Annotated in this window: 192 protein-coding genes, 1 tRNA gene, 1 other RNA gene, 4 pseudogenes and 1 riboswitch (1 of these 199 running past the window's edge); of the genes and pseudogenes, 138 read left to right on the forward strand and 60 right to left on the reverse strand. The window is 39.4% G+C overall.

The window, feature by feature from the left end:
* The 16 genes from E2K98_RS08515 to E2K98_RS08590 form a co-directional block, all read left to right on the forward strand.
* Window positions 1–710: the 3' portion of a glycosyltransferase family 2 protein gene (locus tag E2K98_RS08515; RefSeq protein ID WP_235824762.1), read on the forward strand. It extends 130 nt beyond the left edge of the window; 710 of the gene's 840 nt are visible here — the last part of the coding sequence; its start codon lies beyond the left edge, outside the window; its stop codon occupies window positions 708–710.
* A 378-nt stretch (window positions 711–1088) separates the two neighbouring features.
* On the forward strand, window positions 1089–1280 hold the full coding sequence (locus tag E2K98_RS08520) for a hypothetical protein (protein WP_165976216.1): 192 nt from the start codon (window positions 1089–1091) through the stop codon (window positions 1278–1280).
* Between the two features lie 169 nt (window positions 1281–1449).
* Window positions 1450–3495, forward strand: a complete 2046-nt coding sequence (locus E2K98_RS08525) for a GW dipeptide domain-containing protein (protein ID WP_133333834.1) — start codon at window positions 1450–1452, stop codon at window positions 3493–3495.
* 377 nt (window positions 3496–3872) lie between these two features.
* Window positions 3873–5441: a glutathione ABC transporter substrate-binding protein gene (locus tag E2K98_RS08530; RefSeq protein ID WP_133333835.1), complete on the forward strand. Its 1569-nt coding sequence runs from the start codon at window positions 3873–3875 to the stop codon at window positions 5439–5441.
* Between the two features lie 132 nt (window positions 5442–5573).
* On the forward strand, window positions 5574–6497 hold the full coding sequence (gene nikB / locus E2K98_RS08535; protein WP_133333836.1) for a nickel ABC transporter permease: 924 nt from the start codon (window positions 5574–5576) through the stop codon (window positions 6495–6497).
* A 12-nt stretch (window positions 6498–6509) separates the two neighbouring features.
* Window positions 6510–7406 (forward strand): ABC transporter permease, encoded by an 897-nt coding sequence (locus E2K98_RS08540; RefSeq protein ID WP_133333837.1) that lies wholly within the window; start codon window positions 6510–6512, stop codon window positions 7404–7406.
* 15 nt (window positions 7407–7421) lie between these two features.
* Entirely contained in the window at window positions 7422–8411 is a 990-nt protein-coding gene (locus E2K98_RS08545; protein ID WP_133333838.1) for an ABC transporter ATP-binding protein, read from the forward strand.
* Window positions 8404–9372, forward strand: coding sequence for an ABC transporter ATP-binding protein (locus tag E2K98_RS08550; protein ID WP_235824763.1), 969 nt, complete (start codon window positions 8404–8406; stop codon window positions 9370–9372). The genes E2K98_RS08545 and E2K98_RS08550 overlap by 8 nt, the downstream gene beginning before the upstream one ends.
* Window positions 9373–9401: 29 nt before the next feature.
* A complete protein-coding gene (locus E2K98_RS08555; protein WP_133333840.1) occupies window positions 9402–10277 on the forward strand; it encodes a sugar phosphate isomerase/epimerase family protein in 876 nt (291 codons plus the stop codon).
* A gap of 23 nt (window positions 10278–10300) precedes the next feature.
* A complete protein-coding gene (locus E2K98_RS08560) occupies window positions 10301–11359 on the forward strand; it encodes a Gfo/Idh/MocA family protein (RefSeq protein WP_133333841.1) in 1059 nt (352 codons plus the stop codon).
* A gap of 3 nt (window positions 11360–11362) precedes the next feature.
* A complete protein-coding gene (locus tag E2K98_RS08565) occupies window positions 11363–12256 on the forward strand; it encodes a sugar phosphate isomerase/epimerase family protein (RefSeq protein WP_133333842.1) in 894 nt (297 codons plus the stop codon).
* Between the two features lie 160 nt (window positions 12257–12416).
* Window positions 12417–13571: an ROK family transcriptional regulator gene (locus E2K98_RS08570; protein ID WP_133333843.1), complete on the forward strand. Its 1155-nt coding sequence runs from the start codon at window positions 12417–12419 to the stop codon at window positions 13569–13571.
* Between the two features lie 38 nt (window positions 13572–13609).
* The gene (locus E2K98_RS08575) at window positions 13610–14644 is read left to right on the forward strand and encodes an asparaginase (protein ID WP_133333844.1); all 1035 of its coding nucleotides are present in this window, start codon (window positions 13610–13612) and stop codon (window positions 14642–14644) included.
* Window positions 14645–14718: 74 nt separating this feature from the next.
* The gene (locus E2K98_RS08580; RefSeq protein ID WP_133333845.1) at window positions 14719–15351 is read left to right on the forward strand and encodes a copper homeostasis protein CutC; all 633 of its coding nucleotides are present in this window, start codon (window positions 14719–14721) and stop codon (window positions 15349–15351) included.
* Window positions 15352–15540: 189 nt separating this feature from the next.
* Window positions 15541–17418, forward strand: coding sequence for a bifunctional 2',3'-cyclic-nucleotide 2'-phosphodiesterase/3'-nucleotidase (locus E2K98_RS08585; protein ID WP_133334199.1), 1878 nt, complete (start codon window positions 15541–15543; stop codon window positions 17416–17418).
* Between the two features lie 201 nt (window positions 17419–17619).
* Complete coding sequence (locus E2K98_RS08590) at window positions 17620–18141, forward strand: NADPH-dependent FMN reductase (RefSeq protein WP_133333846.1); 522 nt, start codon at window positions 17620–17622, stop codon at window positions 18139–18141.
* A 36-nt stretch (window positions 18142–18177) separates the two neighbouring features.
* On the opposite strand, the gene E2K98_RS08595 is transcribed toward E2K98_RS08590, so the two are convergent.
* Together E2K98_RS08595 and E2K98_RS08600 are read right to left on the reverse strand one after the other, a co-directional pair.
* Window positions 18178–18357, reverse strand: coding sequence for a small acid-soluble spore protein H (locus E2K98_RS08595; protein ID WP_133333847.1), 180 nt, complete (start codon window positions 18355–18357; stop codon window positions 18178–18180).
* A gap of 131 nt (window positions 18358–18488) precedes the next feature.
* On the reverse strand, window positions 18489–18788 hold the full coding sequence (locus E2K98_RS08600) for a hypothetical protein (protein ID WP_133333848.1): 300 nt from the start codon (window positions 18786–18788) through the stop codon (window positions 18489–18491).
* A 220-nt stretch (window positions 18789–19008) separates the two neighbouring features.
* Between E2K98_RS08600 and E2K98_RS08605 the strand changes: the two genes are divergently transcribed.
* Window positions 19009–19485 carry an acyl-CoA thioesterase gene (locus E2K98_RS08605; RefSeq protein WP_208025341.1) on the forward strand — a complete coding sequence of 159 codons (477 nt, stop codon included), beginning with the start codon at window positions 19009–19011 and terminating at the stop codon, window positions 19483–19485.
* Window positions 19486–19566: 81 nt separating this feature from the next.
* Here E2K98_RS08605 and gpmA read toward each other — a convergent pair whose 3' ends face one another.
* From gpmA to E2K98_RS08620, 3 genes are all read right to left on the reverse strand, one after another.
* On the reverse strand, window positions 19567–20334 hold the full coding sequence (gene gpmA / locus E2K98_RS08610; RefSeq protein WP_133333849.1) for a 2,3-diphosphoglycerate-dependent phosphoglycerate mutase: 768 nt from the start codon (window positions 20332–20334) through the stop codon (window positions 19567–19569).
* Between the two features lie 167 nt (window positions 20335–20501).
* On the reverse strand, window positions 20502–21515 hold the full coding sequence (locus E2K98_RS08615; RefSeq protein ID WP_133333850.1) for an SIS domain-containing protein: 1014 nt from the start codon (window positions 21513–21515) through the stop codon (window positions 20502–20504).
* A gap of 158 nt (window positions 21516–21673) precedes the next feature.
* A complete protein-coding gene (locus E2K98_RS08620; protein ID WP_133333851.1) occupies window positions 21674–22396 on the reverse strand; it encodes a GntR family transcriptional regulator in 723 nt (240 codons plus the stop codon).
* A 392-nt stretch (window positions 22397–22788) separates the two neighbouring features.
* Here E2K98_RS08620 and E2K98_RS30850 point away from each other — a divergent pair, with 392 nt between their 5' ends.
* The 3 genes from E2K98_RS30850 to E2K98_RS08630 all read left to right on the forward strand — a co-directional run bounded on the left by E2K98_RS30850 (window position 22789) and on the right by E2K98_RS08630 (window position 24446).
* On the forward strand, window positions 22789–22938 hold the full coding sequence (locus E2K98_RS30850) for a hypothetical protein (protein ID WP_165976217.1): 150 nt from the start codon (window positions 22789–22791) through the stop codon (window positions 22936–22938).
* A 75-nt stretch (window positions 22939–23013) separates the two neighbouring features.
* Window positions 23014–23364: a sensor histidine kinase gene (locus tag E2K98_RS08625; protein ID WP_133333852.1), complete on the forward strand. Its 351-nt coding sequence runs from the start codon at window positions 23014–23016 to the stop codon at window positions 23362–23364.
* A 161-nt stretch (window positions 23365–23525) separates the two neighbouring features.
* On the forward strand, window positions 23526–24446 hold the full coding sequence (locus E2K98_RS08630; protein ID WP_133333853.1) for a phosphatidylinositol-specific phospholipase C/glycerophosphodiester phosphodiesterase family protein: 921 nt from the start codon (window positions 23526–23528) through the stop codon (window positions 24444–24446).
* A 96-nt stretch (window positions 24447–24542) separates the two neighbouring features.
* Here the strand turns inward: E2K98_RS08630 and E2K98_RS08635 are convergent, their stop codons facing one another.
* From E2K98_RS08635 to E2K98_RS08645, 3 genes are all read right to left on the reverse strand, one after another.
* Window positions 24543–25793, reverse strand: coding sequence for a sensor domain-containing diguanylate cyclase (locus tag E2K98_RS08635; protein ID WP_165976218.1), 1251 nt, complete (start codon window positions 25791–25793; stop codon window positions 24543–24545).
* 344 nt (window positions 25794–26137) lie between these two features.
* Window positions 26138–27331, reverse strand: coding sequence for an aminotransferase (locus E2K98_RS08640; RefSeq protein ID WP_133333855.1), 1194 nt, complete (start codon window positions 27329–27331; stop codon window positions 26138–26140).
* A complete protein-coding gene (locus E2K98_RS08645) occupies window positions 27328–27831 on the reverse strand; it encodes an Lrp/AsnC family transcriptional regulator (RefSeq protein WP_133333856.1) in 504 nt (167 codons plus the stop codon). Before E2K98_RS08645 ends, E2K98_RS08640 begins: the two co-directional genes overlap by 4 nt.
* 235 nt (window positions 27832–28066) lie before the next feature.
* Between E2K98_RS08645 and E2K98_RS08650 the strand changes: the two genes are divergently transcribed.
* Window positions 28067–28930, forward strand: coding sequence for an NAD(P)-dependent oxidoreductase (locus E2K98_RS08650; protein ID WP_133333857.1), 864 nt, complete (start codon window positions 28067–28069; stop codon window positions 28928–28930).
* Between the two features lie 46 nt (window positions 28931–28976).
* Here E2K98_RS08650 and E2K98_RS08655 read toward each other — a convergent pair whose 3' ends face one another.
* Window positions 28977–29627, reverse strand: a complete 651-nt coding sequence (locus E2K98_RS08655; RefSeq protein WP_133333858.1) for a FusB/FusC family EF-G-binding protein — start codon at window positions 29625–29627, stop codon at window positions 28977–28979.
* Window positions 29628–29761: 134 nt separating this feature from the next.
* Window positions 29762–30031: a CD3324 family protein gene (locus E2K98_RS08660; protein ID WP_133333859.1), complete on the reverse strand. Its 270-nt coding sequence runs from the start codon at window positions 30029–30031 to the stop codon at window positions 29762–29764.
* A gap of 339 nt (window positions 30032–30370) precedes the next feature.
* Between E2K98_RS08660 and E2K98_RS08665 the strand changes: the two genes are divergently transcribed.
* Window positions 30371–31273, forward strand: a complete 903-nt coding sequence (locus E2K98_RS08665; protein WP_165976219.1) for a glycoside hydrolase domain-containing protein — start codon at window positions 30371–30373, stop codon at window positions 31271–31273.
* 240 nt (window positions 31274–31513) lie between these two features.
* Here the strand turns inward: E2K98_RS08665 and E2K98_RS08670 are convergent, their stop codons facing one another.
* Window positions 31514–32248 (reverse strand): IclR family transcriptional regulator, encoded by a 735-nt coding sequence (locus E2K98_RS08670; RefSeq protein ID WP_133333861.1) that lies wholly within the window; start codon window positions 32246–32248, stop codon window positions 31514–31516.
* 184 nt (window positions 32249–32432) lie between these two features.
* Between E2K98_RS08670 and E2K98_RS08675 the strand changes: the two genes are divergently transcribed.
* Together E2K98_RS08675 and E2K98_RS08680 are read left to right on the forward strand one after the other, a co-directional pair.
* Complete coding sequence (locus E2K98_RS08675) at window positions 32433–33194, forward strand: dimethylarginine dimethylaminohydrolase family protein (RefSeq protein WP_133333862.1); 762 nt, start codon at window positions 32433–32435, stop codon at window positions 33192–33194.
* A 150-nt stretch (window positions 33195–33344) separates the two neighbouring features.
* Window positions 33345–34964, forward strand: a complete 1620-nt coding sequence (locus E2K98_RS08680; RefSeq protein WP_133333863.1) for a M20/M25/M40 family metallo-hydrolase — start codon at window positions 33345–33347, stop codon at window positions 34962–34964.
* 197 nt (window positions 34965–35161) lie between these two features.
* Here E2K98_RS08680 and E2K98_RS30855 read toward each other — a convergent pair whose 3' ends face one another.
* The gene (locus E2K98_RS30855; protein ID WP_165976220.1) at window positions 35162–35314 is read right to left on the reverse strand and encodes a hypothetical protein; all 153 of its coding nucleotides are present in this window, start codon (window positions 35312–35314) and stop codon (window positions 35162–35164) included.
* 206 nt (window positions 35315–35520) lie between these two features.
* Between E2K98_RS30855 and E2K98_RS08685 the strand changes: the two genes are divergently transcribed.
* A complete protein-coding gene (locus tag E2K98_RS08685; RefSeq protein ID WP_133333864.1) occupies window positions 35521–36216 on the forward strand; it encodes a DUF421 domain-containing protein in 696 nt (231 codons plus the stop codon).
* An 87-nt stretch (window positions 36217–36303) separates the two neighbouring features.
* On the opposite strand, the gene E2K98_RS08690 is transcribed toward E2K98_RS08685, so the two are convergent.
* Genes E2K98_RS08690 through E2K98_RS08700 form a run of 3 tightly spaced genes read right to left on the reverse strand, consistent with a single transcriptional unit; the run spans window position 36304 to window position 39292 of the window.
* Window positions 36304–37188 (reverse strand): glycine betaine ABC transporter substrate-binding protein, encoded by an 885-nt coding sequence (locus tag E2K98_RS08690; protein WP_133333865.1) that lies wholly within the window; start codon window positions 37186–37188, stop codon window positions 36304–36306.
* A gap of 1 nt (window position 37189) precedes the next feature.
* A complete protein-coding gene (locus E2K98_RS08695) occupies window positions 37190–38041 on the reverse strand; it encodes an ABC transporter permease (RefSeq protein ID WP_133333866.1) in 852 nt (283 codons plus the stop codon).
* A 3-nt stretch (window positions 38042–38044) separates the two neighbouring features.
* Complete coding sequence (locus tag E2K98_RS08700; protein WP_133333867.1) at window positions 38045–39292, reverse strand: quaternary amine ABC transporter ATP-binding protein; 1248 nt, start codon at window positions 39290–39292, stop codon at window positions 38045–38047.
* Between the two features lie 248 nt (window positions 39293–39540).
* Here E2K98_RS08700 and cudC point away from each other — a divergent pair, with 248 nt between their 5' ends.
* Window positions 39541–40074 (forward strand): choline uptake/conversion transcriptional regulator CudC, encoded by a 534-nt coding sequence (cudC, locus tag E2K98_RS08705; protein WP_133333868.1) that lies wholly within the window; start codon window positions 39541–39543, stop codon window positions 40072–40074.
* 26 nt (window positions 40075–40100) lie between these two features.
* On the opposite strand, the gene E2K98_RS08710 is transcribed toward cudC, so the two are convergent.
* The 5 genes from E2K98_RS08710 to E2K98_RS08730 all read right to left on the reverse strand — a co-directional run bounded on the left by E2K98_RS08710 (window position 40101) and on the right by E2K98_RS08730 (window position 47876).
* Complete coding sequence (locus E2K98_RS08710) at window positions 40101–40853, reverse strand: SH3 domain-containing protein (RefSeq protein ID WP_165976221.1); 753 nt, start codon at window positions 40851–40853, stop codon at window positions 40101–40103.
* Window positions 40854–41050: 197 nt separating this feature from the next.
* Complete coding sequence (locus E2K98_RS08715; protein ID WP_133333870.1) at window positions 41051–43078, reverse strand: molybdopterin oxidoreductase family protein; 2028 nt, start codon at window positions 43076–43078, stop codon at window positions 41051–41053.
* A gap of 255 nt (window positions 43079–43333) precedes the next feature.
* A complete protein-coding gene (locus E2K98_RS08720; RefSeq protein WP_133333871.1) occupies window positions 43334–43924 on the reverse strand; it encodes a 3D domain-containing protein in 591 nt (196 codons plus the stop codon).
* Between the two features lie 228 nt (window positions 43925–44152).
* Window positions 44153–47206, reverse strand: coding sequence for a S8 family serine peptidase (locus E2K98_RS08725; protein WP_133333872.1), 3054 nt, complete (start codon window positions 47204–47206; stop codon window positions 44153–44155).
* Between the two features lie 187 nt (window positions 47207–47393).
* On the reverse strand, window positions 47394–47876 hold the full coding sequence (locus E2K98_RS08730) for a sigma-70 family RNA polymerase sigma factor (protein ID WP_133333873.1): 483 nt from the start codon (window positions 47874–47876) through the stop codon (window positions 47394–47396).
* Window positions 47877–48203: 327 nt separating this feature from the next.
* Between E2K98_RS08730 and E2K98_RS30860 the strand changes: the two genes are divergently transcribed.
* Window positions 48204–48374 carry a hypothetical protein gene (locus E2K98_RS30860; protein ID WP_165976222.1) on the forward strand — a complete coding sequence of 57 codons (171 nt, stop codon included), beginning with the start codon at window positions 48204–48206 and terminating at the stop codon, window positions 48372–48374.
* 60 nt (window positions 48375–48434) lie between these two features.
* Here the strand turns inward: E2K98_RS30860 and E2K98_RS08735 are convergent, their stop codons facing one another.
* The 6 genes from E2K98_RS08735 to E2K98_RS08760 form a co-directional block, all read right to left on the reverse strand.
* Entirely contained in the window at window positions 48435–49514 is a 1080-nt protein-coding gene (locus E2K98_RS08735; protein WP_133333874.1) for a YkvI family membrane protein, read from the reverse strand.
* A 77-nt stretch (window positions 49515–49591) separates the two neighbouring features.
* Window positions 49592–50695, reverse strand: a complete 1104-nt coding sequence (gene menC, locus E2K98_RS08740) for an o-succinylbenzoate synthase (RefSeq protein ID WP_133333875.1) — start codon at window positions 50693–50695, stop codon at window positions 49592–49594.
* Entirely contained in the window at window positions 50692–51525 is an 834-nt protein-coding gene (locus tag E2K98_RS08745) for a GNAT family N-acetyltransferase (RefSeq protein ID WP_133333876.1), read from the reverse strand. Before E2K98_RS08745 ends, menC begins: the two co-directional genes overlap by 4 nt.
* Window positions 51509–52663, reverse strand: coding sequence for a M20 peptidase aminoacylase family protein (locus tag E2K98_RS08750; RefSeq protein WP_133333877.1), 1155 nt, complete (start codon window positions 52661–52663; stop codon window positions 51509–51511). The genes E2K98_RS08745 and E2K98_RS08750 overlap by 17 nt, the downstream gene beginning before the upstream one ends.
* An 88-nt stretch (window positions 52664–52751) precedes the next feature.
* Complete coding sequence (locus tag E2K98_RS08755; RefSeq protein ID WP_328591971.1) at window positions 52752–53606, reverse strand: MurR/RpiR family transcriptional regulator; 855 nt, start codon at window positions 53604–53606, stop codon at window positions 52752–52754.
* A gap of 383 nt (window positions 53607–53989) precedes the next feature.
* The gene (locus E2K98_RS08760) at window positions 53990–54259 is read right to left on the reverse strand and encodes a hypothetical protein (RefSeq protein WP_133333878.1); all 270 of its coding nucleotides are present in this window, start codon (window positions 54257–54259) and stop codon (window positions 53990–53992) included.
* A gap of 235 nt (window positions 54260–54494) precedes the next feature.
* Between E2K98_RS08760 and E2K98_RS08765 the strand changes: the two genes are divergently transcribed.
* Window positions 54495–55373: an ADP-ribosylglycohydrolase family protein gene (locus E2K98_RS08765; protein ID WP_133333879.1), complete on the forward strand. Its 879-nt coding sequence runs from the start codon at window positions 54495–54497 to the stop codon at window positions 55371–55373.
* A gap of 46 nt (window positions 55374–55419) precedes the next feature.
* Here the strand turns inward: E2K98_RS08765 and E2K98_RS08770 are convergent, their stop codons facing one another.
* A complete protein-coding gene (locus E2K98_RS08770; protein ID WP_133333880.1) occupies window positions 55420–55695 on the reverse strand; it encodes an excalibur calcium-binding domain-containing protein in 276 nt (91 codons plus the stop codon).
* A 254-nt stretch (window positions 55696–55949) separates the two neighbouring features.
* On the opposite strand from E2K98_RS08770, the gene E2K98_RS08775 reads away from it, so the two are divergent.
* Window positions 55950–56525: a transposase gene (locus tag E2K98_RS08775; RefSeq protein ID WP_133333881.1), complete on the forward strand. Its 576-nt coding sequence runs from the start codon at window positions 55950–55952 to the stop codon at window positions 56523–56525.
* A 15-nt stretch (window positions 56526–56540) separates the two neighbouring features.
* Window positions 56541–57152: a magnesium chelatase subunit ChlI family protein gene (locus E2K98_RS08780; RefSeq protein WP_133333882.1), complete on the forward strand. Its 612-nt coding sequence runs from the start codon at window positions 56541–56543 to the stop codon at window positions 57150–57152.
* Between the two features lie 55 nt (window positions 57153–57207).
* Here E2K98_RS08780 and E2K98_RS08785 read toward each other — a convergent pair whose 3' ends face one another.
* From E2K98_RS08785 to E2K98_RS08805, 5 genes are all read right to left on the reverse strand, one after another.
* The gene (locus E2K98_RS08785; protein WP_235824765.1) at window positions 57208–58593 is read right to left on the reverse strand and encodes a S1C family serine protease; all 1386 of its coding nucleotides are present in this window, start codon (window positions 58591–58593) and stop codon (window positions 57208–57210) included.
* Window positions 58594–58784: 191 nt separating this feature from the next.
* Window positions 58785–59669, reverse strand: a complete 885-nt coding sequence (locus E2K98_RS32300; RefSeq protein WP_133333883.1) for an N-acetylmuramoyl-L-alanine amidase family protein — start codon at window positions 59667–59669, stop codon at window positions 58785–58787.
* A gap of 255 nt (window positions 59670–59924) precedes the next feature.
* A complete protein-coding gene (locus tag E2K98_RS08795; protein ID WP_133333884.1) occupies window positions 59925–60716 on the reverse strand; it encodes a putative hydro-lyase in 792 nt (263 codons plus the stop codon).
* Window positions 60717–60738: 22 nt separating this feature from the next.
* Window positions 60739–61983, reverse strand: coding sequence for an NRAMP family divalent metal transporter (locus tag E2K98_RS08800; protein ID WP_133333885.1), 1245 nt, complete (start codon window positions 61981–61983; stop codon window positions 60739–60741).
* A 16-nt stretch (window positions 61984–61999) separates the two neighbouring features.
* Window positions 62000–62764: a LamB/YcsF family protein gene (locus E2K98_RS08805; protein WP_133333886.1), complete on the reverse strand. Its 765-nt coding sequence runs from the start codon at window positions 62762–62764 to the stop codon at window positions 62000–62002.
* Between the two features lie 297 nt (window positions 62765–63061).
* Here E2K98_RS08805 and pxpB point away from each other — a divergent pair, with 297 nt between their 5' ends.
* Genes pxpB through accC form a run of 4 tightly spaced genes read left to right on the forward strand, consistent with a single transcriptional unit; the run spans window position 63062 to window position 66609 of the window.
* Complete coding sequence (gene pxpB, locus E2K98_RS08810) at window positions 63062–63796, forward strand: 5-oxoprolinase subunit PxpB (protein ID WP_133333887.1); 735 nt, start codon at window positions 63062–63064, stop codon at window positions 63794–63796.
* Complete coding sequence (locus tag E2K98_RS08815) at window positions 63793–64785, forward strand: 5-oxoprolinase subunit C family protein (RefSeq protein ID WP_133333888.1); 993 nt, start codon at window positions 63793–63795, stop codon at window positions 64783–64785. The genes pxpB and E2K98_RS08815 overlap by 4 nt, the downstream gene beginning before the upstream one ends.
* 14 nt (window positions 64786–64799) lie before the next feature.
* Window positions 64800–65249 carry an acetyl-CoA carboxylase biotin carboxyl carrier protein gene (gene accB / locus E2K98_RS08820; RefSeq protein ID WP_165976223.1) on the forward strand — a complete coding sequence of 150 codons (450 nt, stop codon included), beginning with the start codon at window positions 64800–64802 and terminating at the stop codon, window positions 65247–65249.
* Window position 65250: 1 nt separating this feature from the next.
* Complete coding sequence (gene accC, locus E2K98_RS08825; protein ID WP_133333890.1) at window positions 65251–66609, forward strand: acetyl-CoA carboxylase biotin carboxylase subunit; 1359 nt, start codon at window positions 65251–65253, stop codon at window positions 66607–66609.
* A 48-nt stretch (window positions 66610–66657) separates the two neighbouring features.
* On the opposite strand, the gene E2K98_RS08830 is transcribed toward accC, so the two are convergent.
* Window positions 66658–67416 carry an IclR family transcriptional regulator gene (locus E2K98_RS08830; RefSeq protein ID WP_133333891.1) on the reverse strand — a complete coding sequence of 253 codons (759 nt, stop codon included), beginning with the start codon at window positions 67414–67416 and terminating at the stop codon, window positions 66658–66660.
* Between the two features lie 419 nt (window positions 67417–67835).
* Here E2K98_RS08830 and E2K98_RS08835 point away from each other — a divergent pair, with 419 nt between their 5' ends.
* A complete protein-coding gene (locus tag E2K98_RS08835) occupies window positions 67836–68492 on the forward strand; it encodes a 5-bromo-4-chloroindolyl phosphate hydrolysis family protein (RefSeq protein ID WP_133333892.1) in 657 nt (218 codons plus the stop codon).
* Entirely contained in the window at window positions 68489–69667 is a 1179-nt protein-coding gene (locus tag E2K98_RS08840; protein ID WP_133333893.1) for a toxic anion resistance protein, read from the forward strand. The genes E2K98_RS08835 and E2K98_RS08840 overlap by 4 nt, the downstream gene beginning before the upstream one ends.
* A gap of 59 nt (window positions 69668–69726) precedes the next feature.
* Here the strand turns inward: E2K98_RS08840 and E2K98_RS08845 are convergent, their stop codons facing one another.
* A complete protein-coding gene (locus E2K98_RS08845; protein ID WP_133333894.1) occupies window positions 69727–70557 on the reverse strand; it encodes a M15 family metallopeptidase in 831 nt (276 codons plus the stop codon).
* Window positions 70558–70865: 308 nt separating this feature from the next.
* Between E2K98_RS08845 and wecB the strand changes: the two genes are divergently transcribed.
* The 3 genes from wecB to E2K98_RS30870 all read left to right on the forward strand — a co-directional run bounded on the left by wecB (window position 70866) and on the right by E2K98_RS30870 (window position 73078).
* Window positions 70866–72011, forward strand: a complete 1146-nt coding sequence (gene wecB / locus E2K98_RS08850) for a non-hydrolyzing UDP-N-acetylglucosamine 2-epimerase (protein ID WP_133333895.1) — start codon at window positions 70866–70868, stop codon at window positions 72009–72011.
* Window positions 72012–72271: 260 nt separating this feature from the next.
* Entirely contained in the window at window positions 72272–72661 is a 390-nt protein-coding gene (gene gloA2 / locus E2K98_RS08855) for an SMU1112c/YaeR family gloxylase I-like metalloprotein (protein ID WP_133333896.1), read from the forward strand.
* A 57-nt stretch (window positions 72662–72718) separates the two neighbouring features.
* A riboswitch (cyclic di-GMP riboswitch) is annotated at window positions 72719–72807 on the forward strand.
* A 97-nt stretch (window positions 72808–72904) separates the two neighbouring features.
* Window positions 72905–73078, forward strand: a complete 174-nt coding sequence (locus tag E2K98_RS30870) for a hypothetical protein (protein ID WP_155925749.1) — start codon at window positions 72905–72907, stop codon at window positions 73076–73078.
* An 89-nt stretch (window positions 73079–73167) separates the two neighbouring features.
* Here the strand turns inward: E2K98_RS30870 and E2K98_RS08860 are convergent, their stop codons facing one another.
* Complete coding sequence (locus tag E2K98_RS08860; RefSeq protein ID WP_026575864.1) at window positions 73168–73338, reverse strand: hypothetical protein; 171 nt, start codon at window positions 73336–73338, stop codon at window positions 73168–73170.
* Between the two features lie 195 nt (window positions 73339–73533).
* The gene (locus E2K98_RS08865) at window positions 73534–74610 is read right to left on the reverse strand and encodes a multicopper oxidase domain-containing protein (RefSeq protein ID WP_235824766.1); all 1077 of its coding nucleotides are present in this window, start codon (window positions 74608–74610) and stop codon (window positions 73534–73536) included.
* A gap of 435 nt (window positions 74611–75045) precedes the next feature.
* Here E2K98_RS08865 and E2K98_RS32005 point away from each other — a divergent pair, with 435 nt between their 5' ends.
* Window positions 75046–75180, forward strand: a complete 135-nt coding sequence (locus E2K98_RS32005) for a hypothetical protein (protein ID WP_268884054.1) — start codon at window positions 75046–75048, stop codon at window positions 75178–75180.
* Window positions 75181–76031: 851 nt separating this feature from the next.
* Here E2K98_RS32005 and E2K98_RS08875 read toward each other — a convergent pair.
* Together E2K98_RS08875 and E2K98_RS08880 are read right to left on the reverse strand one after the other, a co-directional pair.
* Entirely contained in the window at window positions 76032–77873 is a 1842-nt protein-coding gene (locus E2K98_RS08875; RefSeq protein WP_133333898.1) for a bifunctional diguanylate cyclase/phosphohydrolase, read from the reverse strand.
* 171 nt (window positions 77874–78044) lie between these two features.
* Complete coding sequence (locus E2K98_RS08880) at window positions 78045–78638, reverse strand: DUF5317 domain-containing protein (protein ID WP_133333899.1); 594 nt, start codon at window positions 78636–78638, stop codon at window positions 78045–78047.
* Window positions 78639–79186: 548 nt separating this feature from the next.
* Here E2K98_RS08880 and E2K98_RS08885 point away from each other — a divergent pair.
* Window positions 79187–80035: a CPBP family glutamic-type intramembrane protease gene (locus tag E2K98_RS08885; RefSeq protein WP_133333900.1), complete on the forward strand. Its 849-nt coding sequence runs from the start codon at window positions 79187–79189 to the stop codon at window positions 80033–80035.
* 32 nt (window positions 80036–80067) lie between these two features.
* On the opposite strand, the gene E2K98_RS08890 is transcribed toward E2K98_RS08885, so the two are convergent.
* Window positions 80068–80697: a hypothetical protein gene (locus E2K98_RS08890; protein ID WP_133333901.1), complete on the reverse strand. Its 630-nt coding sequence runs from the start codon at window positions 80695–80697 to the stop codon at window positions 80068–80070.
* A 724-nt stretch (window positions 80698–81421) separates the two neighbouring features.
* Here E2K98_RS08890 and E2K98_RS08895 point away from each other — a divergent pair.
* From E2K98_RS08895 to E2K98_RS08915, 5 genes are all read left to right on the forward strand, one after another.
* Window positions 81422–82564: a glycosyl hydrolase family 28-related protein gene (locus E2K98_RS08895; RefSeq protein WP_165976224.1), complete on the forward strand. Its 1143-nt coding sequence runs from the start codon at window positions 81422–81424 to the stop codon at window positions 82562–82564.
* Window positions 82565–82900: 336 nt separating this feature from the next.
* Complete coding sequence (locus E2K98_RS08900) at window positions 82901–84070, forward strand: glycosyltransferase family 2 protein (RefSeq protein ID WP_133333903.1); 1170 nt, start codon at window positions 82901–82903, stop codon at window positions 84068–84070.
* 72 nt (window positions 84071–84142) lie between these two features.
* The gene (locus E2K98_RS08905) at window positions 84143–85774 is read left to right on the forward strand and encodes a CDP-glycerol glycerophosphotransferase family protein (protein ID WP_133333904.1); all 1632 of its coding nucleotides are present in this window, start codon (window positions 84143–84145) and stop codon (window positions 85772–85774) included.
* A gap of 41 nt (window positions 85775–85815) precedes the next feature.
* Window positions 85816–87951, forward strand: coding sequence for a CDP-glycerol glycerophosphotransferase family protein (locus tag E2K98_RS08910; protein ID WP_133333905.1), 2136 nt, complete (start codon window positions 85816–85818; stop codon window positions 87949–87951).
* Window positions 87952–88577: 626 nt separating this feature from the next.
* A complete protein-coding gene (locus E2K98_RS08915; RefSeq protein ID WP_133333906.1) occupies window positions 88578–90077 on the forward strand; it encodes a DUF6270 domain-containing protein in 1500 nt (499 codons plus the stop codon).
* A 345-nt stretch (window positions 90078–90422) separates the two neighbouring features.
* Here the strand turns inward: E2K98_RS08915 and E2K98_RS31625 are convergent.
* Both E2K98_RS31625 and galU (E2K98_RS08925) read right to left on the reverse strand, forming a co-directional pair.
* Window positions 90423–90756, reverse strand: a pseudogene (locus E2K98_RS31625) (ATP-binding protein); the annotation flags it as partial.
* Between the two features lie 391 nt (window positions 90757–91147).
* Complete coding sequence (gene galU, locus E2K98_RS08925; protein WP_133333907.1) at window positions 91148–92032, reverse strand: UTP--glucose-1-phosphate uridylyltransferase GalU; 885 nt, start codon at window positions 92030–92032, stop codon at window positions 91148–91150.
* 469 nt (window positions 92033–92501) lie between these two features.
* Between galU (E2K98_RS08925) and tagH (E2K98_RS08930) the strand changes: the two genes are divergently transcribed.
* The gene (gene tagH / locus E2K98_RS08930) at window positions 92502–94121 is read left to right on the forward strand and encodes a teichoic acids export ABC transporter ATP-binding subunit TagH (protein WP_133333908.1); all 1620 of its coding nucleotides are present in this window, start codon (window positions 92502–92504) and stop codon (window positions 94119–94121) included.
* Window positions 94122–94267: 146 nt separating this feature from the next.
* Window positions 94268–96679, forward strand: a complete 2412-nt coding sequence (locus E2K98_RS08935) for a S8 family serine peptidase (RefSeq protein ID WP_133333909.1) — start codon at window positions 94268–94270, stop codon at window positions 96677–96679.
* 42 nt (window positions 96680–96721) lie between these two features.
* Here the strand turns inward: E2K98_RS08935 and tagU are convergent, their stop codons facing one another.
* Window positions 96722–97651 carry a polyisoprenyl-teichoic acid--peptidoglycan teichoic acid transferase TagU gene (tagU, locus tag E2K98_RS08940; RefSeq protein ID WP_133333910.1) on the reverse strand — a complete coding sequence of 310 codons (930 nt, stop codon included), beginning with the start codon at window positions 97649–97651 and terminating at the stop codon, window positions 96722–96724.
* Between the two features lie 292 nt (window positions 97652–97943).
* Here tagU and E2K98_RS08945 point away from each other — a divergent pair, with 292 nt between their 5' ends.
* Entirely contained in the window at window positions 97944–102071 is a 4128-nt protein-coding gene (locus E2K98_RS08945; protein ID WP_133333911.1) for a bifunctional 2',3'-cyclic-nucleotide 2'-phosphodiesterase/3'-nucleotidase, read from the forward strand.
* Between the two features lie 121 nt (window positions 102072–102192).
* Here E2K98_RS08945 and E2K98_RS08950 read toward each other — a convergent pair whose 3' ends face one another.
* On the reverse strand, window positions 102193–103401 hold the full coding sequence (locus E2K98_RS08950) for a HupE/UreJ family protein (protein WP_235824767.1): 1209 nt from the start codon (window positions 103399–103401) through the stop codon (window positions 102193–102195).
* Between the two features lie 225 nt (window positions 103402–103626).
* Here E2K98_RS08950 and E2K98_RS08955 point away from each other — a divergent pair, with 225 nt between their 5' ends.
* From E2K98_RS08955 to E2K98_RS09030, 17 genes and pseudogenes are all read left to right on the forward strand, one after another.
* Complete coding sequence (locus E2K98_RS08955; protein ID WP_235824768.1) at window positions 103627–110196, forward strand: lamin tail domain-containing protein; 6570 nt, start codon at window positions 103627–103629, stop codon at window positions 110194–110196.
* A 525-nt stretch (window positions 110197–110721) separates the two neighbouring features.
* A complete protein-coding gene (galE, locus tag E2K98_RS08960) occupies window positions 110722–111732 on the forward strand; it encodes a UDP-glucose 4-epimerase GalE (protein ID WP_133333912.1) in 1011 nt (336 codons plus the stop codon).
* 221 nt (window positions 111733–111953) lie between these two features.
* Window positions 111954–112088: a hypothetical protein gene (locus E2K98_RS32010; RefSeq protein WP_268884055.1), complete on the forward strand. Its 135-nt coding sequence runs from the start codon at window positions 111954–111956 to the stop codon at window positions 112086–112088.
* A 108-nt stretch (window positions 112089–112196) separates the two neighbouring features.
* Window positions 112197–112913, forward strand: a complete 717-nt coding sequence (locus tag E2K98_RS08965; RefSeq protein WP_133333913.1) for a polysaccharide deacetylase family protein — start codon at window positions 112197–112199, stop codon at window positions 112911–112913.
* A 497-nt stretch (window positions 112914–113410) separates the two neighbouring features.
* Window positions 113411–116506, forward strand: a complete 3096-nt coding sequence (locus tag E2K98_RS08970) for a CDP-glycerol glycerophosphotransferase family protein (protein ID WP_165976225.1) — start codon at window positions 113411–113413, stop codon at window positions 116504–116506.
* A 106-nt stretch (window positions 116507–116612) separates the two neighbouring features.
* Entirely contained in the window at window positions 116613–119492 is a 2880-nt protein-coding gene (locus E2K98_RS08975; protein ID WP_133333915.1) for a CDP-glycerol glycerophosphotransferase family protein, read from the forward strand.
* A 16-nt stretch (window positions 119493–119508) separates the two neighbouring features.
* Window positions 119509–120675, forward strand: a complete 1167-nt coding sequence (locus tag E2K98_RS08980; RefSeq protein WP_133333916.1) for a glycosyltransferase family 4 protein — start codon at window positions 119509–119511, stop codon at window positions 120673–120675.
* Window positions 120676–121204: 529 nt separating this feature from the next.
* The gene (locus E2K98_RS08985; protein ID WP_133333917.1) at window positions 121205–124582 is read left to right on the forward strand and encodes a CDP-glycerol glycerophosphotransferase family protein; all 3378 of its coding nucleotides are present in this window, start codon (window positions 121205–121207) and stop codon (window positions 124580–124582) included.
* 81 nt (window positions 124583–124663) lie between these two features.
* Complete coding sequence (galU, locus tag E2K98_RS08990) at window positions 124664–125548, forward strand: UTP--glucose-1-phosphate uridylyltransferase GalU (protein WP_133333918.1); 885 nt, start codon at window positions 124664–124666, stop codon at window positions 125546–125548.
* A gap of 66 nt (window positions 125549–125614) precedes the next feature.
* Window positions 125615–126814, forward strand: a pseudogene (locus E2K98_RS08995) (CDP-glycerol glycerophosphotransferase family protein); the annotation flags it as partial.
* A 228-nt stretch (window positions 126815–127042) separates the two neighbouring features.
* Window positions 127043–129541 carry an SH3 domain-containing protein gene (locus tag E2K98_RS09000; RefSeq protein WP_133333920.1) on the forward strand — a complete coding sequence of 833 codons (2499 nt, stop codon included), beginning with the start codon at window positions 127043–127045 and terminating at the stop codon, window positions 129539–129541.
* A gap of 63 nt (window positions 129542–129604) precedes the next feature.
* Window positions 129605–129919: an SH3 domain-containing protein gene (locus tag E2K98_RS09005; RefSeq protein ID WP_165976226.1), complete on the forward strand. Its 315-nt coding sequence runs from the start codon at window positions 129605–129607 to the stop codon at window positions 129917–129919.
* 233 nt (window positions 129920–130152) lie between these two features.
* On the forward strand, window positions 130153–130551 hold the full coding sequence (gene tagD / locus E2K98_RS09010; RefSeq protein ID WP_133333922.1) for a glycerol-3-phosphate cytidylyltransferase: 399 nt from the start codon (window positions 130153–130155) through the stop codon (window positions 130549–130551).
* Entirely contained in the window at window positions 130544–131743 is a 1200-nt protein-coding gene (locus E2K98_RS09015) for a CDP-glycerol glycerophosphotransferase family protein (RefSeq protein ID WP_133333923.1), read from the forward strand. The genes tagD and E2K98_RS09015 overlap by 8 nt, the downstream gene beginning before the upstream one ends.
* 119 nt (window positions 131744–131862) lie before the next feature.
* Complete coding sequence (locus tag E2K98_RS09020; RefSeq protein WP_133333924.1) at window positions 131863–132693, forward strand: ABC transporter permease; 831 nt, start codon at window positions 131863–131865, stop codon at window positions 132691–132693.
* A gap of 17 nt (window positions 132694–132710) precedes the next feature.
* Window positions 132711–133496: pseudogene (tagH, locus tag E2K98_RS09025) on the forward strand (teichoic acids export ABC transporter ATP-binding subunit TagH); the annotation flags it as partial.
* A gap of 122 nt (window positions 133497–133618) precedes the next feature.
* Entirely contained in the window at window positions 133619–134932 is a 1314-nt protein-coding gene (locus tag E2K98_RS09030; protein ID WP_165976227.1) for an O-antigen ligase family protein, read from the forward strand.
* 27 nt (window positions 134933–134959) lie between these two features.
* Here the strand turns inward: E2K98_RS09030 and murJ are convergent, their stop codons facing one another.
* Window positions 134960–136483: a murein biosynthesis integral membrane protein MurJ gene (murJ, locus tag E2K98_RS09035; RefSeq protein ID WP_165976228.1), complete on the reverse strand. Its 1524-nt coding sequence runs from the start codon at window positions 136481–136483 to the stop codon at window positions 134960–134962.
* Window positions 136484–136581: 98 nt separating this feature from the next.
* Here murJ and E2K98_RS09040 point away from each other — a divergent pair, with 98 nt between their 5' ends.
* The 3 genes from E2K98_RS09040 to E2K98_RS09050 all read left to right on the forward strand — a co-directional run bounded on the left by E2K98_RS09040 (window position 136582) and on the right by E2K98_RS09050 (window position 140103).
* Entirely contained in the window at window positions 136582–137304 is a 723-nt protein-coding gene (locus tag E2K98_RS09040; protein WP_133333928.1) for a WecB/TagA/CpsF family glycosyltransferase, read from the forward strand.
* Window positions 137305–137749: 445 nt separating this feature from the next.
* The gene (locus tag E2K98_RS09045; protein WP_133333929.1) at window positions 137750–138856 is read left to right on the forward strand and encodes a glycosyltransferase; all 1107 of its coding nucleotides are present in this window, start codon (window positions 137750–137752) and stop codon (window positions 138854–138856) included.
* 194 nt (window positions 138857–139050) lie between these two features.
* Entirely contained in the window at window positions 139051–140103 is a 1053-nt protein-coding gene (locus tag E2K98_RS09050; protein ID WP_133333930.1) for a glycosyltransferase family 4 protein, read from the forward strand.
* Window positions 140104–140424: 321 nt separating this feature from the next.
* Here E2K98_RS09050 and E2K98_RS09055 read toward each other — a convergent pair whose 3' ends face one another.
* Entirely contained in the window at window positions 140425–141435 is a 1011-nt protein-coding gene (locus E2K98_RS09055; protein WP_133333931.1) for an LCP family protein, read from the reverse strand.
* 188 nt (window positions 141436–141623) lie between these two features.
* A complete protein-coding gene (locus E2K98_RS09060; RefSeq protein ID WP_133333932.1) occupies window positions 141624–142256 on the reverse strand; it encodes a YigZ family protein in 633 nt (210 codons plus the stop codon).
* Between the two features lie 300 nt (window positions 142257–142556).
* Between E2K98_RS09060 and E2K98_RS09065 the strand changes: the two genes are divergently transcribed.
* From E2K98_RS09065 to E2K98_RS31630, 6 genes are all read left to right on the forward strand, one after another.
* Complete coding sequence (locus E2K98_RS09065) at window positions 142557–143690, forward strand: sensor histidine kinase (protein WP_133333933.1); 1134 nt, start codon at window positions 142557–142559, stop codon at window positions 143688–143690.
* A gap of 72 nt (window positions 143691–143762) precedes the next feature.
* Window positions 143763–144446 (forward strand): response regulator transcription factor, encoded by a 684-nt coding sequence (locus tag E2K98_RS09070; protein WP_133333934.1) that lies wholly within the window; start codon window positions 143763–143765, stop codon window positions 144444–144446.
* Window positions 144447–144585: 139 nt separating this feature from the next.
* On the forward strand, window positions 144586–145425 hold the full coding sequence (locus E2K98_RS09075; RefSeq protein WP_133333935.1) for a DegV family protein: 840 nt from the start codon (window positions 144586–144588) through the stop codon (window positions 145423–145425).
* Window positions 145426–145597: 172 nt separating this feature from the next.
* Window positions 145598–147070 carry a DEAD/DEAH box helicase gene (locus E2K98_RS09080; RefSeq protein WP_133333936.1) on the forward strand — a complete coding sequence of 491 codons (1473 nt, stop codon included), beginning with the start codon at window positions 145598–145600 and terminating at the stop codon, window positions 147068–147070.
* A 16-nt stretch (window positions 147071–147086) separates the two neighbouring features.
* On the forward strand, window positions 147087–147701 hold the full coding sequence (locus tag E2K98_RS09085; RefSeq protein WP_235824769.1) for a ComF family protein: 615 nt from the start codon (window positions 147087–147089) through the stop codon (window positions 147699–147701).
* A complete protein-coding gene (locus tag E2K98_RS31630; protein WP_235824780.1) occupies window positions 147701–147802 on the forward strand; it encodes a hypothetical protein in 102 nt (33 codons plus the stop codon). Before E2K98_RS09085 ends, E2K98_RS31630 begins: the two co-directional genes overlap by 1 nt.
* 47 nt (window positions 147803–147849) lie before the next feature.
* On the opposite strand, the gene E2K98_RS09090 is transcribed toward E2K98_RS31630, so the two are convergent.
* Window positions 147850–148344, reverse strand: coding sequence for a spore coat protein (locus E2K98_RS09090; RefSeq protein WP_133333937.1), 495 nt, complete (start codon window positions 148342–148344; stop codon window positions 147850–147852).
* A gap of 272 nt (window positions 148345–148616) precedes the next feature.
* Here E2K98_RS09090 and hpf point away from each other — a divergent pair, with 272 nt between their 5' ends.
* Window positions 148617–149165, forward strand: coding sequence for a ribosome hibernation-promoting factor, HPF/YfiA family (hpf, locus tag E2K98_RS09095; RefSeq protein ID WP_133333938.1), 549 nt, complete (start codon window positions 148617–148619; stop codon window positions 149163–149165).
* Window positions 149166–149281: 116 nt separating this feature from the next.
* Window positions 149282–150892, forward strand: coding sequence for a gamma-glutamyltransferase family protein (locus E2K98_RS09100; RefSeq protein ID WP_133333939.1), 1611 nt, complete (start codon window positions 149282–149284; stop codon window positions 150890–150892).
* A 149-nt stretch (window positions 150893–151041) separates the two neighbouring features.
* Here E2K98_RS09100 and E2K98_RS09105 read toward each other — a convergent pair whose 3' ends face one another.
* The 6 genes from E2K98_RS09105 to E2K98_RS09130 form a co-directional block, all read right to left on the reverse strand.
* Window positions 151042–152916, reverse strand: a complete 1875-nt coding sequence (locus E2K98_RS09105; protein ID WP_133333940.1) for a cytochrome c3 family protein — start codon at window positions 152914–152916, stop codon at window positions 151042–151044.
* A 307-nt stretch (window positions 152917–153223) separates the two neighbouring features.
* Window positions 153224–154909, reverse strand: a complete 1686-nt coding sequence (locus E2K98_RS09110; RefSeq protein ID WP_133333941.1) for a cytochrome c3 family protein — start codon at window positions 154907–154909, stop codon at window positions 153224–153226.
* A gap of 110 nt (window positions 154910–155019) precedes the next feature.
* A complete protein-coding gene (locus tag E2K98_RS09115; RefSeq protein WP_133333942.1) occupies window positions 155020–155985 on the reverse strand; it encodes a 6-bladed beta-propeller in 966 nt (321 codons plus the stop codon).
* Window positions 155986–156003: 18 nt separating this feature from the next.
* Window positions 156004–156711, reverse strand: coding sequence for a tetratricopeptide repeat protein (locus tag E2K98_RS09120; RefSeq protein WP_133333943.1), 708 nt, complete (start codon window positions 156709–156711; stop codon window positions 156004–156006).
* A 34-nt stretch (window positions 156712–156745) separates the two neighbouring features.
* Window positions 156746–157906, reverse strand: coding sequence for a cytochrome c3 family protein (locus E2K98_RS09125; RefSeq protein WP_133333944.1), 1161 nt, complete (start codon window positions 157904–157906; stop codon window positions 156746–156748).
* A gap of 26 nt (window positions 157907–157932) precedes the next feature.
* Window positions 157933–159213: a cytochrome c3 family protein gene (locus E2K98_RS09130; RefSeq protein ID WP_235824770.1), complete on the reverse strand. Its 1281-nt coding sequence runs from the start codon at window positions 159211–159213 to the stop codon at window positions 157933–157935.
* A 542-nt stretch (window positions 159214–159755) separates the two neighbouring features.
* Between E2K98_RS09130 and secA the strand changes: the two genes are divergently transcribed.
* The 11 genes and pseudogenes from secA (at window position 159756) to E2K98_RS09185 (ending at window position 173121) form a co-directional block, all read left to right on the forward strand.
* On the forward strand, window positions 159756–162269 hold the full coding sequence (gene secA / locus E2K98_RS09135; RefSeq protein WP_133333945.1) for a preprotein translocase subunit SecA: 2514 nt from the start codon (window positions 159756–159758) through the stop codon (window positions 162267–162269).
* 378 nt (window positions 162270–162647) lie between these two features.
* Window positions 162648–163749, forward strand: a protein-coding gene (gene prfB, locus E2K98_RS09140; RefSeq protein WP_133333946.1) for a peptide chain release factor 2 whose coding sequence is annotated in 2 segments (ribosomal slippage) — window positions 162648–162719 and window positions 162721–163749 — 1101 coding nt in all. Because the reading frame shifts where the segments join, the coding sequence is not laid out codon by codon here.
* A 338-nt stretch (window positions 163750–164087) separates the two neighbouring features.
* Window positions 164088–164954 (forward strand): YitT family protein, encoded by an 867-nt coding sequence (locus tag E2K98_RS09145; protein ID WP_133333947.1) that lies wholly within the window; start codon window positions 164088–164090, stop codon window positions 164952–164954.
* A gap of 52 nt (window positions 164955–165006) precedes the next feature.
* Complete coding sequence (gene cccB, locus E2K98_RS09150; RefSeq protein WP_133333948.1) at window positions 165007–165369, forward strand: cytochrome c551; 363 nt, start codon at window positions 165007–165009, stop codon at window positions 165367–165369.
* 293 nt (window positions 165370–165662) lie between these two features.
* Window positions 165663–166349 (forward strand): cell division ATP-binding protein FtsE, encoded by a 687-nt coding sequence (ftsE, locus tag E2K98_RS09155; protein ID WP_133333949.1) that lies wholly within the window; start codon window positions 165663–165665, stop codon window positions 166347–166349.
* Window positions 166339–167232, forward strand: coding sequence for a permease-like cell division protein FtsX (gene ftsX / locus E2K98_RS09160; protein WP_133333950.1), 894 nt, complete (start codon window positions 166339–166341; stop codon window positions 167230–167232). The genes ftsE and ftsX overlap by 11 nt, the downstream gene beginning before the upstream one ends.
* Before the next feature lie 91 nt (window positions 167233–167323).
* Window positions 167324–168607, forward strand: coding sequence for a murein hydrolase activator EnvC family protein (locus E2K98_RS09165; RefSeq protein ID WP_133333951.1), 1284 nt, complete (start codon window positions 167324–167326; stop codon window positions 168605–168607).
* Between the two features lie 155 nt (window positions 168608–168762).
* Entirely contained in the window at window positions 168763–170202 is a 1440-nt protein-coding gene (locus E2K98_RS09170) for a S41 family peptidase (RefSeq protein WP_133333952.1), read from the forward strand.
* A 260-nt stretch (window positions 170203–170462) separates the two neighbouring features.
* On the forward strand, window positions 170463–171659 hold the full coding sequence (locus tag E2K98_RS09175; protein ID WP_133333953.1) for a PDZ domain-containing protein: 1197 nt from the start codon (window positions 170463–170465) through the stop codon (window positions 171657–171659).
* Window positions 171660–171809: 150 nt separating this feature from the next.
* Window positions 171810–172030 (forward strand): annotated as a pseudogene (locus E2K98_RS31635) (transcriptional regulator); the annotation flags it as partial.
* A gap of 167 nt (window positions 172031–172197) precedes the next feature.
* A complete protein-coding gene (locus E2K98_RS09185) occupies window positions 172198–173121 on the forward strand; it encodes a cation diffusion facilitator family transporter (RefSeq protein WP_133333954.1) in 924 nt (307 codons plus the stop codon).
* A 46-nt stretch (window positions 173122–173167) separates the two neighbouring features.
* Here the strand turns inward: E2K98_RS09185 and E2K98_RS09190 are convergent, their stop codons facing one another.
* Together E2K98_RS09190 and E2K98_RS09195 are read right to left on the reverse strand one after the other, a co-directional pair.
* Window positions 173168–174532 (reverse strand): sensor histidine kinase, encoded by a 1365-nt coding sequence (locus E2K98_RS09190; protein WP_133333955.1) that lies wholly within the window; start codon window positions 174530–174532, stop codon window positions 173168–173170.
* Window positions 174533–174541: 9 nt separating this feature from the next.
* The gene (locus E2K98_RS09195) at window positions 174542–175246 is read right to left on the reverse strand and encodes a response regulator transcription factor (protein ID WP_133333956.1); all 705 of its coding nucleotides are present in this window, start codon (window positions 175244–175246) and stop codon (window positions 174542–174544) included.
* Window positions 175247–175473: 227 nt separating this feature from the next.
* Between E2K98_RS09195 and E2K98_RS09200 the strand changes: the two genes are divergently transcribed.
* Together E2K98_RS09200 and E2K98_RS09205 are read left to right on the forward strand one after the other, a co-directional pair.
* Entirely contained in the window at window positions 175474–175926 is a 453-nt protein-coding gene (locus E2K98_RS09200; RefSeq protein WP_165976229.1) for a hypothetical protein, read from the forward strand.
* Window positions 175910–177295 (forward strand): 4Fe-4S binding protein, encoded by a 1386-nt coding sequence (locus E2K98_RS09205; RefSeq protein ID WP_235824771.1) that lies wholly within the window; start codon window positions 175910–175912, stop codon window positions 177293–177295. The genes E2K98_RS09200 and E2K98_RS09205 overlap by 17 nt, the downstream gene beginning before the upstream one ends.
* Before the next feature lie 65 nt (window positions 177296–177360).
* Here the strand turns inward: E2K98_RS09205 and E2K98_RS09210 are convergent, their stop codons facing one another.
* Window positions 177361–178425: a YncE family protein gene (locus E2K98_RS09210; RefSeq protein WP_133333958.1), complete on the reverse strand. Its 1065-nt coding sequence runs from the start codon at window positions 178423–178425 to the stop codon at window positions 177361–177363.
* A gap of 293 nt (window positions 178426–178718) precedes the next feature.
* Between E2K98_RS09210 and copZ the strand changes: the two genes are divergently transcribed.
* From copZ to E2K98_RS09340, 26 genes are all read left to right on the forward strand, one after another.
* Entirely contained in the window at window positions 178719–178925 is a 207-nt protein-coding gene (gene copZ, locus E2K98_RS09215; RefSeq protein ID WP_133333959.1) for a copper chaperone CopZ, read from the forward strand.
* 85 nt (window positions 178926–179010) lie between these two features.
* Window positions 179011–181422: a heavy metal translocating P-type ATPase gene (locus E2K98_RS09220; RefSeq protein WP_133333960.1), complete on the forward strand. Its 2412-nt coding sequence runs from the start codon at window positions 179011–179013 to the stop codon at window positions 181420–181422.
* Between the two features lie 145 nt (window positions 181423–181567).
* Entirely contained in the window at window positions 181568–181801 is a 234-nt protein-coding gene (locus E2K98_RS09225) for a CsbA family protein (protein ID WP_133333961.1), read from the forward strand.
* A 358-nt stretch (window positions 181802–182159) separates the two neighbouring features.
* Complete coding sequence (gene uvrB / locus E2K98_RS09230; protein ID WP_133333962.1) at window positions 182160–184139, forward strand: excinuclease ABC subunit UvrB; 1980 nt, start codon at window positions 182160–182162, stop codon at window positions 184137–184139.
* A gap of 7 nt (window positions 184140–184146) precedes the next feature.
* The gene (uvrA, locus tag E2K98_RS09235) at window positions 184147–187023 is read left to right on the forward strand and encodes an excinuclease ABC subunit UvrA (RefSeq protein WP_133333963.1); all 2877 of its coding nucleotides are present in this window, start codon (window positions 184147–184149) and stop codon (window positions 187021–187023) included.
* A 141-nt stretch (window positions 187024–187164) separates the two neighbouring features.
* Complete coding sequence (locus E2K98_RS09240) at window positions 187165–188295, forward strand: DUF4097 family beta strand repeat-containing protein (protein ID WP_133333964.1); 1131 nt, start codon at window positions 187165–187167, stop codon at window positions 188293–188295.
* 53 nt (window positions 188296–188348) lie between these two features.
* The gene (locus E2K98_RS09245) at window positions 188349–188708 is read left to right on the forward strand and encodes a phage holin family protein (protein ID WP_133333965.1); all 360 of its coding nucleotides are present in this window, start codon (window positions 188349–188351) and stop codon (window positions 188706–188708) included.
* Window positions 188709–189022: 314 nt separating this feature from the next.
* Complete coding sequence (gene hprK / locus E2K98_RS09250) at window positions 189023–189958, forward strand: HPr(Ser) kinase/phosphatase (protein ID WP_133333966.1); 936 nt, start codon at window positions 189023–189025, stop codon at window positions 189956–189958.
* Window positions 189959–189979: 21 nt separating this feature from the next.
* Window positions 189980–190801 (forward strand): prolipoprotein diacylglyceryl transferase, encoded by an 822-nt coding sequence (gene lgt, locus E2K98_RS09255; protein WP_133333967.1) that lies wholly within the window; start codon window positions 189980–189982, stop codon window positions 190799–190801.
* 19 nt (window positions 190802–190820) lie between these two features.
* A complete protein-coding gene (gene ppaX / locus E2K98_RS09260; RefSeq protein ID WP_133333968.1) occupies window positions 190821–191465 on the forward strand; it encodes a pyrophosphatase PpaX in 645 nt (214 codons plus the stop codon).
* A gap of 5 nt (window positions 191466–191470) precedes the next feature.
* Window positions 191471–192004: an acyltransferase gene (locus tag E2K98_RS09265; protein WP_133333969.1), complete on the forward strand. Its 534-nt coding sequence runs from the start codon at window positions 191471–191473 to the stop codon at window positions 192002–192004.
* Between the two features lie 166 nt (window positions 192005–192170).
* Window positions 192171–193355: an ATP phosphoribosyltransferase regulatory subunit gene (locus tag E2K98_RS09270; RefSeq protein ID WP_133333970.1), complete on the forward strand. Its 1185-nt coding sequence runs from the start codon at window positions 192171–192173 to the stop codon at window positions 193353–193355.
* Window positions 193348–193989 carry an ATP phosphoribosyltransferase gene (hisG, locus tag E2K98_RS09275; protein ID WP_026575949.1) on the forward strand — a complete coding sequence of 214 codons (642 nt, stop codon included), beginning with the start codon at window positions 193348–193350 and terminating at the stop codon, window positions 193987–193989. Before E2K98_RS09270 ends, hisG begins: the two co-directional genes overlap by 8 nt.
* A complete protein-coding gene (gene hisD, locus E2K98_RS09280; protein ID WP_133333971.1) occupies window positions 193989–195257 on the forward strand; it encodes a histidinol dehydrogenase in 1269 nt (422 codons plus the stop codon). Before hisG ends, hisD begins: the two co-directional genes overlap by 1 nt.
* Before the next feature lie 17 nt (window positions 195258–195274).
* Window positions 195275–195862, forward strand: a complete 588-nt coding sequence (gene hisB, locus E2K98_RS09285; protein ID WP_133333972.1) for an imidazoleglycerol-phosphate dehydratase HisB — start codon at window positions 195275–195277, stop codon at window positions 195860–195862.
* A 35-nt stretch (window positions 195863–195897) separates the two neighbouring features.
* The gene (gene hisH / locus E2K98_RS09290) at window positions 195898–196524 is read left to right on the forward strand and encodes an imidazole glycerol phosphate synthase subunit HisH (RefSeq protein WP_133333973.1); all 627 of its coding nucleotides are present in this window, start codon (window positions 195898–195900) and stop codon (window positions 196522–196524) included.
* Window positions 196521–197258 (forward strand): 1-(5-phosphoribosyl)-5-[(5-phosphoribosylamino)methylideneamino]imidazole-4-carboxamide isomerase, encoded by a 738-nt coding sequence (gene hisA, locus E2K98_RS09295; RefSeq protein WP_133333974.1) that lies wholly within the window; start codon window positions 196521–196523, stop codon window positions 197256–197258. Before hisH ends, hisA begins: the two co-directional genes overlap by 4 nt.
* Window positions 197249–198010, forward strand: a complete 762-nt coding sequence (hisF, locus tag E2K98_RS09300) for an imidazole glycerol phosphate synthase subunit HisF (RefSeq protein ID WP_133333975.1) — start codon at window positions 197249–197251, stop codon at window positions 198008–198010. The genes hisA and hisF overlap by 10 nt, the downstream gene beginning before the upstream one ends.
* A complete protein-coding gene (hisIE, locus tag E2K98_RS09305; protein WP_133333976.1) occupies window positions 198007–198624 on the forward strand; it encodes a bifunctional phosphoribosyl-AMP cyclohydrolase/phosphoribosyl-ATP diphosphatase HisIE in 618 nt (205 codons plus the stop codon). The genes hisF and hisIE overlap by 4 nt, the downstream gene beginning before the upstream one ends.
* 162 nt (window positions 198625–198786) lie before the next feature.
* Window positions 198787–200280, forward strand: a complete 1494-nt coding sequence (locus tag E2K98_RS09310; RefSeq protein ID WP_133333977.1) for a tetratricopeptide repeat protein — start codon at window positions 198787–198789, stop codon at window positions 200278–200280.
* A 118-nt stretch (window positions 200281–200398) separates the two neighbouring features.
* A complete protein-coding gene (gene trxB, locus E2K98_RS09315) occupies window positions 200399–201349 on the forward strand; it encodes a thioredoxin-disulfide reductase (RefSeq protein ID WP_133333978.1) in 951 nt (316 codons plus the stop codon).
* Between the two features lie 335 nt (window positions 201350–201684).
* Window positions 201685–202143: an NUDIX hydrolase gene (locus tag E2K98_RS09320; protein WP_133333979.1), complete on the forward strand. Its 459-nt coding sequence runs from the start codon at window positions 201685–201687 to the stop codon at window positions 202141–202143.
* 19 nt (window positions 202144–202162) lie between these two features.
* A complete protein-coding gene (gene rapZ, locus E2K98_RS09325; RefSeq protein ID WP_026575959.1) occupies window positions 202163–203056 on the forward strand; it encodes an RNase adapter RapZ in 894 nt (297 codons plus the stop codon).
* Window positions 203053–204039, forward strand: coding sequence for a gluconeogenesis factor YvcK family protein (locus tag E2K98_RS09330; RefSeq protein ID WP_133333980.1), 987 nt, complete (start codon window positions 203053–203055; stop codon window positions 204037–204039). The genes rapZ and E2K98_RS09330 overlap by 4 nt, the downstream gene beginning before the upstream one ends.
* A 32-nt stretch (window positions 204040–204071) precedes the next feature.
* The gene (gene whiA, locus E2K98_RS09335; RefSeq protein WP_133333981.1) at window positions 204072–205025 is read left to right on the forward strand and encodes a DNA-binding protein WhiA; all 954 of its coding nucleotides are present in this window, start codon (window positions 204072–204074) and stop codon (window positions 205023–205025) included.
* Between the two features lie 23 nt (window positions 205026–205048).
* A complete protein-coding gene (locus tag E2K98_RS09340) occupies window positions 205049–205312 on the forward strand; it encodes an HPr family phosphocarrier protein (RefSeq protein ID WP_026575962.1) in 264 nt (87 codons plus the stop codon).
* Window positions 205313–205389: 77 nt separating this feature from the next.
* Here E2K98_RS09340 and clpP read toward each other — a convergent pair whose 3' ends face one another.
* A complete protein-coding gene (clpP, locus tag E2K98_RS09345) occupies window positions 205390–205995 on the reverse strand; it encodes an ATP-dependent Clp endopeptidase proteolytic subunit ClpP (RefSeq protein ID WP_026575963.1) in 606 nt (201 codons plus the stop codon).
* Window positions 205996–206197: 202 nt separating this feature from the next.
* Here clpP and E2K98_RS09350 point away from each other — a divergent pair.
* The 22 genes from E2K98_RS09350 (at window position 206198) to E2K98_RS09445 (ending at window position 229200) form a co-directional block, all read left to right on the forward strand.
* Window positions 206198–206269, forward strand: a tRNA-Arg gene (locus E2K98_RS09350).
* Between the two features lie 235 nt (window positions 206270–206504).
* On the forward strand, window positions 206505–207839 hold the full coding sequence (gene rpoN, locus E2K98_RS09355; protein WP_133333982.1) for an RNA polymerase factor sigma-54: 1335 nt from the start codon (window positions 206505–206507) through the stop codon (window positions 207837–207839).
* A 12-nt stretch (window positions 207840–207851) separates the two neighbouring features.
* Window positions 207852–208106 carry a glutaredoxin family protein gene (locus E2K98_RS09360; RefSeq protein WP_208025342.1) on the forward strand — a complete coding sequence of 85 codons (255 nt, stop codon included), beginning with the start codon at window positions 207852–207854 and terminating at the stop codon, window positions 208104–208106.
* A 124-nt stretch (window positions 208107–208230) separates the two neighbouring features.
* Window positions 208231–209253, forward strand: coding sequence for a sugar-binding transcriptional regulator (locus E2K98_RS09365; RefSeq protein WP_133333983.1), 1023 nt, complete (start codon window positions 208231–208233; stop codon window positions 209251–209253).
* A gap of 45 nt (window positions 209254–209298) precedes the next feature.
* Complete coding sequence (gene gap / locus E2K98_RS09370; protein ID WP_133333984.1) at window positions 209299–210306, forward strand: type I glyceraldehyde-3-phosphate dehydrogenase; 1008 nt, start codon at window positions 209299–209301, stop codon at window positions 210304–210306.
* Window positions 210307–210471: 165 nt separating this feature from the next.
* Window positions 210472–211656 carry a phosphoglycerate kinase gene (locus E2K98_RS09375; RefSeq protein ID WP_133333985.1) on the forward strand — a complete coding sequence of 395 codons (1185 nt, stop codon included), beginning with the start codon at window positions 210472–210474 and terminating at the stop codon, window positions 211654–211656.
* A gap of 205 nt (window positions 211657–211861) precedes the next feature.
* Window positions 211862–212623, forward strand: a complete 762-nt coding sequence (gene tpiA, locus E2K98_RS09380) for a triose-phosphate isomerase (protein WP_133333986.1) — start codon at window positions 211862–211864, stop codon at window positions 212621–212623.
* Complete coding sequence (gene gpmI / locus E2K98_RS09385) at window positions 212616–214148, forward strand: 2,3-bisphosphoglycerate-independent phosphoglycerate mutase (RefSeq protein WP_133333987.1); 1533 nt, start codon at window positions 212616–212618, stop codon at window positions 214146–214148. Before tpiA ends, gpmI begins: the two co-directional genes overlap by 8 nt.
* Before the next feature lie 27 nt (window positions 214149–214175).
* The gene (gene eno / locus E2K98_RS09390; RefSeq protein WP_133333988.1) at window positions 214176–215474 is read left to right on the forward strand and encodes a phosphopyruvate hydratase; all 1299 of its coding nucleotides are present in this window, start codon (window positions 214176–214178) and stop codon (window positions 215472–215474) included.
* Window positions 215475–215806: 332 nt separating this feature from the next.
* The gene (locus E2K98_RS09395) at window positions 215807–217198 is read left to right on the forward strand and encodes a M28 family peptidase (protein ID WP_133333989.1); all 1392 of its coding nucleotides are present in this window, start codon (window positions 215807–215809) and stop codon (window positions 217196–217198) included.
* Between the two features lie 208 nt (window positions 217199–217406).
* Window positions 217407–217640: a preprotein translocase subunit SecG gene (secG, locus tag E2K98_RS09400; protein ID WP_133333990.1), complete on the forward strand. Its 234-nt coding sequence runs from the start codon at window positions 217407–217409 to the stop codon at window positions 217638–217640.
* 255 nt (window positions 217641–217895) lie between these two features.
* Window positions 217896–218642 carry an alpha/beta hydrolase gene (locus tag E2K98_RS09405; protein ID WP_133333991.1) on the forward strand — a complete coding sequence of 249 codons (747 nt, stop codon included), beginning with the start codon at window positions 217896–217898 and terminating at the stop codon, window positions 218640–218642.
* A gap of 69 nt (window positions 218643–218711) precedes the next feature.
* Complete coding sequence (rnr, locus tag E2K98_RS09410; RefSeq protein ID WP_372512776.1) at window positions 218712–221018, forward strand: ribonuclease R; 2307 nt, start codon at window positions 218712–218714, stop codon at window positions 221016–221018.
* A gap of 212 nt (window positions 221019–221230) precedes the next feature.
* Window positions 221231–221353: a hypothetical protein gene (locus tag E2K98_RS32015; protein WP_268884063.1), complete on the forward strand. Its 123-nt coding sequence runs from the start codon at window positions 221231–221233 to the stop codon at window positions 221351–221353.
* A gap of 238 nt (window positions 221354–221591) precedes the next feature.
* Window positions 221592–221765, forward strand: coding sequence for a hypothetical protein (locus E2K98_RS30875; RefSeq protein ID WP_165976230.1), 174 nt, complete (start codon window positions 221592–221594; stop codon window positions 221763–221765).
* Window positions 221766–222095: 330 nt separating this feature from the next.
* Complete coding sequence (smpB, locus tag E2K98_RS09415) at window positions 222096–222563, forward strand: SsrA-binding protein SmpB (RefSeq protein ID WP_133333993.1); 468 nt, start codon at window positions 222096–222098, stop codon at window positions 222561–222563.
* Window positions 222564–222713: 150 nt separating this feature from the next.
* Window positions 222714–223071, forward strand: a transfer-messenger RNA (tmRNA) gene (gene ssrA, locus E2K98_RS09420).
* Between the two features lie 257 nt (window positions 223072–223328).
* Window positions 223329–224702 carry a sigma-54 interaction domain-containing protein gene (locus E2K98_RS09425; protein WP_133333994.1) on the forward strand — a complete coding sequence of 458 codons (1374 nt, stop codon included), beginning with the start codon at window positions 223329–223331 and terminating at the stop codon, window positions 224700–224702.
* 121 nt (window positions 224703–224823) lie between these two features.
* On the forward strand, window positions 224824–225816 hold the full coding sequence (speB, locus tag E2K98_RS09430) for an agmatinase (protein WP_133333995.1): 993 nt from the start codon (window positions 224824–224826) through the stop codon (window positions 225814–225816).
* A gap of 35 nt (window positions 225817–225851) precedes the next feature.
* Window positions 225852–227246, forward strand: a complete 1395-nt coding sequence (locus E2K98_RS09435) for a purine-cytosine permease family protein (RefSeq protein WP_133333996.1) — start codon at window positions 225852–225854, stop codon at window positions 227244–227246.
* Window positions 227247–227463: 217 nt separating this feature from the next.
* Window positions 227464–228513 (forward strand): acyltransferase family protein, encoded by a 1050-nt coding sequence (locus tag E2K98_RS09440; protein WP_133333997.1) that lies wholly within the window; start codon window positions 227464–227466, stop codon window positions 228511–228513.
* An 84-nt stretch (window positions 228514–228597) separates the two neighbouring features.
* Entirely contained in the window at window positions 228598–229200 is a 603-nt protein-coding gene (locus E2K98_RS09445; protein ID WP_133333998.1) for an undecaprenyl-diphosphatase, read from the forward strand.
* Window positions 229201–229237: 37 nt separating this feature from the next.
* Here the strand turns inward: E2K98_RS09445 and E2K98_RS09450 are convergent, their stop codons facing one another.
* The 3 genes from E2K98_RS09450 to E2K98_RS09460 all read right to left on the reverse strand — a co-directional run bounded on the left by E2K98_RS09450 (window position 229238) and on the right by E2K98_RS09460 (window position 230620).
* Window positions 229238–229876 carry a DUF2085 domain-containing protein gene (locus tag E2K98_RS09450; RefSeq protein WP_133333999.1) on the reverse strand — a complete coding sequence of 213 codons (639 nt, stop codon included), beginning with the start codon at window positions 229874–229876 and terminating at the stop codon, window positions 229238–229240.
* A gap of 59 nt (window positions 229877–229935) precedes the next feature.
* Window positions 229936–230157 carry a hypothetical protein gene (locus tag E2K98_RS09455; RefSeq protein ID WP_133334000.1) on the reverse strand — a complete coding sequence of 74 codons (222 nt, stop codon included), beginning with the start codon at window positions 230155–230157 and terminating at the stop codon, window positions 229936–229938.
* A gap of 136 nt (window positions 230158–230293) precedes the next feature.
* Window positions 230294–230620 carry a DUF192 domain-containing protein gene (locus tag E2K98_RS09460; RefSeq protein WP_133334001.1) on the reverse strand — a complete coding sequence of 109 codons (327 nt, stop codon included), beginning with the start codon at window positions 230618–230620 and terminating at the stop codon, window positions 230294–230296.
* Between the last annotated feature and the right edge of the window lie 66 nt (window positions 230621–230686).

Here is a 230686-nt window from a genome sequence, read left to right on the forward strand (position 1 = left end):
TTGAGGTAATCATTGTTAACGATTGTGGGGAAAAGGTCGATGTCCTTCAGGAAGTGTATCCTGATTTGAATCTAGTGATAGTGGAGCTGGGGGAGAATTCGAAGCATGTTTTGGCGCGCAATCAAGGGGTATTACGGGCTAAAGGCGAGTTCATCATGCTGATTGATGATGATGATTTAATTATCCCGACCCATCTTGAAACGATGGTCGGAGCGATTGAGGACTATGATTTGGTTTATTCCGATGTGGAGATTGTGAATTTTGCGGTGGAACACCAGGTGAGGGTTGCAGCCAGCCGGTTTTTGTTTGCCTATGAGATGGACTTAAAGGCAATGAGAAGCTTCTCCACCTATGTTCCCTCCGGAAGTCTTTATCGACGGGAGTTGCATCAAACATTGGGGTTATTTGACCCAGACGTACATAACTATTGGGATTGGGACTTCTTCTTGCGGGTAGCGGAAAACCACCGGGTTCATCGGGTGGCGAAAGCCGGCGTTCTATACGACTTTTCCGATGCGAACAATAACCAATCGAAAGATCCGGCATCAAGAAGGGCCTATCTAGACAAACTATCCGAAAAACACCAGCTTGGAAGCCTCCCAACCAAAAATTTCTTCCAGCTCCTAGAACAACCCGAAGTCAAACAAAGACAAGCCGAAAGCCACATCCTCTGGGACGGCCAACCGTTTCGGTCTCGATTAATTGGGTAAGGGGTTCTTTTGATTCGATAAAAGTCGGGCGGTGCCTGTCACCATTCGATTTTTGTCGAATTTTTTAATGATTTCTAAATACTTTTATTTTTTATAAGGATATTATTACAAAATAACGTGTTTTTTTGCCATTGGTACTCTAAAGATGGTATTAAAGGAGTTTGGGCAAAATTTTCCCTTATGACTTGGTATATCAATATTATTTACTATTTTTTTTAATATTTTTACTTTTATTATCTTAGTTCACATGAAAAATGGACTATGATACGATCAATTTGGTTTTGGAATTGTTGTGCCCATCAATCGAACAATGAAACAACAAATTGAATCAGTCATCATACCTTCCAAAATCATCAAAATTCTTTAATAGAGGTGTGGATGATGAAGCTTAACCAAGCTTTTCAAAACGAGAACCTGAAACTTTTAACGGAAATCCGTGATCTTAAACTCAAAATGCAAAAACTCTACCAAGAAAAAGGTCCAAGCGCCCCCGACTACATCACACTTTCACTAAAACTCAATTTCCTCATGAACGAATACTTTGATGAAAAATTAGTCCATCTGCAATAGACTTATTATCCTATTCGACAAAATTCGGGTGGTGCCTGTCACCACCCGAATTTTGTCGATTCTCCCCTTTTTTTACAAAAAAATCTCAAAATATCTTAAATTTTGTAATAGAGTAATAGTATAATTGTCTTATGGAAATATTTCGATAATAAAAATATGGGGAGGAAGTATGAAAAAAGCAGTTATTTTAATAGTAGTTATGTTGATGTGTTCGACAATGTTCCCGCAATGGCTGACAGGGGGACAGGCCTTTGCAAAGGCCAACTATCCGGATGTGAATGATTATATTAAAACAAAAAAGCTCACACCGGTGAAATTCGAATATCAGCATATCAGTAAGTTTCCAGACTTCAATTATCGCAATGGCTATGCGATGGTTGAAGGGGTCGTCGCCCATGAAACGGCAAACAGCCACTCGACCATCTACGACGAAATCGCCTATATGTCGAAACATTATAACAATGCATTTGTGCATGCATTTGTTGATGGCTCCCATGTCATCGAAATCCAGTCTCCCGATTATGGGGCATGGGGCGCAGGACCGTATGCTAACAAACGCTTTGTCCATGTCGAACTGGTCCGAGTACATAGCTTTGATCAATTTGCTCGCTCCATCAATAACTACGCGAACTACCTTGCCTTTCTACTATTTGAATACAATCTAGGAGTCACAAGCGCTGAAAAAACAGGTAAAGGCACATTGTGGTCCCATAATGCCGTTTCCAAATTCCTTGGTGGTACAGACCATGGTGACCCGCATGGTTATTTTTCCCAATGGGGCTATAACTGGAATGACTTTGTTAATCAAGTCACGCAAAAATACAATACCTTAAATACAACAATCGATACAAAAAGATTAGGCTATATCAAAAACGAAGGCGCAAAAATTTATCAAGAAATTGGTGAAGACACCACTGCCATTACAGCAGATTTAACCTATACCAATCGCGTTTATTACATAAAAGAACAAGCGATCGAAGACGGTCAAATCTTTTTTCTATTAAGTAATGAAAAAGGAATCATCGGCTGGGCAAAGTCAGCGGATTTATCCGTAATGCCATACGCCCTCATCAGTAACAAATCAAAGAATTTTATTTTAAAAGGAACCGGAAAAGCCTATAGCAAGGAATGGGGCCAGAAAAATGACGCCGTCATCGCGACGCTTTCTTCCTATGCCGACCAAGAATTCGCGGTCAACGCAACGGAGCAAATCGGAAACTCGATTTGGTATCGCGGAACGATTGCAGGCCAAACGGTTTGGGTGTATTCAAGCAACCTAACGACCATCACTGAAAGCAGCACAAACCGATTAGGTGTGGTCAAAAATCCTGACGTTAAGATTTATAAGAACATTGGTGAGGAAGCGACTGCGAATCTAGCGGGTGCAACGTATACCAGCACTGTTTTTTACATTAAAAAGAAAGCTGCGGCAAACGGTAAAACCTATTACCTGCTTAGCACGCAGCCAAGCAGCACAAATGGAGTAATCGGCTGGGCAAAATCGACGGATTTAACAACGGAATCCTATGCAGAAGTTGATAAAAATCCGAAGATGTTTTTAATCAATGGAACCGGCAGCGCCTATAGCAAGGCATGGGGCGGTGTAAAGGATTCCACTATTAAAAATCTATCCGTCTATAAGGAACAGGAATTTAAGGCGCAGCTAACCGCTAAAATCGGCAGTACCATTTGGTATCGCGGACAGTTGGACGGTAAGACGGTTTGGTTTCCTTCTTATTCTGTCAAATCAATCAAAGAGAGTAGCACAAGCCGTTTAGGCCGGGTAAGAAGCAGCAGTGTAAAGATTTATAAACTGATAGGAGATAGCTCGTCTAGCTTCAAGGCAGGTTCAACCTATACGAATCATGTCTATTATATGAAGAAACAAGCAAGCTTTATGGGACAAACCTATTACTTGCTGAGCAATCAGGCTAGTGCAAGCAAAGGAGTCATTGGTTGGGTGAAACAAACTGACCTTTCCTCACAGAGCTATGCGCAGGTCAAACAAATAAGCAAAAAACTTGTTGTCAAAGGAACTGGCAGCGCCTACAGCAAACTATGGGGCAGCAAAAAAGACACCATCTACAAAAGCCTATCCAAATACAAAGGAAGTACCTTCAAAATCACTTCCACATGGAAAGTCGGAAAAACAACCTGGTACTACGGCAACTTCGGCGGCAAAAAAGTATGGATCGACAAAAAATATTTGAAATAATGATTCGACAAAAATCGGGTGGTGTCTGTCACCACCCGATTTTTGTCGAATTCTTCCCATTGAAAACGTTTTCGGTGAAAGCTATAATAATTTTAACTCTTCAAGTTTGGTAGGTTTATATTTTTTTATTCAATTAATTTCACCACTGGAGAAATTAAACTAAGAAATTGTGAATACACCTAGAAAAGTAGCATGGGATTATAGTCTTTATTAACACCATGGATAAAATTGCGGTATTGGATTTAAGATTACTTCTATCCCCAATCCTGTTATAGGAGACGAAATGGAAGTAATCCAATCATATTCTTTCAAGGGTATAACTCATATCAAACACAACAAGCAAAGTACCTGAAAAAATTATCAAAGGGGGAAGACAATTGAAGAAGACTCATTTTTGGAAAACGCTGCTGTTAATCGTTCTTTCGGCAATAGTAGTCGTTGGATGTTCCAGCAAGGAAAGCAGCAGTGAAAAGAAGCCTGGTACCAAATCAGGTGACAAAGAAATGGTGATTGCAGTAAATGAAAACTTTATTTCGATGGACCCGCACAATACGGGTGATACCAATTCTAACTCCGTGCAGTCTGCCATGCTTGAAGGGCTATTGGGCTTTGATGCAGAAGGAAAAATTATACCTAAACTAGCAGAAGAGTACAGCGTTAGTGATAATGCATTGGAATATACCTTTAAACTGCGTAAAGGGGTAAAGTTCCATGATGGGGAAGACTTTAATGCAGAAGCCGTAAAAGCCAACTTTGAAAGAATCATGAAAGATGACAGCCTTCGTTTAAACAGCCGCGGATTTAATCTCATCACGAAAATCGATGTAATCAATGATTATGAAATGAAAATCACCATCAAAGAACCATATGCTGGGATGTTAACCAGATTTGTATCCGCAAAAATTCTTAGTCCGAAGCTCTTAGCTGAAGGAAATGACAAAATTGCCAAAAACCCAGTCGGAACAGGTCCATTTAAATTTGTTGAATGGGTTCAAGGCGATCATTTAACCGTTGAACGTTTTGATGGGTACTGGAACAAGGCTGACCGTGTGAAAAAGATTACCTATAAACCAGTTCCGGAAAATGGCTCTCGCGTTGCTATGTTGAAAACAGGTGAAGCACAGGTCATCTATCCACTGCCAAGTCAAAATATTAAAGAATTAGAGAGTAATTCTGACGTTAAAGTAGAAAAAATTCCTTCTACGATCGCACGTTATGTATCGATTAACACGATGAAAAAGCCTTTTAACGATCCGCGTGTTCGTCAGGCATTAAACTATGCCGTTGATAAGGATGCTTTTATCAGTGTTGTCAATGCGGGCTTCGGGCTTCCTTTAGACTCGATTATCCCGAGCAAAACGCTTCACTATGTAAAACAGGAAGAATATCAGCAAAATATCGAAAAAGCAAAGCAATTATTAAAAGAAGCTGGATATGCAAATGGCTTCAAAACGGAAATTTGGGGGAATACAAACTCCGACACGATGAAGGGAATGCAGTTCATCCAGCAGCAATTAAAAGCCATTGGCGTCGATGTAAATATTAAATCAATGGAAGAAGGCACTCTTTCGGATGAAATTTATGGAGCACAAAAACCGGAAGATACAAAATTACAAATGTGGTATGTAAGCTGGTCTGCCTATCCTTCTGATACAACCAATGCGACAAAACCATTATTCTATGGCGGTTCGTTCCCTCCAGAGGGTGCGAATACGGCTTATTACAAAAATGACAAGGTAGACAAATGGATGGATGAAGTGAATAAAACAGCAGATGAAGCAAAACAGGATGAAATCTATAGCAATATCCAGTCCACCATTTATAAAGATGCTCCATGGATTTTCCTAGGCGTCGATGAAATTTTAACTGGCAAGAGAACAAATGTGGAAGGTGTCAACATTACGCCAGATGGCGGAATTGACGTAACAAACGCAAACTTGAAGTAATTTTAATGGTTATAAAAAAGGCGGAGGGGGACTCTCTCCCCCGAGGCTTCTTTCCTTCTTAGAAGATAAGAATAATTAAATTCTGACTTCGAGAACGGTCTAGCGCGCTTTTCTTAGAAAGGGGTTTTCACCATGCTCCAATATATTTTAAAAAGAATACTAGAAATGATTCCTATTCTATTTATTGTTTCTATTTTAATCTTCCTCTTTACCCACTTAATTCCTGGAGACCCAGCACGACTGGTGGCAGGAAAAGACGCCACGTTAGATGAGGTCGAAGCGATTCGGGCGCAGCTTGGGCTCAATCAGCCGATTTGGGAGCAATATTTTACCTACATGGCCCACCTATTTCAAGGGAATTTAGGTACCTCCCTGAAGACAAAATTACCAGTAACGGATATGTTTGTTGACCGCTTTATGCCATCGATTTATTTAACATTAGCCAGTATGGTTTGGGCTTTAATCATTGGATTAATTATTGGAACATTCTCCGCTGTTTTTAAAAATAAATGGCCCGATTATCTTGGGATGGTAACAGCGGTTTCGGGAATTTCGTTACCAGGTTTTTGGTTAGGGTTAATCCTCATTCAGATTTTCTCCGTACAGCTGGGATGGTTTCCAACAGGCGGTGCAGAGGGCTGGCAAAGCTATGTGTTACCATCGTTAACGCTGGGTGCCGGCATCATGTCGATGCTTGCCCGGTTTACCAGATCTTCATTACTCGAAACGCTTAAGGCTGATTTTATCCGTACGGGACGTGCAAAGGGATTGAAGGAATCGGTTGTCATTCCTAAGCATGCCCTGAGAAATTCACTTATTCCGGTTGTAACCATTGCTGGTTTGCAGTTTGGCTTTTTACTGGGAGGCTCCGTTGTAGTAGAAACTGTTTTTAGTTTCCCGGGAATGGGTCGGTTATTAATTGACTCGATTGCCTTTCGTGACTACCCTGTCATCCAGGCTGAATTATTACTGTTCTCCGTTGAATTTATTATTGTCAATTTAATTGTCGACCTTTTATATAGTTATCTTAATCCTAAAATCCGCTACGTTTCATAGAGGAGGGCCGTAATGGAATTATCGAAACAAGTTACTCAAAATCAGACGATCATCACAGAAAAAAGGTATTCTCCGTTTAAGGACTTTTGGAAAAATTGGAAAAAGCAAAAAACAGCGTTCTGGGCAAGTTTTTTTATCCTATTACTGATTATCATCGCAATTATTGGTCCTTATATCGCACCGTATGATCCCTATAAACCAGATTATAATGCACTGTTACAAGGTCCAGGCAAAGACCACCTAGCAGGCACGGATGAATATGGGAGAGATATCTTTAGTAGATTACTAGCCGGTGCTAGAATCTCATTGAGTGTAAGCTTTCTTTCTGTTTTTCTGGGAGCTTTGGTTGGTACCATGTTAGGGCTTGTCAGCGGCTATTTTGGCGGCTGGTTAGACCGGTTTATCATGAGAGGAAGCGACGTCATGTTTGCTTTTCCAGATATCCTTCTTGCGATTGCAATTGTCGCAATCTTGGGACCGGGATTGACGAATGTCGTGATTGCCGTGTCCATTTTTGGTGTCCCATCCTTCGCGAGATTGGTGAGGGGAGCTACGCTTGAGGCAAAAGAAACTGTATTTGTGGAGGCGGCCAAATCGATGGGGGCATCCCATTTTCGAATTATGTTTCAACATATTCTGCCGGAAACACTTGGTAGTTTAATTGTTTTTATCTCAATGCGGATTGGAACAGCCATCTTGGCAGCCTCGAGTTTAAGCTTCCTTGGTTTAGGGGCAAGTCCAGAAACACCGGATTGGGGAGCGATGTTAAGCCTCGGACGTGATTATTTAGGTACATCGTCGCATGTCGTAATGATGCCGGGGATTGCCATCTTTTTAACCGTTTTGGCCTTCAATGTTGTCGGCGATGGGCTGCGAGATGTACTGGACCCGAAAACGAAGAATGAATAAGGGAGTTTGAAAAGGATGGAGAAGCTGCTGCAGGTAGAAAAGCTTGAAACAGAATTCACGAAGGATAAACATAAAACGAAAATTTTACACGGTGTTAACTTTCACATCCATAAAGGTGAGGTTGTCGGTCTTGTTGGTGAATCAGGAAGTGGAAAAAGTATCACTTCCCTCTCCATCATGAAATTATTTAAAGGGACGAGCGGAGAAATTTCAGGCGGCAGGATTCAATTTAATCAAGAGGATTTAACGAGCAAATCTGAAGGGGAAATGAGGAAAATTCGTGGAAAACAAATTGCGATGATTTTTCAAGAACCGATGACTTCTTTAAATCCCGTGATGAAAATTGGCGAGCAGCTGCTCGAGCCGATCCGCCTTCATTTAGGATTTGATGAGAAGAAGGCACGGGAACATGCCGTTTCAATTTTAAAAAAGGTCGGTATTCCAAGGGCGGAGGAAATCATGAAGGAGTTTCCCCATCAGTTATCCGGCGGTATGCGGCAAAGAATCATGATTGCGATGGCGATAACCTGTCATCCACAGCTACTCATCGCGGATGAACCGACGACGGCACTGGATGTCACCATCCAGGCGCAAATATTAGATCTAATCAAACAACTTCAACAAAAGGAACAAATGTCGGTGTTATTGATCACACATGATTTAGGGGTTGTTGCGGAAATGTGTGATCGGGTAGTCGTATTGTATGCAGGCAGAGTGGTTGAAGAGGCGAATGTATTCGATTTATTTGAAAGCCCAAAACATCCTTATACGAAAGGGCTGATTGGCTCTGTGCCAAAGCTTGGTCAGAAAAGGGATAAATTGGACTCGATTAGAGGCAATGTCCCGGACCCGAATCATTTACCTCAAGGATGCAAGTTTGCACCAAGGTGTAATGATGCGATGCCGATTTGTTATCAGGAAGAACCGCCAGAATTGAAATTTGATCATGGCAGGACTTGCAGCTGCTGGTTATACAAAGAGGAAAGGGGGGGCATACGTGTCTAATACTCTTTTAAAGGTATCAGGGTTAAAGAAATCTTTTTCGATTCCGGATGGCATGTTTGGAAAAAAGAAAACGCTCAAAGCGGTCCATGATGTATCCTTCATGATTCCGGAGGGGAAGACGTTTAGTCTTGTAGGGGAAAGCGGCTGCGGAAAATCGACAACAGGGAGACTGATTAATCGGCTGATTGCACCGAACCAGGGCGAAATCTGGCTTGACGGGGATGAAATCTCGGGAAAAAAAGAATCTCAATTAAAAACAATGCGAAAAAAGGTGCAAATGATTTTTCAGGACCCGTATGCCTCTCTTAATCCAAGAATGAAAGTTCGTGATATTGTTGCCGAACCACTTGCGATTCATACGAAGCTATCAAGGGCAGAGCGATATAAACAGGTAGCGGAAATTTTAGAGGTCGTTGGTTTAAGTGAGTATCATGCAAATCGTTACGCCCATGAGTTCAGCGGCGGCCAGCGTCAGCGCATTGGCATTGCACGGGCACTGATTCTGAAACCAAGATTGATTATTGCGGATGAACCCGTATCGGCCTTAGATGTTTCCATCCAGGCTCAAATCCTTAATCTTTTGAAGGATTTACAAGCTGAATTTAACTTAACCTATCTATTTATCTCGCATGATTTAAGTGTTGTTGAGCATATCAGTGACCATATTGGTGTGATGTATTTAGGGACGATCGTGGAGTCTGGGCCGAAAGAGGTTATTTTTTCTAACCCGCAGCATCCGTATACAAAAGCGCTTTTGTCGTCGATTCCAATTCCAGACCCGCGCCTGCGAAGGGAAAGGATTATTTTACAAGGGGATTTACCAAGTCCTGTAAATCCGCCGGCAGGCTGCCGATTTCATACACGCTGCCCTGTAGCGACTGAGGCTTGTAAAGGGACGGAACCTGCTTTGAAAAAAGCGGGAACAGACGATCATTTTGTTGCTTGTCATTTGGTAGAATAGCAGTTTTAAAAAAATAGGAGGGGTTTTCGATGAAGGTTGGATTAAGTACATACAGTTTAGTGAAGGAATTACGCGAAGGGACCATGGACGTATTGGATGTCATTCAATGGATTGCGGATAATGGCGGCGAACATATGGAAATGGTTCCTTACGGTTATTCGATGGTCGATAATCCCGAATTAGCGGATCAAGTTAAGGAAAAAGCAGCAACACTCGGGATTGAGCTGTCAGCCTATTCCTTGCCGGCAAACTTTGTTCAAGAGACTGAAGAGGCTTTTCAAGAAGAAGTGGAACGTCTCAAAACACATGTAGATATCGTCAATCGTTTAGGGATCAAGATTATGCGCCATGATGTAACGGCCTTCACGCTAAAGCCTGAAGAAATGACCATCCATTATTTTGAAGAACATTTTTCAAAATTTGTTAGGGGCAGCCAGTTGATTGCTGATTATGCGGCACAATTTGGTATTACGACTACGATTGAAAATCATGGCTTTAATGTTCAGTCAAGTGACCGGGTTCAGCGGGTGATTCATTCTGTGAACCGTGAGAATTTTAAAACGACCCTTGATGTGGGAAATTTCCTATGCATTGATGAAGATCCGCTTGTAGGGGTAAAGAAGAATATTCCATATGCCGCGACTGTTCATTTTAAAGATTTCTATATTCGTCCTTACTATGAAAATCCAGGGGATGGTGTCTGGTTCCGGACGGTGAATGAAAACTATTTGCGTGGTGCGATTGTCGGCCATGGTGATTTAAATATTCGTGAGATTATCAAACTCGTTAAAAATTCAGGATATGACGGCTATTTAACGGTTGAGTTCGAGGGAATGGAAGATTGCAAGATTGGATCGAAAATTGGAATGGAAAATGTAAGAAGACTATGGAATGAAGTGCAGTAATTTTTACAGAAGGGGTGAAACACATGGAACAGCTTCGGGTTTGTGTGATTGGAACAGGTTCAATTTCCGATATGCACCTGGCATCCTATGCGAACAATCTCCATGCCGTATTATATGGTGTGTACGATTTTTCAAAGGAAAGAGCGGAGGAGAAAGCAAGGAAGTACGGAATTGAAAAGGTGTATGACTCTCTAGAAGCGGTTTTTGACGACCCTCATGTTGATGCTGTCAGTATTTGCACCTGGAATAACACGCATGCTGAAATTTCAATCGGTGCTCTTAAAAGCGGCAAGCATGTTTTAGTAGAAAAACCTCTTTCCATGACAGTCGAAGAAGCGGTAATGGTGGAGGAAGCAGCGCGAAAATCCACTAAAACCTTTCAGGTTGGTTTTGTCAGAAGATTTGCCACCAATACGAGGGTATTGAAATCGTTTATTGATCAGGGGAAATTAGGGGAAATCTACTATGCCAAGGCATCCTGCCTGCGGAGATTAGGGAATCCGGGCGGCTGGTTTGCCGACCAGGCGCGCTCTGGCGGGGGACCATTAATCGATCTTGGTGTTCATATTATTGATATTTGCTGGTATTTAATGGGGCGCCCAAAGGTGAAATCGATCTCCGGGAATACGTATCGGCAGCTTGGAAATCGTGGAAACGTTGGGAATCTAAGTTTTTATAAAGCTGCGGACTATGATCAAGGGAAAAATACGGTAGAAGATTTAGCTAATGCCCTCATTACCTTTGAGAATGGCGCTTCTTTACTTGTAGATGTTTCCTTTACCTTACATGCAAAGAAAGATGAAATTCAAGTAAAATTATTCGGGACAAAGGGCGGAGCTGAATTAGAACCAGAATTGGTTTTGATTAGTGAAGAAAATAATACGATTTTAAATATTCATCCGCAAATGGATCATCTTAGCTTCGATTTTTCCAATGCGTTTCAAAATGAAATTGATTCCTTTGTGGAGAGCTGTTTATCAGGGATTGAACCAGTGGCACCAGTTGCAGACGGCGTTGAAATCATGAAAATTTTAGCGGGGATTTATGAAGCTGCGGAAAAGAAGTGCGAGGTGAGATTTTAATCTATGACTTCCTTAAAACTGAATAATAAAATTGGGGTTATCGTGGATAGTCTTCGATTGCCGCTCCGTGAAGGTCTTAAAGCAGTAAAGGAAATGGGAGCGGATGGTGTTCAAATCTATGCGGTTAACGGTGAAATGGCCCCGGAAAATTTAAGTGGCCAATCTCGGAAGGAACTTAAATCTTATCTTGAGTCATTAGGATTAGAAATCTCCGCCCTTTGTGGTGATTTAGGCGGTCATGGGTTTCAGGACCAGCAACAAAATAAGCAGAAGGTTGAAAAATCGAAGCGGATTTTAGACTTAGCCGTGGAGCTTGGAACCAATATTGTCACTACCCATATTGGGATTATTCCAGAGGAGAAGGATAGTCCTATCTTCGAAGCTATGCAATCAGCATGTGAAGAGCTTGGAGTCTATGCAAAAAGGATGAATGCCTATTTTGCTATCGAAACGGGTCCGGAGCATGCGGTCAGATTGAAGGACTTTTTGGATAGCCTAAGTACCAATGGAGTCTCCGTCAATTTTGATCCGGCGAATATGGTAATGGTAACGGGGGATGATCCTGTAGAAGGTGTAAAGCTTCTTAAGGATTATATTGTTCACACCCATGTAAAGGATGGGATCCGCCTTAAACCTGTTGACCCTCGCGATGTGTATGGTGCGCTTGGCTATGGAGGCGGTACTGACCATGAAAAAATCGCTCAAATGGTCGCCTCCGGGGAATACTTTCGAGAACTGCAACTCGGAAAAGGTGCAGTTGACTTTCCAAAATACTTCGCAGCCTTACAAGAAATCCAATACAACGGCTACCTAACCATTGAACGCGAAGTTCAAACTAACCCAACTCAAGATATAAGTGAAGCAATTGAATTTATTAAAGCATTTAAGGTAGATTGAGAAGGAGTTGTGTTCGATAAAATTCGGGGCGAGACAGGCGCCGCTCGAATTTTGTCGAATGAATTTAAAAAATGATGTTAGTGCTTTCTTATGAATGGGAGATTTAACATGATTTTTTAAAGAGAGATAGAAAAATCATTTAAAAAGGGATGTAAATGGAATGGAAAAACAGGATCAGCTTTTAATGAAGAAGCAGAATAAGAATTTAGTTTTAGAGATTATAAAGAATCAATCGCCGATTTCGAGGATGGAAATTGCTAAGATCACAGGGATGAGTCCGACATCGATTACGAGGATCGTAAATGAGCTTCATTTACAAGGATTTGTTAAAGAGACGGAATTAGTAACTTCCGGTGTTGGTAGAAAGGCTGTTTTACTTGATGTATGTGATGATGTGTTTTTTACGATCGGAGTTGAAATAGACAAATTTATTATAAAAATCGGTATTGTCAATTATGTTGGGGAGATTGTTGAATTAAGGAGGATTCCAAGATTGGAGTCCGAAAGTTACTTTGAAACACTTGAAAAGGTAAATATGAATCTAAAGGAATTAATTGAAAAAAATCGGATTCCTCATCAAAGGATAATTGGGATTGGGGTAGGATTACCGGGTTTTATTGATAATCAAAACGGAGTTGTAAAGGTATCGGATCAGCTTAAATGGAAAAATGTCAATCTAGCGGAAGATCTTAAACAGCTTACGGCATTCGAAGTCATGATTGATAATGAATTAAAAATGAAGATTGTCGCGGAGGATTTTAAGGGGAGCGCAAAAAATTCGCATCATGCCGTCCTTGTTGGTATTGGATCAGGTATCGGTTCTGCGATGATTCTTAACGGGGAAATTTACCGTGGCGATTCCAATAATGCGGGGGAAATCGGCCATACGGTGATTAATCCGACTGGGAATGTTTGTAATTGCGGGAAAATTGGCTGCCTTGCCACCTATATATCCGAAGGGGCGATTGTTGGGGATGCAAGAAAGGTAAAAGAAATTGATTCCATTCTTGATGTATTTGAGGCATACCGAAATGGGGAATCATGGGCCCATAATCTTATGGATCGAACAACGACTTATATTGCTCTAGCTGTCAGCAATATCCTTTGTCTCTATAATCCGGAAATGATTATTCTGAGCGGGGATACAATTGAAAGGCTCCCCGAAATAAAGCAACCGATTGAGCAGAAATGTGACCTATATATATGGGAACCATTGAAAGAAAGAGTAAAGATCGTTTATTCCCAGTTAGGTGAACATGGGGTTGTTCTTGGCGCAGCGATTCAAGTACAAAATTTGCTTCTGGATTTAGAGTAAACAAGGGATTTCATTTTTTAAGGGGAGAGGTTAGAAAGATGAATGCGGTAAAATTAGTGGAAGAAACTAGAGCGGGTTTAGTTGAAAATGTTCATACAGGAATGATTTGCGGGGTAAATGAAAGGTTAGAAACGATCTTTTATTCAGGAGATCCTGACCACTACACCTATTATCGATCAGCGGCCAAACCTATTCAAGCACTGCCTGCCTTCTTATCGAATATTATAACGAAATATGGATTGACAAGTGAGGAGGCTGCTTTGTTTACTGCTTCCCACCGCGGAGAATCCTATCATATTGCAGCTTTAGAGTCGATGCTAAAGAAATTACCTGTTCGGGAGGAAGAATTATTTTGTCCTTGCTCCTATCCTTTAAATGCAGCGCCAAGGGAAGAAATGCTTCGGGAAAATAAAGAAAAAAGAAGACTTTATCATAATTGTGCAGGTAAACATATGGGATTTGTTACGGTTTGTCGTGAACTTGGCTACCCGGTTGAAGGATATTGGGAAGTGGACCACCCGCTTCAACAACAAATCTTACAGATTCTTTCGGGGCTCTCGGAATTCCCTATTACGGAGATCAAAGTTGGAAAGGATGGCTGCGGGGTCCCCGTTTTTGCCATTCCTTTAAAAAATATGTCGAAAACCTATCTAAAATTAGCTTGTCCTGATTTGATTAAGGACCCAATTTTACAAAAAGCCGTTATACAAATGACGGGTATTATGAATGAGTATCCCCATATGATTGCTTCAGAGCGATTTATTTGTTCCGTCTTGCTTCAAGATCAAAATATTGTCGCAAAAGGCGGAGCACAGGGAGTATATTGCTTTGGGCTGAAAAATGAAAGAATTGGTTTTGCTTTAAAAGTGTTAAATGGATCAGAGGATGTTTGGCCAGTCATTGTCGCCTCGATTTTGGAACAAATCGGGTATAAGAATAAACAAACGATTACGAATTTAAGAGCTTTAAAACCATCTGTTCTAAAAAATGATGCCGGTGATGAAGTTGGGGCCGTTCATGAACGGTTTGCACTGATTGCATATCCCGAAAATGCGGACAAACAAGAAATTTGAAAATAAGTTGCTATGTTAAAGGCTAGCGATGGTTTCTGTATGGAAACTGAAATCAATTTGTAGGGTGGTTGTTCATGCTTAAAGAAGTCTGTGTAGAAAATTTTACGAGGGTCCCCGAGGTAATTGCCAAAGGAGCTGGCCGAATTGAGCTTTGTGACAACCTTTCTGTAGGAGGCACAACCGTCAGCCACGGTGTTGCGGTTAAAACCATTGAATATTGCCATAGGAGCAATATTCAAGTGATGGCCATGGTCCGGCCTAGAGGCGGAAATTTTATTTATAGTAAAGAAGAAATAGAGTTGATGCGAGAGGATCTTGTCCATCTTAAACAATTAGGCACAGATGGAGTGGTGCTTGGCTGTTTAGATGAATCTGGCTGGATTGATGAGGAGGCGATGCTGCGCCTTCTGGAATCAGCAAAAAGCCTAGACGTAACGTTTCATATGGCCTTTGACCACATTCAGCCTGAATGGCAATTGGCTGCAATTGATTGGCTAGCAAATCATGGAGTAAAACGAATCCTAACCCATGGCGGCCCGATGAATTCCCTAATTGAACAGAACCACCATAGGTTGAAGGAATATATCGACCACGCTGCCGATAGAATCATCATCCTACCCGGTGGCGGAATCACAACTAAAAACCTAAACGAAATCACCACCTCCTTAAATATAAAAGAAGCACACGGAACCAAGATTGTTGGTTGAGCTGTAGAAAGAATGATGCGACAAAATTCGGGTGGTGCCTGTCACCGCCCAAGTTTTGTCGAATAATCCCTTTTCTGGATACAAATACTATCCTCGTTTGTATGATTTTCATATAAGGGAGGATTTTTTTCATTGGTAAAGAAATTTATTTTGTTTGTAATTTCGGTGCTGGTTCTGGCGGTGCAGGCGATGCCGTCTAAAGGATTTGCGCAAAAGCCGGATAGCAGGATGCAGCTGCGCTTGCTTGAAACGACCGATATCCATGTGTTTTTGGCAAACTATGATTATTATCAAACCAAGCAGGATGACAAGGTCGGCTTGGTGAAGACCGCCAGCCTCATTAAACAGGCGCGCAGTGAAGTGAAAAACTCCATGCTGTTTGATAATGGCGATGAAATTCAGGGCAATCCATTAGGCGATTACATGGCAAGAGTAAAGGGGTTAAAGCCAGGTGAAGTTCACCCTGTTTACCGGTCGTATAATCTTTTGGGGTATGATGCGACCACGCTTGGAAACCATGAATTTAACTATGGATTGGATTATTTAAAGGAAATACTGAATGATGCAAAAATGCCGGTGGTCAATGCCAATATCGTAAAGGCTGGAACTGAAGAACCGTATTTTACACCGTTTGTTATTTTGAAAAAGAAGGTTGTCGATGAGCGCGGCAAAAAACATAACCTTAAAGTCGGAGTAATCGGTTTTGTTCCACCGCAAATAATGGAATGGGATAAGTCTAATTTAGAAGGAAAAGTGGAAACAAGATCAATTGTGGAGACGGCGAAAAAATATGTTCCACAGATGAAAAAGCAGGGAGCCAATGTGATTGTCGCTCTTGCTCACACGGGAATTAGCGGGGAGTCTTATCAGCCCGGAATGGAGAATGCAGGCTACTACATAACGCAGGTCAAGGGCATTGATGCGGTATTTACAGGACATCAGCATAACACCTTCCCGGGTCCAATCTACAAGGACCTGCCGAATACTAATCTGGAAAAGGGGACAATTAACGGGAAACCGGTGGTAATGGCCGGAGCCTTTGGCAGCCATCTTGGTGTGATTGACCTGCAGCTGCAGAAAAAGCGTGGCAAATGGAAGGTGGTCGATAGTAAAGCCGCCCTTAGGCCGATTGTTGATCCTACGGGGAAATCCCTCGTTCCAACTGATGAGACATTAATGAAGGCGATTAGGCAAGAACATGAGGCTACCATCAACTACGTTAATCAGCCTGTCGGTGAAACGACCGCCCCAATCTATAGCTATTTTGCCCTCGTCAAGGACGATCCTTCTGTACAAATTGTCAATAATGCACAAGCAGAATATGTGACGGGCGCATTAAAGGACCCAAAATATGCGGGCATTCCCATTCTTTCGGCGGCAGCGCCATTTAAAGCAGGTGGTCGTGGCGGTCCGACGTATTATACTGATATTCCAGCTGGAAAGCTGGCCATTAAAAATGTTGCGGATTTGTATTTGTATCCGAATACACTGCAAGCAAAAATGGTAACAGGTGCCCAATTGAAAGAATGGCTGGAAATGAGTGCAGGGCAATTTAATCAAATCAATCCTGCCGGCGGCGAGCAGGCGTTAATTAATCCGGATTTTCCATCGTTTAACTTTGATGTAATTGACGGTGTGCAGTATCAAATTGATGTAACCAAACCAGCGAAGTATGATGTAAATGGGAATATGGTGAATGCGGGCTCAAGTCGGATCGTTAATTTGACCTATCAAGGGAAGCTGGTTACGGCCGACCAGAAGTTCATTGTTGCCACGAACAATTATCGTGCTTCGAGTGCGACTTTTCCGGGAGTTAGTCAAGGTGAGATTGTGTTAAAGGCACCAGATGAAAACCGGCAGATTGTGACCAATTATATTCAGGCGCACAAGCCGCTGAATCCGACTGCCGACCAAAACTGGTCGTTTGCGAAATTTGCCGGTTCGGCCGTTCTGGTATTTGATTCCTCGCCAAATGCGCAAAAATACCTTGGACAATTCCCAAATATTAAATATATGGGACCGTCTGATGGAGGATTTGCAAAGTATTCGGTGGATTTGACGGAATAAAGGAGATTTACAATAAAAAGTGCGAACTCCAATGGGTTTGCGCTTTTTTATTGAAAAAAGAAATGGGGCTTCTAGAGTGAAAGTCCGAGGTATATAGTCCTGGTTTTAGACAAATGTAGGAGAAAATATCCTCCATCCTTATGATTTAATTAAACCCAACTTTTTCTATAATAAAAGTAGAAATGGTGAGGAGAGAGAAAAATGAAAGTAGTTATTATAAATGGTTCGCCTAGAAAAAAGGGAAGAACCAGAATCGCAGCCCGTTTTATTGCAAAAAAATATGATGCAGAACTATTGGATTTAAGTGAAGTTAGCATTCCGTTGTATAACGGAGAAGCGGAGCAGGCAGAGCTGCCAGAGGTGCAGCAATTAAAAAGGATGGTAAAAGAGGCGGATGCTGTTATCCTTGCATCTCCAGAATACCATAGTGCCATGAGCGGGGCGCTGAAAAATACGCTGGATTTTTTAAGTAGTGAACAATTTGCGCAAAAACCAGTTGCTCTTTTAGCCGTAGCAGGCGGCGGTAAAGGCGGAATCAATGCTTTAAATAATATGCGTATGGTCGCAAGAGGCCTCTACGCCAATGCCATCCCAAAGCAGCTTGTTTTGGACCCTCACTGCTTTGACTACGAACAAAACACACTAAATCAGGAAAGCGCTGAGTTAGTTGATGGATTACTAAAAGAACTTATCCTCTATACGAAGTTTTATCAAACTTTATAATGAAAAAGGGTTGCATAGGTTGCAACCCATTTTTTTTTAAGATTCCATTAGGTTTGATACAGCAACGCTTTGCTTTTGATTAGGCTGATCTAAAGGATGAATGGTAGCAGTGCCATTTTGTTGGTCAACATGCTCGATATAAATCCGAGTTCCATTATACATAACATTTGCCATCGTAGTTGAATTGGCAATCTCTTGAGCTCTTTGTGCGTCCATCATTCGAACCTCCTTTTCCTTTAACAGTATCCGCACAATGACAAGGTATATACGCATTTTTATGTAGGTGTGTGGTGTTTCGACAAAATACGGGTGGTGCCTATCACCGCCCGTATTTTGTCGAAAGCTATTTACTCCCTGACCCCGTCTTTGAAGTTTTTGTTCCAGTGTTTGTCACCGGAATGCTCGAAGTCTTGGATGGTGCGTTCGAGGACGTCGAGGATCCATTTTTTGGTTTCGTTTACGGTGTCGTAGAAGGCTTTTTCTGCGATTCCGGAGGTTTTGATTCCGGCTAAGGCGTTTGAGGAACTTAGACGGCGATGTTCATCTGCCTTTTTGTCGAACTCGTCAAGGACATGCTGTACGAATTTACCAAGGTCTTTGTGTTCCTTTGTAATCCGCTGCTGGATTTCCCGCAATCTCTTGTCCATAATTATTTTCCTCCTTGATTCGAGAGTGATTTATTATATTAAGAGACTTGAAAAATCATGGATTAGAATTCCATTAAAATTGTAATTTTTGGGGGACAAACTAAGCATTTGGTTTGTGAATGGATGTTTGTGTTAGAATGGTTTAAGTGATTCGACAAAAATTGGGTGGTGCCTGTCATCATTCGAATTTTTTCGAAAAGTTAATTTGGAGGTGTGGGCTTTGTCCCAGGAAAAATTATCGATTCAGCATTCAAAGACTATTCAAACGCGATTGGTTTTTCCACCAGATACGAATCATTTGGGTACAATTTTTGGAGGGAAAGTACTGGCATATATTGATGAAATTGCAGCATTGGCTGCGATGAAGCATTCAAGTAGTGAGGTCGTTACTGCATCTATTGACTCGGTTGATTTTCTGTCTTCGGCAAAGGTTGGAGATATCTTGACGTTAGAGGCTTTTGTCACCTATACAGGGAGAACCTCAATGGAGGTCTATGTGAAGGTAACTGCACATAACCCTATCCAAAACAAGAAAACTTTAACAACTGAATCCTTCCTAACCATGGTAGCTGTCGATCAAGAAGGAAAGCCCAAACTTATTCCGGGCATATATCCTGAAAGTGAAGAAGAAAAACAACTATTTGAAACTGCCCTACCCCGCAAGGAAAACCGAAAATTAAGGTCGGCACTTCGATAGTGGGACACTGTCTTGAGAATATCCTGCAATTCGACAAAAAACGGGTGGTGCCTGTCACCGCCCGTTTTTTGTCGAATCCGTTCATCCAATCCACTCGCGGTTTTCGGGGTCGTTCGGGTCGATATGCCGAGGGATGCGGTCCTCTGCTGCTTCGCCTTCGTCACATAGGTAGTAGTGTCGGATAGGGTTAAGATTGTCGTCGAGTTCATAGACGAGGGGAATACTGTTGGGAATGTTAAGGCTCGTGACTTCTTCATCGGGAATTTGATCGAGATTTTTCACCAGAGCCCTTAATGTATTTCCGTGTGCAGAGATGATCACGCGTTTGTTCTGCTGTAAATCAGGAACAATCGCTTCCTTCCAATAGGCTACAGCACGCTTTTCTGTATCGAGAAGGCTTTCGGTAAAGGGTATTTCTTCTGCTCCGAGCCCTGCATATTTCGGTTCGGTCAGGATACCCTCATGAGCCTCCTTAGAAAGCTCTGGCGGACGGACTTTGGCTGAGCGCCGCCACTCATTTACTTGCTCTTCACCGAAGCGGGCGATGACCTCGTCCTTGTTCAACCCCTGCAGCCCACCATAATGCCGCTCATTCAGCTTCCACGATTTTTGTACTGGAATCCACACTAAATCCATTTCATGAAGGAGAATCCAACAGGTCCGAATCGCCCGCTTGAGAACAGAGGTATAGGCAACATCGAAGGTAAATCCATGCTTTTTCAAAATCGCACCGGCTTCTCGGGCCCCATTGTACCCCTCATCGGTAAGGTCGATGTCCAGCCAGCCGGTAAAACGATTTTCCAGATTATATAGACTTTGACCATGCCGGATAAAAACAATTTTTTTCACTGTTTTAACCACCTGAAAATAGTTTTTACTTAGTATGCGTTTTGCGGGAGTGAATTATAGATACAACGGGAATTACCGAATTCAGAGCACAATACTTTTACTGCCACAAAACATGTTCCTTTAAAAAAAGAAGCAGCCCACCCGAAAGTGCCTGCTCTTAAATGATATTAAAATGGAACTTTCTTATAATATCTTCTTGTAGTCAGCGGGTGTTCGCGGTATTTTTCCAGGTAGCAGCTGACACGCTCGAGCAAGGTGGCAAAGACGATTGGAGATAGGTAGCTTCGAAATTCCGCTGAAATGCCTGTTAACTCATAGTCTTTCGTATCAAAAACAGTTACTTCCTTCGAATAGTGCTCGGCGAAACGTTCGACTCTTTCTACGAGTGAACGTGTTTTGTCTTCCCCTTTGAAAAGAAGGATGCTGGTGTCTTCTTCGACTAGTTCTAATGTGCCATGGAAGAAATGTGAGGCATGGACTGCTCGCGTTTTGATCCATTGCATTTCTTCTAAAATGCACATTCCATAATAATGCGTTTGGGCCCAATCGATGCCGGCACCGGAAAGGATGTGGTAAGGGGTGTTTTGGTGTTTGCGGGCGAAGGCTTTCGCGCGTTCTTCGGTTGCTTCCTTTACCATTAGTAATACCTCTGGTAAGCTCTTCATTTCCTCGGTGAATTGGTGGTATTGCGGCAACTCGTTTAGTTTATACAGGATGCGGAATGCTAGCAGGTAGGATTGAATGTAAAAGGATTCGCAGGATGTATCATCCTCTGCATAGTTTACAAAGGTGTAGTCTGTCAGTTGTGCCAATGGTGTATCTGCATGACCGACCAGGCTGATGGTGGTGGCGCCTTTTTCTTTAGCGTATTTCGCGGCCTCCACGGTTTCCTTCGTGGTTCCGGAAAGGGAAGGGAGGATGACTAGTGATTTTGGGCCAAAGTGTTTATGGTCAATGAGCATTATTTCTGATGAGATTTCTGTAAAGACAGGCAAGGTAGAGTGTGTTTTTAGGATGAATTCTGCCGGCTCCATTAGGATGGCTGCACCGCCTGTTCCTGCGAAAAATAGGTTTTCAACGCCTTTTTCTAACGCTGTATCAATCGCTTGGTCGAATTCATTTTTTAAATTTAATGCCCCATTTTGGATTTTCAAAAATCGTTCTACATCGAAATTATACATCTTCTACCCCTCCACCTTGTGTTTTATATAACCTTTAGTATGTTACCTCTGGTTATAATTTAACATGAGGATCAGTTGGAAATCAATCATATTTTTTGAAAAATCAAAAATTCAATTTAGCACGAAAAAGACAGCCGTCACGGCACCGGCTGCCTTGGTTACATCTCGTGTGGACGGTATACTTCGCTTTCAAAACGGGCCTTATAGGCGGGATACCTTGATTGGACGAATTCAAAAGGTGAACCGTTTTCGGTGAATCCAAGGCTTTGAAAAAGTACCATAGGACTGTCCAGGTCAATCTTCAGATAAGTAGATTCCCTTGTTGGTGCCTTTTTTACTTCAATCGACCTTTTGGCCTTATGAATGGAAATGTTGTGCAGGTTGAGAAATTTGTATAGTGAACGTTCGGAAAAATCGGTGCGGATGAGGTCAGGACATATTCGCAATGGGATATAGCTGCTGACAAGGCATATGGGTTCATTGTCGACGAACCTTAGGCGCTCTAGTAAAAATACTTCTGAGTCTTCCGGGATTTCAAGGATTTTTGCAACGTCCACAGGTGCTGTTGTCACGATTTGTTGAAGCACCATTGATGTGGGTGTTTTGTTCTGCTGGCTGGCATCTTCGTGGAAGCCAATAAATGACTGCAGTTCATGGTCAGTGTATTTTTTATCCGCAATAAATGTTCCTTTACCGGCTAGGCGATATACCTCACCATCCTGCTCAAGTTCTTCTAGTGCTCTCCTTACCGTTGGTCTGCTTACACCAAAAAGGTCACATAGCTCCCTCTCCGAAGGAATCGGCGTGAGTGGTGACAGGTCCTTAAATTGCTTAAGGATTTTTTCCTTTAATTGTTGATATAGAGGAATACTTTTATCCATTTAAAATCAGATCCTTATCTTTGGATGTTAATAACCTTTGGTCATATTATTGAGTTTATCTTACCTGATTTGCTGAAAGGAGACAATCAAATTTTTCGACAGGTGCCTGTCACCACCCGAATTTTGCCGAATAAATTCATCCTCTGTGTAGACCTTTTTGATAGATTACAATTATTTTAGCAAAATAGACGTCGAAGTTCGTAAAATTCCCTGGGAAATCCTGTCGAAGAACAGGAAATTTCCGCAAATCAGTTATATGATTTTTCAAAAAGGTACCATGCGAAAAATGAACAAACACATTTTCACATACTTTTCACACATTTATACCAAGGTTTTACCCGCCTATTTGTCTATACTTAAAAATGTAATCTGGACAAATAAAGGAGGGATTCATGGTGAAGAAGGTTATGGTTGCCGGAATTGGGGCTGTGATGTTGTTGGGGGGCGTTTATGGAGTGAAAGCGTGTCGGCTGCGGCCAATCCTGAGAAAGTGGAAGGAAAAGCAGTTTCGCAGACAAATTCCCATATTGGAAAACGGCTAGCGTTTCGAGCTAAGTATATATCGATGTGGTGGTTGAAAGTAAATTCGGTGATTCGGTTATAATGGATGGGGAAAAATGAAGCGGGCTTTGATCAACCTGCTGGGAAATGCTATTCGGTATGCGGAAACGAGGATTGTGGTAAGAAGCTTTTTGGCCGAACAGCAGGTTATCGTTGAGGTAAAGGATGATGGTGTTGGATTAGCACCGGGAGGAGAGGAGAAAATCTTTCAACGGTTTTACAGCGGCGATGCCGGCGGGTCAGGGATTGGTCTGGCGATTTCAAAGCGATTATTGAAGGGCATAAGGGGTCCATCCATGCGTTTAACGGAAAGCCAAAAGGAGCGGTGTTCCAGGTTGAAATTCCGCTTCTACTACTTTCCAAAAAAGGGTCTGAACCAAAGGTTTAGATCCTTATCCTTTTTATAAACTTGCCCTTGTTTGCCTAGTGTCCACCCCACAAGGACAAAATCGATAAAAAGTCCACGACCGGTGCCTGTCACCTTTTTGAATAATGGGTTGGAATTCGAGGGAAAATACGGATTGGGACGGAATATTACCTTTAATTACTGCTAGGAAGTTGTTGACCAATGAATCGCTTATTTATTAGATGCACTACTACTATTTTATTTTCTGGACTAATTATGTTTTCAGGAAGTTCCGGGGGCTCTGCTGCATTCGCCATGATCGACCAAGGAGAAAGTAAAAGGCTGCTTCAGATGGATTTACCTAAAAGTATAAAAGAGGGGTTTCCCTTTATTCCTTTGAAAGTCACTCCCTATGCATGGGTACAGAAAACCAAAATTATCGCTCACGGGATGGGCGGAGTTGAAAGGAAAAGAGTGACAAATAGTTTAAAAGCCTTTCAATCCAATTATAAAAATGGTATCCGAGTTTTTGAGGTGGACCTTGTTTTTACGACTGACGGTCATATAGTCGCAAGGCATGACTGGCACGCGTATATGTATCCGTTTTTAGGCCAGAAGAACAAAGGCGATCAACTTTCACTTCAGGAGTTTAAAAGCTTAAAAATCCATGACGGGTGGGAGCCGCTGTCCGTATACGACCTCATCACTTTAATGAAAAGGTACCCTGATGTTTATTTTATCACGGATACAAAATTAGATAATACACGTGTTATTAGCGAGGTTGTGGCTCAATTTTCAAAGGAGAATCAGGCACTGCTGCAGAGAATAATTCCCCAAGTGTACGGGCCAAAAGATTATCAGAGAATAAAGGAGATTTATCCTTTTGAAAATATGATTTTAACAACGTATAGATTAGGTATGATGAGCCGGGAAAATATCCTTGGATTTCTGCAAAATAGCGATATTAAGGTAGTAGCATTGTCACAGAACCAAGCTAGTTTGCCATTTATTGAGAGGCTAAAGAGGCAGGGGATTTCGGTGTATGTCCATACGGTCAATAATAAAGTGGAGGCAAAAACACTATTAAACCAGGGTGTTACGGGAATCTATACAGACTATTTAAGGATAGATGATTTGAAATAATTCATGTCAGGCACCATGTGAAGAATTCACATGGTGCCTGACACCGTTCGTGGACATTTCACTATTTTTGTACACTGTGGGTGGACGGTTGAGGTGTCATTTTCCGAAGGAGGCTTCTCGCTCCTTATAAAGGGATTTTTCCTTATACATTTCTTGGTCTGCGGTTTCAAGAATTTCTTCGACGGTAATCGGAGCCCCAGGTACATAGTGGTAGAGCCCATGACTGACAGAGATGTGAAATTGCTTTTGTTTTTCTTCATTCAGGAACTCGAAATCACGCTGAATATCTCCCCAAATGTGCTCAACGTCTTCCCTTTTCTTTTTAAAAAAGAGGATGATAAATTCATCTCCGCCAAGACGAAAGAGGACATCGTGATGATCGATATGCCGTTTCAAGGTTTCGCAGCAAGTTTTAATTAGATCGTCCCCAGATGCATGGCCGAGACGATCATTGACCTTTTTCAAATCATTAATATCAATAAAGCTAAGAAAAAATTCTTCGGACTCTGGCCCTCCGGAAACTTGTTTACGGAGCTGCTCAATCCCAATCCTACCATTTTTGACACCGGTAAGCATATCATAAGAGGCATGCCTTTCTAGTTCTTCTTCCGTTTTCTTGATATCGGTAATATCCGTTGTTCCAATTAACATACAGGTGTGATCTAAGTAATCAACCAGCTCGAAATGAAGCATGGACCATTTGCGGATATATGGAGTGATTTGTTGCTCCGTTACAATGTTTTTAATCGTTCCCTGTTCCTTTAATCTTGTAAAAATATCATCCTTTTCTTTAGGGGTGCGAAACAAGAAGCTTCCGTCGGTTTCAATGTCCCGGAGTTGATAGTATTCAACTGCCTGGTGGTTCATGAGAAGAATTTCATTGCTATCAGGATTTATGAGAAACAAGGGATTGGGATTTAAATTAAATAAGCGGCGAAAAACTTCCTCTTTCCTGCCAAGCTTCCTTTTGTTTAAAAAATCATTTTTACGAAATGTGTAAAATGCTAGGGCAATCGTAAAAGAAATTACTGCAGCACCCGTGGAATTAATGAGCTTGATTAAAAATGAGACTCGGTCTTGTTCAAGGAGGAAAAGGCCTATAACAAAGAGTAAATGAACCCCCGTAAAATTTTTTAGTAGATATTCCGGATGGACAGGGAAAATGACAGCAACCCCAATTAAGATAATGATATAGGCGTAAAGATTTCCGTTCAGCAATTGACTATTGAGAGAGGAAACGGCTCCTATCAATAAATAAAAAAAGACATAAAGGTGAATGATAGACCCTTTTGCCTTAATGTCGTTCCGTAAATAGCGATAAATCACAATAAAAATAAGCGAAATCATAAGCCCAGAGACATGTACACCTGCTAGCATCTTTTTGTAAGTCGGATAAGCAAGCCCATTTAATAGGAAGAAATCGACAATGAAAAATGCGGGTTAAGTGAAAATCAACATATACGAAACAAGCTTTAAACGCTCAAATAAAACATCATCATTGAAATAAAGAAACTCCCGATCCGCACTGGAGCACACCTTCGATCGATTTAGAAGTTTTTTAGTGAAGGGCCTTAACATCGTATCATCCTTTTAGCTTTGAAATCCGCAGTAGTTTAACATATTCATAAGGATGCTGTCGACAAAATTCGGGTGGTGACAGGCACCACCCGAATTTTGTCGAACACACTTATTTAAGATTTTCCCTGCAGTACCATTTTCCGCGATTCCACGAATCGCTGCATGCGTTTTAGTGCTTCTTGGAGCTGCTGCATGGAGGTGGCGTAGGAGCAGCGAACGTAGCCTTCGCCGCTTTCGCCAAAGACGTTGCCTGGGACGACGGCGACTTTTTCCGCCAGTAGTAGTTCTTCGGCAAATTGTTCCGAGCTTAGACCTGTTGAACGAATCGACGGAAATACGTAGAAGGCACCACCCGGTACATGGCAGTCCAGGCCGATTTCGTTTAAGGCCTGCACCATAAAGTTCCGTCTTCTGCGGTAGCTTTTTCGCATCTCTTCCACTTCATGGTAGGTGTTGCGAAGGGCTTCAATCGCTCCGATCTGCAGCATATGCGGCGCACACATCGTCGTATATTGGTAAATCTTCAGCATAACCTCAACAAATTCCACTGGAGCCGCTAGGAACCCTAAGCGCCAGCCGGTCATCGCGAAGCCTTTTGAAAAACCGTTAATCAAAATGGTCCGCTCATACATCCCATCGATGGCTGCGAAGCTTGTAAAGGTTTCGTCGTAACTCAGTTCCGCATAAATTTCATCAGAAATAACGATTAAGTCATGTTTTTCAACAATCTTGGCAAGTTCCGTTAAATCTTCTCTTGTCAGCATGCTTCCTGTCGGGTTGTTCGGTGAACAAAGCAAAATCGCCTTTGTTTTTTCCGTGATAGCAGATTCGATTTGCTCCGGTGTTACCTTAAACCCGTTGTCCGGTGAAGTTGAAACCGGAATTGGTTTACCGCCAGCCAATGCAACCAATGGAGCATATGCAACGAATGCTGGTTCAACAATCAAAACTTCTTCCCCTTGGTTTAAAATCGCCCGGAAGGCGAGGTCAATTGCCTGACTTGCCCCGACGGTAACAATCACTTGATCTTTAGGATTATATTCGACTGAAAACCGATTATTTAAGTATTTACAGATTTCCTGACGTAATTCCAGCAACCCCGGATTGGCAGTATAAGAGGTAATCCCCTGCTCGAGTGAAAGAATCGTTGCCTCGCGAATATTCCATGGCGTGACGAAATCGGGTTCTCCCACCCCTAACGAAATAACCCCCTCCATACTGGCAGCCAAATCGAAAAATTTACGAATTCCCGAAGGCTGAATGTCTTTTGCCAATTGTGAAATATAGGAAGAATACCCGTTTTTCATGGTGTAACCACCATCCTGCGATCCTTATCTTCGCCGCCTTCAAAATTAACTCCATCATGTTTATATTTTTTTAACATGAAATGGGTGGTAGTGGAAATGACGTGCTCAATCGTTGATAATTTTTCTGATACAAAATTAGCGATTTGATTCATCGTTTTTCCTTCTATTGTAATGGATAGATCATAGGCACCTGACATCAGATACAAAGAGGATACCTCCGGAAAACGAGCGATTCTTTCCGCCACTTCATCAAAACCAACGCCGCGTTTCGGAGTAACCTTTACTTCAATCATGGCAATAATGTTTGCTTCGCCTTCAACCTTACTCCAGTTGATTAATGTCGGGTAACTCATAATAACCTTTTGATCTTCTAATTTTTTAATCGAGTTTTTGACGGTTTCTTCGTCGCTCATGACCATGGAGGCGATGGTGGCCGCCGATAATTGATGGTCCTCTTCAAGTATTTTTAAAATTTCAATTTCCTCACTGCTCAGTTTCATAACGAGCCTCCTCAAAGTATACAACCTCCAGTTTATAGGAGATTGGCGATAATTATCGAAATTAGTCGGTAATATTACTATAATAGGTTATTTTGAAATATCACTCAATTTAAATTCATTATTTTTTTATTAAAATTAGTGGAAAGTTACAGGAGGTTGGCAACCCTTTCCACTTTATTAAAAAATCCCCTCAAAAGCCATACTAAAATTATCAAAATAAGGGAGATGTTAGGGTTTGATTGGATTTATCGGACTTGGAATTATGGGCAGCCGTATGGCTGAAAACCTATTGAAAAGCAGCCATGAAATAGTCGTTTATAATCGAACAAAAGAAAAAGCGGAGGACCTTTTAAAGAAGGGGGCGAATTGGGCTGCATCTCCGAAGGAAGTCGCTGCCCGGTCCACTGTTATTTTTACCATGCTCGCGGTGCCAAAGGCTGTGGAAGAGGTTGCCTTGGGTGAGGAAGGATTTTTGGGGAGTTTACGTGAAGGCAGCCTCTGGGTTGAATGCAGTACCGTCGATCCCGCATTTACACGAAGAATGGCAGCGGAGGCAGAAAAACGTCAAATTCGGTTTTTAGAGGCACCCGTATCGGGCTCAAGAATTCCTGCAGAAAAGGCAGAGCTTGTTTTCCTCGTGGGCGGCAAGGAAGAGGATATGGAGGAGGTAAGGCCGCTGCTTCAGACAATGGGGAAGGATGTTCTCTATCAAGGAGAAACCGGGAAAGGGACGTCCATGAAAATTGTCATTAATTTAATGCTCGCCCAATCGATGGCTGCGTTTGCGGAGGCCCTGAATCTTGGTGAAGCTCTCGGTCTTCAAAAGGAAACTGTTATGGAAACACTGTTAAATGGGCCGACCGCGGCTCCGATGTTGAAAGGAAAAAAGACCAAAATTCTCTCCGGCGAGTATTCGGCCGATTTTCCGTTAAGGCTGATGCAAAAGGATCTTCAGCTAGTTTCCCAGGCGGCATACGAACACTCTTTATCGATGCCAAGCGCCAACCTCACCAAGGAACTCTATGCGTTAGCAAAACAACAGGGCCTCGGTGAACTTGATTTCTCGGCCATCTATCAATTCCTAAAACCAACTAAATAGAAGGATGTGAAAACTTCACAATGGCGAAAGAAACCATGTGAAGTTTTCACATTCCCAGCGAGTCTTTAAGATACAATGTCAAATAGTCGACATTGGTAATTTTTTTATTACAATCGGAACTATCGGTACAAATATAATTGCCGATGGCCTTGTAGTAATCCGGGTTTTTGGACTTTTTCGTTTTTGTTATGGTGGAAATGTAAGCAACCTGGCCAAAGCGGCTACAGAAGGCACAGATATTTTCTTTACTGATGGGAGTAACTTTGCATTCGATGCCGGCAATTTTTCCATCCAGCTCATAAACAATAAATTTTTTATTGGAACTGAGGTCGTTCCAACTCAAATAAGTCAGTTGGCCGTGATCAATTTGTGATAAATCAGGCAGCTTTAATTTTTTATTTTTAGGAAACATCTTTTTCAACTGCTGCTCGGTGATTTTGGGAAAAGGGATCACGTAGGCGGAAAGATGCTGGATATATTGATCATATTCGGCATCTGTCTTCAGCCTTGAAAGGTCGAGCATTTTATGATGTTCCAATGTTGCATTTGGAAAAAGGTCGTTGATTTTAGCATTGGCTAAGTCTTGCACTGCAGCTAAAACGGTAGGGGCCACATTCTTTTTGGCGCTATCCTTAATAAAGGCAATCTGATTTTTTATAAAATTAAGCTGTTCATTTTTAATAAATTTTTCGGTCATTTTGGGTAGCTCCTATCATTCTCTATACTGTTTATTTTAAAAAATACAGCTGATTTCTAAAATGGAGAAAATGGGTTAGAACTGTTTTTTACATAAAAAAGCACTGATGAAGTTTTTTCACCAGTGCTGTTCGATTATGTCTTTTTCGAATAGACAATTTTTTTGATGGTTTCTGTAGAGAGATAGTGTTCCTCGGCTAATTGCTGGATGCTGCAGCCGCTGTTGAACTTTGCTTTAATAGCGGCATTGCGGTGATCGAGCAGCCGTCTCCCGCCACTTGAGGTTCCCCATTTCCGGTACTCCGTTTCCGGTTTGGGAATGTATAGGGTTTCTCCCTGGACATATTTTTGGATTTCTACGATCAGCTTTTCGGGTAAAACCTTGTTTGCATTAATATATTTCATTTTTGCCAGCCCCTTATTTCGATTTTGAAAAAATAAGGTGCAAAGCCAAAATAGTAGAAAAGCTAGGTCGGCGATAAAATTAAATGATTCGCCCCATGCAAAGTATCGCCTTTCCAATACTAGGCTTTGCATGAGTGGCAGAAGTACCAGACAATCTTAAGTGATTCTCCAACTGTACGCACCTCCCTTAATCTGTTGTTATTATAACAAAATCTCCCACAAGCGTGAGGGATTTATTTTTTTACAGGTGCTTCTGCTCCACTTGGAGTGTCCATGCCCACACGTTCAAACTTCCATTGGCATACTGTGTTTTTACAGAATGTCGAATGGAGGGAAAGTATGAAAACACGAAAATGGTTTTGGACAATCGTTTTAAGTGCCATATTGGTTCTCCCGTTGGTTCTCGTAATGTTCCATGATAATGGAGCCAAAAAGCAGTCTGATCCGCCTAAAGCGCAGACAGTCATGAGGGATCATTCCACAAAGAATCCTGGAAAGCCTCACCCCAAGTCCCACTCCCAACCTCATTCCCAGCCTAAACCAAATCCCAAGTCAGACCATCAGCCAAAACCGGAAAAGAAGCCTGCTCCCAAACATAAAACCCTCTGGGGTGTCGATTCCGCTACAAAGGTGGATAAGGCATTTTTAAAATGTGTAAAAAAGCATTATGGCAAGCCAGCTGTGTTTGGCCGTTATTTGGAGACGAAAGAGGGAATCTCGACAGGACTTACGAAAAAAGAGGCTGACTTTCTTCACAAAGAGGGAGTCAAAGTTATTCCGATATTTAATCATTTCATCGATGCCACCGGCTATAAAAAAGGGGTATCTGAAGCAAAAGAAGCAATCCGTTATGCCAAAAAGATAGGAATTCCAAAGGGGACCGGGATTTTCGCTGATATCGAACCGAAATATCCTGTCGATGAAGGTTTTATTCGCGGCTGGGTCGACACCTTGCACAAATCGGATTATAAACCTGGAATCTACGGAGTGTTCACAAAGGAATCTAAGGTTACCTCTGCATATAAAAAGGCGATGGAGAAGGATAAGGAGATTCAAGATCAGACCATCATCTGGAGCAGCAACCCTGAACCTGGAATCACCAACAAGGACAGCGCACCCAAATTTAAACCAAAGGCCCCCGACAAAATAGAAGTATCCATCTGGCAATACGGAATCGACGGCCCAACCTGCAACATCGACACCAACCTCATTCAGTCAGACGTAATAGAGGACCTATGGTGAATACGGTGCCTGACACCGCCCGTGGACTTTTCGCTCTTTTTGTCCGTGTGGGGTGGACGCTTATGGTCTATCAGCGTTTTTGTTAGCTTTATCAGCGGAAACTGGGTTCCAATTGGCGAAACGAGGAGTCCGATCAGCGATAACAGCTCTCCAATCAGCGAAACACAAAACTAAACACAAAGTGCCTGTCACTAATGTGAAAATTTCACAAAGCTGACAGGCACTACCCAGGAATATCTATTACCTATACCCCAATTTCACCGAGATCCGCCTTCCATATTCCACTACGCTGTCAATCAACAGCTTTTCCCGCTCCTCCGAAACTTGGAAATTGACATACCCGATGCTAATGGCGCCAATCAGTTCATTCATCTGGTTAAAAATGGGGGCGGCCACCGCCGATGTCCCCTTCGTTTTCTCACCATGACTGATGCCATACCCCTGCAATTTTACAGCCTGTAATTTTTCGAAAAATGCGTCCTGCTCCTCTACAGCGACCAATTCTCCAACAATTTTCTGCGACTCCGCATGCGGCAGGAACGCGAGTATCGCCTTGTTTGCAGCACCAATATGCATCGGAATCCGATTGCCGAGCTGGTCATAAATCCGAATCGGGTTGGTCGGACAATCAATTCTTTCAACCACAAGCGACTCCAGCCCAAACGGCTTATTGTAATAAACACTTTCTCCAACCTCGTTCATTAATCGCTCCATTTCAGGGCGAATCTGGCCGACAAAATCGAAGCTGTCATATAACTGCAAACCATATTCCAGCCATTTATTTCCCAGTGTGTAAAGTTTCGAGTCCGGATCCTGCTGAATCAGTCCATGCTCTTTCATTGAATTCAACAAGCGATGGATGGTACTAACAGGCAGGTCGCACTCCTTCGATATATCCGTAATCGACAACCACTTTGCCGCTTCACTACCGGAAATAATCTCGATGATCTCCATTGCACGATCAATCGTTTGCATTTCCTCAACTCCCTTTTTCTAAATAATGATTGAAAATTCCGTAATGTGGAACATTATCCTTACTATACATTAATTTTTAAAAATTAAAAATATTGACATGATTATCGAACTGCTATACTATCAAATTATAAATTTCATTTGATGAAATAAAATTCCACTATATGAAAAAACGGAGGTCGATTACATGTTTAAAAATGTTATTGTTAAAACACCTGGGAAAACATATGTAAACGGATTAACCACTTCAGATCTTGGAACACCAATTTTAGAGAAGGCGCTGGAGCAACATACTTTTTACATAGCAGCCCTTAAACAATGCGGCGTGGAGGTAACCGAGCTTCAAGCAAACGAAAACTACCCTGATTCCACCTTCGTTGAGGATACTGCTGTTCTTACACCAGGCTTTGCCGTAGTATCCAATCCCGGCGCAACCACTCGCAATGGCGAAATTATTGAAATGGAGCCGGTATTAAAGAAGTTTTATGATAAAATCTATCGTATTGAAGCACCAGGAACTCTTGACGGCGGGGATATTTTACAAATTGAAGATCATTTCTATATCGGAATTTCAGCGAGAACGAACCATGAAGGTGCCAAACAATTAAAGCAAATCCTTGAATCGGAAAACTACAAAGCTACCATTGTTGAATTAGAGAAATTCTTCCACTTAAAAACCGGGGTTAACTACATTGGGGAAGGAATCATCTTGGCCGCTGGTGAATTCGTCGACCATGCTGATTTCAATTCTTACAAAAAAATCATTGTGCCGACTGAAGAAGAGTATGCAGCCAACTGTATTCGCGTCAACGATTATGTTATCGTTCCAGCTGGATTCCCGAAAACTAAGAAAAATATAGAGGATGCAGGCTTCAAAACCATTGAAGTAGATACAACTGAATTCCGTAAATTAGACGGTGGACTAAGCTGCTTGTCCTTGCGTTTCTAAATCTTCATAGAAAAAGCTGCTCCATTCTGCTGCTCCTGACATGAAATGCCAGCCTATTAATGATAGTAAATAGATCGTTATAGCAGTATATTTAAAATGAGTTCCGCTTTTTTAGACAAAGTGTAATACCTTAAAAGGGGATAGAAGATCATGACAGAATATCAGTGGGCAACAAAAGAAGGGCTTCGCCGTTTGTTATGCGAGGTGGTGAGCTGGGAAAGCCGGACATTGACGCCGGGAGAACGGGAATTCCCTAAAAAGCTGGAAGCAAAACTACAGAGTTTGCCCTATTTTCAAGAGAATCCTGGTCACTTAAGTCTTCATGATGCGGATTTAGGTAGAAGATTCGTCACCGCTCTATACAAACATCCAGAAGCCCAGGATACCATTGTTCTCATTAGTCATTTTGATACGGTTTTTACAGCGGAATACGGGGATATCGAAGAATTCGCCTTCAAGCCTGAGGAATTAACGCAATTACTTTATAGCCGAATTGACAGCCTGCCGGAGGATGCAAGAGAAGATCTTCTTTCTGGTGAATATCTGTTTGGGCGCGGCACGATGGATATGAAAATGGGTCTCGTCATGCATATGGGATTAATTGAAAAGGCTTCCGCAGAAAAATGGCCAATTAATTTTATTTTACTTACGGTTCCGGATGAAGAAGTCAATTCGGCGGGTATGCGGGCCGCTGTAGTGAAATTAGTTGAAATGCGTGAAGAACACGGTCTCACCTACAAATTATTTCTAAATGGAGAGCCGGTATTTACGCAGCAGCCGGGTGACCGCAATTATTATATTTACTCCGGCTCGATCGGTAAAATTATGCCTTCCGTGCTTTTTTACGGGCGCGAAACCCATGTCGGCGAACCGCTGAGCGGGATTACTGCAAGCTATATGGCTTCGTTTATGACGCAGCAAATGGAGTGGAACGTTAAACTTGAGGAAACGGTGATGGGAGAAAAGACGCCGCTTCCGGTGACACTCCAGCAAAAGGATTTAAAAATGGAGTACTCGGCACAGACACCATTTCGTGCAGCTGCCTTGTATAATGTATTTTTAATGAAGCGAAATGCAGCGGAAATCATGGATATTTTTGAGGAGATTGCCGGGGACGCAGCAATGGCCTGCAATACGGCCTATCAAAAAATTTGTACGGCTCAGGGCGTAAAACCGGTAGGGGAAGTCCATGTTCTCCGTTATGAACAATTGCTCGAGCATGCTGTTGCAAAACTTGGCCAGGATTTTGTTAATTCGGTGAAAGCCGAGGTTCTCGCCAACAGCGAGTGGGATGACCGCGATAAGTCCTTCCAAATCGCTGATACATTAATGATTGAGTGCCAAGAGCTGGCACCGGCAATGATTTTGCTCTATGCACCGCCATATTATCCGGCTGTCAATTCGTCTGATAGTGAATTTATTCGTGAGTGTGTGAGCCATATTAAAGCGCAGGGGATGGAAAATTTTGGGCTGCCGGTAGGACAAATCCACTATTTCAATGGCATTTGCGACTTAAGCTATGTGAATTACAACGATACGAATGAAGGATGGAATTCTTTTGTCGCCAACACACCGGTTTGGGGAGACAGCTACAGCATCCCATTCGAGGAAATGAAACAACTCCAAGCACCCGTGCTGAACGTGGGGCCATTTGGGAAAGATGCCCACAAACGCACCGAACGCCTCCATATCAAGAGCGCATTTGAAGAAGTTCCGGCGCTTGTGGAAAGCCTAATCAAAAACATGATCAAAAAAAAAGTTGAAGTTTAGGCAAGGAGAATCTAGCAACAGCTAGCATTTTCTCATCTTTCACGATTTTGGAAATAGTTGCAGTTACAACAATTAATTACATTCGAATTTTTTTAAAAAACATAAAAAGGCTGAATCGCTATGATTCAGTCTATTTTGTGAAAATTCAGGTTTTGTAACTTTTAATTGGGGAATTATTACTTTTCATTCTTTCTTATTTACCATCCGTATCCATGATGGTGCCACGGATGATGAAATCCATAGCCAAAACCGCCAAAGTATGGGTAGTGATGGTGATGGAACCCATATCCACCAAACATATACGGATTATAACCTACACCGATAATTGGATAACCAAAAACTCGAGGCATACAAACACCTGCTTTCATTTATTATATCCACACCATAGAAATATGAAAATGGAATTGGAAATGAGCATTTCTCACTAAAAATGGGCATAAGGCAAAAATGCTTACACAAAGGTGCCAGGCAACATGTGAAAATTTCACATGTTTTTTTCGCATGTTTACAGTTGCAATGGCAAATAATGACTTCATGAGTACTTTTGTTGTGAAGGATGAATGAGTTGGAGCATGTTGTGATTTTAGCAATTTTACGTACAGTTGTTTCTTTTATTATTCTAATGGTGGTCACTTACTGTATTGGCAAACAGGTAAATGCTCATAAAAACCATTATAATTTTGCATTGTCTATAACGTTAGGTTCATTTATTGCAAACATGGGCTTTGATACTAATCTCAAATTTTACCCGATGCTGGCAGCCTTTCTTACACTTATATTTCTCTACTTAATCATGTCTGCTTATTCTGCCAATAGCAGACGTCTTCGCATCTGGGTATCAGGACAACCAACCATCATTATCGAAAATGGCAAGCTTTTGGATTCAAATATGAAGAAAGTAAAATACACTCTCGATCATTTGAATCTGCAACTAAGGGAGCAGGGAATCTTTGATATTGTTGAGGTGGAATTTGCCTTACTTGAGGTGAGTGGAAACTTATCGGTGTTAAAAAAATCACCTTTTCAGCCTGTCACCAAAAAGGATCTAAATCTTGATCAGCCTCATCAAGAAAACAGCCTTCCAGTAGAACTGATCATGGACGGAGTGGTTATTGATAAAAACCTCAATGATCCGTATTCCAAACCATGGCTTGAACAACAGTTAAAAACGAGGAGATTAGAAATAAAAGACATCCACTATGCGGTCGTCGGAACCAATGGTTCTTTTTTTATTGACCTTTATCAGGATTAGTTGAAGTCACCAGTGGGCAAAGAATAGGGGTGAGTGTGTTCGACAAAAATCGGGTGGTGACAGGCACCACCCGATTTTTGTCGAATTTTATTTCAAATCTTCAATTGAATTAACATCCATATAGGCTGGAACAACTAGGCCGAGTTTTGTGCCGGCTAGGTTTTCGCCTAGGTCTTGGAATTTGCCTTTGTATTTTTTGTAGTAGTCGGCGTGGGTAGATGGGAGCCAGGCTGCGACGGAGGCGTCGAGGCTGCCATCGGCTATGCCGGTCCACATTGGTCCTGCTTCTACTTGTCTTAACGTAACTTTATAGCCCATGTCGGTTAAGACTTTTCCAAGGACATTGGTGCTGGCAATTTCGCTATCCCATGCAACATAGCCAAGGGTAACTTTTTCGCCAGAACCTTTCTTCGCACCCTTCGTCCATTCGGCTACCTTATCCGCATTATCCTTTACCCATTTAGCGGCAGCATCTTCTGGTTGGTCTCCATCTTCAATACCGTTCATCACGACATTCATATCATCGGGAGTCCAGTGGAATTGGTCGATCACTTTAAAGGCTTCTGGTAAATCTTTTTTAAGTCCATTACGGGCAATCGTATGGATCGTTTCATCCTTGCCAAATGAACCTTTTGGATCCTCTAAGTATTTCAAATCAAATTTGGCAAACATCCAATGCGGTGTCCAGCCGGTAACAATAATTGGCTCTTTTTTGTCATAGGCTTTTTTCAAAGCGGCAGTCATTGCAGCACTTGAACCTTCAACCAGCGTCCAATCATCTAACCCATAATCCTTGATTGCTTTGGCAGATGCCTTCATCAAACCGGCACCAGGGTCAATCCCGATGATTTTATAATCAACACTATCCCCGACTGTTTTTCCCTTAGCATCCGAACTTGTTTTATCTGATCCACATGCGGCAAGTCCCATGGTCAATAAAGCTGCGAGTAACATCAATATCCATTTTTTCATTTTAGGCGGTTCCCCCTTGTTTTTTGCTTTTTCCGATATTTTGCGTAATCCGGTCTAGAATGATCGCAATGACAACAATCGATAGACCGGCTTCAAACCCTTTTCCAATTTGAATCTGTGTAACAGCCCGGTACACATCGGCACCTAGACCAGGAGCCCCAACCATGGAAGCAATGACAACCATGGATAGCGCCAGCATGATACTTTGGTTAATCCCTGCCATGATCGTAGGCATGGCTAGCGGCAGTTGTACTTTTAGCAAACGCTGTCCGGTTGTCGATCCAAACGCCTCGGTGGCTTCAATAATATCAGCCGGAACCTGCTGGATGCCGAGAATCGTTAAGCGAATGGTCGGCGGCATCGCAAATATAACCGATGCGACAACCCCTGGAACAACACCTATATTAAAGAAGAAAATGGCTGGAATCAGGTAGACGAAGGCAGGCATTGTTTGCATAAAGTCCAAAACAGGTGTCACCGTTTGTTTGACTGCTTGGTTTTGTGAAGCCCAAATACCCATCGGTATGCCTAAAACAATCGAAATGATGACGGCTGTGAGTACAAGCGCCAAGGTTTGGAGCATTGGATCCCAATAGCCGAGATTTGCGATTAAAAATAAACCAACTAATGTAAAAAGTGCAATTCCCTTATTAGCGATTTTCCAAGCAAGCAGTGTTAATAGAATCATAAAAATATAGGAAGGGATATAGCCGAATCCTGCGACTAAGCCATCGACAAATGATTCAAGGACTTCGGAAACTCCGTCAAAAGCCACTTCAAAAGCTGTCGTCAGCCAATTGACAAAAGCATCCACCCAATCGGCAATCGGGATTTTTGGCAACCATTTTTCCATCGTTTATTCACCCCTGCTTTCTTGAACGGCTGCGACTTCGGATTTTGCGGTTTCTAATTGATTAATTGTGTCATTGTTGCCTGCCAGCGCAGCAATGACGGCCCCTCTGACAAGAATCCCGCTTAAGCGCTTGTTTTCGTCGACAACCGCTACCGGAATTGACGCGGTCGAGACTTTTTCAAATAAATCGGTTAATAAAGTATCGGGCGCAACAGTGGAAATATCCGTTTGTAAAATTTCCCGGACTAAGAGGCCATGTTCAAGCGCGTTTTTTGCATCAGAGGCAGTGATCGCTCCGAGTAGAGTTTTCTTTTTATCCACGACATAAATACTCGAAATTCCTAGTTCCCTCATCATCTGTAGGGCAACTCTCGGACCTTTTTCAATCGAAACAGACTCGGCACGTTTCATGACATGACCGGCTGTCAATACTTTGGATAGGTCCACATCCTCTACGAATCTCTCAACATAGTCGTTTGATGGGTTAATAAGGATCTCCTCCGGTGTTCCAATCTGAACGATGGAACCATCCTTCATCAAGGCAATACGGTCACCGATTCGGAGCGCTTCGTCAAGATCGTGAGTTATAAACACAATTGTTTTTTTCATCGTTGACTGTAGCTCGAGCAGCTCATCTTGCATATCTTTGCGAATTAAGGGATCGAGTGCACTAAAGGCTTCGTCCATTAGCAGGATATCGGCATCATTAGCAAGGGCCCGGGCCAATCCAACCCGTTGCTGCATTCCGCCGCTTAGCTGTTTCGGGTACTGGTTTTCATATCCTTCGAGCCCGACAAGCCTTAAAGCCTCCAGCGCCTTTTCTTTGCGGATTTCTTTTGCAACCCCCTGGACCTCCAGCCCATATTCGGTATTTTCTATAACCGTGCGGTGAGGGAGGAGTGCAAATTTCTGGAAGACCATACTGATTTTTTTACGGCGCATGTCCCGTAGCTGTTCTTTGTTCATTTTTACAATATCTTTCCCATCAATCAGGACTTCCCCGGATGTAGGCTCAATCAGGCGATTGATCAATCGCACCAATGTCGATTTACCGCTTCCGGATAAACCCATGATGACAAAAATTTCACCGGCTTCGACTTCGAAGTTGGCCTGGCTAACACCTACAGTTGCACCAGTTTTCTTTAAAATGCTTTGTTTGGTCTCTCCCACTCTCAATAGCTGAAGAGCTGTTTTTGATTTTCCAAAAACTTTTGTAACATTACGAACTTGAATTTTATAGTTGTTACTCATAGATTCACCTCAATTTTTTCGAACTGACTATCTTATTGTAGATTATTTTAGATTTACTGGGCAATGTTGGTATTACGCCAAATCTGTTCATAAAGTACGTACAGAAAAAACTTTACAAAGTGTATTCGTATTATTCTTACAATTCCTCCGAAATGCTCCCTAATGCTCCCTAACTAGCTCCTTTACTTTTCAATTTTTCATGATAATCTAATAAAGGACACGATTGTAAAGTGAGTGTGAATTGGATCATGGATGGAGAACAAAAGCTTGAGCATGCCCGTGAGCGGGTTATAGAGGCGATTTCTCAAAATATGAATTTATATGGTGTAACGGAATCTGTTGGACGTTTATATGGTGCTTTGTATTTTCAAGAGGGACCATTGACATTAGATGATATGAAGGAAGAGCTCGGGATGAGCAAAACGAGTATGAGCACATCTGTGCGAAGTCTTTTAGAGTTAAAAATGGTCGGGAAAGTTTGGAGAAAAGGGGTCAGGAAGGACCTTTATCAGGCAGAGCCGGATTGGTATCAAACCTTTATTGATTTTTTTACGGTTAAGTGGAGAGCCGGGATTTCAATCAATGTTTCGGCGATGGAAAAATCACTCCGGGAGCTTCGGTCGCTTTTAGAGGATGAAAGTGTCGAGGAGCTTACAAAAGAGAAGGCCAGGCTGGATATTGAAAAACTCACTTCTGCGCTTGAATACTATGACTGGCTGAACCGGTTAGTGGATAGTTTTGAGTCCGAGGAGATCTTTGAGTTTATACCGAAGAAGAGATAGTGCTTTTACGTGAAAAAATCACCTGCCTAGTTGGCCGGTGATTTTTTCTTTAAACTTTTTAAAATCGTAACTGTTTTCCCGTTATTGGTCGCTTTCACGAGCCCGATGTTTTTGGCGAAGTAGGTAGTATAACCGGAATCCTCTTTTACGATGATGCAATTTTTAAAGTTACCGGCCGGCGTTTTGACAGTTTTCGTGATGGAGATAATCCGTGCCTTGCCCTCACCTTCGTAACCGACGTCCCATGACTGGCCCACCTTTGCCGGGTATTTGATATCAATATAGTACTCGGAGTCAATATATCCTGTGTACAGGCCTATACTGTTTTCGCTTACAATGAATAATTGTTTCTCAGTTGATTTGGAGGAGTAGTACCATTTGTCCCAGGTTTGGTTATACTTTTTCCCAGTGGGGATCAATTGGTAGGTTCCATCTTTGCTTGTATAGGTATAAACCTTGGTTTTGTCTAGTAGATAGCTTGCGCGTTTTGAAGTTTTGAATTTTAGATACTTCGTGTAAACGTAGGCTTTTTTTGACTTGTAGCGAATTTCAGACCATTTTTGGGATTTCGTTTTAGAATAGACGGTGACCTCGGTGCCTTTTTTCAAGCTTCCTATTTTTTTAGCGCTGAGGCTAGGTTTTTCTCTTACATTTAATATACTTGCCGTTACGGTCGCGGTCGACTTGGACTTGGTAACCGCCTGTGCAGGGATATTAAATGGAAGGAAGATCCCAACTAGTAGAGAAAGTAGAATCGTTAATTTCAGCAGAGATTTCAAAGCCACCCCTCCATTTCCTTTATTACTATAATTGTAACGAACCTGGAAACAGAGAGTAACCCAATATAATAACAAATATTCAGACAATTTATTCGTAGAATATCCAGGAAAAATGTAGAAGATTGAAGAGTATTGAATGGGGGAGGTATGGTTCGACAAAATTCGGGTGGTGACAGGCACCACCCGAATTTTGTCGATTAGACTTTTTCTACATTTACTCTGCCGGAAAAGAAGGTGGCGCCGCCGCCCATGTCGGCGATTCGGTCGGGTGTTAGGGTGTTTACGAGTTGCCTGGTGCCTTGTTGGTCTGCCCAGAGACCTTGGGTGACGAGGACCCCTGGGAGGACGTTTTCGCCGATGCTTACTTTTAGGATGCATTCGCCTCGGTGGTTCCAGATGCGGACCTTGGCACCGTCCTCAATTCCTTCCTTAACTGCATCGCGAACATTCATATGCAGGCGCGGTTCTTTTTCAAGTGTGGTGTGCTTTTGATTGTTTGAAAAAGTAGAGTTTAAGAAATTATGGTTTGGTGCCGGAACAAAGGAATAGTCGAAAGCTCCGTCCTCTTGTAAAGGTATATAGGTTGGCAATGGGGGATGCCCATCCTCCTTCATTTTTTCTGAGTAAAGCTCAATTTTTCCACTTTGGGTTGGAAGCTTTCCAGGGAAAAGCGGTTTCACCTTGGCTTTCAGATAATGATGTTCCGCCAGCCCCGCAAAATCAATGCCTTCCAAATAAGGATTTTTCAAATGATCCAATGCTTCGGCTATCATTTCTGCTTCAGATTGTTTAAAAACAGGTTCATCAAAACCCATCACTTCAGCCAGTAGCTGGAAAACTTCAACATTCGATTTTGCCTCGTAATATGACTCGATGACGGGCTGCTGAAGCTGAATATAGTGATGCCAGTAGGAGGTGTAAAAATCCGTATTTTCAAAGGATGAAGTCGCTGGCAAAATGATATCAGCATACTTGGCCGTATCGGTTAAAAATAAATCATGGACGACCGTAAATAAGTCTTCCCGGGCAAGGCCTTCGCGGACTTTATTGCCATTGGGCGCAACTACTGCCGGATTTGAACCGTACACAAAAAGGGATTTCACAGGTGGGTCCAATGTCAGCAATGCTTCACCAAGAAGATTCATATTTATAACGCGGGTGTTTTTATTTTTTAATAAATCTGGGCGCTGTAATCGAAGCTCATTATGTGACAGGTAGCCGCCATTTCCCTTAATAGCTCCGCCGCCTTTTACAAGCCATTGGCCGGTGAGTGCGGGAAGACATGCAACCGTTCGGACGAACATCCCGCCATTGTCATGGTGCTGCGGACCGTTTCCGATGCGAATAAAAGAAGGTGAGGTTTTTCCGTACATTCGCGCCAGTTTATAGATATCCTCGGGAGAGACACCTGTGATTCTTGAAACAGTGTCCGGGTCATATTGGCGGACATGTTCGCGAAGTTCTTCGTATCCCACGGTGTATTTTTGTAAAAAGTCTTCGTTGACCAGGTTTTCGGAAAATAGAATATGCATGATTCCAAGGGCGAGGGCGCTGTCGGTTCCTGGTAAAATCGGAATAAACCAATCTGCTAATCTGCCGGTCTGGTTTTTGTGAACGTCAATGACGACAATTTTCGCCCCGTTTTGTTTGCGGGCCTTTTGGGCAATCGCCACCTGATGCATATTGGTGCTGACGGCATTGATGCCCCAAAAAATGAACAGTTTCGAATGGATGGTATCTTCAGGATCAATGCCGAAGCTGCCGCCCATCGTATATTTATAGCCGGCTGAACCCGCAGAGGAGCAGATTGATCGATCGAGCTGGGAAGCGCCTATGCGGTGGAAGAAGCGGCGGTCCATGGCTTCCGCGCTGAGATTTCCCATATTCCCATAAAAACTGTAGGGGAGGATGCTTTCCGGTCCATCGGTTTGGATCAGGCTTTTCCAACGGGCGGTTATCGTTTGGATTGCTTCATCCCAAGTAATCTGTTCAAACTGGCCTTCTCCTTTTCGCCCCGTTCGTCTTAGCGGGTATTTCAAACGTTTCTCATCATTGATCCGGTCAGTCATATTCCTGACCTTATTACAAATATGGCCTTGAGTTACCGGATGATTAGGATCTCCCTCCACCTTAATAATTTTCCCGTTTTCCTTTTGTAAAAGAAGACCACATTGATCCGGACAATCAAGCGGGCAAACGGCCTTAAAAATACCGTTTTGGCTCATGACTGTACCTCCTTTTCATAGTTTTCACAAGGTGACAGGCACCGTTCGTGGACTTTTTATCTATTTTGTCCGTGTGGGGTGGACATGTTGTGGTGAATACATTTTTTGGATGTTGTTTTTATCATAAAGCAGTTTGGGATGTCCCGCAAGGTAGGAATAGTGGAAAACGAGAGGGGCCCAGCCGACCAAAAAACCGCAACAAAAAAGTCCCAAGTGCACGATCTAACCTCGGCATTTGGGACTTTCATTTATATTCTATTTTAAGATTTTCACTTTAACCGTTTTTCTGCCCCATTGAATGGCTTTTTTATAAGTAGGCATGAAAACATCGATTTCTTTTCCTTTGATGGCGCTGCCTTTGTCGGCGGCAATCGCATAGCCGTAACCTTCAACATATACCTTTGAGCCTAGTGGAATCACTCTAGGGTCAACCGAAATCACTTTTAGATTCGGATTTTTCTTTAGGTTAAGACCTGTGTAGGTTTTACCTGAGCAGCCTGCGCAATTAACCGTATAAGCAGAAGCACTCACTGTAATGGTCTTTACTACTTTTTGTGACTTGCTTGCTGTTACTTTGCTAGTAGTCTTTTTTACAGTTTTACTAGTTTTTGTAACATTACTAGTAGCAGGCTTCGTAATCTTTAATTTCTGGTTTGGATGAATGACATCTGATTTAAGATGGTTCCAATTTTTTAGATTGGTAATCGAAACATGTGTTGTTCTGGAAATCTTATAAAGGGAATCGCCTTTTTTAACGGTATATGTATTAGATGCTGCGGATGCTCCACTATTATGTGCTAGTAATAGAAATGCTGCAAGACTTATTGTTGTGAGGAATTTTTTCATAATTCAAACTCCTTTTCTTTGATACTAAAAATATACCATGGTAGTGTTACAGTTATATTTCAATCGTTTACTAGTTTTATGACATTTTTCTTAAAAAACGGCTTTTTATGACGAAAATGTGAAATTTCTACCTTATTCTGGGATTAAGTGGAGAATATTGGGGGTATAGGGGTGGAATGTGAAAAAATCACATAGGTGTCAGGCACCTATGTGATTTTTTCGCAAATTTTATTTTACCTTTATTTTCGTAGTTTTGCTTACATTTTTGGCCTTATCTGTTGCTGTAACAGTAAGAACTGTTTTCTTTTTTTGTGCTTTGATTTTTACTTTAAATTTGCCATGTGAGTCTGTCTTGGTTGTTCCGACCGTTTTATGGCCCACTTTGACGACAATCATGGAACCCGATTCTGCTGTACCGCTAAGATTTTTCGTTGTGCTTTTTACAACGGTTTTCAATTTCGGTGCTGCAGGAGGGCGTTTGTCTGTCACGGTCACCGGCACCGAACGTGCATTACTAGCAGCATCCTTAGCTGTCACGGTCAGTTTTGCACCCGCTTTTTGTACAGAAATTCCAACTTTGAAGTTTCCGTAAGAATCCGCCTTGCCATAATATTTTTTCGAACCTGCCACAACCGTAATGGATGCGCTTTTTTCCGTTAGGCCGCTAACCGTCTTCGATAGGTTAGACACGGATTTAACCTTTATAGAGGCAGGCGGGATTTTATCGACAACCGTTATGGTTTTTACCGAACTTACGTGTCCAGCAGCATCCTTAGCGGTTACAGTTAGCTTCGTTCCAGCTTTTTGTACCGGAATGAACACTTTAAAGCTTCTGGCAGAATTGGCAACAGCTTTATAGCTTGCGGAACCAATTACAACCGTAATCGTCGCTCCGGCCTCAGTTTTTCCGATTACTTCCTTTGAAAGGTTTGACACTGTGTTCGTAATCGTAACCGCAGGGACGGTGACGTCAACGACCTTCACGCTTACAACATCACCGGTATATCCAGCCGAAACAGATAAAATCGTACCCGCCTTTTGCACAGGAATCGCTACAGTAAAATGCCCGTCCCTATCAGCGACTGCCGTATATTGCCGGCCACCAATTTTAATTGTAACCGTTGCCCCCGGTTCAGCCGTTCCCGTGACCGAGTTGGATCTTTCAGTTACCTGACCAACTGTTGGTCTGAAGTAGGTTAAAGCCTTATATGCATTTAGCTTTTTACCGCCTGAAATTTTTGTATTTAATGAACTCAAGTTGTCGCCGGATGCGAGTAGGATCTTTTTCAATTGCTCGGCATCAAAGCTTGGATATTTTCCTGCCAATAGTGCTGCAACACCGGTCACATGAGGGGTGGCCATCGATGTTCCGTCAAAATACTCATATGCATCATTGTAATTCGTCTCAGCAGGGAAAATCAGGTTGATTTTCGCCAAGTTCGTATTATTGCTTGTAAAATAATCAGTATAAGGGGCATAACCAAGCGGGTACTTTGCACCATCATAAATCGTCCCGGGTACCCCTACAGCGGTTCTTGCCGCACCTTCCCCTGTAATATGGAGGGAGAGAGTATTCGTTACAAAACTGGAATCCTCATTTTGATACAATAAATCTTCACCGCTTAAAATAAGAGATTTCTGACCTTTCTTCAAAAATTGATCGAGGGAAGTGAGATCATTATTGGTTAAAGTAGGATATTGATTTCCCATTGCGTACCCTGAAAACCAAATGACCGTATCATAGCTGCTGAGTATTCCCAAGTCTGGGCCGGAATTATCTGTTGATACTGTTACTTCTTTATAAGTACTCACCCCGGCTTGTTTTAAAAGTTCCTCGTACTTTTTCAGGAAGTTTGGGTAACCATCATCAGATTCATCATCCTGAACTAATAATATCTTTGAAGCGGCTGTAACCCCTAAATAATCGAGCGCTTTTTTAAAAGCCTCTGGACCGTCTGTACTAGTCATGTTTTCAAAACCAAAGCCATTCACAATCGCTTTATATTGATTGGCAGAATTATTAATCTGAGCAGAAACGCCAGCCTCTAATTTTTTCGGAACCGTACTTAGAATACTCACACCGGGCGCAGCAATATCCACACCTCGAGTCCCGTAGTTCGAAAAATTTGCTAGTTTACCAGTGTTATCGATCGCAGCAACAGAAATAATATTTGGGCTGGTAAAGCTTGCCGGGTAATCAGGATAATAGTCAATATTTTTCCCGTCATTACCCGCCGCCGTGACAAATAACATGTTCGAGCGTTCAATCGCATCCTTCAGGGCTTGGTCATAATCAGAACCGCCCCAGCTGTTATTGGAAATTTTAACGCCCATCTTCGCCGCATAATCAATCGCTGAAATCGCATCTGCAGTGGAACCGCCATCAGGGCCAATGAACTTTAATGGCATAATTTTTACATTCGGGGCAATCCCGGTTACCCCAAGACCGTTATTACTTGACGCCGCAATCGTTCCCGCCACATGGGTCCCATGCTCGTCGCCATCAGCCGCATCAAAAACGGAATTATCATGGTGAAGGAAATCCCAGCCATGCACATCATCTACATAGCCATTTCCATCATCATCTTTCCCGTTATTGGCAATTTCCCCCGGATTCGTCCAAATATCACCCTGCAAATCAGGATGATTGATATCCACCCCCGTATCAATCACTGCAACAACGGTCTGACTAGGGTTTGCAAGTTTATGAAACTCCTGCATGGCTTCCGGGTAATCAATATCCATATCGGTGGCCCCAATGCTGTCGGCAATCTTTTGTCCTGTATTGTGGAGGCCCCATAATTGATTAAACGACGGATCATTTGGGAGAGCAGAAGGTTTATATAAATAGTTGGGCTGAACATATTCAACCGAAGGATCTGCCTCCAATTTTTCCATTTGGCTATCCATTGACGTGCCAGTTTGTACCTTCACAACCTCAGCATCAATTGCTTTCAGCTTTTTCAGCGATTTGAGCGAATGCTTCGTTCGAACCTTCGTGGACACTGTATTATTTTTATACTTAACAATCAGTTCACCAGGCACATACTTTTCTTGATTCTTTTTTGAAAAAGCTGCCCGTGCTGCTTGCATTGCTAGTTTCTTTTTGCCAACAAGGTCTGACTGTGAAACGGATTTTTCTAGCATGTTGTTGTCGTGCTTTTGTATTAATGCATAGTTCTCATCTTTCTGCTCATTCCTTGCAGCAAATACTAGAGCCGAAGCCGAAGAAGAAAAAACTAGTAAACCAGAAAGAAGAGAGACTGCAACCTTTTTGTACACTCGACCAATACCCCTTTCGGTGCCAGGCACCTCCGAAATAACTAGGATTCTATTGAAAAACAGTACTTTTTGTCCAACTACTATATATTACAATATTCATAGGGGAAATTATATAAGTCTCGCTATCTGCCAAATTTTTTTTATAGGAAAGGGAACGGCCCCGTCTTGGCCGTTCCTTTCGTATTGTTTATTCAGCTATCCTCTCCCTCAACTTTTCGCGTGCTCCCGCACGCCAGCTTTTGACAGCAGACATGGAGACGTTTTCTTTAATGGCAATCTCTTTAATTGAAAGATCATGTAGTGCAGTGTATAGCACCCATTTCCTTTGGTTGGGTGTTAAGGTGGTGCAAACGGATAGGATGGTTTCTGTCTCTAAAGGATAATCAATGAAAATCCCTTCGGCGGTTTCCCAGAATTCTTCTTTAGGACAGACACAATTTTCTTCATATTTGTGTGCTTTAGTTAATTCTAATAGAAGGAACCCTCTAATATAGTTGTAGGCATAGCTGGTGAAGTTTCCTTTTTCGGGTTCAAAGCGATTGCTTGCCTCCCAAAGGGCAATCAGACCATGTTGATAGAATTCATCCCAATTTTTATAGATGTGCAATGTGTGAATGATTTTATGGATCATCGGACTATACTGGACAACCAACTCTTCAAAGCTTTCCAAGGGAAATCCTTTCAGAAAGCGCGCTTCACCTTTTATTCCCGGGTACCTCTACCATAATGGGAAAAAACATTTCCATCGAACCGACCAAAACCAAATTTGAATGTAAGTAACAGCTAAAAACTTGATTTTAGAGATCAAAATTCACTTTTGGGGGGGATTTTGGTTATTTCAGCTGTTTTTTATAGATTTTTCGACAGGTGCCTGTCACCACTCGAATTTTGTCGAATAACAATGGCCGCATATGCGCTATTGACAATTGCTTTATTGGCTCATACGATATTAATGTTGTTTGATATTATGCTAGAATAGCAAAGTGAGGGAAACGAAATGGGTTGGATGATTATATGGGCGCCATTGTTAGAACTGATTGTTGGCAGTTTACTTTATATAAAGTTTGCGGAGAAAATAAAGGATATCGCTTTTTTGATTGTTGTACAAATTATTCTTTACGTCGTTCTCATGAATGGTTTGCTTTTATATGGGTATTTGAGTAAATAGGGATTGACCGAAAATGGACAATCCCCTATTTGTTTCACAAGGTGTAAAGGAGTAATCCTATTACCCTGCAATTCTCGTATTGTTATCAATCCCTCTATTTTTCCGTGAACGGAACCAGGCGAGGATAATGGCTGCAATTAATGTAAAGCCTAGATAGCCCATTAGCGGGTATACCGTACTGACTAATTTGATGAATCCGACAAAACTGGCTGCAAAGGAAAGAACGCCGAAGCCAATGACTGCTGGTTTGAATTTTTTAGAAGAAGGTTTGATCAAGCGTACGGAAAACGCGTACAGCATTCCAACAGCTGTGTTATAAATCATCCCAAGTAACGCGATCGACATCAATGCACCTAGAACCGGATGCATATGGTTGGCAAGCATCAATGTAGGCATGTCCACACTTTTCAACTGGTCCATTTTCACAAACATTCCGATATTGATCAATAAAATCAATAATCCCAGGCCAAGTCCTCCTAGAATACCACCGCGTCCAGCCACCTTCGAATCCTTTTCCGTTCCTCCCATGACCGCAAGCATCGCTGCTCCTGCAGCAATATTATAGGAAACATAAAGAAGTCCACCCATTAACCAGTTTGATGCAGCTTGCGGCTGCGCTTTTGCAATCGCATTAAGGTCTGCAAAACTTTGGTCCATTGTAAAAAGTGAATACCCTGTGATGATTAAGACCAATACCATTAAAAACGGTGTAATCATACTAATGATGTTTAACAATTTTTGTACATTCAAGCAAACCGTTAAAATCGTCAGAGCTGCCATAACAATATTCCCGACCATTGCCGGCAGTCCGAATTGCTGTTCAAAAATCGAACCGCTTCCGGCCATCATTACAACGGCAACACCAAATAAGAAGAAGGTAATAATAATATCGACAATAACCCCTAAATAACGCCCACAAATATGATAGATTACGTCTTTATGGGAATCTGTTTTAAGACGCGAGCCCAACTGGGTCAGCTGCATGCCCAAAAAGGCAAAGAAAAAGGTTGCAATGATGCCTCCCGCGATTCCCATCCAGCCAAAGCTAGTGAAAAATTGTAGAATTTCCTGCCCTGAAGCAAATCCGGCGCCAACGATGATTCCGACATAAGCGCCGGCAATCTGAAAACTTTTTTTCATATCCATTCTCCTTTGTAGTTTTAGAAAAATTCGGAAAATTTAACCCGTAAAGAGAGAGGAGGCCAACTCCCCTCAATTTAATAATTTTGCTTTCTTACTGTAAATGACTCAATTGCGTCAATGTTCGGATCATATCCAATTCCTGCCTTACTTGGCACAGTAATTAGCCCGTTATGGACTGTAACTTCCGGATCAATAATATCCCGCTCCCAATAACGAGAAGATGCTGCTGTATCTCCAGGCATCGTAAAATTTGTGAGCGTAGTCAAGGCGATATTATGCGCTCTGCCAACCCCGGCCTCGAGCATCCCGCCGCACCAAACCGGCAGACCTTGTTCCATACATAGGTCATGAATCCTTTTCGACTCTGTTAGGCCTCCAACTCGTCCAATTTTAATATTAATAATTTTACAGCTTCCGAGACTGATGGCTTTGCGTGCATCCTCATAGGAATGGATGCTTTCATCCAGACAAATCGGTGTAGTCAGATGTTTTTGCACAAGCGCATGGTCGACAATGTCATCAGAAGCGAGTGGCTGTTCAATCATGGTTAAGCCGAACTCGTCCAGTTGTTTCAACAACTCCAAATCTTGAAGACGATAGGCAGAATTTGCATCAGCCATCAACTGGATGGTTGGAAAATGGCGGCGGATTTCACGGATAACATCGATATCCCAGCCCGGTTTGATTTTTACTTTGATACGGCGGTAGCCTTCTGAAACGGAACCGTCAATAATTCCCAGCAAATCGTCTACTGATTTTTGAATGCCGATACTGATCCCGACTTCAATTTCTTTTTTCTCACCACCGAGTGCGGTTGCAAGAGGGAGATTTTCCCGTTTTGCATACAGGTCCCAAATTGCGCCCTCAATCGCTGACTTTGCCATATTATTTTTTCGAATGGGTTCGAAGAGGGCGGACACTTCGTCAGGGTGGCTGATTTCCTTATCCTTAATCATCGGAATCAAGAAGTCCTCGAGTATATGCCAGTTGGTTTTTAGTGTTTCTTCATTATAAAGAGGGGATGTGAAAGCTACGGATTCGCCCCAGCCTGATGCGCCATTCTCATCCTGTACCTCTACTAAAATAAATTCTTTATCTGTAAATGTTCCAAAGCTAGTCGTGAATGGAAAGTTCATCTTCATTTTTAAGTGACGGAGAATTACCTGTTTAATCATCATTTAAATGGCCTTCTTTCTACTGGAAGTAAATCTCGTTTTTTTAGTAAATAGTAATGGACAGGTTCGTCGGCTGTTTTCACAACCCTTACGGCAGTAAATCCATTGGCAAATAGGGATTCAAACAATTCCCGCGTCTTCAGGCGCCAGTCAAGCGCCAGCTCGGGGTAATCCTTTTTCATTTGCTGGAACTGGTTTGAAACAGGGATAAGCAAGGCTTCGCTGTTAAAAAAACTACTAGGATCAACCTCTGCAAGCTGTGGAAGTCCATCTGCTGTTTGCACATATGGTACCCGTTCAATCGCCGCCAGGTCATCCTGATGTTTTTCCTCAATATAGGGATTGGTGATCCACCACTCTACCTGAAAACGGTCGGAAGGCAAGCCTTGATTAAGTCCATCCTTCATTTCCCCGTAGCAATTTTTCACATATGTACTGCAAATTGCTTTCAGCTTTGTCAAATTCAAAAAGGCATTTACGCTTTCAAGCGGGTCATATGTCCAAGTCAGTAAATCATAGCCCATTTCAATCGCCGCGTTCTTTTGCTCTTTCTTTAAAAATTCACCAATGCCTTGTCCTCGATAGTTTTCGTCAATTCCAAGCATATGTGAGCAAAGGTAGGGTTTGCCATTAACGAAGCCCGGGAAGCCGTAACTAAATCCTACTAATTGATTCTTTTCGTATGCTCCGACGACAATCCCGCCGTTTTTAACAGCGGTTAGGGTTTGGTGAATCGGAATCGCCGGGTCTCCCCAAACTGCTTTTTCTAGTTGTTGAACTTGTTTGAGTTCTTCAATAGTCTTTATCTGTCTTACTTCAACAGTGCTGTTCATAGTGCTGTGGCGCCTCCTTTTTCAAATGTTCAAAGGTATTCATGATGGTTTTTGTTAAAATTTCAATACCTGAAAAGATTGCTTCATGATTAAAGGTCATTTTTGGATGATGCAGACCAGGGGATAGGTCACAACCAAGGCCGAGCATCGTCGCTTTAATGTGTGGTCGTTTTACTGTGTAAAAATGAAAGTCCTCACCACCGCTTGAAGGGTAGGGGGCTGTTACATTTCCGAGTGTATCAACTATGGCTTTTTCCATAAGCTTTTGGGCTTGCGGATCTACCTTTGCTGCTGCGACAAAAGCTTTGGTTTCAAGCGGAATCTCTACTTCGTACAGGGCGGCAATGGCTTGCGTGATTTTTTCTACCTTAGCGGTTAATGTTTCCATGACCTCGTTTGTTTGCGCTCTAAGATCCAGATGGAAACTTGCGTGACCCGGAATCAGATTGCTGCTTTCGCCGCCGGCATGGAACTTGGTCATCTTCACAGAAGATGGAACCATCGGATCGACATGAATTTTTCCCATTTCGTTGATAAGGGCCGCGCCAATTTCAATGGCATTTTTTCCAAGATGCGGTCTTGCTCCATGCGCATCTTCACCGATAATTTCACCGGCGATAAACTTAGCAGAGCCGTGAAAAATGGCAGGTGTTGCTGTGCCATCCGAGATTTCTTGGATTGGGCGAAGGTGAACGCCGTATAAAAAGTCGAGGTCATCGACAATTCCTTTTTCAACCATTTTTAGGGCGCCAGTACCTTTTTCTTCTGCGGGTTGAAATAGGACCTTGAGTTTCCCGCTAGGTTGATAGTTTAGTTTTTTGAGAAGCAGCAGGACGCCGATTATCATCGTCATATGGGCATCGTGCCCACAGGAGTGATTGGCTTTGAAAGTACCGTCTACCTCCTGCCATAGGGCATCAATATCGGTCCGCAGTCCGACCTTGTGTGGTCCGTCGCCGATTTCAACCACAAGCCCCGTGCAATCATCAAATGTATGCGGCTGAAGCCCGTTCTGCTGTAAAAGATTTTTTATGTAGGCCGTTGTCGCTATCTCCTCCCAACTCGCCTCAGGATGCTGATGCAAATGATTAAATATCTCAAGTAGCATTGGCCGTAACTCATCAAGCTCAGTTCTCATACGAACCGCCTCCTAATAAAATTCGGTGACAGGCACCGTTCGTGGACTTTTCGTCTATTTTGTCTACGTGGGGTGGACATTAAAGCTGTTAGTCACAAAATAGATGGTCGACATCAAGTGTTTCGTATTGATGTTTGCGTTTTTCAAATTGTTCCTTATTCTGTACGGATACGTTTGCTACTAGAGCATTTAATAATGAAAAAAGTGATGGCATGGCATCAAGTGTTGATTTTTCTGGCTGGGATATGGTAAGAACCACATCAGCATATTGGCTGATTGGAGCGACGGGGGAATCCGTTATTCCAATAACTGTTGCTCCTTGGTTCTTTGCCAGCTCTGCCATTTTTACTGTTTCTTTTAAATAGCGGTGAAAAGAGATGGCCAAAAAGACGGATTGATCATTCATCCGGTCCAAGGTCAGTATTAGATCATCGGTATCCGGCTTATATAAGAAAACATTTTTTCTCATTAATCCCAGCGTGAAGGATAGCCAATGTGCTGCTGCATAAGACGAGCGCAATCCAGTAATAAAAATTTGTTTGGCTTGAATGAGGTGATGGACTGCCTTTTGAAATTGTCCCTCATCGATTTGTTCTGCAGTCCGTTTTATGTTGTGGCAATCTTGATCCATTACATTTGTAAAGAAATGTGGCTGATTAACCAGTTCCAGCTTATTGGAATAGTACTGATCCAAGCTGCTTTTTGGTAATAGCAGGTTTTCTCTGACGGTTTTCTGCATTTCGGAAAAACCATTAAATTGTAAGGAATAGCAAAATCGAATAACGGTGGTTTCACTAACTCCTACTGCTTTCCCGATTTCCCCGGCTGATTTTATCGCAAACTGCTGTGGCTGATCCAATAAATATTTGGCGATTTTTTGCTGGCTCTTGGATAGGGTCGAGAACTGGGTTTTCAGACTTTCTAGAAATACTATATTAATCACCCTTTCATAACGGTGAAGTATAAAATTCAAATTAAACTATTATGAAGCCTAAACTTCATTTGATAAAACAAAAAATATCATAATTCAGAAAATTCCGCAACACCCAATTTCAAAATTTCACAAAGTGACAGATAGGGTGACAGGCACCGTTCGTGGACATTTTGCCTCTTTTGTCCGTATGGGGTGGACTTTTTCATCCTGACTTAAAAGGGAATGACTTCCCTGAATCATTTTGTATGGAATGTTTTATTGAGGAGATGATTTTTATTTAATCTTTTTGATGATTCAAAAGTGGAACTTATGATGAAGGGCAATGGGGAGGAGAGCGTGAACATTACATTATTCATACCTGAAATAAGTCTCATCTCTTTTTTGCACGAATACTAATCCCCAGCGTCCCTATCAGAGCCTTGGTCCCCATCTGAATAATGGCCTTCAGAAGAGTATTCCCTTTCATAAGAGATGCTGTTGTCATTAGGGTCATTGTTTTTAGTATTCTGGTTTCCACTTCCGCCGCCGGGGAAAAATAAAAAGGCAACAATAACCGCAACAATTCCTGGAAACCTCTGACCTGTAACGAATAGATATATGCCATCCAAGAAAAAGAGGCCGCTAATCACCTTTAAAATAACCCTTAAGGTTTTCAGAGTCATTCCCCCTAGAAAAAGGATAAATATCACTTATATAAAATGAATATTATCTTTATGGGACTTTTATACATTTCCATTTCATTACAATTACGGTGACAGGCACCGTTCGTGGACATTTTGGTCATTTTGTCTGTGTGGGATGGACAAAACAGTGCATACTTAAACTAGTCTGTTTTTCGCATCCCTATGGTATGTTACTCTTTAAGTATTATATATACATAAGTAAAGGTGATCTAAATTGTTAAACAAAATAAAAGGGGCACTTTTTGGTTTTGCGATTGGCGACGCTTTAGGAGGAACGACAGAGTTTTTGACAAAGGAAGCAGTCAAGGAACGGTACGGGCAAGTGCGGGAAATCATTGGCGGTGGTGTTTGGCGGCTGGAAAAAGGGGAGACAACCGACGATACAGCGATGACCTTGGCGGTTGGCAGGGGAATTTTAAAACACCCACAAAATCTCGTCAGTGCGATTGGTGAGGAATTTTTAAAATGGAATGCCTCAAAGCCGAAGGATATTGGGAATATCATTCAAACCGTTTTTGAAATTTATGAGGGGGACTGGTTTGAAGCTTCGAAAAAAGCCCATTTTCACTATCTTAATAAAAAGTCAGCGGGTAATGGATCATTGATGCGATGTCTCCCGGTTGCGCTTGCTTATTCAGATCTTGGAAAAATTGAAGAAATAACCAAATTACAATCAAAAATGACCCATTATGATGCTCTTACGGAAGAAGCGTGCGTTATTTATAACCGAATTGCGTTTCAGATTCTTCAAGGGAAGTCTCTAGGGGAGGCAATTACCAGCGAGGTCAAAGGCACCATTTATGAAGAGGCACTGAAGGGCAAAATGCCATCCTGCCCTCCTGATGGTTTTGTTGTTAACACAATGAAATGGGTGTTGTATTGGCTACTAAACGAGGACACTTTCTTGGGGGTAGTAATTGGGGCAGCAAATGAGGGATATGATAGCGATACTGTTGCTGCCATTGCCGGCGGTCTGGCCGGGTTACACTTTGGTTTTGAGGAATTGCCGAAAGACTATTGCCAGGTGCTCCTGCAAAAGCATGAATTAGAGCAGCTAGCCCTTGGTCTATATTATTTTTCCAAGGGGGAGTAATCAAAAAAAGGCTGGAAGAAGTTCCAGCCTTTTTGCATAAGTATTTTTATCGCTCACAAGCAATCAAATCTTTATCCCGATCACGTGATTTATTCGCGTCATAAAGTGCCTTTGAAACAAATGGTTTGTAGTGGGTCTTTCCTCCTTTGTTTTTCACTTTGGAAGAACGGGCTACGCCCCCTTTATACACTTTATTCATAGCCTTACAGTTTTTAAACGTAACAATCTTTGATTTTGCTTCTGCTACATTTTGTGAGCTTGAACCGTATGAAAAACCTAAAACAAGTCCAAAGGCGAGTAAAAATGCAAAAAAACGTTTCATTTTCTAATTACCTCTTTTCCCTATATTTACCTTAAAAATAATAATAATTTACTATTACATATTTTTCAATAGAATAAGAAACTTTTAGAATTAATCTAGAAATCGACAATTTTTTTATAAATTAAGCAGGACTTTAAAACTAGAAATCGAATTATTATAAGGAGAGGAAACATGTCCTCCTTAAACCCAACAACCACCCAGTTCCTCGTAACTTTTCCTTACCAAACCAACTTACAATAAGGAGTGACTCCCGTATGGCTCGTAAGCCTCGTGCCTGGCTTCCCGGCTTTAAATACCACATCATCAGCCGCGGAATTCGAAAACTACCACTATTTTTAGATGACAGAGATCGTTATAAATATCTAAATCTACTAGTAGAAATAAAACAAGAATACCCCTTCATCATCCACACCTACTGTCTGATGACCAATCACATACATCTGCAGCTTGAAACCATCGACACATCTCCGAGCATCATCATGAGCCAGCTCAATACCAAATACGCCCGGTACTTCAACAAAAAATACCAGTTTAGCGGACATCTTTTTGAAAAACGATATAATGGCGAACTGATTGATTCTGCCGCCTACGAGCTCGACCTCAGCAAATATATTCACCTAAACCCTGTCAAGGCTGGCATCGTAGCGCGCCCCGAAGATTATCCTTGGAGCAGCAGCCGCGCTTATCTTCTCGGTGAAACCAACCCGCTTATCGAAACCAATCAGATTTTTTCCTACTTCCCAAACCCACCAATCGAACATTACCGTGAATTTATCCAAAAGCCATTTATTGATGAAGCAGCAAAACAATTTTTTGAAGAAATCTATTGAAAGGAAGACAAAACTATGTCTGCTAAAGTAACCAGCATCGGCCTAAAAGGGCTCGAGGGCTATCGTGTAAATGTTGAGGTCGGGACATTTGTCGGCATTTCTTACCCGGCTTCCTTTATTTTGCTGGCAGCGATGAACCCGTGTCCGTGTGGCTATGCCGGGTCAAATAGCCATTATTGTATTTGCACACCAAGGCAAATTCGGGCATACCAAAATAAGCTTTCCGGCCCATTACGTGATCGATTTGATATTCAGCTTTTTATGAAATCAGAGGATTTTCGTTCTTTAAAGGGAAAAACGGAGGAGTCTTCGCAAACAGTAAGAAAGAGGGTAGAGTCGGCAAGAGAGAGGCAGTATGATCGATATGGGGAGGAAGTTTGTAATAGCAGGGTGCCTTATGAGGCCTTAGTCAAAATGAGTCCATTAACCAATGAACAGCAACGGTCCCTACAACAGGTTTCCCTCAAAAAAAATTGGAGCAATCGTACCTATATTAAAATCATCCGGCTGGCACGGACGATTACTGATCTGCATGGGGTCAGGGAGATTACCGATCAAAGTATTTGGGAAGCCATTAAATTGAACACAGGTGTAAGCGGGAGACGCAAAAGCAGTCTTGTTTTATAAAGGAAAAGGGGTGTAGAGGCTTAATCTACATCCCTTTTTCCATAAGATGAACCGGCTATTCATCCTCATCTTTCTTATCTTTTTGCTGTTCCTGTAAGGCTTTGAGCAGCTCTTGCACATCAATTTTTCCATCTTTATTTAGGTCAGCCAGAATGCTATCCGGCGTGCTTTGTGGCGTTGGGGCAGGAGGAACAGGTGCCGGCGCCGGATTTGCTGCTACCGTAAGAGTCTGCTGTTTCGGTCTAAAGGCAAACGTGAAAACCAATAGTAAAATGACTAAGAGCCCTGAAACACCATCGACAATATAGAAGAGGGTGCGGTAATCGGACCAAAGAATTTTACTGTCGTCGACCTTTTTCTCCGCATTGGTGATGTATTGCTTGATTTCTGAATGATTCGGGTAAATCCGCTGGACGGCCTCAAATTTTTCTAAGGCATTTTTGTAATAACCGCCCCAATACAATTGAAGGCCTTCTTTGTAGAGGGTGTCGGTGTCACTCTTCGTATTTTTCGCACCTGCATCATTTACGAATTCTTTAACTGTATTAACCGGAACGGCAAAGTTAAAGCCTTGAACCTCCTGGCCATTGACTGTGTCGCCTCTAAATGTTAATAAACCAACGATTTCTCCCTTTTCGTTCACCACTGGTCCGCCGCTATTTCCGTGGGTGGCGGCAGCATTTAGTTGAATCACTGGACTGCCTTGCTTCGTATTTTTTGAAGCGGTGGTAATCTGGCCGCTATTGGTTGTCGAAATTAACGAGGAATCTGGCGATAATAGGTCCGAATCAGCCGCCGCCGGATACCCGCTGACCCAGATATTTTCTTGGTTTTGGATATTATCGGAGTTACCAAGCGTTAAAGTAGGGAAGTTTTTCCCTTCAATTTTGAGAACAGCTACGTCTTTGCCTTGATTGACAGGAGCACCGTAGGCTTTAATTTCCCCATCGAGAATGTCTCCGCCAGGTAAGATTACTTTTGTGACCATCTGAACGTCAGTGTAGAGATTATACTTAGCGAGATAATTTACGACAGCATTATAGTCGTAATTATAGGTTTTGGCGATTTGCTCGGCCAGCTGATGCATGGCTTCTGTGGCAACATCACCTTTTTCCATCTTGGAGATTTCTACTACATGGGCATTGGTTACGATATAGCCATTTGAACTAATAATTGCACCGGACCCAGATCCGCCAATTACGGATTGATAGTTTAATTGTTTTAAAAAATCGTTGATATCTGCGTTATAGCCGTTATATTGCCAGCTGACAACGGCATAGTTCACAATCCGTACAACGGCCGGACGGATGTACTCCGCAAGCTTTTGCCCGGTTTTTAAACTTCCAGTGGACGGCTTAATGCTCATAAGGAAGAAAGAAGTAACCATAACCGCAATAAGCAGCACACTGATTGGAATAGTAAAAATGGCTCGTTTTTTCAAAAAGGAAACACCCCTTAATCAAATTTTCCACCTCAGCAATATATTCAGGGAACAGACAAATGTAGTTTTGTACACAAAAAAATAAGCGGTGCCTGTCACCGCTCGTGGACTTTTTGGGTGTTTTGTGCGTTTGGAGTGGACATGACTGATTAAATCCCAATCCAATCGTATCCAACCCGTTGCATTATGCGTTATTTGATTTCGGCACCTGTTTCTGGTCCTGCATATATTTGTACTTTTCCAAGTTGTTTTGTTTGGATGATATAGACATTTGGCCAAGTCTCACCTAGAATTTCGTATTGGAGTCCGCCATATTTACTTGGACGCAATTGATCAGGCAGGGCATTTTTCTTGATTGGATCTTTATTAAGCGGGTAAATTCTCCAGGAATCGGCTGAAGCCGGCAGGTAAAGTGTCTTCTTTTTACTGTCAGTGCTCTCTTTTGTATAGGATGATGAAGAAGAGGCCGGCCGCTGTAAAGCCTTTTTAGAATCTGAAGCTGTTTTCGTTGTCGTTTTTGTTGTTTTTGTCAACTTATGGAGGTTGAGTGCTTTAGCGAGTCCATTTACATGTCCGCGTGCTACGTTGTTTATCCAATCTGGATCCTTCATTTTTGCTAAGTCATTGGTATTGTCAATAAAACCATTTTCCGACAGCATCGCATCCATGTTAGATTCCCGAAGAACGTGGTAGTTTGCTTTCTTTATACCACGATCGATAAGATCGTTTAATTTAATGACTTCCTTATGAATGGTCCGCTGAATTTCTGCTGTCCGTGAATTGTTGGAAAGAAGGTCATGAATATAATCCTCGTAGCCGGTTCCACCGCCTGAATTAATGTGAACAGCCAAGTAAAAATCAGCACCCCAAGCATTCGCCATATCAGTCCGTTCCTCGAGGGAAACCGTTTGGTCGCCGGTTCTGCTCATTTTGACTGTGGCATTCTCATATTCATCTTCTAACATATCGCGAATTCTTGTGGCAATTTTATGAGTGACATCTTTCTCGGCTAGACCAGTTCCGGTTGCTCCCGGGTCACTTCCACCATGACCGGGGTCAACAAATATCTTTACCATATTTATCACCTCTTAATTTTATATGTAAGCGGCCAAACTCCCGTTATAGGTCTATCGAACTGAAAAAAGATGGTGAAAAATAAGTGACAATATAAGGTGACAGGCACCACCAGTGGACAAATCATCAAATTTGTCCGTTCAGAGTGGACAGTAGTTTTTTAGATTGCCAAGTTTCTTAAAAACGATATCTATCTTAAAAAAAGAGGCTGTTCCAAAGTCTGCCAAGCAACGGCAAATGGAACAGCCTCAAATTTATTATAAAACACTAAACCTCTCATCTCGAACATCGCTGATAAACATATGTCCAGGTGCGTGGGTAATCATGATGGACGGTTTACTTTTCATTGCTACCGCTTGTGGTGTAACACCACAAGCCCAAAATACCGGAATTTCTCCGTCCTTAATGGTTACAGCATCCCCAAAGTCAGGCTTAGAAACATCAGCAATCCCAATCTGACTTGGATCGCCAATATGAATCGGAGATCCATGCACAGCTGGAAACCGTGAAGTAATTTGAACCGCACGAATCGCGTCCTCCGGTTTCATCGGCCGCATGCTGACCACCGTTGGTCCTTCAAACACACCGGCCCGTTCACATGGAATATTCGTCTTGTACATCGGAACATTACAATTCTCCTCAATATGACGAACCGGAATCCCACTTTCCATAAGCGGTGTCTCGAAGGTAAAACTGCATCCTAGCAAGAAACCAACCATATCATCTTCCCAATACTCCGATATATCCGTTACCTCTTCAGTAAAAACACCATCTCGGTAAATCCAATACCGAGGGATATCCATCCGAATATCAGCATTCTGAGCAATTTTCTCAGGAACAAAGGACCCTGGTTCCGTCACATCCAGGAGCGGACATGGCTTAGGATTTCGCTGGCAAAATAATAGAAAATCAAATGCATATTCCTTCTTTAAAATCACTAGATTCGCTTGTGTGAACCCTTTTGACATCCCCGCAGTAGGACCTGTAATCGTTTGACGACGAATCAATTCCCTTATTTCTTCAGGAGACATATTTCCAAAGTCACTCATTTTAACCCTTCCTTTATGAAATCTATTTAAAAAGCAAAGGAATTTGTTCAATTAAAGTATCGATTCCTAAATACCCCATGACCACAACTACGATTCCACCAGTAATCGTCAGCCACAGTGGATGTTTATATTCTCCAACCACATTTTTCTTATAAACCCCAATTAACAAGGTTCCTAATGCAATTGGTAAAATTAGTGCATTGAGGGCACCTACCAAAAGTAAAATTTTAACCGGTTTGCCAACCAACGTAAATGTCAAAGTGGAAACCAAGATAAATATGATAATAATCCAATTGTGATATTTCTCAATCACGGGACTAAAAGAACGAATAAATGAGACCGAAGTATATGCTGCTCCTACAACAGAAGTAATCGCAGCTGCCCACATGATGATTCCAAACATACGGTAACCGATCTGCCCTGCAGCTAATTGAAAAACGGAAGCCGGAGGATTTGCTGCATCAATTTGTAGACCCTTTGAAACCACGCCAAGTACTGCTAAGAATAAGGCAACACGCATCAAACCTGTTACAACAATGCCAGTTACGGAACTTTTTGTCACCTCTGGTATGGATTCAACCCCTTTAATTCCGGCATCTAACAAACGATGTCCGCCGGCAAAGGTAATGTATCCGCCAACTGTCCCGCCAACTAGCGTTACGATGGCAAAAATGCTAATTTTTTCTGGTGCAACCGTATTGACTATTGCTTCCCCAACAGGAGGAGAGGTGATGAAAGCAACATAAATCATTAAGAGGATCATGATGGCACCGGCAACTTGGGCAACCTTGTCCATCGCTTTGCCTGCTTCTTTTACAAGGAAAATAAAAATTGCAAACGCAGCACTAATGATAGCGCCGGTTTTTGGATCCAACCCGAGCATCGCATTTAGTCCAAGACCTGCTCCGGCGACATTTCCAATATTAAAGGCAAGACCGCCAAGAACAATCAGTACGGCTAAAAAGACTCCTAGTCCGGGTAAAACCTTATTGGCGATCTCTTGGCCGCGCAATCCGGAAACCACGATAATCCGCCAAATATTGATCTGTGCAAAAGCATCAAGAAGTAATGATAGTAAGATGACAAACGCAAAACTTGCAGCCAATTGCTGCGTAAAAACAGTTGTTTGTGTTAAAAAACCGGGGCCAATAGCGGATGTAGCCATTAAAAAAGCGGCTCCCATCAAAACACTTGTGCTGGTTTTCTTTTTCTTTTTTGCTTTTTCTGCTGCTACATTTTCTTCGACTTCTACTTTTTTCGCGATCATTTAGTTTCCTCCCAATCTATGTGCTGATGGATGATACAGCGATATCATTTCGCTCTAATGTCTCTTTAATATATTTTGCAAAAGCAAGTGCATGTTCGCCATCACCATGGATGCAAACCGTATCTGCTTTTAATGAAACTTCTGTATTTTGCTGTGACGTTACTTTTCCTTCTGTCACCATTTTTATTACTTGTGTGACCGATTTTTCTTGATCAGTAATTAAGGCATCCGACTGCGACCTGGAGGTCAACGTACCGTCTGTCTGATAGGTGCGGTCAGCGAAAACTTCATGCGCAGTTACAAGACCCAGCTTTTCTCCGGCCTTCACCAATTCACTTCCGGAAAGTCCGAATAAGACCAATTCAGGGGAAACATCATAGACCGCTTGGGCAATGGCTTCTGCGAGCAATGCATCCTTTGCTGCCATATTGTATAAGGCACCGTGAGGTTTTACGTGCTGCATACTCTCGTTATATACAGATAAAAAACCTTGAAGAGCCCCGATTTGATAGACCGCCATGTCATAGGCTTCCTGTGGGGTAATCTTCATTTCCCTGCGGCCAAAGCCATTTAAATCTGGCAGTCCGGGATGTGCGCCGATTTTCACCTGATTTTCAATCGCAAGTTTGACCGTTTCTCTCATTACACTCGGGTCCCCAGCATGAAAACCACAAGCGATATTTGCAGATGTCACATACTTTAAAATTTCTTTCTGTTCGGCTAAGCGATATCTGCCAAAACTCTCTCCAATATCGCAATTTAAGTCCACTTTAAATCCCATGTTATCCTCCTTATATTTTTTATTGGAACCTACCAAACTCCACTTTTTATAAAGCGTTTTCATTTGAAAAATGGAGTTTAGTTCCGAAATTAGGAATTGCAGTTTTAAAATTTAAATTTATTCTATCATAAAATAAAAAATCTGAGTAGACAGAAATCAGGAATTTTCTAAAAATATAAAAAGGGATAATTTTTATACAATAAACAGCTTGTTTTTTAAATTCCGAATATTATAATGATTGTATATCCATTTTTTAAAACATAAGTTCCGAATATAGAAACTATCGGAGGTTTTACAATGTGTTCTCGTATAAATGAAACCGTCATCAAACCTTTAGGTGATGCAGCCCTGATTGTCCAATTCGGGGATGAAATCAGTCCGGCCATTCAACAAAAGGTTCAGGCCTTCTCAGCCATGGTAAACCATCACCCATTTGAGGGCTTTGTAGAGTCCGTACCCGCTTTTACGAATGTTACCATCTATTACAATCCGGTGGTCGTGCACCATTCCATCGTGAATCCTCAACCAATGACTCCATTTCAAAAAGTGAGTGCAAACCTCAATGATTTACTGGAGCGAATGGATGATCAGCAGGTTTTTGAGGGGAGATTGGTGGAAATTCCCGTTCTCTATGGGGGAGAATATGGGCCGGATTTAGAATATGTAGCTTCTTTTCACAAAATATCAGCCGAAGAAGTAATCCAAATTCATACTGAAAGTGAATGTTTGGTGTATATGATTGGATTCGCTCCAGGGTTTCCATTTATGGGAGGAATGGACGAAAGAATTGCAACTCCCCGAAGAGAAAGCCCAAGAACCGCGATTGTCCCAGGTTCAGTCGGAATTGCCGGTAAGCAGACGGGCATTTATCCATTGGAAACGCCCGGTGGATGGCAAATTATCGGCCGTACACCGCTTGATTTATTTCGGCCGGATCTAACACCTCCGACCTTACTAAAAGCTGGAGATAAAATTAAATTTTTCTCGATTTCTCCTGAGGAATTTAACGCCTATAAGGAGGGGAGCAAATGACAGTAAAAGTACTTCACCCGGGACTCCTAACAACCATACAAGACTTGGGGAGATATGGTTCACAAAAATATGGTGTCATTGTCAGCGGAACGATGGATTCTTATTCACTCCGGGCAGCGAATCTGCTTGTTGGAAATAAAGAAAATGAAGGGGCCATGGAAATCACCTTATTCGGCACTTCACTTTTATTTGAAGAGGAACGGATCATCGCGATTACCGGTGGCGATTTACAGGCCGTGATAGACGGTAAAAAAGCAGCAACTTGGCGGCCGATTTTGGTCAGAAAAGGGTCTGTCTTACAATTCAAATCCGCAATCTATGGGTGCCGCGCCTATGTTGCCTTTGCCGGCGGGATTGCTGTTCCTGAAGTGATGGGAAGCAAAAGCACCTATCTTCGCGCAGGAATTGGCGGTTTTAAAGGCAGGGCTTTACAAAAAGAGGATATCCTAGATTTCGGTGAGATGAATGATCGGAGTCATTCTATCAACGCAAAATTAAAAAAATTGGAATGCAACCCGTCCTGGTCCGTCAACTATACAAAGCTAGTTAACTTACAGCAGACGCAGACGATTCGTGTGATCAGGGGCACCGAGTTTGAACGGTTTGATGAAAAAAGTAAAACCAGCCTGTTTCAGGAACCGTTTAAGCTCACAACCCAAGCCGATCGGATGGGCTATCGCATTGAAGGCCCGCAGCTTTCATTAAAAAAGAAATTTGAATTATTGTCTGAAGGGGTCACATTTGGAACGATTCAAGTCCCGCCTAACGGGAACCCAATTGTCCTAATGGCGGACCGGCAGACAACTGGCGGCTATCCCAAAATAGGGCAGATTATTTCAGCTGATTTACCAAGCATGGGGCAACTGCAGCCGAATGCCGTCATTCATTTTAAAGAAATTTCCCATGAAGAAGCGGAAAAAGAGCTAATAGCAAAGGAAAAAATCATCGATGAAATAAAAGTAGGAATCCGCTTTAAAATACTCGGATGAGAGGAAACAAAATCATGAAATGGAATGAACTAAAGGAACTAATCGAAATACTCGATCACTCTTCTTTAGATGTATTAAAGATAGAGAATCAGGAGATCAAATTATACTTTCAAAAACATGATGCCGCAACTATTGATTTTACAGAACAGCAAACGAAAACAACTGAATCCGTGACAGCGGTTGTGGAATCAGAAAAACCTGCTCCCAAAAGAGAAGAAGGTTTACACCAAATCAAGTCCCCAATGATTGGCGCATTTTATTCCCGTTCCAATCCCGATACAGACCCTTTTGTACAGGTAGGAACCGTTATTGAAAAAAATCAGACACTTTGTGTATTAGAAGCTATGAAACTATTTAATGAAGTCGTCTCAGATGTAGAGGGAGAAATCATTGAAATTTTAGTGAAAGATGGGCAGATCATCGAATTTGGTCAGCCTCTGTTTTTAGTGAAGGTTGGTGGCTGATTTGCTAAAAAAAATCCTTATTGCCAATCGCGGGGAAATCGCAGTCCGGATTATTCGTGCATGTAAAGAAATGGAGATTAAAACGGTTGCTGTTTTTTCGGAAGCGGATCGGGAGGCGCTCCATGTGAAACTTGCAGATGAATCGTACTGTATCGGCAGAGCGCCTTCAAAAGAAAGCTACCTAAATGTGGAGGCTATTCTCGGTATAGCCACCTTAACAAAAGTAGATGGAATCCATCCTGGGTATGGATTTCTTGCCGAAAATGCGGATTTCGCTGAATATTGCCGTAAGTGCGACATTGAATTTATCGGTCCATCCCCAGAATCGATTCGAAAAATGGGTATCAAGGATGTTGCGAGAGACACGATGAAAAAAGCTGGTGTCCCGATTGTACCCGGTTCAAATGGAACGATAAAGGATTGTGCAGATGGTTTAGAGATTGCTAGAAAAATAGGCTTTCCGGTCATCATTAAAGCCACTGCAGGCGGGGGTGGAAAAGGAATCCGTGTTGCGCGCAATGAAGGGGAATTAACAAAAGGAATTGAAATGACCCAGCAGGAAGCGAAAACCGCATTCGGAAATCAGGAAGTGTATTTAGAAAAATTCATCGAAGATTTTCGTCATATTGAAATTCAGATTCTTGCAGATACATACGGAAATGTCATCCACTTAGGGGAACGCGATTGTACGATTCAGCGGAGAATGCAAAAACTTGTGGAAGAAACCCCGTCGCCAGCACTTTCAGCGAAAACCCGGGAAAAGATGGGGGAAGCGGCTGTTCAAGCAGCAAAAGCGGTTGAGTACGTTGGTGCGGGAACAGTTGAATTTATCTATGATTATAAAGAAGATCGTTTCTATTTTATGGAGATGAATACGCGGATTCAGGTAGAGCATCCGGTTACAGAGATGGTCACAGGGGTTGATTTGATTCAAGAACAAATTCGTATTGCTTCTGGCGAGTCGATTAAGTTGAAGCAAGAGGATGTCGACATGGACGGCTGGGCGATTGAATGCAGAATTAATGCTGAAAATCCTGCCAAAAACTTCATGCCTTCACCAGGTAAAATTGAAGAATATCGCTTACCGGGGGGGTTTGGGGTACGGGTCGATTCAGCCATCTATGCCGGCTACCAAATCCCACCGTTTTATGATTCGATGGTCGCCAAATTAATTGTTCATGGGCGGACAAGAAACGAAGCGATTAAGAAAATGCTTCGTGCTTTAGAGGAGTTTACGGTAAAAGGGGTAGCGACAACGATTCCATTCCATCAAGTACTTCTGAAAAATGATGTTTTTACCAGTGGAGAATTTAATACAAATTTTCTTGAGACTTACTCATTAGAGATAAAAGACTATTAAAAAAACATCCTCTATTTCCTGTTAAACCAGGTACATAGAGGATGTTTTTTATGTCTGGCTATAACCCAGCCGTTTAGAAATTTCTTCTGTTGCTGCTTTTATTTTTTCGGAGAAAATCCGGATGTTTTCATTTTGATAATTGGCTTCAATTCCTGCAATACTCATGCCGGCAATAACGTCACCTTTATGGTCGAAAATCGGTGCCGCAATCGCAGCTGTGTGATCCTCTAACTCCGAATAACTAATCGTATACCCATTTTCCTGTGCTTGGCGAATCGTTCTCAACAGCTCGCTCTTATCGGTAATCGTTCCCTTTGCAAAAGATTTAAACTCCGCTGAATCCAAATAGCTTTGAATTTCTTGCTCGGGTAAAAAAGATAAAATCGTACGAGCACAAGCACCCGCATACAACGGGCTCCTTCTACCGATGGCGGTATATAAACGAACCTTTTGGTTTGTATCAATTTTTTCTATATAGATTGCCTCTTCGCCTTGCTTAACGATAAGGTTGATCGCTTCCCCTACATCGTCATGCAGCTCTTGCATAATTGGATAGGCAATTTTTCGGATATCCAGTCTGGATGAAACAAGGTGACCAAACTTAAGAAATAGCAGCCCTAAGCGATATTTGTTATCCGTCCCCTTTTCTAAAAACTCCATTTCTTCTAAGGACATTAACATTCGATATACGGAAGTTTTCGGAATCCCTGATAAATCAATCATTTCTTGAAAGGTTAAGGCCGCATGATTTTTAAATAAATTTAAAATATCCATTGAACGGACAACCGTTTTATTTTTATGATTCATAGTGTTACTCCTTTTAAAAATAAGGCTTTGTTAAAGAACAATGTTGATTTCTAAACAAAGTTGTTTGGAGCGGAAGGTGCGAGTCTCCCGCGGAAAGCGTGCATCCTGGAACGGAAATCAACAACCAAGTTTAACACAGCCAAAAATAAAGGTATAAGCTGCTTTTCTATTATAATAACAAATTTGTGGCAGGGATTGTAAGTGGAATCAACAATATTCTCCTCGTTGCCTCATAAGCTAATATATACGTCTTAGGTCTTAGTCTTTTTTACATTTCCAGGTCAATGGAAAGCAGGATTTTTTTCGTGTATTGTTGAAATATGGAAGAGCAGTACATGATTTTTACAATAGAATGAAACATTCATTCCATGTTGCTCGTATGAATAAAGAGGACTATTAAGGTCAGGAGTCGATTTAACATGAACCCAATCATTTCGTTGATTATTCGATCGTTTGTCGCCGTACCGATGACGGTCATTGTTTGGCTAATTAGCAATTTTGCGTTTAACCAACCCTTCCTGCTTTCCAGTGCATTTGCGATTGCTGCTGGGGTGATCACACATTTATTCCTTGGCTTGTATATGCAAACACGTTTTTTAAAAAAGCATCGGTTAACTCGAAAAGAATATTTATATATTATGAAAAATTTATCAGAGGCCAAGCGGAAAATCCGCCGCTTGAATAAGGCGCTTTTTGGAGTCCGCGATATTACTTCGGTTAAACAAAGAATTGAAATCCATCGCATCGCCAAAAAAATATATAAGATCACAATGAAAGAACCGAAACGCTTTTATAAAGCAGAGTCCTTTTATTTTTCTCATCTAGACTCCGTGGTAGAGCTCTCTGAAACCTACGGATTTCTCTCAACACAGCCGAAAAAGAATGCGGAGCTCGAGCGGTCGTTAGCTGAGACGAGGAGAACGGTAAATGAATTGAACAAAACCTTGGAAGAGGACTTGTATAAGCTGATTTCCGATGATATCGATCATTTAAATTTTGAAATTGATGTGGCGAAACACACGATTAAGAAGGAAAAAGAAGCAAAATTCGATGATGAAAACAGGTGGTTGAAATGAACGAAAACAATGTAAATAAAACGGGAAATTTATTAGACGACATTCTCGCCGATCCATTTGGCGACCTAGAAACCTCCCCGGTGCAAAAAGCTGTCCTTCAGAAGACCCAGTCAGACGACAGGCCGGTAAAACTCATTAATGTCATCCCCGAGGAAAACCGGGCAAGGGCTTATCAGATTGCCGAGCAAATTGACCCGGCCAACCACCAGGCGATGATTTTATATGGCACGCAGGCACAAGGGAAGCTGCTATCCTTTTCCCATGCGATGCTTGAACATGTTCAAAAAAAGGATGTCGGGGAAATCGGCGAAATTATCAATGATTTAATGAAGCACCTAAACCAGGTTAATCCGGATGAACTAAAGGAGGGCAAGCCGTCCTTTTTTGCCCGTATGTTTGGAAAAATTTCAAGCTCGATGCAAGAGGTGCTTTCCAAATATCAAAAAACGGGGGCACAAATTGATCGTATCACCGTAAAATTAGAGCGCAGCAAAAATGTGCTGATGTCGGATATCAAATTGCTTGAGCAGCTTTATGAAACCAATAAAGAATACTTTCATGCGTTAAATGTGTATATTGCCGCAGGGGAAATTAAGTTAGAGGAAATGCATGAAAAAACTATTCCACAGCTGCGTAAAGCAGCCGAGGCAACCAATGATCAGATGAAATTCCAGGAGGTCAATGATATGCTCCAATTCGCTGACCGATTGGATAAACGCTTATACGATTTGAAGCTGAGCCGTGAAATCACAATCCAGAGTGCACCGCAAATTCGCTTGATTCAAAATACAAACCAAGCCCTAGTGGAAAAAATCCAGTCTTCGATTGTAACGGCGATTCCGCTTTGGAAGAATCAAGTGGCGATTGCTTTAACGCTAATCCGACAGCGCCATGCAGTTGAGGCCCAAAAACAGGTTTCCAAGACGACCAATGAGCTATTGCTAAAAAATGCCGAAATGCTGAAAACCAATACGATTGAAACCGCCAAAGAAAACGAACGCGGCCTCGTCGACATCGAAACCTTAAAGAAAACCCAAGAAAGCCTGATCACAACGTTGGAAGAAACCATGCGCATCCAAGAAGAAGGCCGCAACAAACGCCGCATCGCAGAACAAGAACTCGCTGCTATGGAAAATGACCTAAGGATAAAACTCCTTGAAATCAAGGGGAAATAACATTTGACAAAAATCGGGTGGTGCCTGGCACCACCCGATTTTTGTCGAATTTCCCTCCGCTATTTGTTTACCGGTGTCGCATTATAATATTCTTCTAACGTAATTCCCTTGTCCATAATCTTGGTGGCAATTTCTTTGCCCACGTAACGGATATGCCAAGGTTCGTATTGGTAGCCGGTTATTGCTTCTTTGCCCTTAGGATAACGGATGATAAAGCCGTACTCTGCTACATGCTTCTCCAGCCAAACGGCTTCTTTGGTTCCGCCGAAGCAATCGGAAGCAGCGCATCTTCCATCTCCTCCGGTCACATCGATGGAAAGCCCTGTTTCATGCTCGCTCGTGCCCGGCAGCGCACTGTAAGTCCGTGCCTTTTCATATCCATCCCGTTTCACATAGGTATTAAATAAAGCAACTTGGGTAATGTGTGAACGATAGGCCGACACACCTAACAGAACCACTCCATCCTTCTTCGCCCCTGCAAACAGTTTTTGCAGTGCATCGGCTGCTTCCTTGCGCATTTTTCTCTTATCCGATCCCACTGGCGCCCCGACAAAATCAACTTTTGTAGCAACCAAGTCCTTCGGATTATAGTTATCTGGGAGCTTATTTTGCTTGTTTACTAGGACCGGAATACTCTCCGGATTGGAAACCGTCTGGATACTGTCGCCCTTCGGTTTTTTTACCGTAGGTTTTTTGGGGCTTTCTGTTTTATGTTGATTTTGCTGATCCGATTCGGTATTTGTATCGGTTTTTGGAGGAGTCGTTTGCTCCGTCTTCGGTTGATTCGTTTCCTTTGGCTTTTGATCTGCATTTTGGCCAGTAAAGCTGCAGGCTGCTAAAGAAACCGATAGGACAAAACAACATGCTCCTGTTGATAATAATTTAAACATTTCAAAACTTCCTTTTTTATAAAATGATACAAGAGAGCCTAAAAAAAATGCTCCTATGTTTTTTGACGATCATAAAAATACGAAGTTACAACCTTGTGAAAAAGTTATCTGTAACCGTGACGCCATTCTCTAGAATAACAAAAATATTCGCCAGTTTAAATGGAAATTTCTAAGGAATTAGACTCAAATATAGAGTGGAATTCTCCACAAAAACCCCTACCCTTTACCTGATTTCCTTTGTCCTTTTTATAAAATTTGGTATCATGAAGTTGGACGATTTTGTCAGTAGATACACTTTGGAGGCTCATATGGAGAAAATTAAGGTAATGACCGTTTTTGGAACAAGACCGGAAGCCATAAAAATGGCTCCACTTGTAAAGGAACTTGAGAAAAATCATGAACAAATCCAATCAATTGTGACGGTAACAGCACAACACCGGGAAATGCTGGACCAGGTTTTACATATTTTTCAGATCACGCCCGATTATGATTTAAACATAATGAAAGCGAGACAGTCACTGATTGATGTGACAACCCGCAGCTTAGAAGGCTTAAATGAAGTATTTCAGGAAGTGAAACCGGATATTGTCCTCGTTCATGGCGATACAACGACCACTTTTGTTGCAAGCCTTGCTGCCTTCTATCATTCGATTCCAATTGGCCATGTCGAGGCAGGGCTTCGGACAAGGAATAAATATTCACCCTATCCGGAGGAAATGAACCGCCAACTGACGGGAGTCTTGGCCGACCTGCATTTTGCTCCGACAGCTCAGTCCAAACAAAACCTATTAATCGAGAATAAAAAAGAAGAAGCTATTTTTGTAACCGGAAATACTGCCATTGATGCGTTAAGCACGACGGTGAAAAAAGATTACTCCCATCCAGTTCTAGAACAACTAGGAAGCAGCCGTTTGGTGTTAATGACGGCCCATCGTCGTGAAAATACCGGTAAGCCGATGGAAAATATGTTTACTGCCATCAGAAGATTGGTTGAAAAACACGAAGATATCCAGGTAGTCTATCCGGTTCATATGAATCCGGTAGTCCGTGAAATTGCCGGCCGAATTCTAGGTGAGAACAATCGAATTCACTTAATTGAACCACTTGATGTGATTGATTTCCATAATTTCGCTTCAAGAGCGTACTTAATTTTAACCGACTCAGGCGGTGTGCAGGAGGAGGCACCGTCATTAGGGGTACCCGTTCTCGTTTTACGCGATACAACCGAGCGCCCGGAAGGAGTCGAAGCGGGAACCTTAAAGTTAGCCGGAACTGAGGAGGAAACGATTTTTCAGCTTGCCGATGAACTTTTAACTGACCAGCACGCCCATGATAAAATGGCGAAGGCGTCAAACCCATACGGAGACGGCCATGCCTCCGAACGAATTGTCGAAGCCATTCTTTATCATTTTGGCGTTAAAAAGGAAAGACCTGCTAACCTGGGGGCAAAATAATCAGAAGCTGTTTCCAAAAGTCGCTAAAGTGGCTTTTAGGAACAGCCTATTTTTTTAGAAAATCATTTGCGCAAATAAAATTGCTTTTATCGCAGATAAATAAGGCAGGAACGCAGATAAAATGCACTTTATCGCAGATAATCTGTCTACCTGCGCAGATAAAATGAAATTTCACTTCAATTTGTGACCAATTTCTGTGATTACACCATTTAGGATGATTAACCCAACACTAAAATGCTAAATAGAGAGAGGGCTTTCTTATGAATCTATTAAAAATCCACCATGTTGCCATCATTTGTTCAGATTATCAAAAATCAAAAGATTTTTATGTTCGAATCTTAGGGCTGACTCCTAAAAATGAGGTGTATCGCGTGGAACGGGACTCCTATAAGTTAGACCTTGAGGTGAACGGCGACTACCAAATTGAGCTGTTTTCCTTTCCAGACCCGCCGGGCCGTCCGAGCTATCCGGAGGCAGCAGGGCTAAGACATCTTGCCTTTGAAGTAGGGGAAATTGAGCAGGCTGTCCACTATTTAATCGAACAAAAAGTGAAAGTGGAGGCAATTCGGGTCGATCCGCTGACAAATAAGAAGTTTACCTTTTTTGCAGATCCCGATGGACTTCCAATTGAGCTCTATGAAAGAGGATAGGCCTTTTTCCCCTTTAAAACGCTTACATGGTGGAATATATTAGTAATAACACATCATCGTACGAAACGGCAAACCCATTGAAAAATGGTGACGCAAAACTAGAGGGGCTAATGTTTTTTATAAAAGAAAAGCTAAACCGCGCTGAAAGGATATTACTTTTCTCTTTCTAAAAATAATGCCAGCCAGTTACCGAACACGAACACTCCTGCGATTTTGTGTAAAGCGAAAAGGGAGGCCATATGTGTGAAAAATTTTATCACCAAAGGAAAGTATTATTGGCATTTATTTCAGTACCGCCACAATGAACTGCTTCAGCAAGACTGTCTCTGCGAGGAGCTAAAATCAAAATTAAAGGTCAAAGCCATCTACCACAACAGTAAAGCCGTTGAACTCGCACACCAATGTGATGAAGCTTAATCTTTACAAAAAAGCCTAGGAAAATATCCTAGGCTTTCAGTATGTTTATTAAAAACGACTGTTTAACATTGAGATTTGTCGGTCAATCCTTAAAAATCAAACTTCTGAACAAAATTACAATTAGAGCAAGCCCGGCCAATCAGCCGATGGGTTTTGGCGTTTTCGTAATAAATTTCCTCTAATCCACATACAGGGCATTCGATAATGTGGAAAATTTGTCTTTCTCCTAAGATTGCATCCAACAAAAATTCAAAGTGCACGCTAATCGCCCCCAAATCTAGCTTTTCTCTACCATAACAAATACTAAATGAGAGATTAGAAGAAAATTGTCAGATGAGAGTCAAATTTTTTCGACAACATCTGAAACAGAAAGAAAGCTGGCCCACTGGACCAGCCTGCTTTCGTTTGGGGGAGGGGTTAATTAAAACAAATTTTCAAGCTTTTACGACTGCCTATTAATGTTTAGCTGCATCAGGTTGTGCAGGCAGCTTACCATCTTTAGTGACAATTAACTTAGCAATTGAACCTTTCATAGCCTGATCAAATTGGTGAGACAATACTGAATATGTTCCTTCTTCTACTACAGTAAATTCAACAACTGCTCCACCACTAGCAGGGATCATAACTGATTGCATACCTTTAAGGTGGTTATAAGGGTTACCATCAAGATATACATCATCAAAAACTGTACCTACAACGTGGAAGCTAACAGGTTGTGACATACCCACATTTTCAAAGTATAAACGAACCTTATCGCCAACTTTCGCAACGAATGGAGTATCACCAACTTTACCATTTGCGAGTTCCCGAACATTCATCGTATAGTGAGAAGGATTTCCATTCTTCATGTCTTCGGCATTGCCGCTATCAAACCATTCGTTATTAACCACTACATACTCTTTATCCACTTTATTAGGATATGGATTTGCATTATCTTTAACAATGATTGTCCCAACCATACCATTCGCAATATGCATCATAACGGGAGCAGTACCACAGTGATACATAAATACTCCGACATTGCTTGCTTTATAAGTAAAAGTACCTTTATCATTCGGTTTGACATCAGCAAAATTCTTAGTCGGTGAAGTATGCACAGCATGGAAGTCCATTGAGTGATTTACAGTTGGGTCATGATTCTCTAATGTAAAGTTGATTGTATCACCTTTATTCACAATAACAACTGGACCTGGAGCCTCGCCATTGAATGTCCAAGCTTTATATAATACATCTGGTGCAACTTGCACATCTGTTACGGTTGATGTCATGGTTACATTAACCTCATGCTTACCAATACGTTTAATTTTAACTGGTGTAGCTTTTTCGTTCATATTTTTCTGAGTAGGTAGGATCGTATTTTCATTCACATATTTACCATGGCTCATATTTTCCATAGTATCATGGTTGGCAGAAGCACTTACTTGTGGAGTCTTCTTGGCGTTTTTTTCAAGTTTCAAGTTCGTCGTATTACAAGCACTTAATACCAACATAGAAGTCATCATCACCGTTGCAACTTTTCCCACTTTTTTCATTTTAATCTCCTCCATTTAACCTCATTTTTTTATAAAAAAGAATAGTTTTGTATGTCATTGTTAGTTGCCTCTAGTGCCTAATATCCTTGGCTTTTTTAAGCCGTTTAATTGTCTAGCTTCAGCGCCTAGCCCCTTGAGGTCGCTGCAGTCCTGGCGATGAAGTCAGAGAACGACTTCACCGCCAGGACTGCAAGCAGCTGTTGGGTCTGACTATGGCGCTTACGCTTTTCTTGTAATTTGATTACACTTTCATTTTATTCTCGGGGGGATATGGAACGAGTGATATTATTCACTTAAAGAGGGGTACCCAGTGAACAAATTGTGAAATGGTGAGCAAGGTAAACATAGTGAAAAACATAGGTATATAGTTTGTGTGAATAAGCGGTATTTAGGACATTCTAATAGTGTAAATTATAAAAATTTGGAGGGATCAGTTTGAAAAAGGAACAGGACGAAACAAGTGAAGGTTTAAATCAAATATTTGAGGTAATCAATGCAAAAGGGGACACAGGTGAACTAAAGGAAATTGTTGAGAATAAAGAAGAGGTGGATGAAGGCCAAAACCAGTAGAGAGGATCAAAGAAATGGTCCTCATTAGGTGGATGAAGGCCAAAACCAGTAGAGAGGCCCAAAGAAATGGTCCTCATTAGGTGGATGAAGGCCAAAACTCGTAGAGAAACCTAAAGAAATGGTCTTCATCAGGTGGATGAAGACTAAAACTCGTAGAGAGACCCAAAGAAATGGTCTTCATCAGGTGGATGAAGGCCAAAACCCGTAGAGAAACCCAAAGAAATGGTCTTCATCAGGTGGATGAAGGCCAAAACTCGTAGAGAAACCCAAAGAAATGGTCCTCATTAGGTGGATGAAGGCCAAAACTCGTAGAGAAACCTAAAGAAATGGTCTTCATCAGGTGGATGAAGGCCAAAACTCGTAGAGAAACCTAAAGAAATGGTCCTCATCAGGTGGATGAAGGCCAAAACTCGTAGAGAAACCTAAAAAATGGTCTTCATCAGGTGGATGAAAGCCAAAACTCGTAGAGAGACCCAAAGAAATGGTGTTCATCAGGTGGATGAAGGCCAAAACTCGTAGAGAAACCCAAAGAAATGGTGTTCATCAGGTGGATGAAGACCCAAAATCGTAGATAGACCTAAAGAAATAGTCTTCATCAGGTGGATGAAGACCAAAACTCGTAGAGAAACCCAAAGAAATGGTCTTCATTAGGTGGATGAAGGCCAAAACTCGTAGAGAAACCTAAAGAAATGGTCTTCATCAGGTGGATGAAGACCAAAAATCGTTGAAAAAACCAAAGAAATATCCTTCATGTGGCGAGGAAGGACAAAATCAATCCAAAAAGCAAGCAAGCTGTCTATCAAAAATCCATCGAGCATCCAGTCCACAATGACATCAAGCAAAAAACCAAGCTATCCATTCACCGCAACCAATTCGGACTTCTCTTCTTCCTTCACATCATAAAGCTGCTTGATCATGTTAATAAACGGTTCAACGAATCGTGGGTCAAATTGTTTTCCGGAACAATCCCGTAACTCGACCATCGCTTCATAGTAGGTTTTCGTTTTTTGGTACGGTCTTTCCGTCGTCATGGCATCAAACGAATCAATTACACAGAGAATCCTGGCCAGCTTCGGTATCGACTTTCCAGCGAGACCATATGGATACCCAAAACCGTCATAGCGTTCATGATGAAGCTCTACAAGAGGAATCAAGTCGTCGAGCTTTTTATTCGTTGAAATGATCTCCTTGCCCCACGTCACATGCTTTTTCATCATTTCCCACTCATGTGAGTCCAGCTTTCCTTTTTTATTTAATATATCGCGGGGAATTTCAATTTTTCCAATATCGTGAATTAACGCTCCAAGAATAAGCGTTTTCCGCTCATGGTCACTCAAGCCTAACGTCCTCGAAAAATCAACGGCATATTGGTACACCCGCTTACTATGCCGATAGGTGTAAACATCCTTTGACAGGAAAATCTTTAACTGCTGTTCAGCCCCTTCTAGATCTTTTTCAAGAGAAAGGGAGCGACCGATGGAATAATCTGAATGCTCATTAAATACTTGAACAAGGTTTTTGCCTTGGTCTTTCGCGGCGTACATCGCCTTATCGGCCTTATTGAGCAGCTCGGAAATATTGTAGGTCTCTTTTTCACATTGTGCAATCCCAGCTGAAAAAGATAGGCAGCCGTATGGTAGCCCTTCTACGCCTTTAAAATAGGTATCATTCGCCTTTTTTCGCAGCTCATTCATAAATGTAAAGGCCTGCTTGCGGTTGGTATTTGGCATGAAGATGGAAAACTCTTCGCCGCCGTAACGGGCAACAGTATAATTTTTCGCTTCCGTTTCCTCTTTTAAGATGCCGCCAAATTTCTCAAGTAAATAGTCGCCTTGAATATGCCCGTAAAGATCGTTGTATTTTTTAAAATCATCAATGTCCAGTAAAGCAAGGCTTAGTGGCTGTTCACTTTCCTTTGCGACAGCTAACTCTTTTTCTAAAAGCTCTTTAAAATACCCGTGATTATTGAGACCCGTCAGAAAATCCTTGTTTGCTTTTTCTGAAATGTCCTTAAATAATTGAAAATGCTGTTTAAATGCTAAGGATAATAGGAACGAAATATATGTAAACAGGAAGATACCTAGTAATTCCTCGGTCTGCATTAAAATGACTAATACAAGCGATAACATAAGAGTACTCAAGTAGGTGGCAATCGTTTCTTTAATGACTCCGTTAAAAACTTCTACCAAACTTTCAGAGGCATCTAATATGAAGTAAATCCCAATTAACAGTACATTAATCACAAAGTATACACTTAAAGAAATCACATAAGAGAGGATATTTTCAATATGTATATTACCAATATGTCCGCCAGTGAGTATAAATGAGTAATAGGCACCACTAATCATCAAAGAATAAATAGAGAAATTAAACAGATGCTTCCACCACACGATTTTTCGTTGGGTAACTGCAAAAATAATCGAATGAATCATTAAAATATTTAAAGTGAAATGAACACCGAATAAAAAAAGACTTGCTAAATAAATGGAAGAATCCATGGACAAGGAATTCCCCTTCGGAGGGAGTAAGATTGTGTAATGATTTAGAAGAAGAATTGATCCGGTAATTGCCGAAATCATAATCCATTCCATCGTAGAGTGCTGTTTGAAGTCGTTTAGGAATAGAAAGGAAATTATTCCTAATGCTGAAACAAGTGAAAGATATCGGTTAATGGGCGTCTTTACTATACTCATTTTCATCACTCACATGAATAAATTTAGGAGAAGTTTTTAAAAACTTCTCCTAATTATTATACTATTAAACTAACTTAAATCCAGATGTTAACGCAATAATTACAGAGCCAATGATGATGGCATTGTACAATACACTTGTTAATTTGATGCCGTGTTTTTGTTCGTTTTTCATTATTTTTCACCTCCTTTCAAGGAGAGTGAAACTGACTTTGTTCCTTTTGAAAGTGGGGGATGAATCATAAGATGTTGAATAAAGAAGAAAATTCCGATATTCATAATGATGTCGCCGATGCTAATGATTTGTGTGCGAGGATAAGGCTTCGTGATGGGAATGATATCTCCTAAAATACCAAGATGAGTTGATGATGTTAACATCGTGTGCTTTGCATATAGTCCTTCTTTAAGAGCGGTTACATAACTGGGGTCTAAAACGGTAGCTGCTTCTGGCGAGACCGGCATTCGTCCACCATTCATAACCATGACAAGAAAGTTAAGAAAGACTCCTGCTAAAATCAATAGAAATCCAGGGTTCTTGCGGTTCATCCATAAAAAGAGTAAACCAATCACATAAACTGCAATGTATATGGAACCGCTTACCTTTCCGAGAAATTTAAAGTGGTTTTGTAAAAAGAACACAATCAATTCAATTGCCAATAACAGTGGAAACATCCAACCCCACTTAAGTTTCAGGTGTGCTAGCGCTCTTACATCGCCTTTTCGTAAAAATCCGACAATAAAAGAAAGAATAATTCCGTCAAATACCATAAAAAGTACCTGCCTATGATCATATTTTTATGGAACAATAGTAATATTTTAAATTCCCGGTTGAGTTAAAATATTCCCAAAATAATGATAAATGGTGGAAAATGTTGAAGGCAAGAATATTTTTTGGGAAAAGATGAAAAATGTGTCTTTGGCCTTATAAAATTGACGAATTTTGTAAAAAATAACCTGTAAATAGGTCTATTGATGTCTTTTGTGAAAAATACGAAACACGAAAAATTCTATGGCAGAAAAATAAATATCTTGGCCAAATTATTATTTGGAAGTCTATTCCCAATTGAACCAGTATATTTCTAGTCATTAGGAATCAAAATTGATTAAAATGAAGATAACGATAGAGATATTTGCCTATCCATATGGTAAGTTATTAATATTACAATCTAAAAAAGGGGAAAAATTCATGACACGAAAATGGAAATGGCTGATCGCCTGTTCCTTTTTTCTTCTTTTCTTAAATGGAGTTGGATTTTTCGCAGTGCATTTCTTGAGCAGGTAAGAGATGTACAGTCAATGGGGAAGGGGGAAGAAAGATGTTGACAACCAATCTAACGAAGCCGCTTTCAAAAAAAACGCTGGCGGCCATCCTTGTCATAACGCTTGGTGCTGAAATAGTTCTTTATTTTATGAGATACACCTATTTGGCGGGTACTTTATATGATGCGATTATGGTCGCGTCTTTCTTTATTGGCTGGAAATTGCATCACAGAATTGTTGACGCGACAAGTGGTCGGCCGACAAAGCGTCAACGCGCCCTTCAATTTACCGGTGCCTTCCTAGTTTTTTTTATTGGGAGCACGATTATCAATATATATTCGAATCTAGCCTTCCCAGCCTTTAACAAGAATTACGATCAATATGTTCAAGTCTATACTGACCCGCAAACGACAATTGACGGAGCCACTTCTACGTTTTTTTCGACGATTGATAGCGTCGGTTCTGATTTATATAATGATACTCTTGCCGGGCTCGAAGAAGTTTGGCGCTTAGGCTATATCATTCTTGTTTTAATTGTCTGTAAAAAGATTTTCCCTCGCCGCTGGGAAAATGGCTCAAGGGACATATTTATCTTATTTGCCCTCTTTTTCACATCGATTCTCTTTGGTATCGACCATACATTGGATACTGTCCAAACCTGGCCTGTCCGGATTGGAGCAATTGTAACCTTTGCCAATATGGGACTGATTTTAGGACTAATTCTATTGTGGACACGAAGCCTCTGGGTGACGGTCATCGTCCACTCGGTTTACGATATTACAACCACCTTGTCATGGAATTATTTTCATTATGCGGTTGAAACCTTTGCCCTTGCCGCCTTTATTCTTCATATTATTCTTTTAAAATTTGAGAAAACACAGCAATCCATAGAACTCACAGATTAAAGGGGATGCCACCTAAGGCATTCCCTGTTTTATTATACACCATATACATAGGAATGTTTTTTATACCAATATTGAATGGTCCCATTCTCATACTTTTTATATTTAATTGAAGCTTTCTGAAATGCACGTATTAAACGATCCTTTTCCAGTTCCTGCTTTACATATAATTGGTTCAAAGAGGGTGTCATACCTGTTAGGTTATTTTTTAGCATGTCAGTTAAAATCTTCAACCGTTCTTCGTTTACTGTAAGAAAGTCACTCTTCAGTTCTGAGAAATTAGCAGGGGCTTTCAAATCCTTTGCCTTTTCATTTAGTTTCCTTTGCATTGATAATGCTTGAATGATTTTGTCTCTCGAAGGGCTCGGTTCGGACCTAATATTGTCCAATATTCGGTCACCTTTTCTATTCAGTTTCTGTGCCTTAGCTAGATAGCTGATTAAGGATTCTTTCATTTCAATGGTAATCTTGTTGTAAATCGCTAAAGAAAAAATGAGAAGGACGAAAATGAATAAAACCGTTCCTGTAATCCTAAAGCCACTCTTGTCACGATTGGACTGATGCACAATTTGAGGATGAATGTTTTTTTGTTCTGTTTGAAGAAGCCCTTTTATTTGCAGTTCTTCAAGCTCTTGACGGATCTTTTGTTGCGCCGGGGTCAGCATCATGAACCTCCAAAATAATAAATTAAACTAGTCATACCAAAAATACAATAAAATAGGATGAAAAAACTAGATAATATCCAAATTTTAGAAATATTACCTTGAAGTGGTTTAGACTATTAAGATTTTATTTTTTCACAGATGAGCAGAGGTTTGTACATGGAAATCCCATTTTCTCCTCTATTGCTAATCATTTCGCCTGATACAGTACTATGATTAGTGAAAACAATGATGGACACTCCATTTTTAAAAGAAGAAGAAGCCTACCTTAGTCATACAGAAGGGGTAAAAAGATTCAAGCACGCCTTAAAGAAACGATTGTTGTTAATTTGTAGATGTAAAAGATAAGCATGGTTTGAGTTGGACAACTCCATGGCTTGAATGAATACCCATAGAGGTGGTGCTTTCTTTTGCAGCATAAATTAATAGAAACTAGCCAACGGGACTTGATTATTTAAGAAAAGACATTAAGACGACCTGATAGAGTTCAATACAAAGAAAATAGAGTATAAAAATGTAAAAAAGAACCCATACAGGCTAATCAGAATGCCCTTTTGAAAAAGTGATTTTTGCAAATAGAAGTGTTTTTTATTATTATCAATAGGACTCGATCTCCCAATTAATCATTAAAAATTATATTAATAATATCCATTTTCCCTCACTTTTTCTAATTTCCTAACATTGTGCATCAATTTGTTAACCAATTTAAGATTTGGAGGATTTAGTTTTGAAAAAATGTATTACTGCTTGTACCCTGACTATTTGTATATTATTAGTTGTTCTAAAAATTGGAATAAATTTTGAAAATCCAAATCACATATCAAGTAATGGGAAAGTCAGATATCCTCAGACAATAAATGCAAACAAGTATATTTATACAAGAGGAGAAACCACCCAAAGACCAACTGGTGTTCCAAAAGGATATATTTATTTGGACACTACTTTAAAAAAACTTATCTATTGGAATGGAGAAAAATGGGTTGATGGGAATTTTATAAATATTAGGGACTTTGGGGCAAAAGGGGATGGTATTACAGATGATACAGCGATTATTCAAAAAGCTTTAAATATAGCTAGAGATCATGGGGGAATAAAACTATATTTCCCTAAGGGTATTTACAACATTACAACTTTAAGATTGTTTAAAAACACAAATATATATCTTGATTCAAACGCAGTTATTAGGAGAATTGGGAAAAGTACTAAAATGTTTGTTAATGGTGAAATTGGAAATTTTAATTATTCCAGTGGATATAGTGGAGACGGGAATATTCATTTTAGTGGAGGGACGATTGATCTAAATACCCTCAAAGCACCTATCCCATCCGAACTCAGTACAAGTGCTTTTGAAATAGCTCATGCAGAAAATATAACATTTAAAAACTTAAAGGTTATAAATGGACAAAACGGCCACTATTTCCAAATTTCTTCTAGTAAAAATGTAATTTTTGATAACTGTTGGTTCGGTAATGTTCAATATACAAATAATGCAACAAAAAATTATGAACTGATCCAAATTGAAGAGGCTACAATTCATTCATTTCCGACTTTTGGTACTTATGATGGGACGATTTCTAAGGATATAGTAATTCAAAACTGTTATTTTGAAAACATAATCCGTGCCATTGGAACACATGGTTACCCACGTGATAAGGATGGTATTACTCCTTTGCGTTATTGTGAAAATATACGAATAACTAATAATGTGTTTAAAAATGCGATTAGTAATTTCGGTCATTTTGAAGGTTTTAAAAAAGTATTTTTTGAAAATAATATTTTGGAAAATAGTGGGGAGTCGCCTATCTACTTTTCTCAAAGTAAAAACTATTCTATTAAGAATAACAAGTTTATTAATACAAAAGGTTCTTGATTAATTTTTATAGTATTTTATATGTTCAAGTAAATAAAAGGGATTTACTTAAGTAAACACAATCTATAATTTCCAGAAAAAAGGTTATATGAGGTATATATTTTTATGATAAAATAGGTCCTACGAAAATCTATAAAAATGGCGATAAAAGACAAATTACGACAAAAAATGTGGTACAATTATACATATTTTTGGTATTTTTGTAGAATTTTTTTATATTAAGTAAATAAAAGATTTACATTAAAAATTTTACCTAAACAATTAATTAAGAAAAATTTATAAAGCCTCTTAGTGAAAAAGCTTAAAAGATATTGAAAATGAGGAGAGATATTTAATATGAACCAACCCTATATCTCAGTAATATTACCGATTTATAACGTAGAACAATATATAAGAGAGGCTTTTGAGACTTTATTAAATCAAACTATTGGTTTTGAACATTTAGAAATTATTATGGTAAATGATTGCTCAACTGATGGGACAATTAAAATTCTAAATGAATATGCTCATAAATACACAAACGTAAAAATAATAAATTTACCTGTTAATTCTGGAGCGCCTGGAACACCTCGTAATGAAGGGATGAAGGAAGTTAACGGAAAATATACAATTTTCTTAGATCCTGATGATTTACTTCCAGTTGATGCATATGAAAAATTATATAAGGTAGCAGAAAAATGGGACTCAGATTTTGTAATGGGAACTATGGAAAGCTTTAAGGATAGCGATCCGAAACGGAAAACTTGGTTTCACATGACATTTCGAGATTATTTAATGAAGAAAAGTTATTATAATGTTTCAATAAAAGAAGTACCATTCTTTCTGCAAGTAAAAACAGCAGTATACTTAAAACTAGTAAAATCTAACTTTATAAAAAAACATGGTTTAAGATTTGTTGAAGGCATGAAAAATGGGGAAGATAAGTATTATGATATGCAACTATTTACTTTAGCGAAGAAATTTAGTTATATTCCTGAAACTATTTATCTATACAGGACTCGAGATGATGAAAATAATCTTTCAATGACCCAGCAAGATATGGAATCAACAATACTAAATGATTGCAAGGCAGCTGAAATTGTCAAACCTTTATTATCAGATAAACAGTATGAGGTATTTCAAATTAATGCATTACGGTCTCTTTTTTGGAAGTTAATAGATCCGGCATTTAATGCACTTCCTTATGATAAAAGAAGATATCTTTTAGAAAGAATTAGTAAAGTAGTTTCTTCATACAACGAAGAGCTGATACAAAAATACTTTAAATTGGAATTACCGATTGTAAGTTTATTAAGTAAAGGTTATATCGACTTAGCAATGGAGTATACTCAAATGCATATCTCTCGTAAATTTTGGTATGTTCAGGGCAATAATTTATTAAAACAATACAAAAGACAAACTGCATTTCTTAATAGTAAATCCTGGAGGATAACAAGGCCATTAAGAATATTAAATGAAAAAAGAAGGAAATTTAAAAAGCAATTTAAGATGAAATTTTCACAATAATCTTATGAGTTTGGACAAAAATAAAAGAAAATAAATTTTTAAATAATAACTGGGGGGAAGTATTGTTTAATAATGGGAGATGGTTTAGTTGTAGCAAAGCCAAAATTGATAAAGTTGAAAATTAGAAAAAATTTTTTAACGGGTAAAATATTATTGGACGATATAAAAGGGAATGTGACTATAAAAAAATTAATGTTTGTTCACCGGAATAGTTTGGAAAACGAAAAGCAAAGTTTTCCTGTTTTTGTAAAGAAAAAAGGGGCCAAATACCATATTATCTTTAATATAGACATTACAAATAGTTCTTGGAAACCTTTTTATTGGGATGCTTATATTGGGGTGGAAATTAATAATTTACTCCATTTTTTTCGTGTGAAAATTTCAAATGATAAATTGAAATTTAAGATGAATGCATTGCCTTTTTTAAATTCGATTTGCTTAAATCAGGATTATCACATTTTTCCTTATATTACATCTTATGGCTCGTTTTCTCTTACGTATAAGAAAAGAATGTATTATGAATCAAAAAAGTATATGTTGAAATGGCTGCTAGCATTTCTTATTTACTTGTTTTTAAAACCATATTGGGATTATAAAAAGATATGGTTAGGTTTTGAAAAACATGCCAATGTAGCTCAAGATAATGGTTTCACTTTTTTTCGTTATTGCTATGAAAAGCAAAAACATAATAATTTCTACTATGTAATAAGAAATAATTCTCCAGATATCCCAAATTTTAAGGGTATGGAAGATAAATTAGTATTTTTTATGAGTTTAAAATATATGATTTATTTTTTTGCTTCTAAATTATTAATCTCCTCTGAATCAAAAGGACACTTATATGACATTAGGATTCAAAATGGATTTTTTAGAAGAGTTTTAAATCGAAAAAAGAATATCTTTTTACAACATGGCGTTATTGGATTAAAGCGTGTAGATAATATTTTTCACAAAAATAGTAATAACCGGGCCGATTTATTTATTACTTCATCGGATTTCGAAAAAAAGATTATAGTCACAAATTTTGGTTACCAAAATGATGAAGTTGAAGTTACTGGGTTATCTCGTTGGGATAACCTACAAAATAATATTTATACACAAAAAATTTTAGTAATGCCAACTTGGAGATCTTGGATGGATGATATTACAGATGAAGAATTTGTAAAAACAGATTATTATCTGAGGTATTCAAAGCTAATCCAATCTTCTGAATTAAAAGAACTAATACAACAATTCGATTTAACGATAACGTTTTATTTGCATCATAAATTTAAAAAACACTTAAGTCTTTTTAAATCTGTAATCGAGCAAATAAAAGTAAATTGTTATGGTGATTCTCCTCTACAAAAAGAAATTATGGAATCATCCTTAATGATTACAGATTATTCTAGTGTTGCTTGGGACATGTTTTATTTGAAAAAACCAGTGGTATTTTACCAATTTGACAAAGAAGAATATTTAAAAAATCAGGGGAGTTATCTTGATTTTCCTAAGGATTTATTTGGTGATCAAGCCTTAGATTTAATGAGTTTAATTATTTTAATTAAAGGATATGCAAGTAATGGCTTTCGAGAAAAAAAAAAATATTCCATAAATAGGGAGAAGTATTTTAAATACATTGATCATAAAAATAGTGAACGTATTTTTAATACAATTAAAAAACATTTTCCTTATTATTTAAGTCAGTTTAAGTCCAAAAATTAGTGACATTCATGCAGATGTGAGATATAGAAGGAGAGTCATTTATGAGCTTGAGTTTAATAATTTTACCGGGAAGTTTTCCGTTTTTAGAAAAGGAAGGTAAAATTCCTGCAAGTATGAAAATAGAAGTTGACAATGGAAATCTTCATCTTGTTCACTTATACGACGTGAAATTGGAAAATACCTCAATAGAAGAAAATAAAAATGTACGTATTGTTTCATGTAACCAAATAAATTTGAAGGAAATTAGCACGGAATTTATTATGTTTCTAGACAAAGAAACTTCCTTTAGCAAAGAATTTTTTGACGTAATATTATCTGAAATAAAATCGAAAGAAAGGTATGATTTTATTCAGTTGAGAAGGGAAGGCGTGGTAGAAAGACTTGATGACCTTACAGCATTTTTTCATGCGGATTTTGATGATATTGTTTCTCCAAAAATAATAAGAAAAACAGTTTTAAATAAGTTTGATTTTTTTAATCTAGAAAAAGTTAACCGGTCGATGTTGGCTCGACTTTACTTTGAATTATTTAAAGATGACCTTCATTTTAAATTTATAAATAATGTTACTTTCAAACAAACATATAAAGAGAGTAAAGACGGAATCATTTCAGAAGGTGAAATATTAAATTCTCTTTTATTTTCTTATAATAATATTGAACAAAAGAAATTTGAAATATTATTTAAAAAAGCATTGGTAAAGAAGGTATTTAAATTAATTGATAATCGAAATTTTGTAGATTTACTGCCTTATAATCGGCAAGAATCAATTTTAGAACTACTTAAAGAGCTTTTGTTGAATGTGGATGATCCTTTGTTGAAGAACTGGGGTCTAAATGGGTACATTCCATTTGCACAAATGGTTCGTGAGGGACTCTTTTCAGAGGCTCTTTATTATATGCGCATTTTAAGAGGGAAGCGTTACTGGTATAACACTGCTAAAGAATTAGAAGGTAAAATAAAGCAATATCCGATTGAAGAGTCGGTCTCATGGAAAATAACAGTTCCTTTACGAAAAAGTGGATTATGGAAAGAACAATTTAAAAATTACTTTTTAAAATGGTTACTCCTTTTACTCTCTTTCCTAGTAAAACCATTATTTATCGGGAGGGAAGTTTGGTTAGTTAGTGAACGGTCTGATCAGGCAGAAGATAATGGTTATTATTTCTTTAAATATTGCCGTGAAAATTATCCAAATAAAAAAATACTCTATATTATTAAAAAGGATTCTCCACATGTGGGAAAAATTGAGAATTTGGGTAACATCATATACCACTCTAGTTTGAAACACTGGATTTATTTGTTGATTGCGAAAAAATACATTAGTGCATGGGTTTTTGAAGAAAGCTCCTATCCAGAAAGTAAAATTAATTTTAAAAACCTATTTAAAAATATTATAGTAAATAAGCAGCAAATCACTCTTCAACATGGCGTTATTATTCATAACATTGCTCCTTACTTAAATAAGAAAATATATAATCAGAAATTATTCATTGCTAGTTCAAATGCTGAAAAAGAAGTGATTAAAACAACTTTAGGCTATGAAGATGAAGATATTGCTGTTACTGGTTTAAGTAGATTTGATAACCTCCGCGATTTGGAAATAAAAAAACAAATTTTAATTATGCCTACTTGGAGACGTTCTTTGTTTAGGTTGAATGAAAATGAATTTCTTTTATCAGAGTATTTTAACCGTTATTATAATTTAATTCGTAATGAACAATTTTTAAATTTAATTGAAAAGGAAAATATACAAGTAAAGTTTTATATTCATAATCAAATGCAGCATTTTATTAATGATTTTGCCTTTAAGCATCCCATGATTCAATTTCTTACAAAACAAGATGCAATTGTTTCTGATTTACTAAAAGAAAGTTGCTTATTAATAACAGATTATTCCTCAGTTATGGCGGACTTTTTATATATGGAAAAACCTGTGCTTCTATACCAATTTGATCCCCTAAATAATCATCATGGTCCCGTAAAACAAATTCAGTATTCGGATTTTGGCGAGGTAATTACTGAGGAGTCTATTTTAGTAAATAAAATAAGCATGCTTGCGAGTCGAAATTTTATAATTGATAAAAAATACTTAAAGAAATCGAACAACTTTTTTGCTTTCAAAGATAATAATAATAATGAACGGATTTTTAAGGCGATTGAGAATTTAAATAACTAGAGGGGAAAAAAATGAAGAAGTTTAATATTAGTAATTTTGTTTATGAAGATACTTCAGGAAGGGTTTATTTGTAGCTCAACTTCTTGACGATTCTACCTATTACTCCTTTATAAATAATAATGGATCATAATTAATATCAATTAAGTCATGTCACAAGATTAGTGATCGAAAAGTTACAGTGGAATTTAATTTGGATGATCTTTTCCAATTTATAGATATTTCGCATGATTGTTCTTGGTCCTTAATTTATAAATCTGATTCTGAACAATATGAATGTAATGTTGGTAAAGGAAATTTTAATTACTTTTTCTTTAAAGGAAAGAATTTTTATAAAGTAAAAACCATATTTAACAAAAAAGCACAATTGCATTTTATATTCGTTTTATTTTAGAAAGTGTATTTCCAATTCATAAGGCAATTGCAAATAATGAGTGGGATATTGTTATTACTGTTCGTGAAGAAAATGGAAATTTGGAAGAATTTCAGGTAAAAATGATAAGCACCTACGTTAGAGTGAAATAATTTAATATTAAAGATTACTGATTTTATTCTCAAAATAAGGAACTATATCAAATTGAATTCAAATCATATTTTTTACTTGGTTTACTCCGAGGAAGGGTGAAGAAATGGACATTATTATACATGATATAGTTTATTTTGACGATGGTTTAGGCATTTTAATTAAATTACCAGAAGAGTTAATAGGTGAAAAAGTTCTTCTTGAGATTTTTAGAAGAAATACTGATTTTCCATTTGTTATATTTCGTAAAGAAATAATACCTGAATCTTCAGAAGTAGATATTATAATTAATTGTTCAGACTTTAAAGTCCCCAAATTTATTAATCTTAATGAGGTATGGGACGTTAGGTTAAAAGTTAATTTACGTCAGCTTACTTTACAGAATATTAGAAATGATGTAAAGACTTATTATTTAAAAAAGCCGTGGAAAAATTTTAATTTTAAGCCTTATTGGACTAAGGAGAATAATCTAGCATTCTTTATTAAATTTAATAAAACGAATTTGCAATATTCTATTAAGGATATTTACATTTCAAAAAATCTACTTATTAGAGCAGAAATATATGAGATAGAGTCTAAAAGTAAATATTTTATATTGTTGAATGATGAAACTTTTGAAGAAAAGTATAGAATAGATACTATATGTTATTTTGAAATTCCAATTAGTAATCTTCCTCTTGATAACACTGGGAATTTTAATGCAAAAATTGCTCTTTTGGTTTTACCAAATGGTAATCAACCGTTAATTATGATACCTGGTGCAGATTCTGAAATATTTAAGGTTCAAAATGATAAATTTAAAATTAAATTATCGATTGATAGCATAAATTCTATTTTACAGATAAATAAAAAGAAAAAAGGAATATCTATAATAGGCTCTTGTGTTAGTCGTGATAATTTCAATAGACATTTCAATGAAGATTACAAAAAAGATTATGAGATGTTTAAATTACAAAATCAGACTTCAATTATTAGTCTAGTGTCTAAACCGATTACCTATAATACAAATGAGATAAATAATATTGGTGATTGGGAAGCAGAGCAGTTATGTACTGAACTTGATAAAAGTTTTTTTAGAAATTTAAACTTTAGAGAGAATGATTTTATAATTTTAGATTTCTTTTCTGATGTGTACTTTGGTGTAATAAATTTTGATGGTATGTATATAACAAACAACTATTGGGTTTTACAAAAAACAAATCTTTATAAGAGGTTATCTTCATATCCTAAATTAAATATCATAAATAATTTTGACGCTTATTTTGAATTGTGGAGGAGATCGATACATGAGTTTTTTAGAAGAGTATCTATTATTTTGCCACATTCAAAAATTATCTTACACAAAGCTAGATTCACAGATAGTTATATTAAAGATGATGGTAGTGTTGCTTTATTTAATAATGCTAAAGAGGTTTCGAAATATAATAAAGCATGGTCTGCTTTAGATAGGTATATTGAAGCAAATTTTGACGTTATACCAATAAGTATTGATGAAGGCAAACTAATTTCAACTGAAAATCATAAATGGGGGAAATTTAATGTTCATTATGATCTTCCATACTATCATGAATTTATAAAAAGATTGAGGGAGATTTCAGAGGATTAGATTTTAAAAATTAACTGATTTTAATTTTTAAAATTGCCCCGAAAAATTTTGAAAGAATGAAATAATAATTTATTCCACATTACTTAAATACTGTGGTCAGACTGTAGACAAATCCCAAAAAAACGGGTTTGCCTACAGTCTTTTTTGTATAATTAAGTTACAAACTATTTTATAACTCATTTAAAAGCATGTGCAAATAAACGTAAATTTGATAAGGAAATTGTTTGGAAAGAGGAGAAATTCTATCAGATTAGACTTTTGATGAAATCAATGATGAAGTTTATTTGGCAAGCAAAAAATGCATTAAACGGCAATCAAAATTGTATCCACGTCCCAACGCATAAATTAATCTTGTATCATTGAATTTTTGTAATCGTGGCTACACCATTACAAAAATTTAAATGTGAGTGATGGATCAGTTGGTCAATGATCGGCTTCAGTTAAATTCGGATCACCAAAAATGTGATTCCATTGACCGAACTGAAGATTTATCGTAATAATAATACTCATAGTCTAATAACGCATATAGATAACCTGAAATAGTAAAAGAGGTATGTAACCCAGTTCGTCAAAATCAATAAATCTAGTTTCTCTATTTGCTTAAACAGCTTATTAAGCGTTTCTTTTCATTGGTTTCTAATAATCTGTTGACCATCGATGCCACCGTATAGAATTTAATATTGGATTAAGTTCAAAATATATTTTTAAACTAAAACTGAATTAATAGAAGAAAAGGGATAAAAAAGGGTTTAAGCTTTTTTTGTGAGTCACGTTTTAAGAGCACCTAAAGCAATAAAAGGTGATATTAACGAAAAAGTATAAGTAAGATAAAAATAACTTCTCTTCTGTCTAATTTTTGAAGTTAATTAAGTTAATAGGTGTAAAATTTGTTTTGAGTTTTTTAATCTGGATTATAAATGATATACAATCCATTAAAGTAGCTTCGTTAGATATTTCTAAAAATTTCTTTTGAACAAGAAAAGATGCCCATTTTATGGACATCTACTTTTTTAAATGTAATTTTACAAATAAAATAAGGATAATAGAAATTTTTAACTTGGTGACAAAAATTAGTTCATTACAATTTCCTTCTTAAGAATCTCATTTATAAATTCCAATACTTCCTCACGTAGTTCCTCATGCTGCAATGCAAACTCAATCGTTGTTTTCACAAATCCAATCTTCTCACCAACATCATATCTTTTACCTTCAAAGTCATAAGCAAAAACACGCTGAATGTTATTTAATTGTTGGATTGCATCAGTCAGTTGAATTTCTCCGCCAGCCCCAGTTTCCTGGTTGTCTAAGAACATAAAGATTTCAGGTGTTAGGATATATCTTCCCATGATTGCTAAATTAGATGGAGCCGTACCCTGTTTAGGCTTTTCCACGAAGTTACTTACCTGATAACGGCGTCCCATTTGGGAAGAAGGATCAATAATACCATAGCGGTTAGTTTCATTGTCAGGTACTTGTTGTACACCGATAACAGAAGAGTGGGTATCTTCATATTCATTAATGAGCTGCTTTAGACATGGAGTATCACTTTGAACAATGTCATCACCTAATAGGACTGCAAATGGCTCATCTCCAATAAACTTTCGGGCACACCACACCGCATGGCCTAAGCCTTTTGGCTCTTTTTGGCGAATATAATGGATATCTGCAAGATTGGAAACATATTGGATTTCATCCAATAAATTAAATTTTTCCTTTTCAAGAAGGTTTTGTTCTAATTCTGGAGTGTTATCGAAGTGGTCTTCAATTGCGCGCTTGGATTTACCAGTCACAATAATAATATCTTCAATTCCTGAAGCAATTGCTTCTTCTACAATATATTGAATCGTTGGTTTATCAACGATTGGAAGCATTTCTTTCGGCATAGCCTTTGTGGCAGGCAAGAAACGTGTTCCTAATCCTGCAGCTGGAATAATTGCTTTACGTACTTTTTTCATTCTCACTACTCCTTAAAAAATAATTACGATTTATTTATAAATAAAATGAAATTGTTAAATAATATCAATCTCTTACAGAATACGAAAAATTGTATCAAGGCCATATTAAATTTTAATGTAATACGCAAAAAATGTAAATATCTGTTTTTTGGGAAGAAAATAATTGGTATAATGGGCATATTTTATTTTTTATATTTTATTACAGTTTTTTTAGAAAAGTCTTTCTGGAGAATAATAAAATATTAAAAATTCAAACCTTTTAAAGATTATTTCTCTGATGATTTGGATATCAAGGCAAGTGAAAGAGTAACTATTAAAAGCCGAAAAATATGCCTGCTTGAAAATTCTATAGGATGGGTGCTTACTCTTTTATACCGCTTTAAAATATTCACTATTTATGTTATGTTAAGAATGATGGGTAAATTGCTATTAACTATTTATCAATTATTTTACGTACCTAGGAGAGAAAATGAGTGCTTCTATTGTTTTTAAAAATGTAACAAAAAATTATAAAATGTATAAAAAGACTTCAGATAAATTATTAGATTTGGTCTTGCCGAAAGGCTATGGAGAAGATTTCTATGCCTTACAAAATATTTCCTTTGAGGCCGAAGAGGGAGATGTCATTGGGATTATTGGTGTGAATGGTGCCGGTAAATCTACCATTTCCAATTTAATCTCTGGAGTCGTACCACCAAGTTCAGGATCGATAAAAATAAATGGCGAGGCTGCTCTCATTTCCATTGGTGCTGGATTTAATAATCAATTAACTGGTAGAGAGAATATCGAGTTAAAATGCTTGATGCTCGGGTTTTCAAAAAAAGATATCCAAACGTTAATACCTGAGATTATTGAATTTGCTGATATCGGACCGTTTATTGATCAGCCAGTGAAAAAATATTCCAGTGGGATGAAATCGAGATTAGGTTTTGCGATATCAGTAAACATAAATCCGGATATATTGGTGATTGACGAGGCTCTTTCTGTCGGGGATAAGACCTTCACACAAAAATGTTTAGATAAAATGAATAGCTTTAAAGAAATGGGAAAAACGATTTTCTTCATCAGCCATTCGATTGGGCAAGTAAAAGAGTTCTGTCAAAAGGCGCTTTGGTTAGAGGCAGGGGAAATCAGAGCATATGGAACGATTGAAGAGATTATTCCTCAGTATGAAAAATTTATAAAGCAATTCAATAAGATGTCGAAAGAAGAAAAGAAACAGTTTACTCAGCAATTATTAGAGAGAAGAAGTGAAAAACGTCCTACTGCAGAAGAACATGAAGATCATCCCACCATGCCGATTAGAAATCGTACAAGGAAAAATCCTAAAAGAATCGGAATGAAGAATCTTAGTTTTATTTTGGGGTTTGTACTCATCTTAGCTTCTGCTGGAATATATCTAAAATTGGATAAAATCTCAACCTTTTTCAACAATGACGAAAAGGTACAAGCAGTAAAGGCTGCTAATACGAAACAAATAAAAGCAAATACTAAGGATAAACCAGTAAAGAAAGCTAGTGATAAGGAGCAAAAAGATATTCGCTATGTTCAAGTGGACGATGGTTTTGTAAGGAACAAACCGGATTTAGTCTCAAGTGAAAAAATTTCAATGGTTTATTTTGGTGAATCTATAACGGTTGAACAGGAACAAAAAGATCCGACTGATAATATTAATTGGTTAAAATTTAAATTAGATGATGGTAGGGAAGCTTGGATTAGCGATAAACTAGTCACAAAGGTAGCCTCTCAAATTAATGAGGACAGCTTTATTCCAAAACTAAGTACCATTGCACAAGTTGACCAGTTTACTGAATCGTTGGGTTATCTTGGTAAAATAGAAAAGGATTTGAGCCTTTCAGACAATAACAGCGCAGTAAAATTAACCTCTAATCAAGATGGTAGAATTACTGAAGTTGATTTGGCGATTAATGGCATGACCCCTGATCAAATTCATGAACAATTCGGTACGCCTGTTCTTAGTGAGGATGGAAAATCCTATCTATACCATGGAAAAGAGTATGATTTTATTTTTTATTCTACCAATGCAAATTCTTTTAATCAGTTAACCATCAAACAGATCCAATCTTAAACAGTGATATTATGAAAAACCCTCCTTTCAAACATAGTAGTTTAGCAGGAGGGTTTTTTTTAATATGCTGACTCTAGTCACTATCTTAAAACAAAATTAAAATGATAGAATGATAGCTATAAGTAATAGATAAAGGGGGATAAATAGTGAGATATTTATGGTCATTTGGCTTTTTACTTTTAAGTCTGTCTTTTATGACATCATCTGTCTCTGCTGATGTAGTAAATATCAATTCCAAGGCTCTATCATTTGATATGAATGTAAAACCAAAAGAGTTTAATGACCAAGAACTAATCGTAAAATTTAATCCGCACCTTTCTAAAACAGAAAGAAACACAATTCTAAAAGGTATAAATGTAACAGAAGATGCCCATTTGGAGGAGAGCGACTTTTCTTTTGTCAAAGTTCCTAAAGGTACAGATTTAACTAAAATGGCCCAAATATTATTAGGAAAAAAACAGATTATTTGGGCAGAGCCAAACTACAAGGTGAAAAGTACATATATTCCGCAAGAACCAAACTTTCAAAAACAATGGTACTTAAATAAAATTCAAATGCCTAAAGCATGGGACATTACAAAAGGATCGCCCCATATAACCGTCGCTGTGATTGATGATGGGGTGCAGCAGGACCATCCTGAACTGAAAGGGAAAATCGTCAGTCCGTATAATGCCGTATCGGGAGGGTCCCGTTATACTCCCCATGAACATGCAACACATGTTGCCGGAATTATTGCAGCGAGCTTCAATAATTCAGGGATTGCGGGGATCGCTCCTAATGTAAAAATTATGCCGATTAATGTGTTTAATGGGGATGAAGCAAGTGATTACGCTGTTGCCCTAGGGATTAAATACGCGGTAGACCACCATGCAGACGTTATCAATATGAGCTTGGGAAGTCCGAATTACAGTGCTCTCTTAGACTATTATACAAACTATGCAAAATCTAAAGGTGTTATCCTTGTAGCCGCTGCTGGAAATGATGGTACTTTTACAAAGACGTATCCTGCAGCATTTAAGGCTGTTGATGGGGTGGGTGCTACTGATAGCTCTGATCATAGAGCGTATTATTCAAATAAAGGAAGTTTTATTGACTTCACTGCTCCAGGGAGTAACATTTATTCATCTATTAATGGTAGTTCCTACGCAAACTTATCTGGTACATCGATGGCGGCTCCAATTGTATCAGGAGTTGCTGCACTTGTTCTTTCTAAAAATCCGTTTTTAAGTCCTAATCAGGTTGAAAGCGTCTTGAAACGATCAACGATTGATTTAGGAAGAAAAGGCCGAGATGACTACTATGGGTATGGCAGGATTGATGCATACAAAGCTGTTAGGAATACGCCTTCATCAACTGCGACAATTAATACTCCTAAAACTTATACGATGACGGGAAAAAACAAAGCTGCTTTTTCTTTGAAGTTGCCTGGTCAAGTTAAGCTTACAATCTCGATTAAAGATTCAAGTGGAAAAACAATCAATTCTATATTAAAAAATAAAATCTCTTCTGGAAAAGTTTCAGCATTTTGGAATGGGAAATCGCTTAATGGAAAATTTGTTCCCACCGGTACTTATAAAGTGGTGATGAATGCATCGAATAGTCGAGCTTCCATCTCTAAGACTGGAATGATGAAGGTCATTAACCATACCTATGCTGCCATTTTGGTTTCAGGAGAATATCCGTTTTCTCCTAAAGTAAGTAAAACGATTAAAATCCCTTACCAGTTAACGCAAAAAGCAAAGGTTTCTGCTATCGTAACGGACCCAGCTGGTAAGACTATTAAGAAAATATTTGTAAATAAATCATTGACTGCTGGAAAATATTCGATTGTCTGGGATGGAAAAAATACAAAAGGACAAAAGGTTAAGGATTCTACCTATAGGCTGGTTCTGTCCTTGATTGATATCCATAATAAAAAAGGAAAAACGAAAACAGTTCCAATCAAGGTGGACACGGTTCGTCCTTCTGGAAAAATCACATTAGCTTCGAGTCCGTTTAAAATGGATACGAAAAACAAAAGTACGATAAATCTACAAATGTCGGAAATCGCAAAAACTAGTGTCTTTGTCACGAATGAAAAAGGGACAATCATAAAGGAACTATTGAATAAGCGGTTAAAAGCTGCGGCTATTAGTTGGAATGGACAAGATGCTAAAAAACAATTTGTAATGGAAGGGAAGTACCGCTATCTTATTATGGCAAAGGATTTGGCGGGCAATTCTATAACTATCCAAAGCAAATGGTTTAATTTACAGGATTGGCGAGTTCCAATCATACAGTCGGAAAAGGAAGTTTATTCAACATTGCAAGGCAAGTTGCCCATCGCTTATACGTTAAGCAAAGGGGGAAAAGTAACGATTGAGGTTACTCAAGGGGAAACATTGATCAAATCTATCAAAAATAATTTGGTTGAAAACTCTGGGGACCAATCGTTCCAATGGGATGGAACTGATATCAGCAATCAGCTTGTGAGTATTGGAGATTATCAATATAAAATCACAATTTTGGACAACTACGGTTTATCCAAATTCTTTACAGGGAACATTCATATCGAATAAAAAAACGAGGGTCTCTAGAAAAGGAGCCCTCGTCTTTTGTATCTATTTTAATTCCAATTGTGCTTTTAATTCATTTTGAATTCTTTGTTTTTCAGCATCCGGAACAATGTAATAGTAAATATGATTAATCATAGAACCGTTTCCTTTAATGCTCATTTGTTGAACATTATTGGCAGCAGCCCGGTAATTCTTTTGAATATCCTTTATTTGATCAAAGGTCAGATTGGTTCGTACATTATTTCCAAGCGCGGAAAAAATGCTTTGGTATTTTGTAAGCGAGGAGAGGCTTGCACCTTCTCTTAGAACACCTTGTATGATTTCACGCTGACGTAACTGGCGGCCAAAATCTCCTCGTGGGTCTTCATGTCGCATTCTAGTAAAAGCAAGTGCTTTTTTACCATCTAATGTTACTTGCCCCTTAGAGAAACGATACCCATCCTGAGTAAAGTCTATATCATTATTAACTGTTATACCACCTACAGCATCAACAATATCTTTGAACCCTTCCATGTTTACCTTCACATAATAATCAATTGGAATATCTAAGAAGTTTTCAACTGTATTCATCGACATTTCTTCATTACCAAATGCATATGCATGGTTGATTTTATCCACTGTACCATGACCGACAATTTCAGTCCGAGTATCACGCGGGATACTTAGCATTTCTACTGATTTGTTATTTGGATTAACTGCTAATACAATTATAGTATCAGAACGACCTTTATCGCCTTTTCGTTGGTCGACCCCTAACATAAGCACGCTAAAGGGTTGTTTATTTGTTAGTGAGACTTGTTCAGCACGTTTATCTGATTTCGTTCGATCTATTGGCTGATGCATCGTTTCAACCGCATTCGTTAATGATTTATATACAGAAAATGCATAAGCACCAATTCCAAATAAAAGCAAGACTAAGACAATTCCAGTAACGCGGAGCCATCTTCTTTTCTTCTTCTTTTCAGTAGCTCGCATCATTAAACCTCCAATATTTTATATTAAAGCACAAATAATAGAATAGCAGATTTTGGCGAATTTTCATACAAATATTTGAAAAAGATGTAGAAAGACCTGTTTGGATATGTTGGAATCTTTTTTTTAATAATACCGGTCATAACCTCAACTTATCGCTTGTGCTACTTTTATTTTCTCAAATTAATCTTCAGTAAAACTTTTGTAAAAATAGAAATAAACCCTATTAATCTACCAAAAATCCTAGTAGAATAATCTTGCAATACAAAATTTTATGTCGAAGGGCGGAAGATGTGTGAAGAGAAAGATAAAAAGAAACATGAAGAGACGGCTGTTAAACAGTTCTCTAGCAACTGCACTTGCTCTTACAATGGTTCCATTGAATATTTTTCCACACTCAGCTAAAGCAGCAGGAATTTCTGAGAGTACAGTAAAACTACGTTTCCTAGAAACTACAGATTTGCATGACAATGTAATGGATTATGATTACTACAAAGATGCGCCTACAATTGAGTATGGACTGGACCGTACAGCACAGTTAATCAAAGCAGCAAGAGCAGAAAAAATAAATCCTGACGATCAAACTAGTCCTACATATGCACAAAACTCCATGTTATTTGACGCAGGAGACTTGCTTCAGGGAAATCCAATGGCTGATTATGTGGCTAAGGTTAAGAAATTAACAGCGGACGAAGTCCACCCTGTTTTCAAAGCTATGTCTCTACTAAATTACGATGCTGGTATTCCTGGAAACCATGAATTTAATTATGGTTTAGATTTCTTAAATACTGCATTGAAACATGTCCCTTACAATTTTGTAAACGCTAACATTTACGAAGACGATCATGATAGTGATCCGACAAACGATCAAAACTACTTTACTCCTTATAAAATTATTAACAAAGTGGTTAAGGACCAGAACGGGGAAGAACAAACCATCAAAGTGGGTGTCATTGGTTTTGCTCCTCCGCAGATTATGCAATGGGATAAAGATAATCTCGAAGGCAATGTCATTGCAAAGGATATCGTAAAGACTGCTCAGGAATTTATCCCAAAAATGAAGGCGGATGGCGCTGATATTATTGTTGCGATTGCCCACTCCGGTTGTGATGTTTCACAAGCTGATCAAGAAAAAGCTGAAAATGCTGTATATGGTTTAGCCAAGGTAGCAGGAATTGATGCTCTTCTTTTCGGGCATGCGCATGTAAACTTCCCTGGCGACGCTCAATTTAACAATAACGACACAATTGATAATGTAAATGGACATATTAATAATGTTCCGGCAATGGAAGCTGGATTCTGGGGTAATAACCTAGGGGTTATGGACCTTGATTTACAAAAAGTAGACGGGAAATGGACAGTAACAAACTCTAAGGCTGCATTAAGACCGCTTACGAAAACCCTTGCAGACAAAACAAAAGTAGCCACCGTTGATGGGCCTGATCAAGAAATCGTTGAAGCTGTAAAAGATGTTCACGAAGGAACTCTTGAGTATGTGCGTGGGAAAATCGGCACTACCTCTGCTCCGATGTACAGCTTTTTTGCTCAAGTGCAAGATGATCCGACTATCCAAATCGTTAACAATGCGCAAACAGATTATGTTAAAAAGTGGATTGCTTCTAAAAACCCGGAATTAGCAGATATTCCTGTCTTATCTGCTGGTGCACCGTTTAAAGCCGGAGGCAGAAGCGGCCCTTCCTACTATACGAATATTCCAGTAGGCGAACTCTCAATTAAAAGTGCCAATGACTTATATCTCTATCCCAATACTTTGAAAGCAGTAGAAGTAACTGGTGAAACAGTACGAGAATGGCTTGAAATGTCTGCAGGGCAGTTTAATACTGTCGATCCTAATAAAACGGAACCGCAAAATATCGTAAATGATATCTTCCCATCCTATAATTTTGATGTCATTGATGGTGTTAAGTATCAAATTGATATTACGCAAAAACCTAGATACGACAAAGATGGTAATCTTATTAACTCTGATTCTCACCGGATTAAAAAATTAACGATGCCAGACGGTTCTCCAGTGAAGGATGATCAAAAATTTATTGTTGCAACAAATAACTACCGTGCTGGTGGCGGGGGGAACTTCCCGGGTCTTAAGGGTGGAATTGGAAAAGTAGTGGTCGATTCACCAGATGAAAGCCGCCAGGTATTAATTAACTATATTGCAAACCAAGGAACAGTGAATCCTTCGGCCGATAACAATTGGAAGTTCGCTCCTGTTGGCGGTGTTGCCAAGCTCGTCTTTAATTCATCACCAGATGCTAAGCCATTTGCTGCTGCGTCACAAAATATTAAAGACATTGGAGCTAATCCCGATGGTTCTGGCTTTGAACAGTTCGCTCTGGATCAAAACGTTCATGTTCAATTATTAGGTATCAACGACTTCCATGGCCAGCTTGATACTTGGAGAACAATCAAAGATTCAACTGGAAAAGTGGTAGATTACTCAGGCGGTATAGAATATCTAGCAGCTTATTTGAAACAAAGAGAAGCTACTAATCCTGCTAATACCCTAATGCTTCAAGCCGGTGACCTTGTTGGGGCAAGCCCTCCAGTGTCTGCTCTATTACAAGACGAGCCTACCATTCGTTTTATGAATGAACTTGGCTTTGATGTAGGTACAATCGGTAACCATGAATTTGATGAGGGCGTTGCTGAAATGAAGCGTTTAATCTATGGCGGCAGCAATCCTAAAACAGAGAAATATGAAGAAAAGTATGGCAAGTTTACTGGTTCAACGATGGACTATGTAGTTGCAAACGTGGTGGATGAAAAGACAAATGAACCTATTTTACCTCCATATGTATTAAAGGAAGTGGATGGCGTTAAGATTGGATTTATTGGCGTTGTCACGACTGAAACACCAACGATCGTAACTCCTAGTGGTGTATCAGGTGTCAAATTTACGGATGAAGTAGAAGCTATTAATAAATATGCAAAAGAATTAACAATTCAAGGAGTTAAAACCATTGTAGTTCTTGCCCATGATCCTGGTACATCTAATACAGATGGCTCAAATGCAACTGGGAAAGTTGTCGATATGGCAAAAGATATTGACCCTTCCGTGGATGTGATTTATGGTGCACACGACCATAAATATTTAAACACTACAGTAAGTGGAAAGCTTTTAGTCCAATCCTGGTCTTATGGAACGGCTTTTTCGGATATTGATTTAACCATTGATCCGATCACACAAGATATTGTGTTTGAAAAGGCAGAAGTAGTTGACACACTTCACAGCAAGATTACTCCTGATGCGCACATCAAAGCGGAGCTTGATGGCTATCAAGAAGATATCAAACCAATTACAGGTCAAGTGGTTGGTGAAACAGCAGATGTTATAAGTAACACTGCAAATGAAAGTGGAGAGTCTGCACTAGGTAACCTTATTGCAGACGGAATGAAAGCAACGACTGGTACTGATTTTGGATTCATGAATTCTGGTGGAATTCGTAACCCGCTTCCAAAAGGAACGATTACGTGGGGGGATTTATTTAAAGTTCAGCCATTCGGTAATGATTTAGTCACTATGACCATTACTGGAGACCAAGTAAGAACTTTATTAAATCAACAATTCCAAGCACCGCCAAGCTATAATAAAATTATGGCAATCTCAGGACTACGTTACACTTGGTCTGACAAATTACCGTATGGACAAAAAGTCCTTGATATCTATCTGCCAAATGGATCAAAAATTAATCCTGCAGGAGAATACACAATCACTGTGAATAACTTCATGGCAGACGGCGGAGACGGATTTACTATCCTAAAGTCTGGTAAAAACCGTGTAACCAATAAGGTTGATTTAGATGCGTTTGTTGACTATTTTAAATCATTGCCACAGCCAGTTAGTGCAAAAATTGAAGGAAGAATTATGCTAGATACTGTAGCTCCAAATGCTCCAGATGTGAATGAAGTGAATGATCAATCAACAAAAGTAACAGGTACGACTGAAGCTGGTGCAAAAGTTGAGGTTAAAGCAAATGGAACGGTAATTGGTTCTGCTGTTGCAACAGATAATGGATGCTATACAGTAAACATTCCGGTCCAAAAGGCTGGATCTGAGTTGCTCGTAACTGCAACTGATAAGGCATTAAATGTAAGTGCAGGAACATCAGTTATCGTTAAAGATGTAACTCCTCCTAATAAACCGGTTGTAGATGATGTAGAGAATGCTGATAAAAAGATAACCGGAACAGCCGAAGCAGGATCTATTATCACTGTTTCCAGTAATAAAGGAGTTCTTGGCAGTGCAACGACTGGGCAAGATGGGAAATATTCAGTAGCATTAAAATCTGCTCAAACAAAAGGAAATGTCCTTAAAGTAGTTGCAACAGATGGCGCGGGTAACAGAAGTGAGGCTACTACTGTAATTGTTAGTGAAAAAGCACATCCTGTTTCTCATCGTTAATATGGTAGAGAAAATAAAAATAACAAAAAGAAACGATAGAGAATACTTTTAAAGTTGATCACTATAATATGAAGAAAGGTCCCTAAAGAATATTTCTTCAGGGACCTTTTTTATAAGTATTTTAAAAAAACAACCTTTGCACTAGCCAGATGAAACCTAAACCCACAATCACTATTGAGCTATAACGAACAATTTTCTCCGAAATCTTCTGCTTGAACAAATAAGTTAAAAGCGGTAGCAGCAAGAGAACAATAGTTAATTGAACGGCTTCAATCCCCAGATTAAAATTCACTAAGGCAACAGCAAGGTCCTTTTTAGGAATCGCCATTTCCCGTAAAAGAGTTGCAAAGCCGAGTCCATGAATTAAGCCAAATAAAAAAGTAATCGTCCAGCGGTAACGGATTTCTTTTCTAAAAATATTCTCAGCTGCTACATAACAAATACTAAAAGCAATCACCGCTTCAACAAACCTTAAAGGAAGGGTAACCACCCCTAACACCGAAAGTGTTAGCGTAATACTATGTGCAAGTGTGAATGAGGTCACAATGGCTGCGTATTGTTTAAAGGTTTGCTTCCTTAATAATAAGGCAAGCAGAAATAATAAATGATCGTAACCGGTTAAAATATGCATCATCCCTAGCTTGAAAAAAGAAAACCAGGTTGAGGTTGTGGGCAGGGCATGCGCCGTTGGTGTTGTTTTTTTCTGGATTTGATCTTGTACCGCTTGTCCACTATCGGATTGCTGCTCCTTCTGAACCTCGGTTAACAGCATTGTCCAAGTCCGGTTATCCCCTTGTAATGCCGCTTCACTTGTTTCTCCCTGATAATTTGCAGAAATTAAATTTACATAATTGGTTGCCGGGTCGTTTGCGTAGAATCCGTCATTAAAACTAATGGTTTCCCCGGGAGAAACACCCGGATACTTTAGATAAATAGATAGGAATATTTTGTTTGATTTTTTGATAATTTTCATCTTTTCTAGTTCTGGAGTCTGTTCCTTGTTGTCTTTATCCAGGGCTATTCCCTCGGTAAGCAGCTCTTCAATATGGTGCTTTTCTTGGTCAATTTCCGATTGTTGAAGAACCCAGTCTTTGTTTTTATCAATTCCTTCGATTAATTCCATAATCGATAGGGTATCAATGGAAAAAATCACATCTGTTTTATTTTGATCCATTGTTATTTGCGTATAACTAGCACTATAGGCATGTGCTTGTACGGTCATAGGGTGGTAAACACTAGATATAAACACTCCGTATAAAAAAATGGCAAGGGTAAATCTATATATGGTAGACGTCTGACCTTGTCGTTTTTTTATAAAAAAAACAGGCACATAAAAACCCCCTAAATTATTATATTAAAATAATTTCCTGAAAGTACCAAAAAATCATAAAAAATCAAATTACCTTAATATAATCACATTTTACCTGCGTTTGTATACAATTAATAAAAAATTTACAAAATATTTATATAATAATTTTGATTAGTATATATCTAAAAATCCAAAAATTTTGTAGAATTAAAGAGTATTAGAATTATATTAAGGGGAGGTTAGAAAGTGGATTTTAGAAATAAATATTTTAAGCGCTGGACAAGCTCATTTCTGGCTGTTTTACTCCTAATCAGCACGTTTTTGCCAAGCGGTTTGATTAGCAGGGCACATGCTGATATGGCGGATCATGTGGTTATTTCCCAATATTTTGGTGGGGGAGGTAACGCTGGGGCTCCATACAACAAGGACTTTATTGAATTATACAATCCTACCGATAAGGATGTAGATCTTACAAATTGGTCTGCCCAATATGCTTCTGCAGGCGGGACGTCATGGGCAGTCATTGCGCTATCAGGAACAATTAGATCGCATGGCTATTATTTGATTGCTGAAGCAGGTGGTTCAAATGGTGTTGATATTCCTACTCCAGATGTATCTGGCGGGATAGCAATGGGTGCTTCCGGTGCTAAAATCGCATTATTTAAAGATAAAACTACTGCAGCAACAGGAGCAAAACCAGCAGATACGGTTGATTTTGTGGGAGTGAATTCTACAAATGGTTTTGAAGGTTCTGCTGGAACAAAAGCTACTTCAAATACATCAAGTGCCCAACGCCGCCCATATGCAAACGTAGACCCTGCAACGGGAAAAGGTAATGCATGGGATACAGACGATAATGCAGCAGACTTTTATGTAGGGCCAGTTGCAGCTCCAAGAAACACTGCAAGCCCAACCGAAGATCCAATGATCCCACAAATCAGCTTGCAGCCTAAAGGAAATAATATTCAATTTTTAAAAGACGGCACATCCATTACAGTAAAAGGTAATGCAGATGCAGTTGAACCAAATTCTACTGTTAATGTTTATGAAAACGCAACCAAAGGAACGGCTCTTGGGACAGCTACCGCAGGGGAAGATGGAAACTTTAATATTAGCTTTACAACTGATAAAGCCCTTGCATCCGTTTTTGTGGCTTCAACACAGACGGATCTTGCTGAGAGTGCGGCAATTGAAGTCAAAGTTGCAACACAAAGTGCATCAGTGGATCAAACTAAGCTTAGCTTCACAGTCTCCAATGGAACTGGTACATTAATCGGAAACGCAGGCAGTGCCTCTGCCAATGCAAACATTAATGTTTATTCAGATAACACTGCATCTTCAAGCGTAAAATTAAACAGCCAAGAGATTAAAGCTGGCTCATCAGGAGATTTTACAGCAACCATTAGTAACGCTCCGAACACTGTTTATGTAACACAGATTACCAATTCTGCAAAAGGAATAATGCTGGAAAGCGTTCCTGTTTCCGTAACCAAAGCAGATACATCCGTGGTTACATCCATTAAAGATGTGAGATCCTATGATTCCAATGGGCAGCCTCTAAATCTAAATAAGACCTTTACAATTGAAGGTGTCGCAACTGTAGATAACCAAATTCTTGGTACACAGAAGCAAAACTTCTACTTACAAGATGCTACTGGCGGAATCAATATATTTAGCACAAGCTATGAAACTCTTTTTAAAGTTACTAAGGGAGATAAATTAAGGGTTACTGGTAAGGTTATTGTTTACAACGGACTTCTAGAATTTGATACTACTTCCATTGAAAAAATCAGTGAAGGTGAGCCAATTCCAGAACCAAAGGTTATGTCAATTGTTGATTCAACTACCTTTGCGACAGCAGAGCCGCTTGAAGGTAGCCTGGTAACGGTAACAGGAAAGGTATCTGCAACTGCAAGTACTCCTCCTAACTACAATGTAACCTTTGTAGATGAAAACAACAAAGCAACTACATTAAGGGTTATGGGTACAACAGGTATTGTTCCTGATACAGATTTAGTAACAGGTAAAAGCTACACGGTTACTGGTGTATTAGGTCAATATACTACCAATAAAACACAATTAACTTCCGGATATCAAATTTATCCACGAAATGTAAAAGATATTGCTCCAATCTTAGGGATTACGCATACAGCTTTGACAGAAGTATATGAAGATACCAATGTATTATTTGAAGCAAATGCTGATGGTGCAGAATCTGTAACTGTCTACTACAGAGAAACGGGCAAAACAGGTTATACAGCTTTGCCAATGACAAAAGGCAGTGAAAGCCGCTATACAGCAACATTAGATAAAGCAAATATCACTCAAAATGGCTTTGAGTATTATATTGAAGCAAAAGAAGGGGAACAGGTAAAAACAGCTGGTACAAGTGATAAGCCTTATACTGTTAAAGTAATTAAGGACACAGTCGGACCAGAATTCAGCGGTGAAACTCCACAAAATGGAGATAAGATTGAAACTCCTCAACCTGAAATTTCTGTTTTAATTAATGACCCTAGCGGAGTGGATGAAACTTCCGTCAAATTTACTTTTGATGGTAAGGAAATAACGGCTCCAGATGCAGCGATTAGTAAAACACAGGTTAAATATACTCCTGGTGAAGATCTTGCCCTTGGAACCCATACAGTGAAAGTCGAAGCAAAGGATGCAAAAGGAAATACAAGCTTAAAAGAATGGACGTTTGAAATCGTTCCGCGATTCACAGGCGGCCATCACTACCGTGGTACAACACATAACCATACGAACATTTCACATGATGGTGCTGGAACTCCAGAAGATGCGTTAAAAGCTGGTAAATACCACCATTATGATTGGTTTGCGTTCTCTGACCACTCCCATGATATTGATCCTGATCTGCTTGGCAAAGATACTGTTGACCACAAAGGTATGCAGGAACGTACAGGTGGAACACAGTGGCAAATGACGAAAGACCTTGCAAAGGAATATACAAAAAATGGTGAATATGTTGTCTTTCCCGCGTTTGAAATGACTTCTACTACATGGGGACATTCAAATATTTTTGGAACGGACAATTTTATCGACCGAAATATTAATGGAAAGCAATACCAAGATTTAAATCAGTACTATGCATGGGTTATGACCTATGATGATATCGTTGGTCAATTTAATCACCCTGACATGTCTGCAAATGCATTCAATAACTTTAAGCCGTACAATAAAGATGTAGACAGACTATTTACAATGCTTGAAGTAGGAAATGGTTCTGGTCACTATGGTTATGCGAATGCTGAAGCTAAGTTCTTCTCTGCACTAGATTTAGGTTGGCATGTTGCCCCTACTTACGGTGAGGATAACCATGAAGGAACTTGGGGTCAAACAAACCAACGTACGGTTATCGTTGCGGATGATCTTTCCCAGGATTCATTAATGCGTTCAATGCGCAATATGCGTGTGTATATGGAAGAAGATCCAAACTTCACTTTAGATGTTTTAGCAAATGGCTACTATATGGGTTCAACCGTTGACAGCAAAACGTTAAAGTTTGATATCAAAGGAAGCGACCCTGTGGCAGAAGCTCATAACAGCACAGATTACAGCTACCTCCCAACCTCTTATAAATCAGACGATAGAATTGCAAAGGTTGAACTGATTACAAGTGGCGGCAAGGTAGTGGATTCTATTGCACCAATGACAAAAGATTTTACATGGAATCCAACTTATACCGTTTCAAGCGGCCAGCAATGGTTTGTGGTAAAAGTTACACAAGCGGATGGAGAAAGAATTTATTCTGCTCCAATCTGGTCAAAAGAACAACCGGTTGATGTAAAAGTAAATGGTATTGATATCGACGGCGGTGTTGTGATCGGCGGAAACCCTTCAAAATTAACTGCGACGGTTGCCAATAATGGTACACAGCCAATCAATGACCTTAAGGTGGATTTTTACTATGATTCAGTAGATCAGGGTCATTTCATTGGAACAAATGATATTGCATCCATTTTAAGCAAAGGTTCTTCGAATTCATCAACAACATGGACGAATCCTTTAACAGGAGATCATGAGATTATTGCAGTAGTAACATCAAAAGAAGGACTGGATATTGGGGATGTTCAGTATCATTTAGCAGTAAAAATTAAGCAGCCGCTAGGCATTAAAGTGTTAATCGATGCGAAACATGGCAACGAAAACACATCAGGTGACAGCGGTTCGTATAAAGACAATTTAAAAGCATTCACATTACAGCTTCAAAAAGAAGGCTATACAGTTACTGAAAATACAGCAGCAATTACCGATGATGTATTAAGCAATGTAAAAGTTTTAGTAATGACTGCCCCAAGAACAGCGCTTACAGCAGCTGAACAGGCTGCAGTTGCGAAATTTGTGAAAAATGGCGGTTCATTATTGATGGCTGGTAAGAGTAACAATAGCTCTGACCCCTCTATTAATAATGGTTTACTAAGCGACATTGGTACAGCAATCCGCATGGGTAACGACGGAGTATTTGATGATAGTAAGACAGGAAACTTCTGGTCTGATCCTGCTGTAAGCCCATGGGCTGTAAGGGTTCACCCAGGTCTTGTTTCTAATTATATTACGGACCGAGTATCGTTTGTTGATTACTACAGCGGTACAAGCTTGTCAGGCCCAGATAATCAGCCGTTAACTCAAACCGGCAATGTTACAATTCTTGCAAAAGGTAATGAAACCACTTATCAAGGTAATATTAAGGGTGGCAATACGTATGATGCTGTTTCTGACAGCACAGGCGGATCGCAGATTCCATTAATCGCTTCTGATGAAATCGGCGATAACAAGGGTCGTGTGGTTGTCACTGGTATGAACTTCTTTAACGATAAGCAAATGGATGAGTCATATGAGCCAAAAGGAAATAATGAGTTAGCACTCAACGCTGTGAACTGGCTTGCACATCGCGATATTAAGGTTACGAAGATTGCCGATGTAAGAAAATTAGATGACGATCAAGAAGCAGTAATTGAAGGAACGGTAACAACCGGCGCCGGCGTATTCTTCGATGCGTTCTATGTTCAAGATGAAACTGGCGGAATCATGGCATTTAAAGAAACGCCAGACGAGACATTAAAAGCAGGGGACAAAGTTCGTATTTACGGTCACCTTAAAACCTATGAAAATAACAAAGAGTTCGAGTTTAATAGCTATGCAATGGATGTTATTAAAATTGGCAAAGGTACACCGATTGAACCAAAAGTAGTTTCAACAGGTGATGCAACTTCAGCTGAAAACCAAGGACTTCTTGTGAAGGTAACAGGTAAAGTTGTAAAACAATACGATGAGAATTCATATGTAATCAACGATGGCTCTGGTGATGTATTAGTATTTACGGATGGATATATTGTGAACCAAAGCGGTCCGGTTCCGGTTCTTCATAAAGGAGATACATTGGAAGCAGTCGGACTTTCAGGTAAGTTTGCGGAAGGTGACCGGATTCGTGTTCGTGATACGAAAGAATTAATTGGTACACTAGCAAAAGCTCCTGAGGTAACGGGTGTAGAAAACAATCATTCTTACAATCATGATGTAACCATTTCTTTCGATAAAGGAACGGCTACATTAAATGGCAAGGATTTTGTTAATGGTGCAAAAGTTTCTGAAGATGGATCCTACACACTTGTAGTAACGGATGAATATGGAAATGCAACCACCGTTATTTTTACCATTGATCAAACAGCTCCAAAAGTAACAGGAGTTAAGGACAAGGGGCTTTATAATCAAGATGTGATGATTACGTTTAATGAAGGAACCGCGACATTAAATGGGATAGCATTTGAAGGCGGCACCGTTGTTAGTGAAGAAGGAAAATACACATTAGTTGTAACGGACGAAGTAGGAAACAAAACAACTGTTGATTTCACGATTGATAAAACAGCCCCTAAGGTTAGTGGAGTTGAGGATGGATACTATAATCGTGATTTAACCATTAGCTTTGATGATGGAACCGCAACATTAAATGGTAAGGATTTTACAAGCGGCACAACGGTTTCGGCTGAGGGAGATTACACCTTGGTGGTAACGGATGATGCCAAGAATGATACAGTTGTGAACTTCACGATTGATCAAACAGCTCCAACTGTAACAGGTGTTGCAGATAATAGTTACTACAATAAGAACGTGACAATTACCTTTAATAAGGGTACAGCAACATTAAATGGGGAAGCCTTTGATAGTGGAACAAAGGTTAGTGAAGAAGGAACTTACACATTGGTAGTAAGGGACAAAGCAGGGAATGAAACAACCGTTCACTTTACGATTGATAAAACAGCTCCTGTAGTCACTGGTGTAAAAGACCAGGGTCTGTACAATCATGATGTGGCTATTGAATTTAATGAGCAAGGTGGTTTATTAAATGGGAAGTCCGTTCCTTCAGGAGTTGTTGTTTCCGAGGATGGAACCTATACATTAACTGTAACTGACCAGGCGGGGAACGTCACAACGGTTAACTTTATCGTTGACCAAACGGCGCCTGTGCTGAAGGTTGCAGTAGATAAGCCAATTCTATCTGTACCAAATAATAAATTAGAAAATATTAAGGTGAATTTGGAGTATTCGGATGCGTTATCTGGAATTGATTCTGTTGTACTGGAATCGATTATAGTTAACGAAAAGAATGCAACCGAGGACGACATTCAGGACGCGAACTATGGAACTTCAGATACAGAATTTAAATTGCGCTCTGAAAGAAACGGTACTGGTGAGGGTAGAGTTTATACGATCACCTATCTGGCAAAGGACAAAGCAGGTAATAGTACTAGAACAACTGCAACTGTTACTGTACCGAAAGGGAACCAAGGAAAGTAGATTTAATAAAGGTGAATACAAAAGAATTAGTAGAAAATGTAAGTTCCTTAAACTGTCAAGAAATAATAGCTTAAAAGAGAATGCCCTCGATTTTTAGAGGGCATTCTTTTGAGAATAATTCACCTTAATTGTAATAATTATGAGAATACTAGTGTGACTTACGTGGAAAATAGTGCTAAAATAATAGGTGACTCGAATGATGTAAGCTGGAGAGATAAAGTGAAACCTTTTACTTTTATCCGAAAAAGTCAGTCACGAACTTTACCTATAATAGTATTATAAAGGTTTATTATACTTATAATGGATTGAGTTACACGTCCTACCTGTACAGATAAGCAAAGGGTGTCCATTGGGCATTTCTTTGTTTTTTTGTTAGTAAAATTCAGGTAAATGAAAAAGATAATTGCTATACTAAATCTATAAAGGTTAAAATTATAATAGTAATTTGAATTTAATGGATAAATGGATCCTTTTTATGAATATTTAATTTTGAGGGTCGTTATTTTTTATAGTGAGGTGTTTTTTATGACGATTTTAGTTACTGGAGGAGCGGGATATATAGGAAGTCACGCTGCTGTTGAACTTTTGGAAAATGGATACGATATTGTAATTCTGGACAATTTGTCAAACAGTCAAAGGGAATCAATCAATCGTATTAAAGAACTGACAGGAAGAGATTTTCCTTTTTGTGAAGTTGACATTTTGGATCGCGATGCTCTAGATCGTCTATTTAGCCAGTACAATTTTGATGCAGTTATGCATTTTGCTGGGTTAAAGGCTGTTGGAGAATCAGTCGAAATTCCATTAAAGTATTACAATAATAATATAGTCGGCACAATTAATTTATGTGAAACAATGGCCAAACATAATGTGAAGAAACTAGTTTTTAGCTCTTCAGCCACAGTCTATGGGGACCCAGAGAGTGTACCAATCGATGAATCTGCTCGTTTGAATGCAACCAACCCATATGGACGGACTAAATTAATGATCGAAGAGATTCTAAGGGATTTAAATGTTTCTGATTCTACCTGGAGAATTGCTTTATTGCGTTACTTTAACCCGATCGGTGCACATGAGAGCGGTAGAATTGGAGAAAACCCAAGTGGGATTCCGAATAATTTAATGCCATATATTTCACAGGTTGCAGTAGGAAAAAGAGAAAGGCTTTCCGTATTCGGTAATGATTATGAAACGCACGATGGCACAGGGGTCAGAGATTATATCCATGTGGTTGATCTTGTAAAGGGTCATTTGAAGGCTCTACAATACTTAGATCACAATGAAGGAATCGAAACCTTCAATTTAGGTACAGGGACCGGATACAGTGTTCTAGATATCGTGAATACTTTTAAAGAAGTTACTGCCCAAGAGATTCCATATTCAATAGTTGAACGACGTCCAGGAGATATTGGGGTTTGTTATGCCAATCCTGAAAAAGCAGAAAAAGTACTTGGTTGGGCAGCAGAAAAAGACTTAAAAGAAATGTGTCGAGATACGTGGAATTGGCAATCGAAAAATCCGAATGGGTATGAATGATGTTTTATTCATTTATAGAATAGATAATTTAATTTAGTTAAATTTATTCAACTAAATTAAATGTAGGGTGTTCCAAATTGATTGATTTGGGGCACCCTTTTTTTTGTCGTTTTCAAGAAGGGTCTAAAATTAAGTTCTTTTACGGATTGGAATAAATCTAAGTATAATATCTTAACATATGGATATTTTTGATATAATCATAGTGTTTTTAGACTATTGAAATGATGGGTAAGGTTGATGGGTTCACGATTTTAAAAAGAATTTTAGCCATTTTCATGATTGCTGCTTTAATGCTGCCAGCTCAAAGCGCAAGTGCGGCAGAATTAACAGCCACTGTTGGTTCCAATAATAAGTAAATGGAACGAGTCCTAGTATTTCTTTTAAAAACGGGCAAGCAGGCACTGCTAATAGTGGAATCAAGAACATAAAAATAGGAGTATATGACTCATTAGGGGGGAAGGACCATGGTTAAAAAGTCTGCAACTGTGCTGTTTGCTATGCTACTGATATTAAGTACGGGGTTTTTTACTGATTCTGTTTCATATGCAGCCGAGCATCGTTCTAGTAAGGTTGTCTACCTAACCTTTGATGATGGACCCAATCAGTATACTCCAAAGATTCTTGATATTTTAAAAAGGAAAAAAGCACATGCCACTTTCTTTATGATTGAAGGAAATATTAAACGGAACCCTAAAACCGTAAAACGCATCATTAAAGAAGGCAATTATCCGGGGCTGCATAGTGTTTCCCATAGTATAACCAAACTTTATCGCGGCAGTTCTAAAAATGTTGCCATTGAAATGGAAAAGACAAGACAGACACTACTTAAGGTTGCCCATTTTAATAGCCATCTTACAAGAGTTCCCTATGGAAGCAAGCCCTATATGACACAGCCGTTCCGAGATGCTTTAGCCAATAAAGGATTTAAAATGTGGGATTGGAATATTGATACGCTAGATTGGAAGTATAATAGAACAAATCCTGGCACGATCACTTCAAGGGTAAAATCAGGACTCGTGGGGAAAAAAGGTCCGATTGTCATCCTGTTTCACGATTCAAAAGGTACGGCACAACAACTTCCTATCATTATAGATTATCTTCGAAAAAAGGGCTATACCTTACAGGTTTATAATCCGAAACATCATATTGTGATGAATTTCTGGGGTGACCGGAGGTTCTAGATAGGTTAAAATATTGACTGCAAAAAGGCTAACAATAGAGGATTAGCCTTTTTATTTATCATTTATTCATTTTCTATACATAATAGCTATAAATTGTTAAAATCTAATAAGAAACTTGTCGAATTCTAGGAGTGTGGAAAAAAGATATACAAATAATCTGGATAGCAGACCTTTTAACTCATAGAATTTGTCAAAGATTAATGACCATAAATTAAGGTAAAAAACAATTATAGTAGGGTGATCAATAAAAGATGATATTACAAACGCTAAGAAAATTGAAACGATTTTTAACGAATTCAAATAAATATCGGTTAAAAAAACAATTAATAATTCAGCAAGAAAATCAAAAGCTATACATAAATGGTGAATTAAATAAGCAATTCAAGGCAAAAGAACTTTGGCTTATATCTGATAACGAGGAATCAAAATTTAAAATAGCTGAAACTAATCTGTCTTCAACCTTCTCTTTTGAAACAGATTTAACAATTTACGAGGAATTGATTCAGGAAGATGTATATAAATTTTTCATTTTAGTGCAAGTTCCAAAATCGGTGTTAACTGAAAGTCAATATAATAAGATTCAATCCACTGCTAAAACGATTCAAAATCATGACGGCAATATTATTTTAGAGTACTTCATTCGTATGGGAAAATTTGAAAAAACTCAATTTAAGGGGTTAGATGGATTTAAATTAGGACAAAAATCAGGAATTATTTATCTTACTAAAAACAATTTTATTTCCGTAGCATTTGATAAAGAAGTAAACGGCAAGCTGAAGGTAAAAATTGAAAAAATAAAATCCAGCAAAAATCAATTTTTTATTAGTGGAAAAGTTACAATACAGGTTTCACATATTAAGGAAGCTTCTATTTTGTTACAGGGGCGTGAAACAGGAATCAAGGTAGAAATACCTATTGAAATTGATTTTAACCATGAAAAGACTATTCAATCATACGGAAATAACATTTATCAATATCAGGCGACAATTAATTTTAATTCATTACTAAACGGTAAACCTTTAGATGTGGATATATATGATTTCTATTTAAATCTTAATTTAAATAATAGTTCTGAAAATAAAGTGGTGAGAATAGGATCCCCTACAATTAGGGCAAAACGATATTCTAAACCTGCTTATGCCCACGATGGAGATTTTATGTATATTGTCACACCGTATTTTACATTTAAATATGTGAATCTTTCTATTCAAATAAATATGTTCGAAAAGGATACTCTTAACTATTTATTACGAATGATGAAATGGGCATTGTTCCTAAGATTTCTAAACAATTATCGGGATATTTGGATTGTAGGAGAACGCCCTTATAAAGCTCAGGATACGGGATATCACTTTTTTAAATATATGCGGATAAAGCACCCGGAACGAAATGTTTATTATGTAATTGAAAAGGATTCTCCTGAATTAGAGAATGTAAAGGACCTTGGAAATATATTGTTTTATGGTTCAAAAGAACATATCTGGCATACCATAATGGCCCGAAGAGTTATTGGATCTCATCATGCTGATTATCTTTACCCGTTAAGAACCGAAAACTTTAAAAAGATTGTCAAGGCCAAAAAGGTCTTTTTACAGCATGGAGTAATGGGGACAAAAAACATGGTAGCCAATTATGGGGTTACTTCTCCTAACTTTTACACTGATTTATTTATTGTTAGTTCAGACTATGAAAAAAGCTATATTGTTCAAGACTTCGGTTATCATCCTGCCGATGTAGCTGTTACAGGTTTATCAAGATTTGATAGTCTTTTTCAAAAAGATGTAAAAACTAAGCGGCAATTATTAATTATCCCAACGTGGCGGGAATGGATTGTTACCGATGAAAAATTCCTGGAAAGTGAATATTTCGAACGTTATCGTGACTTGGTTAACCATCCGGCGCTTCATGAGTACGCAAAAAAATATGATTTTGAGATAGTTTTTTGTTTGCATCCCAATATGCAGAGGTTTACTCCCTTTTTTAAGGACGCTCCGGTCAAAATTGTTAGTCAAGGAGAGGTGGATGTACAACATTTATTAAAAGAAAGTGCCATGATGATTACTGACTATTCCAGCGTTGCATTTGATATGAGTTTCCTGCATAAACCGATTATTTATTATCAATTTGATCGTGACCGTTTTATTGGAAAATTTCCATCCCATCTTGATTTAGATAATGACCTTCCAGGGGATATTGTGTATCAAATTGAAGATGTCCTTAGTAGCGTTGAAAACTATGCGCAAACCAATTTTGAAATGAAACCTGAAAATAAAAAACGTGCAGCAAAATTTTTAAAATATCATGACCAAAATTCTAGCAAGAGAATTTATGAAAAAACGCTTAATATTCGTAAAAAACCACTATATTCATCTGTAATGAAAAGTGAAGTAATTAAAGCTTTTTATAGGAGATTTAGAAAAAGTAGATATTATTTTCCTCTTATGAAGACTTTTTATAAACTGGCAAAAACAATGCTTCCAGTGAATCAGAAATTAATTTTATTTGAAAGTGGTTTAGGCAAACAATATGCAGATAGCCCTCGCTATATTTATGAGGAAATTGTACGCAGAGGCCTTAAGTATAAAAAAGTATGGGTATACAATCAGCAGAAACGGTTTAATGACCCGAACACAATATATGTAAAGAGATTAAGTATTAAATATTATTATTATCTTGCTAGAGCTAGATATTGGGTCAATAACCAAAATTTCCCTACCTATATTCAAAAAAGAAAGGGTACTACTTATATACAAACATGGCACGGTACTCCTCTAAAAAAGATGCTGAATGATATTGAAAATGTTCAAGGCAGGACGGATGATTATGTGGAACGTGTATCCGGGGCTGTTAAGAATTGGGATTATTTAATTTCACCAAGTCCTTATGCAACAAAAGCATTTAAAAGTGCTTTTCGTTATAACGGAGAAATACTAGAAATTGGTTATCCTCGAAATGATTTATTTTACTGGAAAAACAATCAAGCCATTGCTAAGAAAGTCCGGAACAGCCTTAAGCTTCCAGAAGGTAAAAAAGTCATTTTGTATGCACCAACATTTAGAGATAATCAGACAGACGGTACCAATAATTTTAAATTTGATATCAATTTTGATTTTGAGCAAATGAAGGAAAAGTTAGGAAATAATTATATATTGCTTCTGAGAATGCATGTCGTTGTTAAAAATAAAGTGGTTATTCCTGAGGAATACAAAGATTTTATTTTTAATGTATCTTCTTATCCGGATATTCAGGAACTTTATTTGATAACAGATATACTAATAACAGACTATTCATCTGTTATGTTTGATTTTGCCAATACAAAAAGGCCGATTTTATTTTACACATACGATTTAGAAATATATCGTGACCAATTACGCGGATTTTATATGGATTTTGAAAAAGAAGCCCCAGGGCCACTATTAAAAACGAGTGATGAGTTAATTGCCGCTATACAATATATAGAGAGCATTCAGAAGCAATACAAAAATAAATATCTTGATTTTTATAATAAATATTGTAAGTTAGAGGATGGATTCGCATCAGAACGTTTAGTCGATAGAATATTTGGAACAAACGTTGGAGGAAAAAACCATTAGTTATTTTAATGGTAAATTAGGGGGCATTTAAAAGGATTGATAAAGTAATTGCCCCCTATTTTATTTGAGGTAACGGCTTGATTAAATTTATGTGAGGTGCAACTTAATGGTTTTAAACCGACTTAGAGGTACAATCAAACGGACTGTATGCTCATTAAGTAATGTGAAGTATCAAAATGATCGTATATCCATTTTAATAAAATTGGATTTTTCAGATGAAGCATATAGTAAAGGAGCAAAGTTCCTTTATTTAATTAATAGGAAATCGAAAGAGTCACTAAAGTTCCCAAACAGTACGAAAGGAGATGACCTTCAATTACAATTTGAAATTCTAGTGAATCGGCAAAAAGACTTTATAACGAATGGTATTTGGGATGCCTATTTACAAATTGAAAAAGAGGGGAAAGTTAAAAAGATTCGTATTCAAAATAAATATACGGATTTTATAGAAGCTCCCCCTTTTTACATAAAGGATTTAAATAAAAATTTTTTAGCCTATGCGACTGTTAAAAGAATGTTATCTTTTAAATGTGTTGACAGTGAGCCAATATTAAAAACAGAATCTTTTGTTCTGGAAGGGAACGGAATTCTAAGGATAAATGGGTATTTATTAGAACCTTCTTGGAAAGTAAGGGATCTAAAAGCTGTTCAGAAAAGGCTTATTCTTCGTTTTGGTGCTGAGGAAGAAGATATAGTCATTCCCTTGAATGATGTTATTCGTGATGATATTTCAAACCTTTATGGTCAAACCCACTCCAATTACGATTGGGCGGGTTTTTCGCTTGATTTGGACTTTCGAAACCATACATATGGATTAAAAGATGGAATCACAGCAAAAATGTTCATCCGTTATGAATTTAGCAATCAAATAATCACTTTGCCAATTATGAAGCCTTTGTTTGCCGTTTTTAATAAAACTACGCCCATCCAAACTTCAGAAGGAATAAAAAATATCGTATTTAAAGAAGAAAAAGGAAGTAAAGTAATTGAGGTTTTATTAATAAAGGAAGAAGTGCATGCAGAAGTAGATACGATATATTCAGAGCAAGGCGAGATTACCCTTCATGGAAGAATGATTACCACAAATGAAACAAAACATTCTTTAGAAAAAGCCCAAATTGTGGTTAAAAGACGTTCTTCGGACGAGTTCTATCTTCTTCAGATAGAAACGAACTTGTCTTCTTTTCATCTAACTATAGATTTAAAAAGTCTTATGGATACGAGTGAACTTTTTAGTCCGGGAATATGGGATCTTTATCTTCAAATAGAAAATAAACAGTATCGACTTGTAACACGTTTAGATGGAATTGTTAATAAACAAAAATTTATTACGTTTCCCCAGCATCGTATAACGAACTCAAATGGCAATATTATTGCCATAAAGCCCTACTATACATTGTATGATGAAGTATCCATTCTTTCCCGCGATTATATTAGTTCAAAAACGATTGAAAAGGCTGAAATCCAAAATGGTAAATTGTTAATTAATGGAAAATTGCATATCCAAAACCCAAATGAGGATCTTTCAGCTACTCACAAGGGGCATATAATCTTCAAAGGACCGTATGGCAGAAAATACAATCTTCCTGTTATATGGGAATTGAAGAAAACAGAGAAAGCAAAATATGAATTTCAATTCTCACTCTCAACAGACCTAACTACAGTAGGATTAAGGGAAAAGGCAGATGAGTTACTGAAAGACATAAATTTTGATTTGATTTATTGCGAGATCTTTTTTGAAGACGGCAGTGCCTCTTTTACGGTAAATATTACCCCAGAAAAAGTAGTTTTATCATTAGAAGATCAATTAAAACAAACCAAAAAAAATCGTGAACGTTTATCTAAATGGGGACTTCGTTTCTACCGTCTTTGCAACAAACTGCTGCCGGTGAATCGGAAGGCTGTAATTTTCCAAAGTTTTTATGGTAAAAGCTATTCTGATAACCCGAAAGCAATTTATGAAGAAATGCTTGCTGAGCATCGCAATTTTAAAGCCATTTGGGTTCTTAATAACTTAAAATTCGATGTGCCAGGAAATCCAATCTTAGTAAGGCCTCGTTCTTTCAAGTATTATTACTATATGGCCATTAGTAAATATTTTGTTAACAACGGAAATTTTCCTGATTTTTATGTGAAACGTAAAGGAACTGTTCACTTGCAAACTTGGCATGGCACTCCATTAAAGAAATTAGGATTTGATGTTGACCCTAAGTCAATTGCTTATGCGGAGAATACTTCCCCTGAGTTATTAAAACGAATTAAAAGATGGGATTATCTGATTGGTCCTAATCAATACACTGCAGACATTTTAAAAAGGGCCTATAAATATAAGAAACAAATGCTGCCTGTCGGGTATCCCCGAAATGATATTTTCTACAAAGGAAATTTAGGAAAGAAAGCAGAGAAAATTAAAGAAGTATTGAATATTCCAAGAGATAAAAAGGTCATATTATATGCTCCTACATGGAGAGACTACGAACATCAAAATGGAAATCAGCATAAGGCATATGAATTTAAATTTGATTTAAAAGCTTTCAAAGAAAAATTTGCAGAGGGGTATGTTCTTCTCGCTAGATTACACTATTTTGATGCGAGCCGGATAAAGCTTCTTGGCTTTGAAAATTTTGTTTACAATGTTTCCAGCTATGATGATATTTCAGAGCTATACCTAATTACAGATTTGTTGATCACTGATTACTCTTCCGTAATGTTTGATTTTGCTAATTTGAGTAGGCCAATGATATTTTTTGCCTATGATTTAAAACGCTATGGCTCTCAAGTCCGGGGATTTTACTTCAATTTTAGTAAAGAAGCTCCTGGCCCAATTGTCACGAATCAAGAAGGTTTATTTGAGGCAATTGAAAATATTAGTGAAGTTAAAGAAGAATATCAGGAAAGATACGATAAATTTAGAGAGACATTTTGTGAATGGGAAGATGGTCAAGCATCAAAACGTACCATAGAAGCAGTCTTTAAGGAAATATAAGAAAGGAGAACATTTTGTGAAACTATATTTTTTGGTGTTTGATATTTATGGAATGGGCGGAACAGTAAGAACGGTGTTAAATGTAACGAACTATTTAGCACAAGCAGGTTACGATGTTGAGATTATTAGTGTATTTCGTTACCGCCAAGAACCTTTTTTTGCGATTGATCCGAGAATTACTATTAATGTACTGCACGATATGGTCAATCGAAAGAATAGGAAGGACAAATCTCCAATTATTGAGAAATTATCTAAAATGAAGAGTAGGCTTATTCACCCTGATGATGAAGCGATTCATTTCTTTTCACTTCTAACTGATTTAAAAATGTATAAGTACTTAAAAACAATTACTTCAGGTATTTTAATCACAACTCGTCCGAGTTTTAATATATTTGCGAGTAAATATCGAAATAAAGCTGTGCGTATCATTGGCCAGGAGCATTTAAACTTTTCCATTTATCCCGACCGGTTAAAAAAAGCAATCATAAAGAATTATATTCATTTGGATTATCTAGCGACGTTAACGGATGAGGATACAAAAGATTATAAACGACTTCTTGAGGGAAGAGATCACAAGGTAAAGGTAAGAAAGATTACAAATTCAATTCCTAAATTACAGGGTGTTATTTCCTCGCTGGAATATAAGACGATTATCGCCGCAGGACGTTTAGTGCCACAAAAAGGATTTGATTTATTAATCGAAGCATTTAAAATCGTCCATGAAAAATATCCAGATTGGAAGTTGAAAATTTTTGGTTATGGACGTGACAAAGATTTTCTCATGGGTTTAATAGAGGAAAATAAACTTTATAACCATGTACTTCTTATGGGACCTACGCAGCATATTGATATTGAATTGTCTAAAGCGTCTATCTATGCTTTAAGTTCGCGATTTGAAGGTTTCGGGATGGTCATTGTCGAGGCTATGCAATGTGGTGTACCAGTTGTTAGTTTTGACTGTCCAATGGGACCAAGTGAAATTATTTCTCATAATGAAGATGGCCTGCTAATAGAAGATGGTAATGTAGAAGAATTTGCAAAAGGTTTAATTGAACTTATGGGGAACGAAGAGAAAAGGAAATACTTTGCTAAAAATGGGTTAATAAATGTCAAAAGATATGAAATTGATCAAATAGGTCAGATATGGAAAGAAACTATCGATGAAGTTTTCCAAAGTGTATAAAGAAAGTGTGTTTGTTCCTATAAAAGATGAGATAAAACCTATATAGAATTTTAAAAAGTACCCTATAGAGTAGACACTTAAAAAAGTCTACCTATGGGGTACTTTTTTGTATAATTACAAAATCATAACTAGAGAAACTAACTTGGAGACGGAGAAATTATGAGTAAAAAGATTTTTACAGAGAAGAAATCAAGAACCTTTCTAATAACCCATATGTTAAATGTCCTTTACAAAGGGTACACATTACTCCCAATTATAGGTTTTTTGTTATTAGAACTAAGGAAAATATTAAATTATACAAGCGTATTTTTTAATATAAAATTAATGGTAATCCTCTGGTGAAAGAGTGGACTCCAACACTCAATAAATGTAAAATAGTGAAGTTGAAATGATTGTAGTTCAAAAAATATCTGTTATTTCCTCTAAAAAGAGGGCTAACTTAGTCTATTTGTTGAAATGTGAATTTAGAAAACGTGAAAATCTTTTTAAGAAGCTTGAGTAGTAAGTATCTCTAAAGGGGCTACAATTTATGAATAAAAAAGTTATTAGAAGAAGAATTAAATTTATTATAGAACCCATTTTTAACTATTTTAAAAAAGCAAATCATCGTAGAAATGTTCAATATACCCGTTGTTATGAAAAATTAGATGTAGTGGATCATACGATTTTATACGAGAGCAGAGATGGAAAAAGTGTTACAGATAGCCCTTACGCTATTTTTAAATATCTTTTAAATAACCCAGATTATAAAAATTTTACGCACATTTGGTCCGTTAGCAATTTTGAAGAATTAAACAGTGTAATCAGCCAATATTCTGGAATGGATAATGTGAAATTTGTCAAACGCAATTCTAAAGAATACCTAAAATATTTGGCTACCAGTAAGTATTTAATTAACAACTCTACCTTTCAATCATTTTTTATTCCAAAAAGTGAACAGGTATATATCAATACTTGGCATGGAACACCATTAAAAAGTATGGGATTTGATATACCAGGAAATCCAGCTCATTCCCAGAATGTTGTTCGCAACTTTTTAAGTGCTGATTATCTTTTAAGCCCGAATGAACATACAACCAATATGTTTGTCGAGAGTTATAAGCTTAAGGGGATTTATTCCGGAGAAATTATCGAAGAAGGGTATCCAAGGATTGATTTGACACTTAATACGGACCCTGAATCATTCAAAACCTATTTAGGCGGATTAGGTTTAGAGCTTGATCAAAACAAACAGACGATTCTTTATGCTCCAACTTGGAAGGGGACGAATGTCTCAAGAGCAAAGAATGATATGTATCAAATCATTGCCGATATGACCTATTTAAAGAATCAAGTCGGAGAAAAGTATAATTTACTCATTAAAGTCCATCCATTTTTATATCAGCAGGCAAAGATGTTTGATGATATCAAAAATATTTTAATTCCCGATTTTATAGACACCAATGAGTTATTAAATATAGTGGATATCTTAATGACCGACTACTCGAGTATCTTTTTTGATTTTTTAGTAACCAATAAGCCGATTTTATTCTATGTCTGGGATTATGACGATTATAATGAAGAAAGAGGGCGTTATTTGTCAGACGATGAATTACCTGGTCCTACCCTTTTTACGATTGAAGAAGTAAGTTCAGCTATTCAGAATATTACCAAAGTCAATATGGAATTTAAGGATGTCTATAACCAAGCAAAAGTTAGGTTTACGGGCCATGAAGATGGAAGTGTAACAAAACGGATTGCTGACTATATTTTTGGTAAGAGTATATCTTCATTAAACATACTGAACAACTTTGATACTAGGAAACAAAGAATCCTAATTTATCCTGGCGGGATGATGAATAACGGCATCACGTCTTCCTTTATCAATCTGATGGATAACATAGATTTTAATCGGTATGATGTGAGTATTTTTATGAAAACACCTGACTCAAAGGAAGCATTAAATAATATTTCTAAGGTTAATAAGAACGCAAGGTTTTTATTTCGACATGGTCTTGCCGTATATAGTCTTTTCGAAGTATACCGGGATAAATTCGTTCATAATAGAGGGGCGTATACAGCCTTCATGAAAATGCTTTATCCCAAAAACGCATATAAACGGGAGTTTAAAAGATATTTTGGTAGATCAAACTTTGACCTTGCCATCGATTTTAGTGGCTACAGTTTATTCTGGGCAAAATACCTACTTATTTCCGATGCTAAGAAAAAAATCTGCTATATGCATAATGATTTATTATCCGATTGCGAACGTACCATTAACGGACGCAGGCCACATCGAATTAATTTACGAGGGCTTTTTTCCGTTTATCATCAATTTGACAAGCTTGTAAGTGTTTCATTGGGAACAATGGAACTGAATAAAAAGAATTTAATTGAATTTGCGGACGAATCAAAATTTGATTACGTAATGAATTCAATTAATCCGGAAAAGATTCTAAGATTAAGTAACGATGAAAATAACGAAACACAGGAAGTCTTAGAAGGAGAAGAAGTTCCAAAAAATGCTTCGTTTAAATCAAGGGCGATTATAAATAATCCCGGAGAACATTTTGTTTGGAACCGACCAGAGGTATTGAGTGATGCTCGAAGGGTGTCTCCTGCAAAAGATTATCTAAATAAAGAAGTAGTCATTATAAGGGAATTAAATAGAGAAACCAATATTTATTACAAATTCACAATAGAGGACAGGATTATTGGCTGGCTTGATCAAGAATGCTTCGAACTGCTTCCGGATAGTATTCTATTCCAAAGACCAGTCAACAAAGTGGCCATTCTAAAGAATGTTCGAGGAAATGGGATTTGGACCCATCCTTATAGTGTAGAAGGAATTAAAAAAGTATCTTCCAGTTATGATTTTAAAAATCTCTATGTTGAAGTGGATTTAGAAGCTAAAACACAGCATGGTTTATATAATCAGTTTTCTATCAATGGAATATTAATCGGATGGATCGATTCTTCTGCATTGTCAGTCATTAAAGAATTCGACTATACGAATATGTCTAACTCAAAAAGAGAAAAAGATTATTATAGAAGGCTTAATTATAATAGACATCAAGAAATTATTACCCATTTAGAAGATCGAACCTTGGAAGAGGAGTATATAAACAAGCAAGCAATTATTTCAAATCCGGAGAAATATGTGGTCTGGAGCAAACCATATCCCAATGCAGGGTGTAAACAGGTCATGGATGCAAGTGAATGGTCGGTTTGCGAAGTTTATGTTATAAAAAATAATCGAACAGATAAAGGAACTTTCTATCAGTTTTCCAGTAAAGGAAAAACAATTGGCTGGTTAGATATGAATGCTTTCACTTTTATCGAAGAACCAATTATTGAAGTAGAAACAACACAGGCTGAGGGAATTCAAACAGCTAATGGATTAATCCCTGAACCATCAAAGCGTGATTATAATTTTATCAATATGGGAAGGTTATCCCCGGAAAAAGCCCAGGATAACTTGATTAAAGCTTTTGGTCATTTTCATAGAGGCTTTAAAAATTCCAAGCTTTATATTTTAGGAGAGGGCCCATTAAGAAATGACTTGCAAGCATTAATCACAGAGCTAAATCTTGAAGAGTCTGTTTACCTTGTAGGACAATTAGATAATCCGTTTAAATTATTGAAAAAATGCGATTGCTTTGTTCTATCCTCCCACTATGAGGGTCAACCAATGGTATTATTAGAGGCGATGACACTTGGAATGAAAATTATTGCAACCGATATTGTCGCCAATAGAACAGTACTAGAGCAAGGAAGGTTTGGATTATTAGTTGAAAATAGTATTGAAGGACTTGAAAATGGACTGAAACAAATGGCTAAAAATGAATTGGATTACCGTCCGGATGAATTTAACCCAGATGAATATAATAAAAAAGCAATGGATACCTTTTATAAGGTCTTAAAATAATGGATAATTAGGAGTACTGCTCCAACAGAATGTATGCCGGGAATTATAACATTACCGAATAAAATAAGGAGGTACTTACTAATGAAAAAGGTTAGAAAAGCAATCATTCCAGCGGCTGGTCTTGGGACAAGGTTTTTGCCAGCTACTAAAGCGATGCCAAAAGAAATGCTGCCAATTGTGGATAAACCGACGATTCAATATATTGTTGAAGAAGCAATTGAATCGGGGATAGAGGATATAATCATTGTAACCGGAAAAGGAAAAAGAGCGATTGAGGATCATTTTGATAACGCGTTTGAGCTTGAAGAAAATTTAGCTCAAAAAGAGAAATTTGAACTCTTGGAACTTGTCCGTGAACCAGCAAAAGTAGATATTCATTATATTCGGCAAAAAGAACCCAAAGGGCTTGGACATGCCATTTGGTGTGCAAGAAAATTCATTGGGGATGAACCATTTGCAGTCCTGTTAGGCGATGATATCGTCCAAGCGGATGTGCCATGTTTAAAACAATTAATGGATGTCTATGAAAAAGTGGGAAGTTCGGTAATTGGTGTTCAAAGAATCCCAAAGGAAGAAACCAATCGATACGGTATTGTTGATCCTATTGGGCAGGATGGAAGATTGTACGAGGTAAAAAATTTCGTGGAAAAGCCCCCGGTCCATTTAGCCCCTTCAAATCTCGCAATTATGGGAAGATATATTTTAACTAATGAAATTTTTGATATTCTTGAACATCAAGAAACAGGGGCCGGTGGAGAAATACAGTTAACTGATGCGATTCAGAAATTGAATAGCAGCAAGAATGTTTTTGCCTATGATTTTGAAGGAACAAGGTTTGATGTAGGCGAGAAATTAGGTTTTATTAAGACAACATTAGAAATAGCCTTAAGCAGAGAAGATCTTAAAGATCCATTGTATGAATACTTAGTTAATCTTATCCATTCTCAAGCTAAAATAAAACAATAGAAATTTCTTAAATAAGGTTGCTTATATAACATAAGTAGCCTTCTATTTTAATTTTCTTTAAATTATGGTAGGAGCGGTTCTATGTTATCTTCGATAAAAAAAATGCACATAACAAAATTGGTTTATAAAAGTTTATTTTTGCTCGTTTCCATTTTTCCTAGAAGGAATAATTTAATTATATTTGAAAGCTTTCTTGGAAAGCAATACAGCGACAACCCAAGGGCTATTTATGAGTATTTAAAAAAGCATCATCCAGAATATCTATTAGTTTGGAGTGTCGATCCCCGGTTTCAACAGGGATTTGTTGATAAGGGGATCCCGTTTGCCAGGCGTTTTTCAATTAAATGGTTGTTTTTAATGGCGAGGGCGGGGTTTTGGGTGACAAATAGCCGAATGCCGTTATGGATTCCGAAACCTAGGAATACTATCTACTTGCAAACATGGCATGGTACACCCTTAAAAAAACTTGCTCATGATATGAAGGAAGTATTAATGCCGGGAACGACCACGGAGAAATACAAACAAAATTTTTATAATGAATCGCGGAATTGGGATTATTTAGTTTCGCCCAATCGTTATTCAACGGAAATTTTCAAACGTGCCTTTAAATTTGAAAAAGAGGTCATAGAGTCCGGTTACCCAAGAAATGATATTTTTTATTTTCCAAATCGTGACGATATTGCAAGTGAATTTAAGAAGGAACACCATCTTCCAGAAGACAAAAAAATTATTCTTTATGCACCGACTTGGCGGGATAATCAATACTATCAAGTTGGAAAATATAAATTAGATTTACATTTGGATTTGGATAAATTTAAAGAAGAGTTAGGAAATGAATATATCGTTATTCTACGTATGCATTATTTAGTTGCTGAAAACTTTAACCTGGATGCTTATAAGGGGTTTGCTTATGATTTCTCCAAGCATGAAGATATTCGGGAACTTTATTTGATTAGTGACCTACTTATCACCGATTATTCATCTGTCTTTTTTGATTATGCAAACTTAAAGCGGCCGATGATTTTCTTTACGTATGATTTGGATGAATATAAAGACGATATTAGAGGTTTTTACTTTGACTTTGAGAAAAAAGCTCCAGGCCCGCTTGTTGAAACAACAGAAGAACTAATCGAAGAAATTAAAAATATTGAGAATGATGCAATGTTAACTGAAAAATTTAATGAGTTTTATCAACGATTCTGTTACTTAGAGGACGGACATGCTGCAGAACGAGTTGTAAAAGAAGTGATTTTGCAAAATAACTAAAATGATTTTTGCCATCGGACTTGTTTGATGGCTTTTTTTTTTTCTGAATAGTACTAATTCAGGAATATATTAGATGTTACATCCTAAATTTTCACTTTGGGGCAAGTTTTTCCAAAATCCTATTTAAAACCAGCTATGAATAAGTGATAATAATAGTATTGTAGAAAATTGCTGTTTAATAGAAAAGGTTGGATAAAAAGGCGGAAAAATATATAGGGGTGTAGGAAAATGAAGAATCTTGGAAAAATTGCTCTTTTATCAACAAGTATAGTTTTTAGTGGAACTTTGGGACCTTTATCTCTGGAAAATTTGAGTAATGTGGAAGCCGCTAGTACATTGAAACTAGCAAATATAAGCTATCAAACAACTGCGAATTTAAACTTAAGGACAGGGCCTGGTACGAAAAATAAGGTTGTGACAACAATCCCAAAATCTAAAACTGTTACTGCTTCTGAACAAACAGGCAATTGGTTTAAGGTTTCGTATCAATATACCTCAAAAGGGAAAAAGGTCACGAAAATTGGTTGGGTAAGCGGATCTTATCTTAAGAAAGTTGCTCCCACTACAGTTACGAACACGACTACAGTCAAGTTTAAACAAACGACATATCAAACAACATCAAGCCTTAACCTTCGTTCGGGAGCAGGGACGAAATATAAAGTTTTACGTACGATTCCTAAGGGGAAAGCCGTCACAAGTACAGAAAGAGATGGAACCTGGTATAAGGTAGTTTATACATATACTTCTAACGGAAAAACGGTAAAAGTTACCGGCTGGGTCAGTGGTACATACTTAAAAGAATATTACAAAACGTCAAATCTAACTGGTGCTTATTATTTTACAACAAAGACTGTAAGCCTTTATCCAAGTGCAGATACTAAGAAAAAAGCACTTTACAGCCTTGCCGCAGGGAATGGCTTTTATATTACTAGTAAAGTTATTAATAGTATTGGTGAAACCTGGTATAAGGTTTCCTTTAATGGAAAGACGCTTTACCTGAACAGTAAGGATGTTTATTTAGTCTCGGTACAATCTTTAGAGGCCGCAAATTATCAGTCCAATAAAGAGACGTACCTTTATACTTCGGTTGGAAAGGCTTTTTCAAAAGTAGCGCAAATTCCAAATGGTACGGTTATTTCCACCAGTAAACAAATTGGGGATTGGTTTGCAGTAAATTTTAATGGAAAATCCGGCTTTGTTTATTCAAAGGATTTTACAAAGTACAGCTTACCATCCGAAGAAAAGCTGGATGAAGCTGGGGATTATCTTGCATTGACAGATGCAGTTTTACGAGTCAAACCTGATGATGCTTCTGATTTGTTATCTTCTATTCCAAAAGGTGCAAAGCTTTCTCTTATCGCAAAAACATCTAATGGTTGGTATAAAGTTACATATAACGGGATGACCGGTTATATTTTTGGAAACTACATACAAAAGGCTGAAGACCTTCCGCCTGCAAAAGAAGAGCCAAGTGAAGTACCAATTGCCAAGGCAACCTATTTGGTTTTGGCGGGGTTAAATCTTAGGGAGTCTAATGATACAGAGTCAAAGAGCCTCGGGGTTATTCCAAAGGGAACAATTGTTGTCCCGGCAAGCAAAACTTCTGATGACTGGTATAAGGTTTCATACGATGAAAAAACAGGATACGTTTATGGCAATTATCTTCAACAAGTAATTACAGGTGATCCAATGGGAAATCGAGATGGTTACCAATTCATTGACTTGAGAACACAATCTACTGTAGCACCAAGTCAGATTGACAACTATATAGCGAGCTACGAAAAAAACACGGGTATGACAAGCATTCTTCATGGGAAAGGGAAAGTATTTATTGACACTGGTAAAAAGTATGGGGTAAATGTTTTATACTTGGCCGCTCATGCGATTCATGAAAGTGCTTTTGGGACATCACCTATTTCGATAGCGAAAAATAACCTATTTGGCTTTGGGGCTTATGATGCAGCACCATATATGTCTGCTTATCGTTTTGCAAATGTTGATTTATGCATTGACTATATTGCCCGTGAAATTAAGGCTACTTATTTAAATCCGTCGAATTGGAAGTATAATGGGGCCTATCTTGGTTTTAGCACGAAAACCTTATCGAATACCAGGATTGATGAAGCAAGTAAAGGCATGAACTTTTACTATGCCAGCGATCCTAACTGGGGTAAAGCCGTTGCTCAGCATATGGAAAATATCCTCCATTACGATAAAACTTTTTATACAAAAGCAAGTGTAGATACTTCTTTTCCAACAAGACCGGCCGTCCCAGCAGGTAGTGACATTTTCCCTGCTAATATTTTCGCGGTCGCAAACAGCAACCTTGTCCTAGATAGTAAAAAAGGAATGAATGATGCTGTAAAAACAATTACTAAAGGTACATCGTTTAATGTCCTGGAAAAAACAAATGATTACTGGTTAAAAGTTATGGTTGATGGCGAGGAATATTGGACGAATGATGTTAAATTTAGTTCCTATACAGATTATCTTTCCGTTCAAAATTTAGGCCGAGTAACTGCAGTAAAATTAAATGTCCGTCCAGATGCGTCGACGAACAATACACCAATTGCATCTTTATCCTTGAATGATTTTGTGCAAATCGTTTTGAAAAAGGATGGCACCTTATCAATGGATTCTTCCAAGGGATGGTATCAAGTGATGTTAGCTAGTGGTACAACTGGCTGGGTTAGTGCGAATTATCTTTATACGAAAGATTTTAAATAAAATGAAAGTCTTGCAGTTTATATAAAAAAATAGACTTATAGAATGTTACAAAGAGTGTAGTAAATGAAAAACATGGGGAAAGTGAGAGTGCTAGTAAATAATACTCAGTTTTGGCTTGATAATATTCGTTTTTCAGTATATAAGGACTGTATTTCTGTACTGAATTTGGGCAGAGTGGCCGTATCATCACTGAATGTACGTTCAGGTCCTTCCACATCCGAGGGGATTATTGGAAACCTTTATCTAAACCAATACGTTCAATTATTATTGGATGACGAAAAAAAATTATCACGGACAGCTCAAAGAAATGGTTCAAAGTTAAATTATCCAATGGAAAAACTGGCTGGACGAGTAAAGCCTATATCTTACAAGAACTAAAATAATCAAAAAGCTGACATGCATCATATATTGATGTGGTCAGCTTTTTGATTATATAGGGATTCCTTCTATTTTGGTATTTTAGTGGAACATAATGGATATGCATTGAAATTTAAGATTGATAGTCTTATAATGAGTTGGTAAGTTAATTTTATGTAAATTTAAGTTGTTTTTATTGTAAATGATTGAAGTTTTTTGATAGATAAATAACTCTTTCATAGGAGGTAACATAAATGAAAAAGGTACTAACATACGGAACTTTCGATTTACTACACTTCGGACACATTAATTTATTGAGCCGTGCAAAAGATCTAGGTGATCATTTAATTGTGGGCCTGTCAACAGATGAATTTAACAAAGGTAAAAACAAACAAGCATACCACAGCTATGAGAATAGAAAATTAATTTTAGAATCGATTCGTTTTGTTGATGAAGTGATTCCTGAAAACAACTGGGATCAAAAAATTAAAGACGTTATTAAGCATAATGTTGATATCTTCGTCATGGGCGACGATTGGAAGGGCAAATTTGATTTCCTTAAAGACTATTGTGAAGTAATATACTTACCAAGAACCATTGGTATTTCTACTTCACAAATAAAAAACGATTTAAACATGGTGAAAAATGGTTAGGGAACTAGCCATTTCTTTTTATTTGGTTGTCTTTAAGTGTGTATTTTCAGTTTTCAATCTGTTGCCGCTTAAAGACAAAACCACCTTTGTTATCAGCTTTGGTGATAACAGCCAATATGTCTTTGAGGAAATGCGTCGCCAAAATATTCAAAATGAAGTAGTTTTCTTGTGTAAAGGTAAAAGTATCGCCCGATTTAAGGGCTATAATGATGTTGCCCGTGTTCCATTTGAAACCTACAATTTTTTGCAATGGTGTAAGTCTGTTTATCATTTAGCGACATCCCGACATATTTTTATAGATAACTATTTTGGCTTTCTTGCGTCTGTAAAATTTAAGGAAGAGGTTACTTGTATTCAGCTATGGCATGCATCTGGTGCGATTAAAAAATTTGGCCTTGAGGATGGGTCTGTTAAAAACAGAAGTAAACGAGCAAAACAACGTTTTTTACAGGTTTATCAGCAATTTGATAAAGTCGTTGTCGGTTCTGATGTCATGGCAGCTACTTTTATGAAATCCTTCAATCTTAAAAAAGAAAATATTTTAACCACTGGAGTTCCAAGAACAGATTTCTTTTTTAACGAAAAAGAGAAGCAAAAGGCGATTCAAAAGCTTACTCGTACGCATAGCGTCTTAAAGGATAAAAAAGTCATTCTTTATGCACCAACCTATCGTGACCATGAGTTGGAGAATTTCTCGCTTCAACTGAACGTAGAAAAGATGATCGAAGAACTTGGAAATGAGTACATTTTAGCCTTACGTTTACACCCTGCGATTAGAAACTCGGTTGATTTTTCTGCATTACAATCAGACTTTGTTGTTGATTTCTCCTCCAGTCAGTATGATATCAATGAGTTGCTTGTTTTGGCTGATTATTTGATTACAGACTATTCTTCGATCCCATTTGAATTTTCCTTATTACGAAAACCGATTATTTTTTTCGCTTATGATTTAGAAAAATATAAAAAGGACCGCGGTGTTTTAAACGGCTTTGAAGAAAATCTTCCTGGTCCGATTGTAAAAGACACAGATTCGATCATTGATTTGGTTCAAAATAACCGCTTCGATCAAAAAGTTGTTGACCATTATGCTGAAAAATGGAACAAATACTCCAATGGCCGCTCAAGTCAGAATTTGATCCGTTATTTATTTGAAGAAAAAGGTGCGCAAATTCAACAACGAAGAGCACAATAAAAATAAAAACCAGCTTCGAGTCCAATTATTGCTCGAAGCTATGTGTTTTTATAATGCCCATTTGGGGAAATTAATGTATAATGAACAAGGTTATTATTGTTAAAGGAAGGACAAATTAAATGAAGTCGATGATTACTGTTATTAAGGAACAAATTAGCTCCTTATATCTGATTTTACGATTATCAGCATTTGAAATGAAAAGCGCCAACACTAATAATTATCTCGGAAGATTTTGGGAAGTTTTAAATCCATCGATTCAACTTGCCATTTATTGGTTTGTTTTTGGATTAGGAGTTCGAAAAGGTAAATATGTTGACATGGGTCATGGGATAGATGTTCCTTTTTTTATTTGGATGTTAACGGGGATGATTGTCTGGTTTTTTGTTAATCCTGCAATCTCAGCTTCTTCTCGTTCCATTTATACAAGAATCCAATTGATTTCGAAAATGAGCTTTCCGATGAGTGCCATTCCTTCATTTGTAATTATGGCAGGGTTTTATACCCATCTCATGTTGGTGGCGGTTGTAACAATCTTTTTACAATTTACTCCTTATAAAATATCTGTTTATTTTGTCCAGCTTCCCTATTTTATGCTGGCAACCTTAATCCTTTTATTGGCTCTTGGTTTAATTACATCCACGTTATCGACAATTGTAAGAGATGTGCAGCAAATTGTTCAGTCTATTTTAAAGATGATTCTTTATATCACACCGCTCCTTGTGCATTTTGATAGATTAGAGATAAAGGGAGTGGATTATGCATTTTTACTAAAATTAAATCCGCTTTATTACATTGTTGAAGGTTACAGGGCTTCCTTGCTTGGAACTGGTTGGTATGGAATTGAAAATCCTCAATACACGTTATATTTTTGGATTTTAGTTCTTGTACTGTTTCTTTTCGGTTCTGTATTGCATATTAAATTTAGAAACCGTTTTGTTGATTTCTTGTAATTATTAGGGGTGATCTCATGAGTGAAACGGTCATTGTGAAGGATGTTTATAAGAAGTATAAAATGCATAAGTCACCAAAGGAAAAACTTTTGGATGTAATCTTACCGGGCGGCTACGGGGAGGACTTTTACGCACTTCAGAATATCTCTTTCACAGCACATCAAGGTGATGTTATCGGTCTTGTTGGAGTGAATGGGTCAGGAAAATCCACCCTTTCAAATATCATTGCAGGTGTAATTCCACCAACTTCCGGTTCTATAACATCTCATGGAACAACCTCTATCATTGCTATTTCGTCTGGTCTTGATAATCAATTGACAGGCAGGGAAAATATTGAATTAAAATGTTTAATGCTCGGCTTTAATAAGAAAGAGATTCAAGAGCTGGAACCGCAAATTATCGAATTTGCGGACCTTGGGAAATTTATTGATCAGCCAGTAAAAAAATATTCAAGTGGGATGAAGTCCCGTCTCGGCTTTGCCGTCTCTGTTACAGTAAATCCGGATATACTCATTGTGGATGAGGCATTATCGGTAGGTGACCAGGCCTTTGCTGAAAAATCAAAGAATAAAATGTTTGAATTTAAGGAGCAAGGCAAGACGATTTTCTTTGTCAGCCACTCAATGAAACAAATAAAGGAATTCTGTGATAAATCGCTATGGCTGGAGTACGGAGAAATAAAGGATTTCGGTAATGTTAAAGAGGTTATTTCCGAATATGAAAAGTTTTTAAAGAAATATAAGGCCATGACTCCGGAGGAACAAAAAAAATTCCGTGCTAATGCGATTAGGAAACAAAGCGGTCTTGCGACAATATAAATTTTTAAAAAAACCTAAAGTGGTTAGCTGGAATTAGCTTCCGTTTTAGGTTTTTTTCTTTTTATGAATGTAAATATTAAATGTATTACTTATATGGAAAGGGGCCGTTGAATATCAATCGTAGTCGAAAAACGTCTATGGTTTATCTGGTTTTGTTTATTTATATTGTTTTACAGCCCATCCTTGATCTCTTAACATCGTTATCGCTTCGGCTGCGGGGACAGGATTTTACCACGGGATTATTAATTCGTTTGGCTTTTCTTGTATTTATGGGGTTGTATGCAATGTTTTTTTCGAAAAGGGTGAGAAATTACTTCCTGTTGCTGGCTGGATTCTTCATTATTCATTTACTTATCAATCAGCACATGAAGCCCATCTTTTCGGTTTCAGTTGAAGTTAAATACATAGTCAAACTTGTTTATTTTAATGTGGCACTACTCTTTTCTTTTGTTCTTTTTAGTCGGGAAGGAGGAATCCGAAGGCATAAGACGATTGATGCTATTGTGATCGCGATAACATTGATGGGCATAATCATGATTGTTTCCGGCCTAACCGGTACCGCGTTTAACAGCTATTCATGGGGAAAAGAAGGGCATGTGGGCTGGTTTTATGCCGGGAATGAAATCGGAGCGATCTTGGCGATGGGTTTTCCAGTAGTGGTGTTGACTGCCCTCCAAAAAACAAACTGGGCCTGGATTTCGGTGTTGCTTGTCATATACTCATTGTTTGCCTTAGGGACGAAGGTTGGTTTTGGAGCAATCGTCATCGTCTTGCTTTTGGCGTTGTTGATATCCCTGTTTGGAGTAGTCAAAAATCGTTCCGGTTGGATACGGCCAATTTTGCTCATGCTACTCTTCGCTGGAACCTCTTGTTATTTTCCGTTTTCCTCCATCGCTAGAAATATGAATATGCATTTGAATTTGGTTGAATCGAATCAATCGCAGGATGAGGTTAAAACAGAGACTCCTGGAACCGCAGGGACCCCCGTTGTCCAGATGGAAAATTTGGTGCTAAGCGGGCGGGAACATTTCCTATCCATACAGAAACAATACTTTAGCGAAGCTCCCATTACGCAAAAGCTGTTTGGAATGGGGTATGGGGGAAATTATCCGCAACAACCAAAGCTGATTGAAATGGACTTCTATGATGTGTTTTATTCGTTGGGATTGTTCGGGTTTATTTTATACTTTATTCCGCTTGCTTGGATCCTGGTGCAAACGGTACGGTATGCACTGCGTTATCTTCCGGAAAGCTGTACGATAAGAAATGTATTAATCGCAGCAGGAGCCGTTCTGGGATTAGGGATTGCTTTTACCGCGGGACACGTTTTAACGGCCCCGGGGGTAAGTATCTATTTAGGACTGCTGCTGGCTTATTTAATGACGATTCTTAAGGACCAGAGCGGAGAGAAGGGATTGTAAGGGAACCTGCATTGGAGCGGATTCCCTTTATTTTTGTTTTCTCCTTTTTACAATGGCAATCACTCCGAGAATTTCTTGCGATTTTAGAAGAAGCGCAAAGGCTGTAAATATAGCAAATGTAATCATTGTAACGAGAACTAGATGGAGAATTGGATTTGTTATCGGTAGTATAAACCCTGATAGCCTTGAAGCCATAAAGACAATCCCAAAAAGGATGAGTAATTTCCCCATGCCATTCCTAAAGGATAACTTTGCGGTTTTTTCAATTGGGACATGCCTAGAAAGACTGAAAAATAATAATAATGTTTGAAACAGCATGGCAATTGCGGTGGCAAGAGCAATCCCGCCAACGCCAATAAAATGAGCCAAAATAATGCTCAAAACGATGTTTAATGCAACGGAAAGGATACTGCATGTCATCGTCACCTTTGTTTCTTTTAAGGCGACAAAACAGCGGTTCAAATACTCCTTTAATGCCATAAAGATCATTCCAAAGGTATAAAAGAAAAAAGCTTGTTTTGTCATCATTGCGGCTGTATCATCAAAAGCCCCCCGCTTAAATGCCAGTTCCACTAGGATTTTGCTCTCGACAAGCATCACAACAGCAATTGGAATTGCGGCAAAGGTAATGATTGAAATTCCTTTGAATACCCACTGTACAAACTCTCCCCCCTTTTTAACAGCCGAATCTACAACCGACGGAAAGATCACGGTAATCAGGGATAATAGGAGAATACTAAGGGGCAGGTACATTAATTTATTGGCGTAATTTAATGCCGAAACGCTGCCCTCCGGAAGCCGGGATGCAACCATTCGGTCTACCACTGCATTTATTTGATAGGCCCCAGAGGCAATGATAATAGGTGAAAATAATTTAAGTGTATTAAAGATTTGTTTCTGATAGGTTTTAAAGGCGAAATTAACGTAAAAAACTTGATATTTTTTTATAAAAGGAAAAAGAATGAAAAATTGACTGACCGCACCAAGAAGCGTTGCAACCGCGACACCGTAAATCCCATAATGTTTGGTTAAAAATATGATTGTAATGATTACAAATAAATTTTGTGGTATCGCAATAAACGCTGGTGGTGCAAAGACTTTTTCATATTCAAGGATCCCGGTCATGATCGCCGATAGGACAAAGAAACAAAAGCTCGGCAGCATAATCATTGTTAGTTGGATGGTAAGTTCAGCTTGTTGGATGCTAAAGCCTGGCGCAATCATTTTTGTCATAAAGGGTGTCACTAAATAAAATACGAACGTTAGAAAAACGGACAAGGTGATAAACAGTGTTGCCAAGACGCTAATGATGTTGCTAGCTTCCCTCTTGCCTTTTTCCTTTGCTTCAGCATAAATCGGTGCAATTCCGCTGGTAATCGCCATTCCGACAGCGGCAAACAGCAGGACAGGAATAATCGAGGCAACAAAAAAGGCGTCAGTAACAGTGGATGCGCCAAAATAAGCGGCCATCAATAGGTCGCGGCCGAACCCGAGTACCTTGCTGACAATCGCAATTAACGTTATAATTCCAACTGATTTAATCATTTTCATAAAAGTCACCGTCTTTGACTTGCCAAATGGTTCATTAGCCATTATGGTCAATATTGTAGCAGGATATATGTAAGGATATGAAAGAATGAGGATTCCATATGAAAAATAACGTTAATATATTGGGAATAAATTTTTTAAATAAAGGATTTAATGAAGTTGTTGAATTGCTTTCTGAGCGAATTGCTAAGGGCATTAAAACATTCGTCGTAACTGCAAATCCAGAGATTGTGATGTATGCAAGAGAAAACGATGAGTATCGGAAAATCGTCCAAGAGGCCGATTATATCGTTCCGGATGGGTCCGGTATTATTTTAGCTGCTAAAATCTTGAATACGCCGATTCAGGAACGGGTGACAGGCTATGATTTAACCGTACGGCTTTTGGATTTAGCGAATCAGAATCGATGGCGTATTTACCTATTGGGCGGCAAGGAGGAAACGAATAAGAAGGCAGTTGCTAATATCTGCGAGCAATATCCTCATTTAGTGATGGCCGGCTCCCATAATGGGTATTTTAAAGGGAAAGAGGACAAGATTGCTGACGAAATCAAAGCAGCCAATGTGGATATTGTATTCGTGGCATTAGGCTTTCCGCGGCAGGAAAAGTGGATTTCATCTCATTACGCGACATTTTCAAAGGGTATTTTTATGGGAGTTGGCGGCAGCATTGATGTCCTTGCAGGGGAGGTTAAGCGTGCCCCTGTTGTTTGGCAAAAGTTAAACCTGGAATGGTTTTACCGGCTCGCAAAACAGCCATCCCGTTGGAGAAGAATGCTTGCTTTACCAAGGTTTTTGGTGGAGATTTTGAAGGTGAAAAGGTAATTGGGGCTGGGAATGCATTTTACGACTAAGTTTATTATGAGTGCTGACAAAGGGCCCTACCAAAGGTGCTAGAAGGACAAAACCTGCTAGACCGACGAGGGAGCTGTCCTACCAAAGGTTCTGGAAGGACAAAACCAGTTTGACCAACGAGGAAGCCGTCTTACCAAACGTGCTGGAAGGACAAAACCAGCTAGACCGACGAGGGAGCTGTCCTACCAAAGGTTCTGGAAGGACAAAAGGATAACAAAGAAAAGCATACTGTTCTTTCGGCTCAATAGTAAAAAACCCTCTTTGAAACACCCGAATTTTAACGAACCTTAATGCCCTTTACCCCATTGGATAAATCTAACGTACATGATTTTCCGCCATTATGGTAATAAACAATAATAGATGAAACTTTTTATCGAAAAAAGTCGTCAATTTATTGAACCAGAAGGTGAGAAGGGTGAAGGTGCTTCATTTAAATGCCGGGGTGGAAACCGGCGGGGGAATGGTTCATATTCTTGATTTGCTTGAAAACAATCAAGAAACCGAAATCATTTTAGGACTTTTTGAAGAGGGTCCTATGTACGAGAAAGCAATCGATAAAGGAATTAAAGTTGTACTTTTTCACCAAAAATCAAAATGGGATCTTACGCTTCTAAAAAAAATCATATCGTTAATTGACCAAGAAATGATTGATATTGTTCACACCCATGGACCGCGGGCTAATTTTTACGGATGCTTTTTAAAAAGAAAAAGGCAAGCCTTACGTTGGATCACTACTCTCCATAGCAACCCACGACATGACTTTCTGGGCCGGGGATTGCAAGGTGTGATGTTTACCGCACTTCATTTATGGGCATTAAAAAAACCAGATCATTTTTTAGCCATTTCCGAACGATTCAAAAATTTATTAGTCGCTGAAGGTATTGATGAAAATAAAATTACCCCCATTTTTAATGGTATTGATTTTAAAAAAACCTTTTGGACAGAAAAGATCTCGCGTTTTGAATTAAACCTCGTGGACAATGACTTCTTAATCATTATGGTTGCTAGATTATGCCCGGTAAAAGGACATTCTACAGTGTTTCAGGTTATCAAGGAATTAAGCCTTCTGCATGACAATGTCAAATTGCTTGTTGTGGGTACAGGCAGCTTAGAAACAGAACTAAAACAGCTTGTTTCACGGCTGGGAATTGAGAACCATATTCTTTTTTTAGGCCAACGTCAGGATGTTCATGCTTTATACGAAATCTGTGATGTTAAATTACTTGCTTCCTTTAGTGAAAGCTTTCCACTTGTTTTGCTAGAGGCGGCTCGGGCTAAAAAACCCATTATCACCTCCGATGTAGGCGGTGTTCGTGAATTAATCCCTTCGAAAGAGTTTGGCTGGATTGTTCCGGTTAATCAAAAACAACCAATGCTCCATGCAATAAAAGAAGCCATTCATTTCCGTGAAAAGGGTAAGCTAAGAGAAATTGGTTTGAATCTTTACAACCATGCTTCCACACAATTCACCATTGAAAATTTTCGTAATAGCGTCCTTACTGTATATAAAAATCTTGGATAAAAAAAGAATCCATTATGGACCCTATGTTACAAAAATCGCTCAAAAAATTGGTTTTTTGACATTATTTTTACAATATGATTTTTTTAGACCAAACTAAAATCTATGTGCTATAATATACACGTTGTATCAAATAGAAAAATATGCCTTGGTTCTAAAATTCAGAAAGGGGCATTATATTCATAAGGAGGGTCTTTATGCTTTATTTGACCTTTTTATTATGTTTTTTATGCTCCATTCTTATCACACCGATTGTTAAAAAATTGGCCTTTAAGGTAGGAGCAACAGACAACCCGAACCAACGAAAAGTCCACCTGAAGATTATGCCGCGATTGGGCGGTTTGGCGATATATGTAAGCTTCATTCTTGGGCTTCTCCTCATGCATCCAGACAGTCAGTATCACGCAGCCATTGTGGTTGGGAGTGTGATCATATTAGCTGCTGGTATATTAGACGATATCTATGAATTATCAGCAAAAATAAAGTTTTTGTTACAAATTTCAGCAGCCCTCATTGTTGTTTATTGGGGCGGTGTCCATGTTGATTTTATTAACTTACCATTCGGCGGGAACTTATATTTTGGTGCCATGAGCGTACCGATTACCGTCATTTGGATTGTCGGTGTTACCAATGCAATCAATCTGATTGATGGACTTGATGGTTTAGCAGCTGGTGTTTCATCAATTGCATTAATCACGATTTCCGCAATGGCGATTGTCATGGGAGATCCGTACGTTATGACAATGGGTGCTATATTATTAGCAAGTACATTAGGATTTCTTATTTTCAATTTTCATCCCGCGAAGATTTTCATGGGAGATACAGGAGCTCTTTTCCTTGGGTATATGATCGCCGTTCTTTCCTTATTAGGTTTTAAAAACGTAGCGTTTATCTCCTTTGTTGTTCCTGTCATTATTTTAGGTGTTCCCATTTCGGATACATTCTTTGCAATTGTGCGTCGCCTTTACAATAAAAATCCGTTATCGGCTCCGGATAAATCCCATTTACATCATTGCTTACTTAAATTGGGCTTTACTCACCGACAAACGGTATTGTTGATTTATGCCATGAGTGCGATGTTCGGCTTAGCTGCAGTGATCTTTACGATGACAACAGTATGGGGATCAATTTTAATGCTGATTATCATTTTGTTGGCAATTGAATTGATTGTTGAAAGCATTGGCTTAATCAATGCAAATTATAAACCCTTACTCAAAATTGTCCAGGTATTAGCAAGAAATCGTCAATAATGAAAGGACCTTTGAGTGGGTCCTTTTTATTTTTGGATTATATCTTGTGCGATCTGATTGGAGTCATAGTATAAAAAAGGAGATATAGTCTATCGCCAATGAAGCTTAAGGAGACACTTTTTACGGACCAAGAGAAGGTTTTGTCGCCAATAGAGCTGATAGAGGAGACACTTTTTATGGTCAAGGAGAGTATATTGTCCCCAATGGAGCTGATAGGAGACACTTTTCAAGGAGGAAACAGAAGAATTTTCTTTAATAATATAAAGCGCACTTTTTTCTGAGAAAAGACCCCGGCTGATTTCTTCAGCCGGGGTCTTTTTATTATTGACTTGTTCCAGTCGAATCACTTTCACTTGAAGACGTAGTAGTTTTTCCTAATAGATGGTTTTTCAAGATTAACTTTGTTTCATCTAATGAGGCTTGATCTAATCGATAATAATAAATCCCACTAATCCGTGAATCTGAACCTTTTAAGGTAAGTGACTCAGTATCTAAACCGCCTGCTTTAATATAGTTTAGAAACGATATCATTTGATCAAATGTTAAATCCGTTGTCATATTTTTACCAACTGCATCGATTACCTTTGAATAACTGGTTACATTTTTAACAGAAGTTGCTTGTGAGAGAATCGACTTCATAATTTCCTGTTGTCGTTTTCCACGATAAATATCGCTGTCATAATGTCTTGTTCTTGCTAGAGCCAATGCTTGTTCCCCGTTAAGATGTTGCATTCCTTTTTGTAAGGTAATGGCACCCTTATGATCCTGAGAATCTTGTTCCGTAAAGGTATATGGAACATTAACATCAATTCCGCCTAGGGCATTAATGATATCCATAAACGCATTGAAATTCATTTTTACATAATAATTGATTGGCATATCAAGTAATTCTTCAACGGTATCAAGTGTAAGCTTTACCCCGCCATAGGCATGTGCATGAGTGATTTTTGTGTAGATATTCTTTTCTGGAATATAAACATAAGAATCACGCGGGATGCTTAGTAGCTTAATGGATTTATCTTTTTTGTTAAAAGTTGCTACCATCAAAGCATCCGAACGAGGGTTTCCTTCTTTCCGTTTACTGCTGTCATCGACTCCAATAAAAAGGATCGAAGTGTTTTCTACTGGCACATTTTTAAATACACGTTTTGATTCCCGATCAATCGGCTTATATGATTTATTCATTACCGATTCTGCTTTGTTATAAAGGAAAGTGGCATAAGCTGCACCGCCCAGTCCAATGACTAATATAGGTAATAAGATCCAGGCTAAAAGTCTTTTTCTTTTCTTCTTAGATTTTTTATTTATACGGTCTTGTCTATTTGCAGACATAGATGATCTCCTTTTCATTGTAAAATACTGTATGAAAACATACAGAACCATGATTAATTCTATAATATTTTAGGAGATTGGTAAAATGAAATTTTTTGTAAATCGTAAATTTAATGTTGTATATTGTTGGAATTTGTAAAAAGATGTACTTTAGATGAAAAAAGGCCAATCCAGCAATGGTCAGCCGTTTAAATATCTTCCTCCAGGTAAAGTATTTCCCCTTCACTAATTTTAGCTTGTCCATTGGTCATTTCTGTTATCCAAGTGCTGAATTGCTCAATTTCGCCTTCTTCAACAAAAACTTCAAAATCTACTGTATCTAAATAATGAATTTCTTTGAGCGTATAAACAGAAGAACGCAGTTCATTTTCCAATTTACCAAGCCATGTATAATCGACAGTAACATGGATGACTTTCATTAATTTCCGCTCAACCACACCAGTTGCTGCAATTCCTTCTGAAGTTGCTTTTCCATACGCACGAATCAGTCCGCCGGCTCCCAATTTAATTCCTCCAAAATAACGGGTGACGACAACCGCTGTATCCTTCAAATTCTTTTTCTTTAATACTTCGAGGATTGGAACACCAGCCGTGCCACTGGGTTCGCCATCATCATTGGCTTTTTGTATTTGATCGTTTTGGCCAATTAGATAGGCGGAACAATTATGAGTTGCATCCCAATGGTTTTTCTTAATCGTCTGAATAAAATCCTGTGCAGCTGCTTCCGTTTCAACTCTTTTTATATGGGCAATAAAACGGGATTTTTGAATAACAATTTCATGTTCTCCGGACTCTTTTACCGTATAGTAGCGGGATAGCATAGGTGAGCCTCCTTCAATTTTTCTGAAAAAATGACTTGTGTAATATAACTTTAATATATGTGTAACCTTAGCATGGTATAATAAGTCATGTTTGATAGTGTAAACCTGATTAGGGCTTATTTTTAATAGTAAAAAAGTTTTAGAAATAGTACACTTATTATACAACTTTTTTACGAAATTTGAGGGTTTAGTTATCTTTAAATTTCTATATTAATACAATCCAAGGTAAAATATGTTAAAAGGCCTTTGTTCTAAGGACAAATCGCAGGGTACACAAAGCTTCTTAATGGAGGCATTTTTATGAAGATAAAAAAAATTAATATGAAGTCGATTGATGAAATTCGTGAAAAAATGATTGAAACCGTTACTTCCAGTAAAACGGATATATTTCAAATTGAAGAGCAGTGCCGCCAGGATTACGACAGCATGAGGAATGAGCTCCAAGCCATTAAGCATATGGTGGAGAAGCTCTCGGGTGAAGGCGACTCCCTTGAGGAACAGGTTAGGCAGGCTCGTTCAAGGCTTTCTGAAGTGAGTATGAACATTAAACATTATTCGGAGGGCGAAGTCCGGGAGGCGTACGAAAAAGCGCACCAGCTTCAAATGGACCTCACTATTAATTGGCAATACAAGAAGCAGCTTTTGGATAAACGAGATGATCTTGAACGGAGACTGCTGGCACTGGATGATACCATTGACCGAGCCGAGCATCTGATATCGCAAATCTCCGTTGTCATGAATTATTTAATGAGTGAAATGGGCGTTGCGCTCGAGGATGCGAAAGCGAAGCAGGACTTTGGCTTAAAAATTATTGAGGCTCAGGAAGAAGAGCGGAAGAGGATGTCACGGGAAATCCATGATGGTCCCGCGCAAATGCTTGCCAATGTGATTATGCGCTCAGATTTAATTGAGCGTGTGTATCGGGAGAGCGGACCCGAGGATGCTTTTTCAGAGATTCATAGTTTTAAAAAAATGGTCCGTTCAGCACTTTACGAGGTTCGCAGGATTATTTACGACCTTCGTCCTATGGCGCTGGATGATTTAGGATTAGTTCCTACCCTCAGAAAATACCTGCTTACCATCGAAGAATATCATAATCACTCCAAAATTCATTTTGTGAATATTGGACTAGAACACCGTCTTCCAGCTAAGTACGAGGTCGCATTATTCCGAATGATCCAAGAGTCAGTGCAGAATGCTTTAAAACACGCCAATGCCTGCGAAATAAAAGTAAAATTAGAAATGACTCAGACATCTATTACAGTACTCATTAAGGACAATGGTGCTGGATTTGATACGAGTCAGAAGAAACCTGAATCCTTTGGGATTATGGGCATGAAGGAACGGGTCGACCTGCTGGATGGCGAAATTATGATTGAATCAAAAATTGGTAAGGGAACTGCTGTTACCATTCATGTTCCGCTGCCTGAATAGGAATCAATTAACCAGAACTTAAAGTGATTTAAACAACGAAATCTTATTACAAGGATTAGGGAGGCGAAGAAATTGACGACTAAAATTGCCATTATCGACGATCATCAATTGTTTAGAGAAGGAGTAAAAAGGATTCTCGAATTCGAAAAAACGTTCCAGGTTGTGGCCGAAGGGGATGACGGCAGCGAAGCGGTTCGTATCGTCCAAGAATTCACTCCAGATGTGGTCATCATGGATATAAATATGCCACAAAAGAACGGAGTAGAAGCAACCAAGGAGCTTGTAGAAAAATTCCCGGAGACAAAGGTCATTATTTTATCGATTCATGACGATGAAAATTATGTTACACATGCACTTCAAACTGGTGCGCAAGGGTATCTTTTAAAGGAAATGGATGCCGATGCCCTCATCGATGCAGTTCGCGTCGTTGCTGACGGTGGCTCCTATTTACATCCAAAGGTTACGCATAATCTAGTGAATGAATACCGCCGTTTAACAGCGGGAAAAGTATTTGGAGGCTCATACGTTCAAACGGTAGAAATCCGCCGGCCGCTTCATTTGTTAACGCGCCGTGAATGTGAAGTACTGCAAATGCTTGCTGATGGAAAAAGTAACCGTGGAATCGGGGAAGCCCTTTTCATCAGTGAAAAAACTGTTAAAAACCATGTCAGCAATATCCTGCAAAAAATGAATGTAAACGACCGTACACAGGCCGTTGTCGTTGCAATTAAAAATGGCTGGGTAGAAGTTCGTTAACGCATAGATGCGTTAAAATACTTTTGGAGAGAACACGCTTTCGGGCGTGTTCTTTTTATGTTTTGATAAATTAATGCAAAATAACCGGATTTCGGATAAAATGGAAAAACAATAGTCTAGACAAGGATGGTATTTTGTTATGAAAACAGCAGTTGTCACGGATAGTACTGCATACATCCCGAAGGAATTACGTGATAAATGGAATATACATATGGTCCCGTTAAATGTTATTTTCGGAAATGAGGCTTACCGGGAAGAGGTTGACATATCCGCAGAGGCATTCTACCAAGAGGTAAAGGAAAAAGGTTTGCCAACTACTTCACAACCGCCAGTCGGCCAGTTTGTTGAGCTATTTGAGCAATTAGCGAAGGAGTATGATGCGGTCATCAGCATCCATCTTTCAAGTGGCATTAGCGGAACCATCCAGGGGGCTGTCACGGCAGGAACGATGGTAGACGGGATTAGGGTCTATCCGTTTGATTCAGAGATCAGCTGTATGGTTCAAGGCTTTTATGCGATTGAAGCTGCGGAAATGGCGTCAAAAGGTGCTGATGCGGATACAATCATGGAGCGCCTTGAAGAGCTGAAGCAATCAGCCAGGGCTTATTTTATGGTCGATGATCTTTCCCATTTGCAGCGAGGGGGACGCCTTTCAAGCGCTCAAGCCTTTATCGGCAGCCTGCTCCAAGTGAAGCCGCTGCTCCATTTTGAAAATAAGGTTATTGTGCCTTTTGAAAAAATCCGTACACGCAAAAAAGCGATGAAGCGGATTGCTGACTTGCTGGGGGAGGATGCGGCCACTGGTGCATCCTATTGGGCTGTCATTATCCATGCTAACCGCGAAGCGGAAGCACATGAGTGGAAAGCGGAGTTATCAGCGATGTATCCGAATGTTGAATTTTTAATTGGCTATTTTGGAGCTGTAATCGGAACCCATCTAGGCGAAGGTGCAATGGGGATGGGCTGGATGAGGAAGTAATTATTGAAAATCACTCCGGATGTATTTTCGGAGTGGTTTTTTGTTGACCTATTTTTAAAAGATATTTCGACATAAACAGGAATTTATCAGTTCCTGTCGAAATTTTAAAATAACCCTACAGATTTTTCCTCCATTAATCTTAACTACAATCTCCCAAAAAGAAGGTGCCCTCATGCGATTCGCATTGAAAAACAATATCCTCTGCCCGCAAAAGGAGGATTCCCTGCCGATTTCCCACATCCCCAACATCCCGCAGCCACCACCTAACCCAAACTTTCACTTTAACCCTGAACTGCAACTGCTTCTTACCGGCAAACAGCTTCTCACAGACGACATCCCATCGAAGGAATTTCAAGTTCACTATGAACAAGGCTATGTAACCTACCGTAAAGGAATTGATTACCTCGGAAAACAGCCGATTTGCGCTCGTTGCGGAAACAAGGACCCGCAATGGTTCGCCCGCTTTCCATGCGCACGATGCGGCGAAATATGCCTCTATTGTCGCCACTGTATTATGATGGGAAGAATAAGTGAATGCACCCCTCTTATCGGCTGGAATGGTCCCCCGCCGGAAATAAAACTCCCCGGAAAGATCATGGAATGGCAAGGGAAACTTTCATCTGGACAACAAGCTGCATCCGACAAGGTGGTTGAAGCAATTGAGCAAAATCATGAACTTTTGGTATGGGCAGTATGCGGGGCGGGGAAAACCGAAGTTTTGTTCCATGGGATCGAGACTGCACTAGCCTCACGAAAAAGAGTTTGCATTGCTACCCCAAGAACCGATGTAGTTCTCGAACTTACTCCACGTATTCAGGCTGCATTTCCTAGTATCCCTGTTGCCTCCCTCTATGGCGGGAGCAAGGACCGTCATCTTTACGCCCGCCTTACGATTGCGACCACACATCAGCTGCTAAGGTTCTACCATGCCTTTGATACCCTGATCCTTGATGAAGTGGATGCTTTTCCTTATACCGTAGAAGAGTCACTCCAGCATGCGGCTGTACTGGCAAGAAAACCGGTTTCAGCGATGATTTATTTAACCGCCACTCCTAATCAAAAATGGCAAAAAGAATGCCGGCAGGAAAAAAGAGCCTATACGACGATTCCAGCCCGATTCCATAGACATCCGCTTCCAGTCCCGCAATTTGTCTGGTGTGGGAATTGGCAAAAGAACCTCCATAATAACAAACTACCCGCAAATGTGCTTCAATGGATAAAAAATCGAATTGAAAGTAATAAACAATCACTCATATTTTTTCCGCATATTCCTTTGATGGAAAAAGCGCTTCCCATCCTACGTCAGTTTGCTCCAAAGATTGAAGCCGTCCATGCGGAAGACCCGGAACGAAAGGAAAAGGTACAAAAAATGCGGGCTAAGGAAATTCCATTACTTTTAACGACAACGATCCTTGAACGGGGCGTTACCTTTCCCAACATCGATGTCGCCGTTGTTGGTGCTGAGGATGATATTTTTTCTGAAAGCGCACTTGTCCAAATTGCTGGAAGGGCAGGAAGAAGCGCGGCCTTTCCAACAGGGGTGGTTACTTTTTTTCACTATGGTAAAACGGATGAGATGCTAAAAGCAAAGCAACAAATTGTTTTTATGAATCGGGAAGGAGTTAAAAAGGGACTAGTCGATTAAAAAGAGGTGAATTCCGATGATTCTTTTCCAACAGGAACGTTGTTATCTTTGCCATCAACCCATCCCTTCCATCATTGGATGGCGGGCGATTTTTTCGCCAGAAAAAGATCAATACCTGTGCCCTGTGTGTGAATGCAAACTTGAAAAAATAGCTGGGGAAACATGCAGAATTTGCTGCCGGCCATTCCGTCATTTAGACGAGAAATTTCGTCATGGGGACCTCTGTCATGATTGTTTGCGGTGGGAGCAGGACCCAGAGTGGCAAGGGCATCTCGATAAAAACACTTCATTATATCTTTACAATGATTTTTTAAAAGAAGTGATTGCTGTATTTAAATTTCGCGGTGATTATATCGTTGCGAAGGTATTTGCAGACCAAATTCATGAAGTGCTTCAAAGAATGAAAGCAGATGTGGTCGTACCAATTCCATTAAGCGAGGAGCGCCTCTACGAACGAGGTTTTAATCAAGCAGAGGCTCTTTTATTAGAGGCAGGTTGTACATCAACACCGCTGTTAACCAGGGTTCATTCTGAAAAACAATCAAAAAAAGCAGATCCGAACGTATTCATCTTCCACAAGTATTCGCAATTAACCCGCAAATTGATATCCAAGGAAAAAACATTGTATTAATCGATGATGTATACACAACCGGTTCAACCCTTAGACATGCTGCAAAGCTTATAAAAAAAGAAGGAGCAGCCGGTATTCAATCACTGACTCTTGGAAGATAGGAAGCCAAATAAAGGTGGCAAACATTGTATGCCGCCACCTCAAAACACTAATATTTCATTCTAAGCGCGTGCTGTGCATTGTGAACATCCTGCCCAAGCAAAGGACCTAAATCATATGAAGGATAATAGCCGTGTTTGTGCATGTAGTTATAGGCCCGTTCATGCCCGTGGATTGCAGCAATCAGCTGATTAGTAAAGGTTTTTCTTAACGCAGGTGTTGCCGTTTCCGTAATGGCGGCTGCCAGGCAGCGGACTAACTCTTTAGAGAGAGCCAGCAAATCGGCTGCAAAAAAGCTGACATCCTGACGGGCTTCTGCCTCTCTCCCCTGATATCCCGGTGCCGAAGGGTAAAATTGAAGCAGCTCATTTAAGTTTCCTTCAAGCTCCCCTATGCATGTTCTGTAAAGCTCTCTTAATTCCTGGTCTTCAACCTTTTTAAACGACATTTTTAGTTTCATTAAGCCAATGGATTGAAGCGCAACAATTTCGTGTAATTCCATTGTTTCATGCCATGCGAGTAATCTTCTTTCTTGCTGAGCCATATGGATGCCTCCAATCATTTTTTCATCCTTTGTAACCTATTCTATGGGCATATGAGTGGTAAATTGTCCTATATAATATTAAAATTTAGTTAAAATAAATTATCCATTTTACCCAGTTTTACCCACGTGCATTCCACTAAACACATGTTTGCTACTATATATGCATTGTTTTTGTCATGAAATCGACAAAATAATGTACTGTTTTAGCAGGATATTCATAGGGTAAAATAGAAATGTATTTACATAGTTTTAAAAAAAGGAGGAGTTCACTTATGAATTATAACGTTCGTGGTGAAAACATTGAGGTAACTCCAGCAATTCGCGAGTATATTGAAAAGAAAATTTCAAAATTAGAAAGGTATTTTACTGAAGCACCTGAAGCAAAGGTTAATGTTAACCTAAGGTTCAATCAAGATAAAACTTCCAAAGTAGAGGTTACTATTCCTCTTCCACATCTCGTCCTTCGTGCAGAAGAAACAAATGTAGATATGTATGCGGGGATTGACCTCATTTCTGACAAGCTTGAGCGTCAAATTCGCAAGCATAAAACAAAAGTGAACCGTAAATTCCGCGAAAAAGGCGATTTTCCAATCACCTTTGCAACTGCTGAAAATACAGAGTCTCACGATTTTGAGGATGACGAACTAGAATTGGTTCGTACAAAACGCTTTGACTTAAAACCGATGGACAGTGAAGAAGCGATCCTACAAATGAACATGCTTGGTCATAGCTTCTACGTGTTCACCAATGCAGATACGAACCGTACAAACGTTGTTTACAAACGTAAAGATGGTCGTTATGGCTTAATCGAAGCGCACTAATAAAAATAAAAATAAAAACGCAGCCCCGAATCTTTAGGCTGCGTTTTTATTTTTCAATATATCGCTTTCAGAATATTCAGTATAATAGAGTGAATAGAAGTAAAGAGGTGTTGGCAATGAACTTTGATTTTCATTATCATCCTTATCCATCTCAACGAACTACCGTTTTTGCAGGGCGTGGAATGGTCGCAACCTCCCAGCCTCTTGCCGCTCAAGCAGGACTCGATATCCTCAAAAAAGGTGGAAATGCCATTGATGCAGCAATTGCGACTGCAGCGGCATTAACCGTTTTAGAACCAACCTCTAACGGGATTGGCGGCGATGCATTTGCGCTCGTATGGACCAAGAATAAGCTGTACGGCTTAAATGCAAGCGGCCCGGCCCCGAAAACCTTGACCATCGATGCTTTAAAAGCGAGAGGCTATGACAAAATTCCTGCCTATGGGTGGGTGCCTGTTACCGTCCCCGGTGCTCCTTCCGGCTGGGCAGAACTTTCAAAGAAATTTGGCAGATTGTCTTTAAAGGAAGTTTTAAAGCCTGCGATTGATTATGCTGAAAATGGTTATCCGCTAACTCCAATTTTGGCGAAATACTGGGGCTATGCCTATAAACGCTACAGACAAATATTAACAGGAGGCGAGTTTAAGTCCTGGTTTGAAACCTTTGCCCCAAAGGGACGGGCACCAATGGTGGGGGAAATCTGGCATTCGGAAGGTCATGCTTCGTCATTACGTTCTATCGCCGATACAGACGGTGAAAGCTTTTATCGTGGCGAAATCGCGGAACAAATCGCCGCTTTTGCCGAACACTATAAAGGGTTCATTTCTCAGGAAGATCTTGCCGGTTACCGTGCAGAATGGGTAACCCCAATCATGGTTCATTACCGAGGTTACGATGTCTGGGAGATTCCGCCAAACGGACAGGGTCTTGTTGCCCTTCTCGCATTAAATATTGTCAAGGGCTTCAACTTCACCGAAAAGGAAACCGTCGATACATACCATAAACAAATCGAAGCGATGAAACTCGCCTTTACAGATGGAAAGGCACATATCACAGACCCTTCTTTTATGAAAATGAACCTAGCTGACGTTCTTTCCGACGAATACGGGTCCATCAGACGGAGTGAAATTGCTGCAGAGGCCTCTCTCCCACTCCCGTACAAGCCTCCTAGCGGGGGCACGGTCTATCTTGCCACAGCAGATGGTGAAGGAAACATGGTTTCCTTTATTCAGAGCAACTACATGGGCTTCGGCTCCGGGTTAGTGGTGCCAGGCACCGGAATTTCCCTGCAAAATCGCGGACATGATTTTTCGTTAGATTCGGCACACCCTAATGCGTTAATGCCAGGGAAAAGGACATTCCACACGATAATCCCTGGATTTTTGACAAAGGGAGGTCATGCTGTCGGGCCATTTGGCGTGATGGGCGGTTATATGCAGCCGCAGGGGCATCTGCAGGTTGTTATGAACACAATTGATTTCGGTCTAAATCCGCAGGCGGCGTTGGATGCTCCCCGTTGGCAGTGGATTGAGGGAAAAAAGGTTCAAGTTGAGCCGCATTTCCCGCAGCATCTTGCTCATGCGTTGGTAAGGAAGGGGCACCAAATCGAGGTGGTATTAGATGCAGGGGGATTTGGCCGCGGTCAAATCATCTGGCGCGATCCGGAAACCGGCGTGTTAATGGGCGGTACCGAGCCGCGAACAGACGGAGCAATTGCGGCCTGGTAGGAAGTGTATGCTTGGAGCCAGTTTGGGGAGATTTCAAGCTACATACTTGCTTGAAGCAAAGAGGCTGTCAAAAAGCTATGGTTTGCATAGTGAATGACAGCCTCCTTTTTGTAAATAGGTGTGGTATAGGATATGAACTTGGTATTTTTTTATGGTGTAATTGACACTGTTGATTTTTTAGGAGCATGGGCTGCCTCGATAAAGGATTTGCTTTCCCCACCATGACAGTTTGAACATGCCTTACTTTCTATATCTTTTTGGATTTCTTCCTTTGTACCTTCACTTATTATTTTATGACCGTGAATTGAATCATCTAATGCCTTACCCGTTACCCCAAAAATTGCAGTTTTGCTATTATGGCATTTCAAACAGAATTCGCGTTCACTGCTAGCACCCCAATCTCCAGATATAAAGGAGAAAGGTTCAGAATCTTGGTCTTCGTGACCTAATTTTGTTTTTAACAGCATGCGATTTGTGGATTTATGCGTATCATGACATTCCGAGCAAGGTAAGTATCCATTCAGTTGACTGCCGTCAATTGCAGTTATTTTGTGTTTAGAATCGCTATCCTGATAATATTGAAGAATATCCTTTGTTCTAACTTTTGTTTCTTTTTCGTTATTATGGCAGGTGAAACATAAGTCGAAATTATCTTTTTGCCCAACGGCTGAAAACCGTTGATAATGAGATATTTTATATGGATCTTTTTCAGAAGCTAATTGACTTGCTAGATTTTTATAATAGTTAGAGTTTAACTCATGACATTTCTCGCAAAGCTGATTATTGCTATCAATTTCTCCAACCTTTCCACCATCAACTTCATCTTTATCCTCGTGTTTATATACAAAATGGTCTTGTAATAAATTTGGATTCTCTTCACTCCAAGTAAGATGTGGATTATGACAGGCTGTGCACGTACCAGATTTCATTTCATGGTCGGTTATTTGCTGTGTTTCATGCTTTGACTTAATATCTGAACTAACGTTTTCAAAGACGGGCGCTGATGTACCATCGTGGCAGGCCATGCAATAACTATTTTCTAGGTTTTTCATATTTCTGTTTTTGGTCTCTAAGCTTTTGTTATCTCCGTAATGGGGGCTATGGCAAATGGAGCAGTTATTTACATTATTGGTGTAGTACCCATGGGGCTGCTCCGCCCAATCAGAAAGGTTCTTAAAATCACCGGAATTAGACTTATATTTCTGATCATATAAAAATAAATTATTAACCGTATTACTCACTGTTGTGAATTTCCTAACAATCGGAAATAGCGGTGTACCCTCGTCATCCACATAGGAGGAATTGTATAGAATATAATAAGTTGTACTTGGTGACAAGTCCTTCAATTTTAGCTCAATTTGGTTTTGGGTATTTATTGTTATGTCACCGGAAATTTGCTTCTGTTTATTAAAAACTGCAATTGGACTATATTGATTTGGATGGTCGAGAATTAGTTGATCCAAAGCATCATTATTACTGACCTCAGCAGTTATGGTCGGGTTCAACGAGATATGTGTTAAATCATCATTTTTCATGACATCAACCGGTTCTGTCACTTCTTCTATTTTTTCCTTTCCATCGACGAATTCTTTTTTCTGCGTAATAAAAGACATAATGGAAAGCGACTTTATATGAAGACGAGCATCTTTTATTGTGTATCTCTCTGATTCAATAGAGCTGTCGCTTGCTTTAATATAATAGGTGCCTGCTTTGTCCGTTAATACTTTTTTCATTGTCCAATTTCCATCTGTAGATGGGTGTATAGGAGAATTCAATTGTGGTTGATCTTTCGAATCAAATAATTTTATTGTGATATCTTCTAAGGGTGTCTGATTATCGGATACAGTCCCAGTAATCGTAGTTTCCTCTCCTTCTACTTTAACATTGTTAATTAAAATGGAAGGAGGGGAATTAGGGGGAGAATCTTCGGCATCAGTTTTAATAGGTAAGGTAAGGGAGTATATAAGGACTAAAATCATTATGTAAAGGATGTTTAATTGTTTATTGTTATTTAGAAATTTCATGATTGATCCATTCCTTTAGGCTGCAACATATATAAATTGTAGATTTTATTTATGTAAACAAATTAAGTAATTTTAATATAAAAATTTCGGGAATCTACATTATTATTATACTTTTATTGTTAATGTAAAAGGATAACAGAACTGTGAATAATGTTTGTCTCTTTTGTGAAGGGATAATTGACTTATTTGTGAACACCCACCTATAATTAAAATAAGAAAGCAACCTACTGAAGTAAGTTGCTTTCAAGTAAACTTATACTTGCCATATCGGGGCTAACAAATAGTGGGGCTATTTGTTAGCTCTTTTTTAATAGTCAAACTCAATACCATTACGGTCAGAGTCTATACCAGGTGTTGAGTTATATTGATAAGTGTCAGTGTTTCTTGTTCCTTCTGAGTGAGAAGAAGTATGACATCCCCAACATACAGCCATGTTCGTGTAACGTTTTAGAGCAGAAGATGGGTTCTTATCAAGTAAATAGTCTTTAACTATTGAAGTACGAGCTTCACCAGTTACACCTGGGAAGTAGTTTGTAGTATCATCTAAGATATTTTGGTAAGTTAAACCACGAGCATCACGCATTACAGTTACATCAGTACCATGTGCATAGTGACAACGTACACAAGTGTAGCTGTCTGATGTTGTGGTGTGGCGATATGCATGATCAAATGTACCAGTTTCTTTTCCAGAGCCAGCTAGGTAGTCAGTGTGACAAGCAGAACAGAATGTTGACATAGCAACCCCTCTGTTTGCTACATAACCAGGGTTAGTAGATCCATCAGCTTTTTTACTTGCCCATAGTGAAGATGCTGTAGTTGTTGTTACATTGTTTGCATTAGGGGCTGAAACGTCTAACTTAACTACATAACCACGAGCAACATTACCGGAAGTTAATGATTTAACAGAGGAAACTAAAGCTGTTTTAGAAGCAGGAACCCCGGCAAAACCGTTACCTAAAATTTCACCTTTTTTCAATTGATCAGTATCGAATACTTCTTTACCAGTAGAATCTTTGAATGCTGTCCAGTAATGTTTGACATGGTTTTCGTCGAATTCATAACCATGTAACCATGGATCTGTATCGTTTACATATTTCGTGCCGTTCCACTTCATTAATTGAAGAACAGTATCACCAGTTGTTAAGCCTTTTGCAGAATAAGCAGCATCAACAGTTGTTCCAATTTCAAAACGATAAAGAACATAGTTAATGGTAACATCTGCGCCAGTTGCATCTTTGTAAGTAACATCTGCTGCAGCATTTTTAGCTGTAATGTCAGTTACAACAGGCACGTTTTCTAAAAGTTTACCGCCTTTAGAAACAAGCGTATTACCCATATCGTTTGGATTTTCATGTAATAAACGATCTGAGTAGGAACCGTGCGGTGCGTGGCAGCTTGCGCAAGTAAATTCAGCTTCCCAGTTACCTGTACCAGTACTATTACCACCTGGAGCTGCTTTTAATTCAACTGTTCCATTAGCTAAGTGAACAGACATGTTACCATCATGAGTTCCTCCAAAGGTCCCAGCAGAGTTAGAACCAGTAAATACGTTATAGAAACCTAATGTACCATCATGACATGCAGTACAAGTTGCATATTCTCCGTCTTTGAACAGTAAGTTTTTAGATGCGCCTGTGTGTGTTTGGTGACAGCTGGCACAAGAGTTCGTGTTGTTCATATATGATCCGTGAGTACGTTGTGTTCCGTGTGTTCCATCTGCGTTTTTAACCATATCATCAGATTTGATAACATTGTTAAAATCAGAGTTTTGACCTCCCACACCTGAACCTGTTTTATTTGCGTTGCTTTTTCTAACAGTGTCGTAATTGTTGTCTTTAGCACTATCATCTGTAACTAATCCGCCCTTCATATCCGCAGGATCTCCGGGTGGTGTTCCTACAGGGTTACTACCAGCAGCGAAAGCTACGACACTAAACATTCCCACAAAAAGCAATGTAAGCAGGAATGAAAAGCCTAATTTGACCTTGCTCATTCCAAAAACCTCCCTTGTTACTTCTTTTTTTCTCTCTTTTTTTAAAAACTATGGATCTAAAACTTGTCCAAGCTCGTTTGGGGCACCACCTCCTTAAAGTGAAGAATTATTTAGTTATACATTGCAATACGTTCATTTAAGGTATCTGTAATATAAACCTGGTCATGTTCGTCTACAAATAAGCCATTTGGCAGGTAGAATTGTTCGTTTTGATCTCCCATTGTACCGAAGTGGAAAACCTCGGAACCTTTTTCGTCAAATCCATAAACCATGTGGGTAAGGTTGTTTACAATGTAAAGAATGCCTCGAGAATCTACGCCAATTCCTCGTGGATTTACAAAAACAGAGGAACCTTTTCCATTTTTTGAACCGTTAATAGTTCGAATAAATTTACCGTTTTTATCGTACACTTGAACCCGTTGATTTCCAGAATCGGAAACAAAGATATCATTATTTTTCTTGTCGATTGCCACTGCATTTGGAGCTTTAAAAGTATCTTGTTTATTAGTTCCAGTACTAATTTCAAATAACTTTTTACCATTAAGATCAAAGATAAAAACCTTATTTTTTTGAACGTCCGTTACATATAATTTTTCATCATAGATGCGGATACCAGCAGGAGATTCTATTACTTTCTTTTTATCATTAAAATATTTTAAGAATTTCCCTTTTGGTTCAAAGATAGAGATTTTACCATTATATAAATCTGCTACATACACATTTCCTTTACCATCACCAGCAATACCGTATGGGAATTTAAATTGACCTTTCCCTTGGCCCTCTTTACCAAACCTAAATACAGACGTTCCAGATGTATCAAAAACTTGCACACGTTTATTATTCGTATCAGAAACATAGAGGAACTCGCCAATTTTTGCGACATCCATCGGCTTATCGAGTGAATTATCAAAGTCACCGTAAATTGCTTGGCTAAAGGAAGGAGGGCCATCCGGATTAACTGCATTCGGTACCTTTTTCACGACTGATTCCAAATTAAAAAAGTAAATAGCGGCAAAGGCAGCAATCGTAAGAACAACAATACCGCTCATCCACCAATAAACTGTTTTTTTCATCATGTGTTTTCAACCCCTTTACTAGTTTTTAGAGACTCTTTTCAACCCATCAAGGGCTGGTTTGTACAGAGGGTCATAATTCAATGCCGTTTTATAAATTTCTTCCGCGTTCCTTTTATCTCCTTGATCTTCCGCTACTAGTCCAACTTCGTAAATGATATCTGTATTGGAAGGCATCAATCGATTTGCTTCGTTTAGAGCTTTAATGGAGTCTTTATACATTTTAAGCTTACGGAAAGACATTCCTTTCAATAGCCAGCCCTTATAATCTTTAGGTGATATTTCAGTAGCTTTTTGAGCCATTTTTATGGAATCATTTAGGCGATTTTCCTCGTTATATACAAGTCCTAAGTTAAAATAGGCATTAAAATAATTCTTGTCTAAGTCAAGAGCCATTTTATATTGTTTTATCGCTTCATCGTTATTATCATTTAAGAAATAAGCATATCCAAGGTCTACATGGGACTTAGGCTCATTAGGTTTAGCATCTGCTTCAGCTTTTGCACTTTCTAATTGTTGTTTTAAACGATTCATATTGTATTTTGGCCAAAGGTACTTATTGCTGACGTAATAACTGGCACCAACTGCAACAACTAATGTTATGGTCAAAATAAGTAGTGTTTGCCACCATTTGAATTTATCGTTTTTAGATTTTTTTACTTGTTTATTAGGTGTTTTGTCTTTTTCAAGCTCTTGCTTATCGTTGAGTGGTTGTTCATAAGCTTCCATACAAACCCTCCTAATCTAGCAAAGTTTCATTCATTTATTCTTTATGACACGCAGAGCATGTTCTTTTTACGTGACAGGTATAACAAAAATTTGTTACCTTTTGATTTGCTGCTAGCGGAATAGGGTGCCTTTTCTTGTCAAATCCTTTATGCATTGCTGGATGACAGGAAGAGCAGGCTGCCGTTGCAGTTTGATACTGACTTGATTGCTGATAATTATGACAGGCTAAACATTTCTGTTTATCCTTAGACGCTTGAATTTTATGTTCCAACATCCACCGGCTATCATGACTTGCTGGCCGTTTGCTATGACAATCCTTACAGAAGGTATTTTCTTTTGCATAATCCAATTCGGTAATATGTGGTTTGGTCGTTTTAATGTTTTGCAAGACCTTTTCAACAGGAGAAACAGTCTCTAGCCCTTCAATTTTCTCCTTCGACATATACCCATGGCAGGAGTCGCATTTTTGAAGATTCTTGCCAGCTATTAATCCGTGAGTAGAAGCTTTAAATTCAGGATTTTTATGGCTCTTTGGTTCCATACCTGTTTTATGGCAGGTTTTGCATGCAGTTGAAACATTTCTTGCCTTATGGCATTCCATACAAGTGTCCATGTCAGGACGAGTAAATTTTAAATCGGACATTGCTTGTGTACCAATGGATTGATCCCATTTAGCATAATCTGTTTGGTAGGTCATTTTTCTGTCGGCGATTTTCCCGTGGGCGACGCTGCTATGACATTGGACGCATTCTACCCCTTCATTTAGATGCTTATCGTGGGGGATGATGAGATCCCCCGATGGTGTTACATCACGAGTTTTCAAATTGTGACATTTTTCACATGCGCTGTTAGGCACCTCGTTGGGCATTCGGATAGGAGTAGCAGTGACGCCCAAAGAATGGTTCTTTAATTGTTCAACCAGCCCTTCCGCTTTATCTTTCGCCAGTTTCTTAAATACCGGATCGGTATGGCAATTTACACAATCCACTTCATTATGAGTCGATGCTTTCCACGTATAATACTCTGGTTTCATCTCATGACAACTTTGGCAAAACTTCGAGCTTGATGTTGCCTTTAGACCCGTAAATCCTACGAAAAATAAGATGGCTAGAAAAAACAAAGTGATCGTCATATATTTGATTAACTTATACAGATAACGGGGAGGGGCCGGCATCTCAGTATGTTCTTCTTCCATAAAGCGTCCCTCCATTTTTATAAAAATTATTTTTTTACAGGACTTTTAAAGCCGGTTCTGTGGCAGTACTCACAATATACATCTGTAGGTGCTTTCGTATCAGTTGATCCTGGTTTTGGTTTTTTCTGGTCATGGCAGACGAAGCATTGTGATTTCGCTTCAGCTGTCAGTGCTTTCGTTGAGTGAGCTGTCAGCCATTGATCGCTTTTCGTATGTCCAGGAGGACGCTTATTGTGACAGGTACTGCAAAACTTATTAATACGGGACTGATCTTTTACCACCTTGATGTCAGGTTGATAATGTGATTTTTTTACACCTAATTTAAGAAGTGAGATAATATCTTCTTTTGGTATTTCTCTTACCCATTTGGAATCCTGGTGGCAGGTTACACATTTATTTAACTCTTGAACCGCTGTACTTCCGTGTTGTTGGTTCCATAGGGCAACTTTGTGGGATCGTGGTACTTTGAGTTTTTTATGACAGGTTCCGCATTCCATTGAAACCTTCACATTTGTTTTTTGCTTTCCAATCGCTTGTAAAATGATTTCCTGTGTCTTTTGGTCATGATTGGCTGCGAGTTCTGCCGTATTTTCGTCTTCCTTGACTGGCTTCGTGGACGCTGCCTTGTTTTTTCCTTCTGCAAGTTTTTCAAGTTCTTCTGGATTTGGCGGAACAGTGTATGCGACATCTTTCCAAGGCTTTTCACCCTTGTTCACTTTATCGTGACAATCGATACAAGTTCCCATGTTCGGACGCACATATTTTTCTTCAATTAATTTTTGAGCATTTTTTTCCGTCCACTCTCCACGAGCACTGTCAATATTTAAACCGCGGGCAGCAATCTTCGCGTGGACAACCCCTGCGTGGCAGGTGATACAAGGAATGTCTTTTTCAATATGGCCTTTATGGTTGACCTTTAAGTCACCAGATGCGGTGACAAGCCGGTTCTTCGAGTGGCACTGTAAACAGTTTTCATTTGAAACGGCTTCTTCCTCGGTTTGAACGATTTGTTTTGGCACACCGGTAACATGGTAGTAAACTTCTTTCATAGACTTCACCTTGTGTGTCAGCATGTTGGTGACGCCGGGCTTAATATGACACTGCACACAGGAGATTTGATTATGAGCGCTTGCCGTATAAGTGGTATATTCAGGTGCCATTTCATGACAGCTGGAGCAGAAGGATGGCGAGTTTGTAATAGAAAGTACGCCGTATCCTCCGCCAAAAACGACGATACAACCAACAAGGGATGCAAATAATAATTTCCAGCGAGTAACGGGATTTGTCCAATCTATATCTCTCCACATTTGCCAGAGTCTCTTTATTGGGCCCGATTTTTTTCTATTTTCTCTTAATTCGGGATCGGCCTCGGAATTTTTCTTTTTTCCCAAAAAGCCCATTTTGCTCACCCTTCCCATTTTTATTGAGCTATCTACTTTATTTTCCATCTAAACTTCTCTAAAGGTAGTATCTAACATAGAATGGGCATATTCCAATGTACAATTTGTGAATATTTTTCCAAACAAACTTTATGATAAAAACAACGTAAATACATTGAAAAAAGCGGATTATTTAATAACTTATAGGTAGTGGTTAGTTGTATAAAGGTTAATTTTTATACGCATTTTAGAATGTTTATTCATTTTTGTGAGCACTAAGAAACTATCGATTAATAGAGGAATTAAACAAGTTTTTGTTACAATTTTTCATCAATGGGAACTTTGTTGTCACACACATAGCGGAAGTGGTAAGATGGAAAGTGATATTCAATTCATTTTGGCAGGATTTAGTACCTAATATTGCGAATTCTTTATAATAGCAATCTCGATAAAAAGGAGAGTTCAATCACATGATGGGGATTTTAAATAAATTGTATGATGTGAATAAACGTGAGTTAAAACGCTTAGACAAACTAGCGAATCAAATAGAGGCACTTGCGGCTGAAACAGAAAAATTATCAGATGATCAGCTTCGTGAAAAAACAGATGAATTTAAACAGCGTTATCAAAATGGAGAATCACTTGATGATTTACTGGTTGAGGCATTTGCTGTTGTCCGTGAAGGGGCACGCCGTGTCCTTGGATTGTACCCTTATCATGTACAGTTAATGGGGGGAATCTCTCTCCATGAGGGAAATATTTCGGAGATGAAAACCGGGGAAGGTAAAACGTTAACGGCTACGATGCCGGTTTATTTGAATGCTCTTTCCGGTAAAGGAGTTCACGTTGTTACGGTCAATGAATACCTTGCAAGCCGTGATGCTCAGGAAATGGGGCAGCTTTATGAATTTTTAGGGTTAACGGTTGGGTTGAACCTAAATAGTATGACGAGTGAAGAGAAGCAGGAAGCATATGCTGCAGATATTACCTACGGAACTAACAACGAATATGGTTTTGACTATCTTCGTGATAACATGGTCCTTTATAAGGAACAAAAGGTTCAACGTCCGCTTTTTTATGCAGTCATTGACGAGGTGGACTCCATCCTAATTGACGAAGCGCGTACACCGCTGATTATTTCCGGTTCTGCCCAAAAATCAACGGCTCTATATATTCAAGCAAATGCGTTTGTGCGTACGCTGACGAAAGAAAAGGATTATTCGTATGATGAAAAAACAAAAGGCGTTATGCTGACTGAAGAAGGGATTAGCAAAGCAGAGAAGGCTTTTGGTATTGAAAACCTGTTTGATATGTCCCATGTTTCGTTAAATCATCACATCAATCAAGCGTTAAAAGCCAATGTCAGCATGCATCTGGATGTGGATTATGTCGTTCAGGATGGCGAAATTGTAATCGTTGACCAATTTACTGGTCGTTTGATGAAGGGACGCCGCTATAGTGAGGGCTTACACCAGGCGATTGAAGCAAAGGAAGGCTTAGAGGTACAGAACGAAAGTATGACAATGGCTACGATTACGTTCCAAAACTACTTCCGGATGTATGAGAAATTAGCCGGGATGACGGGTACAGCTAAGACGGAAGAAGAGGAATTCCGAAACATTTATAATATGAATGTCATCGTGATTCCAACGAATAGACCGATTGCCAGGGATGACCGTGCGGATTTAATTTACTCTACAATGGAAGGGAAGTTTCGAGCTGTTGTTCAGGATATTGCAGAACGACATCAAAAGGGACAGCCCGTGCTTGTCGGTACGGTTGCAATCGAAACATCTGAGTTAATTTCCAAGCTCTTATTGAAAAAAGGCGTTCGACACAATGTCTTGAATGCGAAAAATCATGAACGTGAAGCAGAGATCATTGCGGAAGCAGGCCATCAGGGTGCGGTAACGATTGCAACAAACATGGCCGGCCGTGGTACAGATATTAAGCTTGGCGAAGGGGTTACCGATTTAGGTGGCCTTGCTGTTATTGGGACGGAGCGCCATGAAAGCCGCCGGATTGATAACCAGCTCCGCGGGCGTTCAGGCCGCCAAGGGGACCCGGGGATTACCCAGTTTTATTTATCAATGGAAGATGAGCTTATGCGCCGCTTTGGTTCTGATAATATGAAATCGATGATGCAGCGCCTTGGGATGGATGATTCCCAGCCCATCCAGAGTAAAATGGTTTCAAAAGCAGTGGAATCAGCGCAAAAACGTGTTGAGGGTAACAACTTTGATGCGCGTAAGCAGCTGCTGCAATATGATGATGTGCTTCGCCAACAGCGTGAAATCATCTATACGCAGCGCGATGAATTACTTGAGTCTGAAAACTTGCGTGAAATTGTGGAGGGCATGATTTTACGAACAATCGAGCGGAATATTGAGGCACATGCGTCAATGGCGGATGATGAAGAAAATTGGAACCTCCAGGGTGTTGTGGACTTTGTCCATGCCAATCTTCTTCCTGAAGGGGATATCACCTTAGACGATTTAAACGGTAAAGACCCTGAAGAGATGACCGAGGCTATTTTTGCCAAGGTGAAGGTGCGTTATGATGAAAAAGAGGAGCTGCTTTTCCCAGAGCAAATGCGTGAATTTGAAAAGGTCGTTACGCTTCGCTCTGTAGACTCAAAATGGATTGACCATATTGATGCAATGGATCAGCTTCGTGATGGAATCCATTTACGTGCATACGGACAGACGGACCCTCTTCGCGAGTACCAGGCGGAAGGCTTCGCAATGTTTGAAGCAATGGTTACTTCAATTGAGGAAGAAGCTTCCATGTACATCATGAAGGCAGAAATTCGCAACAATTTAGAACGTCAAGAAGTGGCAAAAGGCGAAGCGGTTCATCCGAAGGACGATGGAGAACCCGTTAAGCAAAAGCCAAAAGTGAAGCAAATGGATGTAGGACGAAATGATCCATGTATTTGCGGGAGCGGTAAAAAGTACAAAAATTGCTGTGGAGCAGGGAAATAATTGATTTTTTCATATAAGAAGCGAAATCTTATGGGATTTCGCTTCTTGCTTTGCTAGGGATCCTATATTATGGAGAACTTTAAGTTGTGAATAACCTTATTGTTTATGTGGATATTATTTACTGAAATGTTGATATTTTTTGTTAATTTGTTAATAACTAACTGGATATGTGGATAAATAAATATATCTTGTTGGTAAGTGTTGAAAAATATCGGTTATCCACAATTTGTTTTTTCTTTCATTAAAAAATTATCCCCAACCTGGCGAAACGGCTTGTTTTGGATTTTTGGAAGGTATGCCGTTATAATAGATTAGGACTGACTTAAATTATTTGCATATACTACGATACAAAATGAATTTTTTATAGAGGTGACCAGAATGGAATTAGCAGAAATTCGGAATGAATTAGAAAAAACAGCTAAACGTTTAGCGGACTTTAGGGGGTCTCTTTGACCTTGAAAATAAGGAAGCTAGAATTGCTGAATTAGACGATCAAATGCTTCATCCTGACTTTTGGAATGATCAACAGGCGGCTCAGGTCGTAATCAGTGAGGCAAACGGCTTAAAGGATCAAGTAAATGAATTTACTGATTTAAATGAAACGTATGAAAATTTGGAATTGACATATGAGCTCGTTAAAGAAGAAAGTGATGCGGAATTACAAGCGGAACTGGAAGAAGAGCTGGGACAGTTGACAGAACGTTTAAATCAATTTGAATTACAACTTTTGTTAAGTGAAGAGTATGATAAAAATAATGCGATTTTAGAGCTTCACCCTGGTGCAGGCGGTACAGAATCACAGGACTGGGGTTCAATGCTTCTTCGGATGTATACAAGATGGGCTGAGAAAAAGGGCTTCAAGGTGGAAACACTTGATTATCTACCGGGAGATGAAGCAGGGATTAAGAGTGTGACTTTAGCCATCAAAGGGCATAATGCGTATGGTTATTTGAAGGCAGAAAAAGGGGTACACCGCCTTGTACGGATTTCGCCATTTGATTCCTCGGGCCGCCGCCATACCTCCTTTGTTTCATGTGAGGTTATGCCGGAGTTTAACGATGAAATTCAAATCGATATCCGCACAGAGGATTTAAAAATTGACACGTACCGTGCAAGCGGCGCCGGCGGTCAGCATATCAACACGACCGATTCAGCTGTACGGATTACCCATGTTCCGACAGGGGTAGTAGTAACATGCCAGACGGAACGCTCGCAAATTAAAAACCGTGAGTCAGCAATGAAAATGTTAAAAGCAAAGCTGTATCAGCGCGAAATTGAGCAGCAGGAAAAAGAACTTTTGGAAATTCGCGGCGAACAAAAAGAAATTGGCTGGGGAAGCCAAATCCGTTCCTATGTTTTCCATCCCTACTCAATGGTCAAGGATCATCGTACGAGTACCGAGTCAGGAAATGTGCAGGCTGTAATGGACGGGGAAATTGATCCGTTTATTGATGCTTATTTAAGATCAAGAATTTCATAATCAATGAAAAAGCCTTTGCCCTAGGATGCGGTAAAGGTTTTTTCATTTTTAAGGGACAAAACCTGGCAGTAGAATAAAAAAATTGTCCCCCAAGGACGAAATCCAACAGAAGCGATAGCGAAATGTCCTAAAACCCAATTTTAAGGACGAAATCCAATAGTCGTACCAGCAAAACATCTATAAAATAGGCCTTTTAGGACAAAATGATTTAAAAGAAGAAAAAGTCTTATCACTAATACCCCTATTCCACTTTATCGCTTCAACTGAATGCTATTTACACCAAAAAATACCCATGCTATACTCACACTCGAAATTGATAAACACAAGGGGAATACGAAATGAATAAAGTTCTAGAACTCACACAAACGAATCCGAAAATCGAAGTGGCCATTGACTATGTTTTTGTCCTCATCGGATCAGCCATTATTGCAATTTCTTTTAACGTTTTTTTACTGCCTAACCAAATTGCTTCCGGCGGAGTAAGCGGCATTAGTACGATTTTACATACTGTTCTTGGATTGGAGCCAGCGTATGTTCAATGGGCATTCAATATCCCGTTGTTTATTGCCGGCGTCATTTTTTTAGGAAAACAGTTTGGCGCAAAAACACTGGCCGGTACCATTTTTTTACCCTTCGTTGTATATTTCACAAAAAATATGGAGCCTTGGACCCATGACGCTCTACTTGGAGCATTGTTTGGCGGTATTGGCGTTGGGCTTGGCTTAGGCATTGTTTTTAGAGGGAGAGCATCAACAGGGGGAACAGACCTTGCAGCACAAATTATTAATAAATACACTGGATTTACCCTTGGGACATGTGTCGTACTCATTGACGGGTTAATTGTCCTTACCGCTGCGATAGTATTTGATATCGAAAAAGGGCTTTATGCCCTCATTGGTTTATATGTGACCAGCAAGACCATCGATTTAATTCAAGTTGGTTTTGGCCGTTCAAAAATGGCCATGATCATTACTAGTAAACAAGAAGAGGTTCGCACAGGAATTTTGAATAAAATTGACCGTGGTGTGACAAAACTATCAGCATATGGTGGATTTACTGACCATGAACGCCCAGTTCTCATGTGCGTGGTTGACCAAACGGAGTTCACAAAATTGAAACAATTGGTTAAAACCCTTGATCCATCTGCATTTATCGTGGTTATGGATGCTGCGGAGGTATTAGGTGAGGGTTTCAAACGTGCGTAGAATTGGTATACTTGTTAAGTAATGGTAAAATTTTCTGAAGGGGGGAGTAGCAGTGAAGAAAAAGCTACTTACATTATTATTGGGAACTTCCCTAGTAATGGGACTTGCTGCATGCGGCGGCGGATCGGACACATCTAAAGACAAAGACACAACGACCAAAACTACAGACACAAGCGGCGGAGGAAATGATGTTGCCGCAGCAGCTGAGAAAATCACGGCTCAAAAATGCTCAAGCTGTCATGGTGAAAACCTTAAGGGTGCTGTAGGTCCAGACTTAACAAAAATTGGCTCAAAGTACTCCAAAGATCAAATTTTGGACATTCTTAAAAACGGTAAATCCGGTGGAATGCCTGCTGGCTTAATTTCCGGCGATGATGCAGACAAAGTAGCAACATGGCTTGCCTCTAGAAAGTAAATGTACAAAAAACGTTCTGTCCTAACAGAGCGTTTTTTTTGTGCATAAAAAACAGAAAAATGTCGAAGTTTGTTACTGAGGTAACTGTAGAAATAGCGGAAAATACGTCTACACTTGTATTCTTTGAAAAGAAACTGTAATATATTTATCGCTTTTAATAGTGTTTGATGATGTTATAATAAGGCTATGCGAAATTTTGCACGTTTCGTAAAGTATTTTGCGGCCTTTTGCAAAAAATAAAAGATTATTGTCGAATTTACTTCATTCACAATAACTTTCCTACAGGTGATTAAATGATAGAATTGCAAGAAGTATACAAGAAATACCCAAATGGTGTATCCGCTATTAATGGGATCGATGTTCGAATTAATCAAGGTGAATTTGTCTATGTGGTAGGCCCCAGCGGCGCTGGAAAATCCACTTTTATTAAAATGATGTACCGTGAAGAGGTTCCTACTTCCGGAACGATCACGATGAATGGTGTCAATTTAGCAAAATTAAAGATGAGAAAGGTTCCGATTTTTCGCAGAAATCTTGGTGTTGTCTTCCAAGACTATAAGCTTCTGCCAACCTTGACTGTCTATGAAAATATTGCCTTTGCGCTCGAGGTGATTGAGGCACAGCCTAAGTTTATTAAAAAGCGGGTCATGGAGGTTCTCGACCTCGTTAATTTAAAGCATAAGGCAAGAATGCTTCCGACAGAACTTTCAGGTGGGGAACAGCAGCGTGTGTCAATCGCTCGTTCCATTGTAAATTCACCGAAGGTTGTGATTGCCGACGAGCCAACTGGTAACTTGGACCCGGATACATCATGGGAAATTATGAAAATATTTGAAGAAATTAATAACCGCGGAACAACCGTTGTAATGGCGACCCACAATAAAGAAATTGTTAATACAATCCAACATCGCGTAATCGCCATTGAAGGTGGAAAAATTGTTCGTGATGAGCAGAAGGGGGAATATGGTTATGAAAATTAGAACCATTGGCCGCCATGCCCGCGAAAGTATAAAAAGTATTGGCAGGAATGGATGGATGACATTTGCATCCGTAAGTGCCGTTACTGTTACTCTCATTTTAGTTGGTGTCTTTTTTGTGATTATGATGAATCTCAATAAAGTGGCCCAAACGATTGAAGAAGACGTTCAAATCCGCGTTCACATCGATGTTGCCGCAAATAAAGCCGATACGCAAAAATTACAGAGCGAGCTTGAGGGTATTCCTGAAGTAAAAAGTGTGAAATTCTCATCAAAAAAAGAAGAATTAAAGGACTTAATTAAGGGTCTTGGTGAGGAAGGAAAGGCATTTAAGCTTTTTGAACAGGATAATCCGCTTAACGATGTATTTATTGTAAAAACGAAAAATCCAACTGATACGATGATGGTTGCAAAGAAAATAGAAAAGTTTAATTTTGTTGCAAAAGTAAAATATGGTCAGGGCAGTGTGGAAAAGTTATTTAAATTTATTAAGGCAAGCCGAAACGTCGGTGTCGTCTTAATTATTGGTCTATTTTTTACAGCCATCTTCTTAATTTCAAATACAATAAAAATTACCATTATTGCGAGAAGAAGAGAAATCAAGATTATGAGACTAGTAGGAGCAACCAATAATTTTATTCGCTGGCCATTTTTCTTGGAAGGCCTATGGCTGGGAGTATTAGGCTCTATTTTGCCTATCATCTTGATTTCGATTGCCTACTATAACGCATATGATTATCTGGCTCCAAAACTTGCCGGTAATTTTATGCAAATTCTCCCTTACAAACCATTTGTCTACCAAGTATCCGGCATGCTGATACTCATGGGTGCGTTAATTGGTATTTGGGGAAGCGTTATGTCTGTAAGAAAATTCTTGAAGGTTTAGACTTTTTGAGGAAGGGTTCTTTACTGCACCCTTCCTTCCTTTATTAAAAAAAGATTTACATAGATTGCAAGGGAAAGGAGAGGATAGGACAATGAAAAAATCAGTTGTTGCAATTACGGTCGCTGCTTCGATGGGAATAGGCAGTTTATTTACAGGAAGTTCCCTTGTAACAGAAGCGGCCTCCATTTCAAATTTAAAAGATAAACAAAATGAAATTCACAATAAACGTTCAAATTTAAAGTCCGACATAAATGATGCCAATACAACAATCAATGATCTACAGGGTCAGCAGGCAAATGTAAAGTCTGAGATGAAACGCCTCGATTTTGCCATTGGAGATACCAATGCAAAGATTCGCGATAAGACGGCTAAAATTGGCGAGACTCAAGGCAAAATCAATCAGCTTCAGGGAGAAATTCAAGTCATTGTGGACCGGATGGAAAAACGCAATAATTTATTAAAAGAGCGTGCACGTAATTATCAAGAAACGGGCGGGATGATCAATTATATTGATGTGCTGATGGGTGCAAAAAGCTTCAGCGATTTCATTGACCGAGCCAATGCAGTAGCAACCATTATGGAAGCCGATCAGGAATTATTAAAACAGGCGGATATGGATAAAAAAGAACTGGAAGAAAAACGGATGAAGGTAGAAGAAGATTTGGCCAATCTCCAAGAGATGAAGAGCGAATTAGAACAAATGAATAAGCAATTGAGTACGCAGCGGGCTGCAAAAGATAAATTGCTTTCAAAACTCGTTCGGAAAGAAAAAGAAGTTCATGATGGAAAACTAGCATTAGAAGAGGAAGAGCAAATCCTTGCCGGGCAGGAGGCAGCGGTTCAAAAAGCTATTCAATTGGAAAAGGATCGTCAAGCAGCAGCAGCGGCGGCAGCAAAAGCTGCAAAAACGCCTGCACAGCCTAGTGGCGGTGGGGCTTCTGGTAAAGCACCGGCAATCTCGGGCGGCACCTTCACGAGACCTGCTTCTGGTATCATAAGCTCTGGATTTGGGACTCGCCCTGGATTCCGCCCAGGTGAATTCCACTACGGAGTCGATATTGCCAATCATGCATCGAATGTACCGATTCTAGCCGCGGCAGATGGAGTCGTAATTCGTTCCTATTATTCTAACAGTTATGGAAACTGTATTTTCATTTCGCATTCAATAAATGGACAAGTTTATACCACAGTTTATGCCCATATGGAAGCTCGTTTAGCAGAGACAGGTGCTGTCGTGAAGAAGGGCCAGCAAATTGGAATCATGGGAAGTACCGGTGATTCTACAGGTCAGCACTTGCATTTTGAACTTCATAGAGGGCAATGGGTGCCGGATCGTCATAACGCCATCAATCCTGTGGGAATCGTGCCACTTTAATGGAAGAAGCTAAGCTTCTTCCATTTTTTTGTTTCTTGTTATCTAAAATCATATCTTGTCCCTTTGAATCATATAAGTTAATAATTAGGCTGAAATGTGACGCCTTTTAAAATGTAAATGGACAGGCAGTTTTCGCCAAAGGAGGGGACGAGAGCTTGAATCGAAAATGGATTGCCCTAATGATGACGGGATCGCTTTTAACAGGGGCAGGAGGGACCTACGCTGCAATGCAATGGGTAGAAAAGCCAAATGAGAATTCCATCCTTGATAACAAGGATCATGCATCACTGGCAAATGATACAGAAAATCTAGAAAAAGTAGACCAGGCCTACGATTTAATTTTAAATCGATATGTCGAAAAGGTGGATCGCAATAAACTGGTTGAAGGAGCCATTCAAGGGATGCTTTCTACATTAAATGATCCATATTCGGTTTATATGGACAAAGAAACCGCTAAGCAATTTACTCAAACATTGGACTCCTCTTTTGAAGGCATTGGTGCGGAGGTTGGAATGGAGGAAGGGAAAATCGTGATTGTTTCCCCATTCAAAGGCTCTCCTGCTGAAAAAGCCGGATTAAAACCGCATGATCAAATTTTGAAGGTGGACGGAAAGAGTGTGCAAGGGCTTGACTTAAATAAAGCTACCTTAAAAATCCGCGGCAAAAAAGGAACGACTGTAAAATTAGAAATTGCCAGACCGTCTCTTAAAGACCCGATTACAATTGAAGTCATGAGGGATGAAATTCCACTTGAAACCGTACATTCATCTACAAAGGAACAGAACGGGAAAAAGATTGGCTACCTTCAGGTAACTTCTTTCTCTGAAAATACGGCGGCGGATTTTAAAAAGGAATTGAGCACACTTGAAAACAAGCGTGTGAAAGGACTAATTATTGATGTTCGCGGAAACCCAGGCGGATATCTAAACAGTGTTGAAAATATTTTAAAGGAATTTGTTCCAAAAGATAAGCCGATGGTTCAAATTGAAAAGAGAAATGGCGATAGAGAACGATTTTTCTCTTCTTTAAAAGAGAAAAAGGAATATCCGGTTGTTGTTCTTGTTGATAAAGGCAGCGCATCTGCATCCGAAATTTTGGCTGGGGCTTTGAAAGAGGCAGATGGGTATCAACTGGTAGGTGAAACTACATTTGGAAAAGGAACGGTTCAACAGCCCGTTTCAATGGGAGATGGCAGTAATATAAAATTAACCCTATTTAAGTGGCTGACTCCGGATGGAAATTGGATTCATAAAAAAGGAATTAAGCCGGATGTGGAGATTAAACAGCCGGAAATATTCCATACCCATCCGATTCAGGTTACCGACCCGCTCGAGCAGGATATGAATAATGAACAAGTAAAGAATGCTCAAGAAATATTAACCGGACTGGGATTTTCCCCTGGACGTACAGATGGATATTTTAGTGCTGAAACCACAGCTGCAGTAAAAGGATTTCAACAATATAATGGGTTACAGCCAACAGGGAAAATCGATTCCATCACAGCAGCAAAGCTTGAAGAATCAGCCATAAAGGAAATGAAAAAAGAGAAAAATGATCTGCAGCTTCAAATTGCTTTAAGGATGGCTGCCAAATAAAGAAACAATGACCTCGGTCGTTGTTTCTTTATTTTCATTTTTTGACAATTTTATTAACTTTTGGAGAATCCTAGGGAATTTCCGCGGAAATAGTAAGAACCGAAAGGGATAAAATATTTACTAATGGGGTAGAATTGTATTTCTTGTCCAATTTCAAGAAACTAGCAATAGGTTTTATAGCGGCAATTTGATAAAATAGACTTTAAGAGATTTTGCAGAATAGATTGAGAGATTTATTTATAAAGGCAGGTGGCAAAAAATTGGCGCAAATATGGTTGGTAGAACTGCTAAAAGGAATTGGCAAGTTATTTCTACATCCCATTTTTTATTATCTTCTATTCTTATCAGCAATTTTAGGGGTAATGAGAGTAAAGCGGGAACGGAAAAATTTCCATGTTCGGGCGCATGATGCTTATTTTGAGCTTCGGCAGCTATTTCCTCTGGGGATCATGGTTGGTCTTTCACTTTCGATTGTTTCCATTTTGGCGGGCATTGTTGTTCCGTTTGCGGCAATCGTTCTTACTGCTGTCTTTACGTTATTGTGGAGTTTTACTGCCAATATTCGGTTGATGTCACCCGTTTACACAGTTGGTGCGGCATTTTTTACCTTAATCATCATGACAGAAAATAAATGGTCAATACCCCTTTTTTCAGAAACGTTTCATTCGCTTGACCAAAAGGTATATCCGTCAGTAGTGGTCGTATTGGCCCTTTTATTTATTGCCGAGGGAGTCATGATTACAAAGAACGGCAGTAAAGGGACCTCTCCCAAACTGGTAAAAAGTAAACGGGGTCAGAGTGTTGGGGCCCATGAGGTAAAACGATTATGGTTTTTACCGTTATTTCTCCTCGTACCGGGGGATGCACTTAGCCTCCCGTTCGATTGGTGGCCTGTTTTTCATGTTGGTGCTGAAAAGTACTCGCTCATACTTGTTCCCTTTGCGATCGGTTTTCAACAGCAAATCCAAGGGATGCTTCCAAAAGCAGCCATTCAGCTTTATGGACGACGTGTAATTGTACTTGGCTCGATAATCGCGATTCTTTCCATTGTCGGATGGTGGTATCCGCTTCTATCGATTATTGTAGCTGCGTTTGCAGTGATTGCCCGTGAGTCATTAGCATTAATCCAAAAATTGAAGGATGATAGTCTGCCATTTTATTTTTCAAAAAAGAACAATGGTTTGATGATTCTTGGAATTATTCCGGATTCCCCAGCTAGTAAAATGGAATTGAAGGTTGGAGAACTTGTAACAAAGGTCAATAGTGTTGTAACTTATAACGAAAAAACCTTTTATGAAGCGCTGCAAAAAAACCGCGCTCATTGTAAACTCGAGGTTCTCGATACGAATGGAGAGATTCGTTTTGTCCAGAGAGCCTTATACGAAGGCGATCATCACGAATTGGGCATCCTTTTTGTTCAGGATGAACGGAAGTTTGATGATGAGAAAATCAGCTAAAAAAAGAACCTGAAATGGTTCTTTTTTTTTGTGTCCCAGCAATTGGTCCAAGTTTTTAAGGTACTAACATCCAAGAAAAAGATTGACATTCAAACAGTGGTTTGAATATCAAATAATCAAACGAATATTTGAATAAAAGAGGGTGAAGGCATAAAAGAACAGGATGTTTGTGAAATAACCTGTGTTGATTCCGATAAAACTACACGTGTTCAACAACATCTTCAAAATCGAAATATCGCAGACGTAGCGAAAATCTTTAAAGCGTTAGCCGATGAAACAAGAATGAAAATTGCTTATGCCCTGACCCTGGAGGAAGAACTTTGTGTTTGTAATGTGTGGCGAATATTGTCGGAGCAACCACCGCGACTGCGGGTATAAGTCCCAGCCCCCTAGTCAATGAATTGAAATAGGAAGTTGAGAAAAAATAACTTAATCGGAATTTTCGTTTTAGCAAAGGATACAAACTTCTTCATTGGGATAGATAACAAAAGAGCCCTTTACTTCATACTGTAAATGAGAGCTCTTAGGGGGGAATAAATTGGGACATCACCATCACCATGGACATGATCATGGACACCACCATCACCAACCGGCCAATTATGGTTTTGCTTTTGGCTTTGGGATTACCTTAAATGTAATTTTTATTTTGATTGAGGTCATTTATGGGATACTAAGCGACTCTCTAGCATTACTTGCGGATGCAGGACACAATTTAAGTGATGTACTCGGACTTGTCATTGCCTGGATTGCTGTTTGGCTGGGGAAGAAAGCACCTACAGCTAAGCGAACGTATGGATTTAAAAAAAGCTCCATTCTTGCTGCTCTGTTTAATGCAGTATTCTTACTTGTAGCAATTGGTGCGATTGCTTGGGAAGCGATTCAACGATTTTCTTCTCCCGCTCCTGTTGCGGGTAAGACCGTGATCATTGTTGCTCTTATAGGTATTGTGATAAATACAGTTACCGCATTATTATTTATGTCTGGAAGGAAAAACGATTTAAATATTCGTGGGGCCTATTTACACATGATGGCGGATGCGGTGGTGTCACTGGGTGTTGTCATATCAGGTTTCATTATGCTTTGGTCTGGTTGGCAGTGGATTGATCCCCTTGTAAGCCTAATTATTGCGATCGTCATTTTCCTTGGTACATGGGGCTTATTGAGTGAATCATTAAATTTATCTCTTGATGCTGTTCCAAATGGAATTGATGTAGATAAGATAAGATCTTATTTAAAAAACTTACCTACGGTTATAGAGGTTCATGATTTGCATGTTTGGGGAATGAGTACGACTGAGCCGGCTTTAACGGTTCACCTTGTGCGTTCCGAAATTACGGATAATGATCAATTACTTCAACAGTTAACGAAAGAGCTGCATGATCATTTTGGAATTGAACATACGACCATTCAAATTGAAAAAGGGACATTTGACTGTGCCCAAGCCCCGGTTGATACCATTTAACAGCTCAGCAAAAAAACAACGAATGTATCGTTGTTTTTTTGCTGACTTATTTATTTAAAAAGATTTTAAAACAAGTTCCTTTTCCAGCCTCGCTTTCAGCAGAAATTTCCCCGCCATGGGCTTCAACTAACTCCTTTACAATTGCAAGACCTAATCCAAACCCACCAGTTGCTCTTGAACGAGATTTGTCCACTCTGTATAAACGGTCAAAAATATGCGGAAGATCTTTCTCTGGAATGCCTATACCTTGGTCAGTGATTACCATATGAATGGCTTCGTTTCCTTCAAAAACTTTTATATGCACACATGTATTTTCTTTTGAATATTTAAGGTTGTTATCTAAAAGGTTTAAGAGAACTTGCTCGAAACGAATCGGATCCAGATCAAAAGTTAAATTTCTTGAGCATTCTAATTTGAATAGTATTTTTTTTTCATTAAAGGCCGGCAAAACCTTTTCGAGGATAGATTGTAAAAAATCACTGAGATTCACTTTTTGTTTAGAAATAGAAAAAGTATTTTGGTCCAATTTTGCCAAGTCAAATAATTCTTTAAGTAATCGGCTGACATGATCCGCTTCTTCTTGGATAATATCGAGGTATTTATCACGGTCTGATTCAGCGAGTTCCTTTCTTTTTGCAATATCTGCATATCCTTTGATATAGGTTAATGGTGTCCGAAGTTCATGAGAGATACTTGCCAAAAATTCATTTCGCTCTTGTTTTAAATAATTTAAGTCATTTGCAAGAGTCTGTATGGATTGTGCTAATTCTCCGAGTTCATCTCGGGAGGGCGGTGGAAGTGTAACGGAAAAATCCCCTTTGCTTAATTTTTTTGTTGCTTCTTTCATCGAGATCAGAGGCTTTGTTAATGCCTTTGATAAAAAGAAAATCGTAATAATCATGAAGAGTAGAATTAAAACAGATGCTAAAAGGAAATGTTTATTTAATTGAGAAATTAACTTCTGAACCTCATCTGTGTTCTTGAACATATATACATATCCCGCTTTTTCTCCGCCCTTATTAAATGCGGTAACGGTTGCAATATATTGTTCCTTTTGCCAATCCGATTGCAGCACCCGTCCATTTCTTGGGAGATTATCAATCGGTTTATTTAAGATAGTCCTCATGCTTTGGTTGAGTTTACTAGAGGAAAGTAAGACATCACCGGTTGTGTTCGTGATAACAACTTCAGTATCTGTATGGGATTCCATTAAACCAATGTGATGAAGTGTGGCTGAATCTGAATTGATTTCCAAGACAGATCGATGACTATTTCCCCTTGCTTGAAGCGAACCAAGCTCCTGATGAACCTGCGAATGTACTAAATTATTATGTAAAAAAAACATCGAAAAAATTTCAATCACCAAAATACAGAAAAAAAACCACATGCCTAATTTAATTGAAATCTTCATACCTGCCACCTATTTTGATTTTAATTCAGAGCCCTCTTTTACCCATTTATATCCTATTCCCCAAACGGTATAAAGATGGTTATCTATTGGAAATCCTGCATTTCTTAATTTTTCTCTTAAATTCCGAATATGAGAATCGACCGTTCGGTCATCGATATTTGAATTTAGGCCCCAAATGGCTGTAACTAAATGATCTCGGGAGTACACTTTCTTAGGATTTTTTAAAAACAATCCCATTAATGCAAATTCCTTTGGTGTAAGGGGAATATGTTGATTTTGAAATTTTAACTCCACAGTTTCTTCATTCCATTCTAATTCGTTGAAAATAAGCATATGTTGATGATCCTTTGAATGACTTGCCCTTCTTAATAATGCTTCAATCCTGGCCATTAGTTCAGCTTCGTGAAAGGGTTTCGTTACATAATCATCGGAGCCATGTTTTAATCCTTTGATTACATCGCTTGTTTCACTTCTAGCCGTTAACATGATAATGGGAATATCTGAAAATTCCCTGATTTTTCGGCAGGTCATCCACCCATCCATTTCAGGCATCATCACATCAAGGAGTACGATGTCGATATTTTCCTTCTTCAGGTGCCTTAAAGCATCTTTCCCTGATTCAGCCTTCAAACATCTATAATCATAAGGTGTTAAATATAGACATAAAAGGTCGAGCATACGGGTTTCGTCATCCACTAGTAAAATTGTCTTCAAAACTCTCCCACCTTACCCTAAGTTACGATCATTATAAAAGAAAAATATGAAGAAACCTTGCAGATTAAGTGTTTTATTATTTCGATTTTGTGTCAATTGGCTCGGCTTTCATAAATGACAAACTTTGTCCAAGGAAAAACCATAGTTTCTGCACACTTTTCCATTAAAGTGAAACCATGTTAATTAATACTCTTATTTTATACTTTATGGGAATGAGGTGAATAGTTTTGAAGGCTAAATGGATGTTTATGATTATTCTGGTTATTGTATTTTCCGGTGGAAGAATGGCTATGGCAGATGAAGGGAATCAAAAGATGCCATCAACATCAAGCCTTAACGGAAACGAACTTTCCGAGCACAACATAGAAGGAATGGACGTGAGCGGGGAACACACCGCTGACAGCCATGATATGGAAGGAATGGACATGAGCGGGGAACACACCACGGACAGTCATGATATGGAAGGAATGGATATGAGCGGGGAATACAACACTGAAAATCATGATATGGAAGGAATGGACATGGAGGGCAGTGGACACTCCCATGGAACGGTAATTGAAAAACCAGCTAATTTAATGGTGTTGGATACTTATGGTGCAGTTAATCTTTCGTTTATTGTGATTGGAATATGGAATAAGTGGTTTAGAAGAAAGGATGGTTCCAATGGCAATTCCAAGTAATCAATTAACTAATGAGGAAAAACGGATGGAAGAAAAGCAGCCTTATAATCTATTATCCATACCGATTATAAAAAAATTTATTCAGAGCCGATGGTATCCAGGCATTTTTCAATGGATCGTCCTCATCGTTTTTTCCGTTATTGTTTATGAATTAGTTGCCGGAACCGTTGACCCAACACGAAATGTCGGAACTTCGTTAACCTGGGTTTTATGGTGGCCGCTAATCCCAATCTTTTTCCTCGTCATTGGAAGGTTTTGGTGTGCGATTTGTCCATTTGGCAAATTGAGTGATATTGTTCGAAAAACGATTGGCAGTAATCGGCCGATGCCGAAATTTTTAAGAAAATATGGGCTTTGGATGATTGACCTTTTTTTTATCGGAATTACCTATAGCGATCATATTTGGGGAATTGTTGAATCCCCAAGAGGATCCGGTTATTTACTCCTATTACTAGTCACAATGGTAATTGCTACATCCGTTTTTTATGAACGAAGAACATTCTGTAAGACTCTTTGTTTCCTTGGAGGATTATCTGGTAACTATTCACGTTCTGGTTCATTAGAACTTCGCGGTACTCCGGAGATCTGTAAGACGTGTAAAACTCAGGTCTGTTTTAAAGGGAGCGATAAGGCAGAAGGCTGCCCAATGTTTCAATTTGTAAGGACAATGGATTCATCGGCAGATTGTAACCTTTGCGGAAACTGTGTGAAATCTTGTCCGAAAGACTCGATTCGGATTTCTCCAAGGGTACCTACATCGGAATTATGGGGAATCAAAAAACCGATGATTGAGCACACCTTCTTGGCAGCCGTTATTATGGGAATTGTGTTTGTTCAAAACATCACTATGGTATCCATCTGGCAGGATATTTTAAATGCAATTGGTTCCATAACCGGGACAGATAATTATAATGTAAACTTTACGGTTGCCTTTATTATTTCAATGGCCATCCCAGTAGCACTATTATTAGGAACAGCAAAAATTGCAACCGTAACCGGTGGTTCGGCAGAAAAAGTAAAGAAAAACTTTATTCGATTCGGTTATGCGATTATTCCATTAGATTTAGCAGGTCACCTCGCACATAACCTTTTCCATATCATTACGGAGGGAAAAGCAATCTGGTATAACACCGCAGCATTATTTGGGTTGAATGTAACAAGAGCGGATTTAGCATTTGCTCCTGCCTCATCTGTTCAAATGCTGCAGTATATTATTATCGTGATTGGAATGATTGGTTCCATTTATACAGCTTATCGAATTGGCAACAAAGGATCTTTTAAAGCATTGATGCCGTATTATACTTTAATGGTAATACTTGCAGTAGCAAATATTTATTTGTTCTCACTCCCAATGATGCACAGGGTCTAAAACACTAAAAACCTTAGCCCATGATCAATGGGCTAAGGTTTTTAAATTGATGTATGCGGTGGGAATCACGGCATGATACTAATTCCGTTAGGTGTTTTTCCAACGTTTATCGTCTTGACCACCTTATTTTGGGAGTTATCGATAACATTCACGGTGTTTTCAAACATATTGGTTACATACGTTAATTTATTGTCTGGACTTGTTACTACCCCATGTGAGCCTTTGCCCGTTTCAATCGTTGCAGCCACATGTTTTGATTTTAAAACTACCTTAGTTATAGAATGTGAAGGGGAATCCGCTGTTCCTTGATTAGCGACGTAAGCAAATTGATTTCCCGGCCCAATATAAACCTGTGCAGGTCCATTTCCAACTTTGACCTTATCTACTTTTCCTGAAGCTAAATCTACAATGGCTAAGGCATTTTCTTTATTTAATGTAACAACTAATGTCTTACCATCCGTTGTAATTCCCGTCGTGACGGGGGTTTCTCCAACTTTAATTTTTTTGTCCTCCTTCAGGGTTTGAAGGTTTAGAACACTCACTGTGTCCTCCCCCATATTTGCCACATAGGCGAACTGGCTATCCTTGGATATTCTAAAACCGTGCGGGCCCTTTCCGGTCGGAATGGTTTTAACTATCGCATAATTTTTAGCATCAATCACGGAAACAGTATTATCCTCATTGTTTGTAACCAAGACGTACTTCCCATTTTCCGTAAAGACGATATGCGCAGGGTGGTTGCCTACTTTTACTTCTTTCATAATTTTATCTTGAATTGGATCAAAGAATATTGCTTTTCCTGTCATATCCATAGAATTGTCATGGCCATGCCCATTCATCATTTCCGGAACAACCGTAGCAGCTACCACTTTTCCATTAGGTGACACCTGAATATTATGAACGGCTCCATCAAACTTAAAGGTTGAAATAACCTTTTGCTCATTCAGGCTTATTTTTGAAATACTTCCACCTTCATTTGCTGTAAAGAGGAATCGAGCTTCCTGATTTGTTATTGATACCTGAGTTTTTTCCGTTTTTCCATTTTCCTTATTGGTTGTATTTCCACACCCTGCAAGGAATAGGGACAAAATTAACATGCTGGTAAAAAATAAAGCTAAATATTTTTTCATTGATTTTTCCTCCTTTGCAATTTCAATACCATGATAATGTTTAAATTTGCAGAAAGTATGGATTTTGATAAAAATGTTACAATCAGCTATAAATACACGGGAGTTTTGGCGAATTTATGACAAAATCAAAAATGCATTATTTCTTGATAGTTATCTGATAAAGTTATTTTTAAGTAATACTGTTAAAAAAATATAAACAAATTATAAATCGGGCTTTACATAGGGTAGGGGGGTATAGTATTGTTAAAAATAAGAAAAAAATTAATTAACAATATCCGAAGGGAATGAACATAATGGAAAAGGTATCATTAAATGTTATAGGAATGTCTTGCGGTCATTGTGTAAAAGCAGTAGAAGGAAGCGTCGGTGCACTTAACGGTGTCTGTTCCGTTAAGGTCGATTTGAAGGCAGCAAAAGTGGATGTAGAGTTTAATCCAAATGAAATTTCATTGGATAAAATAAAGGAAACCATTGATGACCAAGGTTATGATGTGAAATAAAGAGTGTGAAAAAGACGTGCTAGCTCCTAGCACGTTCCTTTTCACAAAAATATATACCTATATAGGGTATAAGGAGCTGGCTTTTATGAGTCAAAATATAAAAGAGACTAATTTACAGATTTCTGGAATGACCTGTGCTGCATGTGCCATTAGAATTGAAAAAGGTCTTAATAAATTAGAAGGCGTTGAAACTGCAAATGTGAATCTGGCCTTGGAAAAATCTAATGTTAAATATGATCCCGAAAAAATCAAGGTCGAAGAAATAGAAAAAAAGATTAAGGATTTAGGATACGAGGTTGTCAATGAAAAAACTGAATTTGATATCACTGGAATGACATGTGCCGCTTGTGCGGCCCGAATCGAAAAAGGCCTTACTAAATTAGAGGGTGTTGTAAGGGCAAATGTGAATTTAGCCTTAGAAAAAGCGACAGTGGAGTACAATAGTGGGGTTCTCTCAACAGGTGAAATCATTCAAAAGGTGGAAACCCTCGGTTATGGTGCTCATATCAAGGAAGATGTAAAAGATACGATTGACTATCGCCAAAAGGAAATTGAAAAACAAACAGGGAAGTTTCTTTTTTCGAGCATCCTTTCAATCCCGCTTTTATGGGCAATGGTAGGTCATTTCAGTTTCACTTCATTCATATGGGTTCCGGATATGTTTATGAATCCGTGGGTTCAATTAGCTTTGGCCACTCCGGTTCAGTTCATGATTGGGAAACAGTTTTATGTTGGTGCCTATAAAGCTTTAAAAAATAAGGGTGCCAATATGGATGTTCTCGTTTCACTGGGAACTTCCGCTGCTTATTTTTATAGTTTATATCTATCTATTGTCTCTATTGGAAGTCACGGAAATTCAGTGGAGCTTTATTATGAAACAAGTTCAATCCTGATTACATTGATCATTCTTGGAAAGCTGTTTGAGGCGAAAGCAAAGGGTCGTTCATCTGAAGCGATTAAGAAATTGATGGGTCTTCAAGCGAAGACAGCAATGGTTGAGAGAGCAGGAATTGAACAGGAGGTCCCGATTGAGGAAGTAATCGTTGGGGATATCCTTCATATTAAACCCGGTGAGAAGATTCCAGTCGATGGAAAGATAATAGAGGGCCGTTCGGCTATTGATGAGTCGATGTTAACAGGTGAAAGCGTTCCTGTTGATAAAAGTCCTGGTGATGAGGTAATTGGAGCTACCATCAATAAAAATGGATTTCTCAAAGTGGAAGCAACAAAAGTTGGCAGGGATACAGCTTTGGCACAGATCATTAAAGTTGTGGAAGAAGCCCAGGGATCAAAAGCGCCGATCCAACGTCTAGCTGATAAAATTTCCGGCATATTTGTCCCTATTGTTGTGGCACTTGCCGTCCTAGCCTTTGTTGTTTGGTATTTTTTCGTAACACCCGGGGATTTTGCAGAGGCGTTGGAGAAGTTGATTGCGGTTCTCGTAATTGCCTGCCCGTGTGCATTGGGATTGGCAACACCAACTTCGATTATGGCTGGTTCAGGGCGAGCAGCAGAATATGGAATTCTGTTTAAAGGCGGGGAACACTTGGAAATGACGCATAAAATTTCTACTGTTGTTCTCGATAAAACTGGCACAGTTACAAATGGTACACCGGTTTTAACCGATGTTTTCACAAACAACTCTAAATCAGAAGAATTTTTATCACTTGTGGGATCAGCTGAGAAACAATCCGAACACCCACTTGCTCAAGCGATTGTTCAAGGGATTAAAGATAAAGGAATTGCTTTAAAGGATGTAACGGAGTTTGAAGCGATTCCTGGATTTGGTATAAAGGCAATTGTCGAAGGAAAAGAGCTGCTGGTGGGAACAAGAAAGTTAATGAAACAGTTTAATGTATCTGCGGAAAATGCTCTTGATCAGATGGATGTATTAGAAAGGGCTGGAAAAACCGCGATGCTTACAGCAATAAATGGTCATTTTGCAGGAATAGTGGCCGTGGCGGATACGATAAAAGAAACATCCCAAACAGCGATCAGCCGCCTAAGAAATATGGGAATTGAAGTAATCATGATTACAGGGGATAATCAGCAAACAGCAAATGCCATTGCAGTTCAGGTTGGAGTAGACCAGGTAATTGCTGAGGTACTTCCTGAAGGGAAGGCGGATGAAATCAAGAAGCTTCAGGCACAAGGTAAAAAGGTTGCCATGGTTGGAGATGGAATCAATGATGCACCGGCCCTTGCTATTGCCGATATCGGTATGGCGATTGGGACTGGTACGGATGTGGCGATGGAGGCAGCTGATATTACACTAATTCGCGGGGATTTAAATAGTATTGCTGATGCCATTTTTATGAGTAAAAAGACGATTCGTAATATTAAACAGAACCTTTTTTGGGCGCTTGCCTATAACACACTTGGTATTCCGGTTGCTGCGCTTGGGTTCCTTGCACCTTGGCTTGCAGGGGCAGCAATGGCATTCAGTTCCGTTTCAGTTGTTTTGAATGCATTACGGTTGCAAAAGGTTAAATTGTAAAGGTGTGGATATGATCCACTCCTTTTTATGGTGAAATCCTTATAGGAAATACGGAATTTCAATAGCTAATTTCATTTTTCTGTTGCAATTTTGTGAATAAATTTTTAGAATTAATTAACAGAAATGAATGAATGAGGTGTACCCATTGGTGATTAAATTTTTGTCGGCGCTTATTTTGCCGGGCTTACTCGTTTTGTTTTTTACACGGGTCACTTACAATCGGATTATAGGACTTGCATTAACCGTCGCACTTATTGCTGCTTCTGCTTATAAAGGTTATACCCATACTTTACCGCTTATTATCATCGATGCTCTATCATTGACGGCCGGTTTTTGGCTGGCTGCAAAAATGAAGCCGAGAATCATAAAAAAAAGCTAGAAGTCTGCCAAATCAGGATTTGGCAGGCTTTTTGTTTTTTATAATTAATAGACAGGATATTGGATTCGCGGATAAACCTGGTCAATTCGCGGAAAAACATTTAGTTTCAGAAAGACTAGTAATTTTACGACGGTATTCTATTTAATTTTAATTTGAGTGTAATATAGGTAGGAAAACAGCACTTATTTCAAAAAAACGAATATTCGTTCGCATATTATTGGTTTGTTTTTGGTGTTTTGTGGTAACATGGTAATATATATTATGGAAAGAATCACTTTTCAGCCGCAACCGGTCCGAGACTTTCTTAAAAAGGCAGAAAAGTAATGAATCGAACCTATTGTATTTAGGGGGAAATTTTGTGAAGGACCAATTTGAATTAGTATCTAAATATTCGCCGCAGGGCGACCAACCTGAAGCTATCCGTCAATTAGTGCAAGGAATCCATGAAAATAAACGTTATCAAACCCTTTTAGGAGCAACTGGGACGGGTAAAACATTTACGATTTCCAATGTCATTAAAGCGGTAAATAAGCCAACCCTTGTGATTGCTCACAATAAAACCTTGGCCGGCCAGCTGTACAGTGAGTTTAAGGAATTCTTCCCAAACAATGCTGTGGAGTACTTTGTCAGCTACTATGATTACTATCAGCCGGAAGCCTATGTTCCACAGACTGATACATTTATTGAAAAAGATGCAAGCATCAACGATGAAATTGATAAATTGCGGCACTCAGCAACCTCTTCGCTTTTTGAGCGGAATGATGTCATCATCATTGCCAGTGTTTCGTGTATTTATGGTCTCGGTTCGCCAGAGGAATATCGTGAAATGGTACTTTCACTCCGAACAGGGATGGAAATTGAACGCAATCAGCTGCTCCATCGTCTCGTCGATATCCAATATGAACGAAACGACATCGATTTCAAACGGGGAACATTCCGTGTCCGCGGTGATGTGGTCGAGATCTTCCCGGTTTCACGGGATGAGCACTGTATGCGTGTTGAATTTTTCGGCGATGAAATCGACCGGATTCGTGAAGTAGATGCCTTGACAGGAGAAATTATTGGAGAGCGGGACCATGTAGCTATTTTCCCTGCCTCCCACTTCGTTACGAGAGAAGAAAAGATGCGCATTGCCATTGAAAACATTGAAAAAGAACTCGAAGAACGCCTAAAGGTCCTTCGGGAAAATGATAAATTGCTTGAGGCTCAGCGAATCGAACAGCGGACACGCTACGACCTGGAAATGATGAGGGAAATGGGCTTTTGTTCAGGTATTGAGAACTACTCGCGCCATCTAACATTACGGCCGCCAGGTTCGACACCTTATACCCTATTAGACTATTTTCCAGAGGATTTTTTAATGGTTATTGATGAATCACACGTGACATTGCCACAGGTCAGAGGAATGTTTAATGGGGATAAAGCTCGGAAAGAAGTGCTTGTTGAACACGGATTCCGCCTGCCTTCCGCATTAGACAACCGGCCGCTTACGTTTGATGAATTTGAAAAACATATTCACAATATTATTTTTGTGTCCGCCACCCCTGGTCCCTTCGAGCTAGAGCATACACCGGAAATGGTTGAACAAATTATTCGTCCAACCGGCTTGTTAGATCCGCCAATTGAAGTTCGTCCAATTGAAGGACAGATTGATGATTTAATTGGTGAAATCCAGGATCGAGTGAAGCGTAATGAACGTGTGCTGATTACAACATTAACGAAAAAAATGTCAGAGGACCTAACCGATTACTTAAAAGAAATCGGCATTAAAGTCCAATACCTTCATTCAGAAGTCAAAACGCTTGAGCGGATTGAAATAATTCGCGAGCTGCGTCTTGGTAAATATGATGTCCTCGTTGGAATTAACCTGCTCAGGGAAGGTCTCGATATACCGGAGGTTTCGCTTGTAGCTATTTTAGATGCGGATAAAGAAGGGTTCCTCCGTTCGGAACGCTCTTTAATCCAAACGATTGGACGTGCGGCCCGGAATGCAAACGGACAGGTAATCATGTATGCTGATCGGATGACTAATTCAATGGAAATGGCGATTAGTGAAACGAAGCGCCGTCGCGAGATCCAGGAGGAATATAACCAAAAGCACGGGATAACACCAAAAACGATACAGAAGGATATTCGCGATGTTATTCGTGCAACGCATGCGGCTGAGGAGCAGGAAGACTACAAACCGGCAGCAGCACTTGGCAAGCTGTCCAAGAAAGAAAAAGAACGCTTAATTGCCGATATGGAAAAAGAAATGAAGGAAGCCGCCAAGGCGCTTAATTTCGAGCGTGCCGCCGAGCTTCGTGATTTAATTTTAGAATTGAAAGCGGAAGGATAACTTAATCATGGCAATGGAAAACATTATTGTAAAAGGAGCAAGGGCTCACAATCTTAAAAATATAGATGTTACAATTCCGAGAGATAAACTAGTGGTCGTAACGGGACTTTCCGGGTCAGGAAAGTCCTCGCTTGCCTTTGATACCATTTACGCAGAAGGTCAGCGCCGTTATGTTGAATCCCTTTCCGCCTACGCCCGGCAATTCCTTGGACAGATGGATAAGCCGGATGTCGACGCGATTGAGGGATTATCTCCGGCAATCTCGATTGATCAAAAAACAACAAGCCGAAATCCGCGGTCAACAGTAGGAACAGTAACCGAGATTTATGATTACTTACGACTGCTGTTTGCTAGAGTTGGGCATCCCACTTGTCCGATTCACGGAATTGAGATTTCGTCACAAACGATTGAGCAAATGGTAGACCGAATTCTGGAGTATCCGGAACGCACGAAAATGCAAATCCTTGCCCCAATTGTATCTGGCCGTAAGGGAGCACATGTAAAGGTGTTCGAGGATATTAAAAAGCAAGGCTTTGTACGTGTCCGGGTCGATGGTGAAATGCTCGATCTCAGTGATGAAATTGAGCTGGAAAAAAATAAAAAGCATTCCATCGAAGTAGTTGTTGACCGGATTGTCGTAAAAGAAGGGGTTTCTTCAAGGGTGGCTGATTCCCTTGAAACGGCCTTAGGACTCGGAGCTGGAAAAGTCATCGTCGACGTTATTGGGGAGGAAGAACTACTATTCAGTGAAAACCATGCCTGTCCGCACTGTGGTTTTTCCATTGGGGAATTAGAGCCGCGAATGTTTTCTTTTAATAGCCCGTTTGGTGCCTGCCCTCAGTGTGACGGGCTTGGCTCGAAGCTTGAGGTCGATGTTGACCTTGTGATTCCAAATAAGGATTTAACGCTAAAACAGCATGCAATTGCCCCGTGGGAGCCAACCAGTTCGCAATACTATCCGCAGCTGCTTGAGGCAGTCTGTGATCATTATGGTATCGACATGAATATTCCAGTTATAGATATTCCAAAACACCAAATGGATAAAATTTTATATGGATCTGACCGTGAAAAAATATATTTTCGCTATGAAAATGATTTCGGACAAATCCGTGAAGGTCATATTGAATTTGAAGGAGTACTCAGGAACGTTGAGCGCCGTTATAAAGAAACAAGTTCCGATTATATTCGTGAACAGATGGAAAAATACATGGGACAGCAGCCATGCCCGGCTTGTAAGGGGTATCGTTTAAAACCAGAAAGTTTGGCTGTCTTAATCTCTGGCAGGCATATTTCCCAGATTACGGACCTTTCTATTGAAGAAGCGCATCAATTTTTCTCCGAATTGAATCTATCTGAAAAAGAGATGCAAATTGCTAGGTTAATTTTTCGTGAGATTAGTGAGCGCTTAGGATTTCTGATTAATGTCGGTCTTGATTATTTGAACCTTAGCCGTACAGCGGGAACTCTTTCCGGCGGTGAGGCCCAGCGGATTCGCTTAGCCACCCAGATTGGATCACGGTTAACAGGGGTATTATATATTCTTGATGAACCTTCCATTGGACTGCACCAACGGGATAATGACCGTTTAATTGGAACCTTGCAAAACATGCGCGATATCGGGAATACCTTGATTGTCGTCGAACATGATGAGGACACAATGCTTGCGGCGGATTACTTAATTGATATCGGACCTGGTGCAGGGGTGCATGGCGGGGAAGTGATTTCTGCTGGTACACCTGAAGAAGTGATGGCCGATCCTAATTCTTTAACCGGCCAGTATTTATCAGGAAAGAAATTTATCCCACTCCCACTTGAACGCAGAAAATCTGACGGCCGTTTTGTTGAAATTAAAGGAGCCTCGGAGAACAATTTAAAAAATGTCAATGTGAAAATCCCACTTGGAATGTTTATTGCCGTTACCGGTGTCTCTGGGTCAGGGAAAAGTACGTTGATTAATGAAATCCTTCATAAGTCACTGGCACAAAAGCTGCATCATGCCAAAACGAAGCCGGGTGAGCATAAGAGCATTAAGGGGATTGACTATTTAGAAAAGGTCATAGATATTGACCAATCGCCAATCGGCAGAACTCCGCGTTCGAACCCAGCGACATACACAGGTGTGTTCGATGATGTTCGCGATGTTTTTGCGACAACGAATGAGGCAAAGGTTCGCGGTTATAAAAAAGGCCGTTTCAGCTTTAATGTTAAAGGCGGCCGCTGTGAGGCCTGCCGTGGTGACGGGATTATCAAAATTGAAATGCACTTTTTGCCTGATGTGTATGTCCCTTGTGAAGTGTGCCACGGGAAACGCTATAACCGCGAAACACTTGAGGTAAAGTACAAAGGAAAGAACATTGCCGATATATTAGATATGACGGTAGAGGCGGCTGTTCAATTTTTCGAGAACATTCCAAAAATCAGCCGCAAGCTGCAAACGATTTTGGATGTGGGGCTTGGCTACATCAAATTAGGGCAGCCGGCAACCACGTTATCTGGAGGGGAAGCGCAACGGGTGAAATTGGCATCGGAGCTCCATCGACGTTCAACTGGAAAATCCTTCTACATTTTGGATGAGCCGACAACCGGATTGCATGTGGATGATATTTCTAGGTTGCTTGTTGTGCTTCAGCGCTTGGTAGAGAATGGCGATACCGTTCTTGTTATCGAGCATAATCTTGATGTGATTAAAGCAGCGGATTATTTAATTGATCTAGGTCCGGAGGGCGGCGATAAGGGTGGTACTATTGTGGCGACCGGTACACCGGAAAAGGTCGCGGAGGTTCCTGAGTCCTATACAGGAAAATATTTAAAACCAATTCTTGAACGTGATCGCGTGCGGATGAAAAAGCAAATTGATGAAAAAGAAATGATTGCAAAAAGCTAAGGCCAGGTGCTCTAGCTTTTTTGCATGGGGAAAACTGAAACTTTAATTCCACTCAATTCGTATTAATAAAGTAGTACAGAAGGCGTAAAAGTCCCAGGAATGGAATAAGATGAATAGAATAAATGATTCGGGGTGAAAAACATGAAAGAGGAAAGAAAGCGGATTTTACAAATGGTTGAAGAGGGAAAATTAAAGGTTGACGAGGCACTATCCTTGCTTGAGGAGCTGGAAAAGGCACAGCAGACCATGGAGCAAAAACAGGAGCAAATCGTTCGTGAGCTTTCCACTGCAGTCAAGTTTGAGGAAGCGAATAAGGAAAATCAAGAATATGCAAATGGAAACAGGTTCCAATCTACAAAAGATAAAATATTTGACTTTGTTGATTCCGCTTTAAAAAAAATTAAAGACTTTGATCTCGATTTAAACTTCGGACAATCCGTAGAAATCTCCCATATTTTTCAACATGGCGACGTTTATTTAAAGGATATGGATTTGGATGTGGCCAACGGCTCATTAAAAATTGCTGCATGGGATCAGAAGGATGTTCGGATTGAATGTCAGGCAAAGGTATATCGGGTTGATACACCCGAACAGGCAAGACAAAACTTCTTAAAGGATGTCATTTTTGCCATAGAGGGGGAAAAACTGCGCTTTACGACCCAGCAAAAATGGATGAAGGTCGATGCGGTTATATATATCCCGCAGGCACAGTATGAACGAATTCGTGTAAGAATGTTTAATGGACCGATTTCAGGTGAAGAATTGAATGTAACCGATTTTCGCGTCAAAACCGCTAATGGTAAAATTGACTTAGCAAGGGTAACTGGAAAGCGAGCGGAAATCGAAACAGCCAATGGTCATATAAAGCTTCAAAATAGTATTATTGATGATATTGAGGCTGAGACCATTAATGGGGCAATTAAGCTGGATGGGAATTTTAGAAAGATGGCAACGCAAACATTCAATGGCAATGTAACATACAGCCTGAATGGCAATCGCTGTGAGTTAATCTCAGCAAAGGCAACCACAGGCAGTATTGATCTTTATGTTCCGGAGGGTGTTCCAGTTAATGGGGAATTAAAAACCAATCTCGGCGGCTTTAATATGAAGCTTGAGGGGGTCCAAATTCTCGAGGAAAAAAGCGAAATGATACAAAAATTACTGCGTTTCGAATCGATTAATCATCCTGAGCGACAGTTAAAGGTATTTGCCGACACAAAAACGGGTTCTATTACCATTCATAAATCAGACGGAGTTATTCCATTTAAATAGGTGGGAGTTTACATGAAAGAAACATTATTACCAATTGAGCAGGATGCGAGAAGATGAGATGGCTGATAGGAGTCCTAATTAATGCTATTTTATTTATGGCGCTTGCCGGATATTTTCGTGAAAGTATCCAACTGGCAGGTTTTACAGCTGCCCTTCAAGCAAGTTTTCTGCTCTCCATACTAAATATTTTGGTACGCCCACTGTTAATCCTGTTAACCCTGCCGGCAACCATTTTAACACTTGGCTTATTTTTGTTTGTGATAAATGCGCTTACCCTTGAGATTACTGATGCCATTATGGGACCGGCCTTTGAGATATCCGGCTTTGGAATGGCTCTGTTTGCTGCCATTATCATGGCAATTGTTAACCTGATTATTCAAAAGACGATTTTGGAACCTTCTAAAAAACAATAAAATGAAAAATAACGCGGGAGTGAATCCTGCGCTATTTTTTTGCAGTAAAATCAATAAAAACGTCAGTTCTTCGGCATAAACTTGTTCGGAAAATGGACATGGTTGTGTGGGAATTTAATAGAGTTGCATCTGTTTGTTTTCTTTTGCTCCTATGGTGTCATTTCAGAGAAATTGTCTAAATTATTTGGTTCTTGTTTAAAAAATGCTAAAATAAGAGGAAACTTATTTTAATTAATACCACTAGTATCAGCACTTATAACCAAATCATCAGCATCATTAGAAGTTTGCGCTTTTCTAAAAAAGGAGGAACCTACTTGGTAAAGGTACGCACGAAGGAAATTTTAGAAAAATTTCATCTAGAACTTATGAGTGGTGAAGAAGGAATTAACCGCCCGATTACCACAAGTGATATTTCCCGCCCTGGAATTGAAATGGCTGGATACTTTGAGTTTTATCCTGCAGAGCGAATCCAACTGTTAGGAAAAACAGAGCTTTCCTTTTTTGAGGAACTCACACCAAGTGAACGCATGTCTCGAATGGAACAGCTTTGCACCGATATTACTCCGGCAATCATTGTCACACGTGGATTAGAGGTTCCTCAAGAACTGATTGAAGCGTCCGAACGCGAATCTGTTCCTGTCCTCCGCAGTGGTATGAAAACAACTCGATTTTCCAGCCGGTTAACCAATTTTTTAGAAAGTAAACTTGCGCCAACGACCGCTGTTCACGGTGTATTAGTCGATATTTACGGCGTCGGGGTGTTAATTACTGGTAAAAGCGGCGTTGGTAAAAGTGAAACTGCTTTGGAATTGGTGAAACGCGGGCACCGCTTAGTGGCTGATGATTGTGTTGAAATCCGCCAAGAGGATCAAGATACTCTTGTTGGAACTTCTCCAGAATTAATCGAGCATTTATTAGAAATCCGCGGGCTCGGAATCATCAATGTTATGACGTTATTTGGTGCGGGAGCTGTCCGCAGTAACAAAAAGATTTCGCTCGTCATTAGTCTCGAAAATTGGGATTCTCAAAAGCAGTATGACCGTCTTGGTTTAGACGAAGAAAAAATGAAAATTATTGATACAGATGTCACCAAACTGACTATTCCTGTTCGCCCAGGACGAAACATCGCAGTAATTATCGAAGTTGCGGCGATGAACTTCAGGCTTAAACGGATGGGTGTCAATGCCGCCCAGCAATTTACTGAGCGTCTCTCCGAGGTCATTGAAGAAGGCGAACATGAAGACATTTAAGGGAAATAAGGAGACTAGAACATGAAAGAAAATATTCAGCCGCTTAATCCCATTGCTTTTACACTTGGACCCATTCAAGTGCATTGGTATGGAATTATTATTGGTTCAGGATTGGCGCTTGCTTTGTTCCTTGCCATCAGGGAGGGGAATCGCCGCGGCCTGCCAAAGGATACATTTGCAGACTTAATGCTTTGGGCGATCCCGATTGCGATTATTTCAGCGCGGATTTATTATGTGATTTTTGAATGGAAGTATTATGCCCAGCATCCATCTGAGATTCCAGCCATATGGAATGGCGGGATTGCCATCCATGGGGCCCTTATCGGCTCCGTTATTACCACCTATGTTTTTGCGAAAAAGCGGGGAGTGTCCTTTTGGAAAATTACTGACATTGCTGCTCCAAGCCTCATTCTCGGCCAAGCCATCGGCCGATGGGGGAATTTTATGAACCAGGAAGCTCATGGTGGGGAAGTCACGAGAAGCTTCCTAGAAAATTTACATTTACCGAACTTCATTATCAATCAAATGTATATTAATGGAACTTATTATCATCCGACATTTTTATATGAATCTGTCTGGGACTTTATTGGCTTTATTTTATTAATACTGCTTCGCCGTGTTAATCTGCGCCGCGGGGAGTTATTCCTTTCCTATGTGATCTGGTATTCCGTCGGCCGTTTCTTCGTTGAAGGAATGAGGACTGACAGCCTTATGCTGACTAGTACTCTCAGAATGGCACAAATGATTTCCATTGTCCTAGTCATTGGTGCCGTGGCAATCCTGTTGATTAGACGAAAGAAGAATCTGTCAGAAGAGCGTTATTTAGATCAATCCATATCATAAGGCGGTGTGAGAAACAACCATGAAGAGCAACATTACCACCCTTCTATTTGATTTAGACGGGACATTAATCGATACGAATGAATTAATCATTGCGACTTATTTACACACACTTGAAAAATATTACCCAAACAAATATAAGCGAGAAGACGTACTTCCGTTCATGGGTCCTACCCTTCATGAGGCATTTTCAACCGTTGACCCTGACCGGGTTGAGGAAATGATTTTAGAATATCGGACCTATAATCTTGCCAACCATGATTTGCTCGTGAAAGAATTTCCTAGTGTGCTGGAAACCATCGGTACTTTGAAGGAAAAGGGCTATAAGCTTGGAGTTGTCACAACCAAGCGTCATGATACGAGTTTAAAGGGTCTACGCTTAATGAAGCTCGAGGAATATTTTGATGTCGTAGTTGCGCTGGATCATGTGACAAAAGTGAAGCCAGATCCGGAACCGATTCTTAAAGCGTTGGAGCAATTAAATTCCCAACCTGAGGAAACCATTATGGTCGGTGATAATTTCCATGATATTTTGGCTGGGAAAAATGCAGGAACAAAAACAGCAGGAGTCGCCTGGACCATTAAAGGCCGAGACTATCTTGCCAAATATGAACCAGATTATATGCTAGAGAACATGGCAGACTTATTAACCATTCTCGGAGAGTGAGAAGGATGAGAAATACAACCCGCTATCCGGTTGAAGGGGCGAATTCCCTATGGCATGTTTATAAGACTGTGCCATTTTGGAAGGTGGTCAAAAATTTTATTGTCATTCAGCTGGCACGTTACACACCCTTTCTCGGGATGAAAAACTGGCTGTACCGCACCTTCCTTCGGGTAAAGGTAGGGGAGCAAACCTCCTTTGCGTTAATGGTGATGCTCGACGTCATGTTTCCGGAAAAGATTAGTGTTGGCCGCAATACGGTGATTGGCTACAATACCACCATCCTGGCCCATGAATATTTAATCAAAGAATATCGGCTTGGCCCGATCGACATTGGCAGTGAAGTCATGATTGGCGCGAATTCGACGATTCTCCCTGGAGTTACAATTGGAGATGGGGCGATTGTTTCAGCCGGAACCCTTGTACATAAAGACGTACCGCCAGGGAGCTTTGTTGGCGGCAATCCAATGAGGGTAATCTACACAAGAGAAGAACTGGAAAAGCGCTGGGCAGCTGACCCGATTTATCGAAAAAATGAATAAGATTTTAGAAAAGAGCCCGGTTTTAGACTAGGCTCTTTCCTATTGTACAGACTATTCAATGAGATTTTTTCATTGACGAACTGCAACCCTAGCGTTAAACTACTAATAACTTTACTTTACTACCATATTAGCAGACTAAAGGATTTCCATAAAAAGGATGAGCGTAATGAGTCGTTTGTTTATGTTTGAGAAACCATTGGGCATGAGAGATACACTTCCAGAGTTATTTGAAAAAAAACATCGTGTTCAATCTTTATTAGCTGAAACGATTAAGCTTTGGGGCTATCAATTTATCGAAACCCCTACTCTTGAATACTATGAAACGGTCGGAGCGGCTTCAGCGATTCCGGACCGTCAACTTTTTAAATTACTTGATAAAGATGGGTATACGCTCGTATTGAGGCCGGAGATGACCGCCCCGATTGCACGTGTTGCCGCTTCTAAGCTATTGCAGGACGACCTGCCATTAAGGTTAGCCTATACGGCAAATGTTTATCGGGCTCAGCGCCGTGAAGGCGGGAGGCCGGCAGAATTTGAACAAATTGGCGTGGAGTTCATAAATGATGAGACCGTCTCGTGTGACGGTGAAGTGATATCACTTTTAGTCTCCTCTTTAAAGCAAGCCGGTTTGGATAAATTTCAAGTATCAATTGGCCATACCTCTTTTACCGAAGAATTATTTTTACAAATATTAGGTACGGAGGAACGGGCAGATTCACTAAGGAGATTTTTATTTGAAAAAAATTATGTCGGGTATCGTGAGCATATTCAAGCGCTCTCGTTGTCCTCGATTGATAAACAAAGGCTTCTGCAATTCCTAGAATTACGCGGCGGGGCAGAAGTGATCGGCATGGCACTTGATTTAATTGAAAATGAACAAGGAAAGCAAGCGATCCTCCAGCTCAAAGAATTATGGGATGTCCTCAGTGATTATGGAGTGCAGGATCAGGTGAGATTCGATTTAACCCTTGTCAGCCATATGAGTTACTACTCAGGAGTTTTCTTTGAAGCCTATGCAGGCAATGTTGGTTTTCCAATCGGTAATGGCGGCAGGTATAGTTTAATTGAGAAGTTTGGTAAAAAAGCAAGTGCGACCGGATTTGCACTTCAGCTTGACAGGGTATTAGAAGCTTTGGGTGAATTTGAAACCCAAAATGACTTGCAGTGTATTTTCTTCAGCCAGGAACGGCGAAAAGAGGGCTTTCTGTTAGCTCAAAAAATGCAGGAACAAGGGGAACGGGTCGTGCTTCAGGATATTTCCGGAGTGAAAAATCTAGATGCTTTTTCAAAGAAATTTTCCAATACCATCTATTTAATTGGAAAAGCAGGAAAGGAGCCTGCAGATGAGTGATTTACTAACGATTGCGATGCCTAAAGGACGGATTTTTGAAGAGGCGGTTGTATTACTTCGCCAGGCAGGCTACAAGCTGCCGCCGGAATTTGAAGATTCCCGTAAGCTAATCATCGATATTGAGGAAGAAGGTCTTCGGTTTATTTTATCCAAGCCAATGGATGTCCCTACTTATGTTGAACACGGGGTTGCCGATGTCGGTATTGCTGGGAAGGATGTTATGCTTGAGGAAGACCGAGACGTGTATGAGCTTCTTGATTTGAAAATCAGCAGCTGTTATTTGGCGGTGGCTGGTCTGCCGAACACGAAAATGAACGATGTGGCTCCAAAAGTAGCCACCAAATATCCCAAAGTGGCGGCTGCCTACTTCCGTGAGCAGGGCGAACAAGTGGAAATTATCCGTTTAAATGGATCGATTGAACTTGCCCCGATTATTGGTTTATCCGATCGGATTGTAGATATCGTTTCTTCCGGCAGGACATTGAAAGAAAACGGTCTTGTCGAATATGAACGAATTGTCGATGTGACTTCACGGGTCATCGTCAATCCTGTTAGTTATCGAATTAAGGATGTAAAAATAAATGAACTCGTATCAAGGCTTAATGAAGTGGTTTCAGCGGAGGTGGATTTATAATGAAAATTCAAAAAGTGGATGATTTGGTTTCCATTAAACGTTCGATTGAAACCGGTACGTCGGAACAGCTGTCGATTGTAAAAAATATTCTCTCCGATATCCGCACCCGCGGCGATGGAGCGTTACGGGAATATACAGAAAAATTTGACCGTGTACAATTAGCTTCTTTTTTCGTAACGGAAGAGGAAATCGCGGAAGCCTACAAGAAGGTGGATGAGGGTTTTGTTGCAATTGTTCGAGAAGCAGCGGAAAACATCCGCTCCTTCCATGAAAAACAGCTGCGTCCTTCCTGGATGACAACAGAAGAAAATGGAACAATCTTGGGACAAAAAATCACACCGCTTGATTCCGTAGGTGTTTATGTACCGGGAGGAACCGCCGCATACCCTTCTTCGGTGCTGATGAATGTGATTCCGGCTAAAGTCGCAGGGGTTAAACGGATTGTCATGGTATCGCCGCCCGACCAGGAAGGGAAGCTGCCTGCTGCCGTTTTAGTTGCCGCAAAGGAAGCCGGCGTGAAGGAAATCTATAAGGTCGGCGGGGCACAGGCAATTGCTGCACTTGCCTATGGAACAGCTTCAATTACAGCCGTTGATAAAATTACCGGACCGGGGAATATATTCGTTGCACTGGCAAAGCGTGAAGTTTTTGGAGATGTCGATATCGATATGATCGCCGGACCTAGCGAGATTGCAGTTCTTGCGGATGAAACAGCTAGGGCTGAAGAGATTGCAGCCGATTTATTATCACAGGCAGAGCATGATCCACGTGCCTGCAGTGTTCTAGTCACACCATCGCAACAATTGGCAGATGAGGTTTCTTTGGAGGTTGAAAAACAGCTGGCTTTGCTTCCGCGAAAAGAAATTGCTGCGCGTTCCATTGCAGATTACGGTGTCATTTATGTGGCAGAAAATCTGGATCAGGCAGTGGAGACAATCAATGTCCTTGCACCGGAACACTTAGAAATTATCACTGAAAATGCAATGGAGCTTCTTGGGAAAATCCGTCACGCAGGGGCGATTTTTATTGGACGATACAGTTCAGAGCCAGTTGGCGATTATTTTGCCGGTCCGAATCATGTATTACCGACCAACGGCACAGCACGGTTTTCCAGCCCATTAAATGTGGATGATTTTCAAAAGAAATCCAGTGTCATTGTATACAGTGAAAAAGCTTTAAGGGATAACGGTGCGAAAATCGCAGCGTTTGCCCGCATGGAAGGGCTAGAAGCACATGCAAGGGCAGTAGAAATGAGACTGAAAAACTAACTTGAGGAGGCCCCTTCATGGAAAGAGTGGCAGGAATTGAACGGAATACAAATGAAACACAAATTAAACTTTCTTTAGCAATCGATGGTGAAGGGCATTCAGAACTTGAAACAGGGGTGCCATTCCTTACACATATGCTTGACCTATTTACAAAACATGGGCAATTTAATCTTATGGTGGATGCGAAGGGCGATATTGAAGTTGATGATCACCATACTTCAGAAGACATCGGAATATGCCTCGGACAGGCACTTCGTGAAGCACTCGGTGATAAGCGGGGAATCAAACGCTATGGAAATGCGTTTGTACCAATGGACGAAGCATTGGCGCAAGTCGTGGTCGACCTCAGCAATCGCCCGCATCTTGAAATGCGGGCGGAATTCCCAGGTCAAAAGGTTGGGACTTTCGATACTGAACTCGTCCATGAGTTTTTATGGAAGCTGGCCCTTGAAGCGCGAATGAACCTTCATGTTATTGTACATTACGGAAAAAATACACATCATATGATCGAAGCTGTTTTTAAAGCATTGGGCAGGGCGCTTGATGAAGCGACGACGGTTGACCCACGTATCAAAGGGGTTCCATCGACAAAAGGGATGTTGTAGTAACAATAAAAACCACAACGAAGGGAGTGCTATCGATGATTGGCATTGTTGACTACGGAATGGGCAATCTTTTTAGTGTCAGTAAGGCGCTAGAGCGTTTAGACGCAGATTATTTTATTTCCGCCCAAAAAAGTGATTTGCTTGCGGCAGATGCGTTAATTCTTCCGGGTGTTGGTGCGTTCCGGGACGCAATGGAGCGCTTGCCAGTGGAAACGATTAAGGAATTTGCAGCAACAGGAAAACCGCTCCTTGGAATTTGTCTTGGCATGCAGCTTCTTTTTGAGGAAAGTGAAGAACATGGACCAACGAAGGGATTAGGCCTGTTACCAGGAAAGGTTGGCAGATTTCCAGGAAAAACAGATCAAGGAGAAACCTACAAGGTTCCTCATATGGGCTGGAACCGCCTTGAATTTGTTAAAGCCTCACCTCTTTTAAAAAATCTTGAAGAGGATTACGTTTATTTTGTCCATTCCTATTATGTGGACGCTGCTGACTCGGATGTATTATTGGCGAAGGCAAACTACCATGAGGAAGTCTCTGCAGTTGTTGGCAGGGAAAATATTTTTGGAATGCAGTTTCATCCGGAAAAAAGCAGTAAGCTTGGAATGGCACTTTTAAATAATTTTTTACAATTGGTTGATAAAAAGGAGGTTGTACGATGAGTATCACAATTTACCCTGCGATTGATATGCTGGGCGGAAAATGCGTACGCCTTCTGCAGGGAGATTACGAAAAAGAAACGATTTATGGGGACTCCCCTTTTGCGATGGCACAACAATTTGCGGCAGATGGGGCAGAATGGATCCACATGGTAGATCTTGATGGGGCAAAGGATGGAAAACGTGTTAATGATCGTTTTGTTATTGAGGCAGCCAAGCAATTGTCGGTGAACATTCAAATCGGCGGCGGTATTCGCTCTGAAGAAGATATCGCCCATTACCTTGAAAATGGGGTAAATCGGGTGATTATTGGGAGCATTGCTGTTTCTAATCCTGATTTTGCAATTGAAATGATTAAAAAATACCGAGAGCAAATTGTAATCGGCATTGATGCGAAGGATGGCTTTGTGGCAACACATGGCTGGCTTGATACATCAAAGGTAAAGGCGGTTGATTTAGGCAAACGGTTTGCTGAAGCAGGTGCCGAGACGTTCATTTTTACAGATATCGCCACAGATGGAACGCTTGCCGGACCAAATATTGCCGCGGTTTGCGAACTGGCAAAAGTGACGGGCAAAAATGTAATTGCTTCCGGCGGCGTGAGCAGTTTAGCCGATCTCAGTGCCTTAAAATCGGTTTCCTATCAGGGCGTAGGCGGTGCCATTGTTGGAAAGGCTCTCTATGAAAACCGGTTTACTTTAAAGGAAGCACTTGATGAGGTGAGAGTATGGCCTTAACAAAACGAATTATTCCTTGTTTGGATGTAAAAGAAGGCCGGGTTGTAAAAGGAATCCAGTTCGTCGAGCTGCGGGATGCCGGTGATCCTGTGGAACTGGCGAGATTTTATGATGAACAAGGTGCTGATGAACTTGTATTTCTTGATATTTCTGCATCGGTAGAAGGCAGAAAAACGATGGTTGAGGTTGTAAAAGCAGTTGCCTCGGAACTTGCAATCCCTTTTACGGTTGGTGGGGGAATCAATGCTTTAGAGGATATGAAACGAATTCTTCGGGCCGGGGCAGACAAGGTATCATTAAATACAGCTGCCGTTTTAAATCCCAAGCTGATTGAAGAAGGCGCTAATTTTTTCGGATCTCAGTGTATCGTTGTTGCCATTGATGCAAAATTTGATAAAGAGATCGGGACGTGGCGTGTTTATACCCATGGCGGCCGCACACCAACAGATAAAAAAGTAGTAGAATGGGCACAGGAAGCAGCTGCCCTTGGTGCTGGGGAAATCTTATTAACGAGTATGGACAGCGATGGCGAGAAAAATGGCTTCGACCTTGAACTGACAAAAGCAGTGGGCGATGCAGTATCGATCCCGGTGATTGCTTCAGGCGGCGCGGGAAATGCAGCCCATTTTGAAGAAGCATTTCTAACAGCAAAAGCGGATGCGGCACTTGCGGCTTCCATTTTTCACTATAAAGAAACGTCTGTACATGAAGTGAAGAGCTACTTAAGGGAAAAGGGAGTGACGGTACGATGAAGGTGAAATTTGATGAAAAGGGACTTGTTCCTGCGATTATCCAGGATGCGGGTACAAAAGAAGTATTAACACTTGCTTATATGAATGAAGAATCGCTCAAGAAAACATTGGAAACAGGAGAAACATGGTTTTACAGCCGCTCTCGCCAGGAGCTTTGGCATAAGGGGGAAACGAGCGGGAATACACAGTCTGTTGTGAGCATTAACTATGACTGTGATCAAGATGCGCTCTTAGTACTTGTTTATCCGAAGGGCCCTGCCTGCCATACCGGTGCGGTTAGTTGTTTTTCCGAAAGAGTATATGAAGGCGGATCAAGTTTAGACGATTATCAAATCTTGCAATCTCTTGAGAAAGTCATTTTAGACCGGCAGCGGGAACGTCCGGAAGGGGCATATACAACCTACCTTTTTGAAAAAGGCGTCGATAAGATTTTGAAAAAGGTAGGGGAAGAAGCAGCGGAAGTGATCATTGCGGCAAAAAATCGCAGCCATGAAGAACTAAAGTGGGAAGCATCGGACTTACTCTACCACCTTCAAGTTTTGTTGGTTGAACAAGAACTTCCGTTTAAAGAAGTATTAAAAACATTAGAAGAAAGACACAAAGACCGGTCGTAAGTTGGCTGGTTTTTTTCTTTTCGACAAAACTCGGGCGGTGCCTGTCACCACCCGAATTTTGTCGAATTTCTACTGTCTTTGCCTTCCAGACTCTTCTCGTACAAGCGCCTATTATGTTATACTACATTAGTTATGTAAGTTTACTGAAAGATGGAGGACATTATGGGAAAAGACTCGAAAGCAAGAATTCAAAAGGGAAAAATTCTCTCATTTGTCCCAACAGGGGAATATTACTTCAAGAAGGGATTAAAGGCCTACTATCGACGTGACTTTATCAAAGCAAAGAAATACCTAGGGCGTGCCATGCAGCTTGAACCAGGTGAACCCATTATTACTTGCCAGTTGGCTATTGTATCGACAGAACTAGGTGAATTTGAAAATTCAAATCGACTTTTGCATCAGATTCTTGAAGAACTTGATGAACAAATGGTAGAATGCCATTATTTTTTAGCGAATAATTATGCCCATATGGGATTATTTAAAGATGCTTATCACCATGCAAAACTTTATATAGAGCTTGAGCCCGACGGTGAATTTATTGAAGATACAGAAGACCTACTCGAGTTACTTCTTTTTGAAGAAGAGGATCTTGAAGATGAGCTTTATCAGCAGGATGATCTTATTGTAAAACAAGAACAAGCCAGAGATTTACTAGAGTCAGGATATTTTCCAAAGGCAATTGAATTATTAAAAGACGTTGTCGAAGAATATCCAGAGTATTGGTCAGCCTATAATAATTTAGCCCTTGCCTATTTTTATTTAGGAAAAACAGAAAAAGCAGAATCGATTTTAGAGGATGTTTTGGTGAGAAATCCGGGGAATCTTCATGCCCTTTGCAACCGGCTTGTATTTGCCCATTATCAAGGGGAATTTAAGAGCGCTGAAAGATTAATGGAATCCTTGAAAAAAATAAAACCGCTTCTTGTTGAACAACAGTTTAAATTAGGGGCAACGTTTGCCTTAGTAGGGGAATATGAACTTGCCTACTTTTGGCTTAAAAAGCTATATAAAAATGGCTTTGATGGAGACGGTCCATTCTACTATTGGCTCTCGAGTGCCGCCTACCAAATCGGTAATAAACCCTTTGCCCAAAATATTTGGAAAAAGGTTCTTGAAATCAATCCTGAAAAAGAAGGATTTGAGCCATGGAATACTGACAAAGTGCAGGGGAGTGGATTTGAGGACCATCCAAGTTCCATATTTCAAAAATTAGACAGTGATTATATTGAGGAACGATTATTTGCTCTATTTCTTACAGCTTTATCAGATAAAGCGGAAGATATTTTTTCATCCAAACGATTTTTGGATAACCAAAAGCTGACGCCGATGGAACAGGAATACATGTCGTTTATCAAATCTGGTACCCCATCGATTTCGGCTGATGCGCATGAAATTGCCGCGCTTTTATACCAAAATCATCAACCAATTGGTCCGATTGAATCGGGTTTATATTTAATCTGGTTTTCGACATTTGTGGAAATCTCGAAGTCGGATGTCAAATTGAAAAATAAGCAGGCCTGGGCCGGAGCAATTGACTATGTTTGGAACAAGCTTCGCAGCGAAAAAGTAACGCGTGAGGAAATTGCAGAACGGTATGGGCTTTCCACAGCGACTGTCGGAAAATATGTTAAATTGGTGAACAACTTTTTAAACTGAAACAAGGTATTTTCGCTCTTTTAACAAGCATATTTTTGGACTATAATCTATTTGTTTTATACGATTAGGGAAAGGGAATGATATAACCTAATCGTATTTTTTATAGGGAGTGAAAAAAGTGTCCGAAGAGAAAATTTATGATGTTATTATTGCGGGTGCCGGCCCAGCTGGTATGACCGCTGCAGTATATACTTCACGTGCAAACCTTTCAACACTTATGATTGAACGCGGAATGCCAGGCGGGCAGATGGCCAATACTGAAGATGTTGAAAATTATCCAGGCTTTGAAAGTATTTTAGGCCCGGATTTATCCACCAAAATGTTTGAGCATGCTAAAAAGTTTGGTGCAGAATATGCCTATGGTGATATTAAAGAAATTGTGGACCATGGTGAATATAAAGTAGTAAATGCAGGTTCAAAACAATATAAAGCCTATTCGGTCATTATTACGACTGGTGCTGAATATAAAAAGGTTGGCGCACCTGGTGAAAAGGAACTAGGCGGACGTGGTGTTTCTTATTGTGCAGTTTGTGATGGTGCTTTCTTTAAAAACAAAGAACTTGTTGTAATCGGCGGCGGTGACTCAGCTGTTGAAGAAGGTGTTTATTTAACAAGATTTGCATCAAAGGTAACGATTGTTCATCGCCGTGATCAGCTTCGCGCTCAAAAAATTCTTCAAGACCGAGCGTTTGCCAATGAGAAAGTGGATTTCATTTGGAATCACACCATCAAATCGATTAACGAAAAGGATGGTAAGGTTGGCAGTGTTACATTGGTTTCTACTGTAGATGGTGAGGAGCAGGAATATAAGGCGGATGGTGTATTTATTTATGTCGGAATGCTGCCATTATCGAAACCATTTACAAACCTTGGGATCACGAATGAAAATGGCTATATTGAAACAAATGAACGAATGGAAACAAAAGTGCCTGGAATTTTCGCTGCTGGAGATATTCGCGAAAAAACATTGCGCCAAATCGTAACCGCTACAGGTGACGGCAGTATTGCCGCACAAGCTGCCCAGCATTATGTCGAGGAGCTTAAGGAAGAATTAAAACAAAAACAATAAAAAATGGAAAAAAGTAACTCTGTTTTAATTCTTCTGTAACAGTAGTGAAATATTGATGGGGTAAGATAGAGATAGTAATTGACCCCCTTTAAAAATATACCTTTTTTGTGCACAGGCTAAAGCCTGTGCTATTTTTTTGCTTTTCCTGAGGATTTAAATAAAGCAGGAATTTTTTAGTTAATTATCAAATTTGTATTCATTGTGACTGGATATTAAAAATAGTATAATGAAATGAATCATGAACACGGAAATTTTTTTGAAAAAAAATTATCGATAGAGGCTAGTTTTTAGTGCGTGGGGTTAGGCGCTTACGTTTGTGAAAGAAGGTGAAAAAAGTGCAGCGAGTCACCAATTGTGTTTTAATAAGGGATAATCAAATCTTGTTGCTGCAAAAGCCACGACGTGGCTGGTGGGTGGCACCGGGCGGCAAAATGGAGCCGGGTGAGTCTGTCAGAGATTCCTGTATTCGTGAATACCGCGAAGAAACGGGAATATATTTGAAAAACCCACAATTAAAAGGCGTTTTTACGATGATTATCAAAGAAAATGATTGTGTGGAATCTGAATGGATGATGTTTTCATTTTTGGCCAATGACTCAGATGGCATGGATGTCGAGGAGTCAGAAGAAGGAATTCTTCAATGGCATACATTGGATCAGATTAAAAATCTGCCAATGGCAGCGGGTGATTATCATATTATCGATTATATGATTCACGGAAAAGGAATCATTTACGGCACTTTTACGTATACAAAAGATTTTGAACTAATCAGTTATCGATTAGATCCAAGCTAATTTATAGGGGGAATTGAAAATGAGTACCGGGTCTACGGGCGATACTCAAATGGTCATCATTACAGGAATGTCTGGAGCAGGAAAAACAGTTGCCATTCAAAGCTTTGAAGATTTAGGGTTCTTCTGTGTGGATAATTTACCCCCGACATTATTACCAAAGTTTCTTGAACTAATGAAGGAATCAGGGAATAAAATGAATAAAGTGGCCTTAGTCATGGATTTGCGTGGGAGAGAGTTTTTTGATCATCTTTTTAAAGCTCTTGATGACCTAGCCGAAACCTCATGGGTTACACCAAGGATTTTATTCTTAGATTCAGATGATTCCACTTTAGTGCGCAGGTATAAAGAAACAAGACGGTCACACCCGCTTGCCCATGAAGGGCTTCCGTTAGAAGGAATTAAGCTGGAAAGAGAGCTATTAGAGGAATTAAAAGGCCGGGCCCAATTAATTTATAATACTTCAGAGATGAAACCGCGCGAATTGCGGGAAAAAATTTTAACGGAATTTACTGCGAATAAAGAACATATCTTTACTGTTAATGTCATGTCATTTGGATTTAAGCATGGGCTTCCAATCGATGCTGACCTTGTATTTGATGTGCGTTTTCTGCCAAATCCACATTATATTGATCATATGCGCCCTAAAACAGGAATGGATGAGGAAGTCTCCAGTTATGTTTTGAAATGGAGCGAAACCCAAAAGTTTTTAGAAAAGGTTACGGACTTGCTTTCCTTTATGCTTCCTCATTATAAGCGTGAGGGAAAGGCACAATTGATTATTGCGATTGGTTGTACGGGCGGGCAGCACCGCTCAGTAGCACTTGCGGAATATATTGGGAAGTTTTTCGAGAAGGATTACAAGACTTGTATTTCGCACCGTGACATTGAAAGGAGAAAGGAAAAAACTACATGAGCAATTTCGGACAGCCAAGAATCGTCATCATTGGTGGGGGAACTGGATTGCCTGTTTTGTTGCGAGGGTTGAAGCAATATCCTGTTGATATCACTGCGATTGTTACCGTTGCGGATGACGGTGGAAGTTCAGGGAGATTGCGGGACGATTTGCATATTCCACCGCCCGGAGATATTCGTAATGTATTAGCGGCCATGTCGGATGTAGAGCCGCTTGTCGAGGAAATGTTTCAGCATCGTTTTAAAACCTCAAATGAGTTATCGGGACACTCACTTGGAAACCTCATACTTGCTGCTATGACATCGATTACCGGCAACTTTGTGCATGCTATTCAAGAAATGAGTAAGGTTTTAAATGTTCGCGGCAAGGTATTACCTGCTGCCAATCAAAGCGTAGTACTGCATGCTGAAATGGAAGATGGGACTGTCGTTTCAGGTGAATCGAAGATCCCGTATTCCGGTAAAAAAATAAAAAGAGTTTTTTTGACACCAGATGATATTCGTCCATTACCTGAATCCATTCAGGCGATACGCCAGGCTGATCTAATTATCATTGGCCCAGGAAGCCTTTTTACAAGCATTTTGCCGAACCTTCTTGTTCCAAAGCTTGGTGACGAAATATGCAAGGCACATGCAAAAAAAGTGTATATCTGTAATTTGATGACACAGGCAGGGGAAACGCACGGCTTTACAGCAAGTGATCATGTAAAGGCGATTTACAATCACATGAAATGCGCGTTTATTAATACAGTTCTGGTCAATAATGAAGAAATTCCACCGGAGGTACAGCTCCGTTATAATGAAGAATTAGCGGACCCTGTTCTCTATGACTTTCCATTTCTTTATGAGCTCGGTTTAGAAGTGGTTCATGCTGATATTGCCATTCAGGAAAACGGGGCATTAAGGCATGACCCGAAAAAAGTAGCAAACATCTTATACAATTTGCTTATAGATGAAACTAAAAAGCGTTATCATCGTAAATAATAGCAGGCAAGAAATTTGAGGGGGGTGAAGGGATGTCTTTCGCTTCGGAAACAAAAAAGGAATTAACCAACTTGGAAGTGAAAACGTGCTGCATTCAGGCAGAGCTTTCTGCTTTAATTCGAATGAACGGTTCCCTTTCCTTTTCAAACCGGAAGTTAGTTGTCGATATTCAAACAGAAAACGCGGCAATTGCAAGAAGAATTTACACATTGTTAAAAAAAAGCTATGATGTTCAAGTCGAGTTGCTCGTTCGAAAAAAAATGCGTTTGAAAAAAAATAATGTTTATATTGTCCGGTTAGCGGATCAAGCAAAAGAAATTCTAGAGGATACGAAAATCTTAGGTGAGGGCTTCACCTTTATTCATGACATTTCAAACGATTTAATCAAGAAGAAATGCTGTAAGCGTTCTTATCTGCGCGGTGCATTTCTTGCAGGGGGATCCGTGAACAATCCGGAGACGTCTTCCTATCATTTGGAAGTTTTTTCGCTTTATAAGGAACACAACGATTCTTTATGCGAATTAATGAATACATTTGGATTAAACAGTAAAACGCTTGAGCGGAAAAAAGGTTTTATTACTTACCTAAAGGAAGCAGAGAAAATTACCGAGTTTTTAAATATCATCGGTGCTCATAATGCCCTTTTACGTTTTGAGGATGTCCGAATTGTAAGAGATATGAGGAATTCAGTTAATCGTCTTGTCAATTGTGAAACAGCGAACTTAAATAAAACGATTGGTGCATCCATCCGCCAGGTAGAGAATATACGTTATATTGATCAAATGGTTGGACTTCATATCTTACCGGAAAAGCTTAGGGAAATTGCGGAGCTCCGGATCAACTATACAGATGTTACACTTAAAGAGCTTGGTGAAATGGTTTCCGGAGGAACAATCAGCAAATCAGGAATCAATCATCGTTTAAGAAAAATTGATGAAATTGCAGAAAAGCTGCGAATTGGTGAAATAGCTGTAAAAAATAGATAATACTTTTGAGGAGGATACTAGAAATGTTAGAAAGACAAGTGGAGGTAAAATTGAAAACCGGTCTTCAGGCCCGCCCTGCAGCCCTATTCGTACAGGAGGCTAACCGTTTTTCGGCAGATGTTTTTCTTGAAAAGGATGGCAAGAAGGTTAATGCAAAAAGCATTATGGGGTTAATGAGTCTTGCTGTCGGTTCAGGAGTGGTCATTAATATTATTGCTGATGGTACTGATGAAGAAAATGCCATTACGACCTTAACTGATTTTGTCGAAAATGAACACCATCATTAAGTAAAAAAGGTTGGCTTAGAATAAAGCCAACCTTTTTTTAAAAAAACAACCGGTCAAAATACCGGTTGCTTTAGACATTACTTTTTATTTTTCTCATCCAATAAATTGCGGGTAATAATGTTATCGATTAGCCCGTATTCTTTTGCTCTTTCCGCTGTCATAAAGTTATCGCGGTCTGTATCCTTGGCAATCACTTCGAGCGGCTGGCCAGTCCGTTCTGCTAAAATTCCGTTCAATTTATCACGGAGGAATAGAATCCGTTTTGCAGCAATTTCAATTTCTGTTGCTTGCCCTTGAGCACCGCCTAGTGGCTGGTGAATCATGACCTCTGCATTTGGAAGCGCGAAACGCTTGCCTTTTTCCCCTGCAGCAAGTAAGAATGCGCCCATAGAGGCAGCCATCCCGATACATACAGTTGATACATTCGGTTTAATATATTGCATCGTATCGTAAATGGCCATTCCAGCTGTGATACTTCCGCCAGGGCTGTTGATATAAAGGGTGATGTCCTTTTCAGGATTTTCTGCTTCAAGGAATAATAATTGGGCAACAATGGAGTTTGACACATTGTCATCAATTGCACTGCCAAGCATAATGATCCGGTCTTTTAACAGACGAGAATAGATGTCATATGCTCTTTCCCCTCTGTTCGTTTGTTCAATAACTGTAGGAATCAAATTCATTTTTCTTCCTCCTTTAAGTATGAAAGATTTTACTTATGTATAGTTATCATACACTGATGGTCAATAAAGGTCAAACATTTCGATTGTAAAATTGTTCGACAACTTTCCTTCCTTCATCATTTCCATCTCTCCTAAATTTAAACCTATTTTCCCCTTGCATTTAGGACAGATATCGCATATAATAGGTAAGTCGCTAATATTTGCCCTCGTGGTGCAACGGATAGCACGTAAGATTCCGGTTCTTGAGATGTGGGTTCGATTCCTGCCGAGGGCGTCATAAAAGCCTCCTGTTCTGTAAACGACAGGGGGTTTTTATTTGTCTAAAATTTCGACACTTTCTTTTAAAATATCTGAAAAAATTTAACCTTCGAAAAAATATCCAAGCCCCTTAAAACCCTTATAAATCCTGTATTCTTCGCAATCCAATTGAAAAAACATTCCATATACCAATTTCTTGCCATACACCAAATCCCTCCAATCATGTAAAATAGAACTATGGGGGGATTGGAATGAACTTAAAGGCTGGTTTATGGCAACAGCAAACGTTAAAATTAACCATGACGCAGGAGCTCTCGCAGGCTATTGCGCTTTTGCAATACAATGCTCAGGAACTAACTGCTTTTTTGGAAAATAAAGCGCTTGAAAATCCCCTAATGCAGATTGAAAATGGGAATGTTCAACCGATGAATCCGTTGATTGACCGAAACCGGAAAAAATCGCAAAAAGCAGAAAAAGACTGGATTGAGCAGATTGCCGGAAAGACTAGCAATTCACTTGAGAATCAATTAATTTCTCAATTAAACTTAAAAACTCTTACATCTGAGCAATTAAAGATAATCCGTCATCTTATTCATAATCTCGATGAAAACGGTTACTTATTTGGTGATCTGAGTGATATGGCTAAAGCGTTAAAAGTGCCGGAAGAGCTTGCCTGCGAATGCTTACTCATCATTCAAACACTTGAACCGGTAGGAATTGGTGCCCGGAATCTACAAGAGTGTTTATTGATTCAAATAGAATGGGAATATCCTGATGAAGAATTGGCTCATAAAATTATTTCCGATTACTTTGTTCCCTTTGCAGATAAGAAGTGGAAACAAATTGCAAAAGAGCTGCAGGTATCACTAAAGGATATTCAAGATGTATTTGATCTTATTCAACTGCTCAATCCTAAGCCGGGAGCACAATTAGGCCTTGGGGATTCTACTACTTATGTTATTCCTGATGTCATAGTCGAACGGAATGGGGACGAGTATACGATTCGGATGTGTGATGACTCCCTGCCAAGACTTTCATTTAATGATGGTTACTACAAGAAGTTTTCTGGTATTCAAGGGCAGGATCCTAGTGTTACGCGGTTTTTGCAGGAGAAAATGCAAGATTATCAGTGGATATTGAAAAGCATTGAACAAAGGAAAGAAACGTTAACAAAAGTAGTGGCGAAAATTTTAGAAAAGCAGGTAATCTTTTTCCAAAAGGGGCCAAACTATTTATCGCCGATGACAATGAAGGATATTGCAAGTGAACTGGAAATTCATGAATCGACAGTCAGCCGTGCTGTTCGTGAAAAATTTGTGCAAACACCAGTTGGAACTTTCCCGTTGAAATCATTTTTTACGAGTACCATTCAAACTACATCTAACGAAAATACTTCATCAACTTTAGTAAAAAAAGCAATTTCCTCTATGATTGAAAAAGAAGATAAGCAAAAACCACTTTCTGATCAAGAAATTGTAGAACAGCTAAAAAATGCCGAAGGGATGGTCGTGTCGAGACGAACCATTGCGAAATATCGTGAACAATTAGGAATTCCTTCTTCCTCCAAAAGAAAGCGGTTTAATTAAAAGGAGTAAAACATGGAACCAATTCTCGTTACCTTATATACAAGAACGCGCTGTCCATTATGTGATAAAGCAAAGAATTCTTTAATGGAACTTAAAGAAACCTGGAATTTTGCTCTGGAAGAAATTGATATAGAGGAAAGTGATGAACTAACGGAACGTTATGGCTTAATGATTCCAGTTGTTCATATTGATGGAGAAGAAGTTGGATTTGGCTATGTTGATAAATTTGATATAAGTAACCGTTTGCAAGAAAAATCTGAATCTTAACTGTTGAAATTACATTTCACTCCTGCTACAATAAAGGAGTGATTTTTTTTATCTGTAGCGGGACATAATATGTCACGGGTGGACATTTTACGGCCAACTACATAATATAAAGGAGCTTATGCTCATGCAATCAATCATCGACATCCAAAAAAGGCTAGTTCCTGATATTTTACAGATGCTGCAGAAAAGACATCATATTCTGAGATACATCGGATTCATGCAGCCAGTAGGAAGAAGAAGCTTAGCCGTAAGCCTTGGGTATACGGAGAGAATTCTCCGAAGTGAAGTGGACTTTTTGAAGGATCAAAACTTAATATTCACCAATAGTGTGGGAATGAGTCTAACATCTGATGGAAAAAATTTACTTGAAGATTTGGAAGGACTCATGCGTGAACTTAAGGGCATTGATGTGATGGAATTAGAATTAAAGCATCGTTTGGGTATTAAAAACGTCATTATTGTCCCGGGTGATAGTGAGGACTCTCCGATGGTGAAAAAGGACCTTGGTAAGGCAAGTGCCTCTTACATGAAAAAACATCTTGGAGGAAAAAATATTATTGCTGTGACTGGCGGTTCCACAATGGCGGCTATTGCCGATGAGCTTTCTCCGGAAACGGATCAAAAAGAGATTTTATTTGTCCCAGCGCGGGGTGGTGTCGGTGAGGATGTTCACAATCAAGCCAATACCATTTGTTCAATTATGGCGACAAACATGAAGGCGAAGCATCGTGTATTTTATGTGCCTGATCAGGTTAGCCCAGAGATTTATGATTCACTTATTAAAGAACCTGGGATTCATGAGGTTTTAGAGTTAATCAAATCGGCGAGCATGGTTCTTCATGGGATTGGGGACGCTATGACAATGGCTGAACGTAGAAAATCAAGCTCCGAAATCCTTGGGAAAATTGAAGAGGGGAATGCTGTTGGCGAGGCATTCGGTTATTATTTTAACGAGCTGGGTGATATTGTACACAAGGTATTTACCATTGGTATTCAACTCAACGATTTGGCCCGCATTCCGGAAATCATTGCAGTAGCAGGCGGTGCATCAAAGGCTAAGGCCATTCGAGCCTATATGAAGCAAGCACCGGCATCCACGATTTTAATAACGGATGAAGGTGCAGCAAAGAAGTTATTAAAAGGATAAATCCTTTGAATATAAATCCTTAACCAATTAAAGGAGGAAATTATCATGACAGTAAAAGTAGGAATTAACGGGTTTGGTCGTATTGGACGGAATGTTTTCCGTGCGGCATTAAACAATTCAAATATCGAAATCGTAGCAATCAATGACTTAACAGATGCTAACATGTTAGCACATCTTTTAAAATATGATACTGTTCACGGAACTCTTACTGAGGATGTAACCGTTGATGGTGAATACTTAGTGGTAGGCGGACATAAAGTGAAAGTTATCGCTGAGCGCGATCCTGCACAACTTGGCTGGGGAGATCTTGGTGTTGAAGTAGTTGTTGAATCTACTGGCCGCTTTACAAAACGCGAAGATGCTGCTAAACACCTTGAAGCGGGTGCTAAGAAAGTAATCATCTCTGCTCCAGCAACAAACGAAGATATTACAATTGTAATGGGCGTTAACGAAGATAAATATGATGCGGCTAACCATCACGTACTTTCTAATGCATCATGTACAACAAACTGTCTTGCACCATTTGCAAAGGTATTAAACGATACATTTGGCATCAAACGCGGTATGATGACAACTGTTCACTCATATACAAATGACCAACAAATCCTTGATTTACCGCATAAGGATTACCGTCGTGCCCGTGCAGCTGCTGAAAATATGATTCCAACATCTACTGGTGCTGCTAAAGCTGTTTCTCTAGTTTTACCAGAGCTTAAAGGCAAATTAAATGGTATGGCTATGCGTGTTCCAACTCCAAACGTTTCTGTTGTTGACCTTGTTGCAGAATTAGAAAAAGATGTAACAGTTGATGAAATAAATGCAGCGTTAAAAGAAGCTGCTGAAGGTCCATTAAAAGGAATTTTAGCATACAGCGATCTTCCATTGGTTTCAAGCGACTATAATGGCGCAACTGTTTCATCTACTATTGATGCTTTATCAACAATGGTTCTTGAAGGAAATATGGTTAAAGTACTTTCTTGGTACGATAACGAAGTTGGATACTCTAACCGTGTTGTTGACTTAGTAGATTACATCGCTCAAAAAGGACTTTAATCATAGAACATTTCTGTTTGGACGGGATTGGCAAAAACGCCAAGGGCAGTCTATAATGGTAAATGGTGTGACAAAGGGGAGTGGGGAAGATTCCCCCTCCTTTTTTTAATGTAAATGGATGTACCATTGATCGTTATCCGAAGTACATATTAAGGAGGTCCTTTCATGAACAAGAAATCATTAAAAGATGTGGATGTTAAGGGGAAACGCGTTTTTTGCCGAGTGGATTTTAATGTTCCTATGCAAGATGGAAAAATTACCGATGAGACGCGGATTCGTGCCGCATTGACAACCATTCAATATTTAATGGAACAAGGGGCAAAGGTTATTTTGGCGAGCCACTTTGGCCGTCCAAAAGGCCAAGTAGTAGAAGAAATGCGGTTAGCGCCTGTTGGCAGACGTCTCGCGGATTTGCTTGGCAAAGACGTTAAAATTGCCAATGAAGCACATGGCGAATCTGTAAAAGCCTTGATTGAAACGATGAATGATGGGGATGTTCTTCTTCTTGAAAACGTTCGTTTTTATCCAGGTGAAGAAAAGAATGATCCAGAGCTTGCAAAAGCATTTGCAGAACTTGCGGATGTGTATGTGAATGATGCATTTGGTGCGGCACATAGAGGACATGCTTCAACTGAAGGGGTAGCCCACCATCTTCCAGCTGTTGCCGGATTCTTAATGGAAAAAGAATTAGAGGTTTTAGGAAAAGCACTTTCTAATCCTGAGCGTCCTTTTACAGCGATTATTGGCGGTGCAAAGGTAAAAGACAAAATTGGCGTTATTGAAAATCTATTAGAAAAAGTTGATAACTTAATTATTGGCGGTGGCCTCGCTTATACATTTATAAAAGCGCAAGGACATGAAATCGGTCAATCACTGCTGGAAGAAGATAAAATTGACTTAGCTAAGTCTTTTATCGAAAAAGCAAAGGAAAAAGGCGTTAATTTTTACATGCCGGTGGATGCGGTTATCGCAGATAAATTCTCTGCGGATGCGAATACACAGGTTGTTTCAATTGAAGCGATTCCTGCTGATTGGCAGGCACTTGATATTGGCCCTAAAACCGCTGAGATCTACCGTGAAGTAATTCAAAAATCAAAATTAGTCATTTGGAATGGACCGATGGGTGTATTCGAAATGGATAAATTTGCAGGCGGTACAAAAGCAGTTGCCGAAGCACTTGCGGAAGCGGAAGGAACGTATTCCGTTATTGGCGGTGGAGACTCTGCAGCGGCTGTGGAAAAATTCCATTTAGCAGATAAAATGAGCCACATCTCAACAGGCGGCGGTGCTTCTCTTGAGTTTATGGAAGGAAAAGCATTACCTGGAGTCGTGGCATTGAACGATAAATAATATTTATAAATATTGCTGTGTTAAAGGTCAATGTTGATTGGAGCGGAAGGCACGAAGACTCCTGTGGGAGTACGGGGCAGGGGAGACCCCGCAGGAGCGTAAGCGACGAGGAGGCTCCCCGGACAGCCCACTGAAAACGAAATGCTTGGAGTGGAAATCAACAAACAAGTTTAACAGAGCCTCACTTTAGAAAGGATGGGACAGCATGCGTAAACCAATCATTGCAGGCAACTGGAAAATGCACAAAACTCTTTCAGAAGCAAAAAGCTTTGCAGAAGAAGTGAAAACATTAGTTCCTGCACAAGACAAAATTGAATCCGTCATCTGTGCACCTGCATTATTTTTACAAAGCTTAGTGGAAACAGTTAAGGGCAGCGATGTAAAAATCGGTGCTCAAAACATGCATTTTGAAGAAAGCGGAGCCTTTACTGGAGAAATTAGTCCCAAAGCTCTTGCTGATTTGGGAGTGCAATATGTAATTATTGGGCATTCGGAACGTCGTGAAATGTTCAATGAAACAGATGAGTCTGTAAATAAAAAAGTTCTTGCAGCTTTCCATTACAATTTAGCTCCAATCGTTTGCTGTGGTGAAACACTTGAACAGCGTGAAAACGGCGAAACGATGAATTTTGTTGGAGGCCAAATTGAAAAGGCGCTGGCTGGTTTAACAAGTGATCAAGTAAAACAAACTGTTATTGCGTATGAACCAATTTGGGCAATTGGCACTGGTAAATCCTCTACTTCAGAAGATGCAAACGAAGTGTGTGCACATATTCGTCAGGTGGTTGCAAAGCAATTCTCAGAAGATGTTGCGAATGCGGTAAGAATTCAATACGGCGGCAGCGTGAAGCCGGGCAATATTAAAGAATACATGGCACAGCCTGATATCGATGGTGCTTTAGTTGGCGGAGCCAGCCTTGAAGTACAATCATTCCTGCAGCTATTGGAGGCAGGAAGCAATGAGTAAATCTCCTGTTGCGCTCATTATTTTAGACGGCTTTGGATGCCGCGATGAACAGAAAGGGAATGCTGTTTATCATGCGAAAAAGCCGAATTTTGATCGTTATTGGGAAACTTTCCCTCATTCCCATTTAACAGCATCCGGTGAAGCAGTAGGTCTTCCTGAAGGACAAATGGGAAACTCTGAAGTCGGGCATTTAAATATCGGTGCCGGTCGGATTGTCTATCAAAGCTTAACTCGTGTAAATATTGCAATCCGTGAAGGGGAATTTGAAAAAAATGAAACCTTCACCGGAGCAATGGAACATGTGAAAAAACATGGAACAAGTCTTCATTTGTTTGGATTACTTTCAGATGGAGGAGTTCACAGTCATATCAACCATATGTTTGCTTTATTAAAGCTTGCAAAGGATGAGGGCGTTGAAAAAGTATATATTCATGCCTTCCTTGATGGCCGTGATGTTGGGCCGAAAACAGCAGAAACATATATTCAGCAGACGCTGGACAAAATGAAGGAGTATGGTGTTGGCGAATTTGCTACCATCTCTGGAAGATACTATTCAATGGATCGTGATAAACGCTGGGAGCGGGTTGAAAAATCCTACCGTGCAATGGTTTACGGAGAAGGTCCTTCGTACACAAATCCATTGGAAGTTGTCAAGGATTCGTATGAACATGGCATTTTCGACGAGTTCGTCATTCCATCTGTGATTACAAAAGAAGATGGACAACCTGTGGCAACGATTCAGGACAATGATGCCGTGATTTTCTATAATTTCCGACCTGACCGTGCCATCCAAATTTCAAATACGTTCACGAACGAAGATTTTCGTGCTTTTGACCGTGGTCCTAAGCATCCAAAGGATTTATTCTTCGTTTGTTTGACACATTTTAGTGAATCGGTTGATGGATATGTTGCTTTTAAACCATCAAACCTTGATAATACCCTTGGTGAGGTCTTATCGCAAAATGGATTAAAACAATTGCGAATTGCCGAAACGGAAAAATATCCGCATGTCACATTCTTTATGAGCGGAGGCCGTGAGGATAAATTCCCCGGGGAAGAGCGAATTTTGATTAACTCTCCTAAGGTTGCTACCTATGATTTAAAACCTGAAATGAGTGCCTATGAAGTTACGGATGCCCTGTTAAAAGAAATCCAAGCAGATAAATTTGATGCCATTTTACTAAACTTTGCTAACCCTGATATGGTTGGCCATTCCGGAATGTTGGAGCCAACCGTTAAGGCGATTGAAACGGTCGACGAGTGTTTAGGAAAAATTGTTGATCTTATTCTTGAAAAAGGCGGAAAAGCGATTATTACCGCTGATCACGGAAATGCCGATGAAGTCATCACGCTCGAAGGTGAGCCAATGACGGCCCACACAACAAATCCGGTACCTGTGATCGTAACAAAACCGGGTGCCCAATTACGTGAAGATGGAATACTTGGCGATTTAGCCCCAACCATGTTAGATTTATTAGGTGTACAAAAACCAGCTGAGATGACAGGAACATCATTAGTTAAATAATTAAATTTATTTTTAGGAGAGATACAAATGCCATTTATTGTTGATGTTTATGCACGTGAAGTTTTAGACTCCCGAGGTAACCCTACTGTTGAAGTGGAAGTTTTCACTGAATCAGGCGCATTCGGACGCGCATTAGTACCAAGCGGTGCTTCTACAGGTGAGTACGAAGCAGTTGAGCTTCGTGACGGTGACAAAGGTCGTTACCTTGGCAAAGGTGTTTTAAAAGCCGTTGAAAACGTAAATGAAATTATTGCTCCATTCTTAGTTGGAGAAGAGTTCAGCGTTCTTGATCAAGTTGGTGTTGACCAAGCTTTAATCGAGTTAGACGGAACTGAAAATAAAGGTAAATTAGGAGCAAACGCGATTCTTGGTGTTTCTATGGCCGTTGCTCATGCTGCAGCGGATTACTTAGATGTTCCTTTATACCAATACCTTGGCGGATTCAACTCTAAGCAGCTTCCAGTACCGATGATGAACATCGTAAACGGCGGAGAACATGCTGATAATAACGTTGATATTCAGGAATTTATGGTTATGCCTGTCGGTGCGCCAAACTTTAAAGAAGCATTACGCATGGGCGCAGAAATTTTCCATAGTTTAAAAGCAGTTCTAAAAGACAAGGGCCTTAACACAGCTGTTGGTGACGAGGGTGGATTTGCTCCAAACCTTGGTTCTAACGAAGAAGCACTTCAAACGATCGTGGAAGCAATCGAAAAAGCTGGTTACAAACCAGGCGAAGAAGTAATGTTAGCCATGGATGCTGCATCTTCTGAATTCTACAACAAAGAAGATGGAAAATACCATCTTGCAGGTGAAGGCGTTGTGAAAACATCTGCAGAAATGGTAGATTGGTACGAAGAGCTTTCTTCTAAATATCCAATCATTTCAATCGAAGATGGCTTAGACGAAAACGACTGGGAAGGTCACAAGCTTTTAACAGAGCGTCTTGGCAAAAAAGTTCAATTAGTTGGTGATGACTTATTCGTAACCAATACGAAGAAGCTTGCTGAAGGTATTGAAAAAGGAATTGGAAACTCAATCCTAATTAAAGTTAACCAAATCGGAACTCTTACTGAAACTTTTGATGCGATTGAAATGGCAAAACGCGCGGGATATACTGCTGTAATTTCTCACCGTTCTGGTGAAACAGAAGACAGCACAATTGCTGACATTGCAGTAGCAACAAACGCAGGTCAGATCAAAACTGGTGCGCCATCTCGTACTGACCGTGTAGCGAAATACAATCAATTACTTCGCATTGAAGATCAATTAGGCGAAACATCTAAGTTTAACGGAATTAAGTCTTTCTATAACTTAAGCAAATAATTTTTTGTATAAACCTCCTATAGGTGTGGGGAACCCCACATTTATAGGAGGTTTTTTATGTTTTACAAGAGATGTCGAATAGTTCATTCTGATGAACTAAATTTTGTCGAAGGTTAGGTATTTTTGGGTGGATGGGGTGAGGGAAGAGTGGTTTAAAGGAATTAGGAGGAGTGGATTTCTGAAAGAAATTAGAAGTGAGGTCGGACCTTTTTACCAATATATAGATAAAATAAATTGGAATAAAGCTTATTAGTAAAACGAAAATTATTTACTAAAAATTACAAATAATGAATAATAAGGGTGTATTTCAAATAAAAGGGGGATTTAGTTAGATGTTTCGAAAAAAATCGATGATTACGGTTTTAACAGTTGGGATGGTTTTATCCTCTGGGACTGTTTATGCTCAAACGACAAGTCCGGCAAATGGACAATCAGACACAGCCTTTGACAACAAAATTATCAAAAAAATCAGTGCGGATAATATGTATAACACCATTGCCTTGTTATCAGAGCAGCCAAGGGAGGCTGGTACAGAAGGGGAAGTTCGTGCAGTAAATTACATAGAGGGGCAGTTTAAGAGTTTAGGTCTTGAAACAAAAGTAATCCCGTTCCCTATTTACGATTATCTGACAAAACATGTGTGGGTGAAAATTGACGGTATAGACTTGGATGGAACGGCACCAAGAGCGTTTAGTGGCAGCGTGAGTGGAAAAGTGACAGCCCAGCTTGTGAATGTTGGAAAAGCAAAACCTGAGGAAATTACTGATGCTGTAAAAGGTAAAATTGCCTTAGTGGAACGTGGGGACCTAACGTTTGTTGAAAAGGTGCAAAATGTTCTTGAAAAAGGTGCCGTTGGGGTCATTATGTATAATAATGTTAATGGGAATAGTTTTGGACAAGTTTCAGAAGGACAGAATATACCGGCAGTCGCTATCACACGTGCTCAAGGTTTGGCATTAGTTGATCAACTAAAGTCCGGACCAGTTGAGTCAACCTTAGATGTCGATATTGAAAAAATTGAGAAAACTTCTTATGTGGTGGAAGCGAAATTGAAGCCGAACAAAAATAAGGATACCGGGCAAATCATCACCATTGGGGCGCACCATGACTCTGTTCATGGCGGTCCGGGAGCTAATGATGATGCCTCAGGGGTGTCCGCTGTCCTAGAATTAGCACGAATATTTTCTAAAACTCCGATTGACACAGAAGTTCGATTTCTTACCTTTGGTTCAGAGGAAAGGGGTCTGGTTGGTTCATCGTTTTATGCATCAAAGCTTCCAAAGAGCGATGTGGAGCGCATGGTTGCCCACTTTCAAATGGATATGATTGGCGGGCGTGATGCAGGGGAAGATAATCCCGCAGGCGGCTTAATCATGTATACAATCGACGGTAAGAAAAATCTTGTAACGGATTTAGGCTCCTCTGCTGGTGCAAGAACGATGGATGTAGCGATACCATATGGACAATTAGGCCGAAGCGATCACCAACCATTCCATGAGCTTGGAATTCCTTCAGCACTATTTATCCACTCACCGGTTGAGCCTTGGTATCACCAACCGACGGATACAATTGATAAAATTAGCAAGGAAAAGCTTCAGCAAGCTGCTTCAATCGTAGGAGCTGCTGCTTATCAAATTGCGCGTCCTGACACGCCAGCTCTAGTAAATGCACACGTAGCTCCTGGCCCAGTTGATTATGATTTTGATGACCGCCCAGTAGATTAATATGTTCAAAAAACGGCTTAGAACTTATGTTTAAGCCGTTTTTCTCTGTGGGAACTTCTTTTTTAGAAGTATTTTTAAGTTAATATACCTTTAAATGATTGCAAAATATATAATTTCCCAAAAGCTGTCACAACAACTCTATTGTGGAAAGGGAAATAATATGGTAAATTTAAGTTACTGTGATGCACGTGTAACTGGAGGTGGCCTTATGCATACATTCGTTGTAATCTTGTTAGTAATCGTAAGTATCGGACTTATCGCTGTTGTTTTACTTCAATCAGGAAAAAGCGCTGGTTTATCCGGTGCCATTTCAGGTGGTGCTGAATCACTATTCGGTAAGCAAAAAGCTCGCGGTATCGACCTAATCCTACATCGAATTACCGTCGTTTTATCGGTGTTATTTTTTGTACTAGCAGTTGCTGTTACCTACTTTAAAGTTTAAACCTGGCCGCAGGCCGGGTTTTTTTGTGCTTTTAGAGGAATTGTTCCTCCAAAAAGTGTCGATATATCTTAAAAAGTGTTGATTTATCTTAAAAAAGTGTCGATATCCCTCCAAAATTGTAGATATTTTCTAAAAAAGTGTTGATATCGCAAAAACAACGCTTTTCCAAGCTCACTGTAAGCCTTTTTTCTGGAATGTTCCCCACCCCATTGCTTAAACTAAGATAAGCTAGAGATAAAGAAGGAGTTTTTACATATGAGAATTTCATTACCAAAGCCATTTACCTTTGAAGGAGGAAAAAGAGCGGTTCTCTTGCTCCATGGATTCACTGGGAATTCCTCGGATGTGCGGATGCTGGGCCGTTTTCTTGAAAAAAAGGGCTATACTTGCTATGCCCCACATTATAAAGGACACGGAGTCCCACCAGAGGAGCTTGTTCATACCGGTCCTAAGGATTGGTGGCAAGATGTACTGAATGGCTATGAATTTTTGAAAAATAAAGGTCACGAGGAAATTGCAGTCGCCGGTCTTTCCCTTGGCGGGGTATTTTCTTTAAAATTGGGTTACACTGTACCTATAAAAGGCATCATAACTATGTGTGCGCCTATGTATATTAAAAGTGAAGAGGTTATGTACCAAGGCGTTTTAGAATATGCCCGCGAATTTAAAAAACGAGAAGGAAAAACAGAGGAACAAATCGAATTGGAAATGAACGAGTTTGCAAAAACGCCCATGCAAACCTTACGCGCTCTTCAGGAGCAAATCGCAGATGTTCGGGACCATGTTGATTTAATTTATGCTCCAACCTTTGTGGTTCAAGCTCGCCATGACAACATGATCAACACGGATAGCGCCAACATTATTTACAACAACATTGAGTCTGTTCAAAAACAAATCAAATGGTTCGAAGATTCCGGACATGTGATTACTCTAGATAAAGAGAAAGAACAGCTTCATGAGGATGTATATGCCTTTTTAGAAACATTGGAATGGAACGATTAAAGCACCCGAAAAGGAGGGATTTGCTTGGAAGATACAATTCAAAAGCATATTGACAAGCTTTTGCATTATATGAAGGACGAAGCCTATAAACCGTTGACTGTACAAGAGCTAGAAGCTGCATTTGGAATTCAGGACTCCAGTGACTTTAAGGAATTCGTTAAGGCATTAGTCCAAATGGAGGAAAAAGGATTAGTAGTCCGAACTCGCAGTAACCGCTACGGCTTGCCGGAAAAAATGAACCTAATTCGTGGAAAATTAACAGGACATGCAAAGGGCTTTGCCTTTGTGATTCCGGATGAGCCGGGAATGGACGATATTTTTATTCCTCCGAATGAAACAAACACAGCTATGCACGGGGATACCGTTTTAGCTCGTGTATCATCAGAGAGCTCCGGCCAGCGCCGGGAAGGCAGTATTATTCGGATCATTGAACGAGGAATTCAGCAAATGGTCGGAACTTATGTGGAAAGTAAAAGTTTTGGTTTCGTAATTCCGGATGATAAAAAGTTTGCTAGTGATATTTTTATCCCGAAAGCTGCTTCAAAGGGAGCAGTGGAAGGACATAAGGTAGTTGTAAAATTAACTACCTATCCAGAGGGACGCAAAAGTGCTGAAGGGGAAGTCATTGAAATTCTTGGACATAAAAATGACCCGGGAGTGGATATTCTCTCGATTATCCACAAGCATGGTTTGCCAATGGCTTTTCCGGAGGATGTTTTGCAGCAAGCAAATGAAACACCGGATACCATTGATGAGAGTGAACTGGCGAACCGACGTGATTTACGGAACGAAACCATTGTGACGATTGATGGTGCAGATGCAAAGGACCTCGATGATGCCGTAACGGTTACGAAACTTGAAAATGGAAACTATAAGCTTGGTGTACATATTGCTGATGTCAGCTATTATGTAAAAGAAGGGTCACCGATTGATGTAGAAGCTGAGGACCGGGCAACAAGTGTTTATTTAGTAGACCGAGTAATCCCGATGATCCCTCACCGGCTTTCAAATGGAATTTGCTCGTTGAATCCAAAAGTGGACCGCTTAGTTCTTTCTTGTAATATGGAGATTACCTCGGAAGGTCAAGTGGTGGATCATGAAATTTTTCAAAGTGTCATTAAGACAACTGAGCGAATGACCTATTATGATGTTAACCGAATTTTGATTGATAAAGATGAGGAAACTAGAAAACGCTATGAACCGCTAGTTCCAATGTTTGAGTTAATGGAAGAACTGGCTGCGATTTTACGCGATAAAAGAATGAAACGGGGCGCCATCGATTTTGATTTTAAAGAATCAAAGGTATTAGTCGATGAGGAAGGAAATCCAACAGATGTGGTTCTACGTGAGCGTTCCGTTGCCGAGAGATTGATTGAAGAATTCATGCTTGCCGCAAATGAAACGGTCGCAGAACATTTTCATTGGATGGAAGTTCCGTTCATTTACCGTATCCATGAAGATCCGAAGGAAGATAAGTTACGGAAATTTTTCGAGTTTATCACCAATTTTGGCTATATTGTAAAAGGGACAGCCAATGAAGTGCATCCAAGGGCTCTTCAAGAAATTATTGAAGAGGTTCAGGGAAAGCCTGAGGAAATGGTTATTTCAACAGTGATGCTGCGCTCGATGCAACAGGCGAAGTATGACCCGGAAAGCTTAGGGCACTTTGGTCTTTCTACGGAATTTTATACCCATTTCACCTCGCCGATCCGACGTTATCCGGATACGATTGTACACCGTTTAATTCGCACGTATTTGATTGAAGGCAAGCTGGATGAAGCGACAAGGGAAAAATGGAATGCCCAGCTTCCGGAAATTGCAGCCCATTCTTCAAGAATGGAGCGCCGTGCCGTTGATGCAGAACGTGAAACGGATGAATTGAAGAAAGCGGAGTACATGGAGGACAAAATTGGCGTTGAGTATGATGGAATCATCAGCTCTGTTACCAATTTTGGGATGTTTGTTGAGCTTCCAAATACCATCGAGGGACTTGTTCATGTCAGCTATATGACAGATGATTATTACCGCTTTGACGAACGCCACTATGCGATGATTGGTGAACGTACGGGTAATGTATTCCGGATTGGTGATGAAATTACTGTTCGAGTTGTGAAAGTGAATAAAGAGGAACGATCAATTGATTTTGAAATCGTCGGTATGAAGGGTACACCTCGCCGCGAACGATCAGAGGCACCGAAGGTCTTTAAGACCGGCAGTGATACCAATAAACCTCGTAGAAACAAGCAGCAGGGCGACCGCAATCAAAGGTCTGGTGAAGGCGGCCAGGGCGGCAACGGTTCGAAGTCGAAAAAGAAGCGCAAATTCTACGAAAATGTGCCGAAAAACAAAAGTACGAAGCGGAAAAAGAGAAGATAATCTAGTGGAGGCTGTCGTAAAAGGTTGATTCATATGCCTTTTTGATAGCCTTTTTTGATAATCAAAGTAAGCCGACGTTTTATGAAGGCTAAAACATTAGAAGAATCTGATGGAAATGGTCTCATAAGGTCGATGAAGGCCAAAAAAGAGAGGGAGTTTCATGGAAATGGTCTTCATAAGGTCGATGAAGGCCAAAAAAGAGAGGGAGTTTCATGGAAATGGTTTTCATGAGGTCGATGAAGGCCAAAAAAGAGAGGGAGTTTCATGGAAATGGTCTTCATGAGGTCGATGAAGGCGAAAAAAGAGAGGGAGTTTCTTGGAAATGGTTTTCATAAGGTCGATGAAGGCGAAAAAAGAGAGGGAGTTTCTTGGAAATGGTCTTCATAAGGTCGATGAAGGCCAAAAAATAGAGGGAGTTTCTTGGAAATGGTTTTCATGAGGTCGATGAAGGCTGAATAGAGAGGGAGTTTCATGGAAATGGTCTTCATGAGGTCGATGAAGGCCGAATAGAGAGGGAGTTTCATGGAAATGGTCTTCATGAGGTCGATGAAGGCTGAATAGAGAGGGAGTTTCATGGAAATGGTCTTCATGAGGTCGATGAAGGCCAAAAAAGAGAGGGAGTTTCATGGAAATGGTTTTCATGGGTCGATGAAGGCCAAAAAAGAGAGGGAGTTTCATGGAAATGGTTTTCATGAGGTCGATGAAGGCCAAAAAAGAGAGGGAGTTTCTTGGAAATGGTTTTCATGAGGTCGATGAAGGCCAAAAAAGAGAGGGAGTTCCTTGGAAATGGTTTTCATGAGGTCGATGAACGCCAAAAAAGAGAGGGAGTTTCATGGAAATGGTTTTCATGAGGTCGATGAAGGCCAAAAACTGAAGAGGAAAATCAAAAGTGGTCTTTCAAAAATAGTTCCGCAGATAAAATCTAACTTATCGCAGATAAAACCTCTACTACCGTAGATTAAAGTGGATTTTCCGCAGATAAATTTTCAAAAGGTTGTTAAAACCTCGCCAAATACCCGTTTCAATTGTACAGCCCCAAGAATTCTGCTACAATTTAAAGGAAATAGAGGTGAGAACATGCCAAAAGGTGAAGGAAAAGTTGTTGCGCAGAACAAAAAAGCTTATCATGACTATTTTATCGAAGAAACGTACGAAGCCGGAATCGTTTTGCAAGGAACTGAAATCAAGTCGATCCGTGCGGGTAAAGTAAACCTAAAGGATTCATATGCCAGAATTCAAAATGGCGAAGCGGTTTTATTCGGGATGCATATCAGTCCCTATGAGCAAGGGAATCGCTTTAATCATGATCCATTAAGAACTCGTAAATTATTGCTTCATAAACGTGAAATCAATAAACTAATTGGTGAAACAAAGGAAGCGGGCTATGCGCTTGTACCATTAAAGCTTTATTTGAAAAATGGCTTTTGTAAGGTTTTAATTGGCCTTGCAAAGGGTAAGAAAAATTATGATAAGCGTGAGTCTCTGAAACAAAAAGAAGCAAAGCGTGAAATTGAGCGGGCATTCCGAGAACGTCAAAAGATGTAGTTTACAAATACTTACAATTGAAATTTTCCCGCAGTGTGTTATAATAAATTTGTCGCTAAGGAGCGACGGAAACTTTTGCTCTTAACTAATTCTTGAGCACCCGAACGTCTTGCTAAAATCTTTCATTAGATTTTAAGCACATTTTATAATGGGGACGCTACGGATTCGACAGGGGTAGTTTGAGCTTAGGTTGCGAGTCGAGGGGATCGGCCTCGTTAAAACGTCAAAGCCATAACTGGCAAAACTAACAACAACCTCGCTTTCGCAGCTTAATACTGCATAGCGGTTCCTCCCTCCATTGCCCATGTGGTAGGGTAAGGGACTCACTCTAAGTGGGCTACGCCGGATTCCACCGCCTGAGGATGAAGGAAGAGAACAACCAGGCTAGCTGACCGGACGCCTGTCGACAGGCATATGGCTCAGCGAAGTGCCAATATGTCGACTACACTCGTAGAAGCTTAAGTGCCGATATCTTTGGACGCGGGTTCGATTCCCGCCGTCTCCACCATACATAGGTGGATACAAGACCAGCATAAATAATGCTGGTCTTTTTTATATTTCAAAAAACATTTCCTCAAATGCTATTTTCCTCCACGATCATACTGCATTATACTTTCCAATCCAAGGAATCACCTTTTCATATTTCGAACATACATTCTGTTTTTATTTTAATCCATTAAAATCTATTTTTAATTTAATTTAAAATAATTTGAATTTTTAGTCATTTTTGATTATGATTAAATCAAAAATGACTAGGTGATAAAGATGAATTTAACTTTAGATGACTCCATTCTTTTAAAGCATATTTTAGAGCATTCTTTTGATGAAATCTTTATTGCGGATGCATCGGGAATGGTTTTATATACAAGCCAATCTACTGAAAAGGTATTTGGAATTCCTAGTGAGCAAATTGTGAATCATAATATTTTTGAACTAGAAAATCAGGGAATGTTTTCGCCATCAGTAATTGCGAATGTCTTGAGAACCCAAAAAAAAGATACGTTAATCCAAGAAACGAAGCATAATAGAAAACTCATAATCTCAGGTTATCCAATTTATGACTCAACAGGCGAATTAGTTGGAGCATTGAGTGTTTCAAGGGATGTTACAGAATTTGAATACTTAAAAAAAGAAAATGAGCAGGTTGCTAAGGCATTGAAATTATATCAAGAAGAGATTGCAAAATTAAAAAAACAAGCGGCAAATCCATTCTTTCTTCGTAACAGCAAAATGGAAAAAGTTTTTGATATTGTATCAAAAGTGACCAATCTAAGTGTTACGGTCCTACTAGAAGGGGAGTCCGGGGTAGGTAAAAATCATATTGCCCATATGATTCATCAAATGTCTACAAAAGAAAATCATCCGTTTATTGAAGTAAACTGTGGTGCGATACCTGAGTCCCTATTTGAGTCGGAACTATTTGGGTATGAGGAAGGAGCATTTACCGGTTCTAAAAAAGGCGGTAAAAAAGGGTATTTTGAGGCAGCAGGGGAAGGTACATTGTTTCTCGATGAAATTGGTGAATTGCCAATGAATCTTCAAGTGAAATTGCTTTCTGTATTGCAGAACCAAACGTTAATGAGACTAGGCGGTAGTAAAAAAGTTGAGGTAAAGTGCAGAATCATTTGTGCTACAAATCAAAACTTAGAAATCTTAATTAAAGAAAGGAAATTCAGAGAAGATTTATATTACCGAATCAATGTAGTTAAAATTGAGATCCCACCCCTTAGGGAACGAAAGGAAGAAATCATTCCACTCATTTATAAGATTACAGAGGAAATGAATCGAAAGTATGAAATGAATAAACATTTTACCCCGGCAATGATTGCATGGTTAAGTCAACAAATCTGGCCGGGAAATGTTAGGGAATTAAGGAACTATATTGAGAAAAAGATTATCACTTCAAGTGGCATTGAAATAGGTATTGAAGTAGAGGATGAAGAGGATCAAAACAAAATGATTACAGAATCCAATGAAATGACTTTAAATGATTATATAGAAACAATAGAAAAGGAATATATTGTCCGGATGTATCAGAAATTTCCTAGCAGTATTAAACTTGCTGAAAAATTGGGGATTAGTCAATCCACTGCCAATCGGAAAATAAGGAAGTATGTTGATGGGGGTAGTCAGTTTTGACTATAAATTATCTGCTGCCCGTAATTTATACCTTACATAATCATGAATAAGTTCATCCCAGTAAAGATTGGCATGAAAGTTGCATTATTTTTAGTGAAAATCTAAAAAGGAGGCATATTACATGTCAAATCAGGATGAAAAGCAATTTTTGAATTTACCTTTTACGGGAATCAGTACATTTGGAAAATACCCTGTTTGCCCAAATCTAAATGAATTGGATGCAGATGTTGCAGTCATTGGTGTTCCAAATGATATGGGTACGCAATGGAAATCCGGTGCAAGAATGGGTCCAAGGGGGATTCGTGAAGGTTCAACGCTTTATAGCTTTGGGTTAAATGGTGCCTATGATATCGAAAAAGATATTACGTATTTGGGGCCAAAATGGAAAGTAGTTGATTGCGGAGATGTTGATATGGTACATGGTGATATTATCCAGTGTCATGAAAATACTGAAGAAGCCATTAGGAAGATTGTTTCAAAAGGAGCCATGCCGGTTGTCTTAGGCGGGGATCATTCGATTTCAATTCCCGTCGGAAAAGGGTTAGAGGATTTAGGACCTTTTCATGTCATTCAAATCGATGCTCATTTAGATTGGGCAGACCATCGTTCCGGGCAGCGGCTTGGTCATGGAAGCTGCATACGGCGTTTATCTGAAATGGATCATGTTCAGAAAATTTTTCAATTTGGGATTCGTGGAATTAGCAGCAGTTTAAAGGAAGATGTAGATGCTGCCCGAGAATATGGCAGTGTCATCTTATCACCGAGGAAAATGAGAAAAATGGGATTTGAAAATGTGTTGGAGCTGATTCCGGAGGGAGAGAAATATTACATCACCATTGATATTGATGGATTAGATCCTTCCGTAGCGCCGGGAACAGGTACACCTTCTCCTGGAGGATTTATATACGATGAAGTTAATGAATTGCTTGAAGGAATTGCGAAAAGAGGAAAGGTAATTGGTTTCGATTTAGTTGAAGTAGCCCCTCCCTATGATTCTGCAGGAATGACAGGGCAAGTAGGCGCGCGCCTGGCATTGGACTTGCTTAGTTTTGTTTTAAAAGAAAGAGAAATTGATGAGGAAAGCAAAGCGAAAAAGGAAGAAATTCATACTTAATATTATTCTCCAAATTAAATAACGGAGGTATGTCGATGAAAATAGAGACAAGAAGCATTGAGTATATTCCTGCGAATGAACGTCATGGAAAAGCGAAAGGATTATTTTCAGTTTGGTTTGCTGCTAATATGCATATTACCACGCTAGTAACTGGAGCATTGTGTGTTACGTTCGGTTTAAATCTTTTTTGGAGTGTTGTTGCAATTATCGTTGGTAATCTATCAGGAGCTATTTTTATGGCTTCCCATTCGGCACAAGGACCAAAACTTGGAATTCCACAAATGATTCAAAGCCGTGCGCAATTTGGTGTGATTGGTGCAGTTATTCCCTTGCTTCTTGTTGTTTTTATGTACTTAGGCTTTTTTGCAAGTAGCGGATTGTTAGGAGCTCAAGTTTTGAGCAGTACATTAAACATCAATTTAACATTGAGTATTATTATCCTCAATATCATTACCTTTATCGTGACAATGATTGGCCACGATTTAATTCATAAAATGCAGAAATACTTGACATGGGTATTTTTTATCGTTTTCGTCATAGCAACATTTATTGTCTTTAAATTACCAGTGCCGGCTGGAAGCTGGTCTCCGGCCAATTTTAATTTTGGGACATTTATGTTAGCTGTTAGTGTGGTTGCAACCTGGCAGATTTCTTTTGCGCCATATGTTGCTGACTACTCAAGGTATTTACCGGTGGATACCTCTTATTCAAAAACCTTTTGGTATACGTATGCCGGGTCTGTTCTTGGAACTGGTTGGATGATGCTATTGGGAGTGTTTTTGACGACAGCGATTCCGGGTTTCCTAAACCACACCGGTGCCAATTTAGCACACCAGTTTGGCAGCTTCTCATTTATCATGTTTGCCGTTATCCTCTTAGGTCAGCTCTCAATTAATGTGTTTAATTTATATGGTGCCTTTATGTCAACTGTAACCACCGTTGAGCCTTTTTCAAAAATTAAAGTAACGCCAAAGGTAAGATTTTTCTTTGTGTTTGGAATAGCAACAATTGGAACAGTACTGGCCATTTTGGGGCAAGGGAATTTCTTATCGAATTTTATAAACTTTATATTATTTATCAGTTACTTCTTAATCCCATGGACAGCCATTAACCTCGTTGATTTTTATGTGTTGCGCCATGGCGAGTATAGTATTAAAGATATCTTTGATTTAAATGGGAAGTACGGGAAGGTTAACAAAATTACTGCTATATCATTCTTGGCATCCATTATTGCTGAAGTGCCATTTATGAATACATCCCTCTATGTTGGACCGGCTGCCAAGGCAATGGGAGGAGCCGATCTTGCTTGGATTTTAGGAATAGTCGTCCCGGCTGTACTCTATTATGTTTTAATGAAAAGAAAATTGAGGGATATGCCTCAGTTTTCAATCCATCATGTTGAGAATGATACTTCTTCAAATTTAAATTAAATATCGGATAAAAGGATAGAAAGCGGGAATGTAATATCCCGCTTTCTATCCTTTTTTGTGTAGAAACAAATAAGTAAAATCAGGTCATTCGTTGAGGGAATATCCTCCTATATTTCCTCAAGTTTTGCCCTTTTGTTCTATTGAAGGATATTTTGGGGTTCGTTTTAATTAGTAAATGTCGAGAAGTGTCGAAAAAAGTTATTGAAGGAGGTATATAATGATAAAACAACGTATACCATGGTTCGATAACGTAAAAGGCCTTTTAATATTTTTAGTAGTGTTTGGGCATTTTATTGAATCATATCGAAATCATTCACATCCGGGAATTATTCTATATCTTTACAATGTAATTTATTTTTTTCATATGCCATTATTCATTATGGTGAGTGGGTATTTCTTTCGTCCGCAAAAATTCAAACGGATTATTCAATTACTTTCAGTGTACCTAGTCTGGCAAATCGCGAACGGCTTCTTACAAAAATTAATTCAGGATCATTCTGTGGTCAATTTATCACCAGAAGGAAGAATATTTGATATCTTTGACCCGTATTGGACGCTCTGGTACTTACTTGGAATCGTCGTGTGGAGTATTGTTACGCCATACTTCTTGCGCCTGCGGTTTCCAATCATCATATCACTTATTTTTGCTGTTGCTATAAGTTATGTTGACCACGTACCATCTTGGTTCTCAATGAGAAAATTAGTGAATTTCTACCCGTTTTTCTTAATTGGCTATAGCCTTGCGAAGAAGAACGTTCTTATCAGCCTTAGCCAAAAAACGAAAATTTGGAAAATACCAATACGTTGGGGAGCCTTATCCATCGTGGCCGTATTCCTTGTTTTCATGATCTTTTTTAACCAATTGCCATCAGGGACAGAATTTTTATTTTTACGAAGCTCCTACAGCTTTTTTACTTGGTCAATCTTAAAGGGAGCAGTCATTCATCTAGCTTACTATGGAGTTGTTGTCGTCCTTTCCATATCACTTATGCTGCTTGTTCCAAAGGAAAAGAAACTGGTTTTCTTTAATAAACTCGGAGTAAACTCCTTGTTTATTTACTTGATTCATACAAATATTGTCCGAGTATACCGCGAAATAGCACCGGAGCAGCTTGTCAGCCATAAAGGATTTGTCATTTTGGGAGCGATTCTATTTGCTTCAATTGTCTGCTGGCTGCTGACAAGAAAGTTTATTCTCAACCTATTCAAGCCAGTTATTTTGCCACGTTTAAACTGGATGATAAAGCAAAAAGAAATCCACTCATAAATGTTTTGCCATTTTATGTCCAGGAAGGTATACTATTTTGGTGGAAAAAGTTTTATTAAATAACTTTAGGTTGGGAGTAGGAAAATGTCTCAATTAAATATTGAAGCCTTTCGTGCGATTAATAATCTCGGGAAGGACCATTCGTTTTTAGATCCAATTGCCGTTTTTCTTGCAGAATACATGCTATATTTTTTAATTTTAGGAATGTTAGTTTATTGGTTTACTAGAACCGATAAAAACAGAATGATGATTATCTTGTCCGTTATTTCTGTAGCAGTGGCTGAAGTCATCGGAAAAATAGCCGGTAAGCTTTATTCGCATTATCAGCCGTTTGCAGAGCTGCCGCATGTTAATAAGCTTGTAAGCCATGCTGTAGATAATGCGTTTCCGAGTGACCACTCGATTATCTTTTTCTCAATATGTTTTTCAATCTTGTTGGTTCGCAAAAAAGAGGGTTGGTTATGGATTATTCTGGCCTGCTGTGTAGCCATCTCCCGTGTAATGGTTGGTGTTCACTATCCTCTAGATGTAATAACAGGTGCTCTTATCGGAATCATTTCTGCTTTGTTTGTTTACTTGATTGCTCCAAAGCTTTCTTTCTTAAACAAACTGCTTGCTATTTATGAAAAAGTAGAAGGAGTCATTCTGCCAAAATCGAAATCTGGCGACAGAAATAAAAACTTTTAATAAAAGAGGGCTGAAACTTTAAGTTTCAAGCCCTTTTTTAAGTTATCGTTAAAATCCATGAATGCAGGATGGATAGGATGGACAAAAAGGTTAAACTTGCAAATACCGAAAGAAACCATCTTAAATACTTGGAGCCCGTTCGTGAAAATAAAAATGATGCGCATAAACTAAACCAAATAACCACTGTCACAATGATGAAACCGTCCAGTAGATAATAGGGCAATACTCCCCCAAAAAATCCCATGCCTAAAATGCTGCTAATAACAATTGGCGAAACCAAATCCTTGCTCTTCATGATAACAGGCTCACTCGTCGCCTCAAGGCATTTTGTCGAAAGCAGGGGATAGAGAAAGTAAGGTAAGACGAGCCCAAAGCTTATTCCTGTCAGCAGCCTTCGAATATTGCTTGATTCAAATAACTGCAAATAAGATCCCAATCCGTCAATCATCAATGGAACAAGAAATAACAAAAGGAACAAGCTTGTTTTTACAGAAGGGATGGTTAAGCTTTTTTTCCTTTTAGTAAAATGCAAATAAATAAGGGATGAAAAGATCCCGATATAGATTCCTGTATCTCGGGCACAAACAGACAATGTTTCACCGGAAGCATGGAGTGAACGTTCCTCAAGCTGATGACAAATCGCTCTTCCTAAAAAATGAAATAATTCTTGAACCATTGTTGTTACCCACTCCTAAAGAAAAACCCAATCCACAAGGTGAATTAGGTTCTAATGATTTAATATCCGGACATAAAAGCAGGACCAATTGAAAGCGCGGATGCAGCAAACCAGCAAATACAACTTAAGACAATGGCGACAATTCCGACGATCAAGCAAGTTTTTCCAACTTGTTTCTTTTCAGGTTCCTGATCATTCAACCATATGATTCCTAAAATAATACCAACAACAGGAATAAAAAAGGACAAAATGTATAGCAGGGCTTTAAGACCACCTGACATCAGCATTCACCTCCATTAGTTTATGGAAATTTTCACATATGAAAATGTATGTTATGGAGTGGGGGATTTTGTCTGTCCATGATTTAAATTTATATTTTCGTTTTAGGGGCAAAAAAAAGAGACAGCATCTGTCTCTTTAAAGTGATAGGATATCTCCCTGCTTTAGGCCTAATTGTGAAATTGCCCCTGCTGGAAGTTCAATAACGGAGTAGGCTTCCTTGATGGGCTTTACAAAACTCCAAGGTTTTAATCTTTCAACCACTTTTACAATTTCTCCTTTATGGCTTAGAAAAACAGCATCGATTTCAAAATGCATGAAACACATATGGATAGAATTACAAGGGGATATCCATAACCCCTCCTCGACCAACTGTTCTTTTCGAAACATTAGTCCTTTTAGTCTAGTAAAAAAAGAATCTGCAAGTTTAATAGAAAAAGGGATGGTTTTAATTAATGGCTCCATTTTATACTCTCCTATCATTCAATTTGTTCGATATATTGAATATACAATAAGAACGATTCGTTCTCA

This window comes from Bacillus salipaludis, from assembly GCF_004358205.1.

What these genes read in the sequence shown, in the direction of transcription:
- E2K98_RS09165 (WP_133333951.1), top strand. Translation starts at nt 167,324, where the DNA reads ATGAAAAAATCAGTTGTTGCAATTACGGTCGCTGCTTCGATGGGAATA.
- pxpB (WP_133333887.1), top strand. Translation starts at nt 63,062, where the DNA reads ATGTGTTCTCGTATAAATGAAACCGTCATCAAACCTTTAGGTGATGCA.
- E2K98_RS08655 (WP_133333858.1), bottom strand. Translation starts at nt 29,627, where the DNA reads ATGACCGAAAAATTTATTAAAAATGAACAGCTTAATTTTATAAAAAAT.
- E2K98_RS09100 (WP_133333939.1), top strand. Translation starts at nt 149,282, where the DNA reads ATGAACTTTGATTTTCATTATCATCCTTATCCATCTCAACGAACTACC.
- whiA (WP_133333981.1), top strand. Translation starts at nt 204,072, where the DNA reads ATGTCTTTCGCTTCGGAAACAAAAAAGGAATTAACCAACTTGGAAGTG.
- hisB (WP_133333972.1), top strand. Translation starts at nt 195,275, where the DNA reads ATGGAAAGAGTGGCAGGAATTGAACGGAATACAAATGAAACACAAATT.
- E2K98_RS09435 (WP_133333996.1), top strand. Translation starts at nt 225,852, where the DNA reads ATGAAAATAGAGACAAGAAGCATTGAGTATATTCCTGCGAATGAACGT.
- E2K98_RS09245 (WP_133333965.1), top strand. Translation starts at nt 188,349, where the DNA reads ATGAGATGGCTGATAGGAGTCCTAATTAATGCTATTTTATTTATGGCG.
- E2K98_RS08745 (WP_133333876.1), bottom strand. Translation starts at nt 51,525, where the DNA reads ATGAACAGCACTGTTGAAGTAAGACAGATAAAGACTATTGAAGAACTC.
- E2K98_RS30860 (WP_165976222.1), top strand. Translation starts at nt 48,204, where the DNA reads ATGGGTTGGATGATTATATGGGCGCCATTGTTAGAACTGATTGTTGGC.
- E2K98_RS08760 (WP_133333878.1), bottom strand. Translation starts at nt 54,259, where the DNA reads ATGACTCTGAAAACCTTAAGGGTTATTTTAAAGGTGATTAGCGGCCTC.
- rnr (WP_372512776.1), top strand. Translation starts at nt 218,712, where the DNA reads ATGAAGGACGAAGCCTATAAACCGTTGACTGTACAAGAGCTAGAAGCT.
- E2K98_RS08665 (WP_165976219.1), top strand. Translation starts at nt 30,371, where the DNA reads ATGAAAACACGAAAATGGTTTTGGACAATCGTTTTAAGTGCCATATTG.
- eno (WP_133333988.1), top strand. Translation starts at nt 214,176, where the DNA reads ATGCCATTTATTGTTGATGTTTATGCACGTGAAGTTTTAGACTCCCGA.
- E2K98_RS08625 (WP_133333852.1), top strand. Translation starts at nt 23,014, where the DNA reads ATGAAGCGGGCTTTGATCAACCTGCTGGGAAATGCTATTCGGTATGCG.
- E2K98_RS08620 (WP_133333851.1), bottom strand. Translation starts at nt 22,396, where the DNA reads ATGGATAAAAGTATTCCTCTATATCAACAATTAAAGGAAAAAATCCTT.
- E2K98_RS08800 (WP_133333885.1), bottom strand. Translation starts at nt 61,983, where the DNA reads ATGATCGCGAAAAAAGTAGAAGTCGAAGAAAATGTAGCAGCAGAAAAA.
- E2K98_RS09240 (WP_133333964.1), top strand. Translation starts at nt 187,165, where the DNA reads ATGAAAGAGGAAAGAAAGCGGATTTTACAAATGGTTGAAGAGGGAAAA.
- E2K98_RS08560 (WP_133333841.1), top strand. Translation starts at nt 10,301, where the DNA reads ATGGAACAGCTTCGGGTTTGTGTGATTGGAACAGGTTCAATTTCCGAT.
- E2K98_RS09395 (WP_133333989.1), top strand. Translation starts at nt 215,807, where the DNA reads ATGTTTCGAAAAAAATCGATGATTACGGTTTTAACAGTTGGGATGGTT.
- E2K98_RS08615 (WP_133333850.1), bottom strand. Translation starts at nt 21,515, where the DNA reads ATGTATAATTTCGATGTAGAACGATTTTTGAAAATCCAAAATGGGGCA.
- E2K98_RS08545 (WP_133333838.1), top strand. Translation starts at nt 7,422, where the DNA reads ATGGAGAAGCTGCTGCAGGTAGAAAAGCTTGAAACAGAATTCACGAAG.
- rpoN (WP_133333982.1), top strand. Translation starts at nt 206,505, where the DNA reads ATGAACTTAAAGGCTGGTTTATGGCAACAGCAAACGTTAAAATTAACC.
- E2K98_RS08525 (WP_133333834.1), top strand. Translation starts at nt 1,450, where the DNA reads ATGAAAAAAGCAGTTATTTTAATAGTAGTTATGTTGATGTGTTCGACA.
- wecB (WP_133333895.1), top strand. Translation starts at nt 70,866, where the DNA reads ATGGAGAAAATTAAGGTAATGACCGTTTTTGGAACAAGACCGGAAGCC.
- cudC (WP_133333868.1), top strand. Translation starts at nt 39,541, where the DNA reads ATGGATGGAGAACAAAAGCTTGAGCATGCCCGTGAGCGGGTTATAGAG.
- E2K98_RS09060 (WP_133333932.1), bottom strand. Translation starts at nt 142,256, where the DNA reads ATGCTATCCCGCTACTATACGGTAAAAGAGTCCGGAGAACATGAAATT.
- E2K98_RS09360 (WP_208025342.1), top strand. Translation starts at nt 207,852, where the DNA reads ATGGAACCAATTCTCGTTACCTTATATACAAGAACGCGCTGTCCATTA.
- E2K98_RS08675 (WP_133333862.1), top strand. Translation starts at nt 32,433, where the DNA reads ATGTTTAAAAATGTTATTGTTAAAACACCTGGGAAAACATATGTAAAC.
- E2K98_RS08780 (WP_133333882.1), top strand. Translation starts at nt 56,541, where the DNA reads ATGTCTGCTAAAGTAACCAGCATCGGCCTAAAAGGGCTCGAGGGCTAT.
- speB (WP_133333995.1), top strand. Translation starts at nt 224,824, where the DNA reads ATGTCAAATCAGGATGAAAAGCAATTTTTGAATTTACCTTTTACGGGA.
- copZ (WP_133333959.1), top strand. Translation starts at nt 178,719, where the DNA reads ATGGAAAAGGTATCATTAAATGTTATAGGAATGTCTTGCGGTCATTGT.
- E2K98_RS09080 (WP_133333936.1), top strand. Translation starts at nt 145,598, where the DNA reads ATGCGATTCGCATTGAAAAACAATATCCTCTGCCCGCAAAAGGAGGAT.
- E2K98_RS09090 (WP_133333937.1), bottom strand. Translation starts at nt 148,344, where the DNA reads ATGGCTCAGCAAGAAAGAAGATTACTCGCATGGCATGAAACAATGGAA.
- E2K98_RS08695 (WP_133333866.1), bottom strand. Translation starts at nt 38,041, where the DNA reads ATGGAAAAATGGTTGCCAAAAATCCCGATTGCCGATTGGGTGGATGCT.
- ppaX (WP_133333968.1), top strand. Translation starts at nt 190,821, where the DNA reads ATGAAGAGCAACATTACCACCCTTCTATTTGATTTAGACGGGACATTA.
- E2K98_RS08885 (WP_133333900.1), top strand. Translation starts at nt 79,187, where the DNA reads ATGTTGACAACCAATCTAACGAAGCCGCTTTCAAAAAAAACGCTGGCG.
- E2K98_RS09125 (WP_133333944.1), bottom strand. Translation starts at nt 157,906, where the DNA reads ATGGAAGAAGAACATACTGAGATGCCGGCCCCTCCCCGTTATCTGTAT.
- E2K98_RS08985 (WP_133333917.1), top strand. Translation starts at nt 121,205, where the DNA reads ATGAATAAAAAAGTTATTAGAAGAAGAATTAAATTTATTATAGAACCC.
- E2K98_RS09050 (WP_133333930.1), top strand. Translation starts at nt 139,051, where the DNA reads ATGCTTTATTTGACCTTTTTATTATGTTTTTTATGCTCCATTCTTATC.
- galU (WP_133333907.1), bottom strand. Translation starts at nt 92,032, where the DNA reads ATGAAAAAAGTACGTAAAGCAATTATTCCAGCTGCAGGATTAGGAACA.
- E2K98_RS09190 (WP_133333955.1), bottom strand. Translation starts at nt 174,532, where the DNA reads ATGAAGATTTCAATTAAATTAGGCATGTGGTTTTTTTTCTGTATTTTG.
- E2K98_RS09015 (WP_133333923.1), top strand. Translation starts at nt 130,544, where the DNA reads ATGGTTAGGGAACTAGCCATTTCTTTTTATTTGGTTGTCTTTAAGTGT.
- menC (WP_133333875.1), bottom strand. Translation starts at nt 50,695, where the DNA reads ATGATGATTAAACAGGTAATTCTCCGTCACTTAAAAATGAAGATGAAC.
- E2K98_RS08670 (WP_133333861.1), bottom strand. Translation starts at nt 32,248, where the DNA reads ATGCAAACGATTGATCGTGCAATGGAGATCATCGAGATTATTTCCGGT.
- E2K98_RS08595 (WP_133333847.1), bottom strand. Translation starts at nt 18,357, where the DNA reads ATGGACGCACAAAGAGCTCAAGAGATTGCCAATTCAACTACGATGGCA.
- E2K98_RS09115 (WP_133333942.1), bottom strand. Translation starts at nt 155,985, where the DNA reads ATGATGAAAAAAACAGTTTATTGGTGGATGAGCGGTATTGTTGTTCTT.
- E2K98_RS09085 (WP_235824769.1), top strand. Translation starts at nt 147,087, where the DNA reads ATGATTCTTTTCCAACAGGAACGTTGTTATCTTTGCCATCAACCCATC.
- E2K98_RS08645 (WP_133333856.1), bottom strand. Translation starts at nt 27,831, where the DNA reads ATGAAACTGAGCAGTGAGGAAATTGAAATTTTAAAAATACTTGAAGAG.
- secG (WP_133333990.1), top strand. Translation starts at nt 217,407, where the DNA reads ATGCATACATTCGTTGTAATCTTGTTAGTAATCGTAAGTATCGGACTT.
- E2K98_RS09075 (WP_133333935.1), top strand. Translation starts at nt 144,586, where the DNA reads ATGAAAACAGCAGTTGTCACGGATAGTACTGCATACATCCCGAAGGAA.
- E2K98_RS08915 (WP_133333906.1), top strand. Translation starts at nt 88,578, where the DNA reads ATGGACATTATTATACATGATATAGTTTATTTTGACGATGGTTTAGGC.
- E2K98_RS08540 (WP_133333837.1), top strand. Translation starts at nt 6,510, where the DNA reads ATGGAATTATCGAAACAAGTTACTCAAAATCAGACGATCATCACAGAA.
- E2K98_RS08700 (WP_133333867.1), bottom strand. Translation starts at nt 39,292, where the DNA reads ATGAGTAACAACTATAAAATTCAAGTTCGTAATGTTACAAAAGTTTTT.
- E2K98_RS08830 (WP_133333891.1), bottom strand. Translation starts at nt 67,416, where the DNA reads ATGAATCATAAAAATAAAACGGTTGTCCGTTCAATGGATATTTTAAAT.
- E2K98_RS08965 (WP_133333913.1), top strand. Translation starts at nt 112,197, where the DNA reads ATGGTTAAAAAGTCTGCAACTGTGCTGTTTGCTATGCTACTGATATTA.
- murJ (WP_165976228.1), bottom strand. Translation starts at nt 136,483, where the DNA reads ATGAAAATGATTAAATCAGTTGGAATTATAACGTTAATTGCGATTGTC.
- tagU (WP_133333910.1), bottom strand. Translation starts at nt 97,651, where the DNA reads ATGCGAGCTACTGAAAAGAAGAAGAAAAGAAGATGGCTCCGCGTTACT.
- E2K98_RS08775 (WP_133333881.1), top strand. Translation starts at nt 55,950, where the DNA reads ATGGCTCGTAAGCCTCGTGCCTGGCTTCCCGGCTTTAAATACCACATC.
- E2K98_RS09455 (WP_133334000.1), bottom strand. Translation starts at nt 230,157, where the DNA reads ATGTCAGGTGGTCTTAAAGCCCTGCTATACATTTTGTCCTTTTTTATT.
- galU (WP_133333918.1), top strand. Translation starts at nt 124,664, where the DNA reads ATGAAAAAGGTTAGAAAAGCAATCATTCCAGCGGCTGGTCTTGGGACA.
- E2K98_RS09110 (WP_133333941.1), bottom strand. Translation starts at nt 154,909, where the DNA reads ATGAGCAAGGTCAAATTAGGCTTTTCATTCCTGCTTACATTGCTTTTT.
- E2K98_RS08715 (WP_133333870.1), bottom strand. Translation starts at nt 43,078, where the DNA reads ATGAGCCAAAACGGTATTTTTAAGGCCGTTTGCCCGCTTGATTGTCCG.
- E2K98_RS09425 (WP_133333994.1), top strand. Translation starts at nt 223,329, where the DNA reads ATGAATTTAACTTTAGATGACTCCATTCTTTTAAAGCATATTTTAGAG.
- E2K98_RS09145 (WP_133333947.1), top strand. Translation starts at nt 164,088, where the DNA reads ATGAATAAAGTTCTAGAACTCACACAAACGAATCCGAAAATCGAAGTG.
- E2K98_RS30855 (WP_165976220.1), bottom strand. Translation starts at nt 35,314, where the DNA reads ATGCCTCGAGTTTTTGGTTATCCAATTATCGGTGTAGGTTATAATCCG.
- E2K98_RS08890 (WP_133333901.1), bottom strand. Translation starts at nt 80,697, where the DNA reads ATGCTGACCCCGGCGCAACAAAAGATCCGTCAAGAGCTTGAAGAACTG.
- E2K98_RS09120 (WP_133333943.1), bottom strand. Translation starts at nt 156,711, where the DNA reads ATGGAAGCTTATGAACAACCACTCAACGATAAGCAAGAGCTTGAAAAA.
- E2K98_RS09405 (WP_133333991.1), top strand. Translation starts at nt 217,896, where the DNA reads ATGAGAATTTCATTACCAAAGCCATTTACCTTTGAAGGAGGAAAAAGA.
- E2K98_RS09210 (WP_133333958.1), bottom strand. Translation starts at nt 178,425, where the DNA reads ATGAAAAAATATTTAGCTTTATTTTTTACCAGCATGTTAATTTTGTCC.
- E2K98_RS09330 (WP_133333980.1), top strand. Translation starts at nt 203,053, where the DNA reads ATGAGCAATTTCGGACAGCCAAGAATCGTCATCATTGGTGGGGGAACT.
- tagH (WP_133333908.1), top strand. Translation starts at nt 92,502, where the DNA reads ATGAGTGCTTCTATTGTTTTTAAAAATGTAACAAAAAATTATAAAATG.
- E2K98_RS08835 (WP_133333892.1), top strand. Translation starts at nt 67,836, where the DNA reads ATGAACCCAATCATTTCGTTGATTATTCGATCGTTTGTCGCCGTACCG.
- E2K98_RS09020 (WP_133333924.1), top strand. Translation starts at nt 131,863, where the DNA reads ATGAAGTCGATGATTACTGTTATTAAGGAACAAATTAGCTCCTTATAT.
- E2K98_RS30875 (WP_165976230.1), top strand. Translation starts at nt 221,592, where the DNA reads ATGGAAATGGTCTTCATGAGGTCGATGAAGGCCAAAAAAGAGAGGGAG.
- E2K98_RS09040 (WP_133333928.1), top strand. Translation starts at nt 136,582, where the DNA reads ATGAAAAATAACGTTAATATATTGGGAATAAATTTTTTAAATAAAGGA.
- E2K98_RS08875 (WP_133333898.1), bottom strand. Translation starts at nt 77,873, where the DNA reads ATGAGTATAGTAAAGACGCCCATTAACCGATATCTTTCACTTGTTTCA.
- E2K98_RS08520 (WP_165976216.1), top strand. Translation starts at nt 1,089, where the DNA reads ATGATGAAGCTTAACCAAGCTTTTCAAAACGAGAACCTGAAACTTTTA.
- E2K98_RS09000 (WP_133333920.1), top strand. Translation starts at nt 127,043, where the DNA reads ATGAAGAATCTTGGAAAAATTGCTCTTTTATCAACAAGTATAGTTTTT.
- E2K98_RS09065 (WP_133333933.1), top strand. Translation starts at nt 142,557, where the DNA reads ATGAAGATAAAAAAAATTAATATGAAGTCGATTGATGAAATTCGTGAA.
- E2K98_RS08680 (WP_133333863.1), top strand. Translation starts at nt 33,345, where the DNA reads ATGACAGAATATCAGTGGGCAACAAAAGAAGGGCTTCGCCGTTTGTTA.
- ftsX (WP_133333950.1), top strand. Translation starts at nt 166,339, where the DNA reads ATGAAAATTAGAACCATTGGCCGCCATGCCCGCGAAAGTATAAAAAGT.
- E2K98_RS09130 (WP_235824770.1), bottom strand. Translation starts at nt 159,213, where the DNA reads ATGTGGAGAGATATAGATTGGACAAATCCCGTTACTCGCTGGAAATTA.
- E2K98_RS09440 (WP_133333997.1), top strand. Translation starts at nt 227,464, where the DNA reads ATGATAAAACAACGTATACCATGGTTCGATAACGTAAAAGGCCTTTTA.
- E2K98_RS08630 (WP_133333853.1), top strand. Translation starts at nt 23,526, where the DNA reads ATGAATCGCTTATTTATTAGATGCACTACTACTATTTTATTTTCTGGA.
- E2K98_RS08905 (WP_133333904.1), top strand. Translation starts at nt 84,143, where the DNA reads ATGGGAGATGGTTTAGTTGTAGCAAAGCCAAAATTGATAAAGTTGAAA.
- E2K98_RS08690 (WP_133333865.1), bottom strand. Translation starts at nt 37,188, where the DNA reads ATGAAAAAATGGATATTGATGTTACTCGCAGCTTTATTGACCATGGGA.
- E2K98_RS08570 (WP_133333843.1), top strand. Translation starts at nt 12,417, where the DNA reads ATGGAAAAACAGGATCAGCTTTTAATGAAGAAGCAGAATAAGAATTTA.
- E2K98_RS32015 (WP_268884063.1), top strand. Translation starts at nt 221,231, where the DNA reads ATGGAAATGGTTTTCATGAGGTCGATGAAGGCCAAAAAAGAGAGGGAG.
- E2K98_RS08840 (WP_133333893.1), top strand. Translation starts at nt 68,489, where the DNA reads ATGAACGAAAACAATGTAAATAAAACGGGAAATTTATTAGACGACATT.
- rapZ (WP_026575959.1), top strand. Translation starts at nt 202,163, where the DNA reads ATGAGTACCGGGTCTACGGGCGATACTCAAATGGTCATCATTACAGGA.
- E2K98_RS08565 (WP_133333842.1), top strand. Translation starts at nt 11,363, where the DNA reads ATGACTTCCTTAAAACTGAATAATAAAATTGGGGTTATCGTGGATAGT.
- E2K98_RS32300 (WP_133333883.1), bottom strand. Translation starts at nt 59,669, where the DNA reads ATGGTAAAGATATTTGTTGACCCCGGTCATGGTGGAAGTGACCCGGGA.
- E2K98_RS08585 (WP_133334199.1), top strand. Translation starts at nt 15,541, where the DNA reads ATGCCGTCTAAAGGATTTGCGCAAAAGCCGGATAGCAGGATGCAGCTG.
- E2K98_RS09005 (WP_165976226.1), top strand. Translation starts at nt 129,605, where the DNA reads ATGAAAAACATGGGGAAAGTGAGAGTGCTAGTAAATAATACTCAGTTT.
- E2K98_RS09105 (WP_133333940.1), bottom strand. Translation starts at nt 152,916, where the DNA reads ATGAAATTTCTAAATAACAATAAACAATTAAACATCCTTTACATAATG.
- E2K98_RS08575 (WP_133333844.1), top strand. Translation starts at nt 13,610, where the DNA reads ATGAATGCGGTAAAATTAGTGGAAGAAACTAGAGCGGGTTTAGTTGAA.
- hisG (WP_026575949.1), top strand. Translation starts at nt 193,348, where the DNA reads ATGAGTGATTTACTAACGATTGCGATGCCTAAAGGACGGATTTTTGAA.
- E2K98_RS09450 (WP_133333999.1), bottom strand. Translation starts at nt 229,876, where the DNA reads ATGGTTCAAGAATTATTTCATTTTTTAGGAAGAGCGATTTGTCATCAG.
- accB (WP_165976223.1), top strand. Translation starts at nt 64,800, where the DNA reads ATGAAATGGAATGAACTAAAGGAACTAATCGAAATACTCGATCACTCT.
- uvrA (WP_133333963.1), top strand. Translation starts at nt 184,147, where the DNA reads ATGGCAATGGAAAACATTATTGTAAAAGGAGCAAGGGCTCACAATCTT.
- E2K98_RS08660 (WP_133333859.1), bottom strand. Translation starts at nt 30,031, where the DNA reads ATGAAATATATTAATGCAAACAAGGTTTTACCCGAAAAGCTGATCGTA.
- lgt (WP_133333967.1), top strand. Translation starts at nt 189,980, where the DNA reads ATGAAAGAAAATATTCAGCCGCTTAATCCCATTGCTTTTACACTTGGA.
- E2K98_RS08795 (WP_133333884.1), bottom strand. Translation starts at nt 60,716, where the DNA reads ATGAGTGACTTTGGAAATATGTCTCCTGAAGAAATAAGGGAATTGATT.
- ftsE (WP_133333949.1), top strand. Translation starts at nt 165,663, where the DNA reads ATGATAGAATTGCAAGAAGTATACAAGAAATACCCAAATGGTGTATCC.
- E2K98_RS09375 (WP_133333985.1), top strand. Translation starts at nt 210,472, where the DNA reads ATGAACAAGAAATCATTAAAAGATGTGGATGTTAAGGGGAAACGCGTT.
- nikB (WP_133333836.1), top strand. Translation starts at nt 5,574, where the DNA reads ATGCTCCAATATATTTTAAAAAGAATACTAGAAATGATTCCTATTCTA.
- E2K98_RS08640 (WP_133333855.1), bottom strand. Translation starts at nt 27,331, where the DNA reads ATGAAAAACGGGTATTCTTCCTATATTTCACAATTGGCAAAAGACATT.
- E2K98_RS09365 (WP_133333983.1), top strand. Translation starts at nt 208,231, where the DNA reads ATGCAATCAATCATCGACATCCAAAAAAGGCTAGTTCCTGATATTTTA.
- E2K98_RS09205 (WP_235824771.1), top strand. Translation starts at nt 175,910, where the DNA reads ATGGCAATTCCAAGTAATCAATTAACTAATGAGGAAAAACGGATGGAA.
- E2K98_RS09460 (WP_133334001.1), bottom strand. Translation starts at nt 230,620, where the DNA reads ATGGAGCCATTAATTAAAACCATCCCTTTTTCTATTAAACTTGCAGAT.
- E2K98_RS09055 (WP_133333931.1), bottom strand. Translation starts at nt 141,435, where the DNA reads ATGTCTGCAAATAGACAAGACCGTATAAATAAAAAATCTAAGAAGAAA.
- hisH (WP_133333973.1), top strand. Translation starts at nt 195,898, where the DNA reads ATGATTGGCATTGTTGACTACGGAATGGGCAATCTTTTTAGTGTCAGT.
- E2K98_RS08805 (WP_133333886.1), bottom strand. Translation starts at nt 62,764, where the DNA reads ATGGGATTTAAAGTGGACTTAAATTGCGATATTGGAGAGAGTTTTGGC.
- hpf (WP_133333938.1), top strand. Translation starts at nt 148,617, where the DNA reads ATGAATTATAACGTTCGTGGTGAAAACATTGAGGTAACTCCAGCAATT.
- E2K98_RS08600 (WP_133333848.1), bottom strand. Translation starts at nt 18,788, where the DNA reads ATGGACAAGAGATTGCGGGAAATCCAGCAGCGGATTACAAAGGAACAC.
- E2K98_RS09270 (WP_133333970.1), top strand. Translation starts at nt 192,171, where the DNA reads ATGAGTCGTTTGTTTATGTTTGAGAAACCATTGGGCATGAGAGATACA.
- hisA (WP_133333974.1), top strand. Translation starts at nt 196,521, where the DNA reads ATGAGTATCACAATTTACCCTGCGATTGATATGCTGGGCGGAAAATGC.
- E2K98_RS30850 (WP_165976217.1), top strand. Translation starts at nt 22,789, where the DNA reads ATGGTGAAGAAGGTTATGGTTGCCGGAATTGGGGCTGTGATGTTGTTG.
- E2K98_RS08580 (WP_133333845.1), top strand. Translation starts at nt 14,719, where the DNA reads ATGCTTAAAGAAGTCTGTGTAGAAAATTTTACGAGGGTCCCCGAGGTA.
- smpB (WP_133333993.1), top strand. Translation starts at nt 222,096, where the DNA reads ATGCCAAAAGGTGAAGGAAAAGTTGTTGCGCAGAACAAAAAAGCTTAT.
- E2K98_RS08910 (WP_133333905.1), top strand. Translation starts at nt 85,816, where the DNA reads ATGAGCTTGAGTTTAATAATTTTACCGGGAAGTTTTCCGTTTTTAGAA.
- E2K98_RS09265 (WP_133333969.1), top strand. Translation starts at nt 191,471, where the DNA reads ATGAGAAATACAACCCGCTATCCGGTTGAAGGGGCGAATTCCCTATGG.
- E2K98_RS08555 (WP_133333840.1), top strand. Translation starts at nt 9,402, where the DNA reads ATGAAGGTTGGATTAAGTACATACAGTTTAGTGAAGGAATTACGCGAA.
- tpiA (WP_133333986.1), top strand. Translation starts at nt 211,862, where the DNA reads ATGCGTAAACCAATCATTGCAGGCAACTGGAAAATGCACAAAACTCTT.
- E2K98_RS08635 (WP_165976218.1), bottom strand. Translation starts at nt 25,793, where the DNA reads ATGATTTCGCTTATTTTTATTGTGATTTATCGCTATTTACGGAACGAC.
- E2K98_RS08845 (WP_133333894.1), bottom strand. Translation starts at nt 70,557, where the DNA reads ATGTTTAAATTATTATCAACAGGAGCATGTTGTTTTGTCCTATCGGTT.
- gpmI (WP_133333987.1), top strand. Translation starts at nt 212,616, where the DNA reads ATGAGTAAATCTCCTGTTGCGCTCATTATTTTAGACGGCTTTGGATGC.
- E2K98_RS09445 (WP_133333998.1), top strand. Translation starts at nt 228,598, where the DNA reads ATGTCTCAATTAAATATTGAAGCCTTTCGTGCGATTAATAATCTCGGG.
- hisD (WP_133333971.1), top strand. Translation starts at nt 193,989, where the DNA reads ATGAAAATTCAAAAAGTGGATGATTTGGTTTCCATTAAACGTTCGATT.
- tagD (WP_133333922.1), top strand. Translation starts at nt 130,153, where the DNA reads ATGAAAAAGGTACTAACATACGGAACTTTCGATTTACTACACTTCGGA.
- E2K98_RS08590 (WP_133333846.1), top strand. Translation starts at nt 17,620, where the DNA reads ATGAAAGTAGTTATTATAAATGGTTCGCCTAGAAAAAAGGGAAGAACC.
- E2K98_RS08880 (WP_133333899.1), bottom strand. Translation starts at nt 78,638, where the DNA reads ATGGTATTTGACGGAATTATTCTTTCTTTTATTGTCGGATTTTTACGA.
- gap (WP_133333984.1), top strand. Translation starts at nt 209,299, where the DNA reads ATGACAGTAAAAGTAGGAATTAACGGGTTTGGTCGTATTGGACGGAAT.
- E2K98_RS08865 (WP_235824766.1), bottom strand. Translation starts at nt 74,610, where the DNA reads ATGAAAAAAGTGGGAAAAGTTGCAACGGTGATGATGACTTCTATGTTG.
- galE (WP_133333912.1), top strand. Translation starts at nt 110,722, where the DNA reads ATGACGATTTTAGTTACTGGAGGAGCGGGATATATAGGAAGTCACGCT.
- hisIE (WP_133333976.1), top strand. Translation starts at nt 198,007, where the DNA reads ATGAAGGTGAAATTTGATGAAAAGGGACTTGTTCCTGCGATTATCCAG.
- E2K98_RS08735 (WP_133333874.1), bottom strand. Translation starts at nt 49,514, where the DNA reads ATGAAAAAAAGTTTTCAGATTGCCGGCGCTTATGTCGGAATCATCGTT.
- hisF (WP_133333975.1), top strand. Translation starts at nt 197,249, where the DNA reads ATGGCCTTAACAAAACGAATTATTCCTTGTTTGGATGTAAAAGAAGGC.
- E2K98_RS08685 (WP_133333864.1), top strand. Translation starts at nt 35,521, where the DNA reads ATGAATGAGTTGGAGCATGTTGTGATTTTAGCAATTTTACGTACAGTT.
- E2K98_RS08975 (WP_133333915.1), top strand. Translation starts at nt 116,613, where the DNA reads ATGGTTTTAAACCGACTTAGAGGTACAATCAAACGGACTGTATGCTCA.
- clpP (WP_026575963.1), bottom strand. Translation starts at nt 205,995, where the DNA reads ATGAATTTGATTCCTACAGTTATTGAACAAACGAACAGAGGGGAAAGA.
- E2K98_RS08770 (WP_133333880.1), bottom strand. Translation starts at nt 55,695, where the DNA reads ATGAAACGTTTTTTTGCATTTTTACTCGCCTTTGGACTTGTTTTAGGT.
- E2K98_RS09340 (WP_026575962.1), top strand. Translation starts at nt 205,049, where the DNA reads ATGTTAGAAAGACAAGTGGAGGTAAAATTGAAAACCGGTCTTCAGGCC.
- E2K98_RS32010 (WP_268884055.1), top strand. Translation starts at nt 111,954, where the DNA reads ATGATGGGTAAGGTTGATGGGTTCACGATTTTAAAAAGAATTTTAGCC.
- E2K98_RS08750 (WP_133333877.1), bottom strand. Translation starts at nt 52,663, where the DNA reads ATGAGAACTGAGCTTGATGAGTTACGGCCAATGCTACTTGAGATATTT.
- E2K98_RS08900 (WP_133333903.1), top strand. Translation starts at nt 82,901, where the DNA reads ATGAACCAACCCTATATCTCAGTAATATTACCGATTTATAACGTAGAA.
- gloA2 (WP_133333896.1), top strand. Translation starts at nt 72,272, where the DNA reads ATGAATCTATTAAAAATCCACCATGTTGCCATCATTTGTTCAGATTAT.
- secA (WP_133333945.1), top strand. Translation starts at nt 159,756, where the DNA reads ATGATGGGGATTTTAAATAAATTGTATGATGTGAATAAACGTGAGTTA.
- E2K98_RS09310 (WP_133333977.1), top strand. Translation starts at nt 198,787, where the DNA reads ATGGGAAAAGACTCGAAAGCAAGAATTCAAAAGGGAAAAATTCTCTCA.
- E2K98_RS09220 (WP_133333960.1), top strand. Translation starts at nt 179,011, where the DNA reads ATGAGTCAAAATATAAAAGAGACTAATTTACAGATTTCTGGAATGACC.
- E2K98_RS08815 (WP_133333888.1), top strand. Translation starts at nt 63,793, where the DNA reads ATGACAGTAAAAGTACTTCACCCGGGACTCCTAACAACCATACAAGAC.
- E2K98_RS08720 (WP_133333871.1), bottom strand. Translation starts at nt 43,924, where the DNA reads ATGAAAAAATTCCTCACAACAATAAGTCTTGCAGCATTTCTATTACTA.